This is a genomic window from Arthrobacter sp. CJL-S3, assembly GCF_056711635.1.
Genome location: NZ_CM160046.1, coordinates 3081550 through 3310103 on the forward strand (window position 1 = coordinate 3081550; position 228554 = coordinate 3310103).

Below are 228554 nucleotides of genomic sequence, written 5' to 3' on the forward strand. Positions count from 1 at the left end.
GCTCGTAGGCCGCGAGCCGGGCCAGGATCGGCGCTGCGGCGTGGATCGCGTTGCTGCCCATCCAGGCCCGGGCCGAATGCGCGGCTTCGCCGACCGTGGTCGCCTCGAAGCGCATGGTGCCGTTGCACCCGCCCTCCACGGTCCCGTGCGTGGGTTCGAGCAGGATCGCGAAGTCCCCGCCCAGCAGGTGGCCGTGGTTCCGCACCAGCCGGCCGAGCCCGCTCTTGACGGCTTCGACTTCCTCGTGGTCGTAGAACACGAAGGTGACGTCCTTGTCCGGCTCCGCGCCGCCGTCGAACAGCCCGGCGGCCAGCGCCAGCTGAACCGCGACGCCGCCCTTCATGTCGGTGGCACCGCGGCCGTAGAGGATGCCCTCGCCGGGCGAGCCCGAGGGCCAGTAGGACGGGACGGTCCCGAGGGATCCCTCCGTGGTCGGCAGGGGCACCGTGTCCAGGTGCCCGGCCAGGATGACCCGTTCCGCGCGGCCGAGGTTGGTGCGGGCAATGATCGAGTCGCCGTCGCGGACCAGCTCCAGCTGCGGGACGGAGCGGAGGGCATGCTCCACGGCGTCGGCCAGTTCCTGCTCCGCACCGGAGACGCTGTAGATGTCGATGAGCCTGGCGGTCAGCAGCGCCACGTCCTGGCGGGGGTCCAACCGGGCGGCGGCGTGGGGGCGGGAGGTCGGGCGTGAGTTCAGGTCCGGGGCAGTCACCGTCCCACTTTATCCGCTGCGCTCCCCCGGCGCCGCTCCCGGCTGTCACCGGTTTCAGGGACAGCGGGCGCCGTCTATAGACTTGGGGGCATGACTGAAACCGCTTCTTCCGCTGTGCCCGCAGACGCCCGCTCCGCCTATGGCTACGGCGTCGCCACGATCGCCACCGGCAACGGTGACGCCACCGTGCTGGACGTCTGGTTCCCGGCTCCGGCCCTCGGCACCGCAACGGAGAGCCTCCGCGACGTCGCGAACGCGGACCAGTCGCTGCTCGACATCGCCGCGACCGGTGCCGACGCCGACCGCGGCACCGAGCAGAAGGTCGTGTTCGCCCAGATCCACCTCGACGAGGCCCCGGCCGACACCGCCGACGCCTACCTGCGCCTGCACCTGCTCTCGCACCGCCTCGTTCAGCCGAACAGCATCAACCTCGATGGAATCTTCGGCAAGCTCCCCAACGTGGTGTGGACCAACTTCGGGCCCGCCGTCGTCGAGGGCTTCGAACTGACCCGCGCCCGGCTGCGCAAGCGCGGCGCCGTCACGGTCTACGGCGTGGACAAGTTCCCGCGCATGGTCGACTACGTCATCCCCTCCGGCGTGCGCATCGCCGACGCCGACCGGGTCCGCCTCGGCGCGCACCTGGCCGAGGGCACCACGGTCATGCACGAGGGCTTCGTGAACTTCAACGCCGGCACCCTGGGCACGTCCATGGTGGAAGGCCGTATCTCCGCCGGTGTGGTCGCCGGTGACGGGTCCGACGTCGGCGGCGGCGCCTCGATCATGGGGACGCTGTCCGGCGGCGGCAAGGAAAAGATCTCCCTGGGCGAGCGTGTCCTGCTGGGCGCCAACTCCGGCGTGGGCATCAGCATCGGCGACGACTCCGTCGTCGAGGCCGGCCTGTACGTCACGGCTGGAACCCGCATCCGTGTGGTCGGGGCCAAAGACGCCGACGGCGAGGACACCAGCCAGATCGTCAAGGCCGTGGAGCTCTCCGGGGTCCCGAACCTGCTCTTCCGCCGCAACTCCTCCACCGGCGAGGTGGAGGTCCTCCCGCGCAAGGGCCAGACCGTCGAACTCAACGAGGCCCTGCACGCCAACTAAGGTTGGGTGCGGAAACCAACCGTTAGCAGCATGAACCGGCCCCGGACGGGCCTGAGGGAGTAGTTTCGTGGCACGCAGAGGCAGCTTGCGCCGTTGGGTTGTGCTGCTGCTGACCCTGGTCATGGTGGCGGGCGGTGTGTACACGGCGGTGGCGTTCGTCCAGCGCTCGGAAGTCCTCATCACCGAACGCTGCACGGCAGCGGGCGGCGGCACCGCCCAGCTCGCCACCGACCAGGCGGCCAATGCCGGACTCATCACCGCCGTCGCCGTCCGCCGCGGGCTCCCGGCCCGGGCCGCCAGCATCGCGCTGGCCACGGCCATGCAGGAGTCCAAGATCCGGAATATCGGCCACGGTGACAAGGCCGGCCCTGACTCCCGCGGGCTCTTCCAGCAGCGCCCCTCGCAGGGCTGGGGCACCACGGAACAGGTCATGGACCCGTACCACGCGAGCAATGCCTTCTACGATGCCCTGGTGAAGGTCCCGGGCTACCAGACGCTGGAAATCACCGACGCCGCACAGCGGGTCCAGCGCTCCGCCTACCCGGACGCCTACGCCCAGCACGAGGCGATGGCCCGCGCCTTCGCGTCGTCGCTGACCGGACAGACGGCCGCGGGCCTCGACTGCACGCTGCGCGACCCCGACGCGGCCGGCGACCCGGCGGCCGTGCAGGAACGCCTTACCTCCGACTTTGGGGCGGTCCCGGCATCCACGGAGGGCCGCACCCTCGTCCTGGCGGCCGAGGGCGACCGGGCGTGGGCTGTGGCCCAGTGGGCGGTTGCCAACGCCAAGGCCCTTTCCATCACGGAAGTCCAGACCGAGGGGCGCCGCTGGACGCGGCTGGACCGCAACGGCTGGCAGGCCTCCGAGGTCCCGGCGGGACAGGTCAGGGTCACTGTCGCGGAGGCGCCGGCGCAGTAGCGTCACGTCCGCAGATACGTCCGTGCGTGCGGTCCGTGCGGTGCGTGCGGACTCAGACCAGCAGGTCCACTACCGGCTGGACATAGCTGCGGAACAGTTCCGGCTGGGACAGCAGATCCGAGCTCATGATGATCTTGTCCGGCTCCAGGTACCAGGCCCGCGGCTCGGCCAGCGGCAGCTCGATGATGGTCAGGTTGAAATCATTGGCGGCCCGGCCCACCTCCAGCAGCCTGTCCTCCACCATGTCCTGCAGCAGCTGCACCCCGCCGGCGGCCTCACGTTCGGCCTCCAGGGCCAGGTACTCACTGCGGCGTTCCCGTGCCCAGGACAGCGCCGCACCGAAATGCGCCTGCAACACACGCCGGAGGGCCGGGGAATTACTGAAGGCACGGAACCCGGGCGGGCCCAGTTCCGGCGACATCTCGGGATGGGCCTTGAGCAGCTGCTCCCACCAGGCTTCCCACTCCGTCTTGAGCGCACTGATCCCGCCCACCTCCGCAATGAGGTGCGTGTGGTCCGCAGGCCGGATCTTCGGTGCCGCGTGGCAGAGTGCCGGGTGCCCCGCGGTGTCCAGGCCGGCTGCGTCGCGAACGTACAGTGCAATGAGCATGGGACCCGAAGTGTCCATGGTGATCCGCCAGCCCGGCCCGCCTGTGTGGTGCATCCAATTGCCTCCTTGGCAAGACGTACGTTTCCAGTGTATTCCCCAAGTTAACGCACGTTAATGTCTGCCAGCGTAGCTGCCCAGCCCGTTGAGGTGGGACTCCAACACGTCGCTGCACATCTGCGCGGTCATCCATTCAGGCTGCAACAGGGCGTGCAGGGTGAGCCCGTCCAGGGTGGCCAGAAGCCGTTCCGCCTCGGTGACGAGCCGCTGCTGCTCCGCCCCCGCGTCGGAACCGGCCGCGGCGGCATCGGACGTGTCGGCCCCGGCCCCGGCCCCGGCCCCGGCGGACAGTTCCATCACCAGCCGCCCGACGATGGCGGCCACGGCGCGGTGGCTCCGGTCCGCTTCCGGGGCGAGGAACGGCTTGGTCCTGGCCGCTGCCTTGAACGCCATCCAGACGCAGGCGTCGACGGCGCGCTCCTCATCCAGGGGAAGAAACTCACCCAGCAGGGTTAACACACCCTCGTGGTGCTCCGGAGTGCCGGGCTGCGATTCCGCGAGGCGCTCATCGGCCGCCGCCAGCCTGCGGACAATCCGGTCCACGACGACCCCGAAGGAGTGCGCCAGGAGCTCGTCGCTGCTGGCGAAGTAGTGCCGGACCGATCCGACCGCCAGTTCAGCCTCGTCCGCGACTTCGCGGAGCGAGGCCCTTTCGAGCCCGTCTGCTGCGACGATCCGGAAGACCGCTTCGACCACTTCTTGGCGCCGCAAAGCGGCGTCGACAAATTTGGGCATTCGTCTTTTTTAGCACGGATGTGCGCGAACGGCTGCGGGCCACACCGTCGGCAGTCCGACGGCCGCGCGGCGGGCCGGCCGCCGCCCGGGTGCGGGATGGCCGGTCAGCCTGCCCGGGCGCGGGATCGTCGGTCAGCCTGCCCCGTCGCGGGACCCGGTCCAACGACACCGGCCGCGCACCCCGTGGGGTGAGCGGCCGGCGTCGTGCTCTTGTTGCTGCTTTTGTCTACTACGAACTACACGGAAGGGTAGTTGCGTTCCGGTTCGCCGATGTAGAGCTGCCGCGGGCGGCCGATCTTGGTGTTCGGGTCGTTGATCATCTCACGCCACTGCGCGATCCAGCCCGGAAGGCGGCCGATCGCGAAGAGCACGGTGAACATCTTTTCCGGGAAGCCCATGGCCTTGTAGATCAGGCCGGTGTAGAAGTCCACGTTGGGGTAGAGCTTGCGCTGGATGAAGTAGTCATCATTCAGGGCCTTCTCTTCGAGGCGCAGGGCGATCTCCAGGAGTTCGTCGTGGCCGCCGAGCTTGGTGAGGATCTCGTGCGCCGTGGCCTTGACGATCTTGGCGCGCGGGTCGTAATTCTTGTAGACGCGGTGCCCGAAGCCCATGAGCCGGACGCCGTCCTCCTTGTTCTTGACCTTCTCCATGTAGTCCTCGGGCTTGGTGCCGTCGGCCTGGATCTGGCGCAGCATCTTCAGCACGGCCTCGTTGGCGCCGCCGTGGGCGGGGCCGAAGAGGGCGTTGATGCCGGCGGACACTGAGGCGAAGAGGTTCGCGTTGGAGGAGCCGACCAGCCGGACCGTGGAGGTCGAGCAGTTCTGCTCGTGGTCGGCGTGCAGGATGAGGAGCAGGTCCAGTGCCTTGGCGACGACCGGGTCCACCTCGTACTGCTCGGCCGGGAGGCCGAAGCTCAGGCGCAGGAAGTTTTCCACGAGGTTGTGGGAGTTGTCCGGGTAGAGCATGGGCTGGCCGATGCTCTTCTTCAGGGCGTACGCGGCGATGACCGGCATCTTGGCCAGCAGCCGGTAGGTGGAGACTTCCACCTGCTCCGCGTTGAACGGATCCAGCGAGTCCTGGTAGAACGTGGACAGCGCGGACACGGCCGAGGACAGCACCGGCATCGGGTGGGCGTCGCGCGGGAAACCGCTGAAGAAGCCCTTGAGCTCTTCGTGCAGCAGGGTGTGGTGGCGGATCCGCTGGTCGAAGGCTTCGAGCTCCGTGGCGGTCGGCAGGTTGCCGTAGATCAGCAGGTAGGAAACTTCCAGGAAGCTTGAGTGCTGGGCGAGCTGCTCGATCGGGTAGCCGCGGTACCGCAGGACACCGGCGTCGCCGTCGATGTAGGTGATCGCGGAGGTGGTTGCTGCGGTGTTCATAAAGCCGGGGTCAAAGGCAACGGCACCGGTCTGCTTCAGCAGCTTGGAAACGTCGTAGCCTTCGTTTCCTTCTACAACCTGGATGCGCGGGAGTACGAGTTCCCCGCCGGCATGGCGCAGGGTTGCGCTGGTGGTCTCAGTCATGGAGTCTCCTCTGAGGCGTCGGGGCCTCTGTAGAAAGCTGGTCCAACTCTTGGTGAAGCCGCCCACGGAACCTGTTTTAGCCACGGATTCCAACGGCTGCGCTGCCTTCTTGTGGAAAGCCACCATTGATAGTCAGTTAAAAACTACCTTCAGTTTCCGGGTGGCACTAATCCAAGGCCGTCCGGTACTACCCAAAACGCGTCAGTTGTGGCACGTGTCACTGCTTTGTTACGCGCCTGCGGCCAGTCGGGAGGCGGCGGCGTCGATCCGCTCATCGCTTGCCGTGAGCGCCACGCGGATGAATCCGTTGCCGGCGTCGCCGTAGAACACGCCCGGGCCAACGACGATCCCGCGGTCCGCAAGCCGGCCGACCGTGTCCCAGGTGGGCTCGCCCGCGGTGGCCCAGAGGTAGAGCCCGGCCCGGGATTCGTGGATCGTCAGCCCGAAGCGCTCAAGGGCCGGCACGATCCGTTCCCGGCGTCCGCGGTACAGGTCCTTCTGCGCCTGGACGTGGGCATCGTCGCCAAGGGCAACCCGCATGGCTTCCTGGACCGGGTACGGAACGATCATGCCGGCGTGTTTGCGGCTGTTGACCAGGTTCGCCACGATGGCGGGGTCACCGGCGACGAACGCCGCGCGGTAGCCGGCCAGGTTGGACTGTTTGCTCAGCGAGTACACGGCCAGGAGGCCCTCATGTGAGCCCTCCGCGACCTGCGGGTCCAGGATGCTGGGCACCGGGGAGCCGCCGCGCTGGAGGTCCCATTCGCCCCAGCCGAGTTCGGCGTAGCACTCGTCCGAGGCCACGACGGCGCCGAGCTCGCGGGCCTGCCGGACGATCCGGCGCAGCGATTCGGCGTCGCGCACGCTGCCGGTGGGGTTTGCCGGGGAGTTGATCCAGACCAGGCGCACCCGGGCGCGGGTGGCGGCGTCGAGCTCGTCCAGGTCGTCCGCGGCGATGTGGTCGGCACCGGCGAACGTGGCGCCGATGTCGTACGTGGGGTAGGCGACCGTCGGGCGGACGACGACGTCGCCCGGTTTGAGGCCGAGCAGGAACGGGAGCCAGGCCACGAGTTCCTTGGAGCCCACGGTGGGCATGATGTCCTGGGGATCGAGCCCGGGGACGCCCCGGCGGCGCTCAAACCACGCCGCGATGGCTTCCCGGAGCCCGGCCGTGCCGTGGACCGTCGGGTAGCCGGGAGCGTTGGCCGCCCCGCGCAGGGCCTCCTGCACCACCGCGGGGGTGGCGTCCACCGGCGTGCCGATGGACAGGTTCGCGAGTCCCCCGGGGTGTTCGGCAGCCCGGGCCAGATACGGCGCCAGGGCTTCCCACGGGTAGTCGGGCAGGCTGAGGCCGAAGCTGCGCAGCGCAGAAGTCACCGACGCCCCGCCTTAGCTCTCTTGGTTCTGCGGCGGCAGGGCGGCGATCATCGGGTGGTCGGTGTGGGTGTTGCCGACCTTCGCGGCCCCGCCCGGGGACCCCAGATCGTCGAAGAACTCCACGTTGGCCTTGTAATAGTCGGCCCATTCCTCGGGAGTGTCATCCTCGTAGTAGATGGCCTCCACGGGGCACACCGGCTCGCAGGCCCCGCAGTCCACGCACTCGTCGGGGTGGATGTACAGGGAACGCTCACCCTCGTAGATGCAATCGACGGGGCACTCTTCAATACATGCCTTGTCCTTGACATCTACACACGGCTGCGCGATTACGTACGTCACGTCCCTGGCCTCTCCACTCTGGTTCCGGCAGGTGCCGGACAACTGCTCCCGGCCTGAGCGCCGGCTGCTGACTTCTGAGCCTATTATCTCCCAGCCGGTTCCCGCGAACCTAGCCGGGCGTCACACGGGTCCGCACTCTGGAATCCAACCGACCTAGTATGAACGGGTGAGTTCCTCGAAGCCGTCCCCCCAAGAGTTCCTGGCCGCCGCCGAGCCCGGCACCCGGGTGGTCGTCAGGTACCGGATTGAGGGCGGGCTGACGGACGCCCTGGGCGAGCTGGTGGCGCGCACCGAGGACGGGTGCACCATCCGCACCGGGCGCTCCGACGTCGTGATCCCGCTGCCGCTGGTGGTGGCCGCCAAACAGGTCCCGCCCCCGCCGCCGCGCCGCGCCCCGCGCCAGCACCCCTGAGCCCCCTGGCCCGGCACCTCCCGCGCCCAGCCCAGCCTGCCTCACACCTCCCCGCCCGCTGGACATGCCCTCCCCCGGCCTCGGCCAATGGACATATGGCCACAATGTTCATTCGCGGCGGCACCCGCTGGACATGTCCCCGCGGTCCGGTCGGCGAACGTGGGACATGTCCAGCCGTAGCTGTATGTGCTCAAAATTTGCATGAGTGGGAAACCGCGACTCGGAGGACAGGTCCGGCGCTAGGCCGCAGCGGAGATGCTGTTGAGCGCGTCGCGGACCATTGCGATGAATTCATCGGGCCGGTTCAGCAGTAGCGGGTAGCTGACCACAAGCGTCGGTATGCCGAGCCGGGTAGTGACGTTCCAGCGGCGCCGGTCCTCCTCGAAGCTTGCCCGGTCCATGTGGAAGGCGGCCCCGTCGGTCTCAATGCCGAGCCGGCCGTCGACCATGAGGTCAAGGTGGCCCATGCCCGGGATGTTGACCTGGGACTCCACATGGAACCCCGCCCTGCGCAGCCAGTACCGGGCCATGCACTCGATGATGGACTGCGATTGCGGGACGATCCTGCCCACCAGCCGGCGCTCCCTCGCGTCGTTGCGCCCGGCCAGCCGCTGCCGCAGCGCCGAGAGGCTTAGGCCTTTGACGACGACGGCGGACTCGGCAATGACGAGGCCGTCGAGTTCCGGGAGGCATCGCAGGCTTTGAACAACGGTGTCCAGCAGGGCGGGCGGCGCGGCGGAGCGGTGGCAGATGAAGCCTGGATAGGGGCGGCTGTGGGTGATCGCAATGTGGGGTTGCCCGGGCAGTTCGAGCACCCAGAGCCCCTGGAACTGCGCCGCTGTGGCGCACGCGGGTTCGGCCGGAAGCGACCGGATGGCGACGAGTTGGGCATCGGCGCCCGGGACCGCGTAAACGCCGCGGGCGACGCGGGAGACGGCGCCCCGGGACAGGGCTGCCTTGAGCTGGAAGTCCGAGACTCCCGCGGCAGCGAGGTGTTTGGCGCGGGCGACGCCGTCGTAACGTGAAAGTACTTCCATGACATTGACCATGCGGACATCGTGGCGCCCAGGCCCCGGGCAGGAACAGGGCAGGGAGCCGCTATGTGCAAAAGGGCATGCCCGGCGGACCGGGCCGGGTGGGGACCTGTTCCGCGGCGGACCCGGTGCACGTCCCTGGACAGCAGTGGGCATGTCCGCGGGCAGCACGGCGAAGGGGCATGTCCCGCCTGCGGGCGGAGCGAAGAAGGGGCATGTCCCGCGGCAGGCGCAGCGGACGGACATAGTGCCCTAATGTCCCTCCTTGGCCACGAAAAATGGGCATGTCCCCCGGGGCGGAGGGCGAAGAATGGGCATGTCCCCCCAGGCAGGGTGGCGTGCGGTGATGCGGAGGTTGTGGCTACGCCGTGGCCGGCCGGTAGCGCCGGCACCAGGCCAGCATGCCGATAGTGACGACCGCGATGCCGTAGATCCAGAGGTTTCCGGCCAGGTCGCCGACGATGAGGCGTTTGCCGTTTTCGAGGGTGGACCACCAGCCGGCCAGCGCGTAGCAGAGCGCGCCGCAGACCGCCGTCGGGAGCGCGGAACGGAACGTGGCCCCGAGCCACAGCTCAACGGAGCCCAGCAGCACCAGCGCGGCGGCGGCACCCCACGGCACCTCGACACCCGCGACCAGGAGGTCCTGCCCGTGCAGCATCGTGCCGGCGAGGGCAGCAAAAGAGCTGCCGGCACGGCGGCGGCAATACCGCCTGCCATACCGGCAGCTCTCTTATTCACAAACGATCCGATTCTTCAGCGCAGAACGCGAAGACTAGACCTTCGCGCGGGCGCGGTTGGACTTGGCGCGCTGGTTGACGTCCAGGATGAGCTTCCGGATCCGGATGGATTCCGGGGTGACCTCGACACACTCGTCTTCGCGGGCGAATTCGAGCGACTCTTCGAGGGTCAGGTCGCGCGGGGGCGTCAGGTTCTCGAAGGTGTCGGAGGAAGCGGCACGCATGTTGGTGAGCTTCTTTTCCTTGGTGATGTTGACGTCCATGTCGTCGGCGCGGGAGTTCTCGCCGACGATCTGGCCCTCGTAGACCTCGGAGGTGGGGCGAACGAAGAAGGATCCGCGTTCCTGCAGGTTGATCATCGCGAACGGGGTCACAACACCGGCGCGGTCAGCGATCATCGAACCGTTGGTGCGGTACTCGATCGGGCCGGCCCAGGGCTCGTAGCCCTCGGAGATGGACGCTGCGATGCCGGCGCCGCGGGTGTCCGTGAGGAACTTGGTGCGGAAACCGATCAGGCCACGGGCCGGAACGATGAACTCCATGCGGCACCAGCCGGTGCCGTGGTTCGCCATGTTGGTCATGCGGCCCTTGCGGGCAGCCATGAGCTGCGTGACGGCGCCGAGGTACTCTTCCGGCACGTCGATGGTCATGTGCTCCATCGGCTCGTGGACCTTGCCGTCGACGATCTTGGTGACAACCTGCGGCTTGCCGACGGTCAGCTCGAAGCCTTCGCGGCGCATCTGCTCGACCAGGATGGCCAGCGCGAGCTCGCCACGTCCCTGGACTTCCCAGGCGTCCGGGCGCTCGGTCGGGAGCACCTTGATGGAGACGTTACCGATCAGTTCCTTGTCCAGACGGTCCTTGACCTGGCGGGCCGTGACCTTGGCACCCTTGACCCGGCCGGCCAGCGGCGAGGTGTTGATACCGATGGTCATGGAGATGGCCGGATCGTCAACGGTGATCAGCGGCAGCGGCTGCGGGTTGTCGACGTCGGTCAGGGTCTCACCGATGGTGATTTCCTCGATGCCGGCAACGGCGACGATCTCGCCGGGGCCTGCGGACTCGGTCGGGACGCGGTCCAGCGCCTTGGTGGCCAGCAGTTCGGTGATCTTGACGTTCTTCAGTTCACCGTTGGCGCGGGCCCAGGCAACGGTCTGGCCCTTGCGCAGGGTTCCGTTGTAGATACGCAGCAGCGCCAGGCGGCCGAGGAACGGGGAGGCGTCCAGGTTGGTGACGTGCGCCTGGAGGACACCGTTCGGGTTGTAGGTCGGCGCCGGGATGTGCTCGATGATGGCCTGGAACAGCGGCTCGAGGTCCTCGTTCTCCGGGGCGGAGCCGTCGGCGGGCTGCTCGAGGGACGCGCGGCCGACCTTCGCGGCGGCGTAGACGACGGGGACGTTAAGGATCTTGTCCAGGTCGAGGTCCGGAACTTCGTCGGCGAGGTCGGAGGCCAGGCCCAGGAGCAGGTCCATGGACTCGTGCACAACTTCGTCGATCCGCGCGTCGGGACGGTCGGTCTTGTTGACCAGGAGGATCACCGGCAGGTGCGCGGCGAGGGCCTTGCGGAGGACGAAGCGGGTCTGGGGCAGCGGGCCCTCAGAGGCGTCAACGAGGAGGACAACGCCGTCGACCATGGACAGGCCGCGCTCGACCTCGCCACCGAAGTCGGCGTGGCCGGGGGTGTCGATGACGTTGATGGTGATGGTCTCGCCCTTGGAGGACGGTCCGTTGTAGGCCACCGTGGTGTTCTTGGCCAGGATGGTGATGCCCTTTTCACGCTCGAGGTCACCGGAGTCCATGACCCGGTCTTCGAGGTGGTTGTGGGCGGCAAAGGAGTTGGTCTGCTTGAGCATGGCGTCGACCAGGGTGGTCTTGCCGTGGTCAACGTGGGCCACGATCGCGACGTTGCGCAGGTCACTGCGCGATGCAGTGGCTACCGCGGTGTTGGTGGTGGTTTCAGACATGCGTTATTGCTCGATTCAGTGGTGAAGTCAGCTGTTGTATCGCGACATTTCCAACCGGAACGCACGACGGATACGCCCCTTTGGCACAGGGCACCTTCATCCATTCTAAACGCTAAGGCATTTATTGGCCTAAAATCCCTCATTCCCGGCGTCCCGGCCGGGTAGTCAGGACGGGGGATCGGCGCGCCAGGTGTGAGTAAAATCACTGGATATTCCGCCGCCCATGCCCCATCATTGCTCTGACAGCAGCAGCCAGCACGGAGACATCAATGCGCAACGCCTCGGCTCTGTCCCGCTTGGCCGCACCGATGATCGCCGTAGGCATCCTGGTTGCCGGGTGCGGGCAGACACCCCCCACCCGCACCGCCGACGACGGCACGGCCCCGGTCGGCGGCCTCTACGGCCAGACCGCTCCCGCACCCGCCGGGGCTGCCGGCGAGCCGCTGGCCGCGGGCTGGAACGGCACCAGGAAACTGACTGAAGCGACAACCGCGCCCGGAAGCCTGCCGGCGGGCAGCATTTACCGAAATCCCGCCAGCGGCCGCAACGAGGTGGTCGTGGAGGACATCGCCCGGACCGCCGTGCTGATAGGCGATTCCCAGTCGGAACCCACGTTTTCCTGGCCCCGGACAGCACTGGCCAGCCTGGGCTACAAGGTGCACTTCTGCGGCCGGGGCGGCACCGGATTTGTCAGTTCCAACGGCACGACCGGCAATTACATCGACGCCCTGCAGCGCGGCGACTGGCTGCTGCCCTACGGATCGCCGCCCCTCGTTGTCATTGAGGGCGGCGGAAACGACGCCTCCCGCGGCGCCACCGACCAGCAGATCTCGGCCAACGCCGACCGGCTGATCGCCAGCGTCCGGCAGCGCTACCCCGAGGCCCGGCTGGCAATGGTCGGGACCCTCGCCCGCGGCGCCGCCGACGGCGGCGGCCGCCGCACCGAGGTCGATGCGCTGCTGGGCACCGTGGCGGCCCGGCATGCGATCCCCTTTGTGGGCGTCGGGGACTGGCTGACGCGCCACAACCTCACCAAACTGATGGCCGACGGCGTCCACATGGGTCCCGAAGGGCACGCCGTCCTGGCCGGGCTGCTGGCCCGGCGGCTGGGCGATTTCGGTTTCCGCGCCCCGGCGCCCGGGCCGGCAGAGCCCGGGCTGGCAGACCCCGGTCCGGCAGAGCCCGGGCCGGCAGACCCCGGTCCGGCGGAGCCCGCGGCAAACCGCTGAGTGCGGCCCGCGGTGAGCCCGGTCAGCCGGAGCCCGGGGCAAACCGCTGAGTGCGGCCCGCGGGGAGCCCGGTCAGCCGAAAGCACCCTGCACATGGGCCCGGATGGCTCCTATCACCGGCGCCGATCCCTGCGTCCGGTAGACATCGATGGGCCTGGCACCCAACTGCACGTTGGGGCTGCACATCCAGAAGATCGCCTGGGCCGGCGTAAAAGCACCGTGGAGGTGGCCGACCAGGGCATCCAGGTCCGCAAGGTGGAGCCGGCCGGCCGTGTCCGGTGCCTCCTGGCCCGACGCCCAGCGATCCAGCACGTCCGCACTGACACCGAGCAGGGGCGCGGCAGCATCGGCGCCCAGCGAGTTGATGAGTCGGCCGGAGATGGCCTTTGGGCTATAGCCCGGGGCGTCCCGCAGCTCGGCGAGACTGGCGAAAACCGTGGTGGCAGACAACGCCGGTTCTTCAGCGCCCGGTTCCTGTAGTAGTTCCATGGCGCCATGGTAGGGACGGGTCTCCCCTTCGTGTAGGGCCGCAGGTCCCCCTCCGCCGGTCCCACGGGCAGCCCCGGAAACACAGGAGCCGGCGCCCGCCCCGCGGGGCGGACACCGGCTCCGGCGTCATGTCAGCTGGGTACGTTCAGCCGGGTTTCTTTGGCGGGTTCACTCAGCCGGGTTCACTCAGCCGGGTTCACTCGGCCATAATTACCCAGCAAGGGCCCCGCTCAGGCAACTTCCGGGGGCAGCATCAGGCGCGCGCCCGGGATGGCATGGAGCAGCGCCTTGGTGTAGTCCTGCCGCGGCGCGTCGAAGACGTCGTCGGTCGAGCCCGTCTCCACCAGCTTGCCCTTCTCCATGACGCACACGTGGTCGGCGATCTGCCGGACCACCGCGAGGTCGTGGGTGATGAACAGGTAGGTCAGGCCCAGCCGGGACTGCAGTTCCGCGAGCAGGTTCAGCACCTGCGCCTGGACCAGGACGTCCAGGGCGGACACCGCCTCGTCACAGATGATCACCTCCGGATCCAGCGCCAGGGCACGGGCGATCGCCACGCGCTGGCGCTGGCCGCCGGAGAGCTCGTTCGGGTACCGCTGCATGGTGGACTGCGGCAGCGACACCTGGTCCAGCAGCTCGCGGACCTTCTTCTCGCGGCTGACCTTGTCCCCGATCTTGTGGACCCGCAGCGGCTCCTCGATGGTCCGGTAGATGTTGTACATCGGATCGAGGGAACCGTACGGGTCCTGGAAGATCGGCTGCACCCGGCGGCGGAACGCGAAGATCTCCTTGCTCTTCAGCGCGGAGGTGTCAACGCCGTCGAAGATGATCTTGCCGGAGGTCGGCTCGAGCAGGTTCAGCACCATCTGCGCGACGGTGGACTTGCCGGAACCCGACTCGCCCACGATCGCGGTCGTGGTGCCGCGCTTGACGCTGAAGGAGACGTCGTCGACGGCGGTGAAGTCGGTCGACTTGCCGAACCCGGAGCGCAGTTTGAAGACCTTGCTCAGGTTCTGGATCTGCAGCACGTCTTCGGTCATCGCCGGTTCGACGGCGGCGGTCCCGGAGGGGGTCAGCAGCTCGTCCGTCGAGACACCGAGCTGCTTGGCCACCTGGATGCGCCGTGACGCCAGCGACGGCGCCGAGGCCACCAGCCGCTGGGTGTAGGGGTGCTGCGGGTTCTGCAGCAGCTCCAGGGACGGGCCGGCCTCGACGACGTTGCCGCGGTACATGACCACAACCTTGTCGGCACGCTCGGCGGCCAGGCCGAGGTCGTGGGTGATGAGCAGCACGGAGGTGCCCAGTTCCGAGGTCATCTTTTCCAGGTGGTCCAGGATCTGGCGCTGCACGGTGACGTCCAGGGCCGACGTCGGCTCATCGGCGATGAGCAGGCGCGGCTGGCAGGACAGGCCGATGGCGATCAGCGCGCGCTGGCGCATGCCGCCGGAGAACTCGTGCGGGTACTGCTTGGCCCGCCGGGCGGCGTCCGGCAGCCCGGCCTGCGCCAGGACCTTGGCGACGTCGTCCGGGCCGCTGGGGCGGCCGTTGGCCTTCAGCGTCTCCCTGACCTGGTCGCCGATCTTCCAGACCGGGTTCAGGTTGGACATCGGGTCCTGCGGGACCATGCCGATGATGTTGCCGCGCAGTTCGATCATGCGCTTCTCGGACGCGTGCGAGATGTCCTCGCCGTCGAGCAGGATCTGCCCGCCGGCGACACGGCCGTTCCCGGGCAGTAGACCGATCGCGGCCAGCGCCGTCGTGGACTTGCCGGATCCGGACTCGCCCACAATGGCGACCGTTTCGCCGGGCATGATGGTCAGATGGGCGTTGCGGACTGCCTGGACCTCGCCGCTGCCGGTCTTGAAGGAAATCGCGAGGTCGCGGATTTCCAGCAGTGGCCGGTCGGCCTGGGTTCCGGCCTCGAGAATCGTGACGTCGGACGTTGTCATGGTTGCCTCCTTCATCGCTGACGGCTCTTCGGATCGAGCGCATCGCGCAGGGCATCGCCCAGCATGATGAAGCTCAGGACCGTGATGGACAGGGCCGTTGCCGGGTAGAGCAGCACAGCCGGGTTGGTGCGGATGGAGGACTGCGCGGCGGAGATGTCGTTGCCCCAGGACATCACTGAGCCGGGCATGCCGATTCCCAGGAACGAGAGCGTGGCTTCGGCGACGATGAAGACGCCGAGTTCCATGGTGGCGAGCACGATGATCGGTGCCAGCGCGTTCGGGAGCACATGGCTGACCAGGGATCCGAGCCGGGAGACTCCGAGCGAGCGGGCCGCGGTCACGAAGTCGGCGTTGCGGACCTCGATGACGGCGCCGCGGGTGATGCGGGCCATTTGCGGCCAGCCAAGCACCACGAGGACAAGGACCACGGTCCAGACTCCCCGGTTTTCACGCATCAGCGGCAGCTGGGTGAGGACCAGGGCGCCGAGGACGATGGGCAGGGCGAAGAAGATGTCGCCGAGGCGGGCGAAGAAGGTATCCACCCAGCCGCCGAAGAAGCCGGCCAGGGCGCCGAAGGTGACGCCGATGATCAGCACGGAGATCACGGAGAACACACCCACCATGAGCGAGGCCTGGGTGCCGTGGATGATGCGCGAGTAGATGTCGCAGCCCTGGAAGGTGAACCCCAGCGGGTGTCCTTCGGTGGGAGCACCGTTGGAGTTCGCCAGCTCGCAGCCGTTGTCCGGGGCGACCTGGGTGAAGAGCCCCGGGAAGACGGCCACCACGATGATCAGCGCGATCATGACCGCCGAAATGATGAAGAGCGGACGACGGCGGAGCTTTCGCCAGGCATCCGCCCAGAGGCTCAGCGGGGCCTCGTCGACCTTGACGGCATCCGTTGCCAGCAGAGGGGTTTCCTCGACGGGGGCAACAAAGTGCTCGAATGTGCGATTAGTTTTCATAGCGGATCCTCGGGTCAAGCCAGGCGTACAGCAGATCGACCAACAGGTTGGCGAGAACGAAGACCAGCACCAGGACGCTCACAATGGCGACCACGGTGGGGCCTTCACTTCGGAGAATGGCCTGGTAAAGCTTCTGGCCAACGCCGGGGACGTTGAAGATGGCTTCGGTCACGATTGCGCCGCCCATCAGGCCGCCCAGGCTCGCGCCGAGGTACGTGATCACGGGGATCAGTGAGTTGCGCAGGACGTGGGTGGTCACGACCTTGCGGCGTGACAGGCCCTTGGCGGTGGCAGTGCGGACGTAGTCGGCGTTCATGTTCTCGATGACGGACGCGCGCGTCAGGCGAAGCACATAGGCGAAGGACACCATGCCAAGCACCACCGCCGGGAGGATCAGGCTTCCCCAGGTGACATTCGAGCCGACCGTGGGTTTGGCCCACCCCAGTTGGACCCCGACGAGCAGCTGCAGCGCGAAGCCGAGCACGAAGGTCGGGATGGCGATCACGACGAGTGAGAGCACGAGGACCGTGCTGTCGAAGATGCCGCCCTTGCGCAGTCCGGCGACGAGGCCGAAGGCGATGCCGAAGACGCCCTGGATAATGAGGGCCTCGATCGCGAGCATCGCCGTGACGGGGAAGACGCGTGCCAGGGTGTCGGCAATCGGCTTGCCGGTGAAGTCGACGCCGAGGTTGAAGGTGAAGAGGTTTTTCAGGAACAGCCCGTACTGGACCCAGAAGGGTTCGTCCAGGTTGTACTGCTGGCGCAGCTGCGCGATGACCGCCTCGCTCGGCGGGCGGTCGCCGAAGAGGGCGCGGATGGGGTCGCCCGGAAGGGCAAAGACCATGAAGTAGACGAGCAGGGTGGTTCCGAGGAATACCGGAATGACCTGCAGCAGGCGCCGGAGGATGAACTGGATCACAGCAGCGCCTCCGGTGAGATGGTGGAACGAAGGGGAATCATGGGACAGCTTCCTGCCGGTTTCAAGCATGTGGGGGCCCGGCTAGGCCGGACCCCCAAAGCTTTAGTGATGTGTGAATAAGTTCCGCAGAACTCAGGAACTACTTGGCCGTGATGGCCCAGTACTGCAGAACGCCGTTCCAGCCGGAGTCAACGTTGCTGACATTCTCGCTCCAGACAGCCTGGCGTGCGGAGTACCACAGCGGCAGGTTGGGGAGGTCCTTGAACAGGATCTCCTGCGCCTGGGTGAACTTCTTGTTGGCGTCGTCCGTGGACTGGGCGCCGAGGCCTTCGTTGAGGAGCTTGTCGAACTCAGGGTTCGAGTAGCCCTCGTAGTTGGCGCTGGAACCGGTCTTCAGGAGCGGGCCCAGGAAGTTGTACAGCGACGGGTAGTCGGCCTGCCAGCCGGCGCGGGTCAGGCCCGGCAGCTCCTTGGCGGTGCGCAGCTTCAGGATTTCAGCGAACTTGGCGAACGGCTGGCCTTCGGCCTTGATTCCCAGGTTGTTCTTGAAGTTGTTGGCAACGGCGTCGATCCATTCCTTGTTGCCGCCGTCGGTGTTGTACGCGAGCTGCAGCGTCTTGTCTGCGGGCCACGGGCTGATCGCGTCAGCCTGGGTCCAGAGGTCCTTCGCCTTCGCGGCATCAAACTTCAGGACCTCGGAGCCGGCAACGTTTTCGTTGTAGCCGTCAACAGCCGGGGAGGTGAAGTCCTTGGCCGGGATGCGGGTGCCGGAGAAGATGACCTTGGTGATCTCCTCGCGGTTGATCGCCATGGAGAGAGCCTGGCGGCGCAGCTGGCCCGCCTCGCCCTGGAACTCGGGCAGGTAGCCCGGGATGTTCAGGGTGGAGTTGCCGGCGTACGGCTTGTTCAGGTTGTTCTCCGGGAAGTCCGTGGTGTAGGTCTTCAGGGCATTCGTGGGCAGAACGTCCGTGACGTCCAGGTTGTTGGCCTGGATGTCCGTGTAGGCCGGGGCCGGATCGGTGTAGAACTTGAAGGTCACGCCGCCGTTTTTGGCTTCGCGGGCGCCCTTGTAATCAGGGTTCTTGACCAGGGCGATCTGGCTGTCGTGCTGCCAGGCGCCTTCCTTCTCCATCTTGTACGGGCCGTTGCCGACCGGGTTCTCGCCGTACGCCTTCGGGTCCTTGATGGCGTCGGCGGGCAGCGGCATGAAGGCCGAGTAGCCCAGGCGCAGCGGCCAGTCGGCTTCCGGCTGCGTCAGCTTGACCGTAATGGTGGAATCGTCCTTCAGGGCGAGGCCGGAGAGGGTCTCGGCGGTGGGGGCGGGAACTTCGGTTTCCTTGCCGTCGGCCCCCATCTGCTTCGTGGTGGCGCTGACGGCGTCGTAGCCCTCGACGGATTCAAAGAAGCTGCTGTTGCCCTGCGCGTTGGTGCTCAGCGCGGCAAAGTTCCAGGCATCAACGAAGCTCTTGGCGGTGACTTCCTCGCCGTTGGTGAACTTGGTGCCCGGCTTGACCTTGATCGTGTAGTTCTGGCCGTCCGGGGACTCGATGGACTCGGCCAGGGCGTTGACCGACTTGCCACTGGGGTCGTAGCTGGTCAGGCCTTCGAAGAGCAGTTCGACGACGCGGCCGCCGTAGACCTCGCCGGTGTTGGCGGGCATCAGGGGGTTCTGCGGTTCGTTGCTGTAAGCGGTGATGACCTTGTTGGGGTCGCCGGCAGCCTGGCTGGCACCGTTTGAGGTGCCGCCTCCGGCGCCGCATCCGGTCAGGGCGAGAGCGGCGATAGCCACCATGCCCAGTGCTTTGGAAGTGCGCGAAAAACGCATTCCGCCTCCTATGAGTTGTGGGAGTTCGTGAGGGAAAAACTTATGCTTCCCCGCAGGCAGGCACAGGGGTATCCCCTGTGACGTGGCCTACATATACGACTACCCTAACCTGAGGATGTCCAAATACTGGAACCCTGTTGCCAAACCGTGATCCGACAAAAGCGTGACCGATGGCGTCAAGTGCGATGTATTTCACGTCACACTTTACCGGCTGGTAGTATTCGCCGCCGGGCGCTCCCGGTTATGGCAGGTTAACTCGGTCCGGCGGCCAAAAGCTGGGCCCGCAGCTCGCGGCGCTCCCGCTGCTTTTCCGGGTCCGGCAGCGGCACGGCGGCCAGGAGACGCTGGGTGTAGGGCTCCTGCGGGTTGCGCAGGATCTGGTCCCGGGTTCCCTGCTCGACGATGCGCCCGCGCTGCATCACGCAGATCCGGTCCGCCAGCACGTCGACGACGGCGAGGTCGTGGGTGACGAAGAGGCAGGCAAAGCCGAGTTCCTTCTGCAGGTTCTGGAACAGGTCGAGCACCTTGGCCTGCACGGACACGTCCAGGGCCGAAGTGGGCTCATCGGCGACCATCAGCTTCGGCTTCAGCGAGAGCGCCCGGGCGATGCCCACCCGCTGCTTCTGCCCGCCCGAGAGCTCGTGCGGGTACCGGTTGCGGTAATTTCGCGGGAGCTCCACCTGGTCCAGCAGCGCCTCGATGCGCTGCTGCAGCTCGGCGCCTTTCGCCACCCCGGCCAGGAACATCGGCTCACCGATGCTCTCGCCGATCGGAAGCCTTGGGTTCAGCGACGACGACGGGTCCTGGAACACCATGCCCACGTGGCGGCGCATCTCATGCAGCTGCCGGCCGTTCCTCTTGGCGGTGGAAATGTCCTGCCCGACGACCTTCATGGTGCCGGCCGCGACCGGCAGCAGCCCGACGGCGGCGCGGCCGATGGTGGTCTTGCCGGACCCGGACTCCCCCACCAGCCCGACAACCTGGCCCGGGTAGATCACCAGGTTGGCGCCCTCGACGGCGCGGAAGGCGGGCACGCGCCCCTGCTTGGGGTACTCGATCGCGACGTCCGTGAGCTCCAGCACCGGATCTCCCTGCGGCTTGGCCGCTGCCGCGGCGGCCAGGGCCGCGGCGTTTTCACGCTCGCGCCGGAGCAGCTGCTCCTCCGGGATGGAGGTGAGTTCGGCGTGCGTGGCGGCGGCGAGGGCTGCCGTGACATCCACCTCCGCAGCGGTATTGGAGCCGCCCTGGCCGAGGTGCGGAACGGCGGCCAGGAGGGCCTTGGTGTATTCGTGCTGGGGGTTGTGGAAGATCTCGGCGGCGGTCCCTGTTTCCACGATGACGCCGCGGCGCATCACGGCGATCCGGTCCGCCAGGTCGGCGACGACGCCCATGTCGTGGGTGATCAGGACGATCGCGCTGTCCAGCTTGTTCCGGAGGTTGCGCATGAGGTCCAGGATTTCGGCCTGGACTGTCACGTCGAGGGCCGTGGTGGGCTCATCGGCGATCAGGAGCTTGGGATCGCAGGACAGCGACTGGGCGATCATGGCACGCTGCCGCTGGCCGCCGGAGAGCTGGTGGGGGTAGGACCGGAAGGCCTTCTCCGGGTCCGGCAGCTCCACGAGCTCGAGCATGCGCAGGGCGCGCAGCCGGGCCTCGTCGGGCGAGACCTCGCTGTGCAGCCGGACGGTCTCCACGATCTGGGCGCCCACGGTGTAGACGGGGTTCAAGGCGGTCATGGGCTCCTGGAAGATCACGGCCACTTCCTTGCCGCGGACGGCCCGGATGTTCGCCTCGTCCGTCCCCAGCAGCTCCTTTCCGGCGAGCCTGACGCTCCCGGATACCCGGCTGTTGCTCGGCAGCAGACCCAGAAGGGCCATCGAGCTGGCACTCTTGCCGGAGCCGGACTCCCCCACGATCGCGAGCACCTCACCGGCGCGCACCTCATAGTTCAGGCCGATGGCGGCAGGCACCCACTTTTTGTCCACGCCGAAGTCGACGCTGAGGTCGCGGACCTCCAGTACGGGTTCGCTCCTGCCCGGAGCCGGGGTGACGGCCGGATCGAGCGTGATGAAGTCAGTCATGATGGGGCTTTCCTTCCACCCGGGCCGCCGGTCCACCGGGGATTAGTGCTGCGGCTCGGAATACTGAATTATTGGGGGCATGAGCTCTGCGCCGCATGCCGGTACCGTTGAAATCTTCAAGGCCCGAACGAACGCCTGGTTCGCCTGGCTGTGCTGGGCGGTCGCCGCTCTCGGCATCGCCGTCACGGGGATCACCGCCGGACCGGCGGCGCTGGCCGGCACGGCACCGCTGCTGCTGGTCGCGTTCCTGGGCTGGCAACTGTTCTGGATGCCCGCCGTGGTCGTGCACGACGGCGGGGTCACCCTGGAGAACCCGTTCCGGTCGGTCCTGGTGCCCTGGGAAGCCCTGGTGCATGTCGACACCCGGTTCGCCCTCACCCTGGTCACGGCCCGCAAGAGCTACGTGGCCTGGGCCGCACCGGCGCCGGGCATCTGGGGCGGGCGCAATGCCCGCCCGGAGGACCTCCGCGGCCTGCCGGCCACCACGTACGGTCCCGGCCAGTCCGTGCGGCCCGGGGACCTGAAGTCCACGGACTCCGGCCAGGCGGCCCGGCTGGTGCGGGAGCGCTGGCATGAACTGGTGGAAAGCGGCGAACTGGCCGCCGGCGATGCCGCCACCACACCGGTCAAAGTAACCTACCGCTGGGCGGCGGCCGCCGTCGTCGTGCTGTTGCTCGCGGCCAGCTACTGGAGCATTGCCGCGCAGTAGCTCATCCGTGCGGGCACTACGGGAGGCCGGCATCTAGTCGTCCTTGGTTCCGTCGAACGCGGTGACGGGTGTCGCCTCGAGGGGATGCTTGCCGTGGTCCTTGGCCTTCTTGGCGTTGAACTTCTTCTGGCGCGGGTCGAACGCGTCCCGCAGGCCGTCACCGATGAAGTTGATGCTCAGGCAGATCAGCACGATGAACAGGCCAGGGAACCAGAACAGCCACGGCCGGGTGGCGAATGCCTCCTGGTTCTGCGAAATGAGCAGCCCGAGCGACGTGTCCGGAGCCTTGACGCCGACGCCGAGGTAGCTCAGCGCGGTCTCGGTAAGGATCGCGGCGGACATGGTCAGCGTGATGTTCACGATCAGCACCCCGATGGCGTTGGGCAGGATGTGTTTGAAGATGATCCTGGCGTTGCTGGCCCCGGAAATCCGGGCAGCGTCAACGAACTCGCGTTCGCGCAGCGAGAGGAATTCCCCGCGCATCAGGCGGGCGAGTCCCACCCAGGTGATCAGGCCCAGGAAAATGCCCAGCGCGAGGATGCCGTTGCTGCTGGCAAACGAGGCGAACCAGCTGCCGGAGTCCCGCCGGCCGGCCATCTGTGCCATCACGGCCGCGAGCAGCAGCGCCGGAATGATGATGATGACGTCGGTGAGGCGCATCAGGATCGCTTCCGTCCAGCCGCGGAAGTAGCCGGACAGGGCCCCGACCACGACGCCGATCAGGCCGGCGATGAGTCCGATCACCAGCATGACGGTGATGGACTGCTGGGCGCCGCGCATGGTCATGGCGAACAGGTCGCGGCCGATCCGGTCCTGGCCGAAGGGGTGGTCGCCCCAGGCCAGCGGCCACAGCGAGGCGGTGGGCACGCCGTCGTTGACCAGGGGGGTGACCTGGTCGTGGGTGTACTTCCACCAGCCGGGGATGCCCCAGTAGCCGACGGAGGTGAAGGCCGTGACAAAGATGATGGCGAACACGACGAGACCGACGATGGCGCCGGAGTGGCCCAGGAACCGTTTCCGGACGATCTGCCCCTGGCTCAGGCCCTTGGCTTCGAGGATGGGCTCGACCCCGGCCGCCGGCAGCCCGGCGTCCTCGGCCATGATTTCGTCCTGCTGACTTGGCTGGCTCATGCTTTTACCCTTACGCGCGGATCAAGTGCGGAGTACGCGAGGTCCGCAATGAGGTTGAAACCCATGGCTGTGATGGCGACACAAAGGAAGACGCCCATCACAGGGTTGGGGTCGACGTGCGAGATGCCGTCCAGGAACAGGAAGCCCATCCCCCGGACCGAGAACACCGTTTCGGTGATGACGGCGCCGCCGATCAGCCCGCCGATGTCGAAGGCCACAATGGTGGCGATCGGGATCAGCGCGTTGCGGAAGGCGTGGCGCATGACGACGGTCCGTTCGGACAAGCCCTTGGCCCGGGCGGTCCTGATGTAGTCCATGTTCATGATTTCCAGCATCGAGGCCCGGGTGAAGCGGGTGTAGCCCGCCAGCGAGATCAGGATCAGTGCCATGGTGGGCAGGATCAGGTGCGTGAAGGAGTCCAGGCTCATGATCCAGAAATCGCCCTCAATGTTCGGGGTGCTGGCACCGATGGTGGCGATGGGGCGGCCCCGCACCCGGCTGTTGTTGAAGTATGTGGGCCACGCCTGCATGTAGCGGTCCAGCAGGATCAGGAATCCGACCAGGAACGAGGTGAGCGCGGCGGCCCGCATGGACTGCCCGCGGTCGTAGCCGCCCATCAGGAAGCCGATGCCCAGCCCGACCAGGACCGCCGCGACCGCGAGGAGCACGATCATCAGGATGGTTGCCTCGTTGAGCAGCGGCTGGATGAGGAAGTAGACGACCAGTCCGACGCCGACGGCGATCAGCGCTGACTGCAGCGCCTTGCGGTTCTTGAGCCCCGCCGACAGCAGGGTCACGGCGAACGCAATGCCGACGCCGGCAATCGCGATGACCACCGGGCCCAGCCCCGGGGTTTTGAACCACTCGGTGGCGGAGAAGTACATCAGCACGGCGGCCGCGAACAGGAAAGCGACGCCGCCGATGAGCAGCCGGCGTTTCATCTCGCCGCCGACGGTCACGGCCGTCAGGACGCCGATGACGGCGCCGATGGCGAGGGCTGCCGGGATCGGTATCTCGGGATTCCGGAGGAAGTTGTTGAACCCGATGGCGCCGTACTCCTTCAGGAGCACCGCGACCCAGAAGATCGGGAGGGAGAAAAACAGGAAGGCCATGAACGTTACGCCGTAGTCCAGCGTGCTGTACTGGCGCAGGGCCGTGATGATGCCCAGCGTGATGCCGATCAGGATCGCCAGCACGGTGGCCCCGGTGACCAGGGTCAGGGTCTGCACCAGTGCGTGTCCGAGGGCATCGGTGATGGGCTGGCCCGCGATGTTCTTGCCCAGGTCGCAGGAGTTGGCGAAGGGGATGAGGCACTGTGCCGCACCGCCGAGCCAGTGGAAATACCGGATGGGGGCCGGTGTGTCCAGCTGCAGCAGCTCGGTGCGTGCGTCCATGAGTTGCTGTTTGTTGGGGGCGCTGCTGGCACGGAATTCCTCCAGGGGATCGCCTGACGCCGCTGTCAGGAGATACACCAGGAAGGATGCGCCGAGAAGTATGAGGGCGGCAGTGATGAGCCGCCGGACTATATAGGTCACCATGGGAAAGAACCTCGGTATTCGGGGCCAGGGGTTGCCCGGACCGGTCGCAGAGTTTGGCCTTTTCCCCGCGGATGACGGGCTAGGGCCCGCCATCGTTAGGGGGTGTCGCTAGAAAGGCGTCGGAACCAGAATGCCCGGTTCCGACGCCTTTAGCTAGCAAGTATCACTTGCGGCGTCGGCTACTTCTGTGCCCACTCCCAGAAGTTCCACCAGACACCGGTCTGGTTCGGCATGTACTTCACGCCGGTGATGCGGTCGCTGTACGCGTCCACGCCAACTGCCTGGAAGATCGGGAGGCCGTAGGAGGAGGCCCAGATCTTCTGGTCGATCTGCTTGATCAGCTCATCCTGCTTGGTCTTGTCGGTGGTGACAATCAGTTCGTCCATCAGCTTGTCGGCTTCCGGATCGCTGAACTGGTTGAAGTTGGAGTCGTTACCCGTCTTGAAGATCTGCGGGACGCCCGAGACGCCGACACCCGAGTTGATCCAGCCGAAGATGGTGGCATCGTAGCTGCCGTCGCCGAGGGCCTTGCCCCAGTCCGACTTACCGAGGCCGCCGTCGACGATCTTGAAGCCTGCCTTGGTGGCGGACTCGCTGATCAGTGCGAACATGTCCGCACGGTTGGGGTTGTCCTTGTTGTACATGATGCGGACTTCAGGGGTGGCACCGGCGAGGAGCGACTTTGCACCTTCGATGTCGACATCCTGGTAGGCGGACGAGCCGTTGGCCTTGACGGACTCGGTGTAGAGGGCCTGGTCCGGCACGAACAGCTGAGAGTCAAGCGGCTTCGCCTCGGGGTCCAGCTTCTTGACGATCTTGTCGACGATGTCCTTGCGCGGGACGCTCTTCATGAACGCTTCGCGGACATTCTTCTCGGCAAAGACGCCGCTGAAGTTGAGGTCGATGTGGTCGTAGGAAAGCTGGTTTCCGACCTCGACCGTGACGCCCTGGCTTTCGAGGGCCTTGAGCTGCTCCACCGTGTCAGCCGAAGCCTGCGGTGCGATGATGTCCGCTTCGCCGTTCTTGAGCGCCTGCACCTGGGCGGGCGCGGAACCGATGTAGCGGACGGTGATTTCGTCCAGCTTGGCTTCCGGACCCCAGGTGTAGTCCTTGTTCTTGACCATGGTCAGGGACTGGTCCTGGTTGACGCCCTTGACGATGTACGGGCCGTTGGAGAGGTAGAGGCTCGGGTCTGCCGGCAGGGTCTTGGAGTCGAAGCCGGTGTTCCACATCTCCGCCATGGCCTGGAGCTGCGCGTTGGCCGGCTGCGGGGCCGCCGAGTCGCCGCGCGGCATGCCCTTGACCAGGTCAACGAAGGCCTTAGCGTCCGCCAGGCCTGCCTTCTTGGCGAGAACGTGGGCCGGGATATCGATGCCGGGGCCGCCCAGCGCGATTTCCCAATCCGAGAACGGCTTGGAGTACTTGACCGTCATGGACTTGCCGTCGTCACTGAGCTCCGGGAAGTCCGAGAGGGCGATACCGGTGGGGTCGCCGGCGTAGGAGAAGTAGGACGTTCCGGTCTTCGCCTCGGCGTCGGCATCATTGTAGTAGCCGGAGAACGCGGCCCACTGCAACAGAAGGTCGGCAGTGGTCACGGGCGTGCCGTCGGACCACTTCACGCCGTCGTTGATGGTGTACTTCACCGTCAGCGGGTCGTCCGAGACCTTTTCCATCTTGCCGAACTTCTCGTTGCGGACAACGTTCAGTTTGTTGTCGATGTAGAAGAAGCCCGAGTGGGTGGCGTAGCTGATCTTCGAGTTGATGTCTGTGTTGCCATCAGCCGTGTTGGGGTTGAACGTGTTGAAGGCGTTCACCTCCACGACTGTTGCAGATCCGCCTGATTTGCTTGCTGCCGCAGCAGTGGTCGGGGTTGTCCCGCCGCTGTTGCCTGCGCAGGCGCTGAGGGCCAGGGCAGCTGCTGCTGCCACGCCCACTGCTTTGGAAATACGACCGAAGCGCATTCCGCCTCCTTGTTTCTGTGGTGTGGTTGAGACCGAGGCCGTAGGCACCGGGCAGACGTCCACACTCCCCCAGCGGCAGTGTGGTCCGTCTCACATGGGATGTAGCGTAAACCCGAAATTCCGCGCCGGGCGATGAAAGTTGACCGACTGTAAAGTTCGTTACAGAGCTGCAACATTGGGCAGCGATTCCCGGGTCGAATTCATCACGGTCTATTGACGTCCCGCAAGCCCGGCGCTAATGTTCCCGGGCACAGGAAAAGCCCCGATTCTTACCTAGGCGCCTTCCGAGTTAATCTCCCATTACTTGATGAATTCATCAATCCCTCACATGCGGAACGGAACGGCATCGCATCACCGGCTTGACCACGTTCACGGTTCACGGGACTTCGCGGGCCTCGGCGTCGTCCTCAGCAGTCTCGTTTCGTGACCGACATCGAGAAGCGCCCCCGCGCGGCGTCGATGGTCATCCCGCGTGTTCGGGTCCATGTTTTCAAGCTGGGAGATGACCATTCGCATGCGCGGGTTTGCGCCCAGGACCGCGCGGTGGTCGTCGATATACGTCCAGTACAGACCATCCCAATGAGACATCCACGGCCCGGAAGGCAGGTCTGACATCTTCCGCAGGTAATTGCTGCCCGACACATACGGCTTTGTGGTGATCTGCTCCCCCGCAGCGAACTGGCTCATGGCGTAGACATTGGGGACCATCACCCAGTCGTATGCGTCAATGAACAGCGCCATGAACCATTCGTAGACCCGGTCGGGGTGGATCCGCAGCAGCGACATAGCATTGCCGAGCACCATCAGCCGCTCGATGTGGTGGGCATACCCGGTGGCGAGCACACGGGAGATGACCAGGTCCACGGGGGCCAATCCGGTGGTCGCGTCCCACCAGCCGTCCCCGAGTGCGTGCCGGTGGTCGAGCCGGTTGGAGGTACGCATTTGGCGGGCGCTTGTTCGGTACGTGGCGCGCATATATTCCCGCCAGCCAATCACCTGCCGCACGAACCCCTCTACGGAGGCCAGCGGAGTATTGTGATCAGCACTGTCGAGTACCGTCCGTACGACGTCCCGCGGGTCCAGCAGCCCGATGTTCAGTGCGGCAGCCAGCAGACCGTGGGCGATGAACGGATGCGCGGCGGAGATCGCGTCCTCGTAGGGTCCGAAGTCGTTCAGGCGATCGCGGACGAACTCCTGCAGATGCTCCCGGGCTTCCTCGCCGCTCGTGGGCCAGGCAAACAGATGGGGGTCACCCGGAGCGTCCGGGAACTCCGCTTTGACCCAGGCGATCGCGAGGTCGACCTCGCGAGGCACCTTGTCGGCAACCCGGTCAGCGTCCCCCATCAACGATTCGAGATCGAAGGTTCCCTCGCGCTGCAGGACGGGATGGCGCGCGAAACGTCCGACAACATGGGGAGTGTACCCGCGGGGAAGCTTCTTGCGGTTTTCGGTATCGAAGGACCACTTCCCGCCGCGAGGTTCCCCGTCGTCGTCGAGCAGGACATTGAGACGGCGGCGTTGCCACACGTAGAAGTCCTGCATGCGGGAGTCATTGTGTGAAAACCAGTCATCGATCTCCTGCCGGCCAGTGAGGAAGTTCGGTGTCTCCAGCACGTCTTCCTGGCGCATCTGGTATCCGCCCTTGGCGAGCCCCGCGAACAGATCCTGCTCCAGCCAGTCATCGACCACGTCGAACCAGGTCACCTGCACCGGCTTGCGGCTCCGGACGAACTCGGCGAGCTGATCGTGGGAGCTGCGGCCGGCATCGCTGCTGAGGACTTCCACCTCATAACCGTGCCCGCTCAGGCGGCGGGCGAAGCGGGATAACGATGCGCGATGCAGGACCAGCTTGTGGGAATGGAACGCGTACTGGCGAAAGAGAAGGTCATGCTCGATCAGCACGAACACGGTGTCGCCAGCCGCTTCGAGATGCTGGTCGAAGAGCTGATGCGGCAAAACGAGGCGCACACACGGGCCGGAATTCATATCCCAACGATAGAGGGGCCGCCCCGGGCCCTCAGCATCGCGCTCATCGGCGCGGCCGCCGGCCGCGCTCCGAACGCCCGCGCACTGGACGTTGAAGCGGAACTCCGGGACGGCACCTCAGCGCTATGAAGCGGTGTGCACGGTCGACCTGAACTCTGCTCGCAACACGATCTGCTCAAGCACTGCGGCTGATGCCCACGGGCCATGCCGATGAACGTCTGAAGCGGGATCCATTAGCTTCGTCAGCGCCCAATTGCAGGACGTTGGCCGAGCCTAGAAGGCGGTGCTGGGCAGATCCTTCTCGCCATCGACGATCGCGGTGATAATCCGCGCTGCAACCAGGTCTGGATCCAGCCCCGCTCCGAATCGCGGTGCTGACCCGGCGATCGGATGCTCGGACAGCGCGGTACCAGTGTGGCCCGGGCGGGCGTCCACGATTCGGATGCCCGCGCGGCGATACTCGCGCGCCGCTGCGACAACGAAAGCCGCGAGCCCGGCCTTCGACGCCGAGTATGCCGCCAGACCGGCGACGGGTGCCTCGGCGACAACGCCGCTCAGTGTGACCACAAAAGGCTCCCGGCCCTCACGTGCCGAGGCCGCGAGGTAGGGCTGGCTCCGGGTAATGAGCTGGATCGGACAGGTCGTGTTCACAGCGAACAGTTCGTCCACCGTGGCGGGTTCAAGGTCTGATGCGGCGCCGAAGGCGACGACCCCGGACGCAACCACTAGCCCGTCGAGACGTCCGTACTGCGCATTCGTGTCACCCAGCACCTCCTGGATCACGGAGGGTGCGCGCAGATCGTGCCCAGCAGACTTTGACGACCGGGCGACGATGGCGCCGGCACTCTCCAGCTGAGCGGCGATGCGCGAACCGAGTCCGCCGGTGGCGCCGACTACCAGAACAACCGCACCCTGAAGAGTCGTCATGGGTAGATCCTAGGTCACGTGCTGCAGGTGGCCCAGCACGGGTCGGTTTCCTGACACCGCACACCCGGCTATTACACCATCGGCACCCAGAACCCACGGCTGCTCCGATCGCACCAACAGAGACGGCCCCATCTGCGGAAGCAGACGGGGCCGTCTCAAATTCAGTGGACTACACGTTAAACCGGAACTCCACGACGTCGCCGTCGACCATGACGTATTCCTTGCCTTCGATCCGCACCTTGCCGCGGGACTTCGCCTCCGCCATGGACCCGGCCTCGATGAGGTCGTCGAAGGAGACGACCTCGGCCTTGATGAAACCGCGCTGGAAATCGGAGTGGATGACGCCGGCCGCCTGCGGGGCCGTGTCGCCCTGGTGGATGGTCCACGCCCGGGTTTCCTTGGGGCCTGCGGTCAGGTAGGTCTGCAGCCCGAGGGTGTGGAAGCCGACGCGGGCCAGCTGGTCCAGGCCGGATTCGTCCTGGCCGTTCATCTCCAGCATTTCGCGGGCCTCTTCCTCGTCCAGTTCGACGAGGTCCGATTCGAGCTTGGCGTCGAGGAAGATGGCGTCTGCCGGGGCCACCATGGCGCGCAGTTCTTCCTGCTTCTCGGGGCTGCCCAGGATGCCCTCGTCCGCGTTGAAGACGTAGATGATGGGCTTGGCCGTCAGGAGGCTGAGCTCCCGGAGGTGCTCCATCTCCAGCTTGTCGCGTTTGACCGAAGCGAAAATGGTGTCGCCGCGTTCGAGGACGGCCTGGGCGGCCTTGATCGCGGTCAGCTCCGCCGCATCCCGCTTCTTGATCTTGACTTCTTTTTCGATCCGGGGAATCGCGTTTTCAATGGTCTGAAGGTCGGCCAGGATCAGCTCGGTGTTGATGATCTCCATGTCCGAGCGGGGATCCACCTTGCCGTCGACGTGGATGACGTCGGGGTCATCGAACACGCGGACAACCTGGGCGATGGCCTCGGCCTCGCGGATGTTGGCGAGGAACTTGTTGCCCAGTCCTTCGCCCTCCGATGCACCCTTGACGATGCCGGCGATGTCGACGAAGGACACCGGGGCGGGCAGCAGGCGCGCCGATCCGAAAACGGCGGCCAGCTTGGCCAGCCGCGGGTCCGGCAGGTTGACCACACCGACGTTCGGCTCGATCGTGGCGAACGGGTAGTTCGCTGCGAGCACCTGGTTGCGGGTCAGTGCGTTGAAAAGAGTTGATTTGCCGACGTTGGGCAGTCCGACGATGCCAATAGTAAGAGCCACGAGTACTAATTCTACCTGCTGCGGCCGGGGTCCCCTGCGGGGGCCCGGTTCGGCGCCTGGTTGGGCCGCCGGCGGGCGCCTGGTTGGGCCGCCGGCAGGGGACCGGCGGGGCGCCGGCGGGAAACTGTCGGAGGGGCATGCCACAGTGAAGACATGGACGCTTTTGCACTGATTCTTGCCCTGCTCATGCTGCTCGTCGGCGCGGTCGCCGGCGCCGCCGTGGTCTTTCTGCTGATCCGGCGCCGCACCCTCGCCGTGGAGCAGGATTTCGACGCCGTGTCGGCCCGGCTCTCCGAGGTCAGCGCGCAGTTCGCCGCGGCCGACGCCGAGCGGCGCCTGCTGGCGGCCCAGAACCGGGACCTTGGCGAGTCCCGCAACCAGGACGGCAGCGTGCTGCGGGCCCTGGCGCCGGTGGCCGAGAAGCTCACCGCCGTGCAGCATCAGGTGTCGCTGCTGGAACGCGACCGCCTCGAGCAGTACGGACAGCTGGCCCAGCAGCTGCAGGAAGCCCGGTTGTCCGACGAGCAGCTGCTGCGCTCAACCCATGCCCTGGAGTCCGCGCTGCGGTCCAACAGCGCCCGCGGCCAGTGGGGGGAGGTCCAGCTGCGCCGGGTGGTCGAGGCCGCGGGGATGCTGCGCCACGTCGATTTCCACGAGCAGGTGCACAGCGGCCAGCAGCACGGCGCTGGGACGGAGGGCAGTATCCGGCCTGACCTCGTGGTGCAGCTCCCCGGCCAGAAACAGCTCGTGGTCGACGCCAAGGTGCCGCTGGCGGCCTATCTTGCGGCGCAGGAACTCGGAGCGTCCGCCGGGTCTGTTCCTGGGGTGCAGCACGCGCAATCCCTGAGCGGCCAGCAGGCCCACCTGCTGGCCCATGCCAAGGCCCTCAAGGCCCATGTGGACGCGCTGAGCAACAAGAAGTACTGGGACATCCCGGGGAACTCCCCGGAGCTGGTGGTCTGCTTCCTGCCGGCCGAGTCGATCCTGGCGGCCGCGCTCTCGGCGGACCCGGCCCTGCTGGACTACGCCCTGTCCAGGAACGTGGTGCTGGCCTCGCCCTCAACCCTGCTCGCGGTCCTGAAATCCGTCGCCTTCACCTGGCGCCAGGACGTCCTGACGGACAGCGCGCGGGAGCTCTTCGAACTGGCCCACCAGCTCTACGAGCGGATGGGAACGCTCGGCGAGAACGTCACCAAGCTCGGCGCCTCCCTCAAGACCTCCGTGGACCGCTACAACTCCATGGTGGGCACGCTGGAGGCCCGGGTGCTGCCGACTGCGCGGAAGCTCAACGCCCTGGACGCCACCGGGCTGGCCACCCCCGCGGCCGTCGAGGTGACGCCGCGATCCGTGGCCGCCCCGGAACTCCAGCCCGTGAACGGGCAGGAGCTGGGGTCCGCGCGGCCGGCGGACGAAGCCGCCAGCGATGCGCGTGCAGGGGACCGGGAGTCCGCCGCCTAGGACGGACCCCCGCGCCGCTAAGTATGGACTTCCGCGCCGCCTAGGAGGTCTGGGCGGGGCGTGTCCCGCGGCCCCCGAGGGCACGCGTGACGTCGCCGGCCTGCTTCAGGGTGGCGCGGAGCTCCTTCGGCAGCGAGAACAGCAGGTCCTCTTCAGCCGTGACGACTTCCTCGACCGCGCCGTAGCCGTAGTCGGCGAGCAGGCGCAGGACGTCCTTGACCAGGACCTCCGGGACCGAGGCACCGGAGGTCACCCCGACGGTCGCCACACCCTCGAACCAGGACTCGTCCACCTCATTGGCGAAGTCCACGCGGTACGAGGCCTTCGCGCCGTACTCCAGCGCCACCTCAACGAGCCGGACGGAGTTCGAGGAGTTGGCCGATCCGACCACAATCACGAGCTCGGCCTGGGGTGAGATCTTCTTGATGGCCACCTGGCGGTTGGTGGTTGCGTAGCAGATGTCGTCGCTGGGCGGGTCCTGCAGGGTGGGGAACCGCTCCTTGAGCAGGCGGACGGTCTCCATGGTTTCGTCCACGCTGAGCGTGGTCTGGGAGAGCCAGATAACCTTCTCCGGGTCCCGGACCGTGACCTTGTCGACCTCATGCGGGCCGTTAATGATCTGGATGTGCTCGGGGGCCTCGCCCGCGGTCCCTTCGACTTCCTCGTGGCCGTCATGGCCGATCAGCAGGATGTCGAAGTCGTCCTTCGCGAAGCGCACCGCCTCCTTGTGCACCTTGGTCACGAGGGGGCAGGTCGCGTCGATGGTCCGCAGGCCCCGGTCCTCGGCGGACTGGACCACGGCGGGTGAGACACCGTGGGCGGAGAAGATCACCAGGGCGCCCTCGGGGACCTCGTCGGTCTCGTCAACGAAGATGGCGCCTTTTTCCTCCAGGGAACTGACGACATGCACGTTGTGGACGATCTGTTTGCGCACGTAGACCGGCGGACCGTAGTGCTCCAGCGCTTTTTCCACCGCGATGACCGCACGGTCGACGCCGGCGCAGTAGCCGCGCGGGGCCGCGAGCAGGACCTTTTTCGGGCCGTCAACCGGGGCTGCAGCCAGGACTTCTTCCGGCGTGCGCCGCCGGCGCGGAACGGTTGGCATCGGAATGGAAACAGCAGTGGAAGTCATGCCCCAATGCTACCGGTGTTGGGCGGGCCGCCGATCTGGCCGCGGCCGCAGGCGCGGCGGCGGACGCTCAGGCGCCTCGGCGCCCGCCGAGGACGCGCAGCACGAGTCCGACTGCCAGCAGGACGCCGCCGGCCACGGCGGCCGCCAGAGTCCACTGGCCGAAACTGGAACCGGCGGCGGCGACGAACTCGCTCTTGAAGATCTCCGCGACCGCGTTGCCGCTGCTCGTTGCCGTCACGGCCCCCGCGGCGGCGTCGGCGGCCAGCTTCCAGGCGCCGGCGAGCACCAGGCCTCCGAGCCCGATGCCGGCCAGGACAGTCCAGCGCCGCCGGGCGGCCACAAAGGCCAGTGCGAAGGCGATGAGGGCGCCGACGGCCAGGGCGTAGCCCATCGGCGCGAAAGCGGAGATCCGGTCGAGGAGCTGCCGGTGCTCGGGCTGCCCGATCGTAATCAGCAGCTGCTCCGGAGCCTCCAGCGGCAGGGTGGTGGCGTCCGCCACCTGCTTCGCCACCAGACCGACGAGGGGAGCCAGGTCCAGGGTCAGCGACGTGGCCGGGCCGGCCTCGGCTGTCGGTGCGCCGGGGTCGGCGAAGTTCAGCTGGTGGCTCTTGCGCAGTGTTTCGGTCCAGGCCTCCGGGTAGCCGGGCATACTTGTCAGCGACCGGGCCGCGCTTTCCAGGATCGGGTTGACCAGTCCGCTGAGCGCAGCCGGGATCCGCTCCGCGCCCAGGCTGCCGACGGCGGCCGCGGCCAGCCGCTCCTGGAACACAGGATCCTTGCCCAGCGGCGCGGTGAACGCCACGAAGCCGTCCTGCTGGACGATGTTCCGGTCCACCCACATGGCCGGAACGGCGACAGCCGCCAGGGCAAGCCCGATAAGTACCGCTACGGCCGAGACAAAAGTGCGCACGAGAAAGTCCTAGGTGGTTGGTGGGTAGTGCCCATCCTACGGGGGGCGGCCTGCGGAACGATAAAGTCGGCCCCCGATGATAGAGCTATGGATAGAGTTGAAACCGACAAGTTCGAGTTGTCGGCCGGTGGCCTTTCCTGACGCGCAGTCGCCGGGGCCGCACCTGCTGACATCCCCGCCCCGGCAAAGGACACCGACGCATATGCACCAGGCCATTTCCGCCCCGGGACACGGGCATGTCTGAGGACGTTGCGGCCGCCACCACGGTTCCGGGCACGGCGGCTGAGACCAGCCCGGACAACCCCTGGCCGCTGCAGCTGCTGTCCCAGAAACTCAAGATGCACATCGACCGCGCGCCCTCCGCCTGGGTCGAAGGCCAGGTCATCGAACTGAACCGGCGGGGCACGAACGCCTACCTGACGCTGCGGGACATCGATGCTGAGATCTCCCTCCCCGCCGCCGTCTGGACCAATGTGCTGGACCGGCAGGAGACCCCGCTGGAGCGCGGCTCCCGGGTGGTGGCCCTGATCAAGGCCGAATTCTGGCTCAAGACGGGCCGGCTGAACATGTCGGTGAAGGACATCCGGCCGGTGGGCCTCGGCGACCTGCTCGCCCGGATCGAGCGCCTGCGCCATGCCCTCGCCGCGGAAGGGCTGTTCTCCGACGCCCGCAAGAAGCGCCTGCCCCTGCTCCCCCACCGGATCGGCCTGATTACCGGCCGCAACTCGGACGCCAAGAAGGACGTGCTGCGCAACGCGGCGCTGCGCTGGCCCGCCGTCGAATTCGAAATCCGCGAAGTGGCCGTCCAGGGCAACACTGCCGTCGCGCAGGTCATCGCCGCGCTCCGCGAGCTGGATGCGCATCCCGAGGTGGACGTGATCGTGATCGCCCGCGGCGGCGGCGCCCTGGAGGATCTGCTGCCTTTCAGCAACGAGGAACTCATCCGGGCCGTGTCGGACGCTGCCACGCCGGTGGTCAGTGCGATCGGCCACGAGGCGGACCGGCCGATCCTCGACGATGTCGCGGACCTGCGCGCCTCCACACCGACCGACGCCGCCAAGCGGATCGTCCCGGACGTTGTCGAAGAGCTCGCCCGCGTCCGTCAGGCCCGCGACCAGCTCCGGCGTGGTGTCACCCGGTTGGTGGAACGTGAGACGGACCGCCTGGCCTCCCTGCGCTCCCGACCGGTGCTGGCGTCCCCCGAAGTCATGGTCAACAACCGCCACGACGACGTCGAACGGCTCAAGGGCCGCTCCCAGGCGGCGGTCACGACCGCCGTCGTCCGGGCCGCCGACCAGCTGGTCCACCTCAAGGCCCAGGTCCGGGCGCTTTCGCCGCAGAAGACCCTGGACCGGGGGTACGCCGTCGTGCAGCTCGCCGGCGGCGACACAGCTCCCGGGACCCGGCGGGACGTCGTCCGGCACCCTGACCAGGCGCCGTCGGGCACGCCGCTGACCGTCCGGGTGGCCGGAGGCCGGTTCACCGCGGAGTCGACCGGCGGCCAGGAACCCGCCGGCGACTGACAAACCACCCACCCGAACGATCCGTCCCGCGGGACGGAGCAAGGAGCAGCACGCCATGACAGCAGAAACACAGCCCAACACCGACATCGAGGGCCTCAGCTACGAGGAGGCCCGCGAGCAGCTCGTCGGCATCGTCACCCGGCTCGAAACCGGCGGGGCGAGCCTCGAGGAGTCGCTGGCGCTCTGGGAACGCGGCGAGGCGCTGGCCAAGCGCTGCGAACAGTGGCTCGAAGGTGCCCGCAAGCGCCTGGCTGCGGCCCGAGACCAGCCCGCCCAGGCCGGCTAGCCCGCGCCGGCCGGTCAGGAACGCTCGACGAGTTCCCGTTCCAACGCGACGTCCAGGTCCGGAACCGGCCACTGCAGCTTGAGGCCCTCCATCGCGTCCAGCAGCAGCTGCTGCACGGCGATCCGGGCGTACCACTTCTTGTTGGCCGGGACGACGTACCACGGGGCGAGCTCGGTGGCCGTCTTCTCGAACGCCTTCTGGTACGCGTCCATGTAGTCGCCCCAGAACGCGCGCTCTTTCAGGTCATTGCTGCTGTATTTCCAGAGCTTCGCCGGGTCATCCAGCCGCGCGAGCAGCCGCTCCTTCTGCTCATCGCGGCTGATGTGGAGCATCACTTTGACGATCCTGGTGCCGGCGGCCGTCTGCCTGGCCTCGAATTCGTTGATCGCGTTGTAGCGGCGCTCGAGTTCCTTCGGATCTGCCCAGCGGTGGACGCGGTGGATCAGGACGTCCTCGTAATGGGACCGGTCAAAGACGCCCACCATGCCGGCGGCCGGCACTTCCTTCTCGATGCGCCAGAGGAAGTCATAGGACTTCTCTTCCGGCGTGGGTGCCTTGAACGACTTCATCTGGACGCCATGCGGGTTCATGGCTCCCATGACGTGCGTGACAATCCCGCCTTTGCCGGCCGTATCCATGGCCTGCAGGATCAGCAGGATGCGTTTGGTCCCGCCGAAGCGCGATTCGGCGAAAAGCTGTTCCTGGAGCAGGGCGAGGTTGTCATCGAGGTCGTCGAGCAGCACCTCCCCGTCGTTCTTGTCCCCCGGGTAGCCGGGGGTGGAGTCCGGGTCCGTGTTCTTCAGGCTGAAGCCTTTGCCGACCTTTAAGGTCTCGGAGGGGTGCTCCTTGAATCCAACGACGTCTGACATCCCTTGCCTCTTTCCGGTTCAGGCAGCCTCCGTTCGGACCGCCGGACCACCGCCCGCCGCGCTGCTGAGCTCAGGCTAGTTCCCCTTGTACCGGCTCAGGAAGTCCGCCATGCGGTTGATGGCCTCTTCCAGGTCCTTCACGAGCGGCAGGGTGACCATCCGGAAGTGGTCCGGGCGGACCCAGTTGAAGGCCCGGCCGTGGGAGACCAGGATCTTCTGCTCGCGCAGCAGGTCAAGGACGAACTTCTCGTCGTCGCGGATGCGGTAGACCTCGGGGTCGAGCTTCGGGAAGAGGTACATGGCGCCCCGGGCCTGCTGGGTGCTGACCCCGGGAATCGCGTTGAGCATGTCGTAGGCCTTGTTCCGCTGCTCGAGCAGGCGCCCGCCCGGCAGGATGAGGTCATTGATGCTCTGGTACCCGCCGAGCGCCGTCTGGATCGCGTGCTGGGCAGGGACGTTGGCGCACAGGCGCATGTTCGCCAGCAGGTTGATGCCCTCGAGGTAGTCGGCGGCGTCCTTTTTCGGGCCGGAGATGGCCATCCACCCGGCACGGTAGCCGCACACGCGGTACGCCTTGGACAGTCCGCTGAAGGTCAGGCACAGGACGTCGTCGCCGGTCAGGCTGGCCATGTTCACGTGGACCGCGTCCTCGTAGAGGATCTTCTCGTAAATCTCGTCGGCGAAGAGGACCAGCCCGTGCTTTTCCGCCAGGGCGACGATCTTTTTGAGGGTGTCTTCCGGATAGACGGCGCCGGTGGGGTTGTTCGGGTTGATCACCACGATGCCCTTGGTGCGCGGCGTGATCTTCGCTTCGAGGTCCTCCAGGTCCGGCTGCCAGCCGGATTCCTCGTCGCACAGGTAGTGCACGGGACGGCCGCTGGCCAGGGCGACGGAGGCGGTCCACAGCGGGTAGTCGGGGGTGGGGATCAGGACTTCGTCGCCGTCATCCAGCAGTGCCATGAGGGACATCGTGATGAGCTCGCTGACGCCGTTGCCCAGGTAGATGTCATCCACGTGGATGTTCTGGATCCCGCGGGTCTGGTAGTACTGCGACACGGCGGTCCGGGCCGAGAAGATGCCGCGGGAGTCGCTGTAGCCCTGGGCGTGCGGCAGGTGGCGGATCATGTCCACCAGAATCGCGTCCGGCGCTTCGAACCCGAACGGCGCCGGGTTTCCGATGTTCAGTTTGAGGATGCGGTGACCCTCTGCCTCCATCTGCTGGGCGGCCAGGAGGATCGGTCCACGGATGTCGTAAAGGACATTATGAAGCTTGGTGGACTGCTTGAATTCTGCCATTCATCAAATATGCCATATGGAGGATGTACTTCCGCCGAGATCTGTCTCACAGGGGGTGTCCCGCCGTCACAGGCGGCGCACGCCCCGTAAAAAGCTTCGGCGGCTGCCGGGCTCCCCCGTGAACCGGAGGAGTCCGGCAGCCGCCGTCGTACGTCAGAGCGGTCCGGACGGGCCGCTTACTGGACCAGTCCCTTTTCCTTGAGCCAGGCCGCCGCAGCGTCCTTGGGGTTCTGCTTCTGGCTGCCGCTGACGGCGCGGTTGAGGTTGATCAGGTCCTCGGTGGTGAGGACCTTGGACACGGCGTTCAGGGTTTCCTTCGCCTTGTCCGTCATCTTCGCCGTGTTGTACAGCGGGAGGACCTGCTGGGCGATGAAGTTGTTCTTCGGGTCCTCGAGCACCACCAGGTCGTTGTCCGCGATGGACGGGGTGGTGGTGTAGATGTCGGCCACCTGGACCTGGTCCGAGAGCAGGGCCTTGAGCGTCACGGCCCCGCCGCCGTCGCTGAACGGTTCCAGCTTCTTGGGCACGCAGCCGTAGTTCTTCTCCAGGCCGGGGAGCCCGTAAGCGCGTTCGGCGAAGGTCGCCGGGGCGCCCACGACGATTTCGCTGCAGACCTTGGCGAGGTCCTCGATCGACTTCAGCTGGTACTTCTCCGCGGTGGCCTTGGTGACGACCATGGCGTCCTTGTCCTCGGCCTTGGAGGGCTCCAGCACCGCCAGGCCCTCGGGCAGCTTGCCCGGCAGCGCCTTGTAGATGTCCTCGGCCGAGACCTCCGTGGCGTCCTTGCTGACGTGCAGCAGCAGGTTGCCGCTGTAGTCGGGGATGATGTCCACCGAACCGTCCTGGACGGCCTTGAAGTAGACCTCGCGGGAACCGATGTTCGGCTTGGTGCTCGCCGTGACGCCGGCACCGTTCAGCGCCCCGGCGTAGACCTCGGCGATGATCTGGCTCTCGGTGAAGTCGGCGGACCCGATCACGAGGGCCGAGCCCGAACCGGAGGCGGCTCCGCCGGTGGCGGGGGCCGTGGAGAGCGGATCGGATGAGCCTCCGCAGGCGGACAGTGCCATGGCCAGGCCTACCCCGGCGGCCAGGCCGCCGAATGCGCGCCTGCCGAGTGCTCGTTGGCGGGTTTCCTTCATGACGTACCTCCTTGAACAACAGTCCCCGCGGGTACGGGGTCTGTGAGATCAACCGCAGCCTGCTGGCTCCGGTTTGGCTGGGTTGAGGCTCCCTGGGACAGGAACAGCCTCTGGATGAGGGCAAGGACAAGGTCGACGGCGATCGCCAGTCCGGCGATGAGCAGGGACCCGCCCAGCATCTGGGGGAAGTCCGAGAGCACGAGTCCGTCGAAGAGGTACCGGCCGAGGCCGCCGAGGTTGATGTAGGCCACCACCGAGACGGTGGCGATGGCCTGGAGAACACCGGTCCGGAACCCGCCGTACATCACTGGCAGGGCGTTGGGGAACTCGGCGCGGAACAGCACCTGGAGTTCCGTCATGCCCATGGCCCGCGCGGCGTCAACGACGTTCCGGTCCACGCTGGCGATGCCGGCATAGGTGCCGGCGAGCAGCGGCGGCACCGTCAGGATCACGAGGGCCCAGATCGGCGGCATCAGCCCGATGCCGGCCAGCAGCACGAAGAGGGTGAGCAGGCCGAGGGTCGGCAGGGCCCGGAGGGCACCGGCGACGGCGACGGCGGCGACCCGCCCGCGGCCGGTGTGCCCCACGTACAGGCCGATGGGGACGGCGATAGCCGTGGCGATCGCCATCACCAGCCCCGTGTAGAGCAGGTGCTCGGCCAGCCGGGCGGGGATCCCGGCGCTGCCGGACCACTGTTCCGGGTCGGCGAGCCAGGCGAAGGTGTCGTTCACGACGCTCATGAGGCACCGCCGGTGGTCTGCGCATCGGACAGCCGCAGCGCCGCGGCAGCGGGGCCGGGCTTGCCGGGGCCGGAGTCGGCGCCGGTGGCGGTGGCCGTGGCCGTGGCGGCGGGCGTGCGGGTCCAGGGGGTCAGCAGCCGCTCGAGGAGGACCAGGACGGCGTCCATCAGCAGCGCGAGGATGAGGATGGCGATGATGCCCACGACCACTTCGGTGATGAAATCACGCTGCAGGCCGGAGGTGAACAGCATGCCGAGGTTGCCGATGCCGAGCAGCGCCGCGACGCTGACCAGCGAGATGTTGCTGACCGAGACCACCCGCAGCCCGGCGAACAGCACCGGCAGGGACAGCGGCAGATCAATCTGCAGGAACCGTGCGAGGGGTTTGAACCCCATGGCGACGGCGGCCTGCCGGAGATCCTCGTCCACCGAGTCGAAGGCGTCCAGGGTGGCGCGGACCAGGAGGGCGACGGCGTAGATGGTCAGTGCCACCACCACATTGACGGGGTCCAGGATGCGGGTTCCGAGGATGGTCGGCAGGATGATGAACAGCGCCAGGGACGGGATGGTGTAGAGCAGGGACGACGCCGTGAGGACCACGGAGCGGAGTCCGCGGTTCTGCCGGGCCACCTGGGCCAGCGGGACGGCGATGAGCACCCCGAACACCATCGGCAGGATGGCCAGGACAAGGTGCTGGCCGGCGAGGCTGAAGACCTGTTCGCTGTTGGCCAGGAACCACTCCATCAGCGCGCACCCTGGCGGATATGGCGGTCCGACTCGATGACGGCGAGGACTTCCTCGGCGGTGATGACCCCGGCGACGCGGCCGTCCGTATCCACGGCGACGCCGAGACCGGAGGGCGACGACAGGGCCGCGTCGAGGGCGCGGCGGAGCGTGTCGCCCTTCCGGAAGAGGGATCCGCCGGGCACAGTCGCCGTGCCCTGGCCGGGACCGGACCAGCCGAGCGGACGCAGGCTTTCGTCGACCACCAGCTGCCACTCGCCGGAGGCGTTGCCTGCCCGGTCGAGTTCATCGGGGGTGATCGTCTGGGCCGGGTGCACGGTCACGCCGTCGGACGGGCTGAAGGCCAGGTGCCGGAAGCCGCGGTCGCGGCCCACGAAGGACGCCACGAAGTCGTTGGCCGGGGCTCGCAGGATTTCCTCCGGAGTGGCGTATTGCGCCAGTTTCCCGCCGAGGCCGAAGACCGCCACTTTGTCGCCGAGGACGGTGGCCTCGTCAATGTCGTGGGTGACGAAGACGATGGTCTTGGCCAGGTCGCGCTGCAGCCTGAGGAGTTCCTGCTGCAGTTCATCGCGGACCACGGGGTCCACGGCGCTGAAGGGTTCGTCCATGAGCAGCACGGGCGGGTCGGCGGCGAGCGCCCGGGCCACGCCGACGCGCTGCTGCTGGCCGCCGGACAGCTGTGAGGGGTACCGCTTGCCCAGCGCGGAGGCCAGCCCGACGACGTCGAGCAGCTCCTGCGCACGTTTCCGCGCCTCGGCCTTGGAGACGCCGTTAAGCCGGGGAACGGTGGCGATGTTGTCCAGGACGGAACGGTGCGGCATCAGCCCGGAGGACTGCATGACGTAGCCCATGGACCGGCGCAGCTTCGCCGCCGGCACCGCGGTAACGTCCTGGCCGTCCACGGTGATGGTTCCCGAGGTCGGTTCAACCATGCGGTTGATCATCCGCAGCGAGGTGGTTTTGCCGCAGCCCGAGGGCCCGACGAAGACCGTGATGGCGCCCTTGTCGATGGACATGGTCAGGTCATCGACGGCGGGCTGGCCGCCCTGGTAACGCTTGGTGACGTTCTGGAACTCGATCATGGCTTCAGCCATTTCCGGGGCTTACCTTACTCTTGGCGGCAACAACGGACGGTCCAGCCAACTGATCATAGACACGCTGATTTTTGGCTGTAAAGCAGGTAGAACTCAGCCTAACCAGCGCGGCTGACAATGTCAGGGATATCGTCGAGGGCGCTGTGGCTGACGTAGTCATTCGAAGCGCAGGCGACTTTGGATGGGTGCCGCGCGGAAATACTTCCCCGCAGCACCCCTCCACCGCCCCGCGGCGCTGTTGCTGGTCACCTCCGGGCCGGTCAGCGGGTCTGCCGGCCGCCGCCTTTGGACCCGCCCCGGCCCTTCCGGCCGCGCTTCCCGCCCTCGTTGGCCGCGGCCTGGTAGCTGTCCCGTTCTGCCGCACGCTGGCTCTTGCCCGCGGCCGAAATCTGCTGGTGCCACTCCCGTGCGTAGGCGCGGCGGGCAGCGGCATCGTGCCGCCGGGCCAGGGCAGCGAGTTCGCGCTGGAGTTTCAGGTAGCTCTCCCACCGGCGGTCATCGAGGGACCCGTCAGCGAGCGCGGCCTGCACGGCGCAGCCGGGCTCGCTGCCGTGGGCGCAGTCGGAAAACCGGCACTCGGCGAAGAGGTCCTCGAGGTCGCCGAACATCTCCGCCATCCCGCTGTCGGCGTCGAACAAACCGAAGCCGCGCACTCCGGGGGTATCCATCAGCACGGCGCCCCCGGGCAGGGGCACGAGTTCGCGGGAGGCCGTGGTGTGTTTGCCCTTGCCGTCGCCGGCCCGGACTTCCCCCGTTTCCTGGACCTCCGCGCCGGCGAGGGCGTTGATCAGGGTGGATTTGCCGGCCCCGGAGGGACCCAGCAGCACGAGGGTTCCGCCGGGCGGGAGATGGCCCAGCAGTTCGTCGAGGCCGTCGCGTTGTTCCGCGGAGGTGGTGACCACCGCGACGCCGGCGGCCTGGAGGATTACCTTGCCGACGACGTCGTCCGCGATGTCGGCGAGGTCCGCCTTGGTGATAATGACCAGCGGGGTGGCTCCCGAGTCCCAGGCCGCGACGAGGGTGCGTTCGAGCCGGTTGTGGGTGAGCGGACGGTCCACGGGCACGACGACGCCGACGATGTCCATGTTGGCGCCGAGGACCTGCGCCTCCGAGGAGGCGTCAAAGGCGCGTTTGCGGCTCAGTTCCGAGTGCCGCGGCAGGATCCCCGCGATGGCGGGCTCCCCCGCGGTATCGGATCCGAGCCAGACCCAGTCGCCGGTGGCGGGCAGCTCTCCGGTGCCGGGATACGGCAGATGGAGGGTCGTATCGTGTGTGGCGATCAGGACGAGGTTGCGGTCCACGCGGATGACCCGGCCCGTGCCGGTGCCGCCGGGCACGGGATGGGCCGTGAACCGTGCGGCGACGGCGGCGGTGAAGCCGTACGCTGCCGGGCCGGCGGTGGGAGTGCTGGGGATGGGGTCGGTGGCGCCGGAGGCGCCCGGATGTGCACAGGAAGTAGTCAACGAAAACCCTTTGGTGGGCCCCGGTGCACGTGCCGCGCTGCGGGTGGAACCTGGCAGGGGTTGCGGCTAGTGGGTGCTGATGGCCGGGGCAGGAATGATGGGCTGGCTGATGTTGGCGCGCAGTGCGCACCGGACTGTTGCAGTCATCGTCTCCACCTCCCCGTTCCCGCTGTCGGCTTGTCTGCCGTTTTTCAGAATAGCCGGATGCCCCGGGCCTGGCTAGGAATCGCGCCGGAAAAGTTGCCCGGCCAGGAAAGTTACCCGGTCAGGGCAGCTGGCGGGTCAGGACAGCTGGCGGGTCAGGACAGCTGCCCGTTCAGGGGCCGCTCGCGGTGGAGCCGGAGTGCGGCGTCGACGAGCGAGACCTTGTTGAGCCTGGGAACGTCCTCCAGCGGGATCCAGTCGGCGTGTGTGGTGCTGCCGTCCACTTCGTGCCGCAGCTCCCCGCCGGTAATCGTTGCCTCGTAGATGACCGGAGGGACTGGAAGTCCCGTTCGCCGCCGTCGATCCGGATCTCCGCGGGCCAGTGCCCGACGTCGATCCCCAGCATGACGCCGACGTCCGCGTGGTACCCGGTTTCCTCGAAGATTTCCCTGCGGCAGCCATCGACTGGGTGCTCGGCCAGGTCCAGGCCGCCGCCCGGCAGGGTCCAGCCTTCCTTGCCGCCCTGCTTCCAGTACGCCAGGAGGATGGCGCCGTCGCGGATGATGACCGCGTAGGCGGCGGGCCGGGTGTCGAAGTTGAGGCTCATTCCTCCAGCGTAGTGGCCGACGGCGCAGTAGCCCGGTGGGCCGGGTCAGTCCTGCTCGGCCACGAGCTGGAGCACCCCAAAGACAGGGTCCTGCTCCAGGACGCGGACGTCGATGATGCCCTCGGCGGCGAGGGCTGCGCGGAAGGATTCCTGCAGGCGGGGGACGTTCATGCCCAGTCCGCTGCCCAGGATCACCGGGCCGTCGATGCCGAGCTTCCGGACTGTCTGCAGCGCCAGGGCCGCCAGGTCCCGTCCGGCCTGGTCCACGAGTGCCTGGCTGGCGGCGTGGCCGGCGGCGGCAGCGTCGACGACCAGCCGGGCCCGTTCGGCCCAGTACCGGCGTCCGGTGTCCGGTGAGTGGAAGAGCGCGATCAGCTTGTTGGGATCATCCACACCGCAGGAGGCCAGCAGCGCGGTGGTGAGCTCGTCGGGTTCCAGCCCCTGGTTCATCCGCCGCAGGCTGTGGCGCACCGCCTCTCGGCCCAGCCAGTACCCGCTGCCTTCGTCGCCAAGCAGGTAGCCCCAGCCGCCGGCGCGTGCCTCCTCGCCCTGGCTGTTCCGGCCCCACGCGGCCGAGCCCGTTCCGCCGATGACGGCGACGCCGGTGCTAGCGCCGCCGGCCGCCAGCAGGAGCCGCGAATCGTGGACCACGGTGATCCGGGCTCCCGGCACGTGCGGCGCGATCAGGGCAGCGAGCGCGGCGGCGTCCTCGTCGGTATCGATGCCGCCGGCTCCCGCGTAGACCTGGGCGACCGTTCCGCCGCCGATCCGGGCGAAGAGCTCCGCGAGGTGCAGAGCCGCCTCCTCGCGGCTGACGTTCTGGACGTTGGAGCTGCCCACCGATTCGTCGGCCACGACGGTGCCGTCCTCGAAGCGGACGCCGCGGGTCTTGGTCCCGCCGATATCGAGGCCGATCACGGCGGCGGGTGCGGTCGGGGCGACGGGGTCCGCCGCCGGCGGGATGTCAGAATGAGTCACCGGAACAGCCTACTGAATCCTCTCCAGGAGTGAGCAATGTCGCACGACATCTTTGGTACCCGCATTATTGCCGCCCCGATGGCCGGCGGGACTTCCACGCCAGCCTTCGTGGCGGCCGTGCATAACGCCGGCGGCCTGGGCTTCCTGGCCGCGGGCTATAAGAGCGTGGATGCCATGCAGGCGGAGATCCGCAGGGCCCGCGCCTCCGGGACCCGATTCGGCATAAACGTCTTCGTTCCCGATCCCGCCCAGCTCCCGCCGTCCGCAGCGGTGGTGGCGCAGCTCGAGGACTACCGCGCCCGGCTGCGGCCGGATGCCGTGCGGTACGGCGTGGAGGTCCCGCCGCTGCGGCTCGACGACGACGACCACTGGCAGGGCAAGATCGATGCGCTGCTGGCCGATCCGGTGGAACTGGTCAGTTTTGCCTTCGGGCTGCCCGGGACCGATGTTGTCCGGGCGCTGCAGCGCTCAGGCTCCGCCGTGCTCGCCACAGTCACCACGGTGGACGAGGCGCTGGAGGCCGCCGGGCAGGGCGTGGACGCGCTGGTGGTGCAGCATGCGAGCGCCGGCGGCCACAGCGCGGCGTTCCGGCCGGGCGCTGCGGCGCAGGATGCCGGACGCGCTGACACCCGGCCGGGCACGACGGCGGGGCTGCTCGCCCGGGTGCGGGCCGCCGTCGGGCTCCCGCTGCTGGCCGCCGGCGGGGTGATGGACCGCGCGGGCCTGGAGGAGGTGCTGGCCGCGGGGGCACAGGCCGCCCAGCTGGGCACGGCGTTCCTGCGCACGCACGAAAGCGGGGCCCGGCAGCTGCACAAGGACGCCCTCGCCAGCCCGCACTTCACGCAGACCCGGCTGACGAAAGCGTTCACCGGACGGCCCGCCCGGGCGCTGGTCAACGAGTTTGTCCGGGACCACCCCGACGCGCCGGAGTCCTATCCCGCCGTGCACCACCTCACCGCTCCCCTGCGCGCGGCCGCGGCTGCCGCCGGGGATGCGGAACGGCTCAACCTCTGGGCCGGGACGGGCTGGCAGCGGGCGCGGCCCGGTTCCGTCGCTGAGGTGATGGCGGAACTGCTGGGCTGACGGCCGGCACCGGGGCCTCCGGCGGACGCCCGGCTCAGGTGCCGGAGCGGCCGCGGACGAAGCCGGCCAGGAGTTCCGGGCCTTCGCTGAGCACCAGCTCCCGGAACAGCCGCACCGGGTCCGGCTCGGTGTCCGTCCCGCCCCGGCGGCTCCGCCAGGCCAGCCCGATCTCCCGGAAGGCCAGTCCGGAATCCAGGGCGAGCTCCACCCAGCCAAGGTCGCCGGACTGCCCGGGGGTGTGGCGTCCGGGGGCCGGGCCGCCGGGCGGGAGAATGCTCACGCCGAGACCTGCCGAGACGAGGCCCCTGGCCGTGTGGGAATCCTGGCTCTCGAAGGCGATGCGGGGCCGGAAGCCCGCCTCCCGGAACAGGGCGTCCGTCAGCGAGCGCATGCCGTAGCCGGCACCCATCGCCACGAACGGGTCCTGCCGGATCTCCGCGAGGCCCGCGCTGCGCCGCGTCGCGAGGGGATGCCGGTGGTGGACCACGAGCCGCAGCGGTTCCCGGTAGAGAGCGGCGGAGGAGATCAGCCGGCTCGGCGCAGCGACCGGGGCGGTCAGGGCCAGGTCCGCGTCGCCGGCGGCCAGTTCCGCCAGGCAGCCGTCCCGGGCGCCCTGGCTGAGGTCGAACGCCGGCTGCGGATGCCGGCTGCGGAAGGCGCTGATCAGCAGCGGCAGCATTGCCTCGCCGAAGGTGTGCTGGAACGTCACCGCGATCCGGCCGCGCACCACCTCCGACTCGTGCCGGACCAGGTCCAGCCCGCTCTGGAACTCGCCGAGCGCGGCCTCGATGTGCGGCAGGAGCGCCTTCGCGGCGGGGGTCAGCCGCACGCCGCGGCCGTCGCGGATCAGCAGTTCCGTCCCGATGATGCTGCTGGCCCGGGCGATTCCCCGGCTCACCGTCGACTGGGGCAGTCCCAGCACTTCGGCGGTCTCCGTGATGTGCGGGGTGCGCCCGAGTTCGGCCAGCAGGGGCAGCAGCGGCAGGAGCTGGACCAGCTGTTTGTGTTCCACGTCCATGGCCCGTCCTCCAGATCGTTCCGTATTTGCTATTAATTCTATGAGAATCATGCATTGGAGGCATGTCTTTCGGAAGCCTATTCTGGGAAGATGCCCCGCCTTCCAATGCTCCGCCGCCCCGCTGCCCGCGACCAGGCCCAGGTCCAGGGCCGGGTCCAGCCGGACCCTGCCGACGGGACCCCTGCTGTTTGGCCGGGGCATCCGAAGGGGTCCGCGGCCTACCGGAAGATTCTGGCCGGCCTGGCGTTCGCGGGCGTCGCCACCTTTGCCCAGCTCTACTCCACCCAGGCGGTGCTGCCGATGATGGCGGCGGATCTGCAGATCACGGCGGCCGAGGCGGCCCTCACCATCTCGCTCGCCACCGTGGGGCTGGCGGCGACGGTCCTTCCGTGGTCGTTCCTGGCCGACCGGATCGGCCGGGTCCGGGCCATGATGTGGGGCATTTCTGCTGCCACGGTCCTGGGCCTGCTGGTCCCGCTCGCCTCCAGCTTCCCGATGCTGCTGGGCCTGCGGATGCTCGAGGGCATGGCACTGGGCGGCATCCCCGCCATCGCCATCGCCTACCTCAACGAGGAGGTCAACAGGGCGCACGCCGCGCTGGCGGCCGGAACCTACGTAGCCGGTACCACCCTGGGCGGACTCGCCGGCCGGCTGCTGGCCGGCTTCGTCGGCGAAGTCTGGGGCTGGCGGGCCGCGGCCCTGGCTGTTTCGATCCTGGCCGCCGTGGCCGCGGCCCTGTTTGTGGTCCTCGTGCCGCAGGCCCGGGGGTTCACGGCCGCGGCGGCCGGCGGCTTCCGCGGGGCCTTCCGGACGCTGGCCGGCCACGGGCGGAATCCGCGGCTGCTGGCTCTCTACGTCCAGGCGTTCCTGCTGATGGGCGGCTTCGTGGCTGTCTACAACTACCTGGGCTTCCGGCTCTCCGGCGAACCCTTCAGCCTGCCGGCCACCATCATCAGCCTGATCTTCCTGGCCTACCTCTCCGGCACGGTCTCCTCCCGCTGGGCCGGCGGACTGACGGAGCGGTTCGGGCGGCGCACGGTGCTGATTGCGGGGACGGTGCTCATGGCGGCCGGCCTGGCCCTGACCCTGACCCAGCTGCTCGGACTCATCATGGCGGGCCTTTTGCTGTTCACCGCCGGCTTTTTTGCGGCGCACAGCGTCGGCGCAGGCTGGACCGGGGCGATCGCCACGACCGGCCGGGCCCAGGCGGCCTCGCTCTACAACCTCGCCTACTACCTCGGGTCCAGCGTCATCGGCTGGGCCGGCGGACTGGTTTTCCAGTCACTGGGCTGGACCGCGCTGGCGCTGACCGTGATCGGTCTGGCCTGCACGACGGCGGTGATCACCGCCGTCGTGCATCCCGCCCGCCCGTCGGCCGAGGCGCGGGCCGACGCCGGCAGCTGAAGCTGCAGCCGGCGCCGGCCGCTGAGGGGACGCGCGGAGGGCGTCAGCAGGTCGCTTCGATGGCCTGCACGAGGTCGGCCACGATGTCGGACGGGTCCTCCAGGCCCACGGACACGCGCAGCAGGCTGGCATGCGGCTTGGCATCGGCGGCAACGGGCCGGTGGGTCAGCCCGGCCGGGTGCTGGATCAGGGTGTCGATGCCGCCGAGCGAGACCGCATGCGTGATCATGCCGACGGCGGACGGAATCCTTTCGGCATGCTCGGCGCTGCCCACCTCGAAGGCGAGCAGCGAGCCGGGACCGGACATTTGCGTTCCGATCAGCCCCTGCGGATCGCACTCGGGCAGCCCCGGGTAGAAGACGCGCCGGACCAGGCCGTGACCGGCCAGGGCGGCGGCGACCTTCTGTGCGCTGGCCTGCTGCGCCCGCACCCGGACCGGCAGCGTGGCCAGCCCGCGGTGGAGCAGATAGGCGGGCCAGGGTGTGAGGATGCCGCCGGTGACAGCCCGGATCTGGCGCAGCCTGGTGGTCCATTCGGGAGCCGCAGCCACCACGCCGCCCATGGCGTCGCCGTGTCCGCCGAGGAATTTGGTGGCGCTGTGCAGCACCATCGCGGCGCCGTGCAGATAGGGCTGCTGGAGGATGGGACTGGCGAAGGTGTTGTCGACCAGGACCGGGACGCCGTCCGCCGCCGCGGCCACGCGGGCGATGTCCACCAGCTCCAGGCTCGGGTTGGCCGGCGTCTCCAGGATCACCAGGCCGGTGTCGGGGCGGAGCGCGGCGTGCACGCCCTCCGCGGTTGTGAACGTGACATCGTTGCCGAGCACGCCCGAGGCCAGCAGGTAGTCGCTGCCGCCGTACAGCGGCCGCACCGCGACGACATGCTTCTTTCCGGTGGCGACGACGGCGAGCAGGACGGCGCTGAGCGCGGCCATGCCGGTGGCGAACGCCACGGCCTCCGGGGTCTCCTCAAGGACGGCGACGCCCTCCTCGAACCGCGCCACGGTGGGGTTCCAGAGCCGCTGGTAGACGGTGCTCTGGCCCTCGACGTGGGTGCCGCCGGTGGCCATGTGCTCATAGGCGAGCCCGCCGTCGTGCACGGAGGGCAGGGGCGCCGTGGTGGACAGATCGATCGGCACGGCGTGCACGCCCAGTTCAGTGAGTCCGTTGCGGCCGGCGTGGACGGCCAGCGAGTCTTGAGAAAGCACCTTGCTCCTTATGAATATTCACCGTTGAATTCCGCAAGTATCTGGCAATAATTCGGAGTTTTGTAGGGCCCGCGAATGGAAGTGTCGGAATGAGCCGTTTATGATGAACTGACAACCCATCAAGGAGGATCCGTGAGTAGCAGTGCGAAGAATCTTCGGCCGGGAGCGGGTGCCGGCGAGCCGCTGGACGCTATCGACGAGCGCCTGCTCGCGGCACTTGTGGCCGATGCCCGAATCTCCAACAAGCAGCTGGCCGAGCTGGTCGGCATCGCACCGTCCACGGCCCTGATGCGCACGCGTGCGCTCTCCGAGCGCGGGATTATCCAGGGCTTCGAGGCGAAGCTGAGCCTCTCCGCGATCGGCCGCTCCGTTCAGGCCCTCATCGCCGTCAGGCTCCGCGCCCACGACCGCGAACAGATCGACCGCTTCACGGCCCGGGTCCCGAAGCTCCCGGCCGTGCTCTCGACCTTCCACACCTCGGGCTCGGTGGACTACCTGCTGCACATCGCCGTCGCCACCACCGAGGACCTCCGCGACTGGGTGCTGGACAATCTGGCCACGGATCCGGTGGTGGGGCACACCGAGACCACCCTCGTGTTCGACCACATCCAGGGCAACCAGGGCCCGCTGCCCGACTAGCGCCGGGCGCCGCGTCACCTCCGGCGCCGCTTCAGCTCCGCCGGGGGCAGTCAGGCCCGGCGCAGTCAGGCGCGGCGCAGCGCCGCGCGCAGCGTGATGGCGGCAAGGGTGGCCCCGGCCACCGAGCAGAGCACCACAAAGCCGGCGACCGCCGTCTGGAGGCCGACGACGCCGGCGGCCAGCCCCAGCCCGATGACGGGAAAGGCGCTGCCGAGGTACGTGATGACGTAGACCGTGCTGATGATCTGGGCGTGGCGGGAAGGTTCGACCTTCCCGGCCACATCGTTGAAGACGGTCCGGAAGGACACTCCCTGTCCCAGGCCCGCGGTGATGCTCGCGAGGATCAGCAGCCAGGGACTGTTCCAGGCGGCGGCCGCGGCGATCAGCAGCACCGACACGGCGAGCATGCCCAGTCCGATCGGCACCACGAAGCGTCCCCGCACCGCGAGGAGCTGGCTGAGCGCGGAGGACGCGAGCGTCAGTCCCGCCAGCAGGCCGATCAGCGGCCGCGAATCCGCGTGGACGATCTGGGCGAAATAGCTGGGCGCCAGGGAAAGGCAGAAGCCGAAGACGGTGAAGCTGAGGAACCCCACCGAGGACGCCAGCCAGAAGGCGCCGCGCGCCTCACTGGACACCGACGGGCGGCGGGGCGCCAGTACGCGCAACGGCTGCGGACCCGCGACCGAGGCGATGGCCGGACGGGCTTTCAGCAGGTACAGCGGGACCAGCAGCGCGGCCAGGACCAGGGAATGCAGATAATACGGCGTGGTCGTGGGTCCGGGCAGCAGCGAGAGCACTCCCCCGATGGCCGGGCCGGCCGCCACACCCCCGGCGGATGCCAGCAGGGTGAACCGCGAGGCCCACTCGGGGCGGCTGGGCAGCAGTTCCCGCAGGGCCGCCGAACTTGCGCCGGTGGCGAGTGCCACCGCGATGCCCTGCAGCGCCCTGCCGACGCACAGCGCGAACAGGCTGTCCGCCGCGGCGAAAACGGAGCCGCCGGCGAGGCCCACCAGCACGGCAAGGACCAGCGCGGCCCGGCGGCCGATGTGGTCCGACCAGTGCCCGGCCAGGATCAGGGTCGCCACCAGCGCCAGGACATACGCGGAGAAGGCCACCGTGACACCCAAGGCGGAAATGCCCAGTTTGGCCTGCAGCAGCGGGTACAGCGGCGTGGCAAGATTCGCGCCGACCAGCAGCGTGAAAATCACGACGCCGGCCATCACCAGCCGCGCCGTGGTGGAAGCGTCCCAGCCCCAGCGGTCTGCCGTGGCGGGGCGCATGCGAAGTTCGCTGAAGACCGTCATGACCTTGCCCTTGCATGGAAGCGGGCCGCGTGTTCCCCCTGGTGGGGAATCGCCAGCCCGTTCTGATTCGATACTCCCAGAATGGTGCATTGCTGCTCCTTGCAGCTAAATTTCATGCCAAAATTGATCAAAACAATCAATCAGCCGCCCTCAAAGTGAACGGAAGTGATGATTTGAACAGCCTGGACCCCACCGACCTGAAAATCCTGCTGGAACTCATCCGGGACCCGCGGATCCAGATCGGCGACCTCAGCGAAAAGCTGGGCATTGCCCGCAACACCGCGCAGTCCCGCGTCCGGCGCATGCAGCGTTCGGGTTTGCTGCACGACGGCGGCCGCGAGATCGATCTTGAAGCGGTGGGCTACGACGTCGTCGCCTTCGTGACCATCGAGGTCAACCACCGGGAACTCGACGGTGTGGTGGGAGCCCTGCGCCTGATCGCGCAGGTCCTGGAAGTCCACGAGATCTCCGGACGCGGCGACGTGTGGTGCCGCGTAGTGGCCACCGACACCCACAGCCTGCAGGCCGCCCTGCGCTCCATTCTGCGGATCAAGGGCGTCATCCGGACCGAGACCGTCCTTGCCCTGTACACCCACATCCAGTACCGCACCGAACCGCTGATCAGCCGGCTGGCCCAGGGCAGCTCGCTGAAGACTGGATAATGAGCCCGTGACTATCATCGATAACGCCGTCTACGTTGACGGCGTTCGCAGCGCCGAGCCGCAGAGCCTCGAACAGACCTTTGACACCCTGAGCCGGCACGGCGGGATGGCGTGGATCGGCCTGTACCGGCCGACGGAGGATGAAATGGCCGCCGTCGCCGCGGAGTTCGGGCTGCACAGCCTCGCCGTGGAAGACGCCATTTCGGCCCACCAGCGCCCCAAGCTCGAACGCTACGACGACATCCTGTTCACGGTGCTGCGGCCCGCGCGGTACCTGGACTCGACGGAAACCGTGGAATTCGGCGAACTCCACGTGTTCACCGGGAAGAATTTCGTCGTCACCGTCCGGCATGCCGAAACCGGCGGGGTGGCACAGGTGCGGCGAAAGATGGAGAAGCGCCCCGACCTCCTGTGCCACGGCCCGGAAGCTGTGCTCTACGCCCTGATGGACCAGGTGGTGGACGACTACGTGCCCGTCGTGGCGGGGCTGGAGAACGACATCGACGAAATCGAGGACCAGCTGTTCAGCGGCGACTCCACGGTCTCGCGGCGGATCTACGAACTGGCCCGCGAGGTCATCCAGTTCCAGCGCGCCATCCATCCGCTCCCGGCCATGATGCAGCTGCTCCGGGGCGGCTTCGAGAAATACGAAATAAAACCCGAGCTCCAGCACAACCTCCGCGACGTCGAAGACCACGTGGAGCGGCTGATCTCCCGCGCCGATTCCTTCCGGGACCTCCTGCAGAACGCCCTCACCCTCGACGGGACGCTGACGGCCAACCGGCAGAACGAGGCCAGCGCCGAGCAGAATGAGCAGGTCAAGAAGATCTCGTCCTGGGCGGCCATCTTCTTCGCCCCGTCCATTGTGGCAGGCATCTACGGCATGAACTTTGAGGGGATGCCGGAGCTGCAGTGGAGCTACGGCTACCCGATGGCCATCGCGCTGATGGGCTCCACCGCCGCCCTGATGTACGGCATCTTCAAGCGGAAAGGCTGGCTCTGACCACCGGATCCGTTCGGCGGACCCGCGTGTAGTCTGGCGTCATGAGCGCACGGCGGGACCGGTTCCGGGACATCGTGGAGACCCTGACGAGGCACGGGCTGGGCTTCGCGCTGGGGACCCTTGGGCTGGACCGGATCCGGCCCGCGGATAGGGCCCCGGCCCAGCACCGGCGTCCGCCGCGGGGCGCGAGCCTGCCGGTGCGCGTCCGGCTCGCCCTCGAGGACCTCGGCGCCGTGTACATCAAGTTCGGCCAGATCGTGTCAACGCGCACCGACGTGCTGCCGCCGGAGTACGCCACCGAGCTCGCGAAGCTCCAGGACGCGTCCCCGCCCATTACAGCCGCCGAAGTCCGCGCCGTCATCACCGAGGAGCTCGGCACCGCGGCGGACCGGCTGCTCGCTTCGCTGGACGACACTCCCCTCGCCACCGGCTCCATCGGCCAGGCCCACTGCGGCCGGATCACCCTGGATCCGACGGACGCCGCAGCGGGCATCCCCGGTGGCGCGGCCGCCGGCCGGGGCATCGACGTCGTGGTCAAAGTCCGCCGGCCCGGCGTCGTGGCCCAGATCAACGAGGACCTGGAGATCATGGCCGAGCTGGCCAAACGCGCGGAGCGGGCCTCCACGCGGGCCGCCGCCGTCCATCTGGCGGCCCTCGTCGATGAGTTCTCCCAGACCCTGCGCGCCGAACTGGACTACCTGCAGGAAGCCCGGAACGTGGAGCACTTCGCCGCGAACTTCGCGGGCGACGGCCGCGTCCACATCCCTCTGGTCTTCTGGGACACCACCACAGCCCGGGTCCTCACGCTGGAGCGGATCCGCGGCATCAAAGTCAACGACGCGGCCGCGCTGCGGGCGGCGGGGATCGACGCCGGCGAGCTGGCCCGGCGGGCCTGCAACGTCCTGTTGAAGATGGTGTTCGAGGACGGGTTCTTCCACGCCGACCCGCATCCGGGAAACTTCTTCGTGGAGGCGGACGGGCGGCTGGGCATCATCGACTTCGGTATGGTCGGCCACATCAGCGACTCGACGCGTGATCAGCTGGTCAGGATGCTGGTGGCCGTCGTGGACCAGGACGCCGCCCGGCTGACCACCGCCCTGGTCCGCCTGTGCGGGGCGCAGGCGGGCGGCGGCTTCGGCGGGCTGCAGACGGACCTGGGGCGGCTCGTGGACCGGTATGCCGGACGGCCGCTCACGGAGATCCCGATCGTCGCGGTCCTGACGGATCTGGCGGCCCTGCTGCGCGAAAACCGGCTGCGGCTGCCGCGGGAAACAGCCCTGCTGCTGAAGATGCTGGTCATGGCGGACGGCCTGGGCAAACAGCTGGACCCCGGATTCGAGCTGACCACGCAGCTGGCACCCTTCGCGCAGCAGATGATCCTGGGCTCGCTGTCCCCCGAGGCCCTGGCGGACCGGCTGAAAAAGCTCGGCCGGGAAGCCCTGCGCTTCGGGACGGAGGCGCCGGAGATCATGCGCCGGGTGGTGGATGTCCTGGAGCGCGGCGGCATCGACATTCATTTCCGGGCCGAGGAGCTGGACCGGCTGATGGACAAAGCGGAGAAAACCGGGAACCGGATCGTCGCCGGACTGATCACCGCCGCCCTGATCAACGCCGTCGGGGAGCTGGTGTCCGCCCAGCCGGAGAACTGGCGGAACTGGCCGAAGACCCTCTTCACCGCGGGGATCGGCGGCGTGGGTGCGCTGGGGGTCTACCTGGCCCTGACCTCCCGGCACCGGAGATAGCGCGACCGCGCCACCCCTAGGCTGTCAGCGGCGCCGGTGCTTAGCGGCGCCGCCGGGCCTGCGCGACCAGCCGGCTGAACGCCAGGACAAACACCGCCTCGATCAGCACCATCAGCCCGAGCAGCAGCCACTGGCCTTCGCCGATGAAGACGACGGCGCCGACCACCACCAGGATCGTTCCCAGCGCCAGGGCATAGACGGCGAACCCGATGGCCACCTTCGCGCTGCGGACGCCCGTGCGGAAGCCGAAGCCCACGGGTTCACCCCCGGGGTAGCCTGCCACCCGGTCGGGTCCCGCCGGGTTGAGCCGGTCGAACTCCTCCCACGGGTCGCGGTCCTGGTCCTGTTCCGTCATGCTTCCATTATCCCGCGGACACGGCGGTCCGGGGGTCCGGACAGCGTGCGGTCACACTCCCCGCGGCCCGCGTCAGACAGGCACCGGCCCGGCCGTGCCGTTCCGCCGCCGGACTAGGCGGCGCGGACGTCGATTTCGCCCGGTGCGGCGCCGTCGGCGCCGAACACCAGGTGGCGGTTGGCGATTTTTTCGCTGAAGAACCGGTCGTGGCTGACCACCACGACGGCGCCCGGGAAGTGCACCAGCGCGCGTTCCATGACCTGGGTGCTGGACATGTCCAGATGGTTGGTCGGCTCATCCAGCAGCAGGACCGAGGCGCCGGAGAGGAGGCACTGCGCCATCGCGACGCGCGCCTTCTGCCCGCCGGAGAGGTTCCCGATCTTCTGTTTGAGGTCCGCCTCGGAGAACTGGAACATCGCCAGGAACCGGTTGACGGACTTCTTCGTGGCGCTGAACGCCAGGCTGTCGGGCAGCGCGTTGACCGCGTGCGAGACGGTGTCGGCGTCGTCGAGGTCCTCGAGCATCTGGTTGTAGGAGACGAAGCCTGGCCCCTTGGCCCAGGCCACGTCGCCGGAATCGGCTTGCTCTTCGCCGGTCAGCACCTTCAGGAGTGTGGACTTGCCGCTGCCGTTGGAGCCGAGGACGACGATCCGGTTGCCGCGGCGGATCTCGAAGGACAGGCCGTCGAACAGCAGCTTTTCGCCGTAGGACTTGCCGAGTCCCTCGACCCGGCAGAGCACGTCCTTGACGTGCAGGCCGCCGTAGATCTCGGTGACAATCTGGTCGACCGGGCGGGGGGTGCGGGACTTCTTGATTTTGGCCAGCTGGTTCCCGAGCCCGCTGCTGGCGGCCTTGGCCGCCTCGCGGCGGTCGGAGATCCCTTCGGCCTCGAAGGCCAGGAGCTCCGATTCGTGCACGAACTGCTGCTCCAGGGTCTTGAGGCGGAACTGTTTCTGCACCACGTACTCGCCGAAGTTGCCCGGGTATTCGTGCAGGTGGAAGTTCTCCACCTCGATGATCCGGGTGACGACGGCGTCGAGGAATTTCCGGTCGTGCGAGACGATGATCGCGGCGCCCTTGAAGTCCCGGAACCAGCTTTCGAGCCATTCGACGCCGGCCACGTCCAGGAAGTTCGTGGGCTCGTCGAGCAGCAGCACGTCGGGGCCTTCGAGCAGGATTTTGGCCAGGGCCGCGCGGTTGCGCCAGCCGCCGGACAGCTCGTCGATCGCGCAGCTCCGGTGGGCCTCGTCGAAGCCCAGCGTGGTGAGGACGGTGTCGATGCGCCGCGGGTAGTCCCAGCCGTCGAGCCGTTCCATGTCCTCGAACAGCTCGGCCTGGCGGCCGATGAGGCGGTCGAGTTCGGCGCCCGCCGGGTCGGCGGCGATAGCGCCGTCGATGGCGGCCAGCTCGGCCTCGATCGCCTTGATCTCGGTAAACAGCGCGTCGAGGACTTCAAGAATCGTGGCGTCCCCGTTGAGTTCGGAGAACTGGGAGAAGTAGCCCACCTTGGTGCCGAGTTCCAGGGTGACCGTGCCGGTATCCGGCGTCACCTGGTCGAGGACCAGTTTTAGGATGGTTGTCTTGCCGGAGCCGTTTTTGCCGATCAGGCCCACCCGGTCGCCCGTCTCGAGGCGGAAGAACGCTTCCCGGAGAATCTGGGTGTTGTCGAAGCGCACGCTGACGTCTTGCAGCCGGATCAGGCTCATGGGTATTTCTCTTTCGATGTGGGGTCTGAACGGCGGGGGCACCCGGCGGGGCGCGGGACTAGCGGGGCACGAGCCGCCACAGCGAGGTGACTTCGGCCGACCGGGCCGCGAACAAAGGATCGTTCCGGTCGGATGCCTTGGGGTGGGTGGGTTTGGTGTCGGAGCGTCCCAGCACCTTCAGCCCGGCGGCCCCGATGGCGCCCAGCAGGTCATCGCGGGACCGCAGCCCCAGATGTTCGGCCAGATCAGAGAGCACGAGCCACCCCTCACCGCCCGGCTCCAGGTGCTCGGCGAGCTCGTTCAGGAAACGGAAGAGCATCCGGTTGCCGGGGTCGTAGACGGCATTGTCCAGCGAGGAATGCGGCGTGGCCGGAATCCACGGCGGGTTGCACACGATGAGCGGCGCACGGCCGGGCGCGAACATGTCGGTCAGGACAGCCTCTGCCCTGTCCTGGACGCCGAGGTTCCGGAAGTTCTCCTCGGCGCAGGCAATCGCGCGGGGTTCATTGTCCGTCGCCACGACGCGGCGGACGCCGCGGCGGGCGAGCACGGCAGCGAGCACGCCGGTGCCTGTACCGACGTCGAACGCCAGCGTGTCGGAGGGCAGCGGCGCGGCGGCCACCAGGTCGACGTACTCGCTGCGGGTCGGGAAGAACGTGCCGTAGTGCGGGTGGATGCGGTCCTGCAGGGCTTCGACGTAGACGCCGTTTTTGCGCCATTCGTGCGCGCCGATGGCCCCGACGAGCTCGTGGAGCGACACCACCGAAGGCTCGCTGATGTCCCCGTACGCCTCCTGGGCGGCCTGCCGGAGGTCCGGGGCGCGCCGCAGCGGCACGGCCGGCCCCGGGTCAAGCTGCACCAGCAGCAGGCCGAGAATGCGTGCCCGGTGCGAGCGGGACTGGCGGTGCCGGTAGAACTCATCGGCCGGGGCGGGAGCGGCCTTTTTCTTCCCGGCGCCCACCCGCCGGTCCAGGGCGTTGAGGATCTGCCGCGCATTGTGGAAGTCACCCTGCCAGAGCATCGCGGTGCCCTGGGACGCCATCCGGTTCGCCTCGTCGGCGGTGAGGGAGTCAGTGACCACTTCAACGCGGGCGGGCGCGGGCCTGCCGTTCGCCGACCGCCAGCGGGCGGTCCTGCTGTGGCCGCCCTCTGCCCAGGTAACGACCGCAGGCTCGTCCACCGCGGCTGCCTGCGGGGGCGTGCGGGAGGGGATGGCCAGGGGTTGGTCCGGCACGGCGGTAGCGATAAGAGTTCCAATCCCAGAGTCCGAGGGCGGATCGGAGACTGACGTGTGCGGCGGAACGCACCTACTCAGGATACAGCCGGGCGCCCGGTCACTGTGCGATGCGGCTGCGGACGATCTCGCTGACGGCTTTGCCGTCGAAGCGTCCGGCGACCTTGGCGGTCACCGGCTTCATCACCGCGCCCAGCTGGCGCATCGTCAGTTCGGTGCCGTCGGCCGTGAGGTCACCGATCACGTCGTCGACAATCGCCTCCACCTCGGCGGCGGTCAGTGCCTTCGGCAGGTACGCCTCGATGATCTCGGCTTCGGCGATTTCCGCGGCGGCCCGTTCGGCCTCTCCCGCCTCGGTGTAGATGCGGGCGGTGTCGCGGCGCTTGGCGGCTTCCTTCTGCAGCAGGGACGTCACCTGGGCGTCGTCGAGCACGATCGGGGTCTTGCCGGACTTCTCGCGGGTTTCGATTTCGCCCAGGACGTTGCGCACCGTGGTGAGTGCGACCTTGTTGCGGTCCTTCATGTGGCCGACGACGTCGGCGTGCAGTCGTTCTTTCAGGGTGGTCATGATTCTCCTCGTCTCACTGGACAGGATATCGGGCTCTCAGAGGCCGCTGCGCCCCGCCCATAGTCCGTGCAGCAGCGGAACCACCGACACCAGCATGAGGACATTGCCGAGCACCGTGTCATCCGCGCGGGCCACGGAACCGGCAATGAGCAGGGCGCCGAAGATCAGGGCCGAAGCTGATCGCTGCCCCGTACGGTCCAGCCGTCGGATCTGTTGCTCAAGGCGCGGACTGGCAACCGCCAGCGAACCGTCCTCCAGCCGGGTCAGGATCCCATTCAGACGTTTCGGCAGGCCCAGGGCCAGCCCGGCGGCGTCGAACGCCTGCTGTGTCACGTCCTGCACAATGTTGCCGCGCTCGTCGCGCAGCAGCTGCGCCGCGTAGGGTTCGACCGAGTCCCAGAGATTGAACCGGGCATCCAGCGAGCTGCACACTCCGGACGTCAGCGACATGGCCCGGATGATGAGCAGGAAATTCTCCGGCAGCTGGAACGGCAAGGAGCGGACCACGTCGCCGAACTCCACCGCAAAGTCCCGGAACTCCCGCGGGTCGACCTCGCGAAGCTCGGCGAAGCCCATCCCGCCGAACCGGGCGAAGAGGTGCGTCATCGCCCGTTCCAGCTCCACCGTGTCGGCCGAGGGCACCAGCACACCCACGTTCCGGATGGCGGTCACCAGCCCCTCGCCGTCACGCGAGGCAGCCGCGATGAGCAGCTTCCGCAGCCCGCTGCGCGTGCTCGCCGGAACCTCCCCCATCATGCCGAAGTCGATGAAGGTCAGCTTCCAGGGGCGCGTTCCGGGCGGACCGGCAACCGGGGTGACAAAGATGTTGCCGGGGTGGGGATCGGCGTGGAAGAAACCGGTAGTGAACATCTGGTCGAACATGACCGAGGCGAAAACCGGGGCAACCTGCGCCGGATCGATGCCCGCCGCCAGCAGCGCCGCCGAGTCCGTGATCTTTATCGCCGTGACGTCCTCGAGGGTGAGGACCCGGCGGGTGCTCCGCTCCCAGACGACGTCGGGCACGCCCACGCGGCTGTCATCGGTAAATTCAGCCGCGAACCGTTCCGCGTTTGCCCCCTCATGCAGGTAGTCGATCTCCTCCAGGCTGGTCTGCGCAAACTCCTCGACCAGGGCGGGCATGTCGGCACGGTCGGACACCAGGCGCACCCGGCTGAGCCAGCCGCCGACCTTGCGCAGTGCCGCCAGGTCGACGTCGACGATGGCATCGATGCCCGGCCGCTGGACCTTCAGCACGACACTCTCAAGCCCGGTGTCGTCGGCGTCGCCCGGACGAAGCATCGCCCGGTGCGCCTGCCCGAGGGACGCTGCTGCGATCGGTGTCTCCTCCACTGAGGCGAACAACTGCTTCAGCGGCGCGCCCAGCTCAGCTTCGGCGAGAGTGCGGATCGCGGAGAAGGACACCGGAGGCACCTCGTCCTGGAGCCCCTCAAGTTCCGTGGTGATCTCGGGCGGCAGCACGTCGAGCCTGGAGGACAGGAACTGACCGACTTTGATCATGAGACCGCCGAGGTCCACCGCCAGGACATGGAAGCGCTGCGCGAAGAGCAGCATCCTCTTCGCCCTGGTGCGCTCGGCAATGCGGACCAGCCCGAGGCGCGGGAGGAACAGCTCAAACCACCAGGTCACCGCGAGATGCCACGCGGCGAAGCGCAGGATGCGACGGTAACGCGCACGGTAGGCCCCGCCGCGGGGAAGCGGATCTGCGCGGTCCGGGCGAACCGACGTCACCCCGTCAGCCCTTGGCGAGGATCGCGTACAGCCGGCGGCGCGCGTCGTCGAGCACGGCCACGGCCTCCTGCACTTGCTCCGGGGTCCCGGTGCGGCCCACCTGGGACGCGGCCTGTGCGAGTTCGACACCCGCTTTGGGCAGCGCCGCGAATCCGGTGCCCGACGCCGGTGCCGCCGAGTCCCAGGGCGCTGACGCGTCGGCGCCCGCCACGGCTTCCCGGCCGGCTTCCGTCAGGGAATAGATCTTGCGGCCGTTGGATTCCTCGGCACGGATAAGGCCCTCATCGGCCAGCAGCTGGAGGGTGGGATAGACGGAGCCTGCGCTGGGCTTCCAGCTGCCACCGCTGCGCTCCTCGATTTCACGAATGATCTGGTAGCCGTGCATCGGCCGCTCGGCGAGCAGTGCCAGCACGGCCGAGCGCACCTCGCCCCGCCCCGCACGGGAACCCGAGCGTTTCTCGAACCTCGAACGCAACTCCTCGACGGCCTGCCACATGCTGTCGACATTGTTGCCGCGGAATCCGCCTGCCGGGTATGAACTGCGCATCATGCTCTCCTCTGGAAAATCGCGAACGATATACAACGATAGTCAACGATACATCCGAAATGCACGAAACGGAGAGCGGTGCCGGCCCGCTCCGGCCATATTGGTTGCGGCGGTCATGCCGGTTCGGTGCCACCATAGAGTACGGCGCATTTCCTCGCCATCGCGCCCCGCGCCGCAGATGACTCAACGATCGAACGTGAGCTCCGGGAGTAGTCATGAAGAAACTCACCACGTTGTTTTCCGGTACTGCGGCGGGGGCCGCGCTGTCCTTGACCGCCTCGCTCGGCGCCGTCGCTGCGCAGGCGGCGTCCCCGGAGACGCCGGCGGGTTCGACCCAGTCGACACCGATGCCCGTGGGGGTTCCCGGTTCGTGGACCCAGACCTTCGGTGATGAGTTCAATGGGACCACCCTCGACACGAACAAGTGGTCCCGGTCCTGGTTCGGCGGCGGCCGGGTGAACAAGGTCAAGACTGACCCCGCAAACGTCTCCGTCGGCGGCGGGCACCTGTCGCTGAAGCTCGCGAAGGCCGGCACGGGCGCCCTGGTGTCGTCGAACCCGCTGGACGCCGCCAAGACTGGTTACGAGTTCCGGACCGGCTACGTCGAGGCCCGCATTTCCTTCCCCGGGAACGGAAAGGTGCTCCACAACTTTCCCGCGTGGTGGACCACCGGGCAGTCCTGGCCGGCCACGGGCGAGAACGACATCGCCGAAGTGCTCGAGGGAAAGCTCACGTCCAATTACCACTCAAGCTCCGGAACCTACAACCACGGACCCATTCCGGGCTATTGGGGCGACAAGTTCCACGTCTACGGCCTGTGGCGGAAGGACAATGTCTCCGAGGTCTACGTGGACGGCGTCAAGGTCAAGTCGTTCCGCACCGACGACGGCAACTCCCCGCAGTACCTCGTCCTGAATATCGGCAAGGCCAACACCAGCACCGTGTACGGGAAAGCCTCCACCGTGAAGGTCGACTACGTGCGGGCCTGGAAGTAGCAGCACCGGACAAGTGCGCGGGGACGCGGACCACCCACCCCTATGATGCATGTGTAAGAGGCTGGCTTCGGCTGTATTTCAGGGGGATAAGTGTTCACAATTGGGGACCAGCCGGACGGCTTCATGAGTGGCGCGCGGCGCCGCATTGTTGACCATGACCGCCAGGCCCGGCTGGAACTGATCAACGGCGCCGCGCAAACCGGAGGAGACCTTTTCCTGCTGACATGGCAGGACCGCCTGATACCGATCGTCGCGTTCAGCCAAAACGCGGTCGACCGCGAATTGGGCCAGAACCAGGTCCACGTTCATATCCGGTCCCTGGGTGATAGCCGATACGCGAGGAACAGTGGACTGAACGCGTCGACATTGTCGGAATCGGATTGGATTCCTGCCCATCGCCTGGCCGCCGAAGCCTTGCTCGTTTTCGGGTCGTGGTACGACGGTCTGTCGTTCCAGGACGGTCATTTCGTTGTTAAGGACGTCATAGATGGCGGGAATGAGTCATACACGCTGTCCTCGTTCGGCTACCAGGGAGCGTCGAGGCCGCCCAACTTTCACAGCCGGCTTGATTGGGCCGAGGCGTCCATTCGCCGGCAAGCGGTCGAAGAGTCATGGGGGTTGGACCTGCCGGACTCCATCTTCGTCATTGTGCTACACAACCGTCGACGTGCCGTGCTTCGCCACAACCAATACATGAAGCTCTCGGTCCCTGTACTTTTCCCAAACGTGCGGCCCGCTGAACTGGAAGATCTGGAAAACCGGGCAGACCGGCTCTTGTTCCATGCGTCGACTTACGGCACGGCCCACCTCGACGGCGAAACCGTCGAGTCCGTGCTGAGCCGGATGAAAGGCGATGCCCCGGGCTTCTCTCGCGACACCTACCGCCGGACCCTCGCCAACGGAACCTTTATGATCCAAGGCAACCGGGACGCAGAGAAGCGGCGCCGGAAAGAACTCATCGCGTCAGCGCGATCCGCCGATCTCCTCGACGGAGTGTTCGACCTTCTCTACTTCAACAGGCGGTTCTCCAAAGGGCAGTTCCTCGGGGCCATCCCTATCCATGGAACGCTCGGCGATCTCCACTCCCGGGCCGACCTCGACGATGCGATGGCCAAGGCCGAGAAACTCATCCGGGACGGATACCGCTACGCCTGGACACCGTCCGAAACTACCGAGCAAGTGGAACGGCTCACGGCGGATCACCCCGGTTTCAGTACCCGCTGCGTGCGGGACGCCCTCAGCTGGGGCTACCAACAAAATCGATAACACACCGGGAGCCGTGGCCGGATGGAGGCCCACGTCGCCAGGCGGTCCCTTGGCTGACGCGACGCGCTGCCGGGAAGGCCGGCCGTACGGATTTGTGTGTTGGCCTGTCGCTGTTCTTTCGATGCTGGCACGATGGACGAATGACGGACGGCTACAAACGGCGCGACGCGGAACCGGACGGAATCCCTGAGATTAATCAAGCACCGGGGATGGCAGAACTTGAGGCGTTGTTTGCAGCTGAAGATATCGATTACCGCGGCGGACAGCCGGTTGATATGCAAGAGCTCCATCGAGCGATGGCCAGCGCAAGTGAACGCCGCAACTTGGAGTTATTCAGCCCGGTGGGCACTTCGCGCGACCTGGCGATTGACATATTGCGGGAGGTCGTCAGCGCCATACTCAGCGGCGCCACCGGATACGCCACTGATCTACTTGAAGACATACCGCCCGAATCGCCGGACGGCACAGCGCCGACCGTAGCCGGCTGCATCGGTGCGGCCCTTGGTCTGCTGGATAGCTGGTTCGCCGGAGCCTCGGATTGGGTACCTGGGGACCCCGTCAAAGACAGCACCCTTCCGCCGGGTCACTGGAACGGCGAGAAGGCGGCAACTGAGGTCCTGGCCCTGGCAGGGAAGGGACGGGCATCGCGTTCGGCGACAGAGCTGGTCAGTCGCCACGGTGCATCCCGGGTCCTGTCCGGCTCCGCCTTGGCGCTGGCCGCCGCCGCGGGCGCCTGGGCCCGTCGCACCAAAACGCCACTGGATGAACTGATCCCGGTGATTTTCCCTTAGGCAGCATCGGTGCACGGTTCGGGGGAGCTGAGTCGGGCCCTCCGCACACATGAACATGAAGACTCTTCGCCAAGCGTTTAATTCAGGAGTCCGGTGGTCAGGAAACCCCTGCAAATGGTGGAGCTAAGGAGATTCGAACTCCTGACCTCTTCGATGCGAACGAAGCGCTCTACCAACTGAGCTATAGCCCCGAAGCAACGCCGGTCCCGAAGGAACGGCGTTGCCGGTGTCCCTAGGCTACAAACTATCCGCCTTCTTTGCCAGCCAGCCGCTGAAAGTCTCACCGGCGTGGCGTTCCTCCGGGGCCAGGTTCAGGCCCGCGCGCAGGTATTTTCCCATCGCCCCGGGCAGCGGCAGACGCACCGGCCGTGCACGGGAGCCGGTGGCGGCCTTCCATTGCCGGGCGAACTCCCCCATCCCGTGGATCTCGGGGCCGCCGACGGTCCTGACGCTGTGCCGCCGTCCTGTTGCGGGTTTCAGGGCCTCCTCAAGCAGGGCGGCCGCGACATCGGCGGGTGCAATGGGCTGGAAACGGGCGCCTGCGACCACGGGGATGATCCGCAGTTTCGAGCCGGCGGCGAAAGTGGTCGCGAGCAGCGAATGGAACTGCGTCGCCCGGAGCGCGATGGTCTCGAGTCCGGACCGCTCGTAGACCAACTCCTTGGCTGCCTTCGAGGCGTAGTAGCCGAAGCTGCTCCGGTCGCAGTTGACGATGGACAGCATCACGGCCCTGGGCACGCCGGCGTCCTGGGCGGCGGCAAGCAGCCGGGCGCCGCCGTCGGCGAAGTCTTTCAGCGCCTTCCCGGACCGCCCCTCCAGGCAGTCGATCACGACGTCGGCCCCGGCCAGCGCCGCGGCCAGCCCCGCCCCCGTGGTCACGTCGGCCGCAAAGTACTCCGCGCCGGCGGTCCGGGCGGGGTCCCCGGCGGGCGGCGGATTCCGGCAGAGGACCGCCACCGCGGACCCCGCCGCGACGGCCTGCCGCACCACCTCGCGGCCCACCTGGCCGGTTCCCCCGGCAACGCAAATTCGAGTCATGCCCTGAGGCTACCGCCCCGGCCGGGTTCTGCGCCGCAGCGGACCGCCGGCCAGGATCCGCCGGGCACAAAAAAGCCCCGGGCGGCCGTTGGTGGCTGCCCGGGGCTGGAGGGACGAAGCTCAGGCCCGGCGTCGCTGCAGGACGTCGTCCAGGTTGCTGAGGGCGCTCTGGGCCTTGCCCATCGGCTTCTGCTCGGCGTCCGCACCGGCGCTGACGGCCGGCGTCTGCGGGAGGCCCTGCTTCAGCGACGGTTTTCCGACTGCCTTCGGGGCTTCCGGCAGATCGAGCGGCTCAGGGGCGGCCCGCTCGGCCTTCGGCGCCTCTACATACGTCGGCTTGGGGACTTCCACCGGCTCCCAGCTGGATCCTTCGGCGGGCCGGGCGTCCACGGTGCCGCGGACGGACGTGTCGCCTGAGGCCATGGCTTCCGCCAGCGCCGCCTGGCGGAGTTCCTGGGCGGTCAGGGGCCTCGGTGCCGGCTGACGTTCCGCGGCGTCCGCCTGGGCGTCAAAGAGCGGGCTCTCGGCGCGTTCTCGGGGCTCGCCCGCCGGCTCCCGCAGCGGGCGCTCGGGGGCGGACTCGGCCGGGTGGGCCGGGCGGGCCGGTGCGCTCATGGCCGCTCGAAACGCGGCGTTCATTTTTCGGCGGCGGTCCCGGACCGCAAGCCAGCGGAGCATAAAGACCGCGGCGACGGCGCCCGCCAACGCAACGAACGGCAGCCAGGGTGCGCCGAGGCCGAAGAGTCGCAGGGCCGCTGAGACGACGCCGGTCAGCAGCGAAAGCAGACCGGCCAGGGCGAGGGCCAACCGGCCGTAGCGGATTCTGAACGCCGGGCCGGCGGCCGCCGTTGTGTGGCCGCCGTCGTGTCCGGTGGTGCCCGGGGCGGACTCGGTGCGCTGGGTGCTGGTCATGGGTTTCTCCTGCTGGGCCGCCATCTTCATGACGTTCCCGGCTTGGGGGGCTGCTGTTTCGAGATCGATGAAGTCCGCCGCAAGCTCGCCCGCGGGCTGCAGTTGGTGGCGTCCGTTCCGGAGCATGTAGGGGGCAACCCACACAATCCAGAGCGCAACAGCAATGACAAGGATCACAGAGCTGCTAAGAGGGATATCCACACCAAAACCGTATGAGCAATACGGGGTCCGGGGCCGCATTGTCCCCGGTGTGTCGCGGGGGAACTGTCAATTGACTGGATTGATGACGTAAGCGCTGGTCAGCACGGGTCTGACGGCTACGCGGGGCGGCTCTGCTGCCACCGCTCCAGAAGCCCCTCCGGCACTTCTTCAGCGGTCAGCGCGAAGGTCCGATGGTCGGCCCATTCACCATTGATGTGCAGGTACCTCGGCCGGTAGCCCTCGTCGCGGAAGCCGAGCTTCTCGACCACCCGGAGGCTGGGCCCGTTTTCGGGCCGGATGTTGATTTCCATCCGATGCAGCCCAAGGTTCTGGAAGCAGTAGTCCGTCACGAGCGCCACCGCGGTCGGCGCGATGCCGTGCCCGGCCCGGTCCTTGTCCACCCAGTAGCCGAGGGTGGCCATCATGGCCGAGCCCCACACAATGGAGGAGACCGTCAGTTGACCCACGATGACAGGCTCCCGGAAACCCGGGGTCCGCTCTGTAATCAGGAACGGCAGGGCCGTGGCCTGGGCGGCCTGCGTCTTGAGGGAACGCACCATGTGGCGGTAGTCGGGAAGGCCACCCCCGGGAACGGGGTTGGACGCTTCCCAGGGGGCCAGCCACTCGCTGTTGCGGGAACGGACCTCGGTCCATTCCTTGCGGTCCCGGTAACGGATCGGGCGCAGCACAAGGTCGCCGCTTTCAAGCGTCACCGGCCAGTGGAAGCTGCCCCCCACCGGGGCTACTTGGTCAGGCTGGGAGCCAGGCTCGCGGCGAAGCCCGGCAGCCATTCCCGCAGGCCGGGACCCAGATCGTCACTGTCGCAGGCCAGCTGGACGCAGGCCTTGAGGTAGCTGAGCTTATCGCCGGTGTCGTAGCGGCGGCCACGGAAAACGACGCCGTACACGCCGTAGCCCTCGCCGTCACCGGCAGCGAGCTCCTGCAGCGCGTCAGTGAGCTGGATTTCGCCGCCGCGGCCGGGGGCAGTGCGTTCCAGCACCTCGAAGACCGCCGGGTGGAGGACATAGCGGCCGATGATGGCCAGGTTCGACGGCGCGTCCTTGACGTCAGGCTTCTCGACCAGGTGGTTGATCCGTACGTACTCTTCGCCGCCGATCGCCTGGACATCGGCACAGCCGTAGGCGCTGATTTCAGAGGGCTCAACCTCGATCAGCGCGACCACCGAACCCCCGGTCTTCGCTTGGACCTCGATCATGGTGCTGAGAAGGTCATCGCGGGCATCGATCAGGTCATCGCCCAACAGGACCGCAAACGGCTCATAACCCACGTGCTGCTTCGCGCGGAGCACGGCGTGGCCCAGGCCCATCGGATCGCCCTGGCGGACGTAGTGGATGTCGCCCAGGTTGCTGGCCGCCTGGATGGACTCGAGCTTGGCAGTGTCTCCCTTGGCCTCAAGCATGGCTTCCAGCGTGGGGACGCGGTCGAAGTGGTCCTCCAGCGCGCGCTTGTTGCGGCCGGTGATCATCAGGATGTCGTTCAGACCGACTTTGACGGCTTCCTCCACGACGTACTGGATGGCCGGCTTGTCGACGACGGGCAGCATTTCCTTGGGCATGGCCTTGGTGGCCGGAAGGAATCTGGTGCCGAGGCCGGCTGCGGGGATGACGGCCTTGCGGACGGGAGCGTTGGGTGTAGTCACTCGACTAATCTAACGGAGGGACCAAACATTGGGTAATCATTCGAGCCGCCGGGAGAACAGCTGTTTGCCGGGCCGCATCACACTTAAGGACCACGGGCATGGCGTCGAAGGAAGAGATCCGGGCAAGCCACCGCGCCCGGCGCGCGGGGCTCACGCCGGACCGGCTGGAAAACGCCGCCGCGGGAATTGCCGGGCACGGACTTGCCTGGGCATCCGGCCTGACCGGTGGCGGCCCGGGCACTTTTGCCGCCTATCTTGGGGTAGGTTCCGAGCCGCCGACCGCTCCCCTGCTGGCAGCCCTGCATAAGGCCGGCCATCAGGTACTGCTTCCGGTCTGTGAACCCGGCCTGGCGCTGAGCTGGGTGTACTGGACACCGGCATCGGAATTTGTCCGGAGCCGTTACGCGCCGATCCAGGAGCCAGCGGGGGAACGCCACGGCACTGCCGTCATGCAGCACACCGACGGCATCTTCCTGCCGGCCACCGCCGTCGACTACTCCGGCAACCGGATCGGCCAGGGCGGCGGCTACTACGACAAGTTCCTGGCGGCGCTGGCTACCCTCCTCGGGTCCGGGGCCCCGGCCGCCGACGGCGGGCTGCCGCCCCTGCCGACTGCCGCAGTTGTGTACGACGGCGAGGTCCTGCCCGCCGGCAGCATCCCGGCAGAGCCCTTTGATCGGAAGGTGGCCGCCGCCCTGACCCCGGCGGGCCTGCTCACGCTGCAGCACGGTTAGCGCATAAAAGGACGCGCCGCAGGGGTGATAGAATTAGCACTCAGGCCCTGCGACTGCTAAGGGACGGATTGCGGAGACGGACACGTCGACCGCGGTCCCCACCGGACAGCACGGGACCTGCTCGTTTGTCCCAGAGGAGGATTTCCAGTGCCCACGTATGCATACGCCTGCAAGGACTGCAGCCACGCCTTCGAGATCGTGCAGTCGTTCACCGACAGCTCCCTCACGTCCTGCCCCGAGTGCCAGGGGACCCTTCGCAAGAAGTTCAACAGCGTCGGCGTCGTCTTCAAGGGTTCCGGCTTCTACCGGACCGACTCCCGCGACGCCAAAGGCAGCACCGTCTCACCGGCTCCCGCCCCGGCCGCAACTCCGGCGCCTGCCGCCGCTTCCGCCAGCTAGGACCTGCCTGGGGCTGCGCCCCCGTTCCGGTTCGTGCCTGCCTGGCTGGTTGTCCACATAGCCCACAGCACGCCTGTCCGGCGTCCGCACCGCTGCATAGTGTCGGGCTATGTCCACCCCCGCCCTTCCCGTCCTGTCCGCAGACGTCGTCCCTGAAGTCAGCCCTCGGGCCTTTTTTCATGGCGCGTGGCACCCTCTATCGGTTCTCCGAAACGGCGGGTCGCGCGCGCGCCGCCGAGTCCGGTCGGCCCCTTCAGGTCCGCGGCGTCGGCCAGGACCCGCTGGGCCGTCTCCCCGCAGGCGGCTGGCCCGTTGGCTTTCCCGCAACCGGCGGCTGGGCGTGGCGCTGCTGCTGTGTGTGGCGGCCGGTCTCACCGTCCAGCAGCTGACCCCGGCACCGGCCTTTACGGTCTCTGCCCTCGCCGCCGCACGGGACCTCCCGGCCGGGCAAACACTGGGCCCGGATGACCTGACGGCGCTGAGCGTCCCGCGCGGTCTGGTGCCCGCAGGCAGCTACGGCAGCGCCGAGTCCCTGCAGGGCAAACAGCTCGCGGTGGCCCTGCGCAGGGGCCAACTCCTATCTGACGCCCAGCTCCTTGGTCCCGGCTTGCTGGCAGGAAGCCCTCCGGGATCCGCCGCCGTGCCGCTCCGGATGGCCGATCCCGCCTCGATCCAGCTGCTCTCCCCGGGGCAACTCGTCAACGTCGTGATGACCACCGGCAACAGCTTTGACCAGCCGGCAGCAACGCAGGTGCTGGCCGCCGCGGTGCCGGTGCTGTGGACCTCCGAGCACGGCAACGGCTCCGGCCAATGGCTCGCAACCGGGGAGACGGACGGCCTCCTGGTGGTCGCTGCCGACGCCGATCAGGCCGGTCGCCTCGCCGGTGCCTCCACACAGGGGAAGCTGTTCTTCGTCCTGGTGGCAGGCGCCAATGGCTAGCCGGCCGTCCCGTCAGGTGATCCCTTGGCAGGGGCCCTCCCGGAAGCCCGCCCCGGGGCGGTCCGGGCCGGGAAGAATCTTAGCCCCAGTGCGGAGGCTTCTGTTCCTCAAGCCAGGAGTCGTGGTCGTAGCCGCCCGGCTCGTCGCCCCAGCGCCGCGGATCATCTTCAGCGGCCTTGTTCGGCAGCACACCGGCCGCGGCTGCCGCCGGTGCGGGCTGGTGCGCGGCGCTGTCCCGGCTGTCGTCCCGGGCTTCACCGCTGGTCTGGCTGCGGTCGTCCTGGCCATCGCGGTCGTTCCGGGTATCGCCGTGGTTCCGGGTATCGCCGTGGTTCTGGGTATCGCCGTCCGCAGTCATGCCGCCGGCCTCCTTGCTGCCCTGATCTGTTCTGTCCTGATGCGCGCTGTCCGGCGCTCCGGCCGGGGCCCGCCGCTCCGAGGCCTGCGCTTCGCTGACGGCAAGGTTCTCGAAGTCGTCGTCGAAGAATCCCGGCGCGGCCTGTTTCCGGTGCGTCACCGCCGGCTTTTCCAGGCCGAGATATCCGCCGATGCGGTCGGCGCAGGCCGACGGATCGGTGAAGACCTCTATGGTCCATAGTGGCATGTAGCGCCAGCCGAGTCGTTCCAAAAGCTGCGGACGGAGCCTGTTGCGTTCGCGGACCGTCAGCCGCCGGTACTGCTCGGTGCCGTCGGACTCAATCGCCACGGGCCGGGGAATCTCGGCGTCGTCCTGTCCGAGCGTGCTCAACGGGTCGGCCGCGGCCACCATGTTCAGGGCACCGTCGTACTGGTGCCAGACCCGGGCACCCCGGGCCCGGAGCCGGTCGCCGAGATCCGCAACGAGGGGGTCAGCCCCCAGGGCCTGTTCGCTGGCGGCGGCCCGCGATGCCGGGCTGCCAAGATCGGAGTTGCCCGCGATTTCACGGTCCAGCAGTTCGTAGAAGTCGACCGCGCCGTGGTTCAGCCGGGTCACGTCGAGGTCCTCGGGGCGGAAGCAGCTCAGCACGTGCAGCGAACGCCGCGCCCGTGTCATGGCGAGGGCGAACTTGGCCCGCCCTCCGGCCAGGGACAGCGGTCCCAGGCTGTGCAGAGCCCGCCCGTGCGGAGTGCGTCCGTACCCCGGGGAGAAGATCACATGGTCCCGGACCAGGCCTTGGGCGCGTTCCAGGTCCACCACGCGGAAGGATTCGTCGCCGGCGGTGAAGAAACTGGCCAGCATCGGGTAATTGGGCAGCTGCAGCCGGATGGACTCGCCGATCCGGGCTGCATGCCGGAGGCTGCCGGTGACGACAGCCAGCGACGTCCGCGGCCGCAGCCGGGCGTGTTCGAAGACCAGCTCCACCGCACGGTTGACCTCTGCCACGACGGATTCGACACCGTCCTGGTCGGCGCTGGGCAGTCCCGTGCCGTCCGGCAGGTATTCCACCGTCAGGGCGCGGTCCAGCCCGGTCGCGGACTGGCCTTCCGGCAGCCGGCGAAGTCCGCCGTCGTAGAAGCCCTTGCTCAGCTGCCGGACGAGGTCTTCATCCACGGCGCGGTAGACGGTGTGCAGGCTCCAGGTGGGCAACACGGTCGACAGAGCCTGGTAGGCGCTCTCCACGCCCTGGTGGGAGCTCTCGCCGGCGGCAAGCCGCTCCACGCCCACGGTGAAGGTCCGCGGGCTGGCGATCCGGTCGTCACCGAAGGCGATGACCTGTTTCGAGCGGGCGATGGCCGGCAGGACAGCCTGCAGCGACGTCGCCTCGGCATCGAGGATGACAACCGCGTCGAACCTCTGCTCCACAGGCAGGACCGCCGTCAGGAGATACGGGCTCACCGACCACACCGGCACCAGCATGGGCAGCAGTTCCGCGGCCTGCCCGGTCAGCGCCGGAAGCGTTACCCGGCCGTCCTTGAGCAGGCTGCGCAGCAGCTCCGCCTGGCGCGGGTGCTCCGCGATGGCTGCCCGCCACCGTTGGGCCAGCTGCCAGCGCAGCCGGGCCGCGCCGCTGGCGATGTGGGCGTTGTCGGCGAGGCGGTATTCGGCTTCGAGCTGGCGCAGGGCGTCGCCGTCGGACATGGCGAGGTAATCGTCGCCGCTGATCATGGCTTCCAGCGCCGACTGCCACCAAGCGAGCTCAAGCTCCGTGGCGACCGACTCGGCGGGCACCTCACGCTCGGCAAGGTCGGCGAGCAGCTCGCCGAGCCCATGCTCGCGCATGTTTTCGACCAGCAGCGTCCGCTCCGGCAACGTCTCGAGCGTCCCGGTGTCGGCAACCAGCCGTTCCAGCCGCTCCATCAATTCTTCATAGGGCGTGGTGTGCAACTCGCCGCCCGCGGCGGTGTGCCGGACGGCCTGGCCGAGCTCGGCCAGCTCCGCTTCCAGCTCGCGGTACAGGGCGATGATCTCGCCGAGGCCGGACGGGACTGCCGGGTGGCGCTGCGTCGTGGCGTAGCCGGACCATGCGGCCCGCTGCTCCTGGACGAGGACCAGGGAGCTGTGCAGATCGGCGATGTGGACACCCGGGCGGACATATTCCTTGGCCACCCGGCGCAGGCGGGAACGCTGCATGGACGGCATCTCGATGTTCCGTTCGCGCCGCCAGGAGGAGGCCGCGGTGGCGGAGATGAGGTCATGGACCGGGCGGTCGAAGATGTCGGCGGTGAATTTGTCGAGGCTTTCGCGGACCGCGACGAGCAGCTCAACCTGGTCGCCCCATTCGGCGAAGGTGCGGCCGAGGCGGATTTCGGCGTGGTCGGCGACGCCGTTCATCAGTTCGCGCAGCTGCGGCAGCTTGCCGGCCACCGTGCGGGCCACCTGCTGGGCTTCCTGGGTTTCCTTGCGGGTCAGGAGGCGGGCGCCGTGCCAGGGGCTTGCCGTCGAGGACCGGCTGAAGCTGCCCAGTTCGGCGGCGCGGTGGAGCCGCCCGGCGAGTTCCTCGCGGTCGCGGATGTTGTCCAGCACGCTGCGCTTGAGCCGGACCGTGGTCGCCGGTGCAGGCTGGAGCGACGTCAGCTCGGCCAGCGACTGCATGGCTTCGTAGGGCGAGCAGCCCCAGCGCTGGCGGACATTGTGCAGCGACGCGACGTGGTCCCGAAGGGCGTGGCGGTGCTCGATCAGGGTGGTGTGCAGGTTGCTGAGCTGCGGCTCCAGGGATTTTTCGTTGCGCATGATGGCGCGGACCAGCTGGCCCTTGAGCTGCAGCGGGGTGGTGTTGCCGGCGAGCTGGAACAGGGTGGAGTCCAGCCCAAAGGTGTCCAGCTCTGCGGAGATCTCGCCGAGGCTGGCCCGGCGGTCCCCCACCACGAGGACGGTCTTGCCCTGGTCGACGAGGGCGCCGATGGTGTTGATGGCTGTCTGGGTCTGGCCGGTGCCCGGCGGGCTGCTGACCACGAGCGAGTCACCGGCGCGGACGGCGTCGACGACGTACTGCTGGTCCGCGTCGGCGTCCAGCAGCAGCAGCTCATCGGCGGGATCGCGCTCGTCGGTGCTCGGGAAGCGCCCGGCTTTGAGCTCGGGAACCTCCACGGTCCCGCCGGCTGCGGCGCGCCCCAGCGCCCCGACGAGGGGGTGGTTCTCGTTGATCCACGGATCCTCGAGACTCCCGGACAGGTCCGCAAACGTGGAGACCAGGAGGTTGTGCTCGACCTCGGCGCCGTGGATGGGCTGGATGAGGGTGCCCAGGCGGTCGAGGACCGGCTGGGGATCAAACCGGGCGGTGCTGTACGCCATGCGGGTGACGGCGTTGATGTCGAAGACGATCCCGTGGATGGTTTTCAGGTGCCGGATCAGGGCAGGGTTGATCCTGGCCTGTTCGGTGAGCTGCAGTTCGTAGTCGTCCTCGCCGGGGCGCACGGTGAGGGAGATGGCGGCGAGCATGACCGGGGCAGACACACGCTGGGGTTTGCCGCCGACGGCGGAGGTCCAGACCACCGTGCCGGCCGAAAAGTAGCCCGCGTCGATGCCGCGGTCATTGGCGAGTTCGAAGATCTTGGACCGCAGGTTGCGCGAGGCCCTCGCGGCGACGACGTACTGCTGGTGGTCGCGGATCAGGGTGGAGAGCCGGGTGCGGCGGCCTGCCATCAACTGCGCCAGTCCGGACGGATGCGCGTGGGTCAGGTCGATGGAGCCCTCAGGCGTTTTGGTGAAGCGCAGCATGGTGTCTGCTCCGGTGACGGGTTTGAGCCCGGACAGCCATTTCCTGAGCTCCTCGGAGCCCTCGGGGTGGCCTTGACCAACTGACACTGCTGCCTTCTTTTCTGTGCTCGCGTTTACTGTGCTCACGTTTTCCGTGCTCGCGCGGGACGTCCTGAACAATACCGGCATGCATTCGAGGGTAGCCCGAATCCGGCCCCGGTGAGGCTCCGCAACACTGGCGGAACATAAATTCGACCGAATTCACCTGATCGCCGGCCTGCGCCAAATGCTGCCGCCGGAGTCCCGGCCGGGCGGCCCCGGACGGACCGAAAATGGCCGGCCTCCCCAGGAGACCGGCCATCCGACTAACCCGTTACCGGGCTACTCCCACTCAATGGTTCCCGGCGGCTTGCTGGTCACGTCGAGCACGACGCGGTTCACGCCGTCCACTTCGTTGGTAATGCGGTTGGAGATCCTGGCCAGCAGGTCGTAGGGCAGCCGGGACCAGTCCGCCGTCATGGCGTCTTCGGAGGAGACCGGGCGCAACACGATCGGATGGCCGTAGGTGCGGCCATCGCCCTGGACGCCGACGCTACGGACATCGGCCAGCAAGACGACGGGCATCTGCCAGACCTCGTTGTCGAGTCCGGCGGCGGTCAGTTCGGCCCGCGCGATGGCGTCCGCTTTCCGCAGCAGGTCCAGCCGCTCCTTGGTGACTTCACCGACGATCCTGATGCCGAGGCCCGGTCCGGGGAACGGCTGGCGTCCCACGATTTCCTGCGGCAGGCCCAGCTGGGCGCCGACGGCGCGGACCTCGTCCTTGAACAGGGCGCGCAGCGGTTCGACGAGTTCGAACTGCAGGTCCTCCGGCAGTCCGCCCACGTTGTGGTGGCTCTTGATGTTCGCCGCGCCTTCGCCGCCGCCGGATTCGACGACGTCGGGGTACAGCGTGCCCTGCACGAGGAACTTGATCTTTTCGCCGTGCGCGGCTGCCTCGGCGATGATCGCCAGCTCGGCTTCCTCGAAGGCGCGGATGAATTCGCGGCCGATGATCTTGCGCTTGGTCTCAGGGTCGCTGACGCCGGCCAGGGCGGCCTGGAAACGCTCCTGCTCATTGGCGACGTAGAGCTTGACGCCGGTGGCGGCCACGAAGTCGCGTTCGACCTGTTCGGCTTCGCCTTCGCGCAGCAGTCCGTGGTCCACGAACACACAGGTCAGCTGCTCGCCGACGGCGCGCTGGACCAGGGCGGCGGCGACGGCGGAGTCAACGCCGCCGGAGAGGCCGCAGATGACCCGGGCGTCGCCGATCTGGTCGCGGATCCGGTCGACCTGCTCCTCGAGGATGTTGCCGGCGGTCCAGTTCGGTTCCAGCCCGGCGCCCTTGAACAGGAAGTTCTCCAGCACCTGCTGGCCGTAGGCGGAGTGCTTCACCTCGGGGTGCCACTGCACGCCGTAGAGGCGCTTCTCCTCGTTGGCGAAGGCGGCGACTTCGGCTCCGGCCGTCGTTGCGAGGACCTCAAAGCCCTCGGGGGCCTCGTGCACCGAATCGCCGTGGCTCATCCAGGTGCTCTGGTGCTGGGGCATGCCGTTCAGGATGGAGCGGCCGTCGCCGATGGTGGTGGTCTCGGTGGCGCCGTACTCGCGGAGCCCGGTCTGGGCCACTTTGCCGCCGAGGGCGTTGGCCATGGCCTGGAAGCCGTAGCAGATGCCGAAGACCGGGACGCCGGCTTCGAACAGCTCCGCGCCGACGCCGGGAGCACCTTCGGCGTAGACGCTCGCGGGGCCGCCGGAGAGGATGATGGCGGCGGGGTTCTTGGCCAGGAGCTGCTCGGTGCTGTAGGTATGCGGAACCACTTCCGAATACACGTTCGCTTCCCGGACGCGGCGGGCGATCAGCTGCGCGTACTGGGCACCGTAGTCAACAACCAGCACGGGCTTGTGGGACGTCTGGGATGCAAAGGGAGTAGTCACCGTACTAGCCTACTTTGCGGCGCCGTCCGCCCGCACATTGAGAAGCCCGCCCGGGCCCGGGAACGGCCGCCGGGTAAGCGAACTCACACGGGCCCGGCGCCGTGCGCTCAGTAGCGCTGCGGCGCCTGCGGGTTCGCGGCCAGTTCCGCCTCCACCTCGGCGTGGACCCGCTTCTCCACGAAGAAGGACAGGAACGGCACGACGCCGCCGAGCGCCAGGAGGATCATCTTCGCGAACGGCCAGCGCATCAGCGACCACAGGCGGAAGTTGGACATGAGGTACACGACGTACATCCAGCCGTGCACGATCAGGACCGCGACGGAGAGGTTCACGCCGCCGACGACGCCGGGGGGCTCGGCGTCGGCGAAGCCGAAGCCGAAGGGCTCACCGGTGACGGCGTTGGTGCCGCCGAGGAAGAGGTACTGGCCAAAGGCGTACCGGGCGATCAGTTCGGCGCAGAGCAGGAGCAGCATGGTGCCGGTCATGTACGCGAGCACCTTGTAGAACTTCAGCGCCGACCGGATCTGCGCCTCGGTTCCGCCAAAGCGGCGCTTCTTGCCGCGTCCGCTTCCCGGGGCGTTGGACTGCTGCGGCTGGACGGCCGGCTGGGGCTCGATCATGATTGCACTTTCGTTTCGGTGGGGTGCGGTTCGGTGCGGTCCGGTTCGGTGCGGTCCGGTTGGTTGGATTCCGGTTCGGGGCGCTGGTGCGCCGCGTCGTGTTCCTCGTCGAGGGCGTCCTCGAGTCCGCGGCGGTAGTCATCCTTGACCAGGCGCCACCAGATGAACAGCGCGAAGCCGGCGAACACGACCCACTCCGCGGCGTAGAACAGGTTGAGCCAGTTGACCTTTTCGGCCGGAGGCTGCGGTCCGATATTCAGCGGCTTGACCTCGCCGCCGGACGCGGCGGCGCTGACGTCGCTGCCGCCGGCGGCTTCGGAGCTCGCGGCGACGAAGCCGGGGTAGCTGCTGACTTCCCAGATGTTGATGAGCTCCGCGACGGAGACGGCGCTGGCCCGGCCGGGGCCGGCGTCGGTCCCGGTCAGCGGGGCTTCGGAGGGCAGCAGCCGTCCGGTCAGTTCAATGGTGCCCGACGGCGGGGCGGGTACGTCCGCGGGGTCGGCGACCCAGCCGCGGGCCACCGGGATCCAGGTCTGCGGCGAAGCGCCGGCTCCGGTCAGGACGGGAGCGCCGTCCACGGCCAGGGCCGAAACGATCCAGTAGCCCGTGGCGCCGTCGTTCAGCCGGCCCGGGACGAGGACCTGCTTCTGCGGGTCGTAGCTGCCGGTGGCCGTGACGACCTGGTCAGCGACCGATCCGGGAAAGAAATCACCGGGCTGGAGCACCGTGGTGAGGGACTTCGGTTCCTCGGTCGTGGCCGAGACCGTCACCTCAGGCGTGGTCGAGCGGCCGAACTGCCACTGGCTGAGCAGCACAAACACCCCTGACACGACGATCGCGAACACGAGTCCGGCGATCCAGCGGGGTTTGAGGGCAGTTTTCAGCACACCTTAACCGTACTTCGTCGGTGTGTAGAACAACGAAACGGGGACAATTTCAGTGGTCGAAGAAGACCAGGCTGGAGTTGATGAGTTCCGCGATCACTTCGGGGTCGTAGGCCCGGCGGAGCGATTCGCGGAAGGACTCCTTCGACAAGGACCTCGCCAGCGTGGCCAGCACCTCAAGATGCTCGGAGAAGGAGCTGGCCGGGGTCGCGATCAGGAGGACCACGGTCGCCGGCCCGTCGGCGGCGCCGAAGTCGAGCGCCCGGCCGTACTTGGTAATGCCGACCGCGATCGTGGTCCGGGAGACGAACTCGCTGCGGGCGTGGGGCAGGCCGATGCCGCCGGGAAGACCGGTGGCCAGCTGGTGTTCCCGGGCGTTGACGTGCTTGAGGAAACCCGGAAGATCTGAAATGCGTCCGGCGGCGTGCATCCGCTCCGCCAGCTGGGCCGTGGCGTCGAGCTTGTCGGTGGCGTCCATCTCGAGGATCACCATTTCCGGGGTGGTGAGCTCGGCGTCATACCGGTCCAGTGGTTCCGCCAAGAGGTATCCCTTCGAAGTGGCGTCAATGCGCCGGCAGTCTCGGGTTGAGGCTGCCGGCGGACGCTGCCGGTCAGCGCAACGGAACGATGTCCTCGACGCCCATGCGCGCGGCGTCAGCGGATTCGTCGTCCGGCTGCTCCTGGCTGAGCCGTTCGGCGTCGACCCTGGCCAGGTAGTGCTTGATCTCGCCCTCGCGCTGCGCATCGCTCCAGCCGAGGACCTCTCCCATCAGTTTAGCGACTACCGGTGCGGCGGACACACCGCGGTCCCAGGCCTCGATGGAAATCCGGGTCCGGCGGGTCAGCACGTCCTGCACATGCCGGGCACCCTCATGGGTGGCGGCGTACACGGCCTCGGCGGCGAGGTAGTCGTCCGCGCCGGGCAGCGGTTCGCCAAGTTCCGGGTTCTCCGTGATGAGCGCCAGCACCTCCCGTGCCATCGAACCGTAGCGGTTGAGCAGGTGCTCGATCCGCGCCACGTGCACTCCGGTTTCCTCCGCCATCCGGTTCCGTTTGTTCCAGGCGGCCTTGAATCCGGTGGCGCCCAGCAGCGGGATGGACTCCGTGCAGCTGGGCGGGACACGTTCGTCCATGCTGCGGGTGGCCTCGTCGACGGCGTCCTTGGCCATGACCCGGTAGGTGGTCCATTTGCCGCCGGCCACGACGACGAGCCCGGGCACCGGGTGGGCCACGACGTGCTCGCGGGACAGTTTGGCGGTGGAGTCGTTTTCGCCGGCCAGCAGCGGGCGGAGCCCGGCGTAGACCCCTTCCACGTCCTCGCGGGTCAGCGGGCGTTTCAGGACCCGGTTCACATGCTCGAGGATGTAGTCGATGTCCTTGCTGGACGCGGCCGGGTGGGCTTTGTCGAGGTGCCAGTCGGTGTCGGTGGTGCCGATGATCCAGTGCCGGCCCCAGGGGATGACGAACAGCACGGACTTCTCGGTCCGCAGGATCAGCCCCACGGTCGACTGGAAGCGGTCCCGCGGCACCACCAGGTGGATGCCCTTGGAGGCGCGGACCTTGAGCTGGCCGCGGTCGGTCACCATGGCCTGGGTCTCGTCGGTCCAGACACCCGTGGCATTGATGACCTGCTTGGCCTTGATGTTGAACGAGGACCCGTCCTCGTGGTTGACCACCTTCGCGCCGACCACGCGTTCGCCTTCGCGGAGAAAGGACACCACGGACATCTGGTTCACCGCGTGGGCACCATAGTAGGCCGCGGTGCGGACCAGGTTGGCGCAGTATTTGGCGTCGTCGACCTGGCCGTCGTAGTACCGGATCGAGCCGACGAACGCATCGTCCTTCAGGCTCGGCGCTGCCCGCAGGGTCCCCCGGCGGCTCAGGTGCTTGTGGAACGGCACGCCGCGGCGCTGGCCGGTGGAGATGGACATGGCGTCGTACAAGGCGATGCCGGCGCCCACATAGGGCCGTTCAAGGAACGGCTTGGTCAGCGGGTACAGGAAGGGAACAGGCCGGGCCAGGTGCGGGGCGAGCGCGGAAAGAATCAGTCCGCGTTCGTGCAGCGCCTCCTTGACCAGGGCGAAATCGAGCATCTCCAGGTAGCGCAGGCCGCCGTGAATCAGCTTGGAGGAGCGGGAGGAGGTGCCCGCGGCCCAGTCGTTGGCCTCGACGATGCCGACGCTCAGGCCGCGCGTGACGGCGTCCAGGGCCGCGCCGGTGCCGACGATACCGCCGCCGACGATCAGGATGTCGAGTTCCTTCCCCGGTTCGGTGGTGCCCCTGAGTACCGCAAGTGAAGCTTCGCGTTCCGCAGGCCCAAGGGCACCGCCGGCCTTGGGAGAACCGCCGGGAAAACTGTTCATGTCACGCCTCCATCCGTCTCAAAGCTCGTAGTGCACCCACACTACTTCCAACTTCCCCGGATGGGCAGGGGCTGTCAGTTGCCGGCGTAGGGCGAGACGACGACGTCGACGCGCTGGAATTCCTTCAGGTCCGAGTAGCCGGTGGTTGCCATGGACCGGCGCAGCGCTCCGATCAGGTTGGACGTTCCGGACGTGTGGTGGCCCGGCCCGAAGAGGACCTCCTCGAGCGGCCCGACGGTGCCGACGTTGACCCTGTCGCCGCGGGGAAGCTCGAGGTGGTGCGCTTCCTGGCCCCAGTGCCAGCCCTTGCCCGGGGCTTCCTCGGCGCGGGCGAGGGCACTGCCGAGCATCACGGCGTCGGCGCCCATGGCGATCGCCTTGACGATGTCGCCGGAGGATCCCATGCCGCCGTCGGCGATCACGTGGACGTAGCGGCCGCCGGACTCGTCCATGTAGTCGCGGCGGGCCGCGGCGACGTCGGAGATGGCGGAGGCCATCGGCGAGTGGATGCCGAGGGCCCGGCGGGTGGTGCTCGTGGCGCCGCCGCCGAAGCCGACCAGCACGCCGGCGGCCCCGGTGCGCATGAGGTGCAGGGCCGGGGTGTACCCGGCGGCCCCGCCGACGATGACCGGGACGTCGAGTTCGTAGATGAACTGCTTCAGGTTCAGCGGTTCGTGGGCCTTCGAGACATGCTCGGCCGAGACGGTGGTGCCGCGGATGACGAAGATGTCGACGCCCGCGGCCACCACGGTCTTGTAGTGTTCCTGGGTCCGCTGCGGGGTGAGCGAGCCGGCGACGGTGACGCCGGCGGCGCGGATCTCCGCGAGCCGGGTGGTGATCAGCTCCGGCTGGATCGGGGCCTGGTAGAGCTCCTGCATGCGCCGGGTGACGGCGGGGCTGTTGGTCTCGTCCTCGAGCGCACCGATCTGGTCGAGGACGGCCTGCGGGTCCTCGTACCGGGTCCAGAGGCCCTCGAGGTCCAGGACGCCGAGTCCGCCGAGCCGGCCCAGGGCGATGACGGTTTCCGGGGACATGGCCGAATCCATTGGAGCGGCGATCACCGGCATGTCGAACTTGTAGGCGTCGATCTGCCAGGCGACGGACACTTCCTTGGGGTCACGCGTACGTCGGTTGGGGACGATCGCAATGTCATCCAGGGAGTAGGCACGACGCCCACGCTTGCCACGGCCAATCTCAATCTCGTAAGTCACTGCTCTAGGTTATCCCAGTGAACGCGCGCGGAGCCGATGCCCCGCGCCGCGGCGGCCCGCGTGGGCTGTGCGGCGCCGGTACGCTGGCGGCATGGGTACACGCTGGGTCTTCGATGGCCACATCGCCGGAATCGGGACGGACTCCGGTCTGCGCGCGGTCGTGGGACTCTGGCAGCGGTCCCCCTTCGGTCCCTTCGCCGACGCCATGGTGGAGCTGCCCTCCGGCCACCGGATCCTGCTCGCCCCGAGCGCGGAGGTCGCCGACTTCATCGCCGCGGTCTACAACTTCGACGAGACCCGGGTGCTGGACGTCGCGGCGTCGCACGGCGCCCGCGGGCTCCGGGTGGACGCCGGACCGCTCCGGATCCGTGCCGCCGTGGGCGCCCGGACCCGGCTGGGCACGGTCGCGCGGCTGGTCCCCCGGCCGCTGGCCGTGCATCCGCACTGGCTGCGCGCCGTCAGCCCGCTCGCGGCCCGGCTCAGCGCCGGCGTCCGGACCGCGGGCGCCGCGAAGGGCGGGCGGCGGGAGTACTACGGCGTGACCGACCTGCACCGCATTGACTCGGCCAGCGTCGGCTGGGACGGCGGGGACGCGGGCGGACTGTCGGCCATCCAGCCCGCCGTCACCTTCGGATTCAGCAGCGTCCCCCCGGAGCCCAGCCTGGCGCGGGTCCGCACCACCGTGCTGCAGCCGGCCGGCGATGGGAAGAAGTCCCCATCGCAGCGACGACGGGGATGAACTAGTTTGGGTTCAGAGTCCGGCCGTACCCTGTGCCGGAAAAACGTTGGGGGAATCAATGGCGCCGGGCTTTTTCGGAGCGGACATCACGCAGCTCCGCACCCTGTCGAAATCGCTGGGACAATCCGGGACCCGGCTCACCTCGGTTGAATCCACTGTCAATTCCCTCGTGCAGTCAGCCGCGTGGAAGGGATCGGACGGCGACAGGTTCCGCAGCGAATGGAGCTCCTCCCTGCGGCCCATGCTCAACCGCGCCGCCGCCACGCTGCAGAACCAGTCGCAGGTTCTGCTGACCCAGGCCAACGAGCAGGAACGGGCCAGCCTGCCCGCGGGAGCGTCCGCAGCGCCCGGGCAGCCCCCCGGACAGACCCCGGCCTCCCCCGGCCCGGAGACCCCGCACCGGAACTGGGGAGACGCCTTCACCGACCCGAACTACGAACATGCGCCCTCCGGCCTGGAGTGGCTGCTGGAGAAGCTCGGGGCCGACGACGGCAACGGTCCGGCGGCGATCGCCAGCGGCCTGCAGTTCGTCGCGGACAAGTTCAGCTGGAACCTGGATCTGGCGAAGGTCGAGGCGGGAACCAGCAAGTTCTTCGATGCCATGAAAGGCGTCGGCAAAGGCCTCGTGGGGCTGGGGATCGTCCTCGGCGGACTCGACATCGCCTCCGGCATTGAAAACCGTGATCCGTTCCGGGTGGCGGACGGCGCGGTGGGCGGCGGCCTTGCCGTAGCCGCCGCCGTCGCCGCGGCCACGGGCGTGGGCCTGCCCGTGGCCGCTGCCATCGGCGGCGCCGGCCTGCTGTGGGGTCTGGCCTCCATGGCGTCCGGGGACGTCCCGGTCACCAAGCGGATCTGGGACTTCGGTGCGGGCGTCGTCGGCGGCGTCAAGGATCTGGCGACCGGAGCGGCCGGCGGCATTAAGGACCTGGCAACCGGAGCGGCCAGCGGCGTCAAGGATCTGGCGGACGGCGCCAAGGACGCCGTCGGGTGGGTCGGCGGTAGGCTCGGATTCGGCTAAACGACAGCGGCGGCCCGGCCAGCGCCACGGACACAGCACCAGCGGACAACACAAGGACCAGATGACTGAACAGATTTTGCCCGACACGGCCTACCGGGTCACCAGCCACGAGATCCTCGCCCTCCTCGCCTTCGCGCCGGGACCGGGGACGGCACTGACCCGCCGGGTGCTCGCACTCGCTGACCTCCCGGATGACCACGACCTGGTCCGGGCCGGCCTCGGCACGTTGAACGTCCGGGACACCATCTCCATTGAGGGCGAGCAGGTGGGCCTGAAGGGGCCGGCCACCTGGCTGAGGTCTTCAGCACTTCGACCCTGTGGTTCGATATCACCAGGGTCGGCCCGGACGCGGTCGCACCGGCCTACATCGTCGAATCACCGGCCGGCCGGGTGGCGATGTTCCTGCGCCCCCTGAGCGAGTATGTGTGCCTGCCCCTGAATGAGGACGCCGCCACCTTGGACATGGTGGAAGCGACCGTCAATGACGCCGTCGCCGCCGCGCGGCAGCCCGGCGGAGGCATCGTCACCTCCCGGCGCTACGACGGAGCCGCTGAACCGTCCGTGGCGAACATCAAGGTCCTCGACGACGGCTCACTCAAGCTGGCGGCGGCCCCGCTCGACCCGGCCGGCCAGCTGACGGTCAGGGACCTGTTGGAAGCGGAACAGCCCGGCTCCGCGGTCCGCGCCGTGCTCTCGGTGCCGGCGTGACCGGCCCTGCGGCCGGAGTGGTACCGCGCGAAGAGGCGTTCGGCTTCGCCCAGCGCCGGTCCCTGGTGTTCTCCGCCTGGTGGTACCCCGCCGTGCTGGCCGTCTCCGGGGCCGTTTACGCCGGACTCGCCCTCGCGCTGCGGCAGAGCGCGGAAACGGGAGTGGTCATGGCAATCCTGGGAGTGGCCGGCTCAGCCCTGGGCTGGGCCTTCACGGCCTGGCCGCGGTTCACCCGCAAGCCGCCCGGGCCCGCTGCGGATATCCCGCGGGTCGAACAGGGTATCCGGATCACTCCCGGAATGATCCGGACCATCCTGATTGCCAGCGCGCTGGGTGTTGGCGCCCTGGTGCTGTTCACGCCTAACGGAGGCTCACTGGAATCCCTGCCGCTGCTGGGCATGCTGGTGGTCTGGCCGCTGGGCCTGGCCGCGGGCCTTGCCTATACCCGCCGGCTCATGATGAACAGCGCCGGGATCTACGCGAAGTGGCTGGAACGCCGCTAAAAAGCGCCGGGGCGGGCCCTCAGATGCCTTCGGTCTCGTCCACGCTGAGCTGGGACTCGAACATCCGGAAGTAGCGGCCTCGCAGGGCCACCAGCTCCTTGTGGGTGCCCTGCTCCACGATCCGTCCGTCCTCCAGCATGTAGACGATGTCCGCTTTCTCGATGGTGGCGAGGCGGTGGCTGATGGCGATGATCGTGCTGCTGCGGTCGGCGAAGAGCCGCGTGAAGATCCGGTGCTCCGCGAGCGCATCAATGGCCGAGGTCGGCTCGTCCATGACCATGAACGGGGCATTGCGGTAGAAGTTCCGGGCCATCGCGAGGCGCTGCCACTGCCCGCCGGACAGCCCGCTGCCCTTCCGCCCGCGCGGATCCTCCATCCAGTTACTGACGTGGTTGTCCAGGCCGTTGGGCAGCTTGTTGATGAACTCGAGGGCCTCGGCGTCGGCCGCGGCGCGGCGGATCCGCCCGTCGTCGCGCGGTGAATCGACGTCGCCGAAGAAGATGTTCTCCGCCGCGGTCGCGAACTCGTACTTCAGGAACTCCTGGCTGAGCACCGCAAGGTGGCGGTGCCAGGACTTGACGTCGACGGCGGCGAGGTCGACGCCGTCGAGCAGCACCTGCCCGGAGTCCGGGCGGTAGAGCCCGGCGAGGATCCGGATGAGGGTGGACTTGCCGGCGCCGTTCTCCCCCACGATCGCGATGTGCTGGCCTTCGCGGATGGTCAGCGAGATGCCCCTGATGACTTCCAGGTCGCTGCCCGTGTAGGTGAAGCGGATGTCCCGCAGTTCCACGGTCGTGGGCGCCTGCAGCAGCGGCGGGGCGTGGTCGGAGTGCACCGGCAGCGCCATGAACAGCTCGTAGTCCTTGAGGTTCGCGAGGTCCTCGTCGATGGAGCTGAGGGAGGAGACGAGGCTGTTGGCGGTGGACAGCGCCCGGCTGACGATCTGCTGGACGTAGAGGAACTGCCCCACCGGCTGCGCCCGGACGATGATCTGCCCGACCACCCAGATCAGGGACACCACCTCGGCGCCGTACTGCAGGGCGTCGGCGGCGAGCTGTTTGGGGATGTAGCGCTTCTGGAAATCCAGCCGCCGCCGCTCATCCGCGTCGCGCAGCCGGGAGCGGAACTCCATGAGGTACCCGACGATCCCGTAGAGACGCATCTCGGCGATGTGCTGGGGGCGCAGGAGGTTGGTCTCGATCATCCGCCGCTGCCGGCGGGAATCGATCTGGGTGTTCCAGTGCGCGATCTGCTCGCGGGAGAGCTTGAACTGCAGGTAGACGCTGGGCACGATCGCCACAAGCACGATCACCGCGATCCACCAGCTGACCAGCAGCAGCGCGCCGATCGCCAGGATCACCGAGACCAGCTGGGTGAAGATGGCCGCGATCCGGTCCAGGACCCGGGCGTAGGAATCGGAGAAGCGCTTGGCCCGGTCGTACAGGTCCACCGTTTCCTTGTCGTCGTAGCGCCAGAATTCCAGCGCCAGGAACCGCTCGTACATGAGGTCGCCCACGATCGCGCCGACCTTGAAGCTCATGAGCTGCTGGATGTACCGGTCCACGCTGCTGAAGGCGCCCCAGAACAGGCCCAGCGCGGCGGTAATGATGACGTAGACGATGGCCTGCTGCCCCGCGGCGGCGTCGCCGGCGTAGGCGGCCGCGAGGGCCGTGGTGGTCAGGGCGGCGAAGTAGGTGGTGACGAGCGGAAGCAGCGCCGAGATCAGCGAGCCCGCCACTTTCATGACGACGGCGGCGGGCGAGGCCCGGAAGCTGACGCGCAGCACCTGCGCCACCGCGCGGGCGTACGGCCGCAGCGCCAGTTTGCGCTTCGGCTCACGGGCGGGCCTGAGTTCGGACATGCCTCCAGCCTAGGACACACCCCCTCCCAACTAGCTCGCAGCAGGGGCCGTTATGAGCGTCCAAAACGGCCCCTGCTGCTAGTCAGTTTGGGTGAATCAACCTGAGGGTTTAGCGCGACCCGTAGTTCGGGGCCTCCACCGTCATCTGGATGTCATGCGGGTGGGATTCCTTCAGCCCGGCCGGGGTGATCCGGACGAACTTCCCGCGGGCCTTCAGTTCCGGCACGGTCGGGGCGCCGGTGTAGAACATGGTCTGGCGGAGGCCGCCGACCAGCTGGTACGCGACCGAGGCGAGCGGGCCGCGGTAGGCCACCCGGCCCTCGATGCCTTCCGGGATGAGCTTGTCATCGCCGGAGACGTCGGCCTGGAAGTAGCGGTCCTTGGAGTAGGAGGTGTTCTTCCCGCGGGTCTGCATGGCCCCGAGGGAACCCATGCCGCGGTAGAGCTTGAACTGCTTGCCGTTGACGAAGATCAGGTCACCCGGGGACTCGTCGCAGCCGGCGAGCAGGGAGCCGAGCATCACGGTGTCCGCGCCGGCGACCAGGGCCTTGCCGATGTCGCCCGAGTACTGCAGGCCGCCGTCGGCGATCAGCGGCACGCCGGCCGGGATGGCGGCCTTGGCGGATTCGTAGATGGCGGTGATCTGCGGGACGCCGACGCCGGCGACCACACGGGTGGTGCAGATGGAGCCGGGACCCACGCCGACCTTGATGCCGTCGGCGCCGGCGTCGATGAGCGCCTGCGCGCCTTCGCGGGTGGCGGCCTGGCCGCCGATGATGTCCACGTGCGCGGCCACCGGATCGGACTTGAGCCGGCGGATCATGTCCAGGACACCCTGGGAGTGGCCGTTGGCGGTGTCGACGAAGAGGGCGTCCACCCCGGCGTCGATCAGCGCCATGGCCCGCTCCCAGCCGTCGCCGAAGAACCCGATGGCCGCTCCGACGCGCAGCCGGCCCTCGTCGTCCTTGGTGGCCAGCGGGTACTGCTCGGCCTTGGTGAAGTCCTTGGTGGTGATGAGGCCCTTGAGCCGGCCCTGCTCGTCAACGAGCGGGAGCTTTTCGATCTTGTTGGTCGCCAGCTTGTGCGAGGCTTCCTCGCGGCTGATACCGACGTGCCCGGTGACGAGGGGCATCTTGGTCATGACGTCGCTGACCAGGCGGATCGGGAAATCCGCCTCCGGGACGAAGCGGGTGTCGCGGTTGGTGACAATGCCGAGCAGCCGCATGCCCTCGTCCACGACCGGCAGGCCGGAGACCCGGTAGTGCGAGCAGATTTCGTCGAGTTCGGCCAGGGTCGCTTCCGGGCCGATGGTCAGCGGGTTGGTGATCATGCCGGATTCGCTGCGCTTGACCCGGTCCACCTGGTCCGCCTGGTCGGCGATGGAGAGGTTGCGGTGCACGACGCCGAGGCCGCCCTGGCGGGCCATGGCGATCGCCATCCGCGACTCGGTGACCGTGTCCATGGCCGCGGACAGCAGCGGGGTCTGCACCGTGATGCGCTTAGAGATCCGGGAGGACGTGTCGGCCTCGGAGGGGATGACATTCGTGTGGCCGGGCAGCAGCAGGACGTCGTCGTAGGTCAGGCCGATGAAGCCGAAGGGGTCGTGTTCGGGCTGGGTCATGAGTGCGCCTCTTACCTTGGGTATGGGTTTCACGGGTAGGGGTTGCAACAGATGACCAGCCCGTCATTACGGGCATGGCCTGTGCAGAAGTGTTGAATAAATACTAGAACCTTGGCGGCGATCCCCATATTCCGGGGCGGTAATGTGAGCAACGGCACCGGCCGGGCCGGCGCGCCGCCGGGTCAGGTCCAGCCGGTGGCCGCGAGCAGGCGCTGTTCGAACATCGGGATCATGCTCTGGACATAAGTCTTGGTCAGGTGGTTGTCGTCCTTGTAGACGTACACATTCCCGACGACGGCCGGGCAGATCCCCCCGGCGCAGATGAAGTCGCTCAGGTCCATCAGGTGCAGCCGCGGCACCTTCCCGCGGTAGGCGTCCAGCGGGGAGGACTCGGCCAGGGATTCCTGCAGCGGCACCCGGCATTTCGGGGCCTCGGGGCCGTGCCTCTGGACGCATTCGGGCATGTTCATGCTGAAGCGCGGGTTGTCGCGGATGCCGACCACGTCAATGCCGGCAGCGGTGAGGGGCTGGATGCCTTCGAGGTACTGCGGCACCTCGGTTTCGAAGGGTGCGTCCTTGTGGGTCAGCGAGGCGACGGTGAAGACCGCGTCGGGCCGGTGGTCCAGGACGTACTGGGCGCTGGCCTTGTTGAAGGCGTTGCACTCCGCGTCCCGGTCCGGGGATTCGCCGCCGAAGCGGCAGTTGCCCTTCAGGAGGGCCACGACTTCCCAGCCGTGGCTGCGGGCAATCGGGCCGAGCGCGGCCATGTACTGCTGGGCGTGGGAGTCCCCGAGCACCACGATGCGTTTTGTGACGGTGTCCGGGCGGCTGTTCTGCAGGCATCCGGCGAGCAGCGGGTCAGCCGGGACGTTCCCGTCCGTGCACAGCCCGTCGATGTCCGCCCACTCGTTCTTCATGGCGACCGGAGCCGGGATGATCTTCGCATCCGGCGTGGGTTTGCCCGCGTTCTCGGGCGCCAGGGCCGCCGCGCCGGGGGTCAGCTCCCTCGGCTGGGCCGCGGCCACGGCCTCGTCGGCCATCAGCTTGCTCTGCCACACGGACACCGGGCCGGCCAGCAGCGCCCCGCACGCCGCGATCACGACGGCGGTGCGCCAGGCCCGGCGCTGGGGCCAGTGCCACTCGCGCAGCGGCTTCTCCACGAACCGGGTGGTCAGCACGGCCAGCACGATCGAGGCGGCAACGATCGCCAGGCCCTGGACCAGGTTCGGGGCGGTGATGCCCGTAGCGGCGAGGGCCAGGACCAGCAGCGGCCAGTGCCAGAGGTACAGGGCGTATGAGTTGTCCCCGAGCGCCACCAGCGGCTTCCAGGTCAGGAGGCGGTCCACGCCGAAGCGGCTGCCGCTCTGTCCGGCGACGATGATGGCAGCGGCGGCCAGTGTCGGCCACAGCGCGATGAAGCCGGGGAAGGAGCGGTCCACCGTGAGCAGCAGGCCGCAGGAGAGCATCGCGGCCAGGCCGGCCCAGCCGAGGACCAGCCGCAGCGCCTTGCCGGGCCGGAGGTGCGGCAGCGCGAGCGCCAGCAGCGAGCCGAGGGCGAACTCCCAGAGCCGGGTGCGGGTGTCGAAGTAGGCGTAGGACTGGTTGGTGGCTGTCTGCTCGATCGAAAACACCAGTGACACCACGAAGATCACGCCGAACGCCGCGGCCAGGAGCGCGGGATAGCTCACCCGGTCCCCCAGCGGCGTCCGCCGCAGGAACCGCAGCAGCAGGGCCGCCCCGGCGAACACGAGCGGCCAGAGCAGGAACACCTGGCCCTGGATGGACAGTGACCAGAAGTGCTGCAGCGGGCTGGCCCCGGCGTGGTCCTGCGCGTAGTAGTCGACGGCGGTGTCCGCGAGCAGCCAGTTCTGCCGGTACAGCAGCGAGGCCCAGGCCTGGTCGAGCACGTCCGGCCAGCGGCTCTGGGGCAGGACGACGCGGGTGCCCGCCAGCACGCCGAGGATGACCACCACGACGGCGGGAAGCAGCCGCTTGAGCAGGTGGAGCCAGTGGCTCAGGAGCCGCAGGGGCTTGCCGGCCTCGACCTTGCGGGCAAGGCTGAGCGTCATCAGGAACGCCGAAATCAGCAGGAAAATGTCGACCCCGCCGGAGACCCGCCCGAGCCACACGTGGTAGGTGACCACCATGAGGACCGCGAGGGCACGCAGGCCCTGGACTTCGGGGCGGTAGCCCGATTTTGCGCGCAACTGCGAACCCGCCTCCGCTGCCGGCAGGCTGGCTGTGGTTCGCTCAATCGACACTCGGGACCCTCCAGACCGGTTTCCAAAGCTTCAATCCTACCGAGTCGTAAATTCGCTGGCCAATCACAGCGGCGCGTGCAGACGCCCGGTCGCCGGTCCGGGATAGTCCCGGAGGCTACCCTGTAACGAGCCAGAGGAGGCCGCATCATGATCGCACAGCTGCGCATTTGTGTTCCGGAACAGTTGTCCGACGCGGTGATGGACTGCTCCACCGGAGAGGTCGGCGTCGCCGAAGTTTCCCGCCAGCCGGGGGCGTCCGTCCTCCCGCCGGGGGACGTAATCCATGTCCTGCTGGCGCGGGAGTCCGTGGAGCGGCTAGTGGAGAAACTCCATGTCCTAAAGGTCCAGGAACAGGGCTCGATCTCGGTCATCATGCCGGAGGTGGTGCTCTCGGACCGGGCGGACAAGGCCACCGCGGATGCGCCCGGCGAAGGCGCGGACGCCGTGATCTGGGACGAGGTGTCCCGGCAGACGGGCGAGGACTCGCGGCTCACCTGGAGCTTCCTGGCCTTCCTCATCCTGGCGACCCAGCTGGTGGGCATCGGCATCGTCACGGACTCGACGATCCTGATCGTCGGCGCGATGGCGGTCGGTCCCGAGTTCGGCCCGCTGGCGGCCCTGGCCGTGGCGATTGTGCAGAAGCAATGGAAGCTGGGGCGGAGTGCCGCGCTGGCCCTGGGCGTCGGCTTCCCCGTCGCGATGCTGGCCGCGGCCTTCACTGCGTGGCTCTCCGTCCCGCTGGGACTTTTCCCCGCCGACGTCCTGGACCGCGGCTCCGCCGCCGAATTCATCTACCACCCGGGGCCGTATTCGCTGATTGTCGCCGTGCTGGCCGGCATCGCCGGGATGCTGTCCGTGATCAGCGGGCGCTCCGCCGCGCTGACCGGCGTTTTCATCTCCGTGACCACGGTGCCTGCGGCCGGATTCGTGGCCGTCGCGCTGGTGCTGGGCGAGTTTGAGAAGGCGGCGGGTTCCGCCCTGCAGCTGGCCCTGAACCTGGTGGGCATCGTGGCGGCGGCTGTTGCCGTGCTGATCTTCTACCGCGTCATCACCAAACGGTTGCCCGAAGAGACTGCCCTTCGGCTCAGGCGGCAGCTGCGACGGAGCCGCGGCTGACGGGAGCTAGGAGCGCAGCAGCCCGCGCAGTGTCTGTATGGTGTCGGCCTCCGCCGCCGTCTTGTCGTCGCGGTAGCGCTTGACCCGTGCGAACCGCAGCGCGACTCCGCCCGGGTAGCGCGGGGAAAGCTGCACACCGTCGATCGCGATCTCAACGACGACGGATGGTTCCACCCAGACGGTGCCCGCGGTGCGCCGCACCTCGAGATCCTGGAACCTCCCCGTCTGCCAGCGCAGCAGGGCGTCGGTGAGGCCTTTGAAGGTCTTCCCCACCATCACGTAGCCGCCGGGTTCGCCGAACTCCCCGGCCGGGTCGAGGGCTCCGAGGTGCAGGTTCGACAGCAGTCCGGTACGCCGCCCGGACCCCCACTCGCAGGCGAGCACCACCAGGTCGTAGGTAAGCACCGGCTTCACCTTGATCCAGTTGGAACCACGCCGGCCGGCCGCGTAGGCCGATTCGACCGCCTTCACAACCACACCCTCATGGCCTGAGGCGAGCGCATCACGGGAGACTCTCTCAGCGACGGCCGCGTCCGCCGTGATCTCCCCGGGGATCCGGTGCTCAGGGGCGATGCGTTCGAGCACCTCGATGCGCGCTGACAGCGGCTCGTCAAGCAGGTCGCGCCCGTCGATGTGGAGAACGTCGAAGAACCACGGATGCAGCACGGTGGCGCGCGCCGCGTCGGCCCCGAACCGCGCCATGGTCTCCTGGAACGGTCGCGGGCCGCCGTCCTCGTCGAGGGCGAGGGTCTCGCCGTCGAGGATCACATCGCGCACCGGCAGCCGGCGGACCAATTCCACCACCTCGGGCAGCCGGTGGGTCACCTCGGCCAGGGTGCGGGTATAAATGCGGACCTCGTCGCCCGCGCGATGCACCTGGATGCGCGCTCCGTCGAGCTTGTATTCCACCGAGGCCTTCCCCGTGACCTCCAGCGCCGCGCCGGGGCTGGCCGCGGTTGCGGCGAGCATGGGGTGCACGGGACGGCCGACGACGAGGCCAACGGCGTCAAGCTGGTCCGCCGTGCCCGTGAGGGCCAGCAGGGCGGTCTCGCCGAGATCGCCGGAGAGCATGGCCGCACGGCGTACGGCGTCGACCGGCCGGCCGGAGGCGCGGGCAATGGCATCCGTCAGCACCCCCTCAAGGGCACCGGTACGCAGTTCGCCGAGCAGCACGCCGGCGATGAAGGCCTGCTCGCGCTCGGTGGCGGCGGCGGTCAGCATCCGGAGGGTGGCGGCGCGCTCCGCCGCCGATCCGGCGCCGCTCATGCCGAGCAGCCGCCCCAGCGCAGCATCGACGTCGGCGACGGTAAGGCTTGGCTCGGCAGCCGGCTCCCCCATGGCCGCTGTCATACCGCGCCAACCGACCCCGACCCGGCCCTGCCGCGGCCTGGCGATGAGCAGGCCGACGGCCGTCGCGATGTCCCCGGGCTCCATCCGGCGCAGCAGGTCGGCCAGCGCTGCGACTTTCTCCAGCCGGGAGCGGGTCGAGGCCACGGCATCACTGGTTATCACGAGCTCGTCCAGCAGCATGGCACCAGTCTGCCACGCCCGCCGACGCCGGCCAGTCCGATTGGGCGGGAACTATTCGGGCCGCCTGGGGCATCATGGACACAAAAGAACCGGCCCAGCGGAGGCTGGACCGGTTCTTTTATGCGCTGGCTGCAGCCTAGTGGCTGTGGCCTGCGTGCTCGTCTTCGTTGGCAGGCTTCTCGACCACGAGGGTTTCCGTGGTGAGCACCAGTGCCGCGATGGACGCCGCGTTGCGGAGGGCCGCACGCGTCACCTTCACGGGGTCGATGACGCCGGCAGCGATCAGGTCTTCGTATTCGCCGGTCTTGGCGTTGAAGCCCTGGTTGTTGGCCGATTCCGCGACCTTGGCGACGACAACGTAGCCGTCGAAGCCGGCGTTCTGGGCGATCCAGCGCAGCGGCTGGGTCAGTGCCCGGCGGACGATGCCGACAGCAGCTGCCGCGTCGCCCTCGAGGGCCTGGACGGCCGGGTCCTCGTCGAGCGCCTTGAGGGCGTGGATGAGGGCGGCGCCGCCGCCGGCGACGATGCCTTCTTCCAGGGCAGCGCGGGTCGAGGACACGGCGTCCTCGATGCGGTGCTTCTTTTCCTTGAGCTCGACCTCGGTGGCTGCGCCGACCTTGATCACGCCGATGCCGCCGGCCAGCTTGGCCAGGCGTTCCTGCAGCTTTTCCTTGTCCCAGTCGGAGTCGGTGCGGGTCAGCTCGGCGCGCAGCTGGGAAACCCGGGCTGCGACGTCCTCGGCCGAACCGGCGCCGTCAACGATGGTGGTGTTGTCCTTGGTGACGGTGATGCGCCGGGCGGTGCCCAGCACCTCGAGGCCGACCGTGTCCAGGCTGAGGCCCAGTTCCGGCGAGACAACCTGTGCGCCCGTGAGGGTGGCGATGTCCTGCAGCATGGCCTTGCGGCGGTCACCGAAGCCCGGTGCCTTGACGGCAACGACGTTCAGGGTGCCGCGGATGCGGTTGACGATCAGCGTGGAGAGTGCCTCGCCGTCGACGTCCTCGGCGATGATGAAGAGCGGCTTGGAGCTCTGCAGCGCCTTCTCCAGCAGCGGCAGGAAGTCCTGGACCGAGGAGATCTTGCCCTGGTTGATCAGGATCAGGGCGTCTTCGAGGACAGCTTCCTGGCGTTCCGCGTCGGTGACGAAGTACGGGGACAGGTAGCCCTTGTCGAACTGCATGCCCTCGGTGAGGACCAGTTCGGTCTGCGTGGTGGAGGATTCCTCGATGGTGATCACACCATCCTTGCCGACCTTGTCGAATGCCTCGGCCAGCAGTTCGCCGATCTCGTCGCTCTGGGCGGAGATGGAGGCGACGTTGGCGACCTGGGTGCCTTCGACCGGGCGGGCGTTTTCGAGCAGGCGGGCGGCGATGGCCTCAACCGAGACCTCGATGCCGCGCTTGATCTGGCCCGGGGCGGCGCCTGCCGCAACGTTGCGGAGGCCTTCCTTGACGAGGGCCTGTGCCAGCACCGTGGCGGTGGTGGTGCCGTCACCGGCAACATCGTTGGTCTTGGTGGCGACCTCCTTGGCCAGCTGCGCGCCAAGGTTCTCGTAGGGGTCGTCCAGTTCGACTTCACGGGCGATGGTGACGCCATCGTTGGTGATCGTGGGGGCGCCCCACTTCTTGTCCAGCACGACGTTGCGGCCGCGCGGGCCGAGCGTCACCTTGACCGTGTTGGCGAGCTTATCGATGCCGGCTTCAAGCGACCGGCGGGCAGCGTCGTTAAACGCGAGCTGCTTTGCCATGGTTTTGTCCTTTCAAAGACAGAACCCCGCGCAACTGACCCGTCAAAGGAGGATCGGCGGCGCGGGGTCCAAGAGAGTTACTTTACGACGATCGCCAGGACGTCGCGGGCGGACAGCACGAGGTACTCGGTGCCGCCGGTCTTGACTTCAGTTCCGCCGTACTTGGAGTAGATCACAACGTCGCCAATGGTGACGTCGATCGGAACGCGGTTGCCGTTGTCGTCAAAGCGGCCGGGGCCTACTGCAACAACTTCGCCTTCCTGCGGCTTTTCCTGCGCGGAGTCCGGGATGACCAGGCCGGAAGCCGTGGTCTGCTCGGCTTCGAGCGGGCGGACAACAATACGATCCTCAAGAGGCTTAATAGAGACCGACAATGACCTCTCCTTTTCGTCAGCAAATTCGTGGACATCAAAGCTGTGGTGCCAAGGCGTACAGACCGTCGTCGCGGTGCCGGCAGCAGCCTGGCTGTAAAGCTTCAGGTGTTAGCACCCTCCTAGGGAGAGTGCTAATGACGACTCTATGTAAGTACTTAGCACTCGGTCAAGGCGAGTGCCAGAAATTCGTTCCCGGTGAACGCCGGACTCCCGGGGACATGCCCATTCCTGGGCGCGGCCCGGGGACATTTGGGCGTTGTGCTCGATGCCGGCGCCGGGCGCTGGACATGTCCGCGGTGCCGGTGCCGGACTACCGTCCGCCGAGGTCCTCGAAGTCGACATCCTCGCCGTTGTCGCCGTCGTCGGAGTCGGTCTCGTTCCGGTGCCGGTACAGCACCAGGCCCCCGGCCGCGGCCAGGCCAAGGCCCAGGGCCAGGAATGCGACGCCGCCGGCGCGGGCCCCGGCGTAGTTCTCGCGGATGGCCTTCGCCTGGTCGGAGGCGTCCTGGACGTCCTGGCCGCCGACTGAATAGACGGTGGCGTTGAAGGAGTCCAGGAAGAAGATGATGACCAGAAGGGCCACACAGACGACGGCGATGATGCCGCCGGCGATCAGCGCCGGGCGGGCGAAGCGGGCGAGCCCCTGGCGGGCGGGGCGGCCGCCGTCGGCGTCCTGCCGGGCGGCGCCTTCCTCCTGGTAGTCCTCGCCCGTGCCGCTGTTTGCCGTGCCGCTGTCTTCCATGCCGTCAACCTTATCGGGCGCACGGCGCCGGCCCGCCCTGAACTAGGCTTGATCCCATGTCTGACGCACCGCAGGACCAAATCGCCCCGCTGCTGAACCCCGAGGGCTGGGAGCTGCTGGCGTCGCTGGGCCCCTACAAGGAGGACGAGGCGTTCCGTCTCAACGCCTCGCTCCGGAAGGCCGGCCACTCCCCCGAACTCGTCTCCGCCGTCCTCACCCAGTCGCGGCTGCGGACCAAGGCTGAGGCCAAATTCGGCGAGTTCGCCCGGCAGATGATTTTCACCCAGGCGGGCCTGGAGCAGGCCACCCGGCTCACCGTGGCGGCCCGGCATGCGCAGCGCTTCGCGGAAGCCGGCGTGCAGCATGTCGCGGACCTGGGCTGCGGCCTCGGCGGCGATGCCATGGCACTCGCCTCGCTCGACATCCAGGTCACCGCCGTGGAACGGGACGAGACGACGGCGGCCTGCGCCACGATGAACCTGATCCCGTTCCGGAACGCCACGGTGGTCCATTCCGACGCGACGACGGTGGCCCTCGACGGGATGGACGGCGTGTGGCTGGACCCGGCGCGCCGGACCACCTCCACCTCGGGCACGAAGCGGCTCTGGGATCCGGAGGACTTTTCCCCGCCGCTGTCCTTCGTCGAGTCCCTGGCCGGCGCGGCCTGGCCGTGGGTGTGAAGATGGGCCCGGGCATGCCGCACGACTCGGTGCCCAGGAACTGCGAGGCGCAGTGGGTGTCGGTGGGCGGGGACGTCACCGAAGTGGCGCTGTGGTTCAACGCGGTCCGGCGGCCGGGCATCCGGCGTGCCGCCCTGCTTCTGGGCCCCGCGGGCGCGGCGGAGCTCACCAGCGCCGAGGACTTCGACGGCGGCCCGGTCGCGCCGGTGGGGCCGGTCGAGGGCTACCTTTACGAGCCCGACGGCGCCGTCATCCGCGCCGGGCTGGTGGCCGACGTCGCGCTCCTGCTGGGCGGGCACCTCGTGGACGAGCACATCGCCTACATCTGCGCCCCGGAGCTGCGGGACACCCCCTTTGCCCGGCCCTACAAGGTCCTCGAGGTGATGCCGTACAACGTCAAGGCGCTCAAGGCCTGGGTCAGGGACCAGGGCATCGGCGTCCTGGACATCAAGAAGCGCGGCACCTCGGTCACCCCGGAGGAGCTGCGCAAACAGCTGCTTCCGGGAGGGAAGAACAAGGGCAAAAAGACAGCCACCCTGGTCCTCACCCGGATCGGGGAGGAGCGGGTGGCCATCTCGGTGGAGCCGGTCTAGGCTCGGGCAGCTGTCCGGGCAGCCGGACCCGCCGGATTCCCGGGTTCCCGATTCGCGGAGGCGCGGGTTTGCGGTTTCCCGAATTCGCGGATTCGCGGATTCGCGGATTCGCGGATTCGCGGGAGGCTACTGGGCCCGCATGAAGTCCTCGGCGGCCCGGACCTGCTCGTCGCTGGGCCGGATCCCCGTGTACAGAACAAACTGCTCCAGCGCCTGGATGGTCGCCACCTCCGCACCGGTGATCACGGTCTTGCCGGCGGCTCGGGCGGCCTTGATCAGAGGGGTCTCGGCCGGCAGCGCAACGACGTCGAACACCACCCTCGCGGCGTCCACGGCCTCCGGCGGGAAGGACAGGGCCTCGGCGTCCGGGCCCCCTGCCATTCCGATGGGTGTCACGTTGATGATCATGTCGGCCGTCAGGGCATCGACGTCGGCGCGCCAGGCGAAGCCGTAGAGCCCGGCGAGCGCCCGCCCCGCCTCCTCGTTGCGCGCGATCACGGTGACATCCCGGAACCCGGCGTCGCGCAGGGCCGCGGCGGTGGCCTTCGCCATGCCGCCGGCGCCCCGGAGCAGCACCGAGTACGTCGCGGGCACGGCGTTGCGCTGCAGCAGCTGCTCGATCGCCGTGTAGTCGGTGTTGTAGGCGGTGAGGGTGCCGCCGTCGTTGACGATCGTGTTGACCGAGTCGATCGCTTTCGCGGACGGGTCCATCACATCCACGAGCGCGATGACGTCCTCCTTGTACGGCATCGACACGGCGCAGCCGCGGATCCCGAGGCCGCGGACGCCGGCGATCGCCTGGCCGAGGTCCGTGGGGGCGAAGGCCTTGTAGATCCAGTTCAGGCCAAGCTGGTCATACAGGTGGTTGTGGAAGCGCGTCCCGTTGTTGCTCGGCCGGGCCGAGAGCGAGATGCAGAGGGTCATGTCTTTATTCAGGATGGGCACCCCTCCATTAAACGACAGGCCGGGCCGTGCCGGCGCGTTCCCGGGCGCCGGCCGGCCGTGCCGGCCGGATCTCAGGCGCAGCCGGTGCCCGGATGCTGGGCCCCGACGGCGACCGGAAGCTTGCCAGGGGCCCTGGCGTGTCCGGCCAGCACGGCGGCCAGCGCGTCGAAAGCGCCCTGGCTCCGGCCGTAGAGGGCGATCCTGGCCGGGGCCGTGGAGTGTGCCAGCGGCCAGGGCGCGTCGAGGGCGACTGCCACGTCCGCCGGCGTCTGCGGGGCGGCCGGTGCGGACCCGGAGGCCCGTGATGCCGGGGCGCCGATGAGCGAGACGAGCGGCCCCGCACCGATGCTGATGCCGGCGTTCCGGGCCGCGGCGGCGAAGCGCGCCCGGTCCTGGGCCGAGCCGCCCGTCACCCGGACGCTGGTGGGCACGATCGGTCCGTCGCAGGGCCCGGCCAGCACGGTGATGGCCGCCGCGGAGACTTCCTGGGACAGGCCGCTGCCGCTGCCGGGCGCCGTTCCGGGCCCGGCGCCGGTGCGGGCGCGCCAGATCATCATGGTGACGACGCGCTGTGCCGCCTCGGCGAGACGTTCGGGCGGCAGGGCGCCGCTGCGCACCGCGGCTATGATCGCGGCATGGGCCGCCTCCACGTTGGCGGGCATCAGCAGCAGATCAGCGCCGGCGGCCAGGGCCAGCGGAGCGGCGGAGTCATGGGGGTACGGTCCCTTGACCGCGCCCATGGTGAGCGCGTCCGTGACGGCCACGCCCTGGAATCCCATGCCGCGCAGTTCGGCGTACGCCGCCCCGGACAGGGAGGCGGGAACGCCGGGCTCGAGCGCGGGCACGGCGATGTGGCCGGTCATGACCATCGGCAGGCCGGCGTCGATGGCTGCCTGGAAGGGCTTCAGGTCCCTGGCCCGGAGCTGCTCCAGGCTGGCGCCCTGGACCGGCAGCCGGGCATGGGAATCGACGCTGACGGAACCGTGGCCGGGAAAGTGTTTCGCGGCCGGCAGCAGCCCCGCGGCCAGCATCCCCTGGGAAAAGGCGACGCCGAAGCCGGACGCGGCGTCGGCGTTTCCGGACATTGACCGGGCTCCGATGGTCGGATCGGCCGGGCCCATGGTGACGTCGGAGGTCGGGGCGAAGTCGGTGTTGAAGCCCAGTGCCGCGAGTTCGGAGGCCATGGCCTGGCCGGCCTCGCCGGCGAGCGGCCCGCTTCCCGCCGCGCCGTAGCTCATCGGGGCGGGCCATTCGGTCAGCGGCGCCCGCAGCCGTGCCACCACGCCGCCTTCCTGGTCGACGCCGATCAGCCCGGGCCAGCTGCGGCCGCCGGCCTGTGCCGCGGCCTGGAGCCGGCTGGCGACGCCGTGCATTTTGGCGGTGTCCACCCGTCCGTCCGGTGTTCCCGGGACGTTGTCGGCCATGATGATGGACCCGGCCAGGTGCAGGCGCTCGATGCGCGCGGCCTGGGCCTCGTGGTCGAGTCCGCGGTAGAAGGGCAGCAGGACCTGCCCGGCCCGCTGCTCGGGGGTCATCGCGGCCACGGCCCGTGCGGCGGCGGTTGCGTCCCGCTGCTGCGGCCCCCAGCCGAGCGGCCGGGTCCCGGCGCGGGGGAAGGTATCGGGATCGTCCGGCAGCGTTGCGGACGGATCCGACGGGGGTGCCGGATCTGACGGATCTCCCGGCGGTTCCGCAGGTGGCACCGGGGCGGCGGGTGCGGTCGCTACGGGGGCCGCCGGGGTGGCGGAATCCGCCGCGGGGTCCGGCGTCGGGGTCCCGGAGCAGGAGGCGGTTCCGAGGACAAGCCCCAGAACTGCCGTCAGAACCGTTGCGGTCCGGGTACTTTTGTGAATACTTTCACGTCTTCGCTGCAATCTGGCCACCGGCTCGATGCTACCCCTGCACTAGACTTGAGCCACCGTTGCCTCGCCAACTGTCCGGCAATTCCGCCCAAGACGAAAGCCGGACGGGGCAGGGAAACGGACAGCAAAACAACGAAGGGACCACATGAAGATTGATTTCGCTTCATCCAGGCAATCAACTCTTGGTGTGGAATGGGAACTCGCCCTCGTGGATGCGGAAACCGGGGAACTGGCCTCCGTGGCCCAGGAGGTCCTCCGCGGGGTCGCCGCGCGGCATCCCGAGCTGAACGAGGACGACGAGCACCCGCACATCAAGCAGGAGCTGCTGCTGAACACGGTGGAGCTGGTCACCGGGGTCTGCAACACCGTGGCGGAAGCGAAGGCGGACCTGAGCAGCTCCCTCGCCGCCGTCCGTGATGTCACCGATCCGATGGGCGTCGAGATCTTCTGCGCGGGCAGCCACCCCTTCAGCCCGCCGCAGCTGCAGCCGGTGACCGACAAGGAACGCTACGCCAAGCTCATTGACCGCACGCAGTGGTGGGGCCGCCAGATGGTGATCTACGGCGTCCACGTGCATGTGGGCCTGGACAGCCGGGACAAGGTGCTCCCCGTCCTGGACGGCCTGGTCAACTATTTCCCGCAGTTCCAGGCGCTTTCCGCCTCAAGCCCGTTCTGGGGCGGCGAGGACACCGGCTACGCCTCGCAGCGCGCACTGATGTTCCAGCAGCTCCCCACCGCCGGTTTGCCCTTCCAGTTCGCCAGCTGGGAGGACTTCGAGTCCTACGCCCAGGACATGTTCACCACCGGCGTGATCGACTCGCTCTCCGAAATCCGCTGGGACATCAGGCCCGTCCCGCATTTCGGCACCATCGAGATGCGCATCTGCGACGGCCTGGCCACGCTGGAGGAAGTCGGCGCCATCGCCGCCCTGACCCAGTGCCTCGTCGACGAGTTCTCCACGACGCTGGACAACGGCGGCACCATCCCCACCATGCCGCCCTGGCATGTGCAGGAGAACAAGTGGCGTGCGGCCCGCTACGGGCTGGACGCCATTATCATCCTGGACGCCGCCGGCAACGAACAGCTCGTCACCGACCACATCCGCGAGACGGTCGCCCGGCTGGAACCCGTCGCGGTGAAGCTGGGCTGCGTCACGGAGCTCGCCGACGTCCTGAAGATCATTGAGCGCGGCGCCGGGTACCAGCGGCAGCGGCGCGTGGCCGCCGAGCACGGCGGCGACCTGCGCGCCGTCGTCCTGGACCTGGTCCAGCAGATGCGCAAGGGCCCCGAAGCCTAGACCGGGCACCCATCTGACTGGCAGCAGAAGCCGTTTTCAGCGCTCATAACGGCCGCAGCTGCCAGTCAGATTTGCGGAGCGTGCCGCGCCGAAGCGTCTCAGGCCGAGACGGTGGTGACCGGCATGGAGGAATCCGGCGCAAAGCCGATGCCGCTCGGCGCGATCCCGGCCATCACCAGCTGGGCGCCGAGGGCCGCGACCATGGCGCCGTTGTCCGTGCACAGCGCCAGCGGCGGGACGGTCAGCCGGATGCCGGCGGCGCTGCAGCGCTGTTCCGTGAGCTGGCGCAGCCGTGAATTCGCCGCCACGCCGCCGCCGAGCAGCAGTTCGGTGATGCCGTTCTCCCGGCAGGCCAGCAAGGCTTTGGAGGTGATGATGTCCACGACGGCCTCCTGGAAGGCCGCGGCGATGTCCGCCACCGGCACGGTCTCGCCGCGGGCCTCGAACTGCTCCACGCAGCGGGCGACGGCGGTCTTGAGCCCGCTGAAGGACCAGTCGTAGCGGTGCGGGCCGGGTTCCTCCGCGGTCCCCATGTATTTGGGCTGGCTGAGGCCGCGCGGGAAGCGGATCGCTTTGGCGTTGCCCGTGCGTGCCAGCCTGTCGATGGCCGGACCGCCCGGATACCCGAGGCCCAGGAGCCGCGCCACCTTGTCGTAGGCCTCGCCAGCGGCGTCGTCGATTGTGGAGCCCAGCAGCTCGACGTCCCCGGTGATGTTCCGGATCCGCAGGATCTCGGTGTGCCCCCCGGAGACCAGCAGGGCGCCCAGGTTTTCCGGCAGGGCGTTGGCCGGCGGGGTGTTCTCCGGGGTCTCGCCCGGGGCGCCGGCGAAGGGGTGCCGGCCGCCGTCGTCCGTCTGCAGCAGCCCGACGCCGACATGGGCGACCAGGTGGTTGATCGCGTAGAGCGGTTTGCCCGTCGCGACGGCGAGCGCCTTGGCCGCGCAGACCCCGACCATCAGGGCCCCCGCCAGCCCGGGCCCGGAGGTGACGGCGATCGCGTCGATGTCGTCCAGGGTCACCCCGGCTTCGGCCAGTGCCTCGCGGAGGGTGGGGACGAAGGCGTCCAGGTGCGCGCGGGAGGCGATCTCGGGAATCACGCCGCCGAACCGGACATGTTCGTCCATGGAGGAGGACACGGTGTTGGTCAGCAGCTGCGTTCCGCGGACAATCCCGACGCCGGTCTCGTCGCACGAGGACTCGATGCCAAGGACCAGCGGCCGGTCGTGCTGGGTGCTGTTCATGGGCGGTCTGCTTCCCGGGGTGTGGTGGCGGAGCCGGCGGTGTCCAGCCGGAGCCGCATGATCAGCGCGTCGACGCCGTCGCGGTAGTAGCGGGGCCGGACATGGATCTGTTCGAAGCCGTAGCGGCGGTAGAGCTGCTGGGCGCGGGGGTTGTCGGCCCGGACCTCCAGCAGCACGTCCTCGGCTCGCCGCAGCCGGCTTTCCCGGATGAGTTCGGTCAGTAGCGCCGAGCCGATCCCCCGGCCTTCCTGCTCCGGGACGACGGCGATGGTCTGGACGTCCGCGATCGGCTGGATGCACATCAGCCCGGCGTAGCCCACGATCCGCCCGGCACATTCGGCCACGAGGTAGCGCCGGGTTTCGGCCTGGGCCAGCTCGGCAGCGAACATCTGCAGCGGCCAGGCGTCCACCGGGAACAGCCTGCACTCCAGCGCATGCACGGCCGGGATGTCAGCCGGGGTCATGTCCCGGAGCATCACCCCGCCGGGCAGCCCCGCCGGCACCGCGCCCGTTCCCTGCGCGGGGTTTTGTCCCTGCTTCCATCCTGCGGTTTGTCCTGGGGCCTGTCCTGTGTTCTGCCCTGCGGACTCGGCGTTCACAGCGCCCTCTTCCGCGGACCGGGGACCTGGGCGTCGGACTCGCGCAGGTACAGCGGGGTGGAATCCAGCAGCCGCTCCCCCGCGGCGAGCCGTGCGAGCGCGAACTGGCCCAGCGAGAGGGCCTCCGGCTGGCGGTCGCGGAACTCCGGGACGGCCTTGACGACGTCGGCGTACAGGCCGGCGCCGGCGCCGTAGACCGGAAGATCGGGGAGGTCCGCGGCGAAACCGACGTGCGGGCCGTCGAGCAGCTGCGGCAACTGGCCGATGCTGAGCGCATACCGGGCCCAGTAGACCTCTTTGCGCCGGGCATCCGTGGCGACGATGAACTCCGGCGCCGCATCCGTGGACTCCGCGACCTCCAGGGCGATGGCGTCCAGGCTCATCAGTCCGTACAGCGGCTTGCCCCAGACGAACGACAGCGTGCGGGCGGTGACGATCCCCGAGCGCAGGCCGGTGAACGGTCCCGGCCCCACCCCGGTGACAACCGCGTCGACGTCGGCGCCGCTCAGGCCGGCCTCGGCGAGGAGCGCCTCGATTCCCGGCGCCAGCACTTCGGCGTGGCTCCGGGTGTCTTCGGTGGCGAAGCTTCCCACGAGGGATTCCGGGGTGTCATCGGAGACGAGCGCGGCGCTGGCCACCGCCGAGGTGTCGATGGCAAGGATCAGCATCAGGTCCCTTCCGGGGTGTGGGGCAGGGGCTGTGGCACGGGGAGGGCGGGCGGGTGCACCCAGCGCGGACCGAAGCCGCGGATCACGATGGTGCGGGGCTCGTCGTCGTCGTCGGTGTCAAAGTCCAGCACCTCGGCGTCTCCGGTTGTTGCCGGGCCGTGGGCGGGCTCCGGGCCGTGGGCGGGTGCAGGCGACGGGGCCCCGCCGAGGCTGCGGACCAGGTCCACCTCCAGCCGGCTCTCGCTCAGGTGCTCCACGCGGCCGCGGCCCCATTCCACCACGGTCACGGCGCTGTCCATCGTGTTTTCCAGGTCGATATCGTCGATTTCCGAGGCCGAACCCAGCCGGTACGCATCCACATGGACCAGGTCCGGGCCGCCCGGCCGCGGACCGTCGGGCAGGTTCGGGTGGATCCGCACCAGCACAAAGGTCGGTGAGATGATGCCGGCGCGGACCCCCAGGCCCTCGCCGAGGCCCTGTGTGAAGGTGGTTTTTCCCGCGCCCAGCTCGCCGGTGAGGACGAGCAGGTCACCGGCTTGGAGCTGGGCGCCGAGGACTGCCGCGAGGGCGTGCGTCTCGTCCGCGGTGCCGACCCTCAGGGTCCGTACCCAGGCCGGTGCGCTCACGGCCGCGGCTCGCCGCTGTCAGGCTCTTCTGTGACAGGTTCTTCGTTGATGTAGCGGCGCGGCACCCGGGGGCTGATGCGGGTGACGATCTCGTAATTGTTGGTGCCGGCCGCCCGGGCCCAGTCCTCGGCGGTGGGACCGCCGTCGTCGCCGTTGCCAAACAGCACGGCCTCGGCGCCGAGGACGCTGGGGCCGCCCGCGGAGACGTTGAGCGGGCCCAGGTCGATCACCATCTGGTCCATCGCGATGCGCCCCACCACGGGGTAGTTCACGCCCCCGACGCGGACCGGTCCTCCGGTGGCGATGCGGGGGACGCCGTCGGCGTAGCCGAGCGGGATCAGTCCCAGCGTGCTGGTGCCGGCGGTGCGGTAGTTCAGTCCGTAGGAGACGCCCTGGCCGGCCGGCACATCCTTGCAGTGCGAGACGACGGTGCGGACCGTCATGGCCGGGCGCAGGCCCAGCTCCTCCGAGCTCTGCCCGTCGAACGGCGACAGTCCGTACAGGCCCAGCCCGACGCGGACCAGGTCAAAATGCGTGTCGGGCCGGGACAGGGTGGCCGGGGTGTTCGCGAGGTGGCGCACCTCGGGGTCCACTCCGGCGTCCTGGGCGACGGCGAGGGCGTCGCGGAAGGCCGCCAGCTGGTCGTCGGTTTCCGGGCGTTCGGGTTCGTCGGCGACGGCCAGGTGGGAGAAGATGCCCACCACGCGCAGCAGCCCCTGGTCCTGGAAGTCCATGGCTTCGCCCACGAGGCTGTCCCAGGCCTCCAGCGTCGCCCCGTTGCGGCCCAGCCCGGTGTCCACCTTGAGGTGCACGCGGGCCGGCCGTTCCTGCTCGCGGGCCGCCGCAACAATGCGTTCCAGTTCCCAGCCCGAGCAGCCGATATCGATGCCGGCGGCCACGGCGGCGGCGAAGTTGCTCTCCGGAGTGTGCAGCCAGGCCAGCAGGGGGGCCTCGATGCCGGCGGCGCGCAGGGCGAGGGCCTCGGAGATGTGGGCGGTTCCCAGCCAGCCGGCACCGGCAGCGAGCGCGGCGCGGGCGACGGGGACGGCGCCGTGGCCGTAGGCGTCGGCCTTGACCACGGCCATCACCTGGGCCGGTGATGCGACGGCGGCCAGGCGGCGGACGTTGTGCCGGATGGCTTCGAGGTCGATTATTGCCGAGCGCTCCTCGGCGTAGGCCGGCGGAGCGTGCGGGACGGGCCGGAAGTCACCTGTTGCTGCTGGGTAAGTCACTTAACGATTCTAGGGGTGGCTGCGCATGCGGCTGAATTCGGGCCTCCCGGCACCACCCCTCCGGGGGACATGCCCAGTGTTCGAGCCCGCGACTGGGCACCATGGCATCATGTCCACTCCCGGGTCGGCCGGGAGCGCATGTCCAGCGGCCGCCGGATCCAGGTCAGCGCACACCCACGCCCGCCCGGGGGACATGCCCAGTGTTCGAGCCCCCGACTGGGCACCTGGCATCATGTCCACTCCTCGGCCCGCAGGGAGCGCATGTCCAGCGGGAGGGGAGCCTGCTACGCGTCCGAAAGGTGCGCGATGGTCGCCGTCGCCCGCCGTTGCGCCTCCGGCGGCACGTCACGGACGATGTCCGCGAGGAAGCTGTAGCGCCGGAGCCACTGGCTGCTCTGGCGTTCCTTCCGGGCGTTGGCCCGTTGCCACCAGTCGGCGATGTCCCCCCAGCCGGGGGCAGCGAGCGAGCCGCCGACCTCCTGCACGGCCAGGGCGGCGCAGAGATTGGCGAACCGCAGCCGGTCACCGAGCGGCCAGCCGGCCAGGCAGCCGACGATGAAGGCGGCGCCGAAGCAGTCCCCCGCGCCGGTCGGATCGTAGGCGGACACCGGCAGCGACGGCACCCATTCCTCCTCGCCCGTTTCGGAGTCCACGGCCATGGCACCCTGGGGCCCAAGGGTCACGACGGCGACCGGCACCTTGTCCGCCAGCGCGTAGAGCGCCGCCCACGGGTTGTCGTGCCCGGTGAAGGCCATCGCCTCGTGTTGGTTCGGCATAAACGCGTGGAAGTACCGCAGGTTATCCAGCCGCGCCGCGGACCAGACGCCGGTGGGATCCCAGCCGACGTCGCCGAACAGCCGGACCCCGGCCTTGTGCGCGTCGAGCGCCCACGGCTCCAGCTCCTCGCCAAGCTCCGCGACGGCGGCGAGCGCCGGAGGAGGGCAGCCGACCAGTTCGCTGGAAGTCACCGGCGCCGGATGGCCGTGCGTCACCATGGACCGGTCGTGGTCCACGCTCAGGGACACCGTGACCGGGGAGTGCCAGCCGGCGATCTTCCGGGACAGTGACAGGTCAATGTGTTCCTGTCCGGCCAGGATTTTCCAGTTCGAGTCGCCGTAGCCGTCATCGCCGAACGCTGCCGCGAGACCGGTCCGCAGCCCCAGCCGTGCCGCGGCGATGGCCTGGTTGGCCACGCCCCCGGGGCAGCTGCCCATCCCGTCGCTCCAGATCTCGGTGCCGGCGACCGGCGCGTGCGGGAGCCCGGTGAAGATGATGTCCTGGAAGACGGTCCCGGTCAGCAGCAGGTCAAAGCCCTCCGCACCCGGGGTTCGGACGGAGGCAAGCGGGTCAAAACGCCGCGTCGGTATCGCGTCCATGTATGCACAGTACGCCGTCCCGGTACCGCTGGAAAGGCGTCTGCCGGGCCCGGAAGCCGCCGCAGTGCATAGACTGTCGGCATGCGGCTGATGATTGCCGGAGGCGGCGGATTCCGGGTACCGCTGGTCTACCGGGCGCTCTGCGCGGGCCCCTTCGCCGGGCTGGTCCGGGAACTGGTGCTGTACGACGTCGATCCCGGCCGGCTGGCCGCCATCAACGCCGTCCTGGCGTCCCTCGCGGGGCAGCACCCGCCCGGCGCCGCCGCCTTTCCCGCGGTCCGCGCCACTACCTCCCTGTCCGAGGCGCTGCACGGCACGGACCTGGTCTTTGCCGCGATCCGCCCCGGCGGGACAGCCGGCCGCACCGCCGACGAGCGGGTCGCCCTGGACCTCGGACTCCTGGGCCAGGAGACGACGGGGGCCGGCGGCATCTCCTACGCGCTGCGGTCCATTCCCCGCATGCTGGATCTCGCCGCCCGGATGCGGGACCACTGCCCCGACGCGTGGCTGCTGAACTTCACGAACCCGGCCGGCATGGTCACCGAAGCCCTGGTCCCGGTCCTCGGCCGCAGGGTGGTCGGGATCTGCGATTCGGCCAGTGGCCTGGTGCACCGGGCGGCGAACGCCGCCGGCGTCGCGCTGCCGGAGGGCACGCTCGACGGCGTGGGCTACTACGGCCTGAACCACCTCGGCTGGCTGTACCGGCTGGTCTCCGGCGGCCGGGACGTACTGCCCGGGCTGCTGGCCGACGCCGACGCCCTGGCCGGTTTCGAGGAAGGACGCCTGTTTCCGCAGCCCTTCCTGGCCAAGTTGGGGTGCCTGCCGAACGAATACCTGTACTACTACTACGAGACCGGACGCGCCCTGGCCGGCATCCGGTCCTCCCCCACGACCCGCGGCGAGTCCATCGACCGGCAGCAGTCCGAGCTCTATCCGCGGCTCGCGGCGGCCGGGCCGGAGGCGTACCGGCTGTGGGACGCCGCGCGGCGTTCCCGCGAGGAGGGCTATCTGGCCGAGGCCCGTGCCGCCGGCGAGCGCCGGGACGAGACCGACCTGGCCGGCGGCGGCGGTTACGAACGCGTCGCCCTTGCGGTGATGCGAGCGCTCTCCGGCGGCGGCGCAGCGGAGCTGATCCTCAACACCCCCAACACCGCCGGCCGCAGTTCCGGCGGGGGCGGCGGGGGCGCCGCGGTGCCGGCCATTCCGGGACTGCCCGCGGACGCCGTCGTCGAGGTTCCCTGCCGGGTGACGCCCGACGGCGTGGTGCCGCTGCCGCAGGAGCAGCCGGCGCCGGCCCAGCTGGCACTGCTCCGGCAGGTCAAGGACGTCGAACGGCTCGTGGTGGCGGCAACCAGCCGGGACTCCGGGTTGACCGGGCCGGGCAGCAGGGACGCGGCGCTGGCGGCGTTCGCCGGGCACCCTTTGGTCGGCTCCGCGGACCTCGCGGGCAAACTGCTGGCCGGGTATGAGGCGGCGTTCCCGGAGCTGAAGGAGCTCTGGCGCGGGGAGCCCTGAGTCCCCGGCGCTAGAGCCTGCGGTACATCAGGTGCAGTCCCACGTAGCCCAGCCGCGGGTGCAGGAACGCTTCCGGGATGGTGGCCAGCACCTCGAAGCCCAGGGACTGCCAGGCGGCCACGGCCCGGACGTTGCTTTCCACGACGGCGTTGAACTGCATGGCGCGGAAACCGGCCGCCCGCGCCGCGTCGAGCGAGTAGGCGCACAGCCCGCGGGCCACGCCCTTGCCCCCGTGCGCCGGGTCGACCATGTACCCGGCATTGGCGACGTGGCTTCCGCCGCCGCCCTGGTTCGCGTGCAGCTCCCCGGTGCCCAGCACCACGCCGTCGAGCTCCCCGCGGCCGACGGCGACGAAGGTCTGCCCCGGGGGCTGTTTGAACCACCGTTCGCGGGCCTGGTGCTCGGTGGTGTCCCGGTCCCAGGTGAAGGTCTCCCCGGCCCTGATCACGGGTTCCAGGATCCCCCAGATCGCCGGCCAGTCCGTCCCGGCGGCGGGGCGGATGTCCCAGCCCGGGTCGGTGGAATCGGTCTCTTCGCGTGTGCTCACAGCCGTCACGTTAGCAGCATGCCCGGCGCTGTGACCGGTGCCGCCCACCGGCCTATGAACCCGCGGGATTTTCAGGAGTAGTGTTTTATCGAAATGCAGTTCCGGGTGTGTTCCAGGAGGAAGGGGAAAGAATGTCGCTGATCCGCCGCGTCGCGTTCCTGTCCCTGCACACCTCCCCGATGGAGCAGCCCGGGTCCGGCGACGCCGGGGGCATGAACGTGTACATCCGTGCGCTCGCCGCGGCCCTCGCCGACACCGGCGTCGAGGTGGAGATCTTCACCCGGTCCACCTCCGCCGGCCAGGCCGCCGTCGAGCACCCCTCTCCCGGCGTCTGCGTGCACAACGTCATGGCCGGCCCGGCCCGGAAGCTGCCCAAGGAAGAACTTCCCGAACTGCTGCACAGCATGGTCGCCGAAATCGACCGCATCCGGCAGCTCCAGCCGCACGGCCGCTATGACGTGATCCATTCGCACTACTGGGTGTCCGGGGTGGCCGGGCTGGAGCTCGCCAGCCTGTGGGGACTGCCGCTCGTGCACACCATGCACACCATGGCGAAGGTCAAGAACCTGCTGCTGGTCTCCGGCGAGCAGCCCGAGCCGCGGCGGCGCGAGGACGGCGAGCAGCGGATTGTCGACGGCGCCACACGGCTGATCGCCAACACCGGCACCGAAGCGGCGGAGCTGGTCTCGCACTACCACGCGGACAATGACCACATCGATGTGGCCCCGCCGGGCGTGGACCTGGCCATCTTCACGCCGGCGTTCCGCAGCCGTGCCCGGGCCGCCCACGGGATCCCGCCGGGCCGGTTCCACCTGCTGTTCGCGGGACGGATCCAGCGCCTCAAGGGGCCGCAGATCCTCATCAAGGCCGCCGCCCTGCTCCGGAACCGGCGTCCCGACATCGACCTGCAGCTGACCATCGTCGGCGCGGTCAGCGGGGCCAAGGACTTCGACCTGAAGTCGCTGATCAGGGCCGCCGGAATGGACGACGTCGTGACCCACCATCCGCCGGTCAGCGCACCGGAGCTGGCCGGCTGGTTCCGTTCCGCCGACGTCGTGGTGATGCCGTCCTACAGCGAATCGTTCGGTCTTGTGGCGCTGGAGGCCCAGGCCTGCGGCACGCCGGTGGTCGCCACCAAGGTCGGCGGGCTGTCCCGTGCCGTTTTCGACGGCCGGACCGGGATGCTCGTGGAGGGCCACAAGGCCGCCGACTGGGCCGACGCGCTCGAAGCCCTGTATGACGACCCGGCAACCCGCGAGGACATGGGCCGCGCGGCCGCCGTGCACGCGGAGGGATTCGGCTGGCACCGAACCGCCGCGGTGACGCTGGAGAGCTACCACACGGCGTTGAGCCAGTACTTTGGAAACCTGACCATTCCGGTGGGCCACACGCCCGCACCCGGAACCATCGGCCGGTAGAAGCGGCCTGACCCACTGGCCGGCACACCCACCGCCGCCACGAGCCAAAGGACGACGATGTCTGAAACCACGATTCCCGGATCAGCCGCCACAGCAGCCGCGGGAGGCGCCGGCGCCGCGGGCGCTGCGCCGGCCGCGTCCGCGGGTGCCGCCGTCGCGCCTGCCGCGGGCGCCGCCGCCGTGCTGAGTGATCTGGAGATCGCGCAGCGGGCCACGATGCGGCCGATCGAGGAGATTGCCGCGGCCGCCGGGATCAATGCCGAGGCGCTGGACTTCCACGGCCGCTACAAGGCCAAGATCGACCCCGCCAAGCTCGCCGGTTCACCGGACGGCACTGCGTCCCGCGCCCCCGGCAAGGTGGTGCTGGTGTCGGCGATGTCCCCCACCCCGGCCGGTGAAGGCAAGTCCACCACCACAGTGGGGCTGGCGGATTCCCTGGCCCGCGCCGGCCACAAGGTGATGATCGCGCTGCGCGAACCGTCGCTCGGGCCGATCCTGGGCATGAAGGGCGGCGCCACGGGCGGCGGTTACTCCCAGGTGCTGCCGATGGACGAGATCAACCTGCACTTCACCGGCGATTTCCACGCCGTCACCTCGGCGAACAACGCCCTGATGGCCCTCGTGGACAACCACATCTACCAGGGCAACGAGCTGAACATCGACCCGCGCCGGATGACCTTCAAGCGGGTGCTGGACATGAACGACCGTTCGCTGCGCGAGGTCGTGATCGGCCTCGGCGGTCCGACGCAGGGCATCCCCCGGCAGGACGGCTTCGACATCACCGTGGCTTCCGAGATCATGGCGGTGTTCTGCCTCGCGACGGACCTCGCGGACCTCCGGGAGCGGCTGGGCCGGATCACCTTCGGGTACACCTACGACCGGCAGCCGGTCACGGTGGCCCAGCTGGGTGTCCAGGGCGCCCTGACCATGCTGCTCAAGGACGCCATCAAACCGAACCTGGTGCAGACCATCGCCGGGACCCCGGCCCTGGTCCACGGCGGACCGTTCGCGAACATCGCCCACGGCTGCAATTCCCTCATCGCCACCCAGACCGCACGCAGCCTGGCCGACATCGTCATCACCGAGGCCGGGTTCGGCGCCGACCTGGGCGCGGAAAAGTACATGGACATCAAGTCCCGCGTCGCCGACGTCGCCCCGTCCGCCGTCGTCATTGTGGCGACCGTGCGGGCCCTGAAAATGCACGGCGGCCTCCCCAAGGACCAGCTCAAGGAGCCCAACCTGGACGCGCTGGCCGCCGGCGTCGTCAATCTCCAGCGCCATGTGCGGAACGTGGAGAAGTTCGGCATCACCCCCGTCGTGGCGATCAACAAGTTCGCCACCGACACCCGGGAGGAGCTGGACTGGCTGCTGGAATGGTGCGCCGCGGAGGGCGTCCAGGCGGCCGTGGCCGATGTCTGGGGGCGAGGCGGCGGCGGTGACGGCGGCGACGAACTCGCGGCCAAGGTCGCCGCGGCCATTGAGGCGCCGCACACCTTCCGGCACCTGTACCCGCTGGAGATGTCGGTGGAGGACAAGATCCGGACGATCGTGCAGGAGATCTACGGCGCCGACGGCGTGGACTTCTCCGTCCCGGCGCTCAAGCGGCTCGCGGAGATCGAGAAGAACGGCTGGTCCGGCTTCCCGGTCTGCATGGCCAAGACCCAGTACTCCTTCAGCGACGACGCGAGCAAACTCGGCGCACCGAAGGGGTTCACCGTGCACGTCCGCGACCTTATTCCCAAGACCGGTGCAGGCTTCATCGTGGCCCTCACCGGCGCGGTCATGACGATGCCGGGGCTCCCGAAGGTCCCGGCCGCGATGCGCATGGACGTCGACGCCGAAGGCAACCCCGTCGGCCTCTTCTAACCCCCAGTTGCGCTATCACTTTTGGTTGCCATTTCCGCGGAATGGCCACCAAAAGTGATAGCGCAACGGGTCCTTGTGGATAACCGGAGCGCGGATTCTGCGTTCGGATAAGAATGGTCGGCATGCGACCACCAGCAGCCCTGCCGACGCACCTCGCCTCGGCCCCGTTCACTGTGTACGAGGCGCGGGCTGCGGCCCTGGGCAGCTCCCGGCTCCGCGCTGCCGATCTCGCGACGGCCGGCCGGTTGGTTTACCTGCCCGCCGGCTGGGAGTTTGAACTCCGGGGGCTGGCCCGTGCCCTGTCGGCCGCGACGCCGGGCGCGTGGATTTCGCACCTCACGGCCGCCGTGCTGCTGGGCCTGTGGCTTCCATCGTGGTTCCGCGGGTGCCGGGAACTGCATCTGAGCAAGCCCAAGGTTCTGCCGCCGGTCCGGCGGGCGGGTGTGGTCGGACATACCGTTCTCGCGTTCGACGACGAACTCATGGTCTGGGACGGAATCCGGATTTCAACGCCGGCCAGGACGTGGCTGGACCTTGCGCGTATCCTGCCGCTGAAGGATCTCGTCGCGGTCGGAGATCAGCTGGTGCGTCAGCCCCGCCCTGGGCTGGAGGGCCGCACGGGGCCGTGGGCGACGCTTCCCCAGCTCGCGGCAATGCTCAGACGGCATCCGAAGCTCAAGGGAATTGTGAAGGCGCGCGAGGCGCTGGAGCTCATCCGGCCCGGCTCCGACTCCGCGCCGGAAACGTTCCTGCGCCTGGCGCTGACCGAGGCCGGGCTGCCGGAGCCCGAACTGCAGCTGCGGATTGTGCCGGGCGACCCCTACTCCCCCGCTGCGGACCTCGGCTACCGGAGGCAACGGGTCGCGATCCAGTACGACGGCGGACATCACCGCACGCCCGAACAGCAGTCCCGCGACAACCGCCGCGACGAATCGTTCAACGCGGCAGGCTGGCGCTACTTCAAGTTCAACTCCGACGATCTGGCGGATGATTTCCGCGGCGCCGTCCAGCGCGTTCGGGCCGCCCTTCGCCCCGGTTAAACGCCGGTTGCCCTATCACTTGTGGAGGTCAAACCAGGGGTTTGGGCACCGAAAGTGATAGGGCAACCGGGGAGGGGTTAGCGCTCCAGGTCGCCCCGGATGAAGGCCTCGACCTTGTCGCGGGCGAGGTCGTCGTTGAACTGCTCCGGCGGGGACTTCATGAAGTAGCTCGAGGCGGAGAGCAGCGGGCCGCCGATGCCGCGGTCCAGGCCGATCTTGGCAGCGCGGATGGCGTCGATGATCACGCCGGCGGAGTTGGGCGAGTCCCAGACCTCCAGCTTGTATTCGAGCGACACCGGGGCGTCGCCGAAGTTGCGGCCCTCGAGGCGGACGAACGCCCATTTGCGGTCATCGAGCCACTGGACGTAGTCCGACGGGCCGATGTGGACGTCGCGCGGGGCGATGTCGGCCTCGACGTTGGACGTGACGGCCTGGGTCTTGGAGATCTTCTTGGACTCGAGGCGGTCGCGCTCCAGCATGTTCTTGAAGTCCATGTTGCCGCCGACGTTCAGCTGGTAGGTGCGGTCCAGGGTGACGCCGCGGTCCTCGAACAGCTTGGCCATGACCCGGTGCGTGATGGTGGCACCGATCTGGCTCTTGATGTCATCGCCCACGATCGGGACACCGGCGGCGGTGAACTTGTCCGCCCAGGCCTTGGTGCCGGCGATGAAGACCGGCAGGGCGTTGACGAAGCCCACGCCGGCGTCGATGGCGCACTGGGCGTAGTACTCCGCGGCTTCCTGCGACCCGACCGGCAGATAGCAGACCATCACGTCGACCTTGGCGTCCTTGAGGGCCTGGACGACGTCGACCGGCTCCTCCGTGGACTGCTCGATGGTCTCGAGGTAGTACTTGCCGAGACCGTCGAGGGTCGGGCCGCGCTGGACGGTGACACCGGTCGGCGGGACGTCGGCGATCTTGATGGTGTTGTTTTCGCTGGCCAGGATGGCGTCGGCCAGATCCAGGCCCACCTTCTTGCCGTCGACGTCGAACGCGGCAACGAACTGAACGTCGTTGACGTGGTACTTGCCGAACTCGACATGCATCAGCCCCGGAATCGTGGCCTTGGGGTCGGCCTCCCGGTAGTACTCGACGCCCTGGACCAGCGAGGTGGCGCAGTTACCTACGCCGACGATTGCAACACGAATCGGATGTGAAGACACGGAACTCCTTTGGGGACAACTTCATGTGCCCGGCGCGGAAGTACTCTGATGCACGACGGCGGCAGCGGGCACGGCGCCGTACGGCGCCCTTAGCATTCTAGTCAACGGCGCGGGGACCTCAGTTGTTCCCGTCCTGCCGCACCGCCCGTATGACGGGCGGTGCGGCAGGGCGGGCAGGTCGCGCGGGCGGGTCGCGCGGGCAGAACTGGCGGGCGGGAGGGGCAGGCTACTTCTGCGCCCACAGGTTGATGTCGGACTCGACGGCGAACTCGTCGATCGCCGTCAGCTCCGCGGCCGTGAAGCCGAGGTTGTTGATCGCGGCCAGGCTGTCCTCAAGCTGGCGGACGCTGGACGCGCCGACCAGGGCGGAGGTCACGGAGGTGCCCTTGCCCTGTTCGCGCAGGATCCAGGCGATGGCCATCTGCGCGAGGGTCTGCCCGCGGCCCTCGGCGATGCGGTGCAGCCCCCGCACCCGGTCCAGCTTGTCCTCGGTGATGCTGTCCTCGGCCAGGGATTTCTCCTGGGCGGCGCGTGAATCGGCCGGGATCCCGTTCAGGTAGCGGCCGGTGAGCATGCCCTGCGCCAGCGGTGAGAACGCGATCGAGCCGGCCCCCACCTGTTCCAGCGCCTCGTACAGGTTGGGGCTGCCGTTTTCGGTCCAGCGGTTCAGCATGGAGTAGCTGGGCTGGTGGATCAGCAGCGGGGTGCCGAGCTCCTTCAGGATCCGGGCGGCCTCCAGGGTCTGTTCCGGGGTGTAGGAGGAGATGCCAGCGTACAGGGCCTTTCCGGAGCGGACCGCGTGGTCCAGGGCGCCCATGGTCTCTTCCATCGGCGTCTCCGGGTCGGGCCGGTGGCTGTAGAAGATGTCGACGTAGTCCAGACCCATGCGGTTCAGCGACTGGTCCAGGCTGGCGAGCAGGTATTTGCGTGAGCCCCACTCGCCGAACGGGCCCGGCCACATGTTGTAGCCGGCCTTGGTGGAGATGATGAGCTCGTCCCGGTAGGGGGCGAAGTCGTCCTTGAGGTGCCGGCCGAAGTTGGTCTCGGCGGAGCCGGCCAGCGGACCGTAGTTGTTGGCCAGGTCGAAGTGGTTGACGCCGAGGTCGAAGGCCCGGCGCAGGATGGCGCGCTGGGTTTCGAAGGGCTTGTCGTCGCCGAAGTTGTGCCACAGGCCGAGCGAAATGGCGGGGAGCTTCAGCCCGCTGCGTCCCACGCGGCGGTAGGGCATGGAGTCATACCGGGTGTCTGCTGCAACGTAAGTCATGCGTACTGTCCTGTCCTATTTCGAGATGATGGCGGCGCTGTGGCCGGGGAGCTCGAGCTGGCGGTCCGCGAGGCGCACGCCGCCGTCGGTCGCCAGCGCGATGGTGCTGCCGGCAACGGCGAGCCGGTTCGGTTCGGCGGAGAAGTTCATCGCGACCTCCACGCTGCCGCGGCGCAGCCGGAGCCAGCGGTCGGCTTCGCTGAAGGCCACCGCGGTGTCCTCGAAGCCCAGGCCGGCGAGTTCCGGTGTCGCGCGCCTCAGCGCGATCAGCTGCCGGTACAGCTCCAGCAGCCGGGCGTGGTCGCCCTCGGCCGCTTCGGCCCAGTTGAGCCGGGAGCGGGTGAACGTCTCCGGGTCCTGCGGGTCGGGCACGACGGCGGGGTCCCAGCCCATCCGCTCGAACTCGCGGATCCGGCCCTCCGCGGTGGCCTTGCCAAGCTCCGGCTCCGGGTGCGAGGTGAAGAACTGCCACGGCGTGGTGGCGCCGTATTCCTCGCCCATGAACAGCATGGGCGTGAACGGCGAGGTCAGGGTCGCGACGGCGGCGAGCGCCAGCTGGCCGTACCCCAGGGTCTGGGACAGCCGGTCCCCGGTGGCCCGGTTGCCGATCTGGTCGTGGTTCTGGCTGCAGACCACCAGCGCCGCCGGGTGGACCAGACCGGTGTTGATGGGCCGGCCGTGGTGGCGCCCGCGGAAGCTGGAGTAGCTGCCGTCGTGGAAGTAGCCGTCCACCAGGACCTTGGCGAGGGCCTCGAGGGATTCGAAGTCGGCGTAGTAGCCGGTGGCCTCCCCGCTGACGTTGACGTGCACGGCGTGGTGGAAATCGTCGCTCCACTGCCCGGCCAGGCCGTGGCCGTTGAGGTTCCGCGGGTAGAGCAGCCTCGGGTCGTTGAGGTCCGACTCGGCGATCATCGTCGCGGGACGGCCGGTTTCGGCGGACACTTCGTCCGCGAGCGCACCGAACTCCTCTAGCAGGTGGACCGCGCGCTCGTCCTTGAAGGCGTGCACGGCATCAAGCCGCAGCCCGTCCACGTGGTAGTCGCGCAGCCACATCGCGGCGTTCTCGAGGATGTAGCTACGCACCGTGTCGGAGCCGGGGCCGTCGAGGTTCACCGAGTCGCCCCAGGTGTTGCCCTCCCCCGACTTCAGGTACGGCCCGAACCGGGAGAGGTAGTTCCCGCTGGGGCCGAGGTGGTTGTAGACGACGTCCTGGATGACGCCGAGCCCGGCGGCATGGGCGGCGTCCACGAAGCGCTGGTACGCGGCGGGTCCGCCGTAGCCTTCGTGCACGGCGTACCAGAGGACGCCGTCGTAGCCCCAGTTGTGGGTGCCGTTGAAGCCGTTCACCGGCAGCAGCTCGACAAAATCGATGCCGAGATCCACCAGGTAGTCGAGCTTCCCGATGGCCGCGTCCAGCGTGCCCTCGGGGGTGAAGGTCCCCAGGTGCAGCTCGTAGATCACGGCCCCCTGCAGCCCGCGGCCCTGCCACTGCCCGTCCGCCCACTCGTGGCTGCCGGCGTCGAACGTGCGCGACAGCGAGTGGACACCCTCGGGCTGCCGCCGGGACCTAGGGTCCGGCAGCGGGGTGGTGTCCCCGTCGAGCAGGTAGCCGTAGTCGACGTCCCCGGAGGCCGGGGCCTCCGGGGCGGTCCACCACCCGTCAGTACCGGCGTCAGTAGCGGCCCCGACGCCGGTCCGCCGGGTCATCGGGTAGTGCCGGCCGTCGGCCAGCAGCGTCACGGTGCCCGCTTCCGGCGCCCAGAGGTCGAAGCGTTCATTTCCGTTCGCGAGCAAAGTGATCACAGCTTTCCGTCTATCGGTGGGTCAATCAGTGCTTGGCGGGGACCAGCAGGGCAACCGGGTAGCTGGCCAGGATGGCGGCCACCTCCACGGCGCCCGGGCCGAAGGTGGCGCCCGTCAGTTCGTCGGTCATGGCGCTGTCCAGCTCGATGGCGGTGTCCCGCCAGCCGCCCTGCTGCTCCAGTCCCCGGGGCAGCCGGGTCGCCAGCGTGACGGCCCCGGTGCCTGCGGCACCGACCCGGTCGAAGCCGACCAGGTGCCCGGCGGCCGAGCCGGTTGCCGCCACGGGGCGGTAGCCCGTGAACAGCTCCGGGCGGTCGCGGCGCAGGCGCAGCGCCCGCGAGGTGACCAGGAGTTTCGCCGCGTCATCGGTGTACGACGCCGGGCGGTCACCGGCGTCGAGCGCGGCCAGGGCCGTGCGCCGCGCACCGTAGTCGAACGGCCGCCGGTTGTCCGGATCCGTCAGCGAGCGGTCCCAGAACTCGGTGCCCTGGTACACGTCCGGGACCCCGGGCATGGTCAGCTGCACCAGCTTGGCGCCCAGCGAGTTGACGGCCCCGTACGGCGCCAGGAGGTCCACGAAGGACTCCAGTTCCGCCCGGACGTCGGCGTTGTCGAACGCAGCGTCGACGGCGGCGGCCAGCTTCTCTTCGAAACCGGCATCCGGGTCCAGCCAGTCGGTCGAGTTGCCGGCCTCCCGGGCCGCCTTCTGCGCGTAGGACTGCAGCCGGTCCCGGTCCGCGGGCCAGGCGCCGGCGATGGCCTGCCACAGCAGGTTGGCGAGCGGCCCGTCGGGCAGCGGCGCCAGTTCCTGCAGCCGGGCCAGGGTGGCCCGCCATTGCGAGGCCATCTCGGCGAGCACGGAGATCCGGGCCCGGGTGTCCTCGCTGCGTTTGGTGTCGTGCGTGCTCAGCGTCGTCATGGACAGCGGAAGCTCGGCCTGCCGCCGGGCCATCCGATGGTGGAACTCGTCCGGGTCGACCGAGAATTCGGTGGGATCGGCCCCGACTTCCGTCAGGGTCCCCAGCCGGGTGTAGCGGAAGAACGCGGTGTCCTCCACGCCCTTGGCCATGACCATGCCGGAGGTCTGCTGGAAGCGGCGTCCCAGCTCGGCGTCCGGCTCCGGGCCGGCGTCAAGCAACAGGGGCAGCAGCAGCCCGACGGCGTCGGCCAGCTCAGGGCGGCGGCGGACGGCTAGTTCGCACGCCTCCTTCAGGACATCCGCACCCTCGGGCAGGTAGCTGCGGTATACCGGGAAGGCGGCGATGATTTCGGACAGGGCATCGGCGGCCGCTTCGACCGAGAGCCCCGTTCCGGACGGCACCAGCCGGGCCAGCCGGAGCATCTCGGAGTGGAGGATCCCGTCCGTGATCCGGCGCTTGGTGCCCCGGATCATCTCCTCATAGTCCGCCGCCTGGCCGCCGCGCAGCTCGGTGTCGAGCGCATCGAGGGTCTCCTGCCCGGCGGGGTCGACGAAGAGCCGGTCCACGTCCGCGAGGGCGTCGTAGCCGGTGGTCCCCTCGCAGTCGAAGCCCGCCGGGAGCACCTCCCCCGGTTCCAGGATCTTCTCGATCAGCAGGTAGCTGCCGCCGGTGACCTCGCGGAGCCGGCGTAGGTAGCCCTCCGGATCGGCCAGGCCGTCCGGGTGGTCGATCCGCACGCCGTCGACCAGCCCGTCGCGGAACCAGCGGACGATCTCGGCGTGGGCCTCGTCGAAGACCTCCGGGATCTCGACCCGGATGCCGGCAAGGCTGTTAACGGCGAAGAACCTGCGGTAGTTCAGCTCGTTGTCGGCCCGGCGCCAGCCGACCAGCTCGTAGTGCTGCCGGTCGTGGACCTCGCGGGGATCATCCCCCTCGGTGTAGCTGCCCTCGGCCAGCGGGAAGCGGTGGTCGTAGTACCGCAGCTCCCCGTCCTTGATTTCCAGCGCCTCAACGTCGGCGTCCGATCCCAGCACGGGGATCCTGATCCGGCCGCCGCCGAAGTCCCAGTCGACGTCGAACGCCGGGGCGTAGCGGGACTGCTGTCCCTCCTTGAGCAGGGACCACCACCACGGGTTCTGCACGGGGGTTGCGACGCCGACATGGTTGGGCACGATGTCGACGAGCACACCCATCCCGGCGTCCCGTGCTGCCCGTGACGCGGCGGTCAGGCCCTCGGCGCCGCCCCGGTCGGGGTCGATTGCGGAGGGGTCGGTGACGTCATAGCCGTGGTCCGAGCCCTTCTCCGCGGTCAGGATCGGCGAGAGGTAGATCCAGTCCACGCCGAGTGACTTCAGGTAGGGCACGGTCTCGGCAGCATCCTGGAGGGTGAAGCCGGGCCGGATCTGAAGCCGGTAGGTGGAGACCGGGGTCCTCATTTGGCGGGCCCCTTCGAATCCTTCGGCTTCCCGGCCGGCTTCTTCCGGACAGCCCCCTTGGCCGACGGTGCCTTGGCCTTAGCGGCGGCGGCCTTGGCGGCAGCGGCCTCCTCGGCAGCCGCAGCCTCGGCGGCCTCGAGCTCGGCGGCAGCCGCTGCCGAACCCTCTTCCTCGTGCTCGGCCATCACGGCCAGCGACGCGGCAGCGGAGTAGTCCACTTCCACCTCGGGGCCGGAGTGCGCGCGGAGCACCACCATCGACTTGGCAGCGAGCCCGATCACCGAGCCGGCCTTAAGCGGTTCCGCGGTGTCGGCCTGATCCGAGGTGTCCACCAGGACGTCCCAGAACTTGGAGTATTCCTCGGCCGGCAGCTCAAAGTCCACGTCGTCGTCGTGGGCGTTGAAAGCGAGCAGGAAGCTGTCGTCGGTGATCCGGCGGCCGCGGGAGTCCTGCTCCTGGATGCCGTGCCCGTTGTAGAACACACCGATGGTCCGGCCGAAGCCGCTGTCCCAGTCCTCCGGGAGCATTTCGGTGCCGTCCGTTTTCAGCCAGACGATGTCCGGCAGCTTCTCTCCTTCACCGCGGCGTACCGGGCGGCCGTCGAAGAACCGGCTGCGCCGGAACGTCGGGTGGTCGTGGCGGATCTTGTTGACGACGGCGGTGAACTCAACCAGCGGCTGGTCCATCGCGTCCCAGTGGATCCAGCTCAGCTCGGAGTCCTGGCAGTAGGTGTTGTTGTTGCCCTGCTGGGTGCGGCCGAGCTCGTCGCCGTGCAGGAGCATCGGGACACCCTGCGAGAGCAGCAGGGTGGCGATGAAGTTGCGCTGCTGCCGGGCCCGCAGGGTCAGCACGCGGTCGTCGTCGGTGTCACCCTCTGCGCCGCAGTTCCAGGACCGGTTGTGCGATTCGCCGTCGTTGTTGCCCTCGCCGTTGGCGTCGTTGTGCTTCTCGTTGTAGGACACCAGGTCGCGCATGGTGAAGCCGTCGTGGGCCGTGACGAAGTTGATCGAGGCGACCGGGCGCCGCGCCGAGCTTTCGTAGAGGTCCGCGGAGCCGGTCAGGCGGGACGCGAACTCGCCCAGGGTGGACGGCTCGCCGCGCCAGAAGTCGCGGACCGTATCGCGGTATTTGCCGTTCCACTCGGTCCACTGCGGCGGGAAGTTGCCCACCTGGTAGCCGCCCGGGCCGATGTCCCAGGGTTCGGCGATGAGCTTGACCTGGGAAACGATCGGGTCCTGCTGGATGAGTTCGAAGAAGGTGGAGAGCTTGTCGACGTCGTAGAACTCGCGGGCGAGCGTGGAGGCGAGGTCGAAGCGGAAGCCGTCGACGTGCATTTCCGTAACCCAGTAGCGCAGGGAGTCCATCAGCAGCTGGAGGGAGTGCGGGTGCCGGACGTTGAGGGAGTTTCCGGTGCCGGTGTAGTCCATGTAGTGCTTCAGGTCGTCGTCGACGAGGCGGTAGTAGGCCTGGTTGTCGATGCCCTTGAAGGACAGGGTGGGGCCGAGGTGGTTGCCTTCCGCGGTGTGGTTGTAGACCACGTCCAGGATCACTTCGATGCCGGCCTTGTGCAGCTCGCGGACCATGGCCTTGAATTCCTGGACCTGGTGCCCGACGTCGCCGGAGGAGCTGTAGGTGTTCTGCGGGGCGAAGAAGCCGATGGTGTTGTAGCCCCAGTAGTTGGTGAGGCCCTTCTCCTCCAGCGTGCCGTCGTTGACAAACTGGTGCACGGGCATGAGCTCGATCGCGGTGACGCCGAGCTTCTTCAGGTGGTCAATCACAGCCGGGTGCGAGACTCCGGCGTACGTGCCGCGCTGGTCTTCGGGGACCTCCGGGTGGAGCTCGGTCAGGCCCTTGACGTGGGCCTCGTAGATGACCGATTCGTGATACGGGATCCGGAGCTGGCGGTCGCCGTCCCATTCGAAGAACGGGTTGATGACCACGCCGTGCATGGTGTGCGGCGCCGAGTCGCTGTCGTTGCGGGAATCGGGGTCGCCGAACTCGTAGGTGAACAGCGCCGGGTCCCAGTCGATCTGGCCCTGGACGGCCTTGGCGTAGGGGTCCATCAGCAGCTTGTTCGGGTTGAAGCGGTTGCCGTTCTCGGGCTCGTACGGGCCGTGGACGCGGTAGCCGTACTTCTGGCCGGGCTGGATGTGCGGCAGGTAGCAGTGCCACACATAGCCGTCCACTTCGGTCAGTTCGATGCGTGTCTCGGACAGATCATCAGCAAGGATACAAAGCTCCACCCGTTCTGCGCGTTCGCTGAACAGGGCAAAGTTGGTGCCGGTGCCGTCAAAGGTGGCTCCCAGCGGGTATGCCGTTCCGGGCCAGACTTCCATGTGTACTCCTCGTGCGTGGCGAAAATTCTCTAGACAGACAAAAAATTCTCTAGACAGACTACTGGTAAGTAGGTTTACTAATTGACTCGGCGCACTCGGTGCGCGCGTTTGTTACAGCTTGGCGATGACCTCCCGCACGGATTGCGCGACGTCCGACGCCGTCACCGGCCCGCCGTCCGAGGCGAGGCTTCCGGCCCGGCCGTGGACGCTGGCGGCCAGCGCCGCGATGGCGGCCCAGCGGTCATCGGCGCGGATCCCGAGGGAAGTGAAGGTGCCGGGGGCTCCGGCCAGCTGCGCGAGCAGGGCCCCCAGGATGCCGGCCAGCACGTCCCCGCTGCCGGCCGTTGCCAGCCACGGGGTCGCGTCGGCCTGGCTGAAGACGGCCCCCGAGGGAGCGGCCACGAGCGTCGTGGCGCCCTTGAGGAGGACGGTGGCCCCGGTCAGTTCGCTGGCCCGCCGGGCGGCAGCGAGCGTGGCGCCCTCCACTCCGGGGCGGCCTGGGGCGGCGCCGTAGCGGGCCAGCAGGGTTTCCAGCTCGCCGGCGTGGGGTGTCAGGACGAAGTGCGGGGCGAGGCTCCGGGGCAGGGCCGGCAGCGCCCCGGCGTCGGCCACGACGGGAAGCCCGGTGGCCGCGGCGTCGGCCACGCGTTCGAGCTGCTCGTGGGCGTGCTCGTCGATCCCCGGTCCCAGCAGCCAGGCCTGGACGTGGGCGTCCGCGGCGGTGCCGGAGCTGCACACGACTTCCGGGCAGGACCGGCGGACCAGGTCGGCGACGTCGGGGGGGCCGAGGTATCGCACCATGCCCACGCCGGCGGCCAGCGCGCCGCGGCAGGCCAGCACCGCGGCGCCGGGGTACTGCTGCGAGCCGGCCACGACGCCGAGGACGCCGCGGGAGTACTTGTGGGAGCGCCGCTCGGGGCGGGGCAGGAGCGCGGCGAGGTCCGCGGACTGCAGCCGGCGCAGGGCCGGATCCGGCAGGGCAGCCTCGATCCCGATCGGGATCACCTGCACCCGCCCGGCGTAGTCCGCTCCGGGATCGGCCAGCAGCCCGGCCTTGGCGGCGCCGAACGTCACGGTCAGCTCCGCGCGGAGCACAGGGAGATTGGCTTCGCCGGTGTCGGCGTCCACCCCGCTGGGGATGTCGCAGGCCACCACGAGCCCGGGCCGGGCGCTGCCCAGCGACTCGATCAGTTCGGCGGCAGCGCCGCGGAGCCCGCCCTGCGCGCCCGTGCCGAGGACCGCGTCGAGGACGACGCCGGACGCCGCGGCGGCTGCCGCGGCGCCTGCGACGTTCCCGTGGGTCAGGCGGATCACCCGGCCGCCGGCCTTTTCGAAGGCCTGCAGCCCTTCCGGGTGCGCCTCCCCCGCGGTGAGCACCGCCGTCGTCCGCATGCCGCGGCCGGCCAGCATGGCGCCCGCGAACAGCCCGTCCCCGCCGTTGTTGCCCTTGCCGGCGAGCACGGTGACGCTGGCGCCGTAGAGGCGCTCCCCGCGGTCACGGAGTTCGCGGACCACCGCGTTGGCCAGCCCGTGGGCGGCCCGCTGCATGAGAACAGCGCCCGCACCGTTTTGCAGATAGGGCTTTTCAGCCGCCCGTATCTGGGTTCCGGTGTAGGCGCTGATCATCGTTTCAGTCCGTTCGCGGTGCAGTCGCTGGGGGAAGTGCGGCGTGGTTCGTCGCTGGTGACGCTCAGCCTTCGGCGATGACGGTCGCCGTGGCGATGCCGCCGTCGTGGCTCATGGACAGGTGCCAGCGTTTGACGCCTTTCGACTCGGCCACGGCCAGGACGGTGCCCTTGACCTGGACGGTGGGCCCGTTCTGGTCCAGCCCGATCCAGCAGTCCTGCCAGTTCATGCCGGCCGGAGCGCCGAGGACTTTGGCCACTGCCTCCTTGGCGGCGAACCGGGCCGCCAGGGAGCGGGTGTTCAGTTCGCGCTCCGCGGGGACGAACAGCCTGTCGCGCAACCCGGGGGTGCGCTCCAGCTGCCGGCCGAACCGTTCAATGTCTACGACGTCTACGCCAATGCCAACAATCATGGCGTTATTCTACGGTGACGCTCTTGGCCAGGTTGCGAGGCTGGTCCACGTCGTAACCCTTGGCGGATGCCAGGGCGAGGGCGAAAATCTGCAGCGGCACGGTGCTGAGCAGCGGGGCCAGCAGCGTGGGGGTCTCCGGGATGTAGAAGACGTGCTCGGCGTAGGCCTTGACGGCCTCGTCGCCTTCTTCCGCGATGACGATCGTCTTGGCGCCGCGGGCCCGGACTTCCTGGATGTTGGAGACGACCTTGGCGTGCAGCGAGTCGCGGCCCCGGGGCGAGGGAACCACGACGAAGACCGGCTGGCCCTCCTCGATCAGCGCGATCGGGCCGTGCTTGAGCTCACCGGCGGCGAAGCCCTCGGCGTGGATGTAGGCGAGCTCCTTGAGCTTGAGCGCGCCCTCCATCGCGACCGGGAAGCCGACGTGGCGGCCCAGGAACAGCACGGACTTGGCGTCGGCCATGGACTGGCCGAGCTCCTTGATCTGGGCCTCGTTGTCGAGGATCCGCTGGATCTTGGCCGGGATCTTGTTCAGGTCCGCGAGGATGTCCTTGATCTCGCCCTGGAACTTGTTGCCGCGCAGCTGGGCCAGGTAGAGGCCCAGGAGGTAGGCGGCGGTGATCTGCGCCAGGAAGGCCTTGGTGGAGGCGACGGCGATTTCCGGGCCCGCGTGGGTGTAGAGCACGGCGTCGGATTCACGCGGGATGGTGGAGCCGTTGGTGTTGCAGATCGAGACCGTCTTGGCGCCCTGTTCCTTGGCGTAGCGGACTGCCATCAAGGTGTCCATGGTCTCCCCGGACTGGGAGATCGAGACGATCAGGGTGTTCTCGTCCACGATCGGGTCGCGGTAGCGGAACTCGTGGGAGAGCTCCACCTCGGTGGGGATCCGGCACCAGTGCTCGATCGCGTACTTGGCGACCTGTCCGGCGTAGGCGGAGGTGCCGCACGCCAGGACGATGATCTTGTCCACGTTCTTGAGCAGCTGCGGATCAATCCGGAGCTCATCCAGGGTCAGTTTGCCGTTGATGTCGGAGCGGCCCAGCAGGGTCTGCAGCACGGCGTCCGGCTGGTCGTGGATTTCCTTTTCCATGAAGGACGGGAAGCCGCCCTTTTCCGCCGAGGCCGGGTCCCAGTTGACGTGGTATTCCTTGCCTTCGGCCGGGGCGCCGTAGAAGTCCGTGATTTCCACCAGGTCGGCGGTGATGGTGACGATCTGGTCCTGGCCGAGTTCGACGGCGCGGCGGGTGTAGTCGATAAAGCCCGAGACGTCGGAGCCGAGGAAGTTCTCGCCGTCGCCGAGGCCGACGACGAGCGGGGAGTTGCGGCGGGCCGCCACGACGACGTCGGGCTGGTCCGCGTGGATGGCGAGGAGGGTGAAGGCGCCTTCGAGGCGCTGGCAGGCCAGCTGCATGGCTTTGGTCAGGTCGCCCTTGGACGAGCCGTGGACCTTGTTGCGGTAGATGTCGCCCAGCAGCGCGGCGGCGACCTCGGTGTCGGTCTCGGACTTGAAGACCACACCCTTGCGCACGAGCTCCAGCTTGAGCTCGGCAAAGTTTTCGATGATGCCGTTGTGGATCACCGCGAGCTTGCCGTCATCCGCGAGGTGCGGGTGGGCGTTCTGGTCGGTCGGTCCGCCGTGGGTCGCCCAGCGGGTGTGACCGATGCCGGTCAGCGATTCGGGCAGAGGGTTGGCCTCGAGTTCGGCGATCAGGTTGCTCAGTTTGCCTGACTTCTTGCGGGACGAAATGGTTCCGTCAGCCACCACGGCGATGCCTGCAGAGTCGTAGCCCCGGTACTCCAGGCGCCGCAGTCCCTCAAGGACAACGTCCAGGGCATTGTGTCCAGTATTTACCCGGCCAGCGGAGTGGCCCACATATCCAACGATTCCACACATGGACCCAAGCCTAGCGGGTTTCCCGGACAGAGGACGTAGGACCAGCGGCCATTACACGCCGTCCGGGGCCCGGGCGGGGCGCGTCTGCTGCTCGGACAGGTCGGCCCATTTCGCTCTCGGCCCGGCGGAGGGCAGAATCTCTATAGTGACTTTGCAACGCAATGAAGCGAACGGCGACGGCGTCTCCCCGTTCGTGGAGCTGGACCGGCAGACCTGGTCCCGGCTCGCTGCCCAGATGGAGCAGCCCCTCAACGAGGAGGACGTACTCCGTCTCCGCGGCCTTGGCGATCCCCTGGACATGAAGGAAGTCCGCGAGGTCTACCTCCCGCTGTCCCGGCTGCTGCACCTGTACGTCGAGGCGGCAGGCCAGCTTCATGCGGCAACCACCACCTTCCTGGGCGAGCAGACCCAGCGCACACCGTTCGTGATCGGCGTCGCCGGTTCGGTGGCCGTCGGCAAGTCCACCATCGCCCGCGTGCTCCGCGAGATGCTCCGCCGCTGGCCCGGAACCCCCAATGTTGAGCTCATCACCACCGACGGCTTCCTGTATCCGCTGGCGGAACTCAAGCGCCGCCAGCTGCTGGAGCGCAAGGGCTTCCCCGAGTCCTATGACCGCCGCGCCCTTCTCCGGTTTGTGAGCGAGATCAAGGGCGGCGCCGAGGAAGTCCGGGCGCCCTGGTACTCCCACGTGACCTATGACATCGTCCCGGGCAAGGAAGTGGTGGTGCGTCGCCCCGACGTGCTGATCGTCGAGGGGCTGAACGTCCTGGCACCGGCCCGGCCGCGGCACGACGGCCGGCAGGGCCTGGCACTGAGTGACTTCTTCGATTTTTCCATCTATGTTGATGCCAAAACGTCCTACATAGAGGAGTGGTACGTGGACCGCTTCCGCAAACTCCGGACCACCGCCTTCGCGCAGCCCGAGTCCTACTTCCACCGCTACGCGACGCTCTCGGACGCCGAGGCGGAGCAGACCGCCCGCGAGATCTGGAAGCGCATCAACGAACCGAACCTGGAGGAGAACGTCCTCCCGACCCGCGGCCGCGCGCAGCTGGTCCTCACCAAGGACGCCGACCACTCCATCCGCCGCATGCTGCTCCGCAAGGTCTAGCACACGTGTGCTACGACGGGTCCTCTGAGCATCCGGCCGGGCCGGACGCCGTCCCCGGCCCGCCCAGCCGGCGGGCCTTCAGCCGCCTGCTGCTGGCAGGCTCGGGCCTTGCAGCCCTGAGCGCCTGCTCCCCGGGAGAGGCCCGCCCGACTGCCTCCGCCGCGGCCTCCCCGTCCACGACGACGGCAGGCACCTCCGCGACGGCCTCCGCCTTGGCAACACCCTCCGCCGAGCCCCTGCCGGACAGTCCCGCCGCGACAGCGCCGGCTGACACGCCGCCGGCCCCGGAGCCCTCCGCTGCCGCGCCTGCAGCCAAGCACTCGCTCACCGACCCGGCGAGCCCCTGGGTGGTCGTGAACAAGCACCGGCCGCTCTCCCCCGCAGGCTATGTACCGGCCGACCTGGTCCAGCCGCGGGTGCGTCTGGCCACCTCCGGCGAATCGGCCCTGCTCAACAGCACGACGGCGGGCGCGGCGGAGAAGATGTTCGCGGCGGCCGCCGCGGCCGGCGTCGTCATCACCCTCGCAAGCGGTTACCGCTCCTTCAACACCCAGATCGCCACCTACAACCGGTGGGTGAAGGCGGAGGGGCAGGCCGCGGCGGACACCGCCTCCGCACGGCCCGGCTATTCGGAGCACCAGACCGGCTGGTCCTTCGACATCGGCGACGGCAGCGGACGGGACAGCTTCACCCCCGCGTTCGCCAATCAGCCGGCAGCAGTCTGGGTGAAGGCCAACGCCCACCTGTTCGGCTTTGTGGTGCGCTACCCGTGGATGTTCCATGAGATTACCGGCTATTACTACGAACCCTGGCACCTGCGCTACGTCGGCGTGGAGACGGCGGGCGAGATGAACGCCCGGGGCATCGCCACCCTCGAGGAGTACTTCGGACTGGAACCGGCACCGGGTTACTTGTAGGACTGCGCCGTTCGGACGCAAGCCCGCGGTGGGCTCCGCTTCTGGCCGTGTACATTGTCCGCATGGGGGATACCGGGGACGGCCGCGTGCGCGAGGAAATCGAAGCCATCGTGGGGCGTATTGCCGCGCTGGCGTATGCCGATGAGCGGCCTGGCAGGAGTGGCGCCGACGCGGATCTGGCAGTCGAACTCGGCGCTGCACTTGCATTCCTGCCACAACTCGGGCTCCGCACCCTCCGTGCCCTGGAAAAGGACCTCACCCGGCCGGAGCGCCTCGCAACCGGGGGAACCCAGGGCCGGGAGCAGTCGGGCGAACCAGGCGTGGCCAGGTTCCTCGTCCGAGTGTGTTCGCAGACCCATGGCCCGTACAGCTCTCCGCGCTCCGCTCACGCCATCGAGGCGTCACTGCTGGACCTGCTGATGTTGCGGGACGTCCGGCTCGCTCATGGCAGCAACATGTACCACCGGTGCTTGGACGGCGTCAAAGCCATCCTCGGCCTCGGCCCAGAAGACAGTCTGGCGGAACACGGCGTCGCCCGATACGGTGCCCGCGGCATAGTTTCACTGCTGCACATTTCAGTGTCTTTGGCAGACCTGCAGTTCAGCCAAACATCGGCCCACATCACGCCCCGGATGGGTTACGCAGGATTGGACGCTCACGCGGATGCCTTGGACGACTGCCACTTCATGACGGCCGCCTTCGCCCGCTGGATCTTGAAGACCGACCCCTCCCCTGCCAAGCTCGCGGCCCTGGCCGCCAACGGACGGCTGGCCGAGTATGGGATATCACCGGCCGAGCTGGATCCGGAGAAACTTCGGGCGGAGCTCGCCAAGGTGGACGTTGCCGCGGTGGCCGGATCCCTGCCCGACGTCGACGCTGGAAGTTTCCACGCCGGGCACGTCGGCAGCGGCACCTCGGAGCGGCGTCAGCGGCGCCGGCCCGACCTATCAGAGCTCGACGACGGCGGAAGGGGAAGTTTTGTCGTCGCTATCCCGCCGACTGCACGCATTCCCGCTACGGCCGGAGACGCCTTCGAGAAACACATTTCCCGCCGGGAAGCCAACGTCGTCATCCGTCGGCTGAGCGCCGCGGCGTGGGCTGCCTGTCCGCTCGCCCTTGTCGGCCTTTACCTTTGGATGGCGTGGCCGGCGTTGGGGGAACTACTGGCAGGACCCGGAAGCGCCGGGTGGACCGGACTTTTTGTCTTTGTCCTTACCGCCGCCCTGGGCGGAGGCCTGATCGCCATGGGGATCTCGTCCTGGCTGGAGCTTCGGGTCAGCGGGTTTTTCCAGGTGGCCCGCGAGCTGACCCGCTACACGGTGCTGCAGGGCCGGCGGGACAGGGAATTTCTCCGGGCCCTGCGTGTTCTTCGCCCCGGCCTGTTTGACCGCTCGGCGACGGCAGGCCTGCCACGGCTCTTCACTGTTTGTTTCGACGAGGAAGGAGCACTGCTGCTTGGAGGCCACACGCAGCCGTTTGTAGTTGCAGCGTTTCACTGGCTTCATGTGCGCCAGATTTTCGCGGAACCGCCTGTCCGCGGCCGCAAGTCCAAGCGCGGTCACGGCCAGCGGGTGGTCCTCGTGGTTCGGAAGGACGGCAGGGATGTCGAGCTGAAGTTCCCCCTCGAACGCGCCAAGGTTGCCTGGACCACACGCACATTTTTGGAAGCTGACCCCGTCAAGGCAGCACTGGCGCTCCTGCAGGGGATGCGGACACTCAGCTCGCTTGCCGGCCCGGGCATGTCCCGGTCAGGGATACGACAAATGAACCCTGAGACGAAGGAACGCATGCACTTGTTGTTGCGTCAGGACGCAGTGCTGGAAGGCACGGACTATGAAAACGAGGCGTTGGAGTACGAACAGCGGTCTCGGCCTCCGCTGGCACCGGCGGCTTCGGCCTTCCTCCGCTACCGCCGGAGTCAGATAACCCGCGGGGTTGTCGTGATAGCGCTCCTGTGCGCAGCGGTCGGCCCGTTGCTTCTTATGTTGATTCTGCGGTAGGACCCCGGGGCGGACCTCCCGCCACGCCCGCCGACATAACCCGGCGGTCACGTCGTGCTAACGGCGTTGGGATAGCTTGGGGACATGTTGACAGGATTCAAGAGTTTCATTCTCAAAGGCAACGTCGTCGACCTTGCCGTCGCCGTCGTCATCGGCGCCGCCTTCGGCGCCGTGGTCACGGCACTCGTTCAAAGTGTCCTCATGCCCTTCATCTCAGGCCTGGTGGGCGCGCCCAACTTCGACAGCTTCGCCGTCGTCACCCTGAACGGCAATGACATCATGTTCGGGGTGCTGCTGACGGCGATCGTGAACTTTCTCCTGGTCGCGGCCGCCATCTACTTCGTGGTTGTTGTGCCCATGAACCACATGATCGAACGGCGCAACCGCCGCCTCGGCATCAACACGGGCGTCAAGGAAGAGGCCGCCGAGGATCCGCAGATCGCCCTGCTGACAGAAATCCGCGACTCCCTGCACCAGCGCCAGCTGTAGTCCACGCAATCCGGACACTATGCCCCCGACACATTGGGCAACCAACGCGTAAGCGACGGAACGGCCCGTCTCGAAAGACGGGCCGTTCCGTTGTTTAAGCGCGCGCAGATTTACACGCATTCTAAGGCGCGTGTCGCCCTACTAATGCCCGGAGGCCTATTAGGCTCATTTCACCGCCACCCCAACCGGGGAAGCCGCCAAATAATGCCTGCGGATTTATCGGGACGGGTCTATAACTCTCTGGAAGGCTTTTTTCTATGAAACTTCGTGCGCAGTTGAGGTCAATTGACGTTGAGCGGGTGATTCTCGTCCCCATCATGGCACTTTTGTTGTGTTGGGCGATCGTCGCACTATTTTGGGGTGGGAATCGCGAGTCGTCGTCTGTTCTCATCTCTGCGCTGTACCTGAGCTATCAGGTGCTGTTGACCGTCTTCTATGTCCTGTTGGTCTTCTTCCTACTCACGAGGAACCCCGCGAGTGCCCGGAGCGGCCGGATTGTGCCGAAGGTCGCTTCCTACTTGGGGACTTTCCTGCCTTTCCTGTTTGCGTTTGCAGGTGGTTCAGAAGTTTCCGAGGGATTGGCTCTATTTGCGGTGGGGCTGATGGTTGTGGGAATGTCGTTCACTGTCTACTCCCTGAACACGCTGGGTAAAAGCTTCGGCGTGGAACCCCAAGTGAGAACGCTCGTGCAGCACGGACCCTACCGGCTCATCCGCAACCCACTTTACGTCGGAGAGATGGTGACTCTGACCGGCGCAGTATGCTTCGATCCCACGTTGCTGAAGACGGCAATTCTTTTGACACTCGGCGTAATTCAGGCATATCGAGCAATCCAGGAGGAGCAGCTACTGGAGGAGAAATTGCCCCAATATGCGGCTTACAAGCTGCGAACTAAGAGATTTGTGCCCGGTCTGTTCTGACCGTGTGGCTGCCAGCGGCAAGTGGCGGCATCCGCACTTAGGTGCTTTGTCGCCCTCGTAATCCGGGCCAACCCCTCACGGGGAGTTCGTCCTTTGGCTAGCTTTCCTTTGGGCCACCTATGTCAGCAACTTCCGTCTCGCAGTAGTGTAGCGAGTTGCTGATTGCTCTGCGCGCGCATCAGTCCGCTACGAGCTCCAGTGCCAGCTCGGTCCGGACCACCTGCGCCAGACGGTCAGCGACGGCCTGGGCGGTCTCCTGCGATGCAGCCTCGACCATGACGCGCACCACCGGTTCGGTGCCGGAGGGTCGCAGGAGCACACGGCCGGTGTCGCCCAGCTCGGCTTCGGCGAGGGCAACGGCTGCGGCCAGGGTTGCGTCGCCGGTGACCCTGCTGCGGTCCACGCCCCTGACGTTGATCAGGACTTGCGGAAGCTTGGTCATGACCTTGGCCAGCTCCTTCAGAGGACGGCCCGTGAGGGCGACCTGGGCGGCGATCTGCAGACCGGTGAGGACGCCGTCGCCCGTGGTGGCGTGGTCGGCGAAGATCACGTGGCCGGACTGCTCGCCGCCGAGGTTGAATCCGCCTTCGCGCATGCCTTCTAGGACGTAGCGGTCGCCCACGCCGGTCTCTCGCAGGCTGATGCCGGCCTGGCGCAGTGCGATCTTGAGTCCGAGGTTGCTCATCACGGTCGCCACGAGGACATCGTCCTTGAGTTTGCCCGAGGCTTTCAACGCCACGGCGAGGATGGCCATGATCTCATCGCCGTCAACGACGTTTCCTTCGTGGTCCACTGCGAGGCAGCGGTCCGCGTCACCGTCGTGCGCGATGCCCAGGTCGGCGCCGTGCGCCAGGACTGCCTCGGCCAGCGGGCCCAGATGAGTGGACCCGACACCGTCGTTGATGTTGAGGCCGTCCGGTTCGGCGCCGATCACAATGACGTCGGCTCCGGCGTCCTTGAAGACCTGCGGGGAACAGCCGCTCGCCGCGCCGTGGGCGCAGTCCAGCACGACCCTGAGACCGTCGAGGCGGTGCGGAAGAGTGCCGAGCAGGTGGACGATATAGCGGTCCTCGGCGTCGGAGAACCGCTGGATCCGGCCGACGTCGCCGCCGACCGGGCGGCGCGGCTCTTGACCGAGCTGCGCCTCGATGGCGTTTTCCACGTCGTCGGGAAGCTTCTGGCCGCCGCGGGCAAAGAACTTGATGCCGTTGTCCGGGGCGGGATTGTGCGAGGCGGAGATCATCACGCCGAAGTCCGCGTCCAGGTCTGCAACCAGATAGGCCGCAGCAGGGGTGGGCAGCACGCCGGCGTCATAGACGTCGATCCCGGAGCTGGACAGCCCCGCCTCCACGGCAGCCGCAATGAACTCACCGCTCGCGCGGGGGTCGCGGGCCACCACGGCACGAGGCCGTGTCCCGCTGGTATTGCGGTCATGGCCAAGCACAACGGCGGCGGCCTGGGCCAGCTGCATCGCCAGTTCGGCCGTCAGCAGGCCGTTCGCCAAACCCCGGACACCATCTGTTCCAAATAATCTAGACATCGGGTCAAGTTTAGACGATGAGGTCGTCGCTTCCGGTCCATGACCACGTGGCGGACCCGCGGCGCCGCTGATACCCCAGTGTTCGCGCTGGTTAAAACGCGAAAGCCCGCCCCGCCACAAAGGGCGGAACGGGCTTTCGTGCAAGCGCCGGGGGCGCCTCGAAGCGGGATTAACGCTTCGAGTACTGCTGAGCCTTACGGGCCTTCTTGAGACCAGCCTTCTTGCGCTCGATGACGCGGGCGTCACGACGCAGGTAACCGGCCTTCTTCAGGGTGGCGCGGTTGTTTTCGGTGTCGATCTCGTTCAGCGAACGGGCGATGCCGAGGCGCAGGGCACCGGCTTGGCCGGAGATGCCGCCACCGTGGATGCGGGCGATAACGTCGTAGGCGCCGTCAAGATCGAGGATCTTGAAGGGCTCGTTGACGTCCTGCTGGTGCAGCTTGTTCGGGAAGTAGTTGGCCAGCTCGCGGCCGTTGATGATCCACTTGCCGGTGCCGGGCACGATGCGAACGCGTGCGACGGCTTCCTTGCGACGGCCAACTGCTGCGCCGGCAACCGTGAGGGCCGGGCGTTCCTTCTTGGGCGCTTCTGCTTCCGCAGGACCGCTTTCCGAGGTGTAGCTGGTCAGGTTTTCCTCAGCCACAACGGCCTCGGTGGTCTCTTCGTTCTGAGCCACGATTCTCCTTGTATAGATAAGTTGTTGGTGGCCAGGACTACTGGGCGACCTGGGTGATTTCGTACGTCTTGGGCTGCTGGGCGGCGTGGGGGTGCTCGGCACCCTTGTAGACCTTCAGCTTGCCCAGCTGCTGTGCAGCGAGGGAGTTCTTCGGGAGCATGCCCTTGATGGCCTTCTCCACGGCGCGGACCGGGTTGGATTCCAGCAGCTCCGCGTAGGTGACGGAGGTCAGGCCGCCCGGGTAACCGGAGTGGCGGTAAGCGCGCTTCTGCTCCAGCTTGGCGCCGGTGAGGGCGACCTTCTCAGCGTTGATGATGATGACGAAGTCGCCCATGTCCATGTGGGACGCAAAGGTGGCCTTGTGCTTGCCGCGCAGCAGGATTGCGGTCTGGCTCGCGAGACGACCAAGGACAACGTCTGTGGCGTCAATGACGTGCCACTGGCGGTTGATATCGCCGGGCTTCGGGGTGTACGTACGCACGGTGTTTGCCTCGTTCTTGTTCTGGCGTTCTTGTTTTAGGCGTCACGCGAAGGTGCACCTACTATCTATGCGCTACCGGAACAGAGGTGAGGGCTCTATGTAACCAGTCGTCCAGAGTCTCGAATGTGCACGTTGGGTAGTCATCCTGCAACCGGATCCCCAGCGGGCACGCATCATCGAGAAGGACACGCACAACGACTACCAATAATAGCGGACGACGTGTCGCTGGGTCAAAATGGGGTATCCGGATGCATTCTGCCCGCCGCCGGCGCACCGCATCCTGGAGGAACCGTGTTCGACACCGCCGCCGCTGGCTCCACATCGCCGCTCTTTATTGCCGGGGTCGGGCTGGCCGGCGCGTGCCTGGGACTCATTGCCGACGCCCTGGTCCGGCGGGCACTCCCCCAGCTGGCCGGCAAGGCCACCACCCGGCTGATGATTACGACGGCGGCTGTCACCTTTTTACTCTCGGCCCTGCTGGCCTGGCGCTTCGGGAGCGCAGCAGAGCTTTCCGCCTACGTACTACTTGGTATTTTCGCCGTTCCGCTGGCCCGGATCGACATCGTGCACCATTTGCTGCCGAACCGGCTCGTTGGGCCCCTTTTGGGGGCCGGCCTTTCACTTCTGGCGTTCGCCGCCCTGGCTCAAGGGGCTGCGGTTGACCTCTATCGCGGAGTCGCAGGGTCCGTAATCTTGTTCGTCTTTTACTTAATTCTTGCCCTGACCAGCCGAAACGGCCTCGGAATGGGCGATGTGAAGCTCGCTGCACCACTTGGACTGTACTTAGGCTACCTAGGCTGGTCGCAGGTGTTCTATGGAGGGGCCTTTGCCTTCGTCCTCGGCGGCGTTGCCTCGGTCTTCGTCGTGCTGAAAAACCGTGAAAACAAGCCGAAAGAGGTGGCCTACGGCCCCTCGATGCTGGCCGCCGTGTTCGCTGTCATCCTGCTCATGCCGTAACTCCAGTCACTGCAGTATCTCTGCTCCCATTGGTAAGTAAGCGCATCAATACAAGTAGTGCGCCCCAAGAGTTATCAGGAAACTGAGTACACCGCCGAGTGGTCGCAAGTAGAGCCACCTTTTCCATCCAAAAAACTCGGGTATTCCGATTCATTGCTGTGCCGTTAATCGCCATGTAACTGTTGTCCCAACGGAACTCCGGGGGGTTTAGCAACAGGGGATTTGCTGGAATTCCGTTTCCCAATCAAAACTCTGGAAAAGGAACTTCAAAATGACTGGTCTCATGGTTTCAATGCTGGCTTTCGTCGCCGGCGTTAAGAATAAACTCGAATCGAATGAAAGGGGTGCGACGATGGTGGAATACGGCATCATGGTCGCCCTCATCGCCGTTATCGTCATCGTCGCTGTCGGGCCGCTTGGTATTCGTATCGCAGCGATGTTCACCAACGTCACCAATGGCCTCCCCCCCGCCGGCCCGTAGACGACCTCGGAGCAGTGTTTGGCGGCGGAGCTTTATCTCCGCCGCCAAACCCATTATTTGAGAAGTATTGAGCCGAGCTGGGGAGCAGCGCTATGAACACGAAGCATAAAGAGCGCGGCGCAGTAGCCGTTGAGATGGCCATGATCTTGCCGCTATTGCTGCTGATCGTCGTCGGGACCATCGAGTTTGGTCGCGTTCTGAATGTCCAGGTCTCCATGACACAGGCTGCACGGGAAGGCGCCCGCTACGCAGCAATTCATTACAAGGACACAAGCGGCTTTGATGTAACGGCGAAGACCCTTGCGGCTGCCCCAGCGCTCACAGGACTTCCTGTCACGGTGACAAATGATGCCGCCGGCTGCGGTGAGGGTCTAAACGTCACCGTCAGAACCAGCGTCTCCTTGACGTCGCTTACGGGTTTCCTGGATGCCGGTCTGTTCGGCTCCCCGGGCATGTTTCCGATAGCACTGTCCGGAGTAGGAGTCATGCGATGCGGCGGTTAGCCCAACCTATCGATCGAATTCATAGTTCAGGCACGGTTGGCAAAGATGAAGAACGAGGTGCGGCCACCGTTCTCGTGGCAATTCTCCTTGTTGCCCTCTTGGGATTCGCTGCTTTGGCAGTGGACGTGGGTGCTATGTATGCCGAAAAGGCCCAGTTGCAAAACGGCGCAGACTCTGCAGCCCTGGCCGTTGCGAATCAATGCGCCAAGGGCGCCTGTGGCGATGCCACTGCAACTGGGAATGTCTTCGCGAACAATAATGCCAATGACGGGAAAAGTTCCGCGGCAGTTACCTTCCCTGGCAGCGCTACCGTCCGCGTGGTGACCACAGCCCGTGCTGCCGGCGCTTCAACTGACGGATTCCCTTTGTTCTTCGCCAGATTAATGGGATTCAATTCAGCGAGCATTGGAGCCACGGCGGAGGCGAAATGGGGCGCCCCATCCGAAGCCACCACCCTGCCATGGACCGTCAGCGAATGCATCTTCAAAAGCTACCTGAGTCCGTCCCAGTTGAGCGAGTTCAATGCCACTAAGACGTTCACCGGTAATCCGATCCCCACGCACATTCTCCTACGCTATGACTCAAATGCTACGGCCTACCCGGGTTGCGACGGCTACAACCCTGGAGGCTTCGGTTGGCTCGCTTTGGACACGGGATGCTCGGCAAACATCAACCTCGCTAATTTCGAAGTTGGAAGTGATCCCGGCAACAATTTGCCGAATGTGTGTTCCTCCATGCCGAGCACGATCAAAAATGAACCGGTCATGATCCCTGTTTACTCTTCCGCCGTTGCCAACGGCAGTAACACCAAATACACCCTGGTGGGATTTCTTGCCTTCCAAGTGACTGGATATAAGTTCAGCGGAAGTGTCGAAAGCCTCGATCCTCTGGCCCCGTCCTGCACAGGCAACTGCCGCGGTATTCAGGGCTACTTCACTCGCTTCGTCTCCATGGCTGAAGGACTGGCGACGACTACAACGACGCCGAATTATGGGAGCTCTGTTGTCTATCTCTCTGAGTAAACGCAGCTCAGCCTGGGCGAATCACCACTAACGACTATCGAAGGAGCAACCGAAGTGAAGTCACGCCTACTGGGAGGCATCGCGGCTTTAGTATTGGCCGTTGTTGGAGCCATCATGTTGTTCGTCTACGTGCAAGGCGCGGCCAACCGCGCACAAGCCGGGCTGGAACCGGTCAATGTCTTGGTTGTTCAAGAGTCAATACCCGCCGGCACCAGGACGTCAGAACTGGGCAGCAGGGTTCGCTCTCAAGCAATTCCTAAGACGGCAGTTCCTGACGGGGCGTTGGACACGCTCAGCCAGAAGGAAGGTACGGTCACCGCCGTCGATCTTCAACCAGGCGAGCAGCTCCTCGCTTCCCGCCTCATTGATCCTCGCGAACTGGTGCCAGGCACTGTGCCCGTGCCCGACGGGCTGGAAGAAGTTACTCTTCTCCTGGCACCTGAACGTCTCCTGGGCGGCAGGATCGAAGCCGGAGATACCGTCACCGTGTACGCCTCGTTCAAGTCTGAAGACGGGGCGCCGGATGCTGGTGTCCCGCCGGAGTTGAAAGGCTGGAAGCAGTCAACTGGCCTGCTGTTCCAGGACGTACTGGTTACAGCCGTACAGAAGGCCGCCGCAGAGACTAAGAACTCGGCCGGAGCCGAAACCGGCGTGGAAATGCCCAACGGGTCAGCATTCGTTACCGTCGCAAGGACTGACGCTGACGCGGCCAAGCTGGTCTTCGGCGCTGAATTTGGCACCTTGTGGCTGTCCAAGCAAACCCCCACATCTACCAAGAACGATCCTCCGGTCACCACCTTTGGAGGGCTGTACTGATGAGCCGCTTCGTCGCAATCACAGCAGTAAGGGATTTCGAAGGCCGAGTCCGTCAAGCCATCTCGGGCGCTCTCCATGGCGAACTCCAAACGCTCTCCCCTGACATGTTGAAGGGCGGACCCGACGACGTCTTCAAACAACTGAACGGCGCGCCGCCCGAGGTACTTATCCTTGGACCAGGCGTTTCTCCCGACGACGCCCTCAAGCTGGCTACGGTCTTCGACCTACAGTTCCCAGAAGTCAGTCTCCTGTTGGTCGCCGAACCCAGCCCCGAGCTCGTGCTTCGGGCCATGCATGCGGGCATACGCGACGTGGTGACCTCTGAAATAGGGGTGAACGACCTCCGGGTTCTGTTGGAGCGGTCATGCCTGGCATCTGCCAGCCGACGCCGCGGTATGGCAGCGGCCCCGGAATCCGGCCAGGAACGGGGACGAGTCATTGCCGTTATGTCTCCCAAAGGCGGGGTTGGGAAAACCACCGTCGCCACGAACCTGGCCATTGGGTTGGGCAAGATTGCCCCCATGGGCGTAGTTATCGTGGACCTGGATTTGCAGTTCGGCGACGTCGCTTCGGGGTTGCTGCTGGAACCTGAGCATTCGATCACCGATGCAGTGCACGGCGCCGCCGCCCAGGATTCCATGGTGCTGAAGGCTTACCTGACTGTCCACCCAGCCGGCATCTACGCATTGTGCGCACCGCGAACCCCGGCGGAATCGGATTACATCACGGCAGAGCACGTAACTCGTCTGATCAATCAGCTGGCAAGCGAGTTCAAGTATGTCGTCGTGGATACGGCGCCCGGACTGGGCGAACACTGCCTTGCAACCCTGGAGCAGGCCACCGATGGAGTATGGGTTTGCGGCATGGACGTTCCCAGCATCCGCGGCCTCCACAAGTGTTTTGCCGTCCTCCGAGAGCTGCAGTTGCTGCCGCAGGGGCGGCATACAGTTCTCAATTTCGCCGATCGAAAAAGCGGCATTTCAGTTCAGGATGTCGAGGCCACCATTGGTGTGCCCATTGATGCCGTCATTCCACGCTCCCGAACCCTGCCATTCTCCACCAACCGAGGAGTGCCCGTGCTGCAAAGCAATTCGAGGGAACCGGCTTCCAAAGGACTCAAGAAGCTCGTGGACCGCTTCGATCCGCAATGGGTCGCTTCGACGCAACACAAACTTCACCGCAGGGCGGTAGTTTCATGAAACTGTCAGCCCGGCTCTCCCGGACGCAGACTGAGATCGATCCTCACACGCCCGCCGCCTCTGATACTGCACAGGGGGATCCGGCGGGCGCGGTACCAATCGATATTGCGCCCATTCAGGCCGTCCGCCTGACAAAGTCATCAGGGATTTCTCTCGGAGGGGCCCCTGTCCAACCCACTGTGGACGCTTTGGCCGGATTGAAGCAGCGCGCCGCCTTGGCCTTGTTTGAACGTATGGGCACACGTTTTGGTGATACGTCGTCGTCAGAGGAGGAACTGAGGGCCAGTGCTGTGGAAGAGTTGTCCGCAGTCATTGACCTGGAGAAAGTACCGCTCTCTCCCGAAGAACGTCGGCGCCTTATTAGGGAGATCGCCGACGAGGTGATGGGCTATGGACCCCTTCAGCGGTTGCTTGAGGACCCCTCGGTCACAGAAATCATGGTCAATCGGTTCGACCAGATTTATGTTGAACGGAACGGTCACCTCTCCTTGACGAGGCTGCAATTCAGCTCGGACGACCACTTGCGTAAGGTCATTGAGCGGATTGTCTCCCGCGTTGGCCGGCGCATCGACGAGTCCTCACCATTGGTGGATGCACGGCTTGAAGATGGGTCCCGGGTAAACGCAATTATTCCGCCCTTGGCCGTCAATGGACCGACGCTGACCATACGAAAGTTCAGTCACGTGCCGTTGACCGTGCAGAACCTAATTGAGTGGGGCTCGATTACACCTGAGATGGCCGAACTGTTGAGCGCGTGTGTGAGAGCACGACTCAATATTATTGTCTCCGGCGGTACCGGTACCGGAAAGACAACGCTGCTGAACGTTCTGTCCTCATTCATCCCGGAAGAGGACCGGATAGTCACGATAGAAGACGCAGTGGAGCTACAACTACAACAGGAGCACGTCGTGCGTCTGGAAAGCCGGCCACCCAATATTGAGGGCAAAGGGGCCGTTGGCATTCGCGAGCTCGTCCGCAACTCGCTGCGTATGCGCCCCGATCGCATCATCGTCGGCGAAGTTCGTGGTGGCGAGTCGCTGGATATGCTCCAGGCAATGAACACCGGCCACGATGGCTCATTGTCCACCGTGCACGCCAATTCGCCGCGTGACGCAATCGCACGCTTGGAGACCCTGGTACTCATGGCCGGAATGGATCTGCCGCTTCGTGCCATCCGCGAACAAGTGTCGTCCGCCGTGGATCTATTGGTTCAGGTGACACGCCTCCGAGACGGGACGAGGCGCGTGACCAACGTAACCGAAGTGCAGGGCATGGAAGGCGATATAGTCACACTCCAGGACGCGTTCGTCTTCGACTACGCTGCCGGAATGGACCAGCAGGGACGCTTTTTGGGTAAGCCTATTCCTACGGGAATTAGACCCCGATTCTTGGACCGTTTCGCCGAGCTTGGTATCTACGTATCGCCGGCAGTATTCGGTCCGACGATGGCGCCTCAAGGGAGGCGATAGCGCATGGATTCGCCCATTCTCTTTATTGTCGCCACAGCTTTTTGCCTCAGTGCATTCATATTACTGATCGTTGTTGTATTAAAGCCCCGCTACTCCGGCATACCAATCGAACGGAGACGACCTGACTCGCAGCCGGACCAGACCTCGCTGGGAAAGGTCTCACAGACAGCCGTCGCTGCGATGGGTGGAGTCCTCGGGGATTCGGGCGGTCCGTACAACCGGACGGTGCTCTACAACGCAGGGGTGAAGACGGATCCAGCGACGTTTACTGTCATGGTTGCTGTCGCGTCGTTTGTCGGTGGAATTCTTAGTGCGCTTCTTAGCAACGGTTTCATTGGCATCTTGATGGCCGTTGCGGGTCCTTTCCTGGTCAAAATTGGCCTATCCGTGATGACTGACAAACGTCGCGGAAAATTCGAAGCTCAGCTCACTGACACCATCCAAATGCTAATTGGTGGGTTGCGTGTGGGGCATAGCATCATGCGTTCGATTGAAGCCGCGGCAACTGAGGCCGACGCCCCAACGTCCGAGGAGCTGACACGAATCGGGAACGAAGTCCGTATTGGCAAGGACGCCCACCTGGCTCTTGACGAAGCGGCCCAACGCATGGACAGCGAAGACTTCCAGTGGATCGGTCAAGCCATTCAAATTAACCGTGAGGTCGGCGGCGATCTCGCGGAAGTGCTGGAGCAAGTCGCCGGCACCATCCGCGAACGCAGCGAGATCAAGGGGCAGGTACGGGCTCTAAGCGGCGAGGGCAAGATGTCCGCATACATCCTGATGGCCATGCCCGTTGTCGTCGCCATCATGATTAGCGTTATCAACCCCGGATACACGGATGTATTTTTCACCGAGCCTCTGGGTGTAGCAATGGTCGTCGCGAGTCTAATCATGTTTATCGTTGGCGGATTCTGGATGAGCCGCATCGTGAAGATCAAGTTCTAGGGAAGGCCATCATGACCGCATTTGAATGGCTTATCATCGCCACGGTTGTCCTGCCGTTTTCTTATCTTGCCTGGGCGTTCCTCACGGCGGACCGGAAGGCACTTCTGGCCGTCCAAACGAACCTTGGAAAAGGCCTGAGCCAGAACGGGAGCGTCAACGTTCTCCGACCTCCGGCCCTTCTGGAGTTCTCGAAAAGACTGACCCCTGCAGGCTATGTTGCCAAGCTGGACCGCTGGCTATCCCTCGCGGGCCGTCCCCAATCCATTCCGCTGGAAAAATTGACTGTAGCCAAGCCCTCGCTCGCCTTAGTCGGCGCGTTCATCGGTTTCTTCCTATTCAGTGGCGATCCGTCGCCTAAGAACCTTGGCGTCAGCTTGTTTCTGACTGTTTTCTTTTACTTCCTCCCCGATCTTCTGCTCTACAACAAGGGGATTAAGCGCCAGGAGGAAATCGAACTGGAGCTGCCCAACACCTTGGATCAGATGCTAATTTCAGTGGAGGCCGGGCTGGGCTTTGAAACGGCAATGGCCAGGGCTGGACAGAATGGGAAGGGCCCCCTGGCGCAGGAACTGATGCGCACACTCCAGGACATCCAGGTCGGACGGCCGCGGCACGAAGCATATCAGGCCCTGGCCGACCGCTCCTCAGTGCAGGAGCTCCGAAGCTTCGTCCGCGCTGTCGTTCAAGCCGATAAGTATGGTATCGGCATAGCAAAGGTCCTTCGGACACAAGCCAAACAAGCGCGCGTCAGACGCCGGCAACGGGCAGAGGAAAAGGCAATGAAACTTCCCGTGAAAATCCTATTTCCACTTCTCCTTTTCATTTTCCCCGTGCTTTTCATAGTTTTGCTCGGACCTGCGGTTATAAACATAATCGCGGCCTTCAGCTAACAGACACTGCCCACCGCGCAACCAAGCGCCCGAAATACTGGACTCCCTCGGTCCCCAGAACCGAGGGGGTCCTCTAAGGACCGGGCCCCCTCTGACCCAGAGCAGAGGGGGTCCTCCAAAGCCGGACCCCCTCGGACCCCAGAATCCGAGGGGGTCCTTTTGTGTCCAGTGACTTCGCCCAGCTCAAGCGCAGATTAGGTGCAGAAAACATACAGGATATGTGCAGATTGGGAAGCCTTGGCACAGGATGAGGCAAGGAGCGTAACTTCGGGCGAATCACGTTGCTAGCTTTCTGGCAGAGCTGGTATCTGGCCAGCTTCCCTTCGCTCGCTCAGGAGTCCACAATGCTTGCTCTTTACACCAACCTGTCCCTCCGCCTCCGCCGCGATGAGAAAGGCGCCACCGCCGTGGAATACGGCATCATGGTTGCCCTCATCGCCGTTGTCATCATCGTCGCCGTAACCACCCTGGGCGGATCATTGAACGACATGTTCGAAGCCGTGGATTGCCAGATCAAGGGCGGAACTTACGCCGCGAGCGTCTGCACCCCGAAGGCAACAACACCCTAGTCCCCCGCTAGACCCTAGTTGAGTTGCCGGGTGGTTGAAGGTCTTGGGACCTTCAACCACCCGGATTTGTTAGACCCAAGCGCCGCGGGAGGCCACAGCATGGCGGACAAATCAGAACGAGGAGCTGTCGCAGTTGAGTTTGCAATTCTGGCTCCTGTCCTGATCATGATGTTGCTCGGCATCATGGAATTCGGCCGCGCTTACAACGCACAGATCACACTCTCCAACGCTGCCCGTGAAGGTGTGCGAGTGATGGCCATTAACAACAGTCAATCCGCAGCCAAAGCTGCTGCTAGTAGTTCCGCCGTTGCACTCAACCCGGGGCTCAAGTCGGAAAAGATTGTCTTCAAGTATCAAACGACGCCCGCGACGACGCCAGTGCCCACAGCCTGTGCACCAAACGTCCAGGTCACTGTGACGATTGACTACACTCTCACCACCATGACGGGAATCGCCGGCCCGTTTGCCATGAAGGGCATGGGGACTATGCAATGCGGCGGATAACAGCGCCGGCGGACAGGGAGCGTGGCGGCATCGCGGTTCTGGTCGCCATGCTGATGGTGGTTCTACTCGGCTTCGCAGCCATCGCCATCGATGTCGGAAAGCTTTACTCGGAGCGAGCCCAACTGCAGAATGGCTCTGACGCGGCTGCCCTGATGGTGGCACAAAAATGCGCCAAGAACGCAGCTGACGAAAACTGCTCCACCGCTGCCCCCCTCGCAGCCGGTCTGGCCAACGGAAACGCCGTGGATGGACAGAGCGGCGTAAAGTCCATCGCCTTGGACAAGACCGGCCGCACGGTCACCGTCACAACCGGCGCGAAGGAAACCGGGAGCGCTCCGAATACTGTCTCGCTCTTCTTCGCCAAGGCGCTGGGAATCGCCAGCGCTGAAGTCACTGCGACATCGTCCGTGCGCTGGGGAAGCCCCGTTGAGGGCACTACACCGTTCCCCTTGGCATTATCGATCTGCCAGGTCTCGGGTATGGTGGGCGGCGCAGCGCAGCTGCTGCAGAACCACACCACGAACGCCAATGCCGATTGTCCCTTGGGCCCGGCCGGCAAGACGGTGCCCGGCGGCTTTGCCTGGATTGTTCAAAGCACCGGGCAGTGCGGGGGCGTGGTAAACCTTGCCATCAACCAAAGCGGCAGCGACACCGGCAATGACGGACCGTCGAATTGCGATGCGATTCTAACCAAATGGGCTGGCGAACTCGCGTTAGGCAAGCCCGTCACAGTCTTGCTCCCTGTCTACGAGGACGTCAGCGGCACGGGGTCCGGCGCCTCCTACGATCTGCTGGCCTTCGCCTCCCTTAGCGTCCAAGGCTGGGCTTTTAGTGGCGCCGATAAGCTGCCGCTGGTCTATAACAACAAATCCTCTGATAAATCCTTGGACTGCACGGGCAATTGCCGGGGCATCATCGGCAAATTCGTCAACTACGTCTCCTTGTCCGACGGCTACAAACTCGGCCCGGTCAGCCCATATGGTGCCACCGTCGTCGAATTGGCCAGCTAAATCCATGAAGTTCAGCATTTCTATACCCCTCAGGAGCAGTTCGTGAAGTCTCGGTTATTGGCAGGGGTGGCGGCAGTGGTCCTCGCCATCGTGGGGGCCATGCTTGTGATGTCCTACGCGCAGGGGGCCGACCAACGGGCCGTCAAAAACCTTGAGCCTGTGAGCGTCTTGGTCGTTAAGACGGCGATTCCTGCAGGAACAGCGGTGGAAGGCATGAGCGCTTCGCTGGCGACCGAACAGTTGCCCGCAGCGGCCGTTTCCGCCTCTTCGCTCAAGTCGCTCGATGATTACAAGGGCAAAGTCGCCTCCGTAGACCTCATTCCCGGCGAGCAGCTGGTGAAGGAGCGCCTGGTCGAACGCGAAGACCTCAAGAGTGGAGGGTCCGTGGACATCCCGGCGGGCCTGCAGGAGGTCTCCTTTCAGCTGGAACCTCAGCGTGTTGTCGGTGGACGAATCGCTCCGGGTGATCACGTCGGAATCTTCATCAATCTCAAGGAGGGCGGCCTCGAAGCCAGGCCGGAAAAGCAAACGACACAGCTGTCCATCCACAAAGTCTTGGTCACTTCCGTCCAGCGCGCTCCCGCCGCTACCCCCTCCCCGCAACCAACCGCGGATGGTTCGACTCCAGCGGAGGACACGTCACTACCCACCGGGTCGCTGCTCCTTACCGTTGCCGTTAATGATGTCGATGCGACGAAGATTGTCTACGCCTCGGAGTTCACGGACTCTGCCAGCATCTGGCTGAGCAAGGAACCGCTCAACGCCACCGACAGTGGCAAGCCTGGCATCATGATGAAACCCGAGGTCTACAAGTGAGCCGCTTCGTCCTGATCACACCGAACGCCGACTTCGACCACCGCCTGCGTCGGGCGGTGGCGGGCGGGCTCCACGGCGAAGTGCAGACCTTCCTCACGAATGTTTTGCCCGCCGGCCCCTACGACCTGTTCGCCCAACTGAACCAGGAACGCCCGGAGGTTCTCATCCTGGGTCCCGATGTGCCGGTCGACGAGGCCCTGCGTCTCGCCATGGTGCTCGACGTCCAGGCCCCGGACCTGACGGTTCTTCTGGTCAGTGAGCCTGATCCTGATTTCATCCTGCAGGCCATGCGCGCCGGCGTCCGGGACATCCTCAGCCCCTCGGCCGATCCGGACCAAATGAGGGTCCTTTTGGAGCATGCCTGCCAGTCCTTCGCCAACCGTCACCGGACCGAGCCCTCCCAGCACGCGGACAGCGGCAAAGGCACCGTGATCGGGGTCTTCTCACCCAAGGGCGGCGTCGGAAAGACCACGATCGCGACCAATGTGGCCGTGGGCCTGGGCAAGATCGCGCCCATGAGCGTGGTGATCGTGGACCTGGACCTGCAGTTCGGCGACGTCGCCTCGGGGCTTTACCTCAATCCAGTGCATACAGTCACCGATGCCGTCTCCCCAGCCGCCAGCCAGGACACCCTTGTCCTGAAGGCCTTTCTGACCGTCCACCCCGCCAGCATCTACGCCCTGTGCGCACCGGTCAGCCCGGTTGAGGCCGATTTCATCACCCCAGAACAGATCACCCGATTGCTGGAGCAGTTGGCGGATGAGTTTCAGTACGTGGTGGTCGACACCGCTCCCGGGCTGCCCGAAATCGGGCTGGCCGCGATGGAGGCCTGCACCGATGTGGTGTGGGTGAGCGCCATGGACATCCCCAGCGTCCGCGGTCTGCGCTCCGGTCTCGATATCCTCCGGCAGCTGGACATCATGCCGGAAGGAAGGCACGTAGTGCTCAATATGGCCGACCCCAAGTGCGGTCTCTCCGTCCAGGACGTCGAGTCCAGTATCGGCGCCCCCGTGGACGTCAGCGTCCCGCGCTCCCGCACCGTCGCGTTGTCCACCAACCGTGGTGTTCCCGTTCTGCAGGAGTCCCGAAGGGACCCTGCGGTAAAGGGTCTCAACCAGCTCGTGGAGCGCTTCAGCCCCGCCGGTCGCTCAAAAATTCAGCGCAAGGCCCACCGGCGGGTGGTGGTCTAGGTGAAACTCTCCGAACGCATCCAGGCGGCGCAGGAAAAGAGCCAGCCAGCAGCGACTCCTGCTCGGAAGATGGCCACCGCTTCCGTGGCCCCCGCCGGGGCTTCCCCAGCTCCGCGGCTGCCGGCCCCAACAACTGCGCCGTCGATACGCCGCGAAAAGCCGGCGACACTCGCAAGACCGGCACCAACGCAGGGGGCTTCCGCGCAGACAGACGGCTTCCAGCCCAAAACCCACCAGCCTGTGGACGCTTTCGCGGCGATCAAGCAGCGTGCCGCGACGGCGCTGTTCGAAAAGATGGGCGCGCGCTTCAACGACTCAGCCATTACCGAGGGTGAGCTTCGCAGCACGGCCCGGGAGGAGCTCATCCGCATTATCGACGGGGAGCAAGTCCCGCTGACAGCGGACGAGCGTTCCCGGCTGGTTCGGGACGTGGCCGACGACGTGCTCGGATACGGCCCGCTACAGAGACTCCTTGACGATTCAGACGTCACCGAAATCATGGTGAACCGGATGGACCAGATCTACGTGGAACGCAAGGGCCAGCTCACGCTCACCGAATCCAGGTTCAGCTCCGAGGACCACCTGCGCAAGGTCATCGAGCGCATCGTGTCCAAGGTGGGCCGGCGCATCGATGAGTCCTCGCCCCTGGTGGACGCGCGCCTGGAAGACGGCTCCCGCGTCAACGCCGTCATCCCGCCGCTGGCCGTCGGCGGCTCCTCGCTGACCATCCGTAAGTTCAGCAAGGTCCCGCTGACAGTCCGGAACCTGATCGAGTTCGGCACGCTCACCCCGGAGATGGCCGAGCTGCTCAATGCGTGTGTAAAGGCCAAGCTGAACATCATAGTGTCCGGCGGTACAGGTACGGGCAAGACCACACTGCTCAATGTCTTGTCCTCGTTCCTTCCCGCCAACGAGCGCATCGTGACCATCGAGGACGCCGTCGAGCTCCAGATCCAGCAGGCCCACGTGGTGCGGCTGGAAAGCCGGCCGCCGAACACCGAGGGCAAGGGCGAGGTCACCATCCGCGAACTGCTGCGCAACTCGCTCCGTATGCGTCCGGACCGGATCGTGGTGGGTGAGGTCCGCGGCGGCGAATCGCTGGACATGCTCCAGGCCATGAACACCGGCCACGACGGCTCGCTCTCCACGGTGCACTCCAACTCACCGCGCGACGCCGTCGCCCGTCTGGAAACGCTGGTGCTCATGGCCGGCATGGATCTTCCGCTGCGGGCCATCCGCGAACAGATCGCCTCCGCCGTCAACCTGATCATCCAGATTTCCCGGCTCCGGGACGGCACCCGGCGCATCACCCACGTCACCGAAGTCCAGGGCATGGAAGGTGACATCGTCACCCTCCAGGACGCCTTCGTCTTCGACTATTCCGCCGGCGTTGACCAGCACGGTCGTTTCCTGGGGACCCCGGTGCCCACCGGGATCCGTCCGCGGTTCATTGACCGCTTTGAAGATCTGGGGATCCACGTGTCGGCCGGCGTCTTCGGCGCGCCCGTGGCCCCGACCGGAAAGAACTGACATTCATGGTCCTGGCACTCAGCGTCATCCTTGTGGTCGCCGCGGCCTCCCTGGCCGGAGCGACGGTGTTCATCCCCCGCACCCCCACCGTGCCGCTGGACCGCCGTCGGCCCTTCAGGACCGAAGCGGACTCGCAGCTGACCCGCTTCGCGGGGTCCGCGGTCGACGCAATTGACGGCTTCCTGGCCAAGCGGAACGTCCGGTTCTTCAACCGGGAAGCCCTTGAGAACGCCGGCCTGCGCCTAAGCCAGGCCGACTTCCTGTTCCTGGTCCTGATCGGCGCCTTCGTGGGCGGCCTTCTGGGCCTCGTCGTGGCCGGTCCCCTCCTGGGGATCCTGCTGGTGCTGGCGGCGCCCCTAGTGGGCCACGTCGTCCTGGGTTTCCTCTCGGGCAAAAGACGGGCGAAGTTCGACCAGCAGTTGGGCGACACCTTACAGCTGCTCTCCGGCAGCCTGCGCGCCGGGCACAGTATTCTGCGTGCCATCGACGCTGCCGCCACCGAGTCCCAGGCCCCCACGTCCGAGGAGATGCGGCGGGTAATCTCGGAAACCAGCCTGGGAAGGGATCTGCTGGTCTCGCTGAACGACACTGCGGAGCGGATGAAAAACGAGGACTTCATCTGGATCTCCCAGGCCATCCAGATCAACCGCGAAGTGGGCGGGAACCTAGCTGAAGTGATGGACCAGGTCAACGAAACCATCCGTGAACGCAGCGAAATCAAGGGCCACATCAAGTCCCTCGCTGCGGAAGGTAAGTTCTCCGCCTACATCCTGATGGCGCTGCCGATCGGCATCGTGGCCATGCTGATGCTGGTCACCCCCGGCTACATGGACAAGATGTTCACCACGCTCTTGGGCGGAATCCTGCTGGTGGCCTCCGGCATCCTGATGACCATCGGCGGTCTCTGGATGCGCAAGATCATTGACCTGAAGTTCTGAGTCGGCCATGAGTCCCCTGATTCTCCTCGCTCTCCTCCTGATCTGCCTGCCGCTCGGCTACCTGGCGTGGACCTTGTTGTCCTCGGACAAGAAAGGCCAGATGGTGGCCCGGGACATCCTCGCCCGGGGGCACAGTGTCGAGGAGGAAGACAAGCGGGCGGGTACCGGCTTCATCGAGAAGATCGGGTACCGCCTGACGCCGGCCGCCTATGTGCTGAAACTCGATCACCTGCTGTCCCTCGCTGGCCGTCCGGCAAACCTCCCGCTGGGGCGGCTGCTGGCGGCCAAACCTGCGCTGGGTCTACTGGGCGGGTTGCTCGGACTCTTTCTCAGTTCCATCGGATCAACGCCGATCATGAAGCTGACCGGGATCTTCGTCGTGGTCCTGGGCTACTTCATCCCGGACCTGATGCTCTACAGCAAGGGCCAGGAGCGGCAGAAGGCCATGCAGCTGGAGCTCGCCAATACCCTGGACCAGATGCTGATTTCCGTGGAGGCCGGCCTCGGCTTCGAGGGGGCAATGGCCCGCGCCGGCGAGAACGGCAAGGGCCCGCTGGCCGAGGAGCTGGTCCGCACCCTGCAGGACATGCAGGTGGGCCGCAGCCGCCGCGAGTCCTACCTCGCCCTCGCCGAACGCACCAACATCCCCGAACTCCGGAGCTTCGTCCAGGCCGTGGTGCAGGCGGACACCTACGGTATCGCCATCAGCCGGGTCCTGCGCGTCCAGGCCAAGGTGATGCGCGTCAAGCGCCGGCAGCGGGCCGAGGAGAAAGCTATGAAGCTCCCGGTGATGATCCTGTTTCCGCTGCTCTTCTTTATCTTTCCTGTCCTCTTCATCGCCATCCTGGGCCCTGCCGTCATCAACACCATCGAGACTTTCAGCGGCCAATAGTGCCCGGCCACCGGGACGATCGGCCCGCTTGGGGAACCCTCAGGAAGCCACCGGGATAGCGCAAGGGTTTGCGCAGGATCCTCCGAAGCCTCGGGCAGCAGCCGGGGCAGGCAGTAGCGTGGACACATGTCCTTTCTCGGAGCTCCAGACGACGGCGGCGACGCAACCATCGGCTTCTCCGCCGAGGCCTCCCCCGGCGGAGCGGGACTGGCCCCCGCTGCGGACAAGGACACCGCGGAGGCCAAAGACATGACGCCCCCGCTCGTGGACCCTGCCACCCTCCAGGAGCTCGGATCCCAGCTGGAGAGCCCTGCCGTGGCGAGAGGATTCGCACGGGACTATGCCAATATGTGGGACCGGCGGTACCAGTCCCTCGCCAGCTCCCTCGGCAGCGGGGACGAGGCCGCGGCCCTGGACGCCGTGCTCAGCCTGAAGACGTCCTCAGCCATGGTCGGCGGGGTCCGGCTGGCCGGGCTCGCCCGGGAGCTGGAGGACGCCATCCGTGTCCGCGACGCCGACCGCGCGCGGCTGCTCCTGCAGGAAGTCGCCGAAAGCGGTCACGAAACCGTGGACGAACTGCAGTTCAGTTACCTGAAGGACAGCTAGTCGACGGCCGGCGCGAGCCGGTACCCCACACCGCGGACCGTCTGAAGCCAGCGCGGCTGCAGCGGATCCTCCCTCAGCTTGCGCCGGAGGTTGCCGATATGGACCTCGACGGCACGCTCGTCAGATTCACTGATGTACGCATCAGCCCCGTAATACTCTCCCCGCACCACGCGCACCAGATCGACCTTGGTCCGGACAGCGCCGGCCGCCTTCAGCAACGCGTGCAGCAGGTCGAACTCACTGCGGGTCAGGCTGGTGGGGATGCCATCAAGGGTGACCGAACGCGTGTGCGGGTTCAGCACCAGGCCGTTGTGCCGAAACACCACATCCTGGGGCTGGACAAGACTCGCAGCCGGCGCCGCCCTCGGCTCCGGGTGAGTGCCCTCGGCGAACTCCTGCCGGGGCCGGCGCATCATCGCGGCGACCCGGGCCCGCAGCTCCCGCGGGCGGAACGGTTTGGTCATAAAATCGTCGGCGCCGGTGTGCAGCGCGGTCAGCGTGTCCAGCTCATCCGTCCGCCCGCTCAGCATGACCACATAAGCGTCGCTGAACTGCCGGATCTGGCGCAGGACTTCAAAGCCGTCAATGTCGTTCAGGCCAATGTCCAAGGTGACGACGCTGGCCTTCTGGCTCCGCACCACCTCGACCCCCTCCCGCCCGCTGGCGGCGCCGTGGACGTCAAATCCCGCCTGGCTCAGTACCGCTTCGACGAGGTTACGTACGTCTTCGTCGTCCTCAACGACGACTGCTACTCCCAAGTCAGTCATGGTCCCCCTCTACATTCTGATGATGCGGCATCCACCCCCATAGCGGCCGCGTCGGTACTGCAGCGCATTCGAACTGCGACAGTAGTGTCAGAATACCTACGCTATGGCGCGAATTGCCGTTTAGGCACAGCCGCGGCCACAAATATTCATCCTGTGTCAAGCTAGCGTGACGCATGCTGTTGAATTGGAGCAGCGAGGAAGGAGCGCGGCTTCATTGAGTGAACAGCAACAGGTCCGGAAACCGGAAGGATTCTTTGCGGGGATGCCGCGGCGTGCGCAGCTGGCCCTCGTCCGGCTGACCGGGTCCCGGGAAGCCGAGCTCCATACCCTGCTCGCGGACAGCGGCCAACGCGAACGGCTGCTCACCGACGAGGTCACCGCGCTTGCCGAGGCCCTGATGGCCAAGGACAGCCTGGTCTCCACCGTCTCGCACGAGTTCCGCACCCCGCTGACCTCGATCATCGGCAACCTTGACCTGGTCCTCGGCGAATCCGACGAGCTCTCCCCTGCCACCGAGCGCCGGATCCAAGTCGCGCAGCGAAATGCCGAGCGGCTGCTGGCACTGGTCTCGGATCTGATGATGTCCGCCGACACCGCGGTGCACGTCCACCCGCGCCGGACCGACCTGGCCAGCCTGGTCGAAGCCAGCCTCGGCTCCGCCCAGGCCCACGCCCAGGCCGCCCGGGTCTCGCTCTCCATGGACCTCCCGGCGCCGCTCTGGGCCGAGGTGGATCCGCTGCGGATCAGTCAAGCCCTCGACAACCTCGTCTCCAACGCCATCAAGTACTCGCCCGACGGCGGCACCGTCCACGTCTCCGCCAGCTGCGAGGGAGGCTGGGTGCTGCTGCAGGTCAAGGACGACGGAATGGGCATGACAGCCGCCGACGCCGAACGGGTCTTCACCCGCTTCTTCCGCAGCCCCGCGGTCCGAGAGGGCCCGATCCCCGGAGCCGGGCTGGGGCTGGCCATCACGAAAGCGATCGTCGAACGGCACGGGGGCACCATTTCCTGCAGCACACGCCCCGGCTGCGGAAGCACGTTCAGCATAAAACTTCCCGCCAAGGCGGCGCCGGCCTTGAATGACAGGAACCAGATCGACCTGTAATGATGAGCCTGGTTCCGGCTCTTTGGCCGGGGGTTCAAATGGCTGGCATTTGGCTAGCTGGGGGAGATTCACACGTGTTTGAAGTCGAAGTGACCAAAGACGGCCGCGAACACCGCGTCACCGACAGGGCCACCGGCGTCTACTTGAAGTGGCTGGTCGCGGGCGGCCCATACTTTACTGAAGTGTTCAAAATCGCGAATTCCGACGGAAGCATTCCCTTCACTACGGTGCGCGAGGAAGGCGTGGATCCTGAATCAGGACTGCCTTACTTCGTATTTAAGTTCGTGACCTTTGGCAGCGCGCCGAAGGCCCACCGAAATACTAAAGATTTGGTTAATCGCACTTTCAGTGATGATGCCGAAAAGCGGCGCTGGATGAAGATCACGGTAGAAGACCTTCTGGTTTTTGGATGGGCCTATAACGGGCTGGAGGCTCCACATCCGAGCTACACCCGCGTTGACCTCGATGGGAAAATCCACACTCTTGAGGACTTCGGTTACACCCTCCATTCGAAATAGGGCTAGCGCCGCTCGTGAGCATGCTGGATCTGTATTTGCTAAGCGAAGGAGCTTTCCCCACCGACCAGACCCGGTACGGCGGACGCGGGCGGGCGTTACTGGCGCCTAGCGCGCGTCAGCTCGGCCCTGGCCAGCAGCCCGCTGACCGAGGGGTAGGCGACCTCTTCGAGTACCAGCGGATGCGGGGCCGCCAGCACTGACTTGGCGTCCCGCTGCCGGGTGATCAGCCGTTCGTGCAGCCAGCCGGGCGCCTCGATGCCGGCGCCCACAAACAGCGCCGATCCCACGAGCGAGCGGACCATGTTGTGGCAGAACGCATCGGCCTGGACCGTGGCCACCAGGACGCCGTCGGCGCCACGGGCAAACTCGAAACGCTGGAGTTCCCGGATGGTCGTGGCACCCTCCCGCGGCTTGCAGTACGACCGGAAATCCTGGAGCCCCAGCAACTGGGAGGCGCCCTCGTTGAGCAGGCCGACGTCGAGCGGTTCCTGATGCCACAGCGTGGACGTGCGGCCCAGCGGGTCCCAGAGGAGCGGGCCGTCGGCAATCCGGTAGCTGTAGCGGCGCCACAGCGCGGAGAACCGCGCGTCAAAGCCCTCGGGTGCGAGGGTGACCTTGTGGACCTCGATGGACCCGGTAAGGTCGCCCAGCCCGCGGCTGAGGGCGCCGCGGAGCCGCCGCAGCAGCGCGACGGCCGGATCCAGCTCCACGCCGCGGTTCAGGCCCAGCCACTCGGCCTCCGTGAAGTCCACATGGACCACCTGGCCGCGGGCGTGCACCCCGGCGTCGGTCCGTCCGGCGACGGTGACCCTGATGGGCCGGCGGATGAGCAGGGCCAGGGCCTCCTCCAGGGTGCCCTGGACGGTGCGCCGCCCAGGCTGGACGGCCCACCCGCTGAAGGGGCCGCCGTCGTACGCAAGATCAAGCCGGACACGCAAAAACCCGCCGCCCCCTCTAACGGGGGCAGCGGGTTTCTGGTCGTTCATAGACTTAAGTCTATGCGAAGAAATCAGCGAATTATTTCGCGTCCTTCTCGTCCTTCTTCGCGGGAGCTTCCTCAGCGGCCGGAGCCTCTTCGGTAGCCGCTGCTTCAGTCTCAGCGGCCGGAGCCTCTTCGGTTTCAGCGGCTTCGGTCTCGGCGACCGGGGCTGCTTCTGCCTTGTCGGCGTCCTTCTTGTCGGCATCGCGCTTGGCGGCGGAGGTAGCCTCGGCTACGACTGCCTGCTTGGCGGAAACCGGCTCGAGAACGAGTTCGATGACAGCCATGGGAGCGTTGTCGCCCTTGCGGTTGCCGATCTTGGTGATGCGGGTGTAGCCGCCGTTGCGGTTCTCCACTGCCTGTGCAATGTCGGTGAACAGCTCGTGGACGATGCCCTTGTCGCTGATCAAGCCGAGTACACGGCGGCGGGAAGCCAGGTCGCCACGCTTGGCGAAAGTCACCAGGCGCTCGGCGTACGGCTTCAGTCGCTTGGCCTTGGTCACCGTGGTGGTGATCCGCTTGTGCTCGAACAGTGCGGCGGACAGGTTCGCGAGCATCAGACGCTCGTGACTCGCTCCGCCTCCGAGGCGCGGACCCTTAGCGGGGGTAGGCATAATAGTTTCTCCTCATATGGAAGCCGTTGGGCTGCGCACACCGTGGTGCATCCAGCCGGCAGGCCAAGATCTGTTTGTTAGAGCTCGTCGTCGCTGAAAGCGGCGTCGTCCTCTTCAATTGCTGCGGCGCGTGCTGCGAGGTCAAAACCGGGAGGCGAGTCCTTGAGGGACAGGCCCAGTTCAACCAGCTTTGCCTTGACCTCATCGATGGACTTCGCACCGAAGTTACGGATGTCCATGAGGTCGGCCTCGGAGCGGGCCACGAGTTCACCCACGGTGTGGATGCCCTCACGCTTGAGGCAGTTGTAGGAACGGACGGTGAGGTCCAGATCCTCGATCGGCAGGGCCATGTCTGCTGCCAGGGCAGCATCCGTCGGCGACGGGCCAATCTCGATACCTTCAGCTGCGGTGTTCAGCTCGCGGGCCAGACCGAACAGTTCCACCAGGGTGGTACCTGCCGAAGCAACGGCATCGCGCGGGGCGATGGCCTGCTTGGTCTCGACGTCGACAATGAGCTTGTCGAAGTCAGTGCGCTGCTCAACACGGGTAGCTTCCACGCGGAAAGTAACCTTCAGGACCGGCGAGTAGATCGAGTCGACCGGGATACGGCCGATCTCGGAGTCGCCGGACTTGTTCTGAGCTGCCGAAACGTAGCCGCGGCCGCGCTCGATGGTCAGTTCGAGTTCGAACTTGCCCTTCGAGTTCAGCGTGGCAATGTGCAGATCCGGGTTGTGGAATTCGACGCCGGCCGGCGGAGCGATGTCCGCGGCGGTGACGACTCCCGGGCCCTGCTTGCGCAGGTAAGCAACAACCGGCTCGTCGTGCTCGGAGGAAACCGACAGGTTCTTGATGTTCAGGATGATCTCGGTGACATCTTCCTTGACACCCGGAACCGTGGTGAACTCGTGCAGCACGCCATCGATCCGGATGCTCGTGACAGAGGCACCGGGGATGGAGGAGAGCAGGGTACGGCGGAGGGAGTTTCCGAGGGTGTAACCGAAACCGGGCTCCAGCGGTTCAATAATGAAACGGGAGCGGTTGTCGGAGACGACCTCTTCGGAGAGGGTGGGGCGCTGTGCAATGAGCACTTAGGTTTCCTTTCGGCGAGCATCCGCTATATGACGCAACACAGGTGGTGGAAAGATCGGTCTGAGACTTAACGCGACTGGGCTTGCCCGGACCCGCGAAGGTCCGGGCAAGCACCGGTGCGCTGGAAAGCCTTAGACGCGGCGGCGCTTCGGCGGACGGCAGCCGTTGTGGGCGCTGGGGGTTACATCCTGGATGGATCCAACTTCGAGGCCAGCGGCCTGCAGTGAACGGATTGCCGTTTCGCGTCCCGAACCCGGGCCCTTGACGAATACGTCAACCTTGCGCATGCCGTGCTCCTGCGCACGCTTTGCGGCGGCTTCGGCGGCCATCTGGGCTGCGAACGGGGTGGACTTACGTGAGCCCTTGAAGCCAACCTCGCCGGACGAAGCCCAGGAGATGACAGCACCGTTCGGGTCCGTGATGGACACGATGGTGTTGTTAAAGGTGCTCTTGATGTGCGCCTGGCCCAGCGCGATATTCTTTTTGTCCTTCTTACGCGGCTTGCGAACCGCGCCACGAGTCTTCGGGGGCATTATTTCTCCTACAGAAAGTTATCGGGGGGAAGACGAGCGGTTTAGCGCGTCTTCTTCTTGCCTGCAACGGTGCGCTTCGGACCCTTACGGGTACGTGCGTTCGTCTTCGTACGCTGTCCGCGCACTGGCAGGCCCTTACGGTGGCGAATACCTTCGTAGCTACCGATTTCAACCTTGCGGCGGATATCTGCTGCTACTTCGCGGCGAAGGTCACCCTCAACCTTGTAGTTGCCTTCAATGTAATCACGCAGCTGGACGAGCTCGGCGTCGGACAGGTCCTTGACCCGAACGTCCGCGCTGATGCCGGTGGCAGCCAGGGTTTCGTGTGCACGGGTCTTGCCCACGCCGTAGATGTAAGTAAGCGCAATTTCCAACCGCTTTTCGCGGGGAATGTCTACGCCAGCGAGACGAGCCATAGAGGCAGTGCTCCTTGAATAAACCGGAGGTCGTAGGCAGTACACCCGCACAATCCGTGCGGCCCCAGCCTCCGACCGGGGGTTAGCTGTCCGGGCTCATACGTCCCAAATCAGCTTGTGCTGCCTTCTATTTACTTGCGTGGGTTAGCAACCCAGGATTTCCCGAAGAGGGAAATTAGCCCTGGCGCTGCTTGTGGCGCGGGTTCTCGCAGATCACCATGACCCGGCCATTACGGCGGATCACTTTGCACTTTTCGCAGATCTGCTTGACGCTCGGCTTGACCTTCATGGCGTTCCTTTGCGTGTTGCAGTGGTCAGCTGGACCGGCCTTCGGCTATTGCTCTGGCCGCCCAGTGTTTACTTGTAGCGGTAGACGATACGACCACGTGTCAGGTCGTACGGGCTCAGCTCCACCACTACCCGGTCCTCAGGGAGAATCCTGATGTAGTGCTGGCGCATCTTTCCAGAGATGTGTGCCAGAACGATGTGCTTGTTGGTGAGCTCAACGCGAAACATCGCGTTAGGCAGCGCCTCAGTCACAACGCCCTCGATCTCAATGACCCCGTCCTTCTTGGCCATACCCTCCGCTAACTGTTGTTTGCCGCAGCCCTTCGGCTTGCACCGGAAATCACCGCGGACGTTTTTGATTGATTGGCTGATGCCTCCCGGCCCCAAAAGGGCACAACAGGGCAGACAACCAACAGACAACATTACGCCATCACGGCCCGAATGTTAAATCCAGCAAGCGTAGCGCACTCAGCGTCCGTATGCACCAAATTCGCCCGCCGGCGTGCTCACGGCCTCCGCGCGGTCGATCCCGTCCAGGATGGCCAGACGCACGACGTCGGCTGCCGCGCTCTGCAGGGTGATGAGGCTCGCGTTGCGGGCGGCCTCGCTGCTGCGGTCGAGCGCGAGCGCTCCGGTGGCGAGGCAGAAGACGGTGTCCCCGTCCGCGAGGGTGTGGCTGGGGTTGAGCGCACGGGCCAGCCCGGCATGGGCGGCCGACGCGGTGCGTTTGCATTCGGCCTTGTCCAGGATCGCGTTCGTGGCGACGACGACAAGGGTTGTGTTGAGCGCGGGCGGGTCCTGCTTCGCAGGTTCGGGCTGTTGCGTTGAGGTGTCAAAAGGCAACCCCAGCGCGTTGACTACCGCTAGGGCTCCGACGACGACGCCGTTGTCCAGGGTGATCGAGGCGGTGCCTACTCCCCCTTTGTACGTCCCTCTGCCTATGAGGGCGCCGGTGCCGGCGCCGACGTTGCCTCGTTCGACGTCGTGCTCGATCTTGCGGGCGGCGGCGTCCGCGGTCGCCGCGTAGCCCATGGCCGCGTCCGGGCGGGCAGCGAAGTCCCCGCCGCGGCCGAGGTCGAAAATGGCGGCGGCCGGGACGATCGGGACCACGCCGCCGGTCACGGCGAATCCCCGGCCGTTCTCCTCGCACCATTGCTGGGCGCCGTGGGCCGCGGCGAGGCCGAAGGCGCTTCCGCCGGTGAGCACGACGGCGTCGACGGTCCGGCTCAGGGTGGTGGGGTCCAGGGCATCGGTCTCATGGGTCCCGGGGCCGCCGCCGCGGACATCGACGGAGCCCACCGTCCCGGCCGGAGGCAGCACCACCGTCACCCCGCTCAGCCAGCCCTCATCCGTCCTGCCGGCGTGGCCAACCCTCAGGCCCGGCACATCAGTAATCGCAGTCATGGCTCTATTGTGCTCCCCGGCTCGCGTCCACCGCCCGGCCGACTTTTCCATCGTCTTGAAGAATCGCGCCCGGATGCCTGTGGTCCCAACGATCGTTATGTAATACTTCATCCAACACAGCGTGAACGGGCAACGAAGCCTAGGACAACAAAGCTCTACTGGTGTCTCGTGCGGGGTTCTGCCCACCAACCTTGTGGTGAAGTGATAGCAAGGTATCCCCGCCCACCCGCCTGCCCCGGCAGGCACGGACCCGTTAGAGACCTGAATGACGCGACAATTGACCGACCGGCCCCGCGCCGCCGTCGAGGCGAAACCGGCCGCGGCGCCACGTGCCCGCTGGTCCGCCAGGACCCGCCGGGACTTCTTCGTCTTCCTGGCCCTGGCCCTGCCAAACCTTCTGCTGATTGCGGTGTTCACCTACCTCCCGCTCTTCAACAACATCTACTACTCCACCCTGGACTGGACCTTGGGCTCCGCCTCGGCCACGGTGGTGGGCCTCGATAACTACGTCACGTTCTTCACGAGTTCGGACGCCACCAAGGTCCTGGGCACCACTGCCATCTTCACCCTCGTCACGGTCGGCGGGTCCATGGTCCTGGGCCTGCTCGTGGCCCTGGCCCTGAACTCCAGGATCCGCGGCACAACGTTCGCGCGTTCGGCCGTCTTCGCCCCCTACGTGCTCAGCGGCGTCGGCGTCGGCCTCGTCTGGCTGTTCATTTTCGATCCCGGCTACGGGGTGCTCGCCTGGCTGCTGCGCGGGCTCGGCCAGCAGAGCCCGCAGTGGATCAATGATCCCCAGCTGTCCCTGGTCATGGTCATGATCGTCTACGTCTGGAAAAACCTGGGCTACTGCGCCGTCGTCTACCTCGCCGGGCTGCAGTCGCTTCCGCAGGATGTCATGGAGGCCGCGTCACTCGACGGGGCCAACGGCTTCAAGCGCTTTATCACGATGTCCCTGCCGCTGCTCTCCCCCACCACGTTCTTCCTGCTCATCACCACCATGCTCAGCTCCCTGCAGGCGTTTGACCTGATCCGGATCATGACCCCGCTGGGCAATGGCACCAGCACCCTGATCTACGAGGCCTACCTCCAGGCCTTCGGCGCGTTCAACCGGGCCGGCTACTCGGCGGCCATCTCCGTGATCCTGTTCGCCATCCTGCTCATCATCACCGTGCTGCAGCTGCGGTTCGTCGAACGGAAGGTGCACTACTCGTGAGCCTGCTCTCCCCCGTCAGCCCGGACCCTGCCGCCGATGCCGGCCCCGCCACCGGCGCAGGGCCCGAGATCCCCCTGCACCGTCACCGGCCGTTCTCGCGGGCCAACCTGACCCAGACCATCGCCGGCGGCTACCTTCCGCTGATCCTCAGCACCCTGGTGGTGTTCCTGCCGCTGCTGTGGATGGTGCTGAGCTCCTTCAAACAGCCCGGCGAAATCATCACCATGGACTTGAAGATCCTGCCGGAAGGCCTGAACCTCGAGAACTACAACATCGCGATGACGACGGTCCCGTTCGCGCAGTTCTTTATGAACAGCCTGATTGTCACCACCGTGGGCGCCACCATCAAGGTCCTCCTGGCCATCCTGACCGCCTACGCGCTCGTGTTTGTCCGTTTCCCGTACAAGAACGTCATTTTCGTGCTGATCCTGGTCGCCCTCATGGTCCCCCCGCAGGTGTCCATCCTGCCCAACTACATCCTGATCGCGGGGATGGGCGGCAAGAACACCCTGTGGGGCATCATCCTCCCGGGCCTGGGCACGGCGTTCGGCACGTTCCTGCTCCGCCAGCACTTCATGACGCTGCCCGCGTCCATCCTGGAATCGGCAGAGATTGACGGCGCCGGGCACTGGCGCCGTCTCTGGCAGATCGTGGCGCCGGTTTCCGGGCCGTCGATCGCCACGGTGGCCCTCGTCGTCGTCGTGAGCGAATGGAACGACTACATCTGGCCGCTTATCATCACGGACCGGCCCGAGACGATGACCCTGCCGGTCGGCCTGACGCTGCTGCAGAACTCCGAGGGCAACGGCTCCGGCTGGGGCATCCTGATGGCCGGCGCCGTGCTGGTGATTGTCCCCATCCTGCTGGTTTTCGCGGCACTGCAGCGGTACATCGTGGCCGGCCTCACCCAGGGCAGCGTCACCGGGTGACGCCGCCGTCGAAAGCTCCAATTCAAACACAGCCATTCAACGAGTCAGCATCATCGAGAGGATCCACCATGGCATTGAATCTTGACCGCAGGCACTTCCTGGGACTGGCAGGTGCCGGCGCCGGCGCCGCCGCACTGTCGGCCTGCGGAGGCCCGTCCACCGCAGGCCCCGCGGCTGCGACCGCGGCCGCCGACATCGACTTCAGCGGCGTCAAGCCCGCGGCCTCGATCGATTTCTGGTCCAACCACCCGGGCAAGTCCCAGGACGTTGAAAAGGCGATCATCGAGAAGTTCCACGCCAAGTTCCCGGAGATCAAGGTCAACCTGGTCACCGCCGGGGCGAACTATGAGGAAATCGCCCAGAAGTTCCAGACCTCGCAGGCCGCAAAGTCCGGCCTCCCGGGTCTCGTGGTGCTCTCGGATGTCTGGTGGTTCCGGTACTACTCCAACGGCAACATCATCGCCCTGGACAGCCTGATCAAGCAGCTGGACGTCAAAGTCGATGACTTCCAGAAGTCCCTCATCGCGGACTATCAGTACGAGGACAAGCAGTGGGCGCTGCCTTACGGCCGGTCCACCCCGCTCTTCTACTACAACAAGGACCACTTCAAGGCCGCCGGGCTGCCTGACCGGGCCCCGAAGACGTGGCAGGAGTTCGCCGAGTGGGCGCCCAAGCTGAAGGCCAGCTCCGGCGCCCAGTACGCCTACATCTACCCGGCGCTGGCCGGCTATGCGGGCTGGACCCTGCAGAACAACCTGTGGGGCTGGGGCGGCAGCTGGTCCGATGAGTGGAAGTTCAACTGCGATTCGGCCGAGTCGGTCGCCGCGCTGCAGTGGGCCCAGGACTCGATCTTCAAGGACAAGTGGGCCGGGGTCTCGTCCAAGGAAGCTGCCGATGACTTCGCTGCGGGGATCACCTCGTCAACGATTTCCTCGACGGGTTCCCTGCTGGGGGTGCTGAAGTCCGCGAAGTTCAACGTGGGCGTCGGCTACCTGCCGGGCGGTCCCAAAAACGAAAGCCCGGTATGCCCCACCGGCGGAGCAGGACTGGGCATCCCCAGCGGCGTCAGCAAGGAGGTGCAGCTCGCCGCCGCGACCTTCCTGAAGTTCATGACGGAACCGGAGAACACGGCGCAGTTCTCCGCGGCCACCGGCTACATGCCCACCCGCACCTCGGCCGATATGACCGCCGTGCTGGCGGCCACGCCGCAGATCAAGACCGCCATGGACCAGCTCGCCGTGACGCGTGTGCAGGACAACGCCCGCGTGTTCCTGCCGGGCGCGGACCAGGAGATGGCCAAGTCCGCTGCGGCGATCCTCACCCAGCAGGGCGACGTCCAGGCCACCATGACGGCGCTCAAGGCCACCCTGGAAGGCATCTACACCAAGGACGTGAAGCCCAAGCTCAAGAGCTGACGGCACTCCCGACCCAACTAGCTCGCAGTTAAGGCCGTTCTGAGCGCTCAGAACGGCCTTAACTGCGAGCTAGTTGGGTTAACGGGGCTTAGGGGATCGGGACGGGCACGACGCCGAGCGGGGCCAGCTTCGCGGCTCCCCCGTCGGGCGCGGAGAGCACCCAGATGCCCTTGTCGTGCACCGCGACGGAATGCTCCCACTGGCAGGACCGCTGGCCGTCGGTGGTCACCACGGTCCAGTCGTCCTCCAGCACGGCGGTCTCGATGCCGCCGCGCACCAGCATCGGTTCGATGGCCAGGCACAGCCCCGGCCGGATCTTCGGCCCGCGGTGGTTGGTGCGGTAGTTCGGGACGTCCGGGGCCATGTGCATCTCGGAGCCGATGCCGTGGCCCACGTAGTCCTCGAGGATGCCCAGGGGCTTGCCGGGCACGGAGGAGACGTAATCGTCCACGGCGTTGCCGATATCGCCGATGAACTTGCCGGTCGCCAGCGCGGCGATCCCGTGCCACATCGCGGCCTCGGTGACCTCGGAGAGCCGCTGGTCCTCGGGGTCCGCGGTGCCCACGATCACGGTGCGGGCGGAGTCGGAGTGCCATCCTCCCAGGATCGCGCCGCCGTCGATCGAGAGGATGTCCCCGTCCTGCAGGACGCGGTTCCCCGGGATGCCGTGCACGACCTCCTCATTGACCGAGGTGCAGATCGTGGCGGGGAAGCCGTGGTAGCCCAGGAAATTCGACGTGGCACCGGCCTCCTTGAGCACCGCGGCGAACACGGCGTCAAGGTCCTTGGTGGTCTTCCCCGGCGCGGCGGCCGCGACGGCCGCGTCGAGGGCCCGGCTGAGGACAAGCCCCGCCTCGTGCATGGAGCGCATCTGGGCGTTGGTCTTGTACTCGATGCGTGGCTGGCCGAATGCCATCCGCAACTTCCTTTCAATGGGTGTGACGGCGGCAAGGCCGCCGTCCAAATGGCTGAGGCCCCTCCCGATCTTCCGGGAGGGGCCTCGAGGTTCGCGGGCCGGTCAGGCCGCCTGGGCCTCTTTGATGGCCTGCATAACGCGGTCGGTGACCTCGTCGATGCCGCCGATGCCGTCAACGCGGGTCAGGATGCCGCGGTCGGCATACTTGGCGACCACGGCTTCCGTCTGCTCGTGGTAGAGGTCAAGGCGGTGCCGGATGACGGCTTCGTTGTCGTCAGTGCGTCCGGTTTCCTTGGCGCGGCCCAGCAGGCGGGTGACGAGTTCCTCGTCGTCGGCCGTGAGCTGCAGGACGACGTCGAGCTTCTGGTCGCCGTCGGCCAGGATCCCGTCGAGGTAGTCCACCTGCGCGGTCGTGCGGGGGTAGCCGTCCAGGAGGAAGCCGTTTTCCACGTCGCCCTCGCTGAGCCGGTCGCGGACCATCTTGTTGGTCACGCTGTCCGGGACAAAGTCGCCCGCATCCATGTACGTCTTGGCTTCGATGCCCAACGGCGTCTCACCCTTGACGTTGGCGCGGAAGATGTCCCCGGTGGAGATCGCAATCACGCCGAGGCGCTCCGAAATGCGCTCCGCCTGCGTTCCCTTGCCGGAGCCGGGAGGTCCGATAATCAACATTCTCGTCATCGCAAAAGCCCTTCGTAGTGACGCTGCTGTAGCTGCGCATCAATCTGCTTGACGGTCTCCAAACCTACGCCGACCATGATCAGGATCGAGGTGCCACCGAACGGGAAGTTCTGGTTGGCATTGATCAGGACCAGTGCGACCAGCGGGATAAGTGCCACAAAAGCCAGGTAAATGGCACCGGGGAGCGTGATCCTGGAAAGCACATACTGCAGGTAGTCTGCGGTCGGCTTGCCGGCACGGATACCCGGAATGAAGCCGCCGTACTTCTTCATGTTGTCAGAAACTTCTTCAGGGTTGAAAGTGATCGCAACATAGAAGTAAGTGAAGAACACAATCATGGCGAAGTAGAGCACCATGTAGATCGGCTGGTCACCGCGGACCAGGTTGTTGTTGATCCACTCCACCCAGGGTGCAATCGGCTCGCCGGGCTGGGGCTGGTTGAACTGTGAGATCAGGCCCGGCAGGTACAGCATCGAGGAAGCGAAGATGACGGGCACGACGCCGGCCATGTTCACCTTGATCGGGATGTACGTGCTGGTGCCGCCCACGGTCCGCCGGCCGATCATCCGCTTGGCGTACTGCACCGGAATGCGGCGCTGGGACTGCTCCACGAAGACCACCGCGGCCACGGTCAGCAGGCCGATGACCAGGACCATGAAGAAGGTCCCGGGGCCCTGCGAGGTCCAGATGGCGCCGAGCGAGCCCGGGAAGCTGGACACGATCGAGGTGAAGATGAGCAGCGACATGCCGTTGCCGACACCCTTTTCGGTCACGAGCTCGCCCATCCACATGATGAGGCCGGTGCCGGCCGTCAGCGTGATGATGATCAGGATCGTGGTGACGATGCTGTCGTCCGGGATGATCGGCAGCTGGCAGTTCGGCAGCAGCTGGCCCGAACGTGCGAGCGACACAAGGGTCGTGGCGTTGAGCAGGCCGAGGGCGATCGTCAGGTAACGCGTGTACTGCGTCAGCTTCGACTGGCCCGAGGCGCCCTCCTCGTACAGCTGCTGGAAGCGGGGAATGACCACCCGGAGCAGCTGGACGATGATGCTGGCCGTGATGTACGGCATGATGCCCAGGGCGAAGACAGACACCTGGAGCAATGCACCGCCGCTGAACAGGTTGACGAGCTGGTAGATGCCGCCCGTGGTCTGACCGTTCTGCAAGCATTGCTGGACATTCTGGTAGTTCACACCAGGCGAGGGGATGAAGGCACCCAAGCGGAAGATTGTGATGATTCCCAGCGTGAACAACAACTTGCGTCGCAGATCAGGCGTGCGAAAGGCCCGGCCAAATGCGCTAAGCAAGCGTCCTCCTGAGTAATAAGTAAAGTCGTGTGAGATAGGTCAAATAAACCCAACAACCGAGTCTAACGGGTGGACGCGTCCTGCGGACAATCGCAGGGCCGGGAAATTAGAAAAACTCCCGGCACCCTGGGCCTGAGCCCCGGGTACCGGGAGTTTCCAACAACGGGCAACTGCCCCGCCGCCTCGTTAGAGGGCGGTGGTGCTTCCGCCTGCTGCAGCAATCTTTTCTGCGGCGCTGGCCGAGAATGCGTGGACGGTGACGTCAACCTTGACGGTGATGTCGCCGGTGCCAAGCACCTTGACGGGCTGGTTCTTGCGAACGGCACCCTTTTCGACCAGGTTCTCCACGGTGACTGCGCCACCTTCCGGGAACAGCTCGTTGAGCTTGTCCAGGTTTACGACCTGGTACTCAACCCGGAACGGGTTCTTGAAGCCGCGCAGCTTCGGCAGGCGCATGTGCAGCGGCAGCTGGCCGCCGGCAAAGCCAGCCTTGATCTGGTAGCGGGCCTTCGTACCCTTGGTGCCACGACCAGCGGTCTTACCCTTGGAGCCTTCGCCACGACCAACACGGGTCTTGGCGGTTTTGGCACCCGGGGCGGGACGCAGGTGGTGAACCTTCAGTGCGTTCTGCTTCTCAGCGGCGCCCTGTGCCTTCTCGGCGGTGTTCTTCTCTGCCATTACTTCGCCTCCTCTACCTTTACCAGGTGCGGAACCGTGTTGAGCATCCCGACGGTCACGGCGTCGGCGGTGCGGACAACGGTGTGTCCGATCCGCTTCAGGCCGAGGGACCGCAGGGTGTCGCGCTGGTTCTGCTTGCCGCCAATAGACGACCTGATCTGAGTGATCTCCAACTTTGCGTCGGAGACAAGCACGTTCTTAGCCAACTCAGACACCTGCCTTCTGGTTCAAAAGCGCCTTCACCATTGCCGGCGGAGCGATCTCGTCGAGCGGGAGGCCGCGGCGTGCTGCCACTGCTGCCGGCTCTTCGAGGCGCTTCAGCGCGTCAACGGTCGCGTGCACGATGTTGATGGCGTTGGAGGAACCGAGCGACTTGGAGAGGATGTCGTGGATGCCCACGCACTCCAGTACTGCACGGACCGGACCGCCGGCGATAACACCGGTACCGGCGGAAGCCGGACGCAGCATAACGACGCCTGCGGCGGCTTCACCCTGAACGCGGTGCGGGATGGTGCTGCCGATGCGGGGAACGCGGAAGAAGGACTTCTTGGCTTCTTCAACGCCCTTCGCGATGGCGGCGGGAACTTCCTTGGCCTTGCCGTAGCCGACGCCGACCATACCGTTGCCGTCACCGACGACGACGAGGGCGGTGAAGCTAAAGCGACGACCACCCTTGACGACCTTGGAAACACGGTTGATGGTTACGACGCGCTCTACGAACTGGCTCTTTTCGGCTTCGCGGCCACCATCGCGGCCACCACGGCCACCACGGTCGCCACGGCCCTGGCCGCGGTCGCCACGCTCGCCACGACGGGCGCCACCACGGGCGGCGTCGGTGGTAGCAGGCGCAGCGGTCTCAGTTGCCGGAGCAGCTACAGCTTCAGTCACCTGAATGTCCTTTTCGTTATTTTCGGTCACAGTGACAGCCCACCTTCACGTGCGCCGTCAGCGACGGCGGCGATCCGGCCGTGGTACTTGTTACCACCGCGGTCGAAGACAACAGCTTCGATTCCGGCAGCCTTGGCACGCTCGGCGACGAGCTCGCCAACGCGCTTGGCCTTGGCAGTCTTGTCACCGTCGAATGCACGAAGGTCGGCTTCCAAAGTGGAGGCGCTCGCTACGGTCAGGCCCTGGGTGTCATCGACAACCTGGACGAATACGTGGCGTGCGGAACGGTTGACGACCAGACGAGGACGTACAGCCGTTCCGGAAATGCGCTTGCGGATACGAAGCTGGCGGCGGCTGCGCTGGGCAGACTTGCTCTTGTTCGTACGCTTCTTGTTAATTGCGATCGCCATGGTTACTTACCAGCCTTTCCGACCTTGCGGCGGATGACTTCGCCTGCGTAACGGATGCCCTTGCCCTTGTAGGGGTCCGGCTTCCGCAGCTTGCGAATGTTGGCAGCAACCTCGCCGACCTGCTGCTTGGAGATGCCTGAAACAGAGAGTTTGGTCGGGGTCTCTACTGCAAAGGTGATGCCGTTCGGTGCCGTGATGTTGACCGGGTGGCTGTAGCCCAGAGCGAACTCCAGGTCAGCACCCCGTGCCTGAACGCGGTAACCAGTACCGACGATTTCAAGCTTCTTCACATAGCCTGTGGTGACGCCCTCGATCATGTTCGAGATCAGGGTGCGGGTCAGGCCGTGCAGCGAACGTGAGGCGCGCTCGTCGTTCGGGCGGGCGACAGTCAGGGTGCCATCTTCCAGGGAAACCTCGATCGGGCTGGGCACAGTGTGGCTCAGCTCGCCTTTGGAACCCTTGACATTGACGACAGAGCCGTCAACCTTGACCTCAACGCCGGCAGGAACGGTGATGGGGAGACGTCCAATACGTGACATTATTCTCTTCCTTTCCCGTTACCAGACGTAAGCGAGGACTTCGCCGCCCACGCCCTTCTTGCCGGCCTGCTTGTCAGTCAAGAGGCCGGAAGAGGTGGACAGGATTGCGACACCCAGGCCACCGAGCACGTGCGGCAGGTTGGTGGACTTTGCGTAAACGCGCAGTCCCGGCTTGGAAATACGACGAACGCCAGCGATTGAACGCTCGCGGTTCGGACCGAACTTGAGCTCGAGGGTCAGCTTCTTGCCAACCTCCGCGTCTTCTTCTTTCCAGGAGGCGATGTAACCTTCGGCCTTCAGGATGTCGGCAACGCGTGCCTTGAGCTTGCTGTACGGCATAGACACGGAATCGTGGTATGCCGAGTTTGCGTTGCGCAGACGCGTAAGCATGTCTGCGACGGGATCTGTCATTGTCATGGTGGGCTCTTGCCCTTCCTCATAACGGTTTCCGCCGTGCAGTCATCCCCGGAGGGAAACCAGCACGGTCGGACCTTTTACGTAGCTAGATTAATCTTCGGTCTTGAACGGGAAGCCAAGCGCCTTGAGCAGCGCGCGGCCTTCGTCGTCGGTCTTGGCAGTGGTCACGACAGTGATGTCCATGCCGCGAACGCGGTCGATGGAATCCTGGTCGATCTCGTGGAACATAACCTGCTCGGTCAGACCGAAGGTGTAGTTGCCGTTGCCGTCGAACTGCTTGCCGCTGAGGCCCCGGAAGTCGCGGATACGCGGCAGAGCCAGCGTGACCAGACGGTCCAGGAATTCCCACATGCGGTCCCCACGCAGAGTTGCGTGTGCACCGATCGGCATGCCTTCGCGCAGCTTGAACTGTGCGATCGACTTGCGGGCCTTGGTTACCTGCGGCTTCTGGCCGGTGATCAGGGTCAGATCGCGGACAGCGCCGTCGATCAGCTTGGAGTCCTTAGCGGCATCTCCAACACCCATGTTCACAACGACCTTGACCAGACGGGGAACCTGGTTGACGTTCTCGTACTTGAATTCCTCAACGAGCGTGCTCTTGATGGAATCCGCGTACTTGGTCTTCAGACGAGGAACGATCTTGCTTGCCGGAGTCTCGAGAGTCTCAGTCATTAGATGTCCTTCCCTGAGCTCTTGGCCACGCGGACGCGCACGTCGCGCTTCACGCCATCGCGCTCAACGGTCTCGGTGCGGAAACCGACGCGGGTGGGCTTCTTGGTGGACGGGTCAACCAGAGCCACGTTGGAGATGTGGATCGTAGCCTCGACGACTTCGATGCCACCGGTCTTGGTGCCGCGCTGCGACTGACCGACCTTGGTGTGCTTGGTTACGCGGTTAATGCCTTCGACCAGCACGCGGTTGGTCTCGGGGAAAACGCGCAGAACCTTGCCCTGCTTGCCCTTGTCGCCGCCGCGCTCAGCCTTGGCGCCAGTGATGACCTGAACGAGGTCACCCTTTTTGATCTTAGCCATGGACTAAAGCACCTCCGGAGCCAGAGAAACGATCTTCATGAACTTCTTATCGCGAAGTTCACGACCAACCGGTCCGAAGATACGGGTACCGCGGGGGTCACCGTCGTTCTTCAGGATCACAGCTGCGTTCTCGTCAAACTTGATATAGGAACCATCCGCACGGCGGCGTTCCTTCTTGGTACGGACGATGACAGCCTTGACGACGTCGCCCTTCTTTACGTTGCCGCCCGGAATTGCGTCCTTGACGGTAGCGACGATGACGTCGCCAATGCCTGCGTAGCGACGGCCAGATCCACCGAGAACGCGAATGGTAAGGATTTCCTTAGCACCCGTGTTGTCGGCGACCTTGAGTCGCGACTCCTGCTGAATCACTATTTACTCCTTGCGTCGCGCTGGTTCTCAGACCGAAAATCTTCCTACGGAATGAGCCTTGCGGAACGGTTGATCGGGGTGTCTCTTGACCTGCCTGGATTTTGCCAGACCAGGCCTAAACTCCCGTGCCAAAAACATTTGCTTCCCAGGCGGATTCCGACGGATCGGGGCGCTAGGGGGCACTATGCCGTGGCACGATTGTTTACGAGGTTGATGACGGCGCACAGAGGGCGCCATACAAACTCAAAATCTTAGCACGTTTCGGGCGTATCCCCATATCACAGCTTCGCCGTCGCAGCACAGGCCAACGCCGCAGTTCAGGGCAGTACGGGGCCGTGAGGGGCTTATCAGGGCAGTCCGAGGCAACACAGGCAGGGCGGCAGCCAGGCCGACCGGAACTGTGCAGGCCCGCACGGCACGGCAGCGCCCGACGGCGTCACGCACGGCAGTCTTTTGGCCCCGGTGCTGCCGCACTCCCCCGGAATCCCGGCCCACCGGCGTCGGGGCCTGCCGAAACCCTGCCCTGCTTGACGCGCGACCCGTGGGTCCGCCGGCAGCCAGGCCGCCAGGGGCTATACAGGCCAATACGGCACGGCAGCGCCCGACGGCGTCACGCACGGCAGTCTTTTGGCCCCGCCGGCGCTGCACTCCCCCGGATTCCCGGCCCGCCGGCGTCGCTGTCGGACCGAAACCCTGCCCTGCGCGACACGCGGCGCGCGGCCCGAGGGGGTGACGCTCGGCCCGCGGCGCCCGGCCATCGGGAAACCGGCGCCCGGCTCCCCCGCCAACGGAGAAACCCCCGCTCCCTGAAGGGAACGGGGGTTGCTCTGACAGCCAGGCTGCAGGTGTTACTTGGCCTTCTCGAGGATCTCCACCAGACGCCACCGCTTGGTAGCGGAGAGCGGGCGGGTCTCGGCGAGGAGAACGAGGTCGCCGATGCCGGCGCTGTTCTCTTCGTCGTGAGCCTTGATCTTCGTGTTGCGGCGAAGGACCTTGCCGTAGAGGGCGTGCTTCACACGGTCCTCGACCTGGACAACGATGGTCTTTTCCATCTTGTCCGAGACCACAAAGCCGCGCTTCGTCTTACGGTAACCGCGCTCGTCAGCCGTAGCTGCACCGGAAACAGTTTCCGTCACGTTTTCGTCCTTTTCACTCACTTGGAGTCCTCCTCGGTCTCAACCGTTTCAGCCTTGTCGGCCTTCTTGGTTGCAGCCTTCTTGGACTTCTTTTCTTCCTTGGCTTCCACAACCGGTGCGGCAACCTCGGCACGAATGCCCAGCTCGCGCTCACGCAGAACGGTGTAGATGCGTGCGATGTCCTTCTTTACCGCGCGCAGTCGACCGTGGTTCTCCAGCTGGCCGGTGGCGGACTGGAAACGCAGGTTGAACAGCTCTTCCTTGGCCTTACGGAGTTCCTCAACGAGTCGCTCGTTGTCGAAACCGTCCAGCTGTGCGGATGCAAGTTCCTTGGATCCTACTGACATTTCTATTCACCACCTTCGCGACGCAGAATGCGTGCCTTCAACGGGAGTTTGTGGATCGCCAGGCGCAATGCCTCGCGGGCCGTTTCTTCATCGACACCTGAGATCTCGAAGAGAACCCGGCCCGGCTTGACGTTTGAGACCCACCATTCCGGAGAACCCTTACCGGAACCCATACGGGTTTCGGCAGGCTTCTTCGTCAGCGGACGGTCCGGGTAGATGTTGATCCAGACCTTTCCGCCACGCTTGATGTGGCGGGTCATCGCGATACGGGCAGACTCGATCTGACGGTTCGTGACGTATGCCGGGCTCAGAGCCTGGATACCCCACTCACCGAAGGAGACCTTGGTGCCGCCCGTAGCAGCGCCGGAACGACCCGGGTGGTGCTGCTTACGGTGCTTGACTCGACGTGGGATAAGCATTTAAGCCTGTCCTCCTTCTACTGCCGGTGCAGCTGCTTCAACCACCGGAGCTTCGGCAGCAGCGGGTGCAGCCTCAGCCGGGCGGTCAGTGCGACGACGGCGGTCACCACGGTCAGCGCCACCCGGGCGGCCCGGGCGGTCGCTGGCACCACGGCCGCGGGACGGAGCAGCAGCTGCCTGCTGAGCCAGTTCCTTGGCGGTGACGTCACCCTTGTAGATCCAGACCTTCACGCCGATGCGGCCGAAGGTGGTCTTGGCCTCGTAGAAGCCGTAGTCGATGTTCGCGCGGAGGGTGTGCAGGGGCACACGGCCTTCGCGGTAGAACTCCGAGCGGGACATTTCTGCGCCGCCCAGTCGACCCGAGCAGGCGATACGGATGCCCTTGGCACCTGCACGCTGTGCGGACTGCATGGCCTTCTTCATCGCACGGCGGAACGCCACGCGGGAAGTCAGCTGCTCAGCAACGCCCTGGGCAACAAGCTGTGCTTCCATCTCGGGGTTCTTGACCTCGAGGATGTTCAGCTGGACCTGCTTGCCCGTGAGCTTTTCGAGCTCGCCGCGGATGCGGTCTGCTTCTGCACCGCGGCGGCCGATAACGATGCCCGGACGTGCCGTGTGGATATCCACACGGACACGGTCGCGGGTGCGCTCGATTTCGACCTTGGCGATACCGGCGCGCTCCATGCCCGTGGACATGAGCTGGCGGATACGGATGTCTTCGCGAACGAAGTCCTTGTACCGCTGACCGGGCTTGGTGCTGTCAGCAAACCAGTGCGATACGTGATCGGTGGTGATGCCGAGTCGGAACCCGTGCGGGTTAACTTTCTGTCCCACTTAGCGAGCCTCCTCTTTCTCCGGGGTAGCGACTACCACGGTGATGTGGCTCGTGCGCTTCTTGATCTGAAATGCACGACCCTGGGCTCGCGGCTGGAACCGCTTCATGGTCGGGCCTTCATCAACATACATTTCGCTGATGATGAGGTCACCCTCGTCAAACGCCACGCCGTCGCGGTCCGCGAGGACCCGGGCGTTGGAGATTGCCGACTGAACTACCTTGAATACCGGCTCTGAAGCTGCCTGCGGGGCAAACTTCAGAATTGCCAGAGCCTCATTCGCTTGCTTACCACGAACAAGGTTGACGACGCGCCGGGCCTTCATAGGCGTTACGCGGATGTGACGCGCAATTGCCTTGGCTTCCATTGCTTTCCTTCTCTCGTCTTTGACGTAAGTGCAGGCGCCTAGCGGCGCTTGCCCTTACGGTCGTCCTTGACATGGCCGCGGAATGTCCGCGTGGGAGCGAATTCGCCGAGCTTGTGCCCGACCATCGACTCAGTGACAAACACGGGGATGTGCTTGCGTCCGTCGTGAACGGCGATCGTGTGGCCGAGCATGTCGGGGACGATCATCGAACGGCGGGACCAGGTCTTGATGACGTTCTTGGTGCCCTTTTCGTTTTCCCTGGCTACCTTTACAAAGAGGTGCTGGTCAACGAAAGGACCTTTTTTCAGGCTGCGTGGCATGTGTCCAGGCTCCTATCGCTTGTTCTTGCCAGTACGACGGCGACGAACAATAAGCTTGTCGCTCTCTTTGTTGGGACGGCGGGTGCGGCCTTCGCGCTTACCGTTCGGGTTGACGGGGTGACGTCCACCGGACGTCTTACCCTCGCCACCACCGTGGGGGTGGTCAACCGGGTTCATGGCGACACCACGGACGGTCGGGCGAACGCCCTTCCAGCGCATACGGCCGGCCTTACCCCAGTTGATGTTCGACTGCTCGGCGTTGCCGACCTCGCCGACGGTTGCGCGGCAGCGCACGTCAACGTTGCGGATTTCGCCGGAAGGCAGACGCAGCTGGGCGAAACGGCCTTCCTTAGCAACGAGCTGGATCGATGCGCCGGCGGAGCGGCCCATCTTGGCGCCGCCACCCGGACGCAGTTCGACTGCGTGGATTACGGTACCGACCGGGATGTTGCGCAGCGGGAGGTTGTTGCCGGGCTTGATGTCAGCATCGGCACCTGCCTCTACGGTGTCACCCTGGGACAGCTTGTTCGGGGCAATGATGTACCGCTTGGTGCCATCAATGTAGTGCAGGAGTGCGATGCGAGCCGTGCGGTTCGGATCGTACTCGATCTCGGCAACGCGGGCGTTGACGCCGTCTTTGTCGTGGCGACGGAAGTCGATCAGACGGTACTGGCGCTTGTGGCCACCACCCTTGTGACGGGTCGTGATCTTACCGGTGTTGTTACGGCCACCCTTTTTCGGGAGGGGACGTACCAACGACTTTTCCGGCGTCGACCGCGTGATTTCAGTGAAGTCCGCTACGCTCGAGCCGCGACGGCCCGGGGTAGTCGGCTTATATTTACGGATTCCCATAATTTAATTTCCTCGTTAAAGTGGTCTCCGCTACGAGAGCGGACCGCCGAAGATGTCGATCGTGCCTTCTTTGAGGCTCACAATTGCACGCTTGGTGTTCTTGCGGGTACCCCATCCGAATTTGGTCCGCTTGCGCTTACCGGCACGGTTGATGGTGTTGATCGAGTCGACCTTGACGGAGAAGATTTTCTCCACGGCCAGCTTGATCTCGGTCTTGTTCGAGCGGGGGTCCACCAGGAAGGTGTACTTGCCCTCATCGATCAGGCCGTAGCTCTTTTCCGAGACGACGGGTGCAAGCACGACGTCGCGCGGGTCTTTGATGGTGGCTGCACTCACTTGGCATCCTCCTCGTTCTTTGCCACTGCCTTGGAAGCAACGAATGCTTCGTAGGCAGCCTTGGTGAAGACAACGTCATCGGAGACGAGAACGTCGTAGGTGTTCAGCTGGTCTGCGTACAGAACGTGAACATCCGTGAGGTTGCGCACGGAGAGTGCAGCAACATCGTTGGCGCGCTCGATGACAACGAGCAGGTTCTTGCGCTCGGAGACATCCCGCAGGGTCGCCAGTGCGGCGCTGGAGGACGGCTTGGTGCCGGGAACCAGTTCAGCAACAACGTGGATGCGGCCGTTACGGGCGCGGTCAGAGAGAGCGCCGCGCAGGGCAGCAGCAATCATCTTCTTGGGGGTGCGCTGGCTGTAGTCACGCGGCGTGGGGCCGTGGACAACGCCACCACCGGTCATGTGAGGAGCACGGATTGAACCCTGACGGGCGCGGCCGGTGCCCTTCTGCTTGAACGGCTTGCGACCTGCACCGGAAACCTCGGCGCGGGTCTTGGTCTTGTGGGTACCCTGGCGAGCAGCAGCGAGCTGGGCAACGACGACCTGGTGCATCAGCGGCACGTTGGTCTGTACGTCGAAGATCTCTGCAGGCAGGTCAACCTTGACAGTGCTAGTCATTGAACTAGGCTCCCTTCACGGCGGTGCGTACGAGTACGACCTGGCCGCGGGCGCCGGGGACGGCGCCCTTGATCAGGAGCAGCGACTTCTCGACGTCAACCGCGTGGACCGTGAGGTTCAGCGTGGTGTGACGAACGGCGCCCATGCGGCCGGCCATTTTCATGCCCTTGAAGACGCGGCTCGGGGTGGATGCGCCACCGATTGAACCGGGCTTACGGTGGTTCTTGTGGGCACCGTGGGAAGCTCCAACGCCGTGGAAGCCGTGACGCTTCATAACACCGGCGAAGCCCTTACCCTTGGTGGTGCCAACGACGTCGATCTTCTGGCCGGCTTCGAAGAGCTCTACGGAGAGCTCCTGGCCCAGCTCGTAAGAGTCAGCATCTGCAGTGCGCAGTTCGACGACGTGACGGCGAGGCGTGACGCCTGCCTTTTCAAAGTGACCAGCCAGCGGCTTGGTGACCTTGCGGGGATCGATCTGGCCGTAGCCGATCTGAACGGCGACATAGCCATCAGTGTCTGCGTTGCGCAGCTGCGTGATGACGTTCGAGTCAGCCTGGACCACAGTGACGGGGATGAGCTTGTTGTTCTCGTCCCAGACCTGGGTCATGCCGAGCTTCGTGCCCAGCAGGCCCTTTACGTTACGGGTTGCGGTCATAGTTTCTCAGCACCTCCCTACAGCTTGATTTCGATGTTCACGTCGGCCGGCAGGTCGAGACGCATAAGCGAATCAACAGCCTTCGGCGTGGGGTCGATGATGTCGATCAGACGCTTGTGAGTACGCATTTCGAAGTGCTCACGGCTGTCCTTGTACTTGTGCGGAGAGCGGATGACGCAGTAGATGTTCTTCTCCGTCGGCAGCGGCACAGGGCCTACTACCGTGGCGCCTGCGCGCGTGACCGTCTCAACGATCTTCCGTGCTGAAGAGTCAATGACCTCGTGGTCGTATGACTTCAGCCGGATGCGGATTTTTTGTCCCGCCATGTCGCCTGACTCTCTTTCGTTAGTGCTGCTCCAGTGAGGGCTGCTCTGTTTACTTGCGTGTTGCATGTGGCTGCCGAGGCAATTGAAGTCGTAACTACCACCCGCCGCACAAGCTGAATCCGGACAAATCCGGGTTCCTCAACCTGCCGACGTAACCGACCCCCGCGGTCGGGCGTGTCGCGCTTTTTCACGCGACTCGTCCGCAATTCCTTGGGGCGTGGGTTATGTTTGGTCTCCTACTTGGACCCTGACACCCGGCATTATCCGGATCGGGACGCGAAAGAGCGCTTGAACAACTCATCTAGTATGCCGGAATTGCCGGGCAGAAGCGAATCGGCGGCCGGGTGGGGTGGGGCATCCGCCGGGCAGCCGCCGGCAGCCGCGCCGGGCTGGTCATGCCCCTTCGGAGCGGACGACGGCGGGCCAGGACTTCCGCCCGTTGCCTTCGGCGGGCACCGTGGGGATGATGGGGGCATGACTGTGCAGGATTCCGTAGCAGTTCAGGCCCTTGCCGCGCGCCTGCGCCCTGATTTCCAGCTGGGGGTTGCCTCGGCCGCTTTCCAGATTGAAGGCTCCCTCGCGGCCGGCGGCCGCGGACCCTCCGGCTGGGACGCGTTCGTCGAGAAGCCCGGCACCATCCGGGACGGCCACTCCCCCGCCGTCGCCTGCGACCACTACAACCGCGCCGCGGAAGACGTCGAACTGATGCGCACGCTCGGCATCGACTCCTACCGGTTCTCCCTCTCCTGGCCCAGGATCCAGCCGGACGGGACAGGTCCGTTCAACAGCGCGGGGCTCGACTTCTACGACCGGCTCATCGACCAGCTGCTGGAAGCCGGCATCTCCCCCATGGCCACCCTGTACCACTGGGACACCCCGCTGCCGCTGGAACACCGCGGCGGCTGGCTGCGGCGGTCCACCGCAGAACGCTTCGCCGAGTACAGCGCGGCGGCCGGCCGCCGCTTCGGTGACCGGGTCGCACAGTGGGTGACGCTCAACGAACCGGTCTCGGTCACGCTCAACGGCTATGCCCTCGGGCTCCATGCCCCGGGCCACGACCTGCTCTTCGATGCCCTGCCGGCCGTGCACCACCAGCTCCTGGGGCACGGCCTGGCCGTGCAGGCGCTGCGCGCGGAGGGGGTCACCGGCGCTGTCGGCGTCACCAACTTGCACTCCCCGGTGCGGCCCGCGTCCCGGTCGATGACCGACCGGTTCCTGGCCAACATCTTCGACCTGGTCCTGAACCGGGTCTATGCGGATCCGATCCTCCTGGGCAGCTACCCGAAAGTGCCGCTCATCGCCAAGCCGTGGTTCCGTGCGATGGGGAAGATCTCCGACGCCGACCTGCGGACCATCCACCAGCCCCTCGATTTCTACGGGCTGAACTACTACTACCCCGTGAAGGTCGCGACCGGCCGCGGCGCGGGCGAGAGCCCCGCGGGCACCGCGGACGCGATGCTGAAGATGCCCTTCCATATGGCGGCGTTCCCGGAATACGCCACCACGGGTTTCGGCTGGCCGGTGGCGCCGGACCACCTGGGCCCGCTGCTGCGCGAGCTGAAGGACAGGTACGGTGCGGCGCTGCCTCCGCTGTACATCACCGAAAGCGGGGCCAGCTTCCCCGAGCCCGAGCACGTGTCGGGCCCCATCCCGGATGCGGAACGGATCAGCTACATCGCATCGCACCTGGGTCATGCCGTGGATGCCACCGCGCCGGGCGGCATCGCCGAGGACGTTGAACTGCTGGGCTATTACGTCTGGACCCTGATGGACAACTTCGAGTGGGCGGCCGGGTACTCGCAGCGCTTCGGGCTGGTCCATGTCGATTTCGACACCCAGGCACGCACGCCCAAGGATTCGTATTACTGGTACCAGGCACTCAGCCGGGCCCGCAGGCCCTGAGCCGGCAGGAGCCGCCGGCGCCGGACCGGCAGCGTGCCGGCCGCCTGCTCAGTCCTTGTACGTTTGCGCGCTATTTGTCCCGGTTCGCCCGGTTAATCCGCTTGGCCCGTTCAATCTCGTTGCGGAAGTGCTTCTTGGCCCAAAAGACGGCTGCGACGACGGCAACGGCCACCAACAGGAAAATCAACCAGCTCACTGTGAGCTCCCTTCGTTGGGAGCAACGATATCAGCGCCAGGCCCCCGTCAACTATGGTCCGCCGGCTCACGGTGCGGTGCCGGCTCGTCAGCCACGGGTTTGCTGCGGTTCAGCCTCCAGACCGCCAGCACGATGAGAGCAGCGGCAATGAGGGCCAGCAGCGCGAAGGTGTACTGGCGCATCGCCCACATGATGCACACCGCCACTCCTGCAGCACCCCACCAGACGAACAAACGTTCGCCGAAGGCCAGCCCGGCAATGAGCACCACGGCCATCAGCGCCAGGACCCACAGCTGCTGCCCCGCATCACCGCCGAGGATGATCCCCAGCCCGGACAGCGTCAGCAGCCCGGCGCCGCCGGACAACAACACCCGCCCTGCCCTGCGGTGTCCCGCCCCGCGGTTCCCGGACGCCAGGCGAAGGGAACCGAGCACCCCGGCCAGAACCACATACCACTGCAGCGCCCAGAACACGTCGGGCCCCGCGGAGCCTGCATCGAGTCCGGTGAACAGCACGGCGCGCTGCACCGCCGCCGTCGTGACGAACAGGCCCAGTTCCGCTCCGGCCCTGCGGGCTCTCGCCGGCGCTTCGGCGCAGCAGACCGCGGCGGTGGCGGCCACGAGCGCGGCTCCGGCCCAGGCTGTCTCGTCCCACCGAAGCCCGGCGGCCGCGGCGAGGCCAAGACCCAGGACCGTTGCCGACACCAGCGACCAGCGGCGGACCGGATCGGCGGTCAGGGGTCCGCGGCGCAGCCACCGGCCGGCATACAGTGCTGCCGCCGCCGGGGCACAGCCCGCCAGCCACGGAAGGTAGCTGCCCCAGGCACCCGGCACGGCGTCCAGCAGCACGGAGGCCGACAGCGCGGCGGCGGACAATGTGGCACCAAACATGGCCGCCGCAACGGCCGGAACGTAGAGCGCCGGCCACCGCTCCAGGTGCGACGCCGCGAAGCAGACCGCTGCCAGCGCCAGGACCGACGCTCCGGTCAACCAGTCCGCGACGCGCGGTGCCAGCACCAGGGCAGTCAGGACGAAAGCGCCGGAAGCCGCCAGCCAGAGCCAGCGTTCGACGTCGGCCCGCGCGTTCCGCCGGAAACGCAGGCCGGCGGCGGTGGCGGCCAGGGACAGCACGAGCAGCATCACCACAACCCCGTCGTGGCTGAGGACCGGCTGGCCCAGCAGACCGCCGGCAGAGGTGCCGCCGTCGAACTGCACCAGCGGCCCCAGCGCCACGGTGCCGAACACGGCGGCATAGACCGTCAGATAGGCCGCCCCGCGGGCCGCAAACACCCGGCTGGCCACGGCTGCGGAGACCAGCAGCAGGGCCGCGTGCAGCAGGATGACCCAGCGGCCGCCGTCGTCGGGCGCTGCCGCCAGGTAACCGAGCGGAAGCACTGTCTGGGCGGCGAGCGTGATCCATACCGACGCCTGCTGGAACGGGACCTCGGCCAGGCGGTGCCGCATGAGCCAGCGGATCACGTGCTGGGCGGCCAAAACCAGCCCGAAGGTCACCGAGACGGCGGTGGCCGAGACCGTCAGGTCGTAGCTCAGGACAAGCGCCAGGGCCAGGGTCAGCACCCGGGCGGATGCGAAGTAGACGCCCTTGCCCGTGCGCGAGACGGAGGCCACCACCATCGCGGCGCTGAAGACGGCAAAGATGCCCAGCACCAGCTCGACGTCGAGCGTCGAACCCGCACGGGCCAGCAGCAGCACCGCCAGAGCCGCCGGGGCAAACACCGCCGTGCGCGGGCGGGCTCGCAGCACCAGCCCCGCCGCCGCCGCGCCGAGGGCCATCACGACGACGGCAGCGGTCAGCTGCCAGCTCCCGGCCGGCTGCAACTGGAGGCCGGACGCCGTGAGACCGGCCAATGCGACGGCCTGCAGCATCAGCACTGCGGCGGCGTCGGCGACCACACCGTCTGGAGCCCGGCCCCTGAGCTCGGCCAGCAGGGGGAACGCCAGCTGCAGGCCCAGCACGAGCACCGCCAGTGACGCACCCATGAGTTCCTCACCGCCGATCGTCAGCGGACCGGTCTCCTGGCGCAGTTGCTGGAAACCCGTCAGGACCAGGACGGTGCCGGCGCCCGGGCCATCCACCAGTAGCTCCACCGCTGCTGCAGGGCACGGCGGCGCAGGGCCGTTGCCACGAGGTAGAGCACGGTCAGGGCCAGCCCGATGTTGGCGCTTTGGAGCGAGACGCCGGTGAGTGCCAGGCCGGCCAGCACCGCCGCCATGCCCAGTGGCAGCAGTTCCCGGACACCGGACCGCCAGGGAGTCCCTGCCGCGGCTTCCCCGGAGAGGGCCCAGCCGATGCCCAGGGACGTGAGGAGCTGGAGCACGACGGCGGCGCCGGCGAGTGTCCGCCCCGGCGAGTTGTCCACGACGGCCAGCGCGGCGAGGGCCGGGAGTGCCGCCAGGGAGAAGGCCGCCAGGCTCGCGTCCGGGGCCAGCGTCGGCACGCCCGCCCGGACCAGGGCCGCCGTGGCGAGCTGCTGGGCCACGAGGGCCAGCAGGAAAGCGGCGAGCACCGGAACGGAGCCGCCGCCCGTCACGGCCGCGGCCATCGCGGGAACGGCCAGCGTAGCGGCGATGCGGGCGGCGAGCACGAACTGCCGGCGCAGGGGCTCCGCCGGGGGCAGGGAGCGCACGGCCCAGAACAGCGCGACCAGCAACAGGAACACGGCCGGGCTCCAGGCGCCGGCGCGGCCGCCGAACGCCGCAACCACGAGAAGCGCGGCCACGGGGGCCCCTTCCGCGATCCCTTCCAGTCCCACGGCGAGGGCCATGCCGGTGAGCAGGGCGAGCAGCAGCGGCAGCCACACCGGGATCTCGACGGCGGGGGCGATGGCGGGGTCGACGGCGGCAGTGAACAGGGTGGCCGCACCCCACAGCAGGGTCAGGAGCAGTTGCAGCCCGAAGGTGCCGAGGGCGTCGGCCCGCCGGCGGCCGGCGGAGCCCAGCAGTGCGGCCGGAACCACCGACAGCCCGGACGCCAGCAGCACGGACTGGAGGGCTGCCAGTACGAGGGCGGTCAGCACCATCCACGGCAGGCTCTCGCTCGACGCCCAGACCGCGGCGGCCGCCGCCACGGTCAGGCTGACCCGGGCGCCGTAGTACTGGCCGACCCGGAACCGGCTTTGCGGGAGCGCCGCCATCAGGGCGAAGTACGTTCCGCACAGGAACATCATGAACGCATACTCGCCCCTGCCGAGCAGCATCGGAAGGAAGGTCGCAGCGGCTGCGACGGCGGGGACCACAAACGGATGCAGGACCATCAGCGGTTTGACGAACACCGACGGCATCCAGCACGGACGCGTCAGCGCCAGCAGGGTCAGGACGACCGCGATGGCGATCAGCGCCGCGAAGTACCACAGCACGGCTCCGCCCACGACAGAAATCCCGGACCACGCCGTCGACACGACAAAGGTCAGGGACAGATAGGCGAGAACCCTGCTGTCCATCCGGACGGCGGCGGCAACGTAGGCCACGGTGCCGATGAACGAGGTGACCAGCCAGGCGGCGGGGCCGTCGGGCAGGGTGAAGTTGTACATGGCCAGGCCGGCCACCGGGATCAGAGCCAGGCCGGTTCCGGCGAACGCGACGGCGGCCGGCCGGAGCCGCGGGGCCCTCGCATGCAGGACCAGACCCCCGGCATAGAACAGCGCGGTGATGGCGACAACGCCGGCGAAGCGGAGGACTGCCGGGAGGCCGGTGCCGATGAAGAGGGCCCCGGCAGCCACCAGCAGGAGGCTGGCGACGTAGAGGGTGATGTTGATGTTCTGCCGGTCCCGCTTCTCCTTCCGGGCAGCCCGGTCCGCGGCGGACTCCCGCGGAGCAGCCGGGGCCGCAGCCACCTGCGCCGGAGCGGGCAGCTGCGCGGGCAAGGGCCAGGACTGATCGTGCGCCGGAGCGGGCAGCTGCGCGGGCAAGGGCCAGCGTTGATCGCGCGCTGCCGGCGGTGTTGGCTCGTACGGTAACGCACCGGCAGGCCGGACCGGCGGAGTTGGCCGGCCCGGCGGGTTCAGCGGTGGAGCCGCCAGAGGCAGCGGCGCGGCCGTCGGTGGAGCCGCTGCCGCGGCGGGCGGGACCGGCGGTGGAGCCGCTGCCGCCGCCGACGGGACGCTCGCCGCCCCCGTCTCCTGTGCGGCCTGGCCGTCCCGCCAGCCCTGGAGGTGCCCGGCACGGAAGCCGGCCGCGAAGGCCTGGCTGTTCTCGTCAGTGTGACGCCGGCGTTCCCGCGCCCTCCCCCGGCGGAGGCCAAGCACTAAGGCGACCGCAACCAGGAGTATGACGAACAGGGGGTGGACAGCGGTCGACATGGATATCCTTCGTGACTCCGGCTGTCCGTACCGCCCAGCTCCCATTAAATCCAATGACTAGATGAAATATAGCACCGGACGATGCTCAACGGAGCCCTGTGCATAGGGCCAATTCCCAAGACCCGCGCCCAGGCCCGGTGAGGCCCAGTGGAGTTCGTACATGACGGTGCCTGCGGTCCATGCGCCCGCGGGCGGGGCCCAGGTCCCGCCGCCCTGGGCAGGGACCCTGGCTAGTGAGCGCTGGCAGGGACCGCGGGCGCAAAAAAGAACAGCCCCGCTGCGAGTGCAGCGGGGCTGTTCTTTGCTTCACGGGGGCCGTCAGACGGCCGACCCGATCAGAGGTCTAACTCAGATCAGCAAGTATTACTTGAGGATCTTGGTAACGCGTCCCGAACCAACGGTGCGGCCGCCTTCGCGGATAGCGAAGCCGAGGCCCTCTTCCATGGCGATGGGCTGGATGAGCGCAACGGTCATCTCAGTGTTGTCGCCAGGCATAACCATTTCCGTGCCTTCCGGCAGGGTGATAACGCCGGTTACGTCCGTGGTGCGGAAGTAGAACTGCGGGCGGTAGTTGGAGTAGAACGGGTTGTGACGCCCGCCTTCGTCCTTGGAGAGGATGTAGACGTTGGCCTCGAAGTCGGTGTGCGGGGTGATGGAACCCGGCTTGACGACAACCTGGCCACGCTCGACATCGTCGCGCTTCAGACCGCGGAGCAGGAGGCCACAGTTCTCGCCGGCCCATGCTTCGTCGAGCTGCTTGTGGAACATCTCGATACCGGTAACCGTGGTCTTCTGGACCGGGCGGATGCCGACGATCTCGACCTCGGAGTTGATGGCGAGGGTTCCACGCTCGGCGCGGCCCGTAACAACGGTGCCACGGCCGGTGATCGTGAAGACATCTTCGATCGGCATCAGGAACGGCTTGTCGCGGTCACGTACCGGGTCCGGCACAGAGTTGTCGACAGCTTCCATGAGGTCCTCGACGGACTTGACCCAAACCGGGTCGCCTTCGAGAGCCTTCAGACCGGAAACGCGAACGACCGGAGCCTCATCGCCATCGAAGCCCTGAGCCGAAAGCAGCTCGCGAACTTCCATTTCGACGAGGTCGAGGAGCTCTTCGTCATCGACCATGTCCGACTTGTTCAGTGCAACCAGCAGGTAGGGAACGCCAACCTGGCGGGCGAGCAGGACGTGCTCGCGGGTCTGAGCCATCGGGCCGTCAGTGGCGGCAACCACGAGGATTGCACCGTCCATCTGTGCAGCGCCGGTGATCATGTTCTTGATGTAGTCAGCGTGACCCGGAGCGTCTACGTGTGCGTAGTGGCGCTTCTCGGTCTGGTACTCAACGTGGGAGATGTTGATGGTAATGCCGCGCTGACGCTCTTCGGGAGCAGAGTCAATGGACGCGAAGTCGCGCTGCTCGTTGAGTGTCGGGTACTTGTCGTACAGCACCTTGGAAATCGCGGCCGTCAGCGTCGTCTTACCGTGGTCAACGTGACCAATGGTGCCGATGTTGACGTGCGGCTTAGTCCGCTCGAACTTTGCCTTTGCCACAGGTTCCTCCTAGAACGTTTTCAAATGACTTACCCTTCGACCGCGCTTATCGCGGCGAAACTTCAGTAAGTCTACTTGGGGGGCTTTGGATTGATGAAATTGCAGATTCAGGAACTAATACTAGTCCCTCGAGTCTGTCGGTGCAGATGGCCGCCCGGCCTGCCCGGAAAAGCTGCTGGCCGGAACCGGCCACCTGCACCAGGTGAATCTCCGTTGACGAAGACGCACCCGAGTTTGTTGCTGCGAGAGCCCTAGGGACTACTCGCCGCGGTTCTTCTGGATGATCTCGTCGGCAAATGCCTTCGGGACCTCGGCGTAGCTGTGGAACGTCATGGAGTACACAGCGCGGCCCTGGGTCTTCGAGCGCAGGTCACCGATGTAGCCGAACATGCCGGACAGCGGGACGTGCGCGCGGATGACCTTGACGCCCTGGGCATCTTCCATGGACTGCATCTGGCCACGGCGGGAGTTGAGGTCACCGATAACTTCACCCATGTATTCCTCAGGGGTGCGGACCTCGACATCCATCAGCGGTTCGAGCAGGATGGGGTTCGCCTTGCGTGCGGCTTCCTTGAAAGCCATACGGCCGGCGATCTTGAACGCCATTTCCGAGGAGTCAACATCGTGGTACGCGCCGTCAATCAGCGTGGCCTTGATGCCGACAACCGGGTACCCGGCGAGGACGCCGTCGTTCAGCGCATCCTGGATACCGGCGTCAACCGAGGGGATGTATTCGCGGGGAATACGTCCACCGGTGACCTTGTTCGAGAACTCGTACAGCTCGCCCTCGGACGTGTCCAGCGGCTCGATCGCGATCTGGATCTTTGCGAACTGGCCGGAACCACCGGTCTGCTTCTTGTGCGTGTAGTCGTGACGCTCTACAGCACGCTTGATGGTTTCGCGGTAGGCAACCTGGGGCTTGCCCACGTTTGCCTCGACCTTGAATTCGCGGCGCATGCGGTCCACCAGGATATCCAGGTGGAGCTCGCCCATGCCGGCGATGATGGTCTGGCCGGTGTCCTCGTTGAGGGAGACCTGGAAGGTCGGGTCCTCAGCGGAGAGCTTCTGGATGGCCGTGGAGAGCTTCTCCTGGTCACCCTTGGTGTTCGGCTCGATCGCAACAGAGATCACGGGCTCCGGGAAGCTCATGGACTCCAGAACGATCTGGTTGCTGGGATCACACAGGGTGTCGCCCGTGGTGGTGTCCTTCAGACCGATCGCTGCGTAGATGTGGCCAGCGGTAGCGCCGTCAACCGGCATTTCCTTGTTGGCGTGCATCTGGAACAGCTTGCCGATGCGCTCCTTCTTGCCCTTGGTGGAGTTGACCACCTGGGAGCCTGCTTCCACGTGACCGGAGTACACGCGGATGAAGGTGAGCTGACCGAAGAACGGGTGCGTAGCAATCTTGAACGCCAGAGCCGAGAACGGCTCCTCGGAGGACGGCTTGCGCGTCAGTTCCTTCTCTTCGTCGCGGGGATCGTGACCGATCATCGGCGGGACGTCGAGCGGGTTCGGCAGGTAGTCCACGACGGCGTCAAGCATCGGCTGAACGCCGCGGTTCTTGAACGCGGAGCCGCAGAAGACCGGGTAGAGCTCGGAGTTGATCGTCATCTTGCGGATGCCGGCCTTGAGCTCCTCTTCGGTGATTTCTTCACCTTCGAGGTACTTCTCCATGAGCTCTTCGGAGGACTCTGCAACGGTCTCAACGAGCGTTGCGCGGTACTCTTCGGCCTTTTCCTTGAGGTCAGCCGGGATCTCCTGGATCTCGTACTTGGCACCCATGGTGACGTCACCCTTGGAGTCGCCGGGCCAGACCAGTGCGCGCATGTAAAGCAGGTCGACGACGCCGATGAAGTCGTTCTCGGCGCCGATCGGCAGCTGCATGACGAGCGGCTTGGCACCGAGGCGGCTGATGATGGTGTCGACGGTGAAGTAGAAGTCAGCGCCGAGCTTGTCCATCTTGTTGACGAAGCAGATGCGCGGGACGTTGTACTTGTCAGCCTGGCGCCAGACAGTCTCAGACTGCGGCTCCACGCCTTCCTTGCCGTCGAACACGGCAACTGCACCGTCGAGGACGCGCAGGGAGCGCTCAACCTCAACCGTGAAGTCCACGTGGCCGGGGGTGTCGATGATGTTGATCTGGTTGTTTTCCCAGAAGCAGGTCACGGCGGCAGACGTGATGGTGATGCCGCGTTCCTTTTCCTGTTCCATCCAGTCAGTCGTCGAAGCGCCGTCGTGCGTTTCGCCGATCTTGTGGTTCACACCTGTGTAGAACAGGATGCGCTCGGTAGTAGTGGTCTTGCCAGCATCAATGTGGGCCATGATGCCGATATTGCGGACCTTGCTAAGGTCGGTAAGCACGTCCTGTGCCACGGTGTCTCCCTTTCGGATGAACTGCACGTTCGCCGCCGGCTCGGTAGAGCCGGCGGCGTCCGGGAAGTATTACCAGCGGTAGTGTGCGAAGGCCTTGTTGGACTCGGCCATCTTGTGGGTGTCTTCGCGACGCTTCACAGCGGCACCGAGACCGTTGGAGGCATCCAGAATCTCGTTCTGGAGGCGCTCGGTCATGGTCTTCTCGCGGCGGGCCTTGGAGTAGCCAACCAGCCAGCGCAGGGCGAGTGCGGTGGAGCGGCCCGGCTTGACCTCAACCGGAACCTGGTAGGTGGCGCCACCGACACGGCGGGAGCGGACCTCGAGGGAAGGCTTGACGTTCTCCATGGCCTTCTTGAGGGCTGCAACCGGGTCGCCGCCGGACTTGGCACGAGCACCTTCGAGTGCACCGTAAACGATGCGCTCTGCGGTGGACTTCTTGCCGTCAACGAGCACCTTGTTGATCAGCTGGGTGACCAGCGGGGAGCCGTAAACGGGATCTAGAACTAGCGGCCGCTTGGGGGCCGGACCCTTGCGAGGCATATTACTTCTTCTCCATCTTTGCGCCGTAGCGGCTACGAGCCTGCTTACGGTTCTTGACACCCTGGGTATCGAGGGCGCCACGGACGATCTTGTAACGGACACCCGGAAGGTCCTTAACGCGGCCGCCACGGACGAGCACAATGGAGTGCTCCTGCAGGTTGTGGCCTACACCGGGGATGTACGCGGTGACTTCAACGCCGCCGTTGAGGCGCACACGTGCGACCTTACGCAGAGCCGAGTTCGGCTTCTTCGGGGTCGTCGTGTACACGCGGGTGCAAACACCGCGGCGCATCGGGCTGCCGTTAAGCGCGGGGGCCTTGGTCTTCTTGACCTTCGGCGTGCGGCCCTTGCGGACCAGCTGGTTAATCGTAGGCACTCTCGTGTTCTCCGTTTTATCCGGAGCGGCCGTTGGCAGCCGCTCTCTTGTCGCTGCGCCCCGCCGCTCGAGCTTTGAAGTTCTCTCCAGAGCAGCTGAGGCGAAGCCTTAATAGTCGGACCGCACGCCTGGGCCCACGGACTCTCATCCTGAATTGCCCCTAGGCATGCGAAAATGTGGCATACGTTGCACAAGAACCCTGCAAACCGGAAACGTCGACCTGGTTCAGCCTTTCAGCTTCTACCGGCGCACTCATCCACTGCCACAATAACAATTAGTCTCAAGTCTAACACGGACGGGTCCCGGCCCTTAATCGGCGCGGAACCACGCCCCCTCCTCCCCCGTCGACTGCTCCGGTACGGCCCTTATGGGGCCCCAAAAGGGCAGTACCGGAGCAGTCGATGGGTTAAAGGGATGGTCCCCCACCGTGCGGTGCGGGACCATCCTTGGGAAAGCTACCTGTTTAGCGGAAGTCGCTGCCCAGGTCGTAGTCATCCAGCGGGATGGCGTGGAACTCAGGAGCTCCGTCGCCGCCCAGGGAATCGTAGGAGAAGTCACTGAACGCGCTGGGGCCGGTGAACAGGTTGGCCTTTGCTTCTTCAGTGGGCTCCACGGTGACCTCGGTGTAGCGCGGGAGACCCGTGCCGGCCGGGATGAGCTTACCGATGATGACGTTTTCCTTGAGGCCGAGCAGCGGATCGCTCTTGCCTTCCATGGCCGCCTGCGTCAGGACGCGGGTGGTCTCCTGGAAGGAAGCTGCGGACAGCCAGGACTCGGTCGCCAGGGACGCCTTGGTGATGCCCATGAGCTCGGGACGGCCGGAAGCCGGCGTCTTGCCCTCGGACACAACACGGCGGTTGGCATCTTCGAAGCGGCTGCGCTCGGCGAGCTCGCCGGGCAGCAGGTCCGATTCGCCGGACTCGATGACCGTGACGCGGCGCAGCATCTGGCGGACGATAACCTCGACGTGCTTGTCGTGGATACCGATGCCCTGGCTGCGGTACACGCCCTGGACCTCGTCGACCAGGAACTTCTGCGCGGCACGGGGGCCCATGATGCGCAGAACCTGCTTGGGGTCGACCGGACCGTTGATGAGCTTCTGGCCGACGCTGACGTGCTCGCCGTCTTCGATGAGAAGACGTGAACGGCGCAGGACCGGGTAAGCGATCTCTTCGGATCCGTCATCCGGGGTGATGACCAGGCGCATCTGACGCTCGGACTCTTCGATGGTGATGCGGCCGGCTGCTTCAGCAATCGGTGCGACACCCTTCGGAGTACGGGCTTCGAAGAGCTCCTGGATACGGGGCAGACCCTGGGTGATGTCGTCGCCACCGCTGGAGGAAACAGCACCACCGGTGTGGAACGTACGCATGGTCAGCTGGGTACCCGGCTCACCGATGGACTGTGCGGCGATGATGCCGACCGCCTCACCGATGTCGACGGTCTTACCCGTGGCCAGCGAACGGCCGTAGCACAGGGCGCAGGTGCCGACGCTGGACTCACAGGTGAGTACGGAGCGGACCTTGACCTCGGTGATGCCGGCGGCGAACAGTTCGGCAATGACGACGTCGCCGCAGTCAGTGCCGCCCGCTGCCAGGACCTTGCCCTTGGAGTCAACGACATCCACGGCCAGGGTACGGGCGTACGCGCTGTTCTCGACGTTCTCGTCCAGGACCAGCTCGCCGTTGGAGTCAGCGACCGCGATGGCGGTCATCAGACCGCGCTCGGTGCCGCAGTCCTCTTCGCGGACGATGACGTCCTGCGACACGTCCACCAGACGACGGGTCAGGTAACCCGAGTTGGCGGTACGCAGCGCGGTGTCAGCCAGACCCTTACGGGCACCGTGCGTGGCGATGAAGTATTCCAGCACCGACAGGCCCTCGCGGTACGAGGACTTGATCGGACGCGGGATGATCTCACCCTTAGGGTTGGCCACCAGGCCACGGATACCCGCGATCTGACGGACCTGCATCCAGTTACCACGTGCGCCGGAGGACACCATGCGGTTGATCGTGTTCATCGGGGACAGGTTGTCACGCATCGCCTGGGCGATCTCGTTCGTGGCCTTGTTCCAGATCTCGATCAGTTCCTGGCGACGCTCGTCGTCGTCGATCAGGCCCTTGTCGTACTGGCCCTGGATCTTGGCAGCCATGGTCTCGTAACCGGCGAGGATCCGCGGCTTGTCCTTGGGCACCTCGATGTCGGAGATGGCGACGGTGACGCCGGACCGGGTGGCCCAGTAGAAACCGGCATCCTTCAGGTTGTCCAGCGTTGCCGCCGTGACCACCTTCGGGTAGCGCTCGGCGAGGTCGTTGACGATGGTGGACAGTTCGCCCTTGTCGGCAACGTTCTCAACCCACGGGTAGTCCGCGGGCAGCGTCTCGTTGAAGAGGACCTGGCCCAGGGAGGTCTGGACGAGCACGGTCTGACCCGGCTCGTAACCTTCCGGAGCTTCCCAGCCGGCGTAAGGGACAAAGCCCTCAAGACGGATCTTGACCTGGGAATTCAGGTGCAGCTCGTGCAGGTCGTACGCCATGATGGCTTCCGCGACGGAGGAGAAGATCCGGCCCTCGCCAGCTGAACCGACACGCTTGGTGGTCAGGTGGTAGAGGCCGATGATCATATCCTGCGAAGGCAGCGTCACCGGGCGGCCGTCAGACGGCTTCAGGATGTTGTTCGAGGACAGCATCAGGATGCGGGCCTCAGCCTGGGCTTCGGGGCTCAGCGGCAGGTGGACTGCCATCTGGTCGCCGTCGAAGTCAGCGTTGAAGGCGCCACAAACCAGCGGGTGGAGCTGGATTGCCTTACCTTCAACAAGCTGCGGTTCGAACGCCTGGATGCCGAGACGGTGCAGGGTGGGTGCACGGTTCAGCAGCACGGGGTGCTCGGTGATGATCTCTTCGAGGACATCCCAGACCTGCGGGCGGTAACGCTCCACCATCCGCTTGGCCGACTTGATGTTCTGTGCGTGGTTGAGGTCAACCAGGCGCTTCATCACGAACGGCTTGAAGAGCTCCAGCGCCATCTGCTTCGGCAGGCCACACTGGTGCAGCTTCAGCTGCGGACCGACGACGATCACGGAACGGCCGGAGTAGTCAACGCGCTTACCCAGGAGGTTCTGGCGGAAACGACCCTGCTTGCCCTTGAGCATGTCGCTCAGGGACTTCAGCGGACGGTTGCCCGGTCCGGTGACCGGACGGCCGCGGCGGCCGTTGTCGAACAGGCTGTCAACGGCTTCCTGAAGCATGCGCTTCTCGTTGTTGACGATGATCTCCGGAGCACCGAGATCAAGCAGGCGCTTGAGGCGGTTGTTGCGGTTGATCACGCGGCGGTAGAGGTCGTTGAGGTCGGAGGTCGCGAAGCGGCCGCCGTCCAGCTGGACCATCGGGCGCAGTTCCGGCGGGATCACCGGGACGGCGTCCAGCACCATGCCGAGCGGGCTGTTGTTGGTCGTCAGGAACGCGTTGACCACCTTGAGCCGCTTCAGGGCGCGGGTCTTGCGCTGGCCCTTGCCGTTGGCAATGATGTCGCGGAGCATGTCCGACTCGGCCTGCATGTCGAAGTTCTCAAGACGCTTCTTGATCGCTTCGGCACCCATGGAGCCTTCGAAGTACATGCCGTAGCGGTCGCGCAGTTCGCGGTAAAGGCCTTCGTCGCCTTCAAGGTCAGCGACCTTGAGGTTCTTGAAGCGGTCCCAGACCTGCTCGAGGCGCTCGATTTCAGCATCCGCGCGCTTGCGGACGTTAGCCATCTGGCGGTCAGCGGAGTCGCGGGCCTTCTTCTTGTCGGCAGCCTTGGCGCCTTCGCCTTCGAGACGGGCAAGCTCGTTCTCAAGGTCGCGGGCGATCGTGGCGATGTCCGAGTCGCGGTTGTCGATCAGCTGCTTCTTCTCGATGTCGTGCTCAACCTGGAGGTTGGGCAGTTCTTCGTGGCGGCTGTCGGCGTCGACGCTCGTGATCATGTAGGCGGCGAAGTAGATGACCTTTTCGAGGTCCTTCGGTGCCAGGTCAAGGAGGTAGCCCAGGCGGGACGGAACACCCTTGAAGTACCAGATGTGCGTGACCGGGGCGGCCAGCTCGATGTGGCCCATGCGCTCACGGCGGACCTTTGCGCGGGTGACCTCAACGCCACACCGCTCGCAAATGATGCCCTTGAAGCGCACGCGCTTGTACTTACCGCAGTAGCACTCCCAGTCGCGGGACGGGCCGAAGATCTTCTCGCAGAAGAGGCCGTCCTTCTCAGGCTTGAGCGTGCGGTAGTTGATGGTTTCCGGCTTCTTAACCTCGCCGTAAGACCAGCCACGGATGTCTTCCGCGGTGGCGAGGCCGATCTGCATGAGGCCGAAGGAGGATTCGCTGGACATATGGTCCCTGTTCTCTCTTGTTCTCTAAATTCTGAAGTCTTGGGTTACGGGAAGAGGGAGGGGCGTACGACGGCGGGTGGGAACCCGCCGTCGTACGGCCTCTGCTAAACCTCTTCTACGGAACTGGGCTCTGCACGAGACAGATCGATGCCCAGTTCTTCCGCAGCCGTGAAGACTGCGTCATCAGAGTCACGCATTTCAATTGTGGTTCCGTCCGTGGAAAGAACTTCCACGTTCAGGCACAGCGACTGCATTTCCTTGATCAAGACCTTGAAGGACTCAGGAACGCCCGGCTCGGGGATGTTCTCGCCCTTGACGATGGCTTCGTAGACCTTCACACGACCATGGATGTCATCCGACTTGATCGTAAGGAGCTCCTGGAGCGTGTAGGCGGCGCCGTAAGCTTCGAGCGCCCACACTTCCATTTCACCGAAGCGCTGGCCACCGAACTGTGCCTTACCACCCAGCGGCTGCTGCGTGATCATGGAGTACGGGCCGGTGGAGCGCGCGTGGATCTTGTCGTCCACCAGGTGGTGGAGCTTCAGGATGTACATGTAGCCGACCGAGATCGGATCCGGGAACGGCTCGCCGGAGCGGCCGTCGAACAGCCGGGTCTTGCCTGAGGAGTTGATCAGGCGGACACCGTCACGGGTGACGTTGGTGGAGTCGAGGAGACCAGTGATTTCCTCTTCACGCGCACCGTCGAAGACCGGCGTTGCAACAGTGGTCGAGCCACTCTCGCGCGGCAGGTTCGGCAGCTGCTTGACCCACTCGGGCTCGCCCTCGATCTTCCAGCCGGTCTTGGCAACCCAGCCGAGGTGCGTTTCCAGCACCTGGCCGACGTTCATACGGCCCGGAACACCCAGCGGGTTCAGGACAATATCAACGGGGGTACCGTCGGCAAGGAAGGGCATGTCCTCGATCGGAAGGATCTTGGAGATAACACCCTTGTTGCCGTGACGGCCGGCGAGCTTGTCGCCGTCGGTGATCTTGCGCTTGGCAGCGACGTAGACGCGGACCAGCTGGTTGACGCCCGGGGGCAGCTCGTCGTCGTTGTCGCGGTCGAAGACGCGGACACCGATAACGGTGCCGGACTCGCCGTGCGGAACCTTCAGCGAGGTGTCGCGCACTTCGCGGGACTTCTCACCGAAGATGGCGCGCAGCAGGCGCTCTTCCGGGGTCAGCTCGGTCTCGCCCTTGGGCGTGACCTTTCCGACCAGGATGTCGCCGGCTTCGACCTCGGCGCCGATGTGGATGATGCCACGCTCGTCCAGGCCTGCCAGGACCTCCTCGGACACGTTCGGGATGTCACGGGTGATTTCCTCGGCACCAAGCTTGGTGTCGCGGGCATCGATCTCGTGCTCCTCGATGTGGATCGAGGACAGTACGTCCTCGGCCACGATCCGCTGGGACAGGATGATGGCATCCTCGAAGTTGTGGCCTTCCCATGACATGAATGCCACGAGCAGGTTCTTTCCGAGGGCCAGTTCGCCCTGGTCCGTTGCCGGGCCGTCAGCGATGATGCCGCCGACCTCCAGGCGCTGGCCTTCACTCACCAGAACGCGGTTGTTGTAGCAGTTGCCCTGGTTGGAGCGGGCGAACTTGTTGATGCGGTAGTTGGTTTCCGTGCCGTCATCGTTGAGCATGATGACGAGCTCGGCGGAAACCTCGGTGACCACACCGGCCTTCTTCGCGATGGTGACGTCACCGGCGTCGACTGCTGCGGCGCGTTCCATGCCGGTACCGACGAACGGCGCCTCGGAACGGACCAGCGGCACGGCCTGGCGCTGCATGTTGGCACCCATGAGTGCGCGGTTAGCATCGTCATGCTCGAGGAACGGGATCAGGGCGGTGGCCACAGACACCATCTGGCGCGGGGAAACGTCCATGAACTCGACCTCGCCGGCGGGGACCAGCACGGGCTCGCCTCCACCACCACGGGCGCGGACCAGGACGGTCTCTTCGGCGAACTTCTTGTTCGAATCGAGCGGAGCGTTGGCCTGTGCAATCAGGACCTCTGCCTCGTCGTCGGCCGTGAGGTACTGGACCTCATCGGAGACAACACCTTCGGCCACCAGGCGGTACGGGGTCTCGATGAAACCGAACGGGTTGATGCGTCCGTAGGAAGCCAGCGAACCGATCAGGCCAATGTTCGGGCCTTCAGGGGTTTCAATGGGGCACATACGTCCGTAGTGCGACGGGTGAACGTCTCGGACTTCCATGCCTGCACGGTCACGGGACAGACCACCCGGGCCAAGCGCGGACAGGCGGCGCTTGTGGGTCAGACCCGAGAGCGGGTTGTTCTGGTCCATGAACTGGGACAGCTGGGAGGTTCCGAAGAACTCCTTGATCGCTGCCACAACGGGGCGGATGTTGATCAGCGTCTGCGGCGTGATGGCCTCGACGTCCTGGGTCGTCATACGCTCGCGGACAACGCGCTCCATACGGGACAGGCCGGTGCGGACCTGGTTCTCGATGAGCTCGCCGACGGCGCGGATGCGGCGGTTGCCGAAGTGGTCGATGTCATCGATCTCAACGCGCAGCTCGTGGTCCTGGCCGTCGCGCTTGCCCGTGAGGGTCTTCTCACCGGCGTGCAGGGCAACGAGGAACTTGATCATGGCGACGATGTCTTCAACGTGCAGGACAGACGCTTCCTTGTCACCAAGGGAGCGGTCGATGCCGAGCTTGCGGTTGATCTTGTAACGGCCAACCTTGGCCAGATCGTAGCGCTTGGAGTTGAAGTACAGGTTGTCCAGCAGGGACTGGGCAGCCTCAACCGTGGGCGGCTCGCCCGGTCGCAGCTTCCGGTAGATGTCCAGCAAGGCGTCTTCCCGGGTTTCGGTGGCGTCCTTCTCCAGCGTTGCGCGCATGGAGTCGTACTGGCCGAACTCTTCGAGGATCTGGCCTTCGGTCCAGCCGAGGGCCTTCAGCAGCACCGTGACGGACTGCTTGCGCTTGCGGTCGAGGCGAACGCCGACCTGGTCGCGCTTGTCGATTTCGAGTTCGAACCAGGCGCCGCGGGACGGGATGATCTTCGCGGTGAAGATGTCCTTGTCGCTGGTCTTGTCGGCGGTGCGCTCAAAGTAGGCGCCCGGGGAGCGGACCAGCTGCGAGACAACGACACGCTCGGTGCCGTTGACGACGAAGGTGCCCTTCTCGGTCATCAGCGGGAAGTCACCCATGAACACGGTCTGCTGCTTGATTTCGCCCGTGTTGTTGTTCATGAATTCGGCCTTGACGTACAGCGGAGCCGAGTACGTTGCGTCCCGGTCCTTGCACTCAGCCATCGTGTATTTCGGATCAGCGAACTCCGGCTCCGAGAAGCTCAGGGACATGGTGCCCTGGAAATCCTCGATCGGGGAGATCTCTTCGAAGATGTCGGACAGACCCGAGGAGGTGGCGACGCTGAGGTCGCCTTCTTCTACGGCCTTGGCTACGCGTGCCTGCCAGCGTTCGTTTCCGACCAGCCAGTCAAAGCTGTCCGTTTGCAGGGCAAGCAGATTCGGAACGTCAAGGGGTTCGTGAATCTTTGCGAATGAGAGCCGGCGGGTTGCACCGTCGGTGCTGTCGGCATTGATAGCGGTTGCAGCGTTGTTTACATTAGAGGTGCTCGAGGCGACCAAGAGGGATCCTTCCACAGACCTTCAGGCGTTTTCAGATCTCCCCCGTTATGCACCCTGCGGAGTGACTCCGCAGTGCTACCAATCCGGTTCCGCTATATGACCCGGGACCCGCGCTGACCATGCTGGTGCCGTTGTTGACGGCACATTGATGGCCCAGCTGCCAGGCTAAGCCCACCGCTATATGAAGGCTGAAGGTAAACAGGGAAGACGCAAATATCTACGATACGGCAAAGCAACCTACTTGTCTACCCCACTTCGTCCGGGATTGCAAGCACCGGCCCCGGCGCCGGGATCGGGTATCACGCCCGCGGAGCGCGGCCCCGCTTCGCCCGCGGCGAGGGAGCCGGATGGCCCGGTGACCGGGGTCACGATAACCTTGCTGTACATCGTTCAAGATCGGAAGAGAAAACCATGAGCAACTCTGCAGACAACAATGATGTTGTCATCCTCGCCGCCGCCCGCACGCCCCAGGGGCGCCTCAACGGGCAGCTCGCCAGCTTCACCGCCGTGGAACTCGGCGCACACGCCATCCGCGCGGCCCTGGCCTCCAGCGGAGTGAAGGCCGAGCAGGTGGATTCGGTGATCATGGGCCAGGTGCTGCAGGCCGGGGCGGGCCAGAACCCCGCCCGCCAGAGCGCCATCGGCGCCGGCATCGGCTGGAACGTTCCGACCGTGACGATCAACAAGGTCTGCCTGTCCGGGCTGACCGCGGTGATCGATGCGGCCCGGATGATCCGCAGCGGCGACGCCACCGTCGTCGTCGCCGGCGGCCAGGAGTCCATGACCCGGGCGCCGCACCTCCTCCCCGGCTCCCGGCAGGGCTGGACCTACGGTTCCATCCAGGCGCTCGACGTCGCGGCGCACGACGGCCTGACCGACGCCTTCGACGGGCAGTCCATGGGCCTGTCCACCGAGACCAAGAACCTCACGCTGGGCATCGACCGGACCTCCCAGGACGAGGTGGCGGCCGCGTCCCACCAGCGCGCCGCCCGTGCCGCCAAGGACGGCGTGTTCGACGGCGAAATCGCCCCGATCAGCGTGAAGCAGCGCAAGGGGGACCCGGTCATCCTGGCCGCGGACGAGGGCATCCGGCCGGACACGACGGTGACGTCGCTGGCGGGGCTGCGGGCGGCGTTCGTCACGGACGGCACCATCACCGCCGGCAACTCCTCCCCCCTGTCCGACGGCGCCTCCGCCCTCGTGCTGTCCTCGCGGAAGTTCGCCGAGGATAACGGCCTGGACTACCTCGCCGTCGTCGGAAAACCCGGGCAGGTGGCCGGTCCGGACAACTCGCTGCACTCCCAGCCCTCCAACGCGATCAAGAACGCGCTGGCCAAGGCCGGCTGGTCCGCCGCGGACCTGGACTTCATCGAGATCAACGAGGCCTTCGGCTCCGTCGCCGTCCAGTCCCTCAAGGACCTCGACTACCCGCTGGAGAAGTGCAACATCCACGGCGGCGCGATCGCCGTGGGCCACCCGATCGGCGCCTCCGGCGCCCGGCTGGCCCTGCACGCCGCGCACGAGCTGAAGCGGCGCGGCACCGGCAAGGCCGCGGTGTCCCTCTGCGGCGGCGGCGGGCAGGGCGAAGCGCTTCTGCTTTACCGCGACTGAGCGCCGTGCCGGACCCTGTGATGCCCGACCCCCTGGTGCCCGGGCACGGCCCGGCCGATGGCGGCACCGGCGGCGGCACCACCGCTGCCGCCGCCGGCCGGGAGCGGTTCCTGGCTGACGCCGCCGCCCGCGGCCTCAGCGTCCAGCTCGTGGAGCGCCTCGCCGCGAACAGCCTGGAGGAGGCAGCCAAGATCCTGGGGATCGAGCCCGGGGATATCGTGAAGTCCCTCGTGGTCAAACACAAGGACGGCAGTTTCCTGTTCGCCCTGATTCCGGGCGACCGGCAGATTTCCTGGCCCAAACTGCGCGCGCTGATCGGGGTGAACAAGCTGTCCCTTCCGGCGGCCGACGTGGCCCTGGCCGCGACGGGCTATGAGCGCGGCACCATCACCCCGCTTGGAAGCACCGTGGCATGGCCGGTGTACGCGGACCGGACCATCACCGGGCGCAGGATTTCCATGGGTGCCGGGGAACACGGCTTCAGCGCCTTCGTCGACGCCGACGCCCTCACCGCGGCCCTCGCTGCCGTCGTCGCGGACATCTCCGAGCCGAACTGACGCCGGCACGGGCATGCTCGACCCGGCAGCCCGCCACGGCGGAACCCCTTATCTACCGGGAGGTTCGAGCAACTCCCCCACCCGGGCGATATAGCTTTTTAGGCTAAGGTCGTTCGCCCAGATGGCGCGTATTTCATCCTGCTTTGCATGGGAGGCTTCAGCCAATTCCCGAAGCTGGGGAAGCAGAGGCTGTTCCGGGTCACAGAGGGCCACGGCGGGGCCAATAACGTACTCCCGCATGCCCTCGTTGGGAGTGACACCCACGGCAATTCCGCTCTCGAGTGCACCCACCAGGACCATGTGTCCCGCCGCCCTGGTTCCGGAGGCCAGCGGAAGAAAGACCACGGAGGCCGTGCTCAGCAGCTCGCCGAATTCCTGTTGGCTCAAATACCCCGGGCGCCTGATCACGTTCTCACCGCAGCGGGTTTCTCCGGCCGGACCACCCGTGGCCAGGGTCAACTGGACCGGGGTGCTGCTTGCCAACACCTCGTCCTCAAGGGCCCGGATGAGAAGGGGATCGCGATCCGAGGAGCCGCCAATGAATATGTGAAGGTCCTGCGATGCCTTCTTCGGCGGGTAGCACAAGGAATTCCCGTACAACACCGCCTGGGCCCGTCCGCCGTCGGCGTTCCAGGGTCCCGTTTCAGATTGGGACATGGTGATCACCGGAGCGTCGCCGATGAGCCGGCGCATGACTTTCCAGCTCCGGCTGGACGGTTCCGCGTAGATGCCCGTCACCACAAAGTCGTTTCGGCCGGTTACCCGCAGGGCAGCGCCAATCCACGGGTTTGTGGCCAGATAAGGCCCCCGCACAGCCGGGTTAAGTGTTCGCAGGGCCAGTATCAGTGAATCCAGTCCTATCCCCAGAACTCTTGAACCGAGCCGCTTCCCCGTGACCGCTGCGCGATGGTGCTGGCAGGTGGCCTTGATCTGTGGATGGCTGAGCCATTCGGAATCCGCGCGCGGTGAGGCCGGGCCCATTGCCAGGAGAGTGTAGGAAGCCAATGTCATGACCTTTCGTTCACTGATGCGGAGGCCCCGTTCCAGGCCGTCCATTCCGCAACTGCCACGGAATGGTAGGCGAGTGCTGCCCGGATGGTCTCGTCGCGGCCGTCCGTCACCGCATACCTGACGGCGTCAGCCCAGGCGCGGTCGTCAACCAGCCCTGTCTGCGGATCCTCACGCAGCAACAGCCTCGACTCCTGTCCGTACAGGTCCGCCAGGCTGGTCGCAGCCCGGCCAACCACGGGTGTGTTCGACTCAAGTGCCCGGATGGCGATGCCGCTCTGATAGAAGCGCAGGTACGGGATGACAATGGCATCGCTGCTTTTCACGAGTTCATCGAGTTCCAGCTCGGAAACGAAACGTGAATCCACCTTCCACCCGGGCAAATCCGGCCAGCCCCGTCCCACGACCTCTAAATCGACTTCAGTCTTGAGTTCCCTGGCCAGGACCTCCAGCGCACCAAGATCCCGGTCCCGTTTGAACTGGCCAAGAACGCGGACCACCGGACGGCGCGCAGCGGCACGCATACCGGCCTCTGCATCCGGAGCAACCTCCGGAGCAACAGGAGGAAGCATCGGGTGGGCCAGCACGTGCATAGTTGATGTGCAGCCGAGGCTGTCCATGGCCTTAGCGGCTCCAGTGCTGTGGACCACGACGTGGGGAAGATTTCGCAGCCGGAAGACCAGCCGGGCACTGAGCGGATCACTTCCGGCAGACCGGACGAGCGGCTCGGGGTCGTGATAGACAACGGATGCACGGCCCCCGCAGAGCAGGCGAACAAGCACCAGGTCAAAGAACCCCAGCACCGGCCACGCCACCAGAGTCCGATGGTGTCCCAGCCGCCCGGTTTCTCGGCTTCTTGCCAGCAGCCGCAGGTAGTCCGAAAGCCAGCGCCACCGGCTCCCGCCCGAGACCGAAGGCTCATTGATGGTGTAAATCCGCACGTCTGCGCCCGAGGCTTCGAGCGTCCTCGCCAACGCTTCCGTGTAGTGGGCCAGCGCACCGCCCAGCGGGTTGACCAGCACTGTCACGGGTGTTTCCCGCCCGCGTTTCCCGAGCTGCCGCCCCGCCTTCCATCCGGCCAGCAGTGGCTTCCAGTTCGAGGTTCCCCTACCCCTGAGGGCGTCTTTGATGACCGCCGTGGAGACCAGGTAAGGAGCTGACAGGAGATGTTGCAGCCTGGATCCGTTTTTTGCCTGGAAAAGCTGGATGTTCCGCGTCTGGTAGAAGACCGGCGCGCCCCCCGAACTCTGCCACACCACGGCTGCCGGCTCGAGCCGCACTTCCCACCCTTCTCGCCGGATCGACTGCTGGTGATCGACCTCTTCCATGTAGAGGAAGAAATCCTCGTCGATGGGGTGGGCTTCGAGGACCGATCGCCGGAAAAGCAGGAATGCGCCGTCAAGCCATTCAATGGGGCCGGGTACAGCGGTGGCCAACTTTTGCCTCGGCTCCTTGTGGCCGAAATGCCTGGGCAATCCCAGCGCCGGGGAAAGATAACCGCCCAGCGACCAGATAACTTCCGAGTTCTCCCCCGTCACCAACGCCGGGCCAACAAGTGCTGCCTTTTCATGCCGCTCCAGCGCTGTCGCCAGGATCTGCAGCGCACCCAGCTCGGGAAGGGCTTCGTGCGTAGATACCAGGAGGCTGGAGGTCGGAGGAGTGTGCTTCTTGTGCCAGGCCACACCTTCGTTGACGGCCGCGCCGTACCCGGAGTTCGGGGTAAAGATGATGTTCACCCCGGGTGGCAGCGTCCCCCGGAGCGAATCGGCGTGGTCCGGGTCCTCGCTGTTATCGACGATAAGTAGCTTTCCCGGTTCCAGCCCCTCGGAGATCAGGCGGTCAATTGTTGCCTTGAGAGTGGCCCTGCTCCGGTGGTGGACGACGACGCAAGCGGTGTCCAGAGCGCTCACGTGATTTTCCTCAAATGTGGGCTCGTAGCGATACTGCTGAGCAGACGGCGCCAGGTTCTTCCCAGGCGTCCCAGAGACTCACCTTGGCCCGGGAACGGTTGTATCACCGCGACCTTGCCCACCCTTGGATCCGCCGTGATGCGGGCAAGGAGATCCTGGATCTCGTCATCCGTCGGGCGCGGGCGCCGACGTTGGTGCCCCTTGGATTCCAGTCCGTTGTCCATCGCTCGACGCTATGTCGCACAGCCGAGTGAGGGCCCGAGTACCGACTACCCGTCTTTCGGGCGGGAGGTTACTCAGTGGGCACTAAATCATCGATTTTCCGGTCCGTCGGCGGGAGGGGGCTTCCTGAGCAGGCGCCGGGTTCAACGCGCAGGCTGTTTTAACCCGGCTGTGACAGCACGGGACGCGTCGTGTGCGGGTCGCTGTTCAGGCCCACACCAGGCGGTGGGGGTGCTGCGGTTAACGCAGGAAACCCCGCCCACCGGAGTGGACGGGGTTTCCCGGAGCGGAACGGGAACGCGTGGTTCCCGGACAGTTCCTGAAGCGGCGAGTTACTTGAGGGTAACGCGAGCGCCGGCTTCTTCGAGCTGTGCAACAGCCTTCTCGGCAGCTTCCTTGGTGACACCTTCGAGGATGGCCTTCGGAGCGCTGTCAACAACGTCCTTTGCTTCCTTGAGGCCCAGGGAAGTGATCGCGCGAACTTCCTTGATGACGGCAATCTTCTTGTCGCCCGGGTGCTCCAGGATGACGTCGAATGCGGTCTGCTCTTCTTCTTCGGCAGGGCCACCGGCAGCGGGGCCAGCAACTGCAACAGCAGCAGCCGTAACTTCGAAGGTCTCTTCGAAGAGCTTTACGAACTCAGAGAGCTCGATGATGGTCAGTTCCTTGAAAGCTTCAATGAGCTCTTCGTTGGTGAGCTTCGCCATGGTGTGGCGTCCTTCCTATAGTGGTGCTCGGCGGCCGGAGCCGTGCCTTCGCACCGGAGTCTGGTTTAGAGAGTTAGTTCTCTTCGGGGGCTGCGGCGTCGGCCGGAGCTTCAGCGGCAGCATCAGCCGGAGCTTCAGCTGCTGCGTCGGCCGGAGCTTCGTCAGCGGCGGGCGCCTCGGCTTCAGCCGGTGCGCCGTTCTCTTCTTCAAGCTTGAGGCGCAGCGCGTCGATGATGCGTACAGCGGCGGCAGCAGGAGCCTTGAGGATGCCTGCAACCTTGGCGAGCTGCAGCTCGCGGGACTCGAGTGCTGCCAGGGCAGCAACTTCGCTGGCGTTCAGTGCCTTGCCCTCGAAGTAACCGGTCTTGATAACCAGCTGCTTGTTGGTCTTGGCAAAATCCGTCAGGCTCTTGGCAGCGGCAACTGCGTCACCCTTGATGAACGCGATTGCAGTGGGGCCGGCGAGCTGGCCGTCGAATGCTTCGACACCAGCTTCCTTGGCTGCAATAGCGGTCAGGGTGTTCTTGACGACCGAGAACTTGGTGTCCTGGCCGAGAGAGACACGCAGCTGCTTGAGCTGTGCAACGGTGAGCCCGCGGTATTCGGTCAGGACAGCGGCGTTCGATTCCTTGAAATCGTTAGTGATCTCAGCTACTGCTGAAACCTTGCTAGGCGTTGCCATAACCCTCCTTCCGGGGATAGTGCCGGTGTTTCCCGGTCCCCGCTCAAAAGAGCTAAAAACTAAAAACGCCCCGCGCAGATGCACGGGGCTTGTCTCGACGCAGTCCATGACTGCGGAGCTTTGCTTCGTTCACCTGCGCCGGCCGCCCTATGTTCAGGGTCCTTCGTCTGGAGATCCACTGGCCCTCCCGGCGCGACTGCAGAAGTGAGTCTTGCTTGGGAGAGTGGATTTCCAACAACCGACGGTCTTTGGTCCCCCCAGCTTACGCGAACCGGGGCGTGTGCTCCAAATCGGGCGCCCGGGCGCCGTTCAGCTGTTGCTGGGGCCGAAGTTGGGGAGCTCCTTTTGCCAGATCCCCGTCACACCGGCGGTGGCGAACCCCAGCTGCTGGTTGACCTTGAGCAGGTACCGGTTTTCGGGCGCGTTCCAGGTGTAGAGCACCCGGGCATCCGGGAACTGCTCGGAGAGCCGCTCCATGTTCGCGACTTTGATCAGCAGGCCCAGCTTGTTGCCGCGGTGCTCCCGCAGCACCACCGTGTCGTCCTGGAACACGACGTCGGGGCGCAGCGCGAGGACGCTGATGGTCGTCAGGCCGACGAGGTCGCCGCTGTCGATGTGTTCGACGGCGGTGACCACCGTCCGGCGGCCCTGCGCGATGGCGACCTCTTCCGCCTCACGGAGGATGCCGCCGTCGAACACCATGTCCGTATCGTCGACGCCGGGCACGCCGTCTTCGCCCGCGCTGTTTTCCAGCGCAGCGACCGCCTCGAGCCACTGCTCCGGGCACCGGTCCGTCCAATGGTGCAGGCGGTAGCGGCCGGCATTGGCTTCCTCGGCCTCGGTCTGCAGCTCCTCCACGAGCGCGCTGTCCAGCGGCAGCGCACAGGCACTGAACTGTTCGATGTGCTGGAGGGTGTAGCCGCTGTGGCGGGCGAACTCCACTTCCCTGCTGTTCACCGGCACGAAGCCGAGGCCGGTGCCGGGGACCAGCTGGCCGGCTTCGCTGTCCCCCAGCGAGGAGCTCGGATGGTTGGTGTCGATCAGGATGGTGTGGCGGCCCTCGTCGCGGGCGAAGTGCTCCGCGGCCTCGAGCAGCTGCCGGCCCACGCCCCGGCCCTGGAACTCCGGCAGGATGTCGAGGGCGAACTCGGCCAGGTCGAGGTTCTCGGAGAGCGGCAGCGCAATGTCCACGGTTCCGACGATGTCCCCGCCGATCCTGGCCACCAGAATCACCTGGCGCTCATAGGGGTCCGCCATCTCCAGCAGTTTCTCCAGTGGCGCGTAGGCGAGATCGTCACTGCCCCAGGTCTGCATGCGCACCTTGCGGCCCACTTCGACGGCGGCTATGAAGTCGGCGGCGTCCGGCCCGTCCAGCGAATCGGGGATCCACAGCTGTTCAATCCGTACGTCGTTTGCCATAACGGGCATCATCCCCAGCTGTTCTGCCATCTACGGGTACCGGATTTCCTGCAGTAAACAGGGCTTCCACGGTCAGCATATGCCGGTTTGCGCCGGCGTTCCATCGTCCGACGTGCGCCGGACCGGCTAGGACCCGCGGCCCGGCGCGTCGACGGTCCGCTGCCATTCGCCGTCGTAGCCGGCGGGGCGGAATCCGAGCGCCACGTTGATGGCGAGCATGTGGTCGTTCTCCGCGGCGTTGAACGTGATGATTCGTTCCACCGCCGGGTACCCGGCGAGCAGGCGGCGGAGGTTGCGGATCTTGACGAGCATGCCCAGCCGGTGCCCGCGGTGGCCGGCCGCGACCAGGGTGTCGTCCTGGTCCGCCAGCCACGGTTTGCCGGGCGCCAGTTCGAGCACGGTGTACGCCGCGAGTTCGTTCCTGCCGCGGTGCCGTGCGGCGGTGACCAGCGAGACGTTTCCGGCCTGCTTCCAGGTGTCCTCAACGTGCCGGACGCGGGCGGCGTCCCAGGTCTCTTCGTCGTAGCTGAGCCCGCCCGTCGGCGCGTCCGTGCTCATCCGGGACATCAGCACGGCGAGCTGCTCCACGTACCCCTCCGGGCAACGGTCCGTCCAGGTGACCAGCTCATACGGTTCCGCACTGGCCAGCGCCTCCCGCTCGAGGGCGTCCAGCAGTGCCGGAGCCGGCGGCATGGCGAGGGAGCTGAAGCGCTCCACCTGTTCCAGCCGGTAGCCCGCCCGCTGCGCGAACCGGACGGGGCGCGCGGCCGCCGGCAGCGTCCCGGTCCCGGTGGCGGGCCGGAGGACATCCGGGCCGTCGGCGTCGAAGTCGGCGGGGTGCTCCGTGAAAGTCATCAGGACGGTGCGGCCGTCCGCAACCGCCAGGGCCTCTGCATGGGCCAGGAGGGCCCGTCCGATCCCCCGGCGGGTGAAGCCGTTCAGGACGTCCACATGGAGGAGGGCGCTGCCCAGGTTGTCCTGCAGCCCGTAGCGGATCCACGACCGCGCGACCATCCGGCCGCCGGCGCGGACGAAGAAGAGCTGCATGCGTTTGTAGGCGTCGTCCCGCCAGTAGCGGAGCCTGGCCTCCTGCCGGGTGGCGCGGTCCAGGTTCCCCCAGGTCTCCAGCACCAGGGCGTCGCTGAGCGTGCTGAATTCGAGGAATTCTCCGGCGTCGGTGGAATCGAGGGCGTCCGGAATCAGGAGGCGTTCTATGCGGTACGGCGCGGCAGTCACCGGGACAGCGTAGCCGGTGCCCCGGAACGCAGAGAAGGCCGCCCCGCGGATGCGGGACGGCCTTCTCTGTTGCTGCTGTGAATCCGGTGAAGCTTAGACCTCGGTCAGGACCTTGGTGACGTTGGGGTCAACCGAGATGCCCGGGCCAAAGGTGGTGGCGACGGTGGCCTTCTGGATGTAGCGGCCCTTGGAAGCGGACGGCTTGAGGCGCAGGACCTCTTCCAGAGCGGCTGCGTAGTTCTCGGCCAGCTTGAGGGCGTCGAAGGAAACCTTGCCGATGATGAAGTGCAGGTTCGAGTGCTTGTCGACGCGGAAGTCGATCTTGCCGCCCTTGATGTCGTTGACGGCCTTGGCGACGTCAGCGGTCACGGTGCCGGTCTTCGGGTTCGGCATCAGGTTACGCGGGCCCAGGACCTTGCCGAGACGGCCAACCTTGCCCATGAGGTCAGGGGTGGCGACGGCGGCGTCGAAGTCGGTCCAGCCGGCTGCGATCTTTTCGATCAGGTCATCGGAACCAACGAAGTCGGCGCCGGCTGCGATTGCTGCCTCAGCCTTGTCGCCCGTTGCGAAAACGAGGACGCGGGCGGTCTTACCGGTGCCGTGCGGCAGGATAACGGTGCCGCGGACCATCTGGTCAGCCTTACGCGGGTCGACACCCAGGCGGAATGCAACCTCAACGGTGGCGTCGAACTTGGACGGGTTGGTGTCCTTGGCGAGCGTCACTGCCTCGAACGGCGCGTAGAACTTCTCCGCGTCGATCTTGGCTGCGGCTGCCTCATATGCTTTGCTGCGCTTTGCCATGCTGCTTATTCTCCTTGTGCAGTTGTGGTCTGCGGACCGCGCGGGCCCTGCCACAGTTGGAACTCCGTACGGTTTGCCCGTACCGGCTTTCCAACATCTCAATGTTTAGGTGGTGCCGGTTGCCCGGCGGGGAAGGCTATTAGCCCTCGACGGTGATACCCATGGAACGGGCGGTGCCGGCGATGATCTTCGCGGCGCCTTCCAGGCTGGTGGCGTTGAGGTCTTCCATCTTGGTGGTGGCGATCTCGTTTACCTGGGCCTGGGTCAGCTTGGCAACCTTGACGGTGTGCGGGGTCGGCGAACCCTTGGCGACGCCTGCAGCCTTTTTGATGAGCTCTGCAGCCGGCGGGGTCTTGGTGATGAACGTGAATGAACGGTCCTCGTAGACCGTGATTTCAACCGGAATAACGTTGCCGCGCTGGGCTTCCGTCGCAGCGTTGTACGCCTTGCAGAATTCCATGATGTTGACACCGTGCTGGCCAAGCGCAGGACCGATGGGCGGGGCCGGGTTAGCGGCACCTGCCTGGATCTGCAGCTTGATGAGGCCGGTGACCTTCTTCTTGGGAGCCAATGTAGGGTCCTTCTCTCAATTACGTCCTGGGACACAGGAGCGTGCCTCAGGTTGTTGGCCGCCATGGCGAGGCGGCCGGCCGCCCCAGGCTGCTAAAGCGGGCAGTCCGGGGCGAATTCTGTGGGGGGTTACTAGATCTTGCTGACCTGGTTGAACGCCAGCGTGACCGGGGTCTCGCGTTCGAAGATGGAGACCAGCACCACGAGGGTCTGGGAATCCACCTTGATTTCCGAGATCGTGGCCGGAAGGGTCTCGAAGGGACCTTCCTTGACGATGACGGACTCGCCAACCTCGAAGTCGACGTCGATCTGCGCGGCGGCGTGCTTGACCGGCTTGCCCTTCTCGGCCTGCTCTTCTTCGAAGACCGGGGCGAGCATGGAGAAGACCTCGTCGAGGCGCAGCGGGACCGGGTTGTGGGCGTTGCCCACGAAGCCGGTGACGCCGGGGGTGTGGCGGACGGCGCCCCAGGAGGCATCCGTCAGGTCCATGCGGACCAGGACGTAACCGGGGATGCGGACGCGGTTGATGACCTTGCGCTGAGCATTCTTGATCTCAACGACTTCCTCCATCGGAACCTGGATTTCGAAGATGTAATCTTCCATGTCCAGGGTCTGGATGCGGGTTTCAAGGTTGGCCTTGACGCGGTTCTCGTAGCCGGCGTAAGAGTGGATGACATACCAGTCACCCTCCTGGCGGCGCAGCTTGGCCTTGAATTCGTCGGCCGGATCGACCTCGGCGGCTGCTGCAGCGGCGGCCAGCGCGTCAGCCGACTCGTCGTCGCCTTCGGCTGCTTCTTCGCCGGCCTCGTCAGCGACGTCGGATTCGGGCGCAGCAGACACAGCCTCGGACTCTTCCCCGGCTTCCACCGCGGCGTCCTGGCTCTTATCCAGCTCAGTCTCAGTTACCTCGAGCTCCTGCTCAGACACTTGGTCTCCTGCTTCCTCATTGCCTAACATGCCTATTTAAATGACTCAATTCCGCACACCCCGCGGAACCCCCGGAATCCCGGTGGTAATCCACGCAGTCTGCGGACCGGTCGCCTTAGCTGTCCGTGGGGCCCGTGCCGCCGAAGACCCAGCCCACTCCGGTCCCGAAGGCCAGATCCAGCAGGGTGACGATGAGCATCATGATGACCACGAACACCAGCACCACGAGGGTGTAGTTGATCAGTTCCTTGCGGGTCGGTGCAACGACCTTCTTCAGTTCGCCAATGACCTGGCGGACGAAGAGTGCGATTCGAGCGAAGAAGCCTGCCTTGGGGGCATTCTTGGCGGGGCGGCCACTGGAGCTGCTTGCAGCCGTTTCGGTCACCTAGTCCTCACTCATCCTCGCAATGTCGGATACCCGGCTCTGAACTGAACCATGGTTGCTGCGCTTGCTCCGGAGAAACCGGAACAGCTTGCGCAGGGCAGACAGGACTCGAACCTGCAACCTGCGGTTTTGGAGACCGCTGCGCTACCAATTGCGCCACTACCCTATGGAGCGAAAACCAGTTCCGGCCTTTTCCCCAGACTTTCCTGAGGCGCAGACCATCATCGTGTTTTCAACACCGGAGAACCAGTCTACGCAACAACTGCGCCTACGTCGAACCGGCCCCGCCGGACCGTCCCGCCTTACCGAGAAAACAGGGGAAACCGAGGCGGTAAACCGGCTGCAAAAACCATCTGACCAACATGCAGTCACATTTCCACGCCGGCACCGCGGACGATCCGGTGAACAGCATAGAGTAGGTTCCGTCGAATCCCACCAACAGCCACCGAAGCTGCTAGCGAAGAATGGACCCGCGATGACTGCCGCCCGCGTTTCACAGCGTATTTCCGCCATAGCCGAATCCGCCACGTTGGCAGTTGATGCCAAGGCGAAGGCGCTGAAGGCGGCCGGCCGGCCGGTCATCGGCTTCGGCGCCGGCGAGCCGGACTTCCCGACCCCCGAATACATCGTGCAGGCAGCCATCGAAGCCGCCAGCCAGCCCAAGTACCACCGCTATTCACCGGCGGGCGGGCTGCCGGAACTGAAGCAGGCCATCGCGGCCAAGACCCTCCGGGATTCCGGCTACAAGTGCGAGGCCGCCCAGGTGCTGGTCACCAACGGCGGCAAGCAGGCCGTGTACAACACCTTCGCCACGCTGCTCGATCCGGGCGACGAGGTCATTGTCCCCACGCCGTTCTGGACCACCTACCCGGAAGCCATCCGGCTCGCGGGAGGCGTGCCGGTCGAGGTCTTCGCCGGACCGGAGCAGGGATACCTGGTCACGGTGGAGCAGCTGGAGGCCGCCCTCACGGACCGCACCAAGATCCTGCTCTTCGTCTCCCCTTCCAACCCCACCGGCGCCGTGTACTCACCGGAGCAGGTCAGGGAAATCGGGCAGTGGGCCGCCGCCAAGGGACTTTGGGTGGTCACGGATGAGATCTATGAGCACCTGACCTACGACGGCGTGCCCTTCACGTCGATTGCCACGGCCGTCCCGGAGCTGGGCGACAAGGTGGTCATCCTTAACGGGGTTGCAAAGACCTATGCCATGACCGGCTGGCGCGTGGGCTGGATGATCGGACCGGCCGACGTCATCAAGGCCGCCACCAACCTGCAGTCGCACGCCACGTCCAACGTCTCGAACATCATGCAGATCGCCGCCGTCGCCGCAGTGTCGGGTCCGCTGACCGCCGTCGAGGAGATGAAACTCGCCTTCGACCGCCGCCGCAAAGCCATCGTGGCCGGACTGAATGCCATCGAGGGCGTCGAATGCCCGACGCCGAAGGGCGCCTTCTACGTCTACGCGGACGTCCGCGCCCTGCTCGGCAAGGAGTTCCCGTCCGCGAACGGTCCGGTCCGGCCGTCGACGTCGGCGGAGCTGGCCACGCTGATCCTGGACGAGGTCGAGGTGGCCGTGGTTCCGGGCGAGGCTTTCGGCCCCTCCGGCTACCTGCGCCTCTCCTACGCCCTGGGCGACGAGGACCTCGCCACCGGCGTCGCCCGGCTGCAGGACTTCCTGGGCAAGGCGAAGTAGCAACCCAAACCCCCGATGCGCTATCAGGTAGGGTCCTTATTCCAGTGGGATAAGGACCCTACCTGATAGCGCATCCTTGGTTAGAGGAGGCGGCGTTCGGCGGCCCAGCGGGTGAGTTCGTGCCGGCTGGAGAGCTGGAGTTTGCGCAGCACCGCCGAGACGTGGGTCTCCACGGTCTTGATCGAGATGAACAGCTCCTTCGCGACCTCCTTGTAGCTGTAGCCGCGCGCGATCAGCCGCATCACCTCGAGCTCGCGGGCGGAGAGCCGGTCCAGCTCGTCGTCGGCAATGTCCGCCGGGGCGGTCCCGAAGGCGTCCAGCACAAAACCCGCCAGCCGGGGCGAGAAGACGGCGTCCCCGCCGGCGACGCGGCGGACGGCGTCGGAGATTTCCGCCCCGGAAATGGTCTTGGTGACGTAGCCGCGGGCGCCGGCCCGGATCACGGAAACGACGTCCTCGGCCGCGTCCGAGACGCTGAGGGCCAGGAACCGGGTGCCGCCCAGCAGTGGCGCGGAGCCGGCCAGCACTTCGCGTCCGCCGCCGCCGAGCCCGCCCGGCAGGTGCACATCCAGGAGCACGACGTCGGGGCGCACGGCGGCGATCACGGCGACGGCGTCCTCCACCGTGCCGGCCTCGCCCGCCACAACGATGTCCGGGTCGAGGTCCGCCTTCAGGCCGGACCGGAAGATGGCGTGGTCGTCCACGATCACCACCCGGATCCCCTGGGCCGGGCTCCCCGCTTCGGTGCTGCTCACAGTCTTGCCTCTCCGTTGCTGTTCGTGGGGGCAGCCCCGGCGGGTGCTCCCGCTGAGAGGGGCAGCCTGAGCCGCACCTCGGTGCCGTCCGGGGTGCTGTTGATGGTGGCGGTGCCGCCGTGGCGGTTCATCCGGCCGACAACCGACTCGCGGACCCCCAGACGGTCGGCGGGGACGGCATCCGGGTCAAAGCCGGGACCGCGGTCCTTCACGAAGACCTCCGCCGCGCCGTCGGTGACCTCCAGGTACACCGACACGGCGCCGCCGCCGTGCCGGGCCGCGTTCAGCATGGCCTCACGGGCGGCCTGGACCAGTGCCTCATGGCGTTCGGTCATGGCGCAGTCGCCCACCGTGACGACCTCGACGGCGTGGCCCAGGGAGTCTTCCACTTCCGCCGCCGCGGTCTTGATGCCCTCGGAGAGCTGACCGGCTTCCTTGCCCGGGTCCCGGTACAGCCAGCCCCGCAGCTCGCGCTCCTGGGCCCGGGCCAGGCGGACGACGTCGGTCTCGTTGCCGGCGCGGCGCTGGATCAGGGCCAGCGTCTGCAGCACGGAGTCGTGCAGGTGGGCGGCGATCTCGGCCCGTTCGGTCGCGCGGACCCGGCCGGCCCGTTCCGTCTCCAGGTCGCGCCAGAATTTCAGCCCCCAGGGCAGGAGGACCAGGGCCACGCCGCCGAGCACTGCCACCGAGGACAGCAGGGCAAGCCAGGTCTGTTCCCAGGACCCGGAGCCGGACACCATGACCAGGACTCCGCTCACGACGAGGGCCAGCCCGGCCGCAAGGCGGGCCCAGCCGCCGGCCTGGTCCGCCTTGGTCTTGTCCACGAGGCCGGCACGGCGGGTCTCGTCCAGCTGCATCCAGGCGATGGCCGCGCCGCCCAGGATGGCAGCTACCGGGATGAGCGTCCCGAGTGGAACATCCACACCGAGCATGCGGGCGATCAGGATGCCGGCGGCCAGCAGCAGGCCCGCCCCGAGCAGGATCTCCTTGCCGTAGCGCATGCCGGTGACACTGCTCCACCAGGAATCGGCAGGAACCGCTCCTGCCGGTGCGGCTGCCGGCGCGACCGCCGGGGCAATCGGCGACGCCGGCTGGCGGGCATTGCGTTTGGCGCTTTCGTCCGCGGTGGGAACCATGATCCAGAGCCAGGCGTAGAAGGCGACCCCGGCGCCCCCGGCGAGCGCGGCCACCGCCATGCCAAGGCGGACCATACGCACCGGCCAGCCCAGATGCCGGGCGAGGCCGGCACAGACCCCGGCAATCACCCGGTCGCTGCCGCGGACCAGCGGCGGGCGGGAAGCGGCGGTTGTCATGACTCAATCCAAACATGGATCAGGGTTCCCCGGACCCGTTTTCAGCCGTAACCGGGGGCGACTCAGGGACAGTTCAGGGTGGTCCCCAGTAGAGCGGATCCGCGGCGGACGGGAGGATCGAAGTATGAATCCGCACACTGAGCACCCCGATGAAGGCACCGCCCCTTCGGGCGGCAACGCCGGACAGCCCGAAGGGCAAAATACAGGGCAAAATACCGGGACCAATAAAGGGATAAATACAGGGCCAATGGCAGGGCCCTCCGAAGGGCCTGATGCAGAGCCGACCGAAGGGCAAAGTACCGGAGAGTCCGCAGGACGGCCGGCCGGTCAGACGGCGGACACCTCCGCCACCCTTCCCCTGGATACTTCCGCGACCCTCCCCCTGGACTTCCCGGCCGGCGCCCGCCCCGAGGCCCCCCGCGGTTCCGCCGCGGACCAGCGGCCCGCGGCCGACACCTCCGCCACCCTTCCGCTGGACACCTCCGCCACGCTCCCCTTGGACTTTTCCGCGGGCGCCGGCGGCGCGGGGACGCCCCCGCTGCCCCCACCGCCTCCGCCGCCCTACTACGGTGCGACACCCCCGCCGGCCGGCAGCCAGCCGCAGAACTTCTTCGACTGGATCCGCAGCCAGGGCGTCTACCGGGGCCGCGAGCGCTGGGTCGGGGGCGTCGCCAGCGGCATTGCTCAGCGCCTCGGCATCGACCCGCTGATTGTCCGCGGCATCCTGGTTGTCCTGGCAGTCTTCGCCGGCGTCGGCGTCCTCCTCTACGGCATCGCCTGGGCCCTCCTGCCCGAACCCGACGGCCGCATCCACGTCCAGGAGGCCGCCGCCGGCCGCTGGTCGTCCGGAATGACCGGCGCCCTGATCACCACCATCATCGGCTTCCCCAGCCTGGGCACCGGCGTCTGGGGCTGGGACCGCTATGGCTTCGGCGCCTTCATCTGGACCGTCTTCTGGGTCGGCGGCGCCATCTACCTCGTCTACTACCTGACACAGCGCAACAAATCCCGGAACGGAGTCACGTCCATGTCCTCGAGCCCCCGGACCGGCGGCCCGGCAAACCCCGACTATCCGCCGAACCCGATCACCCCGACCTACTCGTCAGACCCGTCAGACCGGTCAAACCCGTCAATGTCGTCACCGTCGTCAATGTCGTCAACTTCGGCAACACCCTCAACACCGACCGCCCCCTTCGCCGCGACCGGCTACGGCGCGTCGGCCCCGCTGCCCCGCTACGGCGAGACGACGGTGCCAGGCCCGGCCTGGGGCACGCCTCCGCCCGCCGGTCCCACGCCTCCCCCGGGGGGCGGCTACCAGCCGGTGCCCGGCGGCGGGCCCGTCCCGCCGGCCAAGGACCGGAACTTCGGCCCCGGGGCCCCCGCCGTCGCGGTCACCGCCGGACTCGCCCTGCTGGTGGGCGGCGGGCTCAAGGCCCTCGACGTCGCGAACGTGATCGACCTCGGCACCTCCAGTAACGCCGTCGTCTGGGCCAGCGCCGCGGTGGTCCTCGGGCTTGGCATCCTCGTCGCCGGGCTGCGGGGCCGCACCTCGGGCATCCTCGGATTCTTCGCCGTGGTCGCCCTGATTGTCGGCGGCATCTTCAACGTGCTTCCCAACGCCGACCGCTTCCGCCCGCAGAACGCCGACTGGTCACCGGTGAGCGTCGAGCAGGCCCGGGCCGGTTTCGACATCACGGCCGGCACCGGGACCGTGGACCTGACGAGGCTCGCGATCAACCCGCCGCTGCGGACCGACGTCGTGGTCCCCATCGACGCGACGGCGAGCAACCTCACGGTGGTCATCCCGGACGACGTCCCGGTACAGATCCGCGCCGACATGACCATGGGCAACCTCAATGAGGGCAGCCAGAACCACGGGGGCATGACCAACCAGCGAAGCTACTACAACACCGACAAGCCTGGAGAGACGCTGATCGTGGAGATCGACGGCACTTTCAGCAACGTCACCATCAGGGAAGGGAACTGACATGAGCAGCTATGACGCACCGACCGGCAGCACGGAACACCGCGGCCCCGCCGCGCCCCCGCGGTCCGCTCCCCCGGAGCCGCCGGAGGATTCCCCGGCCCGTGTCGGCACCATCGTCTGGGGGCTGATCGTGGTGGCCCTCGCCGTCCTCATCATCGTCGCCCAGCTCGGCATCGTGGCGCTCAACGGCACCTATGTGGTGATCGGCCTGATGATCGGCGCCGGGGCGGCACTCGTGATCGGCGGGCTGCTCTCGGCCCGCGGTCGTGACAAACGTGACAAAGCAGCACCGACAGGGAAGTCTTGAGCCATGGAAAAGTTCTTTAGCACCGTCCGGGGCCTTGGCCTGAAACGTGGTCCGCAGCGCTGGTTGGGCGGTGTCTGCGGCGGGATCGCCGCCAAGCTGAACGTGGACGTCGCGTTCGTCCGGATCGCATTCCTGCTCTTCGCCCTGCTGCCCGGACCGGCCTTCGTGCTGTATCTCGTGGCCTGGCTGCTCCTGCCGGACCAGCGGAACGCCATCGTCCTCGAGTCGTTCCTGGCGAAGCGCCCGAACCGGCCCTGAGGCCCCGCTCCGCGAGGACCCAAGTGCCCCTGCCGCCGGCGGGGGCACTTGGGCGTTGTCATGGTTTGTGTCCTGCCCCACATGCGCCATTAGACTCTAGGTGAGCTCAGCGTGGCGCTCTGCCTGTAACCCTTCGAACCAGGATTTGAGCCGAAACATGAAAATTGGAATCCTCACCAGCGGCGGAGACTGCCCCGGACTGAACGCCGTCATCCGCGGCGCCGTCCTGAAGGGCATCGCCGTCCACGGCCACGAATTCGTGGGATTCCTGGACGGCTGGCGCGGCGTTGTCGAGGGCGACATCATCGAGATCCCCCGCACCATGGTCCGCGGCATCGCCAAGCAGGGCGGGACCATCCTGGGCACCTCCCGCACCAACCCGTTCGAGAACAACGGCGGGCCCGAGGTCATCAAGGCCAACATGGACCGGCTCGGCATCGACGCCCTCATCGCCATCGGCGGCGAGGGGACCCTGGCCGCGGCCAAGCGGCTCACCGACGCCGGCCTGAAGATCGTCGGCGTCCCCAAGACCGTCGACAACGACCTCGACGCCACGGACTACACCTTCGGCTTCGACACCGCCGTCGAGATTGCCACCGAGGCGATCGACCGCCTGCGCACCACGGGAGAGTCCCACCACCGCTGCATGATTGCCGAGGTGATGGGCCGCCACGTGGGCTGGATCGCGCTGCACGCCGGCATGGCCTCGGGCGCCCACGCCATCCTGATCCCGGAGCAGAAAGCCTCGATGGAGCAGATCGCCGAATGGGTCACCTCGGCCCGCGACCGCGGCCGCGCCCCGCTCGTCGTCGTCGCGGAGGGGTTCGTCCCGGATGACCAGGAGTCACCGCACTCCGAACGCGGGCTGGACACCTTCGGCCGACCGCGGCTGGGCGGGATCTCCGAACGGCTGGCCCCGGAACTGGAAGCCATGACCGGCATCGAAACCCGGGCGACCGTCCTGGGCCACATCCAGCGCGGCGGGGTCCCCACCGCATTCGACCGGGTGCTGGCGACCCGCCTGGGCATGGCGGCCATTGACTCCGTCGTGGAACAACGCTGGGGCACGATGGTGTCCCTCAACGGCACCGACATCGTCCACGTGGGCTTCGACGCCGCGCTCGGCAACCTCAAGACCGTCCCGAAGCACCGCTACGACGAGGCCGCGGTCCTCTTCGGCTGAGCCTCTGGTTCCGCCGCGCCGGGCCCGACGCGCCCGTGGGTAGGGTGGAGTCATGACACTTGAGCCCGGTTCGGTCGACATCATCCTGCTCGCGTGGGCCCGCCGCCTGGGGCTCGACGACGGCGCCTTCGCGGCCGCCGCGGGGGTCCGCATCACCCGCGCCGATGACACGGCCCGCGCCGTCCAGTTCGTCCGGCTGTTCGGCAACTCGGCCCTGGTGGGCCCGCAATGGGCGCTGGACGCCGCCGTGGGGCTGTCCGACGAGGAACTCGCGCAGCATGTCACCCTGCTGACCATCACCCGCGACCACGGCGGCCACGGGCTCGGCGCCGCCGCGCTGTTCTTCGCGGACGACCTGCCCCTGCGCCAGCCCGCGGAGGAGCTGACGGTCTCGCACGGCCATCCGGAAGCGATCGAGCTGGAGGCCGCCTGCCCGCCGGATGACGTCAACGAGGTGGGCCTCTCGGGCCTGGAGCACCGCTTCACCATCCTGCACGCGGAGGACGGCCGCCGGACCCCCGTGGCGTGCGGGGCCTACACCGAGTGGGAGGGCATCCTGGCCCAGATGGGGGTGCTGGTGGCCCCGGAATGGCGCCGCCAGGGGCTGGGCTCCCTGGCCGCCTCCATCGCGGCGCACGAGGCACTCGCCTCCGGGCTGACGCTGCAGTGGCGCTCCGACGTCAGCAACAAGGGCTCGCTGGCCATCGCCCGCAGCCTGGGCTTCACCGCCGGCGGCATCCAGACCAGCGTCCTGCTGGGCTGAGCCGGAGGCCGCTGACGCGCGGGGCCCGGGACAGCGTCAGCGGGACGGTGCCCCGGCATCCCGGGCGCCGGCCGTCGCCGCAGGCTTGAGGGCCATGGCCCAGCCCTGCATCGGCTGGGGCTTGGCGAAGAACAGCGCCACCGCCGCGCCGAGCAGGATCACCGCGGCGGGCAGCAGCATGGACTGGCCCATCGCCGTCGAGAAGCCCTCCTGCAAAGCCTCGGGAAGGGCCCCGCCAAACGACATCGGGCCCGCCTCCCCGGCCCCTCCCTGGGCTGCCGGGAGTTCCGCCGCGAGCCGCGCCTGGATCAGCACCGCGATCGCGGCGCTGCCGAGGACGGCCCCGATCTGGCGGGTGGTGTTGTAGACCCCGGCGCCGGCTCCGCCTGCCGGGGCGGGAGGTTCCGGGTCGCGGTGGTGCTCAGCGGCGCCCAGATGCCGGCGTTGGCGAAGCCGAGCACCGCGCTGGGCAGCAGGAACAGCCAGATCGGCGTGTCCGGGTGCATCAGGAAGGCGTTCCAGAACAGCGCCACGGACATCAGGACCAGGCCGGCGGCGGTGATGAACTTCGGGTTGACCCGGTCGATGATCCGGCCCAACACCGGGGCCAGCCCGCCCGAGATCAGGGCCATCGGCACCATCATCAGCGCGGACTGCGTCGGGGTCAGGCCCCGGACCACCTGGAAGTAGAAGATCAGCGGCAGCGTGAACGCGGTAACGGTGAAGCCCACGGTGGTGATGCCGATGTTGGCGAGGGAGAAGTTGCGGTCTTTGAACAGGGACAGCGGCAGCAGCGGCTCGCCCTTGTTCACCTTCTGCCAGACCACAAACACCACCAGCACGGCGATCCCGGCGATGATCAGCCCCCACACCGTGACGGGTCCGGCGATGGTGCCCCAGTTGTAGGTCTCGCCTTCCTGGATTCCGAACACCAGCAGGAACAGCCCGACGGCGCTGAGCACAACGCCGGGGATGTCGAACTTGTGCGGGTGGGTGCTCAGCGCCGGGACGAAGCGCAGCGCGAGGACGAAGCCGACGATGCCCACGGGGACGTTGATGAAGAAGATCCATTCCCAGCCGAGCCCGTCCACCAGGACGCCGCCGAGGATCGGCCCCAGCAGGGTGGCCAGGCCGGCCGTCGCGCCCCAGATGCCCATCGCGGGGCCGCGCCGGTCCGGCGGGAAGATCCGGGTGATGACCGCCATGGTCTGAGGCGTCATCATCGCCGCGCCGAAGCCCTGGAGCACCCGGGCCATGATGAGCGCCTGGACGTCGCCGGAGAGCCCGCACCAGAGCGAGGCGGCGGTGAAGACCACCAGGCCGGAGAGGTAGAGCTTCTTGGGGCCGAAGCGGTCACCGAGCCGGCCGGTGATCAGCAGCGGCACGGCGTAGGCGAGGAGGTAGGCGCTGGTGACCCAGATGACCGAGTTGATGTCGGTGTTGAGGCCCTCCATGATGCGGGGGTTGGCCACCGACACGATGGTGGTGTCGATCAGGATCATGAAGAAACCGATCACCAGGGACCAGAGTGCCGGCCACGGCCTGGCGACGTTTTCCACGGGATTCCTTACGGATTGAAAGAATGGCGCTCATAGTTCTTAGGAATTCGTCGCGGCCGAAGCCCCGGATGGGCTCAGCCCAGCAGCGTCAGGATGTCTTTGCGCTCGAACATCTGCGCGGCGGCACGGGCGGAGGGCGTGCCGGCGTCGGGGTCCGCGCCGGCCTCCAGCAGCGCCTGCGCCACTTCCGTGTAGCCCTTGAACACGGCGCCGGCGAGCGGGGTCTGGCCCCGGTCGTTGGCGCTGTTGGCGTCTCCGCCGTGCTGCAGGATCAGCCGGACGGTGTCCGCGTGGCCGTGGTAGGCCGCGAGCATCAGCAGGGTGTCCCCGGCCTCATTGGTCAGGGTGGCCGGGGCTCCGGCGGCGAGGTAGCCGGCCAGCAGCGGGGTATCCCCCTGCCGGGCGGCGTCGAAAAGCTTGTGCGCCAGGGCCAGCGTCTCGTCGTCCGGCGCTGCTCTGTCGGTCATCGGGTTCCCCGCAGGAAGCCGGTCTGGCGGCCCACGACCTGGCCGGCGTCGGGGGCCACAATGAGCTCCTGCGCCGCGGTGTAGGGCTCTTCGCCGTCGACGACGGTCAGGACCTCCTCCGGCGCGACGGACCGCTTGACCACGGCCAGGGCCACCGGCCCCATCTCGTAGTGCTGCGCCACCGAGGTCACGGTGCCGACCTTCCGGTCCCCGGACCGGACCTCGCTGCCGACGGCGGGCATGGTGTGCTGGGAGCCGTCGAGCTGCAGGAACACCAGCCGGCGCGGCGGGTGGCCCAGGTTGTGGACCCGGGCGACGGTTTCCTGGCCCTTGTAGCAGCCCTTGTTCAGGTGCACGGCGGTGCGGAGCAGGTCCAGTTCGTGCGGGATGGTCTTGTCGTCGGTTTCGGCACCCCAGCGCGGCCGCCAGGCCGCGATGCGCAGCGCCTCGGCGGCCCAGATTCCGGCGAGCGGGCGGTCGCCGACCGTGGCTTCCAGCTCGGCGGCCGGGACGAGGTATTCGAACCAGGGCCGTTCCAGCCCGGGGTGGGCGTCCTCCGCGACCACGGCGTAGGAGTAGCCGCCGGCGCCGACATGCGGCCAGGGGTCTTCCCAGACCAGCAGGCCGGACCATTCCGGCACCCGGTGGGTGGATCCCAGCACGGCCCAGTCCGCCGAGGCGTCAGCGATCTCGACGCGGAGCATGAACTTCATCCTGTTGAGCCATTCGGCCAGCGGAGCGGCCTCGGCCGCCTCGACGATCAGCCACGTGGTCGCGCCGTCGTCCACCACCCGGGCGTCGAACTCGATCCGGCCCTGCACACTTAGCAGCAGCAGTTCGCTGGACTGCCCGGGGGCCAGGCTGGTGAGCTGCTGGGAGGACAGCGTGTTGAGCCAGCTCAGCCGGTCCGGCCCGGTGACGGTGACGACGCCGCGGTGGGACAGGTCCACGACGGCGGTGCCGGCGGCCAGCGCCCGCTGTTCGCGCAGCGGTTCGCCGTAGTGGGAGGCGACGCCGGCGTCAGCGCCGCCGGCTTCGACGGCGCCAGGGCGCGCCAGCAGGGGGCTCTTGATAGTCATATGAAGTAGAAGTCCTAACGGGCTAGCGGTATTCCGGATTCTCGAAGTCAAACCTTGTCCCGGCCTTCCAGGCCTCCGGCAGGTTGCCGTAGGCCGGGATGCCGCCGGCGTCCTTGAGCATCCGGGCCAGGTGCAGCAGGTTCCACGTCATGAACGTGGTGTTGCGGTTGGTGAAGTCGCTCTCCGGACCGCCGGAGCCTTCATCGAGGTAGCTCGGGCCCGGGCCGACGGCGCCGATCCAGCCGGCGTCGGCCTGCGGCGGAATGGTGAAGCCGATGTGCTGCAGGCTGTACAGGACGTTCATGGCGCAATGCTTGATGCCGTCCTCGTTGCCGGTGATCAGGCAGCCGCCCACCTTGGGGTAGAACGCCCACTGGCCCTTGTCGTTGAGCTCGCCGGAGTGCGCGTAGAGCCGTTCGATCAGCTTCTTGGTCTGCGAGGAGTTGTCGCCCAGCCAGATCGGTCCGGCCACGATGACGATGTCGGCGTCCCGGACGGCCGGATACAGCTCCGGCCATTCATCGCTCGCCCAGCCGTGCTCGCGCATGTCCGGGTAGACGCCGCTGGCGATGTCATGGTCCACGGTCCGGATGACCCGTGTGCTGACGCCGTGTTTGTCCATGATCCGGCGGCTGACCTCGATCAGGCCCTGCGTGTTGGATTTCTCCGGGGACTTTTTGAGGGTGCCGTTGAAATAGACGGCCTTGAGGTCGCTGAAATCGGCGGTTTTCCCGGACATGGCAGCTGTGGCATTCACTGTGGTACTCCCTGCGGTCGCTACGGACAAAGGAAAATCAGTGAGCCCTCACCACGGGCGGTGCGGCGCAGTGTTCAGCCGCTCAGGTGACCTTATGGAGGATGGCGGACGCGTGCGCTTCCAGTCCGCTACCGCCGGCAGGGGCCTTGCCCGTGGCCACGTCCCAGCGCCAGAGCAGGTTGCCGTCCACGAGTCCGAAGATCCGGGTGGCGGCCGTGTACTCCTTGGAGTGGCTGCCGCGCATCACCATGTCGGTGCTGAGCTGGATCTGCGGGCCCTTGATCTGGCCGTAGTACAGCTCGGAGATCCCGCCGGGGTGGGAGATCGACACGGAGATGTCGAAGCCGCCGTCCTTGTTGCGCAGGGCCTCGACTTCGTCGGCGCTCTTGAGCACGGGAACGATGTCCGCCGGGATCAGCCCGGGGCCGCCGTCTTCCTCGCGCTGCTTGCGCTCCAGGGCCCAGAAGCCGGTTTCGACCGTCAGCGGACGCAGCCTGGTGCCGTCGTCGTCGGTCAGCCAGCTCTCGGCACGGTACTGCAGGTACGGCAGGCCGTTGTGCGTGAAGGAGACGTGTTGCAGGAAGTGCTCGGAATCCTCTTCCCCGGCCCCCAGCCGGCCTCGGCCCTCCCACTCACCAATGAGCCAGGACAGCGGAACGATTTCGGGGGTCAGATCTGTAGGTATTTCAATCGGCACAGCAGCTACCTCTGGAAACGAAGACGGCTAGTTATTTCTGGCTGTTACTTCTGGCCCTTGAAGAGGCGGTACACCACGAAGCCGGCAAACCAGGCCATGGCCAGGCTGGCAACGCCAAGGAGGACAAGGAAGAAGATTTCAAATGCAAGTACGGACATGATGCCATCCTAGCGCTTTAGAAGATGAGTAGTTTGTCTATGAAGTACGCCAGCGAACCGACGGCGGACACCGGGCCCAGCCCGATTCCCAGGGCTGCCGCAAAGCTTAGCGATTCACCGCGGAGGATGACCAGCCGGCGGAAACTCACCAGCACGGCCCCCACCACCACGCCGACGATCGCGGCCGGGATCACGGCGATGTCGGAGAATACCAGGCCCGCGAGCGGTCCGGCCAGACCGGCGGCGACGACGCCCAGCGGCGCCACCACCCGGTCCGGCCAGCGGATCAGGCCCGCCAGCAGGGCGATCGCGGCGCTGATCGCGGCGACCAGGACCATCTCACGGACGCCGTTGAAGCGGGTGCACGCGATCCACCCGGCGCCCAGGCAGGACAACAGAACGCCGGCGGAGGAACCGAGAATGGACTCCAGGCGCTGCGACTGGCCGGTGCCGCGGATCAGCTGCATCACGAAGATCGCCATCACCCCGGCCGCCATGAACGACGGCGTCCAGTCCAGGAACCCCGGGGCAGGAAGGTACGTGGCGGCGACGGCGGCGCCCACGCCCGGGAGGCCGATCAGCACGGCGAGGGTCTTCCTGGCAGGGATGCCCAGGAAGTGCGGCCAGCCGATTCCGACGGCGGCGGCGATCAGCACCCCCACCGCCAGCAGTGCCTCCGGCGAGGTGTAGGACGCGCCGACGATCGCGGCGAGTCCGGCCAAGCCGATGACGCCGATGGACCAAGCCCTCACTTGTTACCAGACATGTGTGTTTGCGTCATCCGTCTTCCGGCCATCGTTTTACTTTCGCTCACTGCGGACCCACTTCGACCTGATCTTTCGCCATGGGGCGGCAGGCCCCGACGGATCAATCCTGCCCTATGTGACCGTTTTGTGTCGCAAAAGAACCGGACGCGGGTGACCGGGGCATGTCCGGCAAGGGGCCTTTGGGTATACTCGGACTCAGCTACAGACGCCCAACGATGCGCGGACACCCCTTGGAGGAAACATGTCGCACATCCTGCTATTGACGAACAGCACCGGATCATCGGTGGACGTCCTGCCCGCTCTGGAACTTCTGAACCACCGGGTCCATATTCTCCCCGCCGAGCCGACGGCGCTGCTGGAGACCGACCCCTGCGACATCGTCCTGCTCGACGCCCGCAAAGACCTCGTCGGCGCACGTTCCCTGACCCAGCTGCTCAAGGCCACCGGCCTCAGCGCCCCGCTCATGCTGATCCTGACCGAGGGCGGCATGGCCGCCGTGTCCTCGGCGTGGGCGGTCGACGACATCCTGCTCGAATCCGCCGGACCCGCCGAAGTCGAGGCCCGCATCCGCCTGGGCGTCGCCCGGGCCGTGCCGGACCAGGACGACGCGCCGACCGAAATCCGGGCCGCCGGCGTCGTCATCGATGAGGCCAGCTACACCGCCCGGGTCAACGGCGCACCGCTGAACCTGACCTTCAAGGAATTTGAACTGCTCAAGTACCTGGCGCAGCACCCCGGCCGGGTCTTCACCCGCCAGCAGCTGCTGACCGAGGTCTGGGGCTACGACTACTACGGCGGCACCCGCACGGTCGACGTCCACGTCCGGCGCCTCCGGGCCAAACTCGGCGCCGACCACGAGAACCTGATCAGCACGGTCCGCAACGTGGGGTACCGCCTGACCCTGGTCCGGCATCCGGAGGAAGAACTCACCGAAGCCTGACACGGCAACCGCGCCCTGCACCTCAGCCCGCACTTCAGCCCCGCAGGGCGGCGGTATAGACCATCAACCCCGTGTCGAAGGGACCTTCATACCCCGCCGCTTGCCGTCCGGGGCGACTCTGGGCATGATTCCGGCCCCTTGGGCCCGGTGTCCGCGGCGTGTCCGTGTCAAAGTGCCCCCGGACCGCGTCACCCCGTTCGGTGAGCCCGCAGCCGTTTGCGTGACGCACCGACGGCCTTTACGAAGCCTCCGGGCAGATCACGGCGCACATGCGGCGCCGATCCGCCCTGATCTGCCCGCCGCCCCGCAGATCGGGGTTGGCGGTCTGGAACACGAAAAGCCCCGGACAGGAGTCCGGGGCTTTCCTTTTCTTCAGTGGAGGACATACGGGTCGAACGTATCGAGGCCACCCCAGTGGTGGATCCCCCTCGCCGCCAGGCCAGCGGAACCAGAAACAAGTTCTGGACCGAACAGCCGGACGAGATATCGACTATACGTAACAGTTCCGGAATCAGCAAAATCGGCCCCGCCCGCGCGGCAGCGTATAGCCTTGCACCATGAGTCCTGCGCACCCTGAGAACTGGTCCGTCCTCGCCGCCAGGGGGGCCGCGGATCCGCAGCTCCTGAAGGACGTCAAAGCCCTCGCGGCCGCCGCGGAGGAATCCGATGGCAATCCGCCGCTGTCCGAGCAGACGCTGGTGACGCTCCGGACCGCGGACGCCGAGGGAACGCCAGGCACCCATGCGGTGCTGACCCTCGCCCTGTACTGGCCCGATGAGAGTTCCGACCCGGCGACGGCGCAGGATCTGGCCGGCGTCGCCGTCGTGATCGAGGAACCGGACGGCACGGGCGTGCTGGAGATTGCCGTCCACCCCAGCTACCGCAACCAGGGGGTGGCGACCCGGCTGGTCGGCGAGCTCCAAGCCACCCGCGGCTTCGCCGGCCTGAAGGCCTGGTCCCACGGCAACCACGAGGCCGCGGCCGACCTCGCCGCCCGCTACGGCTACGGCCCGGTCCGGGAGCTGTGGAAGATGCGGCTCGCCGGCTCGACGGCGGAGCTGCCCGACGTTCCGCTGCCGGACGGGGTGACGCTGCGCGCCTTCGTCCCGGGCCGGGATGAGGACGCCTGGCTCGCCGCGAACCGGGCCGCCTTCGCGCACCACGCCGAGCAGGGCAACATGACCCGCGCCGATCTGGACGCCCGGATGGCCGAGCCGTGGTTCGATCCCGCCGGTTTCCTGCTCGCTGTCGACTCCTCGGACCGGATCCTCGGCTTCCACTGGACCAAGGTGCACCCCCGGCACGGGGACCACCCGGCGATCGGCGAGGTGTACGTCGTGGGCGTCACCCCCCAGGCGCAGGGCACCGGGCTGGGCAAAGCGCTGACCGTGGCCGGCATCCGGCACCTGCAGCGCCAGGGCCTGCACGCCGTCATGCTCTACGTCGATGCGGACAACGCCCCGGCCGTTTCGCTGTACCGGAAGCTGGGCTTCACCCGCTGGGACGTCGACGTGATGTATGCCCCGCTGGCGGGTGGTTAATCCAGTCGGCGGACATCTTGTCTCCGCCCGGGGAAATCTGCACTCCGCGAAAGCTGATCGCGCGATGTTTGCTTGTAAGGTTGAAGCTAAATCGAGCCAGCATTAGGAGAGACCATGCAACGGGATTCTGCCCGGACAGCCACGTCTGAGGCCGCCACGTCGGACAAGAAAGTCCGGCCCGCGCGCGCCCAGTTCGGCTCCTCCGAAGTGCCTGCCTCACGTGCCACCCAGGACCGGATCGACATTCCGGAATTCGCGCCCAACCTGGAACCGGAGGGCGACTTCAGCCCGGACCGCTTCCTGGACCGCGAACTGAGCTGGCTCTCCTTCAACGCCCGCGTGCTGGAACTCGCCGAAGACCCGGACCTGCACCTGCTGGAGCGGGTCAGCTTCCTGTCCATCTTCGCGTCCAACCTGGACGAGTTCTTTATGGTCCGTGTCGCCGGGCTGAAGCGCCGGATCGCCACCGGCCTGGCCGTCCCCTCCCCCGCCGGGCTCAGCCCGGTGCAGGTCCTGGAACAGATCGGCGAGGAGGCCCACCGGCTGCAGCAGCGCCACGCCCGCGTCTACGCCGAGCAGATCCGCCCGGCGCTGGCCTACGAGCACATCCACCTCATGCACTGGGACGAACTCGACTCCCAGGCCAAGGACCAGCTCAGCGCCATGTTCGCCGAGAAGGTCTTCCCGATCCTGACCCCGCTGGCCGTGGACCCGGCCCACCCCTTCCCGTACATCTCGGGGCTCTCCCTGAACCTCGCCGTCGTCGTCCGCAACCCGATCAGCGACAAGGAACTCTTCGCCCGCCTCAAGGTCCCGGACCAGCTCCCCCGGCTGATCTCGGTCGACGGCCCGCGCGCCGGCTCCGTGCCGGGCCGGGTGGCACGCTTCATCGCCCTCGAGGAAGTCATCGCCGTCCACCTGGACCAGCTCTTCGCCGGGATGGAGGTGCTGGAGCACCACACCTTCCGTGTCACCCGCAATGAGGACCTCGAGGTCGAAGAGGACGACGCCGAGAACCTGCTGCAGGCCCTCGAAAAGGAACTGCTGCGCCGCCGCTTCGGCCCGCCGGTCCGGCTCGAAGTCACCAACGACATCAACCCGAACATCCGGGCGCTGCTGATCCGCGAGCTGGGCGTCGAGGAATCCGAGGTCTACTCGGTTCCGGCCCCGCTGGATCTGCGCGGGCTCTCGGTCATCGCCGGCATCGACCGCGCCGACCTGCATTACCCCAAGCACGTCCCGCACACCTCCCGGCACCTCAACGAGTCGGAAACGTCCAAGGCGGCGAACGTCTTTGCGGCCATGCGGCGCCGGGACATCCTGCTGCACCACCCCTACGACTCGTTCTCCACCTCGGTGCAGGCGTTCCTGGAGCAGGCGGCCTCGGACCCGAAGGTCCAGGCCATCAAGCAGACGCTGTACCGCACCTCGGGCGACTCCCCGATCGTCGACGCCCTGATCGACGCCGCCGAGGCCGGCAAGCAGGTCCTGGCCCTGGTCGAGATCAAGGCCCGCTTCGACGAGCAGGCCAACATCTCTTGGGCCCGGAAGCTGGAGCAGGCCGGCGTCCACGTGGTCTACGGCATCGTGGGCCTCAAGACCCACTGCAAGCTCTCCCTCGTGGTGCGCCAGGAAGTGGACGGCCTCCGCCGCTACTGCCACATCGGCACCGGCAACTACCACCCGCGCACAGCCCGCTACTACGAGGACCTGGGCCTCCTCACGGCCAATGAGCAGGTGGGCGAGGACCTCTCGAAGCTCTTCAACCAGCTGTCCGGCTACGCCCCGAAGTCGACCTTCAAGCGGCTCCTGGTGGCCCCCCGGTCGGTGCGGTCGGGACTCATCGACCGGATCGAAACCGAGATCCGGAACGCCCGGGCGGGCCTCACCGCCCGGGTCCAGATCAAGGTCAACTCGATGGTGGACGAAGCCATCATCGATTCCCTCTACCGGGCGTCCCAGGCCGGCGTTCCCGTGGACATCATCGTCCGCGGCATCTGCTCCCTGCGGCCGGGCGTGCCCGGGCTCAGCGAGAACATCACGGTCCGCTCCGTGCTGGGCCGGTTCCTGGAGCACTCCCGCGTCTTCGCCTTCGCCAATGCCGGGGACCCGGTGGTCTACATCGGTTCGGCGGACATGATGCACCGCAACCTTGACCGGCGCGTGGAGGCCCTCGTCCAGCTCACCAGCGGGGACGACACGACCTATGTCATGGACCTGCTGCGCCGCTACATGGATCCGGGCACCGCCAGCTGGCACCTGGACAACCAGGCGGTCTGGACCCGCCACCACGTCACCGACGACGGGCAGGAGCTCGAAGACATCCAGTCCTGGCTGCTCAACTCCCGCTCGCGGCAGCGTTCCGCCGGTCTGCGGTAGGGGCTCTGGCATTGAGTAGCGATTCACTGGTTGCCGACCAGACAGACCACGCCGGCGAAGCCATTGCGGTGGTGGCTGCCGGGGCCGTGCCGTGGCGCGTTGCCCCGGGCGACAAGGACCAACTCGAGGTCCTGCTGATCCACCGCCCGCGCTATGACGACTGGTCCTGGCCCAAGGGCAAAATCGATCCCGGCGAGACGGTGCCCGAGTGCGCCGCCCGCGAGGTCGAAGAGGAAATCGGGCTCAAGGCACCGCTGGGCATCCCGCTGCCGGCCATCCACTACCACGTCCCCGTCGGGCTGAAGGTCGTCCACTACTGGGCGGTCGACGTCGACGGGGCCTCTCTCCTGCCCGACGGCAAGGAAGTGGACAGCGTCATGTGGTGCTCGCCGGAGAAGGCGGCCCGCCTGCTGAGCAACCCCAGCGACGTTGCCCCGCTGGAACATCTGGCGGCCGCCCACGCCCGCGGCGAACTGAAGACCTGGCCGCTCGTGATCGTCCGCCACGCCAAGGCCAAGCCGCGCTCCTCCTGGTCCAAAGCCGAAGGGGACCGGCCCCTGGCCGTCACCGGGTTGCGGCAGGCGCAGGCAGTGGGACGGCTGCTGCAGGCCTGGAAGCCCATGCGAATTGTCTCCAGCCCGTGGCTAAGGTGTGTTGCCACCATCGCCCCGTACGCCAAGGCGTCCGACGCGAAGGTGAAGCTGAATGAAGCCCTGACCGAGCACCGGCACGGCCGCCATCCGCACAAGACGGCCGCCGCCGTCGAGGGCCTCTTCGACAAGCAGCGGGCCGTGGCCCTGTGCACGCACCGCCCGGCCCTCCCCACCGTGTTCGCCCAGCTCGGCAAGCACATGGGGTCCCGGCTGCGCGCTCTGCTCCCGGACACCGACCCGTTCCTTGCCCCTGGTGAGATCGTCGTGTGCCATGTGGCGCACCACAGCAAGAACAAGGTGGTCGCGGTCGAGCGATTCAGGCCCTTCGACGACTGAGGTCATTGACCCCCCGCCCTGCCGGCCATAGTTTGTATCAAACACTTGATACATTGCCGCAGAATCTTGGGGGATTTAATGCCGCTCCAGCCCAGCCTGCCGCCGCTGCTGCTGCTCGGCCCGCTCCTCGCTGCCGTCGCTGTCTACGTGGTGCTGCGCTGGGTGGTCTGGGCGCCGCGGACCGGGACCTCGCCGGCGTCGGTGTCGGAGCACGCACTGTGGGTGGGCGTCATCGGCTGGCTGGCGAGCTCCCTCCAGGCGGCGATGAACGTGGGCATCATTCCGGCCAGTCCGTCCGCCGGCGGCGCCCTGACCAGCGCCGGGACGGTCCTGCCGGCACTGGCGTGGCCGGTCCTGGGCTGCCTGACCGTGCACGCCCTCGGCCAGGTGAGTTACCCCGGTCCCCGGCGGATGCGGCGGCAGGCCGTGCTGTCGGTCCGGCGCATCCGGGACTTCCTGCCGCGCAGGCTCGCCCTGACCACGACCGCGATCTTCCTCACCGCCGCCGCGGCCATCGCCCGCACGGCCGCCCTTCCCGGATTCGCGGCCGTGGCCCCCACCCGGGTCAGCGACGGCCCCGACAGCTACAGCTACTACAGCGGCGGCGGTGACGGACGCCTTCCCGGGCCGGACGTGGCCGTCTGGCTGGGAGGGGCCCTGCTGGTGCTGGCCGGCGGGACGTGGCTGGTGCTGCGGCTGATCGCCAGCCGCCGCCAGCTGGAGTCCCTGGACGCGGCCGACAACACCGTGCTGCGGACCATCGCCATGAACCGGCTGCTCCGGACGGTCTCCACGGTGGCCGCCGGGCTGGCCGCAATCGCCGGAAACTTCGCGGCCCGGCCCGATCCGGCCCAGGGGATGACGTCCTGGGGGAACCCGGAAGCCCTGGCCTGCGGCGTGGTCCTGCTCGTCATGCTGGGGTGGCGGCCCCCGCGGCTCGCGACGGCGGGACTGGGCGCCCGGAACCGACCGGAACCGGGGATCGCCGACGGCCGGCAGCATCCGGCGGCCCGGCTCGTCGCCTCCCTCGGGGCGCTGCTGGGGCTGGCGGCCGCGGTGCCGCTGCTGACCGGGGCCTTCCTCGCCCAGGCTCTCGCGGCCGCCAGCTATGGTTTTGCGGGTTTCGTGGCGCTGATGGCGGTCTTGGTCCTGCTCGTCATTGCCGCCGGGGAGTTCTTGCTGCAGCACAACTACGGACACCCGGAAGCCCCGCGCGGCTGGCCCCGGCAGCCGGTGAGCCCGGCCCTGCTGACCACCGCCGTCCTGGCGCTGCTGGCCTTCCTCATCGTCCTGGTTGTCACGGCCGTGGGGAATGCCCGGCTGGCGGAGGGTCCGGCCTGGGTTCCGGCCGGGCTGCTCACCGCCGGCGTGTGTGCCGCCGCCCTTCCGGTGCTGCTCCTGGCCCGGCGCCGCCAGGGCATTCCCGACGCCCCGGCCGGCCTGGACCCGGCCCTGCGCGCCATCACCGTCCACCGGGTGATGCGGACCTTGGCGGCCGCCCTCACCGCCCAGGCCGGCGTCTTGCTCCTGACCCAGAGCAACGCCTGGGCGGCCGTGCTGGGCCGGGCCGCTTTCGGGGAGACCGACCCGGCCGCGACAACCTGGTGGCCGGCGATCGCGGCCGGCGCAGTGCTGGGCGTCGCGGCCACGGTCATCGCCGTCATTCCGGTGCGCGGCCCGGCACGGCCCGCCCCGGCTCCCCTGCCGCGGACGGGAGTCTCCGCGTGACGGCCGGGATCTCCGTGGACCTGGACTCGGCCGCACCGGCCTACGAACAGATCCGGGCGCAGATCTCCGCGCTGATCACCCTCGGAGCACTGGAGCCGGGCACCCGCCTGCCGACGGTCCGGCGCCTTGCCGCGGACCTCGGGATCGCGGCCGGGACCGTCGCCCGGGCCTACCGGGAGCTGGAGCAGTCGGGGCTGATCGACACCAGGCGGCGCAACGGCACCGTGGTCGCCGGGACGCCGGCGAACGGAATGTCCGCCATTGCCGGTGCCCTGGCCGGCACTCCCGCGCCGGGCACCGTCGTCGCGGAGGTGACCGCCGCCGTCGAGCTCTACATTGCCGAGGGCCGGCGCGCCGGCTTCGACGACGCCGCGCTGCTGGCAATCCTGCGGACAAAGCTCAGCCAGCAAGACGGATAAGGAGCGGCGGCGACTTCTCAGTAGACTGGGACCGTGAGCATTCCAACGCCCTATGAAGACCTGCTGCGCGACGTCCTGGACCACGGCACGCACAAATCAGACCGGACCGGGACGGGGACCCTGAGTGTGTTCGGCCGCCAGCTGCGCTTCGATCTCAGCAAGAGCTTCCCCCTGGTCACCACCAAACGTGTGCATTTCAAGTCCGTCGCCGTGGAGCTGCTCTGGTTCCTCCGCGGGGACACGAACGTGAAATGGATGCAGGACCAGGGTGTCACCATCTGGAACGAATGGGCCGACGCCGACGGCGAACTCGGCCCGGTTTACGGCGTCCAGTGGCGCTCCTGGCCCACCCCCGACGGCGGCCACATCGACCAGATCGCCGAGCTCATCGAGAACCTCAAGAGCAACCCGGACTCCCGCCGGCACATCGTCTCGGCCTGGAACGTCGCCGAGCTGAAGGACATGGCCCTCCCGCCGTGCCACGCGTTCTTCCAGTTCTACGTAGCCGACGGCAAGCTCTCCTGCCAGCTTTACCAGCGCTCCGCGGACACCTTCCTGGGCGTGCCGTTCAACATCGCG

At 66.8% G+C, this 228554-nt stretch carries 211 protein-coding genes, 2 tRNA genes and 3 pseudogenes (2 of these 216 only partly in view); 76 read left to right on the plus strand and 140 right to left on the minus strand.

Annotated elements, in window-relative coordinates:
* Positions 1-712 carry the 5' portion of a succinyl-diaminopimelate desuccinylase gene (gene dapE / locus AC06G6_RS13990; RefSeq protein WP_479822992.1) on the minus strand. Its footprint begins 443 nt before the window's first position, so the window shows 712 of its 1155 coding nt (coding positions 1-712); its start codon is at positions 710-712; its stop codon lies beyond the left edge, outside the window.
* Between the two features lie 90 nt (positions 713-802).
* Between dapE and dapD the strand changes: the two genes are divergently transcribed.
* Positions 803-1813, plus strand: a complete 1011-nt coding sequence (gene dapD / locus AC06G6_RS13995; protein WP_479822994.1) for a 2,3,4,5-tetrahydropyridine-2,6-dicarboxylate N-succinyltransferase — start codon at positions 803-805, stop codon at positions 1811-1813.
* Positions 1814-1880: 67 nt separating this feature from the next.
* The gene (locus tag AC06G6_RS14000; RefSeq protein WP_479822996.1) at positions 1881-2732 is read left to right on the plus strand and encodes a hypothetical protein; all 852 of its coding nucleotides are present in this window, start codon (positions 1881-1883) and stop codon (positions 2730-2732) included.
* A gap of 52 nt (positions 2733-2784) precedes the next feature.
* Here the strand turns inward: AC06G6_RS14000 and AC06G6_RS14005 are convergent, their stop codons facing one another.
* The 5 genes from AC06G6_RS14005 to fdxA all read right to left on the minus strand — a co-directional run bounded on the left by AC06G6_RS14005 (position 2785) and on the right by fdxA (position 7370).
* Complete coding sequence (locus AC06G6_RS14005) at positions 2785-3396, minus strand: hypothetical protein (RefSeq protein WP_307460191.1); 612 nt, start codon at positions 3394-3396, stop codon at positions 2785-2787.
* A gap of 57 nt (positions 3397-3453) precedes the next feature.
* Positions 3454-4134 (minus strand): TetR/AcrR family transcriptional regulator, encoded by a 681-nt coding sequence (locus AC06G6_RS14010; RefSeq protein WP_479823000.1) that lies wholly within the window; start codon positions 4132-4134, stop codon positions 3454-3456.
* 236 nt (positions 4135-4370) lie between these two features.
* On the minus strand, positions 4371-5654 hold the full coding sequence (locus tag AC06G6_RS14015) for a citrate synthase (protein WP_307460197.1): 1284 nt from the start codon (positions 5652-5654) through the stop codon (positions 4371-4373).
* 228 nt (positions 5655-5882) lie between these two features.
* On the minus strand, positions 5883-7031 hold the full coding sequence (gene dapC, locus AC06G6_RS14020; RefSeq protein ID WP_479823002.1) for a succinyldiaminopimelate transaminase: 1149 nt from the start codon (positions 7029-7031) through the stop codon (positions 5883-5885).
* Between the two features lie 12 nt (positions 7032-7043).
* Entirely contained in the window at positions 7044-7370 is a 327-nt protein-coding gene (gene fdxA / locus AC06G6_RS14025) for a ferredoxin (RefSeq protein WP_226762298.1), read from the minus strand.
* Between the two features lie 166 nt (positions 7371-7536).
* Here fdxA and AC06G6_RS14030 point away from each other — a divergent pair, with 166 nt between their 5' ends.
* On the plus strand, positions 7537-7782 hold the full coding sequence (locus AC06G6_RS14030) for a putative acetyltransferase (protein ID WP_479823004.1): 246 nt from the start codon (positions 7537-7539) through the stop codon (positions 7780-7782).
* Between the two features lie 239 nt (positions 7783-8021).
* On the opposite strand, the gene AC06G6_RS14035 is transcribed toward AC06G6_RS14030, so the two are convergent.
* The 3 genes from AC06G6_RS14035 to typA form a co-directional block, all read right to left on the minus strand.
* The gene (locus AC06G6_RS14035) at positions 8022-8831 is read right to left on the minus strand and encodes a type IV toxin-antitoxin system AbiEi family antitoxin domain-containing protein (RefSeq protein WP_479823006.1); all 810 of its coding nucleotides are present in this window, start codon (positions 8829-8831) and stop codon (positions 8022-8024) included.
* A 346-nt stretch (positions 8832-9177) separates the two neighbouring features.
* Positions 9178-9474, minus strand: coding sequence for a hypothetical protein (locus tag AC06G6_RS14040; RefSeq protein ID WP_479823008.1), 297 nt, complete (start codon positions 9472-9474; stop codon positions 9178-9180).
* A gap of 114 nt (positions 9475-9588) precedes the next feature.
* A complete protein-coding gene (gene typA / locus AC06G6_RS14045) occupies positions 9589-11517 on the minus strand; it encodes a translational GTPase TypA (RefSeq protein ID WP_307460214.1) in 1929 nt (642 codons plus the stop codon).
* A gap of 269 nt (positions 11518-11786) precedes the next feature.
* Here typA and AC06G6_RS14050 point away from each other — a divergent pair, with 269 nt between their 5' ends.
* Entirely contained in the window at positions 11787-12746 is a 960-nt protein-coding gene (locus AC06G6_RS14050; protein ID WP_479823011.1) for an SGNH/GDSL hydrolase family protein, read from the plus strand.
* 72 nt (positions 12747-12818) lie between these two features.
* Here AC06G6_RS14050 and AC06G6_RS14055 read toward each other — a convergent pair whose 3' ends face one another.
* The 6 genes from AC06G6_RS14055 to AC06G6_RS14080 all read right to left on the minus strand — a co-directional run bounded on the left by AC06G6_RS14055 (position 12819) and on the right by AC06G6_RS14080 (position 20971).
* Positions 12819-13235: a hypothetical protein gene (locus AC06G6_RS14055; protein WP_479823013.1), complete on the minus strand. Its 417-nt coding sequence runs from the start codon at positions 13233-13235 to the stop codon at positions 12819-12821.
* A 230-nt stretch (positions 13236-13465) separates the two neighbouring features.
* Complete coding sequence (locus AC06G6_RS14060) at positions 13466-15184, minus strand: ABC transporter ATP-binding protein (protein ID WP_479823015.1); 1719 nt, start codon at positions 15182-15184, stop codon at positions 13466-13468.
* A gap of 11 nt (positions 15185-15195) precedes the next feature.
* Positions 15196-16146, minus strand: coding sequence for an ABC transporter permease (locus tag AC06G6_RS14065; protein ID WP_479823017.1), 951 nt, complete (start codon positions 16144-16146; stop codon positions 15196-15198).
* On the minus strand, positions 16136-17065 hold the full coding sequence (locus tag AC06G6_RS14070) for an ABC transporter permease (RefSeq protein WP_307460229.1): 930 nt from the start codon (positions 17063-17065) through the stop codon (positions 16136-16138). Before AC06G6_RS14070 ends, AC06G6_RS14065 begins: the two co-directional genes overlap by 11 nt.
* Positions 17066-17204: 139 nt before the next feature.
* A complete protein-coding gene (locus tag AC06G6_RS14075) occupies positions 17205-18890 on the minus strand; it encodes a peptide ABC transporter substrate-binding protein (protein ID WP_479823019.1) in 1686 nt (561 codons plus the stop codon).
* Between the two features lie 251 nt (positions 18891-19141).
* On the minus strand, positions 19142-20971 hold the full coding sequence (locus AC06G6_RS14080) for an ABC transporter ATP-binding protein (protein ID WP_479823021.1): 1830 nt from the start codon (positions 20969-20971) through the stop codon (positions 19142-19144).
* Positions 20972-21050: 79 nt separating this feature from the next.
* Here AC06G6_RS14080 and AC06G6_RS14085 point away from each other — a divergent pair, with 79 nt between their 5' ends.
* Entirely contained in the window at positions 21051-21680 is a 630-nt protein-coding gene (locus AC06G6_RS14085) for a PH domain-containing protein (protein ID WP_479823024.1), read from the plus strand.
* A 33-nt stretch (positions 21681-21713) separates the two neighbouring features.
* Here AC06G6_RS14085 and AC06G6_RS14090 read toward each other — a convergent pair whose 3' ends face one another.
* From AC06G6_RS14090 to ychF, 6 genes are all read right to left on the minus strand, one after another.
* The gene (locus AC06G6_RS14090) at positions 21714-22811 is read right to left on the minus strand and encodes an ABC transporter permease (RefSeq protein WP_479823026.1); all 1098 of its coding nucleotides are present in this window, start codon (positions 22809-22811) and stop codon (positions 21714-21716) included.
* Positions 22808-24349 (minus strand): ABC transporter permease, encoded by a 1542-nt coding sequence (locus AC06G6_RS14095; protein WP_479823029.1) that lies wholly within the window; start codon positions 24347-24349, stop codon positions 22808-22810. The genes AC06G6_RS14090 and AC06G6_RS14095 overlap by 4 nt, the downstream gene beginning before the upstream one ends.
* A 179-nt stretch (positions 24350-24528) precedes the next feature.
* Positions 24529-26310, minus strand: a complete 1782-nt coding sequence (locus tag AC06G6_RS14100) for an ABC transporter family substrate-binding protein (protein ID WP_479823031.1) — start codon at positions 26308-26310, stop codon at positions 24529-24531.
* 369 nt (positions 26311-26679) lie between these two features.
* Entirely contained in the window at positions 26680-28296 is a 1617-nt protein-coding gene (locus AC06G6_RS14105) for a cryptochrome/photolyase family protein (RefSeq protein ID WP_479823033.1), read from the minus strand.
* 273 nt (positions 28297-28569) lie between these two features.
* Positions 28570-29223 (minus strand): SDR family NAD(P)-dependent oxidoreductase, encoded by a 654-nt coding sequence (locus tag AC06G6_RS14110; protein ID WP_479823035.1) that lies wholly within the window; start codon positions 29221-29223, stop codon positions 28570-28572.
* Positions 29224-29392: 169 nt separating this feature from the next.
* Positions 29393-30478: a redox-regulated ATPase YchF gene (gene ychF, locus AC06G6_RS14115; protein ID WP_479823037.1), complete on the minus strand. Its 1086-nt coding sequence runs from the start codon at positions 30476-30478 to the stop codon at positions 29393-29395.
* A 153-nt stretch (positions 30479-30631) separates the two neighbouring features.
* Between ychF and AC06G6_RS14120 the strand changes: the two genes are divergently transcribed.
* Positions 30632-31936 carry a DNA recombination protein RmuC gene (locus AC06G6_RS14120; protein ID WP_479823039.1) on the plus strand — a complete coding sequence of 435 codons (1305 nt, stop codon included), beginning with the start codon at positions 30632-30634 and terminating at the stop codon, positions 31934-31936.
* A 40-nt stretch (positions 31937-31976) separates the two neighbouring features.
* Here the strand turns inward: AC06G6_RS14120 and AC06G6_RS14125 are convergent, their stop codons facing one another.
* Together AC06G6_RS14125 and AC06G6_RS14130 are read right to left on the minus strand one after the other, a co-directional pair.
* Entirely contained in the window at positions 31977-33068 is a 1092-nt protein-coding gene (locus AC06G6_RS14125; protein WP_479823042.1) for a 4-hydroxy-3-methylbut-2-enyl diphosphate reductase, read from the minus strand.
* A 67-nt stretch (positions 33069-33135) separates the two neighbouring features.
* A complete protein-coding gene (locus AC06G6_RS14130) occupies positions 33136-33978 on the minus strand; it encodes a hypothetical protein (protein ID WP_479823044.1) in 843 nt (280 codons plus the stop codon).
* A gap of 236 nt (positions 33979-34214) precedes the next feature.
* On the opposite strand from AC06G6_RS14130, the gene xseA reads away from it, so the two are divergent.
* Both xseA and AC06G6_RS14140 read left to right on the plus strand, forming a co-directional pair.
* Positions 34215-35501 (plus strand): exodeoxyribonuclease VII large subunit, encoded by a 1287-nt coding sequence (gene xseA / locus AC06G6_RS14135; protein WP_479823046.1) that lies wholly within the window; start codon positions 34215-34217, stop codon positions 35499-35501.
* 55 nt (positions 35502-35556) lie between these two features.
* Positions 35557-35787 carry an exodeoxyribonuclease VII small subunit gene (locus AC06G6_RS14140; RefSeq protein WP_479823048.1) on the plus strand — a complete coding sequence of 77 codons (231 nt, stop codon included), beginning with the start codon at positions 35557-35559 and terminating at the stop codon, positions 35785-35787.
* Positions 35788-35801: 14 nt separating this feature from the next.
* Here the strand turns inward: AC06G6_RS14140 and AC06G6_RS14145 are convergent, their stop codons facing one another.
* From AC06G6_RS14145 to AC06G6_RS14185, 9 genes and pseudogenes are all read right to left on the minus strand, one after another.
* Positions 35802-36656: a PPK2 family polyphosphate kinase gene (locus AC06G6_RS14145; protein WP_479823050.1), complete on the minus strand. Its 855-nt coding sequence runs from the start codon at positions 36654-36656 to the stop codon at positions 35802-35804.
* A gap of 75 nt (positions 36657-36731) precedes the next feature.
* Positions 36732-37952, minus strand: coding sequence for a pyridoxal phosphate-dependent aminotransferase (locus AC06G6_RS14150; protein WP_307460270.1), 1221 nt, complete (start codon positions 37950-37952; stop codon positions 36732-36734).
* A gap of 176 nt (positions 37953-38128) precedes the next feature.
* A complete protein-coding gene (locus AC06G6_RS14155) occupies positions 38129-39091 on the minus strand; it encodes an ABC transporter substrate-binding protein (RefSeq protein ID WP_479823053.1) in 963 nt (320 codons plus the stop codon).
* Positions 39088-39831 (minus strand): ABC transporter permease, encoded by a 744-nt coding sequence (locus AC06G6_RS14160; protein WP_479823055.1) that lies wholly within the window; start codon positions 39829-39831, stop codon positions 39088-39090. The genes AC06G6_RS14155 and AC06G6_RS14160 overlap by 4 nt, the downstream gene beginning before the upstream one ends.
* Positions 39828-40574, minus strand: a complete 747-nt coding sequence (locus tag AC06G6_RS14165; RefSeq protein ID WP_479823057.1) for an ABC transporter permease — start codon at positions 40572-40574, stop codon at positions 39828-39830. The genes AC06G6_RS14160 and AC06G6_RS14165 overlap by 4 nt, the downstream gene beginning before the upstream one ends.
* The gene (locus AC06G6_RS14170) at positions 40574-41668 is read right to left on the minus strand and encodes an ABC transporter ATP-binding protein (protein ID WP_479823059.1); all 1095 of its coding nucleotides are present in this window, start codon (positions 41666-41668) and stop codon (positions 40574-40576) included. The genes AC06G6_RS14165 and AC06G6_RS14170 overlap by 1 nt, the downstream gene beginning before the upstream one ends.
* A gap of 260 nt (positions 41669-41928) precedes the next feature.
* Entirely contained in the window at positions 41929-43083 is a 1155-nt protein-coding gene (gene rsgA, locus AC06G6_RS14175; RefSeq protein WP_479828689.1) for a ribosome small subunit-dependent GTPase A, read from the minus strand.
* A gap of 347 nt (positions 43084-43430) precedes the next feature.
* A pseudogene (locus AC06G6_RS14180) lies at positions 43431-43882 on the minus strand (NUDIX hydrolase).
* 45 nt (positions 43883-43927) lie between these two features.
* Positions 43928-44860: an N-acetylglucosamine kinase gene (locus AC06G6_RS14185; RefSeq protein WP_479823061.1), complete on the minus strand. Its 933-nt coding sequence runs from the start codon at positions 44858-44860 to the stop codon at positions 43928-43930.
* A gap of 36 nt (positions 44861-44896) precedes the next feature.
* On the opposite strand from AC06G6_RS14185, the gene AC06G6_RS14190 reads away from it, so the two are divergent.
* Positions 44897-45943 carry a nitronate monooxygenase gene (locus AC06G6_RS14190; RefSeq protein WP_479823063.1) on the plus strand — a complete coding sequence of 349 codons (1047 nt, stop codon included), beginning with the start codon at positions 44897-44899 and terminating at the stop codon, positions 45941-45943.
* A 34-nt stretch (positions 45944-45977) separates the two neighbouring features.
* Here AC06G6_RS14190 and AC06G6_RS14195 read toward each other — a convergent pair whose 3' ends face one another.
* Positions 45978-46961: a LysR family transcriptional regulator gene (locus AC06G6_RS14195; protein ID WP_479823065.1), complete on the minus strand. Its 984-nt coding sequence runs from the start codon at positions 46959-46961 to the stop codon at positions 45978-45980.
* Between the two features lie 90 nt (positions 46962-47051).
* Here AC06G6_RS14195 and AC06G6_RS14200 point away from each other — a divergent pair, with 90 nt between their 5' ends.
* On the plus strand, positions 47052-48365 hold the full coding sequence (locus AC06G6_RS14200) for an MFS transporter (RefSeq protein ID WP_479823067.1): 1314 nt from the start codon (positions 47052-47054) through the stop codon (positions 48363-48365).
* 43 nt (positions 48366-48408) lie between these two features.
* Here the strand turns inward: AC06G6_RS14200 and AC06G6_RS14205 are convergent, their stop codons facing one another.
* Positions 48409-49572 (minus strand): trans-sulfuration enzyme family protein, encoded by a 1164-nt coding sequence (locus AC06G6_RS14205; RefSeq protein ID WP_479823069.1) that lies wholly within the window; start codon positions 49570-49572, stop codon positions 48409-48411.
* A 132-nt stretch (positions 49573-49704) separates the two neighbouring features.
* Between AC06G6_RS14205 and AC06G6_RS14210 the strand changes: the two genes are divergently transcribed.
* The gene (locus AC06G6_RS14210; RefSeq protein ID WP_307460300.1) at positions 49705-50211 is read left to right on the plus strand and encodes an Lrp/AsnC family transcriptional regulator; all 507 of its coding nucleotides are present in this window, start codon (positions 49705-49707) and stop codon (positions 50209-50211) included.
* Positions 50212-50276: 65 nt separating this feature from the next.
* Here AC06G6_RS14210 and AC06G6_RS14215 read toward each other — a convergent pair whose 3' ends face one another.
* A complete protein-coding gene (locus AC06G6_RS14215) occupies positions 50277-51515 on the minus strand; it encodes an MFS transporter (RefSeq protein WP_479823071.1) in 1239 nt (412 codons plus the stop codon).
* A 173-nt stretch (positions 51516-51688) separates the two neighbouring features.
* Between AC06G6_RS14215 and AC06G6_RS14220 the strand changes: the two genes are divergently transcribed.
* The 3 genes from AC06G6_RS14220 to AC06G6_RS14230 are packed head-to-tail and all read left to right on the plus strand — an operon-like array spanning position 51689 to position 54922.
* Positions 51689-52177 carry an Lrp/AsnC family transcriptional regulator gene (locus AC06G6_RS14220; RefSeq protein WP_479823073.1) on the plus strand — a complete coding sequence of 163 codons (489 nt, stop codon included), beginning with the start codon at positions 51689-51691 and terminating at the stop codon, positions 52175-52177.
* A gap of 7 nt (positions 52178-52184) precedes the next feature.
* Positions 52185-53180 carry a magnesium/cobalt transporter CorA gene (gene corA / locus AC06G6_RS14225; RefSeq protein ID WP_479823075.1) on the plus strand — a complete coding sequence of 332 codons (996 nt, stop codon included), beginning with the start codon at positions 52185-52187 and terminating at the stop codon, positions 53178-53180.
* Positions 53181-53221: 41 nt separating this feature from the next.
* Positions 53222-54922 (plus strand): ABC1 kinase family protein, encoded by a 1701-nt coding sequence (locus tag AC06G6_RS14230; RefSeq protein ID WP_479823077.1) that lies wholly within the window; start codon positions 53222-53224, stop codon positions 54920-54922.
* 40 nt (positions 54923-54962) lie between these two features.
* On the opposite strand, the gene AC06G6_RS14235 is transcribed toward AC06G6_RS14230, so the two are convergent.
* From AC06G6_RS14235 to AC06G6_RS14260, 6 genes are all read right to left on the minus strand, one after another.
* The gene (locus AC06G6_RS14235; RefSeq protein WP_479823080.1) at positions 54963-55277 is read right to left on the minus strand and encodes a hypothetical protein; all 315 of its coding nucleotides are present in this window, start codon (positions 55275-55277) and stop codon (positions 54963-54965) included.
* A gap of 113 nt (positions 55278-55390) precedes the next feature.
* Positions 55391-56983 carry an ABC-F family ATP-binding cassette domain-containing protein gene (locus tag AC06G6_RS14240; RefSeq protein WP_479823082.1) on the minus strand — a complete coding sequence of 531 codons (1593 nt, stop codon included), beginning with the start codon at positions 56981-56983 and terminating at the stop codon, positions 55391-55393.
* Positions 56984-57041: 58 nt separating this feature from the next.
* Entirely contained in the window at positions 57042-58163 is a 1122-nt protein-coding gene (locus AC06G6_RS14245) for a methyltransferase (RefSeq protein ID WP_479828690.1), read from the minus strand.
* Positions 58164-58317: 154 nt separating this feature from the next.
* Positions 58318-58785 carry a GatB/YqeY domain-containing protein gene (locus AC06G6_RS14250; RefSeq protein WP_479823084.1) on the minus strand — a complete coding sequence of 156 codons (468 nt, stop codon included), beginning with the start codon at positions 58783-58785 and terminating at the stop codon, positions 58318-58320.
* 36 nt (positions 58786-58821) lie between these two features.
* Positions 58822-60534, minus strand: coding sequence for an ABC1 kinase family protein (locus AC06G6_RS14255; RefSeq protein WP_479823086.1), 1713 nt, complete (start codon positions 60532-60534; stop codon positions 58822-58824).
* Between the two features lie 4 nt (positions 60535-60538).
* Positions 60539-61081 (minus strand): PadR family transcriptional regulator, encoded by a 543-nt coding sequence (locus AC06G6_RS14260; protein ID WP_479828691.1) that lies wholly within the window; start codon positions 61079-61081, stop codon positions 60539-60541.
* Between the two features lie 215 nt (positions 61082-61296).
* Here AC06G6_RS14260 and AC06G6_RS14265 point away from each other — a divergent pair, with 215 nt between their 5' ends.
* The 3 genes from AC06G6_RS14265 to AC06G6_RS14275 all read left to right on the plus strand — a co-directional run bounded on the left by AC06G6_RS14265 (position 61297) and on the right by AC06G6_RS14275 (position 64133).
* Positions 61297-62076: a glycoside hydrolase family 16 protein gene (locus AC06G6_RS14265; protein WP_479823088.1), complete on the plus strand. Its 780-nt coding sequence runs from the start codon at positions 61297-61299 to the stop codon at positions 62074-62076.
* A gap of 90 nt (positions 62077-62166) precedes the next feature.
* The gene (locus AC06G6_RS14270; RefSeq protein ID WP_479823090.1) at positions 62167-63342 is read left to right on the plus strand and encodes a hypothetical protein; all 1176 of its coding nucleotides are present in this window, start codon (positions 62167-62169) and stop codon (positions 63340-63342) included.
* Between the two features lie 140 nt (positions 63343-63482).
* A complete protein-coding gene (locus AC06G6_RS14275; protein ID WP_479823092.1) occupies positions 63483-64133 on the plus strand; it encodes a hypothetical protein in 651 nt (216 codons plus the stop codon).
* Between the two features lie 115 nt (positions 64134-64248).
* On the opposite strand, the gene AC06G6_RS14280 is transcribed toward AC06G6_RS14275, so the two are convergent.
* The 5 genes from AC06G6_RS14280 to galU form a co-directional block, all read right to left on the minus strand.
* Positions 64249-64324 (minus strand) — tRNA-Ala (locus AC06G6_RS14280).
* Positions 64325-64370: 46 nt separating this feature from the next.
* On the minus strand, positions 64371-65171 hold the full coding sequence (locus AC06G6_RS14285; RefSeq protein WP_479823094.1) for an SDR family oxidoreductase: 801 nt from the start codon (positions 65169-65171) through the stop codon (positions 64371-64373).
* Positions 65172-65291: 120 nt separating this feature from the next.
* The gene (locus AC06G6_RS14290) at positions 65292-66284 is read right to left on the minus strand and encodes a hypothetical protein (RefSeq protein WP_479823096.1); all 993 of its coding nucleotides are present in this window, start codon (positions 66282-66284) and stop codon (positions 65292-65294) included.
* Positions 66285-66400: 116 nt separating this feature from the next.
* Positions 66401-67021 carry a GNAT family N-acetyltransferase gene (locus AC06G6_RS14295; RefSeq protein WP_479823098.1) on the minus strand — a complete coding sequence of 207 codons (621 nt, stop codon included), beginning with the start codon at positions 67019-67021 and terminating at the stop codon, positions 66401-66403.
* A gap of 5 nt (positions 67022-67026) precedes the next feature.
* Complete coding sequence (gene galU / locus AC06G6_RS14300) at positions 67027-67944, minus strand: UTP--glucose-1-phosphate uridylyltransferase GalU (RefSeq protein ID WP_307460338.1); 918 nt, start codon at positions 67942-67944, stop codon at positions 67027-67029.
* Positions 67945-68042: 98 nt separating this feature from the next.
* On the opposite strand from galU, the gene AC06G6_RS14305 reads away from it, so the two are divergent.
* From AC06G6_RS14305 to AC06G6_RS14315, 3 genes are all read left to right on the plus strand, one after another.
* Positions 68043-68678, plus strand: a complete 636-nt coding sequence (locus AC06G6_RS14305; RefSeq protein WP_479823100.1) for a 5-formyltetrahydrofolate cyclo-ligase — start codon at positions 68043-68045, stop codon at positions 68676-68678.
* 147 nt (positions 68679-68825) lie between these two features.
* The gene (locus AC06G6_RS14310) at positions 68826-69077 is read left to right on the plus strand and encodes an FmdB family zinc ribbon protein (protein WP_024367438.1); all 252 of its coding nucleotides are present in this window, start codon (positions 68826-68828) and stop codon (positions 69075-69077) included.
* 349 nt (positions 69078-69426) lie between these two features.
* Positions 69427-70017, plus strand: a complete 591-nt coding sequence (locus AC06G6_RS14315) for an RcpC/CpaB family pilus assembly protein (RefSeq protein ID WP_479828693.1) — start codon at positions 69427-69429, stop codon at positions 70015-70017.
* 79 nt (positions 70018-70096) lie between these two features.
* Here AC06G6_RS14315 and AC06G6_RS14320 read toward each other — a convergent pair whose 3' ends face one another.
* From AC06G6_RS14320 to AC06G6_RS14350, 7 genes are all read right to left on the minus strand, one after another.
* A complete protein-coding gene (locus AC06G6_RS14320) occupies positions 70097-74242 on the minus strand; it encodes an AAA family ATPase (RefSeq protein WP_479823102.1) in 4146 nt (1381 codons plus the stop codon).
* Positions 74243-74515: 273 nt separating this feature from the next.
* Positions 74516-76105 (minus strand): glutamine-hydrolyzing GMP synthase, encoded by a 1590-nt coding sequence (gene guaA / locus AC06G6_RS14325; RefSeq protein WP_479823104.1) that lies wholly within the window; start codon positions 76103-76105, stop codon positions 74516-74518.
* A 107-nt stretch (positions 76106-76212) separates the two neighbouring features.
* Positions 76213-76725 carry a DUF3817 domain-containing protein gene (locus AC06G6_RS14330; RefSeq protein WP_307460355.1) on the minus strand — a complete coding sequence of 171 codons (513 nt, stop codon included), beginning with the start codon at positions 76723-76725 and terminating at the stop codon, positions 76213-76215.
* Positions 76722-77612 (minus strand): SURF1 family protein, encoded by an 891-nt coding sequence (locus AC06G6_RS14335; protein ID WP_479823106.1) that lies wholly within the window; start codon positions 77610-77612, stop codon positions 76722-76724. The genes AC06G6_RS14330 and AC06G6_RS14335 overlap by 4 nt, the downstream gene beginning before the upstream one ends.
* Before the next feature lie 49 nt (positions 77613-77661).
* Positions 77662-78150 (minus strand): PTS sugar transporter subunit IIA, encoded by a 489-nt coding sequence (locus tag AC06G6_RS14340; protein WP_024367433.1) that lies wholly within the window; start codon positions 78148-78150, stop codon positions 77662-77664.
* A 70-nt stretch (positions 78151-78220) separates the two neighbouring features.
* Entirely contained in the window at positions 78221-79972 is a 1752-nt protein-coding gene (locus tag AC06G6_RS14345; protein ID WP_479823108.1) for a glycerol-3-phosphate dehydrogenase/oxidase, read from the minus strand.
* Between the two features lie 74 nt (positions 79973-80046).
* The gene (locus AC06G6_RS14350) at positions 80047-81183 is read right to left on the minus strand and encodes a GuaB3 family IMP dehydrogenase-related protein (RefSeq protein ID WP_307460367.1); all 1137 of its coding nucleotides are present in this window, start codon (positions 81181-81183) and stop codon (positions 80047-80049) included.
* 91 nt (positions 81184-81274) lie between these two features.
* On the opposite strand from AC06G6_RS14350, the gene AC06G6_RS14355 reads away from it, so the two are divergent.
* The 5 genes from AC06G6_RS14355 to AC06G6_RS14375 all read left to right on the plus strand — a co-directional run bounded on the left by AC06G6_RS14355 (position 81275) and on the right by AC06G6_RS14375 (position 84151).
* Positions 81275-81922: a hypothetical protein gene (locus tag AC06G6_RS14355; protein ID WP_479823111.1), complete on the plus strand. Its 648-nt coding sequence runs from the start codon at positions 81275-81277 to the stop codon at positions 81920-81922.
* A 58-nt stretch (positions 81923-81980) separates the two neighbouring features.
* Entirely contained in the window at positions 81981-82940 is a 960-nt protein-coding gene (locus AC06G6_RS14360) for a WXG100 family type VII secretion target (RefSeq protein ID WP_479823113.1), read from the plus strand.
* Positions 82941-83001: 61 nt separating this feature from the next.
* The gene (locus tag AC06G6_RS14365) at positions 83002-83355 is read left to right on the plus strand and encodes a hypothetical protein (RefSeq protein WP_479823115.1); all 354 of its coding nucleotides are present in this window, start codon (positions 83002-83004) and stop codon (positions 83353-83355) included.
* Positions 83337-83648 carry a hypothetical protein gene (locus AC06G6_RS14370; RefSeq protein WP_479823117.1) on the plus strand — a complete coding sequence of 104 codons (312 nt, stop codon included), beginning with the start codon at positions 83337-83339 and terminating at the stop codon, positions 83646-83648. Before AC06G6_RS14365 ends, AC06G6_RS14370 begins: the two co-directional genes overlap by 19 nt.
* The gene (locus AC06G6_RS14375; RefSeq protein WP_479823119.1) at positions 83645-84151 is read left to right on the plus strand and encodes a hypothetical protein; all 507 of its coding nucleotides are present in this window, start codon (positions 83645-83647) and stop codon (positions 84149-84151) included. The genes AC06G6_RS14370 and AC06G6_RS14375 overlap by 4 nt, the downstream gene beginning before the upstream one ends.
* A gap of 19 nt (positions 84152-84170) precedes the next feature.
* Here AC06G6_RS14375 and AC06G6_RS14380 read toward each other — a convergent pair whose 3' ends face one another.
* The 3 genes from AC06G6_RS14380 to AC06G6_RS14390 all read right to left on the minus strand — a co-directional run bounded on the left by AC06G6_RS14380 (position 84171) and on the right by AC06G6_RS14390 (position 89888).
* Positions 84171-86012: an ABC transporter ATP-binding protein gene (locus tag AC06G6_RS14380; RefSeq protein WP_479823121.1), complete on the minus strand. Its 1842-nt coding sequence runs from the start codon at positions 86010-86012 to the stop codon at positions 84171-84173.
* A 109-nt stretch (positions 86013-86121) separates the two neighbouring features.
* Positions 86122-87633 (minus strand): IMP dehydrogenase, encoded by a 1512-nt coding sequence (gene guaB, locus AC06G6_RS14385; protein WP_307460383.1) that lies wholly within the window; start codon positions 87631-87633, stop codon positions 86122-86124.
* A gap of 182 nt (positions 87634-87815) precedes the next feature.
* Entirely contained in the window at positions 87816-89888 is a 2073-nt protein-coding gene (locus AC06G6_RS14390; protein ID WP_479828695.1) for an acyltransferase family protein, read from the minus strand.
* A gap of 153 nt (positions 89889-90041) precedes the next feature.
* On the opposite strand from AC06G6_RS14390, the gene AC06G6_RS14395 reads away from it, so the two are divergent.
* A complete protein-coding gene (locus AC06G6_RS14395) occupies positions 90042-91010 on the plus strand; it encodes a DUF389 domain-containing protein (RefSeq protein WP_479823123.1) in 969 nt (322 codons plus the stop codon).
* A gap of 6 nt (positions 91011-91016) precedes the next feature.
* Here AC06G6_RS14395 and AC06G6_RS14400 read toward each other — a convergent pair whose 3' ends face one another.
* From AC06G6_RS14400 to AC06G6_RS14415, 4 genes are all read right to left on the minus strand, one after another.
* On the minus strand, positions 91017-92540 hold the full coding sequence (locus tag AC06G6_RS14400) for an ATP-dependent DNA ligase (RefSeq protein WP_479823125.1): 1524 nt from the start codon (positions 92538-92540) through the stop codon (positions 91017-91019).
* Positions 92541-92676: 136 nt separating this feature from the next.
* On the minus strand, positions 92677-94287 hold the full coding sequence (gene groL, locus AC06G6_RS14405) for a chaperonin GroEL (RefSeq protein WP_479823127.1): 1611 nt from the start codon (positions 94285-94287) through the stop codon (positions 92677-92679).
* A gap of 77 nt (positions 94288-94364) precedes the next feature.
* A complete protein-coding gene (gene groES, locus AC06G6_RS14410) occupies positions 94365-94661 on the minus strand; it encodes a co-chaperone GroES (protein WP_069949240.1) in 297 nt (98 codons plus the stop codon).
* 310 nt (positions 94662-94971) lie between these two features.
* Positions 94972-95403 (minus strand): hypothetical protein, encoded by a 432-nt coding sequence (locus tag AC06G6_RS14415; RefSeq protein WP_479823130.1) that lies wholly within the window; start codon positions 95401-95403, stop codon positions 94972-94974.
* A 56-nt stretch (positions 95404-95459) separates the two neighbouring features.
* On the opposite strand from AC06G6_RS14415, the pseudogene AC06G6_RS14420 reads away from it, so the two are divergent.
* Positions 95460-96676: pseudogene (locus tag AC06G6_RS14420) on the plus strand (THUMP-like domain-containing protein).
* Positions 96677-96802: 126 nt separating this feature from the next.
* Here AC06G6_RS14420 and AC06G6_RS14425 read toward each other — a convergent pair.
* Entirely contained in the window at positions 96803-97600 is a 798-nt protein-coding gene (locus AC06G6_RS14425; protein WP_479828696.1) for a shikimate 5-dehydrogenase, read from the minus strand.
* Between the two features lie 92 nt (positions 97601-97692).
* Positions 97693-99324, minus strand: coding sequence for a glycoside hydrolase family 3 N-terminal domain-containing protein (locus tag AC06G6_RS14430; protein ID WP_479823132.1), 1632 nt, complete (start codon positions 99322-99324; stop codon positions 97693-97695).
* Positions 99325-99628: 304 nt separating this feature from the next.
* Between AC06G6_RS14430 and AC06G6_RS14435 the strand changes: the two genes are divergently transcribed.
* The gene (locus tag AC06G6_RS14435) at positions 99629-100780 is read left to right on the plus strand and encodes a glutamate--cysteine ligase (protein ID WP_479823134.1); all 1152 of its coding nucleotides are present in this window, start codon (positions 99629-99631) and stop codon (positions 100778-100780) included.
* 98 nt (positions 100781-100878) lie between these two features.
* Here the strand turns inward: AC06G6_RS14435 and tsaD are convergent, their stop codons facing one another.
* The 6 genes from tsaD to AC06G6_RS14465 all read right to left on the minus strand — a co-directional run bounded on the left by tsaD (position 100879) and on the right by AC06G6_RS14465 (position 106522).
* Complete coding sequence (tsaD, locus tag AC06G6_RS14440; RefSeq protein ID WP_479823136.1) at positions 100879-102021, minus strand: tRNA (adenosine(37)-N6)-threonylcarbamoyltransferase complex transferase subunit TsaD; 1143 nt, start codon at positions 102019-102021, stop codon at positions 100879-100881.
* Positions 102018-102485, minus strand: a complete 468-nt coding sequence (gene rimI / locus AC06G6_RS14445) for a ribosomal protein S18-alanine N-acetyltransferase (RefSeq protein WP_479823138.1) — start codon at positions 102483-102485, stop codon at positions 102018-102020. Before rimI ends, tsaD begins: the two co-directional genes overlap by 4 nt.
* Before the next feature lie 131 nt (positions 102486-102616).
* The gene (gene tsaB, locus AC06G6_RS14450) at positions 102617-103288 is read right to left on the minus strand and encodes a tRNA (adenosine(37)-N6)-threonylcarbamoyltransferase complex dimerization subunit type 1 TsaB (RefSeq protein ID WP_479823140.1); all 672 of its coding nucleotides are present in this window, start codon (positions 103286-103288) and stop codon (positions 102617-102619) included.
* Positions 103288-103914, minus strand: coding sequence for a tRNA (adenosine(37)-N6)-threonylcarbamoyltransferase complex ATPase subunit type 1 TsaE (gene tsaE, locus AC06G6_RS14455; RefSeq protein WP_479823142.1), 627 nt, complete (start codon positions 103912-103914; stop codon positions 103288-103290). Before tsaE ends, tsaB begins: the two co-directional genes overlap by 1 nt.
* Entirely contained in the window at positions 103911-105146 is a 1236-nt protein-coding gene (gene alr / locus AC06G6_RS14460) for an alanine racemase (RefSeq protein WP_479823144.1), read from the minus strand. Before alr ends, tsaE begins: the two co-directional genes overlap by 4 nt.
* A gap of 284 nt (positions 105147-105430) precedes the next feature.
* On the minus strand, positions 105431-106522 hold the full coding sequence (locus AC06G6_RS14465) for a carbohydrate kinase family protein (protein WP_479823146.1): 1092 nt from the start codon (positions 106520-106522) through the stop codon (positions 105431-105433).
* An 81-nt stretch (positions 106523-106603) separates the two neighbouring features.
* On the opposite strand from AC06G6_RS14465, the gene AC06G6_RS14470 reads away from it, so the two are divergent.
* On the plus strand, positions 106604-108037 hold the full coding sequence (locus AC06G6_RS14470; RefSeq protein ID WP_479823148.1) for a family 4 glycosyl hydrolase: 1434 nt from the start codon (positions 106604-106606) through the stop codon (positions 108035-108037).
* A gap of 10 nt (positions 108038-108047) precedes the next feature.
* Here AC06G6_RS14470 and AC06G6_RS14475 read toward each other — a convergent pair whose 3' ends face one another.
* Positions 108048-108584, minus strand: a complete 537-nt coding sequence (locus AC06G6_RS14475) for an N-acetyltransferase family protein (protein WP_479823150.1) — start codon at positions 108582-108584, stop codon at positions 108048-108050.
* Between the two features lie 131 nt (positions 108585-108715).
* Between AC06G6_RS14475 and mshA the strand changes: the two genes are divergently transcribed.
* From mshA to AC06G6_RS14490, 3 genes are all read left to right on the plus strand, one after another.
* Positions 108716-110002: a D-inositol-3-phosphate glycosyltransferase gene (gene mshA / locus AC06G6_RS14480; protein WP_479823152.1), complete on the plus strand. Its 1287-nt coding sequence runs from the start codon at positions 108716-108718 to the stop codon at positions 110000-110002.
* Between the two features lie 216 nt (positions 110003-110218).
* On the plus strand, positions 110219-111868 hold the full coding sequence (locus AC06G6_RS14485; RefSeq protein WP_479828697.1) for a formate--tetrahydrofolate ligase: 1650 nt from the start codon (positions 110219-110221) through the stop codon (positions 111866-111868).
* Positions 111869-111990: 122 nt separating this feature from the next.
* Complete coding sequence (locus AC06G6_RS14490; protein ID WP_479823154.1) at positions 111991-112908, plus strand: DUF559 domain-containing protein; 918 nt, start codon at positions 111991-111993, stop codon at positions 112906-112908.
* Between the two features lie 77 nt (positions 112909-112985).
* On the opposite strand, the gene AC06G6_RS14495 is transcribed toward AC06G6_RS14490, so the two are convergent.
* From AC06G6_RS14495 to glmS, 8 genes are all read right to left on the minus strand, one after another.
* Positions 112986-114071 carry an inositol-3-phosphate synthase gene (locus tag AC06G6_RS14495; RefSeq protein ID WP_307460432.1) on the minus strand — a complete coding sequence of 362 codons (1086 nt, stop codon included), beginning with the start codon at positions 114069-114071 and terminating at the stop codon, positions 112986-112988.
* 226 nt (positions 114072-114297) lie between these two features.
* Entirely contained in the window at positions 114298-115335 is a 1038-nt protein-coding gene (gene mgrA, locus AC06G6_RS14500; RefSeq protein WP_479823156.1) for an L-glyceraldehyde 3-phosphate reductase, read from the minus strand.
* A 15-nt stretch (positions 115336-115350) separates the two neighbouring features.
* Positions 115351-117135 carry a malto-oligosyltrehalose trehalohydrolase gene (treZ, locus tag AC06G6_RS14505; protein ID WP_479828699.1) on the minus strand — a complete coding sequence of 595 codons (1785 nt, stop codon included), beginning with the start codon at positions 117133-117135 and terminating at the stop codon, positions 115351-115353.
* Positions 117136-117163: 28 nt separating this feature from the next.
* Positions 117164-119494, minus strand: a complete 2331-nt coding sequence (gene treY / locus AC06G6_RS14510; RefSeq protein WP_479823158.1) for a malto-oligosyltrehalose synthase — start codon at positions 119492-119494, stop codon at positions 117164-117166.
* The gene (glgX, locus tag AC06G6_RS14515; protein WP_479823160.1) at positions 119491-121830 is read right to left on the minus strand and encodes a glycogen debranching protein GlgX; all 2340 of its coding nucleotides are present in this window, start codon (positions 121828-121830) and stop codon (positions 119491-119493) included. The genes treY and glgX overlap by 4 nt, the downstream gene beginning before the upstream one ends.
* Before the next feature lie 111 nt (positions 121831-121941).
* The gene (locus AC06G6_RS14520) at positions 121942-123456 is read right to left on the minus strand and encodes an NAD(P)H-hydrate epimerase (protein ID WP_479823162.1); all 1515 of its coding nucleotides are present in this window, start codon (positions 123454-123456) and stop codon (positions 121942-121944) included.
* Between the two features lie 64 nt (positions 123457-123520).
* Positions 123521-123868 (minus strand): holo-ACP synthase, encoded by a 348-nt coding sequence (locus AC06G6_RS14525; protein WP_024366340.1) that lies wholly within the window; start codon positions 123866-123868, stop codon positions 123521-123523.
* A 4-nt stretch (positions 123869-123872) separates the two neighbouring features.
* On the minus strand, positions 123873-125762 hold the full coding sequence (gene glmS / locus AC06G6_RS14530) for a glutamine--fructose-6-phosphate transaminase (isomerizing) (protein ID WP_479823164.1): 1890 nt from the start codon (positions 125760-125762) through the stop codon (positions 123873-123875).
* Between the two features lie 145 nt (positions 125763-125907).
* Here glmS and coaA point away from each other — a divergent pair, with 145 nt between their 5' ends.
* The 5 genes from coaA (at position 125908) to AC06G6_RS14555 (ending at position 131199) form a co-directional block, all read left to right on the plus strand.
* Positions 125908-126873, plus strand: a complete 966-nt coding sequence (gene coaA, locus AC06G6_RS14535) for a type I pantothenate kinase (RefSeq protein WP_463898830.1) — start codon at positions 125908-125910, stop codon at positions 126871-126873.
* Between the two features lie 5 nt (positions 126874-126878).
* Positions 126879-127790, plus strand: a complete 912-nt coding sequence (locus tag AC06G6_RS14540; RefSeq protein ID WP_479823167.1) for a M15 family metallopeptidase — start codon at positions 126879-126881, stop codon at positions 127788-127790.
* A gap of 62 nt (positions 127791-127852) precedes the next feature.
* On the plus strand, positions 127853-129790 hold the full coding sequence (locus tag AC06G6_RS14545) for a hypothetical protein (protein WP_479823169.1): 1938 nt from the start codon (positions 127853-127855) through the stop codon (positions 129788-129790).
* A gap of 84 nt (positions 129791-129874) precedes the next feature.
* Positions 129875-130279, plus strand: a complete 405-nt coding sequence (gene mscL / locus AC06G6_RS14550; protein WP_479823171.1) for a large conductance mechanosensitive channel protein MscL — start codon at positions 129875-129877, stop codon at positions 130277-130279.
* A 257-nt stretch (positions 130280-130536) separates the two neighbouring features.
* A complete protein-coding gene (locus AC06G6_RS14555) occupies positions 130537-131199 on the plus strand; it encodes a methyltransferase family protein (RefSeq protein WP_479823173.1) in 663 nt (220 codons plus the stop codon).
* Positions 131200-131377: 178 nt separating this feature from the next.
* Here AC06G6_RS14555 and glmM read toward each other — a convergent pair whose 3' ends face one another.
* The 3 genes from glmM to rplM form a co-directional block, all read right to left on the minus strand.
* The gene (gene glmM, locus AC06G6_RS14560) at positions 131378-132739 is read right to left on the minus strand and encodes a phosphoglucosamine mutase (protein ID WP_479823175.1); all 1362 of its coding nucleotides are present in this window, start codon (positions 132737-132739) and stop codon (positions 131378-131380) included.
* Between the two features lie 169 nt (positions 132740-132908).
* A complete protein-coding gene (rpsI, locus tag AC06G6_RS14565) occupies positions 132909-133415 on the minus strand; it encodes a 30S ribosomal protein S9 (protein WP_282379850.1) in 507 nt (168 codons plus the stop codon).
* A 37-nt stretch (positions 133416-133452) separates the two neighbouring features.
* On the minus strand, positions 133453-133896 hold the full coding sequence (gene rplM, locus AC06G6_RS14570; protein WP_024367145.1) for a 50S ribosomal protein L13: 444 nt from the start codon (positions 133894-133896) through the stop codon (positions 133453-133455).
* 291 nt (positions 133897-134187) lie between these two features.
* Between rplM and AC06G6_RS14575 the strand changes: the two genes are divergently transcribed.
* From AC06G6_RS14575 to AC06G6_RS14660, 18 genes are all read left to right on the plus strand, one after another.
* Positions 134188-134853 (plus strand): prepilin peptidase, encoded by a 666-nt coding sequence (locus AC06G6_RS14575; RefSeq protein ID WP_479823177.1) that lies wholly within the window; start codon positions 134188-134190, stop codon positions 134851-134853.
* 271 nt (positions 134854-135124) lie between these two features.
* The gene (locus AC06G6_RS14580; RefSeq protein ID WP_479823179.1) at positions 135125-135334 is read left to right on the plus strand and encodes a Flp family type IVb pilin; all 210 of its coding nucleotides are present in this window, start codon (positions 135125-135127) and stop codon (positions 135332-135334) included.
* 92 nt (positions 135335-135426) lie between these two features.
* Positions 135427-135837, plus strand: a complete 411-nt coding sequence (locus AC06G6_RS14585; RefSeq protein ID WP_479823181.1) for a TadE/TadG family type IV pilus assembly protein — start codon at positions 135427-135429, stop codon at positions 135835-135837.
* Positions 135825-136859, plus strand: coding sequence for a pilus assembly protein TadG-related protein (locus AC06G6_RS14590; protein ID WP_479823183.1), 1035 nt, complete (start codon positions 135825-135827; stop codon positions 136857-136859). Before AC06G6_RS14585 ends, AC06G6_RS14590 begins: the two co-directional genes overlap by 13 nt.
* Positions 136860-136973: 114 nt before the next feature.
* Complete coding sequence (cpaB, locus tag AC06G6_RS14595) at positions 136974-137675, plus strand: Flp pilus assembly protein CpaB (protein ID WP_479823185.1); 702 nt, start codon at positions 136974-136976, stop codon at positions 137673-137675.
* Positions 137675-138874 carry a CpaE/TadZ family protein gene (locus tag AC06G6_RS14600; RefSeq protein WP_479823187.1) on the plus strand — a complete coding sequence of 400 codons (1200 nt, stop codon included), beginning with the start codon at positions 137675-137677 and terminating at the stop codon, positions 138872-138874. Before cpaB (AC06G6_RS14595) ends, AC06G6_RS14600 begins: the two co-directional genes overlap by 1 nt.
* Complete coding sequence (locus AC06G6_RS14605) at positions 138871-140343, plus strand: TadA family conjugal transfer-associated ATPase (RefSeq protein WP_479823189.1); 1473 nt, start codon at positions 138871-138873, stop codon at positions 140341-140343. The genes AC06G6_RS14600 and AC06G6_RS14605 overlap by 4 nt, the downstream gene beginning before the upstream one ends.
* Before the next feature lie 3 nt (positions 140344-140346).
* A complete protein-coding gene (locus tag AC06G6_RS14610; protein ID WP_479823191.1) occupies positions 140347-141288 on the plus strand; it encodes a type II secretion system F family protein in 942 nt (313 codons plus the stop codon).
* Between the two features lie 11 nt (positions 141289-141299).
* Entirely contained in the window at positions 141300-142178 is an 879-nt protein-coding gene (locus AC06G6_RS14615; protein WP_479823193.1) for a type II secretion system F family protein, read from the plus strand.
* A gap of 344 nt (positions 142179-142522) precedes the next feature.
* Positions 142523-142747, plus strand: a complete 225-nt coding sequence (locus AC06G6_RS14620) for a Flp family type IVb pilin (protein ID WP_479823195.1) — start codon at positions 142523-142525, stop codon at positions 142745-142747.
* Positions 142748-142846: 99 nt separating this feature from the next.
* Positions 142847-143251, plus strand: coding sequence for a TadE/TadG family type IV pilus assembly protein (locus AC06G6_RS14625; RefSeq protein ID WP_479823197.1), 405 nt, complete (start codon positions 142847-142849; stop codon positions 143249-143251).
* Entirely contained in the window at positions 143239-144261 is a 1023-nt protein-coding gene (locus tag AC06G6_RS14630) for a pilus assembly protein TadG-related protein (RefSeq protein WP_479823199.1), read from the plus strand. Before AC06G6_RS14625 ends, AC06G6_RS14630 begins: the two co-directional genes overlap by 13 nt.
* Positions 144262-144336: 75 nt before the next feature.
* A complete protein-coding gene (cpaB, locus tag AC06G6_RS14635; protein WP_479823201.1) occupies positions 144337-145077 on the plus strand; it encodes a Flp pilus assembly protein CpaB in 741 nt (246 codons plus the stop codon).
* Complete coding sequence (locus tag AC06G6_RS14640) at positions 145074-146267, plus strand: CpaE/TadZ family protein (protein WP_479823203.1); 1194 nt, start codon at positions 145074-145076, stop codon at positions 146265-146267. Before cpaB (AC06G6_RS14635) ends, AC06G6_RS14640 begins: the two co-directional genes overlap by 4 nt.
* Positions 146268-147797: a TadA family conjugal transfer-associated ATPase gene (locus AC06G6_RS14645; protein WP_479823205.1), complete on the plus strand. Its 1530-nt coding sequence runs from the start codon at positions 146268-146270 to the stop codon at positions 147795-147797.
* Positions 147798-147802: 5 nt separating this feature from the next.
* On the plus strand, positions 147803-148735 hold the full coding sequence (locus AC06G6_RS14650) for a type II secretion system F family protein (protein WP_479823207.1): 933 nt from the start codon (positions 147803-147805) through the stop codon (positions 148733-148735).
* Positions 148736-148742: 7 nt separating this feature from the next.
* The gene (locus AC06G6_RS14655; protein WP_479823209.1) at positions 148743-149627 is read left to right on the plus strand and encodes a type II secretion system F family protein; all 885 of its coding nucleotides are present in this window, start codon (positions 148743-148745) and stop codon (positions 149625-149627) included.
* Between the two features lie 126 nt (positions 149628-149753).
* Positions 149754-150233 carry an Hpt domain-containing protein gene (locus tag AC06G6_RS14660; protein WP_479823211.1) on the plus strand — a complete coding sequence of 160 codons (480 nt, stop codon included), beginning with the start codon at positions 149754-149756 and terminating at the stop codon, positions 150231-150233.
* On the opposite strand, the gene AC06G6_RS14665 is transcribed toward AC06G6_RS14660, so the two are convergent.
* Positions 150230-151000, minus strand: a complete 771-nt coding sequence (locus tag AC06G6_RS14665; RefSeq protein ID WP_479823213.1) for a response regulator transcription factor — start codon at positions 150998-151000, stop codon at positions 150230-150232. The two genes, AC06G6_RS14660 and AC06G6_RS14665, sit on opposite strands and share 4 nt — an antisense overlap.
* Before the next feature lie 214 nt (positions 151001-151214).
* Between AC06G6_RS14665 and AC06G6_RS14670 the strand changes: the two genes are divergently transcribed.
* Positions 151215-152105, plus strand: a complete 891-nt coding sequence (locus tag AC06G6_RS14670; RefSeq protein WP_479823215.1) for a sensor histidine kinase — start codon at positions 151215-151217, stop codon at positions 152103-152105.
* A 74-nt stretch (positions 152106-152179) separates the two neighbouring features.
* Positions 152180-152623 (plus strand): hypothetical protein, encoded by a 444-nt coding sequence (locus AC06G6_RS14675; protein ID WP_479823217.1) that lies wholly within the window; start codon positions 152180-152182, stop codon positions 152621-152623.
* A gap of 95 nt (positions 152624-152718) precedes the next feature.
* Here AC06G6_RS14675 and AC06G6_RS14680 read toward each other — a convergent pair whose 3' ends face one another.
* The 8 genes from AC06G6_RS14680 to AC06G6_RS14715 form a co-directional block, all read right to left on the minus strand.
* On the minus strand, positions 152719-153609 hold the full coding sequence (locus AC06G6_RS14680) for a tRNA pseudouridine synthase A (protein ID WP_479823219.1): 891 nt from the start codon (positions 153607-153609) through the stop codon (positions 152719-152721).
* A 31-nt stretch (positions 153610-153640) separates the two neighbouring features.
* A complete protein-coding gene (gene rplQ / locus AC06G6_RS14685; protein ID WP_479823221.1) occupies positions 153641-154216 on the minus strand; it encodes a 50S ribosomal protein L17 in 576 nt (191 codons plus the stop codon).
* Positions 154217-154293: 77 nt separating this feature from the next.
* Positions 154294-155304, minus strand: a complete 1011-nt coding sequence (locus AC06G6_RS14690; RefSeq protein ID WP_024366109.1) for a DNA-directed RNA polymerase subunit alpha — start codon at positions 155302-155304, stop codon at positions 154294-154296.
* A gap of 132 nt (positions 155305-155436) precedes the next feature.
* Positions 155437-155838 carry a 30S ribosomal protein S11 gene (gene rpsK, locus AC06G6_RS14695; protein ID WP_018773682.1) on the minus strand — a complete coding sequence of 134 codons (402 nt, stop codon included), beginning with the start codon at positions 155836-155838 and terminating at the stop codon, positions 155437-155439.
* Between the two features lie 41 nt (positions 155839-155879).
* Positions 155880-156254, minus strand: a complete 375-nt coding sequence (gene rpsM, locus AC06G6_RS14700; RefSeq protein ID WP_024366110.1) for a 30S ribosomal protein S13 — start codon at positions 156252-156254, stop codon at positions 155880-155882.
* Positions 156255-156429: 175 nt separating this feature from the next.
* On the minus strand, positions 156430-156543 hold the full coding sequence (gene rpmJ, locus AC06G6_RS14705) for a 50S ribosomal protein L36 (RefSeq protein ID WP_009358722.1): 114 nt from the start codon (positions 156541-156543) through the stop codon (positions 156430-156432).
* A 68-nt stretch (positions 156544-156611) separates the two neighbouring features.
* On the minus strand, positions 156612-156833 hold the full coding sequence (gene infA, locus AC06G6_RS14710; protein ID WP_009358723.1) for a translation initiation factor IF-1: 222 nt from the start codon (positions 156831-156833) through the stop codon (positions 156612-156614).
* Between the two features lie 177 nt (positions 156834-157010).
* Positions 157011-157946, minus strand: coding sequence for a P1 family peptidase (locus tag AC06G6_RS14715; RefSeq protein WP_479823223.1), 936 nt, complete (start codon positions 157944-157946; stop codon positions 157011-157013).
* Positions 157947-158211: 265 nt separating this feature from the next.
* On the opposite strand from AC06G6_RS14715, the gene AC06G6_RS14720 reads away from it, so the two are divergent.
* The 3 genes from AC06G6_RS14720 to AC06G6_RS14730 all read left to right on the plus strand — a co-directional run bounded on the left by AC06G6_RS14720 (position 158212) and on the right by AC06G6_RS14730 (position 161506).
* Positions 158212-159162, plus strand: a complete 951-nt coding sequence (locus AC06G6_RS14720; protein ID WP_479823225.1) for a carbohydrate ABC transporter permease — start codon at positions 158212-158214, stop codon at positions 159160-159162.
* Between the two features lie 74 nt (positions 159163-159236).
* Positions 159237-160091 carry a carbohydrate ABC transporter permease gene (locus tag AC06G6_RS14725; protein ID WP_479828703.1) on the plus strand — a complete coding sequence of 285 codons (855 nt, stop codon included), beginning with the start codon at positions 159237-159239 and terminating at the stop codon, positions 160089-160091.
* Between the two features lie 68 nt (positions 160092-160159).
* A complete protein-coding gene (locus tag AC06G6_RS14730; RefSeq protein WP_479823227.1) occupies positions 160160-161506 on the plus strand; it encodes an ABC transporter substrate-binding protein in 1347 nt (448 codons plus the stop codon).
* Positions 161507-161594: 88 nt separating this feature from the next.
* Here AC06G6_RS14730 and map read toward each other — a convergent pair whose 3' ends face one another.
* The 23 genes from map to rpsJ all read right to left on the minus strand — a co-directional run bounded on the left by map (position 161595) and on the right by rpsJ (position 174956).
* Positions 161595-162422, minus strand: a complete 828-nt coding sequence (gene map, locus AC06G6_RS14735; protein WP_479823229.1) for a type I methionyl aminopeptidase — start codon at positions 162420-162422, stop codon at positions 161595-161597.
* A gap of 102 nt (positions 162423-162524) precedes the next feature.
* Entirely contained in the window at positions 162525-163094 is a 570-nt protein-coding gene (locus tag AC06G6_RS14740) for an adenylate kinase (protein WP_307460636.1), read from the minus strand.
* A 5-nt stretch (positions 163095-163099) separates the two neighbouring features.
* Positions 163100-164410: a preprotein translocase subunit SecY gene (gene secY / locus AC06G6_RS14745; RefSeq protein ID WP_307460546.1), complete on the minus strand. Its 1311-nt coding sequence runs from the start codon at positions 164408-164410 to the stop codon at positions 163100-163102.
* Positions 164411-164596: 186 nt separating this feature from the next.
* The gene (gene rplO / locus AC06G6_RS14750) at positions 164597-165088 is read right to left on the minus strand and encodes a 50S ribosomal protein L15 (RefSeq protein WP_091563112.1); all 492 of its coding nucleotides are present in this window, start codon (positions 165086-165088) and stop codon (positions 164597-164599) included.
* A complete protein-coding gene (rpmD, locus tag AC06G6_RS14755) occupies positions 165088-165294 on the minus strand; it encodes a 50S ribosomal protein L30 (protein ID WP_307460552.1) in 207 nt (68 codons plus the stop codon). The genes rplO and rpmD overlap by 1 nt, the downstream gene beginning before the upstream one ends.
* Before the next feature lies 1 nt (position 165295).
* Positions 165296-165976, minus strand: coding sequence for a 30S ribosomal protein S5 (gene rpsE, locus AC06G6_RS14760; protein WP_307460639.1), 681 nt, complete (start codon positions 165974-165976; stop codon positions 165296-165298).
* Between the two features lie 26 nt (positions 165977-166002).
* Positions 166003-166386 (minus strand): 50S ribosomal protein L18, encoded by a 384-nt coding sequence (gene rplR / locus AC06G6_RS14765; RefSeq protein ID WP_307460555.1) that lies wholly within the window; start codon positions 166384-166386, stop codon positions 166003-166005.
* Positions 166387-166388: 2 nt separating this feature from the next.
* Positions 166389-166925, minus strand: a complete 537-nt coding sequence (gene rplF / locus AC06G6_RS14770; protein ID WP_479823233.1) for a 50S ribosomal protein L6 — start codon at positions 166923-166925, stop codon at positions 166389-166391.
* An 18-nt stretch (positions 166926-166943) separates the two neighbouring features.
* Positions 166944-167342, minus strand: coding sequence for a 30S ribosomal protein S8 (gene rpsH, locus AC06G6_RS14775; protein ID WP_056425243.1), 399 nt, complete (start codon positions 167340-167342; stop codon positions 166944-166946).
* Between the two features lie 90 nt (positions 167343-167432).
* On the minus strand, positions 167433-168014 hold the full coding sequence (gene rplE, locus AC06G6_RS14780; RefSeq protein WP_024366124.1) for a 50S ribosomal protein L5: 582 nt from the start codon (positions 168012-168014) through the stop codon (positions 167433-167435).
* Entirely contained in the window at positions 168014-168373 is a 360-nt protein-coding gene (gene rplX / locus AC06G6_RS14785) for a 50S ribosomal protein L24 (protein ID WP_307460561.1), read from the minus strand. Before rplX ends, rplE begins: the two co-directional genes overlap by 1 nt.
* A 3-nt stretch (positions 168374-168376) precedes the next feature.
* Positions 168377-168745 (minus strand): 50S ribosomal protein L14, encoded by a 369-nt coding sequence (rplN, locus tag AC06G6_RS14790; RefSeq protein WP_003803789.1) that lies wholly within the window; start codon positions 168743-168745, stop codon positions 168377-168379.
* An 848-nt stretch (positions 168746-169593) separates the two neighbouring features.
* The gene (rpsQ, locus tag AC06G6_RS14795; RefSeq protein WP_226760326.1) at positions 169594-169902 is read right to left on the minus strand and encodes a 30S ribosomal protein S17; all 309 of its coding nucleotides are present in this window, start codon (positions 169900-169902) and stop codon (positions 169594-169596) included.
* Entirely contained in the window at positions 169899-170228 is a 330-nt protein-coding gene (gene rpmC, locus AC06G6_RS14800) for a 50S ribosomal protein L29 (RefSeq protein WP_307465567.1), read from the minus strand. The genes rpsQ and rpmC overlap by 4 nt, the downstream gene beginning before the upstream one ends.
* A gap of 2 nt (positions 170229-170230) precedes the next feature.
* Entirely contained in the window at positions 170231-170647 is a 417-nt protein-coding gene (gene rplP, locus AC06G6_RS14805) for a 50S ribosomal protein L16 (RefSeq protein ID WP_024366129.1), read from the minus strand.
* Positions 170648-171481 carry a 30S ribosomal protein S3 gene (gene rpsC, locus AC06G6_RS14810; RefSeq protein WP_226760325.1) on the minus strand — a complete coding sequence of 278 codons (834 nt, stop codon included), beginning with the start codon at positions 171479-171481 and terminating at the stop codon, positions 170648-170650.
* On the minus strand, positions 171482-171847 hold the full coding sequence (rplV, locus tag AC06G6_RS14815; protein WP_069949298.1) for a 50S ribosomal protein L22: 366 nt from the start codon (positions 171845-171847) through the stop codon (positions 171482-171484).
* Positions 171848-171885: 38 nt separating this feature from the next.
* On the minus strand, positions 171886-172167 hold the full coding sequence (gene rpsS / locus AC06G6_RS14820; RefSeq protein ID WP_018773666.1) for a 30S ribosomal protein S19: 282 nt from the start codon (positions 172165-172167) through the stop codon (positions 171886-171888).
* Between the two features lie 12 nt (positions 172168-172179).
* A complete protein-coding gene (rplB, locus tag AC06G6_RS14825; RefSeq protein ID WP_069949299.1) occupies positions 172180-173019 on the minus strand; it encodes a 50S ribosomal protein L2 in 840 nt (279 codons plus the stop codon).
* Between the two features lie 30 nt (positions 173020-173049).
* Positions 173050-173355 (minus strand): 50S ribosomal protein L23, encoded by a 306-nt coding sequence (gene rplW, locus AC06G6_RS14830; protein ID WP_024366132.1) that lies wholly within the window; start codon positions 173353-173355, stop codon positions 173050-173052.
* On the minus strand, positions 173352-173975 hold the full coding sequence (rplD, locus tag AC06G6_RS14835) for a 50S ribosomal protein L4 (RefSeq protein WP_282379776.1): 624 nt from the start codon (positions 173973-173975) through the stop codon (positions 173352-173354). The genes rplW and rplD overlap by 4 nt, the downstream gene beginning before the upstream one ends.
* Positions 173976-173979: 4 nt before the next feature.
* Positions 173980-174630, minus strand: coding sequence for a 50S ribosomal protein L3 (rplC, locus tag AC06G6_RS14840; RefSeq protein ID WP_024366134.1), 651 nt, complete (start codon positions 174628-174630; stop codon positions 173980-173982).
* A gap of 17 nt (positions 174631-174647) precedes the next feature.
* Positions 174648-174956 carry a 30S ribosomal protein S10 gene (gene rpsJ / locus AC06G6_RS14845; RefSeq protein ID WP_024366135.1) on the minus strand — a complete coding sequence of 103 codons (309 nt, stop codon included), beginning with the start codon at positions 174954-174956 and terminating at the stop codon, positions 174648-174650.
* 474 nt (positions 174957-175430) lie between these two features.
* On the opposite strand from rpsJ, the gene AC06G6_RS14850 reads away from it, so the two are divergent.
* Positions 175431-176858 (plus strand): GH1 family beta-glucosidase, encoded by a 1428-nt coding sequence (locus AC06G6_RS14850; RefSeq protein ID WP_479823237.1) that lies wholly within the window; start codon positions 175431-175433, stop codon positions 176856-176858.
* A gap of 70 nt (positions 176859-176928) precedes the next feature.
* On the opposite strand, the gene AC06G6_RS14855 is transcribed toward AC06G6_RS14850, so the two are convergent.
* The 9 genes from AC06G6_RS14855 to rpoB form a co-directional block, all read right to left on the minus strand.
* A complete protein-coding gene (locus AC06G6_RS14855; RefSeq protein WP_307465578.1) occupies positions 176929-177054 on the minus strand; it encodes a hypothetical protein in 126 nt (41 codons plus the stop codon).
* Positions 177055-177101: 47 nt separating this feature from the next.
* Positions 177102-179150 (minus strand): hypothetical protein, encoded by a 2049-nt coding sequence (locus AC06G6_RS14860; RefSeq protein ID WP_479823239.1) that lies wholly within the window; start codon positions 179148-179150, stop codon positions 177102-177104.
* Positions 179114-180982 (minus strand): hypothetical protein, encoded by a 1869-nt coding sequence (locus AC06G6_RS14865; RefSeq protein ID WP_479823241.1) that lies wholly within the window; start codon positions 180980-180982, stop codon positions 179114-179116. The genes AC06G6_RS14860 and AC06G6_RS14865 overlap by 37 nt, the downstream gene beginning before the upstream one ends.
* 753 nt (positions 180983-181735) lie before the next feature.
* Positions 181736-182926, minus strand: a complete 1191-nt coding sequence (tuf, locus tag AC06G6_RS14870; protein WP_069949303.1) for an elongation factor Tu — start codon at positions 182924-182926, stop codon at positions 181736-181738.
* Between the two features lie 258 nt (positions 182927-183184).
* Positions 183185-185299 (minus strand): elongation factor G, encoded by a 2115-nt coding sequence (fusA, locus tag AC06G6_RS14875; protein WP_479823243.1) that lies wholly within the window; start codon positions 185297-185299, stop codon positions 183185-183187.
* Positions 185300-185368: 69 nt separating this feature from the next.
* Positions 185369-185839 carry a 30S ribosomal protein S7 gene (gene rpsG / locus AC06G6_RS14880; protein ID WP_011692813.1) on the minus strand — a complete coding sequence of 157 codons (471 nt, stop codon included), beginning with the start codon at positions 185837-185839 and terminating at the stop codon, positions 185369-185371.
* A 1-nt stretch (position 185840) separates the two neighbouring features.
* A complete protein-coding gene (gene rpsL / locus AC06G6_RS14885) occupies positions 185841-186215 on the minus strand; it encodes a 30S ribosomal protein S12 (protein ID WP_011692814.1) in 375 nt (124 codons plus the stop codon).
* Between the two features lie 463 nt (positions 186216-186678).
* Complete coding sequence (locus AC06G6_RS14890) at positions 186679-190578, minus strand: DNA-directed RNA polymerase subunit beta' (RefSeq protein WP_307465583.1); 3900 nt, start codon at positions 190576-190578, stop codon at positions 186679-186681.
* A gap of 104 nt (positions 190579-190682) precedes the next feature.
* On the minus strand, positions 190683-194201 hold the full coding sequence (gene rpoB, locus AC06G6_RS14895) for a DNA-directed RNA polymerase subunit beta (RefSeq protein WP_479823245.1): 3519 nt from the start codon (positions 194199-194201) through the stop codon (positions 190683-190685).
* 411 nt (positions 194202-194612) lie between these two features.
* Between rpoB and AC06G6_RS14900 the strand changes: the two genes are divergently transcribed.
* Positions 194613-195812, plus strand: a complete 1200-nt coding sequence (locus AC06G6_RS14900; RefSeq protein WP_479823247.1) for an acetyl-CoA C-acetyltransferase — start codon at positions 194613-194615, stop codon at positions 195810-195812.
* Between the two features lie 20 nt (positions 195813-195832).
* Positions 195833-196369 (plus strand): aminoacyl-tRNA deacylase, encoded by a 537-nt coding sequence (locus AC06G6_RS14905; RefSeq protein ID WP_479823249.1) that lies wholly within the window; start codon positions 195833-195835, stop codon positions 196367-196369.
* Positions 196370-196417: 48 nt separating this feature from the next.
* Here the strand turns inward: AC06G6_RS14905 and AC06G6_RS14910 are convergent, their stop codons facing one another.
* The 11 genes from AC06G6_RS14910 to AC06G6_RS14960 form a co-directional block, all read right to left on the minus strand.
* Positions 196418-197425, minus strand: a complete 1008-nt coding sequence (locus AC06G6_RS14910; protein ID WP_479823251.1) for a glycosyltransferase family protein — start codon at positions 197423-197425, stop codon at positions 196418-196420.
* On the minus strand, positions 197377-199287 hold the full coding sequence (locus AC06G6_RS14915) for a glycosyltransferase (RefSeq protein ID WP_479823253.1): 1911 nt from the start codon (positions 199285-199287) through the stop codon (positions 197377-197379). Before AC06G6_RS14915 ends, AC06G6_RS14910 begins: the two co-directional genes overlap by 49 nt.
* Positions 199288-199841: 554 nt before the next feature.
* Complete coding sequence (rplL, locus tag AC06G6_RS14920) at positions 199842-200216, minus strand: 50S ribosomal protein L7/L12 (protein ID WP_301226786.1); 375 nt, start codon at positions 200214-200216, stop codon at positions 199842-199844.
* Positions 200217-200289: 73 nt separating this feature from the next.
* Complete coding sequence (gene rplJ / locus AC06G6_RS14925) at positions 200290-200898, minus strand: 50S ribosomal protein L10 (RefSeq protein WP_307465590.1); 609 nt, start codon at positions 200896-200898, stop codon at positions 200290-200292.
* Between the two features lie 309 nt (positions 200899-201207).
* A complete protein-coding gene (locus AC06G6_RS14930; protein WP_479823255.1) occupies positions 201208-202317 on the minus strand; it encodes a GNAT family N-acetyltransferase in 1110 nt (369 codons plus the stop codon).
* A gap of 126 nt (positions 202318-202443) precedes the next feature.
* On the minus strand, positions 202444-203553 hold the full coding sequence (locus AC06G6_RS14935; protein WP_479823257.1) for a GNAT family N-acetyltransferase: 1110 nt from the start codon (positions 203551-203553) through the stop codon (positions 202444-202446).
* Between the two features lie 93 nt (positions 203554-203646).
* Positions 203647-204354, minus strand: a complete 708-nt coding sequence (gene rplA, locus AC06G6_RS14940) for a 50S ribosomal protein L1 (protein ID WP_024365991.1) — start codon at positions 204352-204354, stop codon at positions 203647-203649.
* Between the two features lie 139 nt (positions 204355-204493).
* Positions 204494-204925, minus strand: coding sequence for a 50S ribosomal protein L11 (gene rplK / locus AC06G6_RS14945; RefSeq protein ID WP_024365990.1), 432 nt, complete (start codon positions 204923-204925; stop codon positions 204494-204496).
* A 131-nt stretch (positions 204926-205056) separates the two neighbouring features.
* Entirely contained in the window at positions 205057-205851 is a 795-nt protein-coding gene (gene nusG / locus AC06G6_RS14950; RefSeq protein ID WP_479823259.1) for a transcription termination/antitermination protein NusG, read from the minus strand.
* Positions 205852-205966: 115 nt separating this feature from the next.
* Complete coding sequence (secE, locus tag AC06G6_RS14955; RefSeq protein WP_479823261.1) at positions 205967-206236, minus strand: preprotein translocase subunit SecE; 270 nt, start codon at positions 206234-206236, stop codon at positions 205967-205969.
* A 93-nt stretch (positions 206237-206329) separates the two neighbouring features.
* Positions 206330-206402, minus strand: a tRNA-Trp gene (locus tag AC06G6_RS14960).
* A 309-nt stretch (positions 206403-206711) separates the two neighbouring features.
* Here AC06G6_RS14960 and AC06G6_RS14965 point away from each other — a divergent pair.
* Positions 206712-207929 carry a pyridoxal phosphate-dependent aminotransferase gene (locus tag AC06G6_RS14965; protein ID WP_479823263.1) on the plus strand — a complete coding sequence of 406 codons (1218 nt, stop codon included), beginning with the start codon at positions 206712-206714 and terminating at the stop codon, positions 207927-207929.
* Between the two features lie 80 nt (positions 207930-208009).
* Here AC06G6_RS14965 and AC06G6_RS14970 read toward each other — a convergent pair whose 3' ends face one another.
* Together AC06G6_RS14970 and AC06G6_RS14975 are read right to left on the minus strand one after the other, a co-directional pair.
* Positions 208010-208684, minus strand: a complete 675-nt coding sequence (locus AC06G6_RS14970; protein ID WP_479823265.1) for a LuxR C-terminal-related transcriptional regulator — start codon at positions 208682-208684, stop codon at positions 208010-208012.
* Complete coding sequence (locus tag AC06G6_RS14975) at positions 208681-209997, minus strand: ATP-binding protein (RefSeq protein ID WP_479823267.1); 1317 nt, start codon at positions 209995-209997, stop codon at positions 208681-208683. Before AC06G6_RS14975 ends, AC06G6_RS14970 begins: the two co-directional genes overlap by 4 nt.
* Positions 209998-210244: 247 nt before the next feature.
* Here AC06G6_RS14975 and AC06G6_RS14980 point away from each other — a divergent pair, with 247 nt between their 5' ends.
* The 5 genes from AC06G6_RS14980 to AC06G6_RS15000 all read left to right on the plus strand — a co-directional run bounded on the left by AC06G6_RS14980 (position 210245) and on the right by AC06G6_RS15000 (position 214495).
* On the plus strand, positions 210245-211984 hold the full coding sequence (locus AC06G6_RS14980; protein ID WP_479823269.1) for a PspC domain-containing protein: 1740 nt from the start codon (positions 210245-210247) through the stop codon (positions 211982-211984).
* 1 nt (position 211985) lies between these two features.
* Positions 211986-212291: a hypothetical protein gene (locus AC06G6_RS14985; RefSeq protein ID WP_479823271.1), complete on the plus strand. Its 306-nt coding sequence runs from the start codon at positions 211986-211988 to the stop codon at positions 212289-212291.
* Positions 212292-212294: 3 nt separating this feature from the next.
* On the plus strand, positions 212295-212549 hold the full coding sequence (locus AC06G6_RS14990; RefSeq protein ID WP_307465614.1) for a PspC domain-containing protein: 255 nt from the start codon (positions 212295-212297) through the stop codon (positions 212547-212549).
* A 157-nt stretch (positions 212550-212706) separates the two neighbouring features.
* On the plus strand, positions 212707-213732 hold the full coding sequence (locus AC06G6_RS14995; RefSeq protein ID WP_479823273.1) for a 6-phosphofructokinase: 1026 nt from the start codon (positions 212707-212709) through the stop codon (positions 213730-213732).
* 52 nt (positions 213733-213784) lie between these two features.
* Positions 213785-214495 carry a GNAT family N-acetyltransferase gene (locus AC06G6_RS15000; protein ID WP_479823275.1) on the plus strand — a complete coding sequence of 237 codons (711 nt, stop codon included), beginning with the start codon at positions 213785-213787 and terminating at the stop codon, positions 214493-214495.
* A 36-nt stretch (positions 214496-214531) separates the two neighbouring features.
* On the opposite strand, the pseudogene AC06G6_RS15005 reads toward AC06G6_RS15000, so the two are convergent.
* The 6 genes and pseudogenes from AC06G6_RS15005 to AC06G6_RS15030 form a co-directional block, all read right to left on the minus strand.
* Positions 214532-216054, minus strand: a pseudogene (locus AC06G6_RS15005) (DHA2 family efflux MFS transporter permease subunit).
* Positions 216055-216128: 74 nt separating this feature from the next.
* Positions 216129-216521, minus strand: coding sequence for an ankyrin repeat domain-containing protein (locus AC06G6_RS15010; protein WP_479823277.1), 393 nt, complete (start codon positions 216519-216521; stop codon positions 216129-216131).
* Positions 216518-217600, minus strand: coding sequence for a CAF17-like 4Fe-4S cluster assembly/insertion protein YgfZ (gene ygfZ, locus AC06G6_RS15015; protein ID WP_479823279.1), 1083 nt, complete (start codon positions 217598-217600; stop codon positions 216518-216520). Before ygfZ ends, AC06G6_RS15010 begins: the two co-directional genes overlap by 4 nt.
* Positions 217601-217622: 22 nt before the next feature.
* Complete coding sequence (locus AC06G6_RS15020; protein ID WP_479828706.1) at positions 217623-218339, minus strand: flavodoxin family protein; 717 nt, start codon at positions 218337-218339, stop codon at positions 217623-217625.
* A gap of 100 nt (positions 218340-218439) precedes the next feature.
* Positions 218440-219054 (minus strand): nitrobindin family protein, encoded by a 615-nt coding sequence (locus AC06G6_RS15025; protein ID WP_307465627.1) that lies wholly within the window; start codon positions 219052-219054, stop codon positions 218440-218442.
* A gap of 175 nt (positions 219055-219229) precedes the next feature.
* The gene (locus tag AC06G6_RS15030; RefSeq protein ID WP_479823281.1) at positions 219230-219964 is read right to left on the minus strand and encodes a permease; all 735 of its coding nucleotides are present in this window, start codon (positions 219962-219964) and stop codon (positions 219230-219232) included.
* A 256-nt stretch (positions 219965-220220) separates the two neighbouring features.
* Between AC06G6_RS15030 and AC06G6_RS15035 the strand changes: the two genes are divergently transcribed.
* From AC06G6_RS15035 to AC06G6_RS15065, 7 genes are all read left to right on the plus strand, one after another.
* Positions 220221-220919 (plus strand): winged helix-turn-helix transcriptional regulator, encoded by a 699-nt coding sequence (locus AC06G6_RS15035; RefSeq protein WP_307465631.1) that lies wholly within the window; start codon positions 220221-220223, stop codon positions 220917-220919.
* Between the two features lie 557 nt (positions 220920-221476).
* Complete coding sequence (gene mshD, locus AC06G6_RS15040; protein ID WP_479823283.1) at positions 221477-222460, plus strand: mycothiol synthase; 984 nt, start codon at positions 221477-221479, stop codon at positions 222458-222460.
* Positions 222461-222574: 114 nt separating this feature from the next.
* Positions 222575-224839, plus strand: coding sequence for an RNA degradosome polyphosphate kinase (locus AC06G6_RS15045; protein ID WP_479823285.1), 2265 nt, complete (start codon positions 222575-222577; stop codon positions 224837-224839).
* 11 nt (positions 224840-224850) lie between these two features.
* Complete coding sequence (locus AC06G6_RS15050; RefSeq protein ID WP_479823287.1) at positions 224851-225828, plus strand: NUDIX hydrolase; 978 nt, start codon at positions 224851-224853, stop codon at positions 225826-225828.
* 78 nt (positions 225829-225906) lie between these two features.
* Complete coding sequence (locus tag AC06G6_RS15055) at positions 225907-227556, plus strand: hypothetical protein (protein WP_479823289.1); 1650 nt, start codon at positions 225907-225909, stop codon at positions 227554-227556.
* Positions 227553-227975 carry a GntR family transcriptional regulator gene (locus AC06G6_RS15060; protein ID WP_479823293.1) on the plus strand — a complete coding sequence of 141 codons (423 nt, stop codon included), beginning with the start codon at positions 227553-227555 and terminating at the stop codon, positions 227973-227975. Before AC06G6_RS15055 ends, AC06G6_RS15060 begins: the two co-directional genes overlap by 4 nt.
* Positions 227976-228008: 33 nt before the next feature.
* Positions 228009-228554 carry the 5' portion of a thymidylate synthase gene (locus AC06G6_RS15065; protein WP_479823295.1) on the plus strand. Its footprint extends 258 nt past the window's final position, so the window shows 546 of its 804 coding nt (coding positions 1-546); it begins with the start codon at positions 228009-228011; the stop codon falls past the right edge of the window.

Excerpts from the sequence above, each read along its gene's own strand:
- AC06G6_RS14200 (WP_479823067.1), top strand. The coding sequence starts at position 47,052 with ATGCCCCGCCTTCCAATGCTCCGCCGCCCCGCTGCCCGCGACCAGGCC.
- AC06G6_RS14980 (WP_479823269.1), top strand. The coding sequence starts at position 210,245 with ATGGCAGGGCCCTCCGAAGGGCCTGATGCAGAGCCGACCGAAGGGCAA.
- AC06G6_RS14060 (WP_479823015.1), bottom strand. The coding sequence starts at position 15,184 with ATGACAACGTCCGACGTCACGATTCTCGAGGCCGGAACCCAGGCCGAC.
- AC06G6_RS14370 (WP_479823117.1), top strand. The coding sequence starts at position 83,337 with ATGTTCCTGCGCCCCCTGAGCGAGTATGTGTGCCTGCCCCTGAATGAG.
- AC06G6_RS14260 (WP_479828691.1), bottom strand. The coding sequence starts at position 61,081 with ATGCGCAGTTCATACCCGGCAGGCGGATTCCGCGGCAACAATGTCGAC.
- AC06G6_RS14615 (WP_479823193.1), top strand. The coding sequence starts at position 141,300 with ATGACCGCATTTGAATGGCTTATCATCGCCACGGTTGTCCTGCCGTTT.
- AC06G6_RS14990 (WP_307465614.1), top strand. The coding sequence starts at position 212,295 with ATGGAAAAGTTCTTTAGCACCGTCCGGGGCCTTGGCCTGAAACGTGGT.
- rplC (WP_024366134.1), bottom strand. The coding sequence starts at position 174,630 with ATGACCGCAACCCGTAACGTAAAGGGCCTGCTGGGCACGAAGCTCGGC.
- AC06G6_RS14085 (WP_479823024.1), top strand. The coding sequence starts at position 21,051 with ATGAGCTCTGCGCCGCATGCCGGTACCGTTGAAATCTTCAAGGCCCGA.
- AC06G6_RS14235 (WP_479823080.1), bottom strand. The coding sequence starts at position 55,277 with ATGACGGAACAGGACCAGGACCGCGACCCGTGGGAGGAGTTCGACCGG.
- AC06G6_RS14285 (WP_479823094.1), bottom strand. The coding sequence starts at position 65,171 with ATGACTCGAATTTGCGTTGCCGGGGGAACCGGCCAGGTGGGCCGCGAG.
- AC06G6_RS14890 (WP_307465583.1), bottom strand. The coding sequence starts at position 190,578 with ATGTCCAGCGAATCCTCCTTCGGCCTCATGCAGATCGGCCTCGCCACC.
- AC06G6_RS14190 (WP_479823063.1), top strand. The coding sequence starts at position 44,897 with ATGTCGCACGACATCTTTGGTACCCGCATTATTGCCGCCCCGATGGCC.
- AC06G6_RS14165 (WP_479823057.1), bottom strand. The coding sequence starts at position 40,574 with ATGGAGTGGTTCCTGGCCAACAGCGAACAGGTCTTCAGCCTCGCCGGC.
- rpsG (WP_011692813.1), bottom strand. The coding sequence starts at position 185,839 with ATGCCTCGCAAGGGTCCGGCCCCCAAGCGGCCGCTAGTTCTAGATCCC.
- rplQ (WP_479823221.1), bottom strand. The coding sequence starts at position 154,216 with ATGCCTACCCCCGCTAAGGGTCCGCGCCTCGGAGGCGGAGCGAGTCAC.
- infA (WP_009358723.1), bottom strand. The coding sequence starts at position 156,833 with ATGGCCAAGAAGGACGGGGTCATTGAGATCGAGGGCGTTGTGACTGAG.
- typA (WP_307460214.1), bottom strand. The coding sequence starts at position 11,517 with ATGTCTGAAACCACCACCAACACCGCGGTAGCCACTGCATCGCGCAGT.
- xseA (WP_479823046.1), top strand. The coding sequence starts at position 34,215 with ATGTCTGAGGACGTTGCGGCCGCCACCACGGTTCCGGGCACGGCGGCT.
- AC06G6_RS14055 (WP_479823013.1), bottom strand. The coding sequence starts at position 13,235 with ATGGAACTACTACAGGAACCGGGCGCTGAAGAACCGGCGTTGTCTGCC.
- glmM (WP_479823175.1), bottom strand. The coding sequence starts at position 132,739 with ATGTCTAGATTATTTGGAACAGATGGTGTCCGGGGTTTGGCGAACGGC.
- AC06G6_RS14435 (WP_479823134.1), top strand. The coding sequence starts at position 99,629 with ATGAAGATTGATTTCGCTTCATCCAGGCAATCAACTCTTGGTGTGGAA.
- AC06G6_RS14215 (WP_479823071.1), bottom strand. The coding sequence starts at position 51,515 with ATGACGGTCTTCAGCGAACTTCGCATGCGCCCCGCCACGGCAGACCGC.
- AC06G6_RS14555 (WP_479823173.1), top strand. The coding sequence starts at position 130,537 with ATGAAACTTCGTGCGCAGTTGAGGTCAATTGACGTTGAGCGGGTGATT.
- AC06G6_RS14525 (WP_024366340.1), bottom strand. The coding sequence starts at position 123,868 with ATGATTGTTGGCATTGGCGTAGACGTCGTAGACATTGAACGGTTCGGC.
- rplE (WP_024366124.1), bottom strand. The coding sequence starts at position 168,014 with ATGACTGAGACTCTCGAGACTCCGGCAAGCAAGATCGTTCCTCGTCTG.
- groL (WP_479823127.1), bottom strand. The coding sequence starts at position 94,287 with ATGGCAAAGCAGCTCGCGTTTAACGACGCTGCCCGCCGGTCGCTTGAA.
- guaB (WP_307460383.1), bottom strand. The coding sequence starts at position 87,633 with ATGACCCAGCCCGAACACGACCCCTTCGGCTTCATCGGCCTGACCTAC.
- mscL (WP_479823171.1), top strand. The coding sequence starts at position 129,875 with ATGTTGACAGGATTCAAGAGTTTCATTCTCAAAGGCAACGTCGTCGAC.
- AC06G6_RS14195 (WP_479823065.1), bottom strand. The coding sequence starts at position 46,961 with ATGGACGTGGAACACAAACAGCTGGTCCAGCTCCTGCCGCTGCTGCCC.
- tsaB (WP_479823140.1), bottom strand. The coding sequence starts at position 103,288 with ATGCTGATCCTTGCCATCGACACCTCGGCGGTGGCCAGCGCCGCGCTC.
- AC06G6_RS14155 (WP_479823053.1), bottom strand. The coding sequence starts at position 39,091 with ATGAAGGAAACCCGCCAACGAGCACTCGGCAGGCGCGCATTCGGCGGC.
- AC06G6_RS14590 (WP_479823183.1), top strand. The coding sequence starts at position 135,825 with ATGCGGCGGTTAGCCCAACCTATCGATCGAATTCATAGTTCAGGCACG.
- AC06G6_RS14470 (WP_479823148.1), top strand. The coding sequence starts at position 106,604 with ATGCGGCTGATGATTGCCGGAGGCGGCGGATTCCGGGTACCGCTGGTC.
- AC06G6_RS14250 (WP_479823084.1), bottom strand. The coding sequence starts at position 58,785 with ATGACCACCCTGAAAGAACGACTGCACGCCGACGTCGTCGGCCACATG.
- rplD (WP_282379776.1), bottom strand. The coding sequence starts at position 173,975 with ATGACTAGCACTGTCAAGGTTGACCTGCCTGCAGAGATCTTCGACGTA.
- rplJ (WP_307465590.1), bottom strand. The coding sequence starts at position 200,898 with ATGGCAACGCCTAGCAAGGTTTCAGCAGTAGCTGAGATCACTAACGAT.
- AC06G6_RS14075 (WP_479823019.1), bottom strand. The coding sequence starts at position 18,890 with ATGCGTTTTTCGCGCACTTCCAAAGCACTGGGCATGGTGGCTATCGCC.
- AC06G6_RS14040 (WP_479823008.1), bottom strand. The coding sequence starts at position 9,474 with ATGCTGCACGGGCAGGACCTCCTGGTCGCGGGTGTCGAGGTGCCGTGG.
- rplB (WP_069949299.1), bottom strand. The coding sequence starts at position 173,019 with ATGGGAATCCGTAAATATAAGCCGACTACCCCGGGCCGTCGCGGCTCG.
- AC06G6_RS14105 (WP_479823033.1), bottom strand. The coding sequence starts at position 28,296 with ATGAATTCCGGCCCGTGTGTGCGCCTCGTTTTGCCGCATCAGCTCTTC.
- AC06G6_RS14655 (WP_479823209.1), top strand. The coding sequence starts at position 148,743 with ATGAGTCCCCTGATTCTCCTCGCTCTCCTCCTGATCTGCCTGCCGCTC.
- treY (WP_479823158.1), bottom strand. The coding sequence starts at position 119,494 with ATGAGGACCCCGGTCTCCACCTACCGGCTTCAGATCCGGCCCGGCTTC.
- rplO (WP_091563112.1), bottom strand. The coding sequence starts at position 165,088 with ATGGCAGAGAAGAACACCGCCGAGAAGGCACAGGGCGCCGCTGAGAAG.
- AC06G6_RS14995 (WP_479823273.1), top strand. The coding sequence starts at position 212,707 with ATGAAAATTGGAATCCTCACCAGCGGCGGAGACTGCCCCGGACTGAAC.
- AC06G6_RS14050 (WP_479823011.1), top strand. The coding sequence starts at position 11,787 with ATGCGCAACGCCTCGGCTCTGTCCCGCTTGGCCGCACCGATGATCGCC.
- AC06G6_RS14230 (WP_479823077.1), top strand. The coding sequence starts at position 53,222 with ATGAGCGCACGGCGGGACCGGTTCCGGGACATCGTGGAGACCCTGACG.
- AC06G6_RS15035 (WP_307465631.1), top strand. The coding sequence starts at position 220,221 with ATGTCGCACATCCTGCTATTGACGAACAGCACCGGATCATCGGTGGAC.
- AC06G6_RS14905 (WP_479823249.1), top strand. The coding sequence starts at position 195,833 with ATGCCCGACCCCCTGGTGCCCGGGCACGGCCCGGCCGATGGCGGCACC.
- AC06G6_RS14630 (WP_479823199.1), top strand. The coding sequence starts at position 143,239 with ATGCGGCGGATAACAGCGCCGGCGGACAGGGAGCGTGGCGGCATCGCG.
- rplF (WP_479823233.1), bottom strand. The coding sequence starts at position 166,925 with ATGTCACGTATTGGACGTCTCCCCATCACCGTTCCTGCCGGCGTTGAG.
- rpsJ (WP_024366135.1), bottom strand. The coding sequence starts at position 174,956 with ATGGCGGGACAAAAAATCCGCATCCGGCTGAAGTCATACGACCACGAG.
- rpmJ (WP_009358722.1), bottom strand. The coding sequence starts at position 156,543 with ATGAAGGTCAAGCCGAGCGTCAAGCAGATCTGCGAAAAGTGCAAAGTG.
- AC06G6_RS14330 (WP_307460355.1), bottom strand. The coding sequence starts at position 76,725 with ATGATCGAGCCCCAGCCGGCCGTCCAGCCGCAGCAGTCCAACGCCCCG.
- AC06G6_RS14730 (WP_479823227.1), top strand. The coding sequence starts at position 160,160 with ATGGCATTGAATCTTGACCGCAGGCACTTCCTGGGACTGGCAGGTGCC.
- AC06G6_RS14065 (WP_479823017.1), bottom strand. The coding sequence starts at position 16,146 with ATGAAAACTAATCGCACATTCGAGCACTTTGTTGCCCCCGTCGAGGAA.
- AC06G6_RS14605 (WP_479823189.1), top strand. The coding sequence starts at position 138,871 with ATGAAACTGTCAGCCCGGCTCTCCCGGACGCAGACTGAGATCGATCCT.
- rpsH (WP_056425243.1), bottom strand. The coding sequence starts at position 167,342 with ATGACAATGACAGATCCCGTCGCAGACATGCTTACGCGTCTGCGCAAC.
- AC06G6_RS14380 (WP_479823121.1), bottom strand. The coding sequence starts at position 86,012 with ATGTCCGAACTCAGGCCCGCCCGTGAGCCGAAGCGCAAACTGGCGCTG.
- AC06G6_RS14485 (WP_479828697.1), top strand. The coding sequence starts at position 110,219 with ATGCGGCCGATCGAGGAGATTGCCGCGGCCGCCGGGATCAATGCCGAG.
- AC06G6_RS15010 (WP_479823277.1), bottom strand. The coding sequence starts at position 216,521 with ATGACCGACAGAGCAGCGCCGGACGACGAGACGCTGGCCCTGGCGCAC.
- AC06G6_RS14600 (WP_479823187.1), top strand. The coding sequence starts at position 137,675 with ATGAGCCGCTTCGTCGCAATCACAGCAGTAAGGGATTTCGAAGGCCGA.
- AC06G6_RS14580 (WP_479823179.1), top strand. The coding sequence starts at position 135,125 with ATGACTGGTCTCATGGTTTCAATGCTGGCTTTCGTCGCCGGCGTTAAG.
- rplR (WP_307460555.1), bottom strand. The coding sequence starts at position 166,386 with ATGGCGATCGCAATTAACAAGAAGCGTACGAACAAGAGCAAGTCTGCC.
- ygfZ (WP_479823279.1), bottom strand. The coding sequence starts at position 217,600 with ATGACTATCAAGAGCCCCCTGCTGGCGCGCCCTGGCGCCGTCGAAGCC.
- AC06G6_RS14740 (WP_307460636.1), bottom strand. The coding sequence starts at position 163,094 with ATGTTGATTATCGGACCTCCCGGCTCCGGCAAGGGAACGCAGGCGGAG.
- AC06G6_RS14360 (WP_479823113.1), top strand. The coding sequence starts at position 81,981 with ATGGCGCCGGGCTTTTTCGGAGCGGACATCACGCAGCTCCGCACCCTG.
- AC06G6_RS14110 (WP_479823035.1), bottom strand. The coding sequence starts at position 29,223 with ATGACGACTCTTCAGGGTGCGGTTGTTCTGGTAGTCGGCGCCACCGGC.
- AC06G6_RS14005 (WP_307460191.1), bottom strand. The coding sequence starts at position 3,396 with ATGCACCACACAGGCGGGCCGGGCTGGCGGATCACCATGGACACTTCG.
- rpsK (WP_018773682.1), bottom strand. The coding sequence starts at position 155,838 with ATGCCCCCGAAGACTCGTGGCGCGGTTCGCAAGCCGCGTAAGAAGGAC.
- dapD (WP_479822994.1), top strand. The coding sequence starts at position 803 with ATGACTGAAACCGCTTCTTCCGCTGTGCCCGCAGACGCCCGCTCCGCC.
- AC06G6_RS14345 (WP_479823108.1), bottom strand. The coding sequence starts at position 79,972 with ATGAACAGTTTTCCCGGCGGTTCTCCCAAGGCCGGCGGTGCCCTTGGG.
- rpmC (WP_307465567.1), bottom strand. The coding sequence starts at position 170,228 with ATGTCAGTAGGATCCAAGGAACTTGCATCCGCACAGCTGGACGGTTTC.
- AC06G6_RS14660 (WP_479823211.1), top strand. The coding sequence starts at position 149,754 with ATGTCCTTTCTCGGAGCTCCAGACGACGGCGGCGACGCAACCATCGGC.
- AC06G6_RS14120 (WP_479823039.1), top strand. The coding sequence starts at position 30,632 with ATGGACGCTTTTGCACTGATTCTTGCCCTGCTCATGCTGCTCGTCGGC.
- AC06G6_RS14665 (WP_479823213.1), bottom strand. The coding sequence starts at position 151,000 with ATGACTGACTTGGGAGTAGCAGTCGTCGTTGAGGACGACGAAGACGTA.
- rimI (WP_479823138.1), bottom strand. The coding sequence starts at position 102,485 with ATGACCCCGGCTGACATCCCGGCCGTGCATGCGCTGGAGTGCAGGCTG.
- AC06G6_RS15055 (WP_479823289.1), top strand. The coding sequence starts at position 225,907 with ATGCCGCTCCAGCCCAGCCTGCCGCCGCTGCTGCTGCTCGGCCCGCTC.
- AC06G6_RS14930 (WP_479823255.1), bottom strand. The coding sequence starts at position 202,317 with ATGGCAAACGACGTACGGATTGAACAGCTGTGGATCCCCGATTCGCTG.
- AC06G6_RS14415 (WP_479823130.1), bottom strand. The coding sequence starts at position 95,403 with ATGGAAGACAGCGGCACGGCAAACAGCGGCACGGGCGAGGACTACCAG.
- AC06G6_RS14465 (WP_479823146.1), bottom strand. The coding sequence starts at position 106,522 with ATGGACGCGATACCGACGCGGCGTTTTGACCCGCTTGCCTCCGTCCGA.
- AC06G6_RS14365 (WP_479823115.1), top strand. The coding sequence starts at position 83,002 with ATGACTGAACAGATTTTGCCCGACACGGCCTACCGGGTCACCAGCCAC.
- rplV (WP_069949298.1), bottom strand. The coding sequence starts at position 171,847 with ATGGAAGCCAAGGCAATTGCGCGTCACATCCGCGTAACGCCTATGAAG.
- AC06G6_RS14080 (WP_479823021.1), bottom strand. The coding sequence starts at position 20,971 with ATGACTGACTTCATCACGCTCGATCCGGCCGTCACCCCGGCTCCGGGC.
- AC06G6_RS14010 (WP_479823000.1), bottom strand. The coding sequence starts at position 4,134 with ATGCCCAAATTTGTCGACGCCGCTTTGCGGCGCCAAGAAGTGGTCGAA.
- AC06G6_RS14095 (WP_479823029.1), bottom strand. The coding sequence starts at position 24,349 with ATGGTGACCTATATAGTCCGGCGGCTCATCACTGCCGCCCTCATACTT.
- AC06G6_RS14090 (WP_479823026.1), bottom strand. The coding sequence starts at position 22,811 with ATGAGCCAGCCAAGTCAGCAGGACGAAATCATGGCCGAGGACGCCGGG.
- tsaD (WP_479823136.1), bottom strand. The coding sequence starts at position 102,021 with ATGAACAGCACCCAGCACGACCGGCCGCTGGTCCTTGGCATCGAGTCC.
- AC06G6_RS14650 (WP_479823207.1), top strand. The coding sequence starts at position 147,803 with ATGGTCCTGGCACTCAGCGTCATCCTTGTGGTCGCCGCGGCCTCCCTG.
- AC06G6_RS14240 (WP_479823082.1), bottom strand. The coding sequence starts at position 56,983 with ATGAGCCTGATCCGGCTGCAAGACGTCAGCGTGCGCTTCGACAACACC.
- AC06G6_RS15045 (WP_479823285.1), top strand. The coding sequence starts at position 222,575 with ATGCAACGGGATTCTGCCCGGACAGCCACGTCTGAGGCCGCCACGTCG.
- rplA (WP_024365991.1), bottom strand. The coding sequence starts at position 204,354 with ATGGCAAAGCGCAGCAAAGCATATGAGGCAGCCGCAGCCAAGATCGAC.
- AC06G6_RS14520 (WP_479823162.1), bottom strand. The coding sequence starts at position 123,456 with ATGATCAGCGCCTACACCGGAACCCAGATACGGGCGGCTGAAAAGCCC.
- mshD (WP_479823283.1), top strand. The coding sequence starts at position 221,477 with ATGAGTCCTGCGCACCCTGAGAACTGGTCCGTCCTCGCCGCCAGGGGG.
- AC06G6_RS14850 (WP_479823237.1), top strand. The coding sequence starts at position 175,431 with ATGACTGTGCAGGATTCCGTAGCAGTTCAGGCCCTTGCCGCGCGCCTG.
- AC06G6_RS14910 (WP_479823251.1), bottom strand. The coding sequence starts at position 197,425 with ATGGACGGCCTGGAACGGGGCCTCCGCATCAGTGAACGAAAGGTCATG.
- AC06G6_RS14265 (WP_479823088.1), top strand. The coding sequence starts at position 61,297 with ATGAAGAAACTCACCACGTTGTTTTCCGGTACTGCGGCGGGGGCCGCG.
- cpaB (WP_479823185.1), top strand. The coding sequence starts at position 136,974 with ATGTTGTTCGTCTACGTGCAAGGCGCGGCCAACCGCGCACAAGCCGGG.
- AC06G6_RS14490 (WP_479823154.1), top strand. The coding sequence starts at position 111,991 with ATGCGACCACCAGCAGCCCTGCCGACGCACCTCGCCTCGGCCCCGTTC.
- AC06G6_RS14965 (WP_479823263.1), top strand. The coding sequence starts at position 206,712 with ATGACTGCCGCCCGCGTTTCACAGCGTATTTCCGCCATAGCCGAATCC.
- AC06G6_RS14355 (WP_479823111.1), top strand. The coding sequence starts at position 81,275 with ATGGGTACACGCTGGGTCTTCGATGGCCACATCGCCGGAATCGGGACG.
- AC06G6_RS15000 (WP_479823275.1), top strand. The coding sequence starts at position 213,785 with ATGACACTTGAGCCCGGTTCGGTCGACATCATCCTGCTCGCGTGGGCC.
- AC06G6_RS14975 (WP_479823267.1), bottom strand. The coding sequence starts at position 209,997 with ATGACAACCGCCGCTTCCCGCCCGCCGCTGGTCCGCGGCAGCGACCGG.
- AC06G6_RS14620 (WP_479823195.1), top strand. The coding sequence starts at position 142,523 with ATGCTTGCTCTTTACACCAACCTGTCCCTCCGCCTCCGCCGCGATGAG.
- AC06G6_RS14400 (WP_479823125.1), bottom strand. The coding sequence starts at position 92,540 with ATGCTGCTGGACGAGCTCGTGATAACCAGTGATGCCGTGGCCTCGACC.
- AC06G6_RS14680 (WP_479823219.1), bottom strand. The coding sequence starts at position 153,609 with ATGAACGACCAGAAACCCGCTGCCCCCGTTAGAGGGGGCGGCGGGTTT.
- map (WP_479823229.1), bottom strand. The coding sequence starts at position 162,422 with ATGGCATTCGGCCAGCCACGCATCGAGTACAAGACCAACGCCCAGATG.
- AC06G6_RS14545 (WP_479823169.1), top strand. The coding sequence starts at position 127,853 with ATGGGGGATACCGGGGACGGCCGCGTGCGCGAGGAAATCGAAGCCATC.
- glgX (WP_479823160.1), bottom strand. The coding sequence starts at position 121,830 with ATGGAAGTCTGGCCCGGAACGGCATACCCGCTGGGAGCCACCTTTGAC.
- AC06G6_RS14150 (WP_307460270.1), bottom strand. The coding sequence starts at position 37,952 with ATGGCAGAATTCAAGCAGTCCACCAAGCTTCATAATGTCCTTTACGAC.
- rpsM (WP_024366110.1), bottom strand. The coding sequence starts at position 156,254 with ATGGCTCGTCTCGCTGGCGTAGACATTCCCCGCGAAAAGCGGTTGGAA.
- AC06G6_RS14160 (WP_479823055.1), bottom strand. The coding sequence starts at position 39,831 with ATGAGCGTCGTGAACGACACCTTCGCCTGGCTCGCCGACCCGGAACAG.
- AC06G6_RS14625 (WP_479823197.1), top strand. The coding sequence starts at position 142,847 with ATGGCGGACAAATCAGAACGAGGAGCTGTCGCAGTTGAGTTTGCAATT.
- AC06G6_RS15020 (WP_479828706.1), bottom strand. The coding sequence starts at position 218,339 with ATGTCCGGGAAAACCGCCGATTTCAGCGACCTCAAGGCCGTCTATTTC.
- AC06G6_RS14305 (WP_479823100.1), top strand. The coding sequence starts at position 68,043 with ATGGCGTCGAAGGAAGAGATCCGGGCAAGCCACCGCGCCCGGCGCGCG.
- AC06G6_RS14170 (WP_479823059.1), bottom strand. The coding sequence starts at position 41,668 with ATGGCTGAAGCCATGATCGAGTTCCAGAACGTCACCAAGCGTTACCAG.
- AC06G6_RS14985 (WP_479823271.1), top strand. The coding sequence starts at position 211,986 with ATGAGCAGCTATGACGCACCGACCGGCAGCACGGAACACCGCGGCCCC.
- rpsS (WP_018773666.1), bottom strand. The coding sequence starts at position 172,167 with ATGCCACGCAGCCTGAAAAAAGGTCCTTTCGTTGACCAGCACCTCTTT.
- AC06G6_RS14715 (WP_479823223.1), bottom strand. The coding sequence starts at position 157,946 with ATGACTGCGATTACTGATGTGCCGGGCCTGAGGGTTGGCCACGCCGGC.
- AC06G6_RS14720 (WP_479823225.1), top strand. The coding sequence starts at position 158,212 with ATGACGCGACAATTGACCGACCGGCCCCGCGCCGCCGTCGAGGCGAAA.
- AC06G6_RS14140 (WP_479823048.1), top strand. The coding sequence starts at position 35,557 with ATGACAGCAGAAACACAGCCCAACACCGACATCGAGGGCCTCAGCTAC.
- AC06G6_RS14145 (WP_479823050.1), bottom strand. The coding sequence starts at position 36,656 with ATGTCAGACGTCGTTGGATTCAAGGAGCACCCCTCCGAGACCTTAAAG.
- AC06G6_RS14900 (WP_479823247.1), top strand. The coding sequence starts at position 194,613 with ATGAGCAACTCTGCAGACAACAATGATGTTGTCATCCTCGCCGCCGCC.
- AC06G6_RS14610 (WP_479823191.1), top strand. The coding sequence starts at position 140,347 with ATGGATTCGCCCATTCTCTTTATTGTCGCCACAGCTTTTTGCCTCAGT.
- rplP (WP_024366129.1), bottom strand. The coding sequence starts at position 170,647 with ATGCTTATCCCACGTCGAGTCAAGCACCGTAAGCAGCACCACCCGGGT.
- AC06G6_RS14585 (WP_479823181.1), top strand. The coding sequence starts at position 135,427 with ATGAACACGAAGCATAAAGAGCGCGGCGCAGTAGCCGTTGAGATGGCC.
- rplX (WP_307460561.1), bottom strand. The coding sequence starts at position 168,373 with ATGGCTAAGATCAAAAAGGGTGACCTCGTTCAGGTCATCACTGGCGCC.
- AC06G6_RS14035 (WP_479823006.1), bottom strand. The coding sequence starts at position 8,831 with ATGGTCAATGTCATGGAAGTACTTTCACGTTACGACGGCGTCGCCCGC.
- AC06G6_RS14015 (WP_307460197.1), bottom strand. The coding sequence starts at position 5,654 with ATGACTGAGACCACCAGCGCAACCCTGCGCCATGCCGGCGGGGAACTC.
- AC06G6_RS14100 (WP_479823031.1), bottom strand. The coding sequence starts at position 26,310 with ATGCGCTTCGGTCGTATTTCCAAAGCAGTGGGCGTGGCAGCAGCAGCT.
- mshA (WP_479823152.1), top strand. The coding sequence starts at position 108,716 with ATGTCGCTGATCCGCCGCGTCGCGTTCCTGTCCCTGCACACCTCCCCG.
- glmS (WP_479823164.1), bottom strand. The coding sequence starts at position 125,762 with ATGTGTGGAATCGTTGGATATGTGGGCCACTCCGCTGGCCGGGTAAAT.
- rplL (WP_301226786.1), bottom strand. The coding sequence starts at position 200,216 with ATGGCGAAGCTCACCAACGAAGAGCTCATTGAAGCTTTCAAGGAACTG.
- AC06G6_RS14275 (WP_479823092.1), top strand. The coding sequence starts at position 63,483 with ATGACGGACGGCTACAAACGGCGCGACGCGGAACCGGACGGAATCCCT.
- AC06G6_RS14125 (WP_479823042.1), bottom strand. The coding sequence starts at position 33,068 with ATGACTTCCACTGCTGTTTCCATTCCGATGCCAACCGTTCCGCGCCGG.
- AC06G6_RS14395 (WP_479823123.1), top strand. The coding sequence starts at position 90,042 with ATGATCGCACAGCTGCGCATTTGTGTTCCGGAACAGTTGTCCGACGCG.
- AC06G6_RS14425 (WP_479828696.1), bottom strand. The coding sequence starts at position 97,600 with ATGACCCTCTGCATCTCGCTCTCGGCCCGGCCGAGCAACAACGGGACG.
- mgrA (WP_479823156.1), bottom strand. The coding sequence starts at position 115,335 with ATGACTTACGTTGCAGCAGACACCCGGTATGACTCCATGCCCTACCGC.